This window comes from Saccharothrix sp. HUAS TT1 (assembly GCF_040744945.1).
Classification (GTDB): domain Bacteria; phylum Actinomycetota; class Actinomycetes; order Mycobacteriales; family Pseudonocardiaceae; genus Actinosynnema.
This window is the reverse complement of sequence record NZ_CP160453.1, coordinates 1925602-2152067: the sequence shown is the minus strand read 5'-3', so window position 1 is coordinate 2152067 and position 226466 is coordinate 1925602. Positions and strand designations below refer to the sequence as shown.

At 71.8% G+C, this 226466-nt stretch carries 222 protein-coding genes and 4 tRNA genes (2 of these 226 only partly in view); 74 read left to right on the top strand and 152 right to left on the bottom strand.

From position 1 onward, the window contains the following. Both sucC and AB0F89_RS10635 read right to left on the bottom strand, forming a co-directional pair. On the bottom strand, window positions 1-971 hold the 5' portion of the coding sequence (sucC, locus tag AB0F89_RS10640) for an ADP-forming succinate--CoA ligase subunit beta (protein ID WP_367134999.1). The gene continues 199 nt to the left of window position 1, outside the view; only the first 971 of its 1170 coding nucleotides appear in the window; its start codon is at window positions 969-971; its stop codon lies off the left edge, out of view. 241 nt (window positions 972-1212) lie between these two features. Then, complete coding sequence (locus AB0F89_RS10635; RefSeq protein WP_367134997.1) at window positions 1213-2856, bottom strand: hypothetical protein; 1644 nt, start codon at window positions 2854-2856, stop codon at window positions 1213-1215. Window positions 2857-3193: 337 nt separating this feature from the next. On the opposite strand from AB0F89_RS10635, the gene AB0F89_RS10630 reads away from it, so the two are divergent. Together AB0F89_RS10630 and AB0F89_RS10625 are read left to right on the top strand one after the other, a co-directional pair. Next, window positions 3194-4180: an esterase/lipase family protein gene (locus AB0F89_RS10630; RefSeq protein WP_367134996.1), complete on the top strand. Its 987-nt coding sequence runs from the start codon at window positions 3194-3196 to the stop codon at window positions 4178-4180. 266 nt (window positions 4181-4446) lie between these two features. Continuing rightward, entirely contained in the window at window positions 4447-5202 is a 756-nt protein-coding gene (locus AB0F89_RS10625; protein WP_367134994.1) for a M23 family metallopeptidase, read from the top strand. A 317-nt stretch (window positions 5203-5519) separates the two neighbouring features. Here the strand turns inward: AB0F89_RS10625 and pcrA are convergent, their stop codons facing one another. Then, the gene (gene pcrA / locus AB0F89_RS10620; protein WP_367134992.1) at window positions 5520-7847 is read right to left on the bottom strand and encodes a DNA helicase PcrA; all 2328 of its coding nucleotides are present in this window, start codon (window positions 7845-7847) and stop codon (window positions 5520-5522) included. Window positions 7848-7893: 46 nt separating this feature from the next. Between pcrA and AB0F89_RS10615 the strand changes: the two genes are divergently transcribed. Continuing rightward, window positions 7894-8343 (top strand): chorismate mutase, encoded by a 450-nt coding sequence (locus AB0F89_RS10615; RefSeq protein ID WP_367134990.1) that lies wholly within the window; start codon window positions 7894-7896, stop codon window positions 8341-8343. On the opposite strand, the gene AB0F89_RS10610 is transcribed toward AB0F89_RS10615, so the two are convergent. Next, window positions 8340-9422 (bottom strand): histone deacetylase, encoded by a 1083-nt coding sequence (locus tag AB0F89_RS10610; protein ID WP_367134988.1) that lies wholly within the window; start codon window positions 9420-9422, stop codon window positions 8340-8342. The genes AB0F89_RS10615 and AB0F89_RS10610 overlap by 4 nt on opposite strands. 64 nt (window positions 9423-9486) lie before the next feature. Here AB0F89_RS10610 and AB0F89_RS10605 point away from each other — a divergent pair, with 64 nt between their 5' ends. From AB0F89_RS10605 to AB0F89_RS10580, 6 genes are all read left to right on the top strand, one after another. After that, complete coding sequence (locus AB0F89_RS10605) at window positions 9487-9801, top strand: hypothetical protein (RefSeq protein WP_367134986.1); 315 nt, start codon at window positions 9487-9489, stop codon at window positions 9799-9801. 238 nt (window positions 9802-10039) lie between these two features. After that, window positions 10040-10969 carry a hypothetical protein gene (locus tag AB0F89_RS10600; RefSeq protein ID WP_367134984.1) on the top strand — a complete coding sequence of 310 codons (930 nt, stop codon included), beginning with the start codon at window positions 10040-10042 and terminating at the stop codon, window positions 10967-10969. A 147-nt stretch (window positions 10970-11116) separates the two neighbouring features. Beyond that, window positions 11117-11896, top strand: coding sequence for a hypothetical protein (locus AB0F89_RS10595; RefSeq protein ID WP_367134982.1), 780 nt, complete (start codon window positions 11117-11119; stop codon window positions 11894-11896). Between the two features lie 157 nt (window positions 11897-12053). After that, entirely contained in the window at window positions 12054-12947 is an 894-nt protein-coding gene (locus AB0F89_RS10590) for a hypothetical protein (RefSeq protein WP_367134980.1), read from the top strand. A 400-nt stretch (window positions 12948-13347) separates the two neighbouring features. Then, entirely contained in the window at window positions 13348-14700 is a 1353-nt protein-coding gene (locus AB0F89_RS10585; RefSeq protein WP_367134978.1) for a serine/threonine-protein kinase, read from the top strand. A gap of 110 nt (window positions 14701-14810) precedes the next feature. Then, complete coding sequence (locus AB0F89_RS10580) at window positions 14811-16364, top strand: serine/threonine-protein kinase (protein WP_367134976.1); 1554 nt, start codon at window positions 14811-14813, stop codon at window positions 16362-16364. Between the two features lie 9 nt (window positions 16365-16373). Here the strand turns inward: AB0F89_RS10580 and AB0F89_RS10575 are convergent, their stop codons facing one another. Next, a complete protein-coding gene (locus AB0F89_RS10575; protein ID WP_367134974.1) occupies window positions 16374-17267 on the bottom strand; it encodes a LysR family transcriptional regulator in 894 nt (297 codons plus the stop codon). A gap of 75 nt (window positions 17268-17342) precedes the next feature. On the opposite strand from AB0F89_RS10575, the gene AB0F89_RS10570 reads away from it, so the two are divergent. From AB0F89_RS10570 to AB0F89_RS10560, 3 genes are all read left to right on the top strand, one after another. Continuing rightward, window positions 17343-18266 carry a DMT family transporter gene (locus AB0F89_RS10570; RefSeq protein ID WP_367138810.1) on the top strand — a complete coding sequence of 308 codons (924 nt, stop codon included), beginning with the start codon at window positions 17343-17345 and terminating at the stop codon, window positions 18264-18266. A gap of 195 nt (window positions 18267-18461) precedes the next feature. Continuing rightward, a complete protein-coding gene (locus AB0F89_RS10565; RefSeq protein ID WP_367134972.1) occupies window positions 18462-18872 on the top strand; it encodes an SsgA family sporulation/cell division regulator in 411 nt (136 codons plus the stop codon). Window positions 18873-18894: 22 nt separating this feature from the next. Continuing rightward, the gene (locus AB0F89_RS10560; protein WP_367134970.1) at window positions 18895-20472 is read left to right on the top strand and encodes a serine/threonine-protein kinase; all 1578 of its coding nucleotides are present in this window, start codon (window positions 18895-18897) and stop codon (window positions 20470-20472) included. Here AB0F89_RS10560 and AB0F89_RS10555 read toward each other — a convergent pair. After that, window positions 20469-21119 (bottom strand): response regulator transcription factor, encoded by a 651-nt coding sequence (locus AB0F89_RS10555; RefSeq protein ID WP_230572391.1) that lies wholly within the window; start codon window positions 21117-21119, stop codon window positions 20469-20471. The two genes, AB0F89_RS10560 and AB0F89_RS10555, sit on opposite strands and share 4 nt — an antisense overlap. Further along, the gene (locus AB0F89_RS10550) at window positions 21116-22354 is read right to left on the bottom strand and encodes a PspC domain-containing protein (protein WP_367134968.1); all 1239 of its coding nucleotides are present in this window, start codon (window positions 22352-22354) and stop codon (window positions 21116-21118) included. The genes AB0F89_RS10555 and AB0F89_RS10550 overlap by 4 nt, the downstream gene beginning before the upstream one ends. A 110-nt stretch (window positions 22355-22464) precedes the next feature. Between AB0F89_RS10550 and AB0F89_RS10545 the strand changes: the two genes are divergently transcribed. Both AB0F89_RS10545 and AB0F89_RS10540 read left to right on the top strand, forming a co-directional pair. Continuing rightward, entirely contained in the window at window positions 22465-23688 is a 1224-nt protein-coding gene (locus tag AB0F89_RS10545) for a PspC domain-containing protein (protein WP_367134966.1), read from the top strand. Further along, a complete protein-coding gene (locus AB0F89_RS10540; RefSeq protein ID WP_367134964.1) occupies window positions 23681-23884 on the top strand; it encodes a hypothetical protein in 204 nt (67 codons plus the stop codon). The genes AB0F89_RS10545 and AB0F89_RS10540 overlap by 8 nt, the downstream gene beginning before the upstream one ends. A 42-nt stretch (window positions 23885-23926) precedes the next feature. Here the strand turns inward: AB0F89_RS10540 and guaA are convergent, their stop codons facing one another. Continuing rightward, window positions 23927-25486, bottom strand: coding sequence for a glutamine-hydrolyzing GMP synthase (gene guaA, locus AB0F89_RS10535; RefSeq protein ID WP_367134962.1), 1560 nt, complete (start codon window positions 25484-25486; stop codon window positions 23927-23929). Window positions 25487-25528: 42 nt separating this feature from the next. Between guaA and AB0F89_RS10530 the strand changes: the two genes are divergently transcribed. After that, window positions 25529-26266: a phosphotransferase gene (locus AB0F89_RS10530; protein WP_367134960.1), complete on the top strand. Its 738-nt coding sequence runs from the start codon at window positions 25529-25531 to the stop codon at window positions 26264-26266. 62 nt (window positions 26267-26328) lie between these two features. Continuing rightward, a complete protein-coding gene (locus AB0F89_RS10525; RefSeq protein ID WP_367134958.1) occupies window positions 26329-27774 on the top strand; it encodes an aldehyde dehydrogenase family protein in 1446 nt (481 codons plus the stop codon). On the opposite strand, the gene AB0F89_RS10520 is transcribed toward AB0F89_RS10525, so the two are convergent. Next, on the bottom strand, window positions 27764-28318 hold the full coding sequence (locus AB0F89_RS10520; RefSeq protein ID WP_367134956.1) for a TetR/AcrR family transcriptional regulator: 555 nt from the start codon (window positions 28316-28318) through the stop codon (window positions 27764-27766). The genes AB0F89_RS10525 and AB0F89_RS10520 overlap by 11 nt on opposite strands. Before the next feature lie 77 nt (window positions 28319-28395). Here AB0F89_RS10520 and AB0F89_RS10515 point away from each other — a divergent pair, with 77 nt between their 5' ends. Together AB0F89_RS10515 and AB0F89_RS10510 are read left to right on the top strand one after the other, a co-directional pair. Further along, a complete protein-coding gene (locus AB0F89_RS10515; RefSeq protein WP_367134954.1) occupies window positions 28396-29187 on the top strand; it encodes an SDR family NAD(P)-dependent oxidoreductase in 792 nt (263 codons plus the stop codon). Continuing rightward, entirely contained in the window at window positions 29184-30521 is a 1338-nt protein-coding gene (locus AB0F89_RS10510; protein ID WP_367134952.1) for a cytochrome P450, read from the top strand. The genes AB0F89_RS10515 and AB0F89_RS10510 overlap by 4 nt, the downstream gene beginning before the upstream one ends. 6 nt (window positions 30522-30527) lie before the next feature. Here the strand turns inward: AB0F89_RS10510 and AB0F89_RS10505 are convergent, their stop codons facing one another. The 3 genes from AB0F89_RS10505 to guaB form a co-directional block, all read right to left on the bottom strand. Continuing rightward, the gene (locus AB0F89_RS10505) at window positions 30528-32246 is read right to left on the bottom strand and encodes an FAD-dependent oxidoreductase (protein WP_367134950.1); all 1719 of its coding nucleotides are present in this window, start codon (window positions 32244-32246) and stop codon (window positions 30528-30530) included. Window positions 32247-32340: 94 nt separating this feature from the next. Then, window positions 32341-33474 carry a GuaB3 family IMP dehydrogenase-related protein gene (locus AB0F89_RS10500; RefSeq protein WP_367134948.1) on the bottom strand — a complete coding sequence of 378 codons (1134 nt, stop codon included), beginning with the start codon at window positions 33472-33474 and terminating at the stop codon, window positions 32341-32343. 60 nt (window positions 33475-33534) lie between these two features. Further along, window positions 33535-35046, bottom strand: a complete 1512-nt coding sequence (gene guaB / locus AB0F89_RS10495; protein WP_367134947.1) for an IMP dehydrogenase — start codon at window positions 35044-35046, stop codon at window positions 33535-33537. A 66-nt stretch (window positions 35047-35112) separates the two neighbouring features. On the opposite strand from guaB, the gene AB0F89_RS10490 reads away from it, so the two are divergent. Beyond that, a complete protein-coding gene (locus AB0F89_RS10490) occupies window positions 35113-35562 on the top strand; it encodes a DUF5319 domain-containing protein (protein ID WP_367134945.1) in 450 nt (149 codons plus the stop codon). A 50-nt stretch (window positions 35563-35612) separates the two neighbouring features. Here the strand turns inward: AB0F89_RS10490 and AB0F89_RS10485 are convergent, their stop codons facing one another. The 5 genes from AB0F89_RS10485 to AB0F89_RS10465 all read right to left on the bottom strand — a co-directional run bounded on the left by AB0F89_RS10485 (window position 35613) and on the right by AB0F89_RS10465 (window position 40281). After that, complete coding sequence (locus AB0F89_RS10485) at window positions 35613-36542, bottom strand: anti-sigma-D factor RsdA (protein WP_367134943.1); 930 nt, start codon at window positions 36540-36542, stop codon at window positions 35613-35615. Then, window positions 36543-37115, bottom strand: a complete 573-nt coding sequence (locus AB0F89_RS10480; RefSeq protein ID WP_033436769.1) for a sigma-70 family RNA polymerase sigma factor — start codon at window positions 37113-37115, stop codon at window positions 36543-36545. It abuts the gene before it with no gap. A gap of 292 nt (window positions 37116-37407) precedes the next feature. After that, window positions 37408-38004: a response regulator transcription factor gene (locus AB0F89_RS10475; RefSeq protein WP_015805222.1), complete on the bottom strand. Its 597-nt coding sequence runs from the start codon at window positions 38002-38004 to the stop codon at window positions 37408-37410. 80 nt (window positions 38005-38084) lie between these two features. Then, window positions 38085-38891: a hypothetical protein gene (locus AB0F89_RS10470; protein WP_367138808.1), complete on the bottom strand. Its 807-nt coding sequence runs from the start codon at window positions 38889-38891 to the stop codon at window positions 38085-38087. Between the two features lie 472 nt (window positions 38892-39363). After that, window positions 39364-40281, bottom strand: coding sequence for a MerR family transcriptional regulator (locus AB0F89_RS10465; protein WP_367134942.1), 918 nt, complete (start codon window positions 40279-40281; stop codon window positions 39364-39366). Between the two features lie 270 nt (window positions 40282-40551). On the opposite strand from AB0F89_RS10465, the gene AB0F89_RS10460 reads away from it, so the two are divergent. Further along, window positions 40552-40848: a WhiB family transcriptional regulator gene (locus AB0F89_RS10460; protein WP_344036072.1), complete on the top strand. Its 297-nt coding sequence runs from the start codon at window positions 40552-40554 to the stop codon at window positions 40846-40848. 122 nt (window positions 40849-40970) lie between these two features. On the opposite strand, the gene groL is transcribed toward AB0F89_RS10460, so the two are convergent. Then, complete coding sequence (gene groL, locus AB0F89_RS10455; protein ID WP_367134940.1) at window positions 40971-42596, bottom strand: chaperonin GroEL; 1626 nt, start codon at window positions 42594-42596, stop codon at window positions 40971-40973. An 83-nt stretch (window positions 42597-42679) separates the two neighbouring features. Beyond that, window positions 42680-42973, bottom strand: a complete 294-nt coding sequence (gene groES, locus AB0F89_RS10450; RefSeq protein ID WP_015105192.1) for a co-chaperone GroES — start codon at window positions 42971-42973, stop codon at window positions 42680-42682. A 227-nt stretch (window positions 42974-43200) separates the two neighbouring features. On the opposite strand from groES, the gene AB0F89_RS10445 reads away from it, so the two are divergent. After that, window positions 43201-44718: an alkaline phosphatase gene (locus AB0F89_RS10445; RefSeq protein WP_367134938.1), complete on the top strand. Its 1518-nt coding sequence runs from the start codon at window positions 43201-43203 to the stop codon at window positions 44716-44718. Here AB0F89_RS10445 and AB0F89_RS10440 read toward each other — a convergent pair whose 3' ends face one another. Beyond that, window positions 44719-45579, bottom strand: coding sequence for an NAD(P)-dependent oxidoreductase (locus tag AB0F89_RS10440; RefSeq protein ID WP_367134936.1), 861 nt, complete (start codon window positions 45577-45579; stop codon window positions 44719-44721). It lies immediately after the preceding gene. Window positions 45580-45673: 94 nt separating this feature from the next. Here AB0F89_RS10440 and AB0F89_RS10435 point away from each other — a divergent pair, with 94 nt between their 5' ends. Continuing rightward, window positions 45674-48649, top strand: a complete 2976-nt coding sequence (locus AB0F89_RS10435; RefSeq protein WP_367134934.1) for a BTAD domain-containing putative transcriptional regulator — start codon at window positions 45674-45676, stop codon at window positions 48647-48649. 84 nt (window positions 48650-48733) lie between these two features. On the opposite strand, the gene tsaD is transcribed toward AB0F89_RS10435, so the two are convergent. Genes tsaD through tsaB form a run of 3 tightly spaced genes read right to left on the bottom strand, consistent with a single transcriptional unit; the run spans window position 48734 to window position 50908 of the window. Next, the gene (tsaD, locus tag AB0F89_RS10430) at window positions 48734-49786 is read right to left on the bottom strand and encodes a tRNA (adenosine(37)-N6)-threonylcarbamoyltransferase complex transferase subunit TsaD (RefSeq protein ID WP_367134932.1); all 1053 of its coding nucleotides are present in this window, start codon (window positions 49784-49786) and stop codon (window positions 48734-48736) included. Beyond that, a complete protein-coding gene (gene rimI / locus AB0F89_RS10425) occupies window positions 49779-50237 on the bottom strand; it encodes a ribosomal protein S18-alanine N-acetyltransferase (protein WP_367134930.1) in 459 nt (152 codons plus the stop codon). Before rimI ends, tsaD begins: the two co-directional genes overlap by 8 nt. Beyond that, the gene (gene tsaB / locus AB0F89_RS10420; RefSeq protein WP_367134928.1) at window positions 50234-50908 is read right to left on the bottom strand and encodes a tRNA (adenosine(37)-N6)-threonylcarbamoyltransferase complex dimerization subunit type 1 TsaB; all 675 of its coding nucleotides are present in this window, start codon (window positions 50906-50908) and stop codon (window positions 50234-50236) included. Before tsaB ends, rimI begins: the two co-directional genes overlap by 4 nt. A gap of 72 nt (window positions 50909-50980) precedes the next feature. Between tsaB and AB0F89_RS10415 the strand changes: the two genes are divergently transcribed. From AB0F89_RS10415 to AB0F89_RS10405, 3 genes are read left to right on the top strand one after another with little or no spacing between them, the layout of a single operon-like run. Beyond that, entirely contained in the window at window positions 50981-51352 is a 372-nt protein-coding gene (locus AB0F89_RS10415) for a MerR family transcriptional regulator (RefSeq protein WP_367134926.1), read from the top strand. Then, the gene (locus tag AB0F89_RS10410) at window positions 51340-51645 is read left to right on the top strand and encodes a thioredoxin family protein (protein WP_367134924.1); all 306 of its coding nucleotides are present in this window, start codon (window positions 51340-51342) and stop codon (window positions 51643-51645) included. The genes AB0F89_RS10415 and AB0F89_RS10410 overlap by 13 nt, the downstream gene beginning before the upstream one ends. A gap of 34 nt (window positions 51646-51679) precedes the next feature. Further along, window positions 51680-53005: an acyl-CoA synthetase gene (locus tag AB0F89_RS10405; RefSeq protein WP_367134922.1), complete on the top strand. Its 1326-nt coding sequence runs from the start codon at window positions 51680-51682 to the stop codon at window positions 53003-53005. Window positions 53006-53079: 74 nt separating this feature from the next. On the opposite strand, the gene tsaE is transcribed toward AB0F89_RS10405, so the two are convergent. The 5 genes from tsaE to glmS form a co-directional block, all read right to left on the bottom strand. Then, entirely contained in the window at window positions 53080-53538 is a 459-nt protein-coding gene (gene tsaE / locus AB0F89_RS10400) for a tRNA (adenosine(37)-N6)-threonylcarbamoyltransferase complex ATPase subunit type 1 TsaE (protein WP_367134921.1), read from the bottom strand. After that, window positions 53535-54638 (bottom strand): alpha/beta fold hydrolase, encoded by a 1104-nt coding sequence (locus AB0F89_RS10395; protein WP_367134919.1) that lies wholly within the window; start codon window positions 54636-54638, stop codon window positions 53535-53537. Before AB0F89_RS10395 ends, tsaE begins: the two co-directional genes overlap by 4 nt. Next, a complete protein-coding gene (alr, locus tag AB0F89_RS10390) occupies window positions 54635-55747 on the bottom strand; it encodes an alanine racemase (RefSeq protein WP_367134917.1) in 1113 nt (370 codons plus the stop codon). The genes AB0F89_RS10395 and alr overlap by 4 nt, the downstream gene beginning before the upstream one ends. A gap of 228 nt (window positions 55748-55975) precedes the next feature. Continuing rightward, entirely contained in the window at window positions 55976-57370 is a 1395-nt protein-coding gene (locus AB0F89_RS10385; RefSeq protein ID WP_367134915.1) for an NAD(P)H-hydrate dehydratase, read from the bottom strand. Window positions 57371-57385: 15 nt separating this feature from the next. Next, complete coding sequence (gene glmS / locus AB0F89_RS10380; protein WP_367134913.1) at window positions 57386-59248, bottom strand: glutamine--fructose-6-phosphate transaminase (isomerizing); 1863 nt, start codon at window positions 59246-59248, stop codon at window positions 57386-57388. A gap of 134 nt (window positions 59249-59382) precedes the next feature. On the opposite strand from glmS, the gene AB0F89_RS10375 reads away from it, so the two are divergent. Then, window positions 59383-60219 (top strand): dienelactone hydrolase family protein, encoded by an 837-nt coding sequence (locus AB0F89_RS10375; RefSeq protein ID WP_367134911.1) that lies wholly within the window; start codon window positions 59383-59385, stop codon window positions 60217-60219. A 25-nt stretch (window positions 60220-60244) separates the two neighbouring features. On the opposite strand, the gene AB0F89_RS10370 is transcribed toward AB0F89_RS10375, so the two are convergent. From AB0F89_RS10370 to eccCa, 16 genes are all read right to left on the bottom strand, one after another. Further along, window positions 60245-60766 (bottom strand): hypothetical protein, encoded by a 522-nt coding sequence (locus AB0F89_RS10370; RefSeq protein ID WP_367134909.1) that lies wholly within the window; start codon window positions 60764-60766, stop codon window positions 60245-60247. Window positions 60767-60790: 24 nt separating this feature from the next. Beyond that, entirely contained in the window at window positions 60791-63601 is a 2811-nt protein-coding gene (locus AB0F89_RS10365) for a hypothetical protein (RefSeq protein ID WP_367134907.1), read from the bottom strand. Beyond that, window positions 63601-63909, bottom strand: coding sequence for a type VII secretion target (locus AB0F89_RS10360; protein ID WP_367134905.1), 309 nt, complete (start codon window positions 63907-63909; stop codon window positions 63601-63603). The genes AB0F89_RS10365 and AB0F89_RS10360 overlap by 1 nt, the downstream gene beginning before the upstream one ends. Before the next feature lie 127 nt (window positions 63910-64036). Continuing rightward, window positions 64037-64516 carry a hypothetical protein gene (locus tag AB0F89_RS10355; RefSeq protein ID WP_367134903.1) on the bottom strand — a complete coding sequence of 160 codons (480 nt, stop codon included), beginning with the start codon at window positions 64514-64516 and terminating at the stop codon, window positions 64037-64039. 22 nt (window positions 64517-64538) lie between these two features. Next, window positions 64539-65873, bottom strand: coding sequence for a phosphoglucosamine mutase (glmM, locus tag AB0F89_RS10350; RefSeq protein ID WP_367134901.1), 1335 nt, complete (start codon window positions 65871-65873; stop codon window positions 64539-64541). A 115-nt stretch (window positions 65874-65988) separates the two neighbouring features. After that, window positions 65989-66594 (bottom strand): 30S ribosomal protein S9, encoded by a 606-nt coding sequence (gene rpsI, locus AB0F89_RS10345; protein WP_367134899.1) that lies wholly within the window; start codon window positions 66592-66594, stop codon window positions 65989-65991. Then, a complete protein-coding gene (gene rplM / locus AB0F89_RS10340) occupies window positions 66591-67034 on the bottom strand; it encodes a 50S ribosomal protein L13 (protein WP_033436749.1) in 444 nt (147 codons plus the stop codon). Before rplM ends, rpsI begins: the two co-directional genes overlap by 4 nt. Before the next feature lie 305 nt (window positions 67035-67339). After that, the gene (locus tag AB0F89_RS10335; RefSeq protein WP_367134897.1) at window positions 67340-67621 is read right to left on the bottom strand and encodes a WXG100 family type VII secretion target; all 282 of its coding nucleotides are present in this window, start codon (window positions 67619-67621) and stop codon (window positions 67340-67342) included. Between the two features lie 80 nt (window positions 67622-67701). Then, window positions 67702-68010, bottom strand: a complete 309-nt coding sequence (locus AB0F89_RS10330; RefSeq protein ID WP_367134895.1) for a WXG100 family type VII secretion target — start codon at window positions 68008-68010, stop codon at window positions 67702-67704. Between the two features lie 146 nt (window positions 68011-68156). Further along, window positions 68157-68579: a hypothetical protein gene (locus AB0F89_RS10325; RefSeq protein ID WP_367134893.1), complete on the bottom strand. Its 423-nt coding sequence runs from the start codon at window positions 68577-68579 to the stop codon at window positions 68157-68159. Window positions 68580-68594: 15 nt separating this feature from the next. After that, window positions 68595-70442: a type VII secretion-associated protein gene (locus tag AB0F89_RS10320; protein WP_367134891.1), complete on the bottom strand. Its 1848-nt coding sequence runs from the start codon at window positions 70440-70442 to the stop codon at window positions 68595-68597. A 44-nt stretch (window positions 70443-70486) separates the two neighbouring features. Continuing rightward, on the bottom strand, window positions 70487-73381 hold the full coding sequence (locus AB0F89_RS10315; RefSeq protein ID WP_367134889.1) for a BTAD domain-containing putative transcriptional regulator: 2895 nt from the start codon (window positions 73379-73381) through the stop codon (window positions 70487-70489). 219 nt (window positions 73382-73600) lie between these two features. Then, a complete protein-coding gene (locus AB0F89_RS10310; RefSeq protein WP_367134887.1) occupies window positions 73601-75583 on the bottom strand; it encodes a BTAD domain-containing putative transcriptional regulator in 1983 nt (660 codons plus the stop codon). 38 nt (window positions 75584-75621) lie between these two features. Continuing rightward, the gene (locus AB0F89_RS10305) at window positions 75622-78348 is read right to left on the bottom strand and encodes a BTAD domain-containing putative transcriptional regulator (protein WP_367134885.1); all 2727 of its coding nucleotides are present in this window, start codon (window positions 78346-78348) and stop codon (window positions 75622-75624) included. A gap of 146 nt (window positions 78349-78494) precedes the next feature. Beyond that, complete coding sequence (locus tag AB0F89_RS10300) at window positions 78495-81236, bottom strand: BTAD domain-containing putative transcriptional regulator (RefSeq protein WP_367134883.1); 2742 nt, start codon at window positions 81234-81236, stop codon at window positions 78495-78497. A gap of 398 nt (window positions 81237-81634) precedes the next feature. Further along, window positions 81635-85639, bottom strand: coding sequence for a type VII secretion protein EccCa (gene eccCa / locus AB0F89_RS10295; protein ID WP_367134881.1), 4005 nt, complete (start codon window positions 85637-85639; stop codon window positions 81635-81637). Between the two features lie 295 nt (window positions 85640-85934). On the opposite strand from eccCa, the gene eccD reads away from it, so the two are divergent. Both eccD and mycP read left to right on the top strand, forming a co-directional pair. Next, window positions 85935-87329: a type VII secretion integral membrane protein EccD gene (eccD, locus tag AB0F89_RS10290; protein ID WP_367134879.1), complete on the top strand. Its 1395-nt coding sequence runs from the start codon at window positions 85935-85937 to the stop codon at window positions 87327-87329. Window positions 87330-87336: 7 nt separating this feature from the next. Further along, window positions 87337-88755 carry a type VII secretion-associated serine protease mycosin gene (gene mycP, locus AB0F89_RS10285; protein ID WP_367134877.1) on the top strand — a complete coding sequence of 473 codons (1419 nt, stop codon included), beginning with the start codon at window positions 87337-87339 and terminating at the stop codon, window positions 88753-88755. 48 nt (window positions 88756-88803) lie between these two features. Here mycP and AB0F89_RS10280 read toward each other — a convergent pair whose 3' ends face one another. From AB0F89_RS10280 to eccB, 3 genes are read right to left on the bottom strand one after another with little or no spacing between them, the layout of a single operon-like run. Continuing rightward, complete coding sequence (locus tag AB0F89_RS10280; RefSeq protein ID WP_367134875.1) at window positions 88804-89886, bottom strand: WXG100 family type VII secretion target; 1083 nt, start codon at window positions 89884-89886, stop codon at window positions 88804-88806. After that, window positions 89886-90254, bottom strand: a complete 369-nt coding sequence (locus AB0F89_RS10275; protein WP_367134873.1) for a hypothetical protein — start codon at window positions 90252-90254, stop codon at window positions 89886-89888. Before AB0F89_RS10275 ends, AB0F89_RS10280 begins: the two co-directional genes overlap by 1 nt. 58 nt (window positions 90255-90312) lie before the next feature. Next, on the bottom strand, window positions 90313-91950 hold the full coding sequence (gene eccB / locus AB0F89_RS10270) for a type VII secretion protein EccB (RefSeq protein WP_367134871.1): 1638 nt from the start codon (window positions 91948-91950) through the stop codon (window positions 90313-90315). Window positions 91951-92080: 130 nt separating this feature from the next. On the opposite strand from eccB, the gene eccE reads away from it, so the two are divergent. The 4 genes from eccE (at window position 92081) to AB0F89_RS10250 (ending at window position 96687) form a co-directional block, all read left to right on the top strand. Continuing rightward, a complete protein-coding gene (gene eccE / locus AB0F89_RS10265) occupies window positions 92081-93418 on the top strand; it encodes a type VII secretion protein EccE (protein ID WP_367134869.1) in 1338 nt (445 codons plus the stop codon). Between the two features lie 14 nt (window positions 93419-93432). Further along, window positions 93433-94137: a hypothetical protein gene (locus tag AB0F89_RS10260; protein ID WP_367138806.1), complete on the top strand. Its 705-nt coding sequence runs from the start codon at window positions 93433-93435 to the stop codon at window positions 94135-94137. A gap of 248 nt (window positions 94138-94385) precedes the next feature. After that, window positions 94386-95945, top strand: a complete 1560-nt coding sequence (locus AB0F89_RS10255; protein WP_367134867.1) for a S8 family serine peptidase — start codon at window positions 94386-94388, stop codon at window positions 95943-95945. Between the two features lie 142 nt (window positions 95946-96087). Further along, window positions 96088-96687: a Uma2 family endonuclease gene (locus tag AB0F89_RS10250; RefSeq protein WP_367134865.1), complete on the top strand. Its 600-nt coding sequence runs from the start codon at window positions 96088-96090 to the stop codon at window positions 96685-96687. Window positions 96688-96717: 30 nt separating this feature from the next. Here AB0F89_RS10250 and truA read toward each other — a convergent pair whose 3' ends face one another. The 37 genes from truA to rpsL form a co-directional block, all read right to left on the bottom strand. Continuing rightward, window positions 96718-97509 carry a tRNA pseudouridine(38-40) synthase TruA gene (truA, locus tag AB0F89_RS10245; protein WP_367134863.1) on the bottom strand — a complete coding sequence of 264 codons (792 nt, stop codon included), beginning with the start codon at window positions 97507-97509 and terminating at the stop codon, window positions 96718-96720. A gap of 59 nt (window positions 97510-97568) precedes the next feature. Then, a complete protein-coding gene (rplQ, locus tag AB0F89_RS10240) occupies window positions 97569-98153 on the bottom strand; it encodes a 50S ribosomal protein L17 (RefSeq protein WP_367134861.1) in 585 nt (194 codons plus the stop codon). A gap of 58 nt (window positions 98154-98211) precedes the next feature. Then, the gene (locus AB0F89_RS10235) at window positions 98212-99264 is read right to left on the bottom strand and encodes a DNA-directed RNA polymerase subunit alpha (protein ID WP_141980319.1); all 1053 of its coding nucleotides are present in this window, start codon (window positions 99262-99264) and stop codon (window positions 98212-98214) included. A gap of 144 nt (window positions 99265-99408) precedes the next feature. After that, window positions 99409-100014 (bottom strand): 30S ribosomal protein S4, encoded by a 606-nt coding sequence (gene rpsD, locus AB0F89_RS10230; protein ID WP_367134859.1) that lies wholly within the window; start codon window positions 100012-100014, stop codon window positions 99409-99411. A 23-nt stretch (window positions 100015-100037) separates the two neighbouring features. Next, a complete protein-coding gene (gene rpsK, locus AB0F89_RS10225; RefSeq protein WP_033436732.1) occupies window positions 100038-100445 on the bottom strand; it encodes a 30S ribosomal protein S11 in 408 nt (135 codons plus the stop codon). Between the two features lie 37 nt (window positions 100446-100482). Continuing rightward, entirely contained in the window at window positions 100483-100863 is a 381-nt protein-coding gene (rpsM, locus tag AB0F89_RS10220; RefSeq protein WP_367134857.1) for a 30S ribosomal protein S13, read from the bottom strand. A 221-nt stretch (window positions 100864-101084) separates the two neighbouring features. Further along, the gene (gene rpmJ / locus AB0F89_RS10215) at window positions 101085-101198 is read right to left on the bottom strand and encodes a 50S ribosomal protein L36 (RefSeq protein WP_010148647.1); all 114 of its coding nucleotides are present in this window, start codon (window positions 101196-101198) and stop codon (window positions 101085-101087) included. Between the two features lie 52 nt (window positions 101199-101250). After that, window positions 101251-101472: a translation initiation factor IF-1 gene (gene infA, locus AB0F89_RS10210; RefSeq protein ID WP_005166804.1), complete on the bottom strand. Its 222-nt coding sequence runs from the start codon at window positions 101470-101472 to the stop codon at window positions 101251-101253. 418 nt (window positions 101473-101890) lie between these two features. After that, window positions 101891-102265, bottom strand: a complete 375-nt coding sequence (locus AB0F89_RS10205; RefSeq protein WP_367134855.1) for a hypothetical protein — start codon at window positions 102263-102265, stop codon at window positions 101891-101893. Window positions 102266-102443: 178 nt separating this feature from the next. Further along, window positions 102444-103217 (bottom strand): type I methionyl aminopeptidase, encoded by a 774-nt coding sequence (gene map / locus AB0F89_RS10200; protein ID WP_367134853.1) that lies wholly within the window; start codon window positions 103215-103217, stop codon window positions 102444-102446. Window positions 103218-103267: 50 nt separating this feature from the next. Further along, on the bottom strand, window positions 103268-103819 hold the full coding sequence (locus AB0F89_RS10195; protein WP_367134851.1) for an adenylate kinase: 552 nt from the start codon (window positions 103817-103819) through the stop codon (window positions 103268-103270). Beyond that, on the bottom strand, window positions 103819-105129 hold the full coding sequence (gene secY, locus AB0F89_RS10190) for a preprotein translocase subunit SecY (RefSeq protein WP_367134849.1): 1311 nt from the start codon (window positions 105127-105129) through the stop codon (window positions 103819-103821). Before secY ends, AB0F89_RS10195 begins: the two co-directional genes overlap by 1 nt. A 726-nt stretch (window positions 105130-105855) precedes the next feature. After that, the gene (gene rplO / locus AB0F89_RS10185) at window positions 105856-106299 is read right to left on the bottom strand and encodes a 50S ribosomal protein L15 (RefSeq protein WP_367134847.1); all 444 of its coding nucleotides are present in this window, start codon (window positions 106297-106299) and stop codon (window positions 105856-105858) included. Then, window positions 106296-106481: a 50S ribosomal protein L30 gene (gene rpmD / locus AB0F89_RS10180; RefSeq protein WP_033428588.1), complete on the bottom strand. Its 186-nt coding sequence runs from the start codon at window positions 106479-106481 to the stop codon at window positions 106296-106298. The genes rplO and rpmD overlap by 4 nt, the downstream gene beginning before the upstream one ends. Window positions 106482-106483: 2 nt before the next feature. After that, the gene (gene rpsE / locus AB0F89_RS10175) at window positions 106484-107089 is read right to left on the bottom strand and encodes a 30S ribosomal protein S5 (RefSeq protein WP_106616824.1); all 606 of its coding nucleotides are present in this window, start codon (window positions 107087-107089) and stop codon (window positions 106484-106486) included. Window positions 107090-107123: 34 nt separating this feature from the next. Beyond that, window positions 107124-107537 carry a 50S ribosomal protein L18 gene (gene rplR, locus AB0F89_RS10170; protein ID WP_367134845.1) on the bottom strand — a complete coding sequence of 138 codons (414 nt, stop codon included), beginning with the start codon at window positions 107535-107537 and terminating at the stop codon, window positions 107124-107126. 1 nt (window position 107538) lies between these two features. Next, window positions 107539-108078: a 50S ribosomal protein L6 gene (gene rplF / locus AB0F89_RS10165; RefSeq protein WP_367134843.1), complete on the bottom strand. Its 540-nt coding sequence runs from the start codon at window positions 108076-108078 to the stop codon at window positions 107539-107541. Window positions 108079-108095: 17 nt separating this feature from the next. Beyond that, on the bottom strand, window positions 108096-108494 hold the full coding sequence (gene rpsH / locus AB0F89_RS10160; RefSeq protein ID WP_033428586.1) for a 30S ribosomal protein S8: 399 nt from the start codon (window positions 108492-108494) through the stop codon (window positions 108096-108098). A gap of 130 nt (window positions 108495-108624) precedes the next feature. Then, a complete protein-coding gene (locus tag AB0F89_RS10155; RefSeq protein WP_033436724.1) occupies window positions 108625-108810 on the bottom strand; it encodes a type Z 30S ribosomal protein S14 in 186 nt (61 codons plus the stop codon). Window positions 108811-108813: 3 nt separating this feature from the next. Further along, window positions 108814-109377 (bottom strand): 50S ribosomal protein L5, encoded by a 564-nt coding sequence (rplE, locus tag AB0F89_RS10150; protein ID WP_367134840.1) that lies wholly within the window; start codon window positions 109375-109377, stop codon window positions 108814-108816. Next, window positions 109377-109691, bottom strand: coding sequence for a 50S ribosomal protein L24 (gene rplX, locus AB0F89_RS10145; RefSeq protein ID WP_033436722.1), 315 nt, complete (start codon window positions 109689-109691; stop codon window positions 109377-109379). The genes rplE and rplX overlap by 1 nt, the downstream gene beginning before the upstream one ends. A gap of 1 nt (window position 109692) precedes the next feature. Next, on the bottom strand, window positions 109693-110061 hold the full coding sequence (gene rplN, locus AB0F89_RS10140; RefSeq protein WP_033436721.1) for a 50S ribosomal protein L14: 369 nt from the start codon (window positions 110059-110061) through the stop codon (window positions 109693-109695). Window positions 110062-110128: 67 nt separating this feature from the next. After that, the gene (gene rpsQ, locus AB0F89_RS10135; RefSeq protein ID WP_367134837.1) at window positions 110129-110410 is read right to left on the bottom strand and encodes a 30S ribosomal protein S17; all 282 of its coding nucleotides are present in this window, start codon (window positions 110408-110410) and stop codon (window positions 110129-110131) included. Next, entirely contained in the window at window positions 110407-110655 is a 249-nt protein-coding gene (gene rpmC / locus AB0F89_RS10130; protein ID WP_367134835.1) for a 50S ribosomal protein L29, read from the bottom strand. Before rpmC ends, rpsQ begins: the two co-directional genes overlap by 4 nt. After that, window positions 110655-111074 carry a 50S ribosomal protein L16 gene (gene rplP, locus AB0F89_RS10125; protein ID WP_073885915.1) on the bottom strand — a complete coding sequence of 140 codons (420 nt, stop codon included), beginning with the start codon at window positions 111072-111074 and terminating at the stop codon, window positions 110655-110657. Before rplP ends, rpmC begins: the two co-directional genes overlap by 1 nt. Before the next feature lie 3 nt (window positions 111075-111077). Next, complete coding sequence (gene rpsC / locus AB0F89_RS10120; protein ID WP_367134832.1) at window positions 111078-111896, bottom strand: 30S ribosomal protein S3; 819 nt, start codon at window positions 111894-111896, stop codon at window positions 111078-111080. Then, a complete protein-coding gene (rplV, locus tag AB0F89_RS10115) occupies window positions 111896-112312 on the bottom strand; it encodes a 50S ribosomal protein L22 (protein WP_053715232.1) in 417 nt (138 codons plus the stop codon). Before rplV ends, rpsC begins: the two co-directional genes overlap by 1 nt. Window positions 112313-112347: 35 nt before the next feature. Next, window positions 112348-112629, bottom strand: a complete 282-nt coding sequence (gene rpsS / locus AB0F89_RS10110) for a 30S ribosomal protein S19 (protein WP_033384221.1) — start codon at window positions 112627-112629, stop codon at window positions 112348-112350. Window positions 112630-112647: 18 nt separating this feature from the next. After that, a complete protein-coding gene (rplB, locus tag AB0F89_RS10105) occupies window positions 112648-113481 on the bottom strand; it encodes a 50S ribosomal protein L2 (protein ID WP_367134830.1) in 834 nt (277 codons plus the stop codon). 22 nt (window positions 113482-113503) lie between these two features. After that, window positions 113504-113803 carry a 50S ribosomal protein L23 gene (gene rplW, locus AB0F89_RS10100; protein ID WP_360464711.1) on the bottom strand — a complete coding sequence of 100 codons (300 nt, stop codon included), beginning with the start codon at window positions 113801-113803 and terminating at the stop codon, window positions 113504-113506. Further along, complete coding sequence (rplD, locus tag AB0F89_RS10095) at window positions 113800-114492, bottom strand: 50S ribosomal protein L4 (protein WP_367134828.1); 693 nt, start codon at window positions 114490-114492, stop codon at window positions 113800-113802. The genes rplW and rplD overlap by 4 nt, the downstream gene beginning before the upstream one ends. A 2-nt stretch (window positions 114493-114494) precedes the next feature. Beyond that, entirely contained in the window at window positions 114495-115145 is a 651-nt protein-coding gene (rplC, locus tag AB0F89_RS10090; RefSeq protein WP_367134826.1) for a 50S ribosomal protein L3, read from the bottom strand. Window positions 115146-115197: 52 nt separating this feature from the next. Next, window positions 115198-115503, bottom strand: coding sequence for a 30S ribosomal protein S10 (gene rpsJ / locus AB0F89_RS10085; protein ID WP_003938093.1), 306 nt, complete (start codon window positions 115501-115503; stop codon window positions 115198-115200). Window positions 115504-115830: 327 nt separating this feature from the next. Next, the gene (tuf, locus tag AB0F89_RS10080; protein ID WP_053715237.1) at window positions 115831-117024 is read right to left on the bottom strand and encodes an elongation factor Tu; all 1194 of its coding nucleotides are present in this window, start codon (window positions 117022-117024) and stop codon (window positions 115831-115833) included. Between the two features lie 138 nt (window positions 117025-117162). After that, window positions 117163-119265, bottom strand: coding sequence for an elongation factor G (gene fusA, locus AB0F89_RS10075; RefSeq protein ID WP_367134824.1), 2103 nt, complete (start codon window positions 119263-119265; stop codon window positions 117163-117165). Between the two features lie 94 nt (window positions 119266-119359). After that, complete coding sequence (gene rpsG, locus AB0F89_RS10070; RefSeq protein ID WP_053715239.1) at window positions 119360-119830, bottom strand: 30S ribosomal protein S7; 471 nt, start codon at window positions 119828-119830, stop codon at window positions 119360-119362. Further along, the gene (gene rpsL / locus AB0F89_RS10065) at window positions 119830-120204 is read right to left on the bottom strand and encodes a 30S ribosomal protein S12 (RefSeq protein ID WP_030473471.1); all 375 of its coding nucleotides are present in this window, start codon (window positions 120202-120204) and stop codon (window positions 119830-119832) included. The genes rpsG and rpsL overlap by 1 nt, the downstream gene beginning before the upstream one ends. A 349-nt stretch (window positions 120205-120553) precedes the next feature. Between rpsL and AB0F89_RS10060 the strand changes: the two genes are divergently transcribed. From AB0F89_RS10060 to AB0F89_RS10035, 6 genes are read left to right on the top strand one after another with little or no spacing between them, the layout of a single operon-like run. Next, window positions 120554-121177, top strand: a complete 624-nt coding sequence (locus tag AB0F89_RS10060; protein WP_367134822.1) for a YbaB/EbfC family nucleoid-associated protein — start codon at window positions 120554-120556, stop codon at window positions 121175-121177. Between the two features lie 10 nt (window positions 121178-121187). Further along, window positions 121188-121538 (top strand): hypothetical protein, encoded by a 351-nt coding sequence (locus AB0F89_RS10055; protein WP_367134820.1) that lies wholly within the window; start codon window positions 121188-121190, stop codon window positions 121536-121538. Continuing rightward, a complete protein-coding gene (locus AB0F89_RS10050) occupies window positions 121531-122604 on the top strand; it encodes a hypothetical protein (protein WP_367134819.1) in 1074 nt (357 codons plus the stop codon). Before AB0F89_RS10055 ends, AB0F89_RS10050 begins: the two co-directional genes overlap by 8 nt. Window positions 122605-122617: 13 nt before the next feature. Then, complete coding sequence (locus AB0F89_RS10045) at window positions 122618-123178, top strand: hypothetical protein (protein ID WP_367134817.1); 561 nt, start codon at window positions 122618-122620, stop codon at window positions 123176-123178. 20 nt (window positions 123179-123198) lie between these two features. After that, entirely contained in the window at window positions 123199-124086 is an 888-nt protein-coding gene (locus tag AB0F89_RS10040) for a phosphotransferase family protein (protein WP_367134815.1), read from the top strand. 38 nt (window positions 124087-124124) lie between these two features. After that, window positions 124125-124415, top strand: a complete 291-nt coding sequence (locus AB0F89_RS10035) for a zf-TFIIB domain-containing protein (RefSeq protein ID WP_367134813.1) — start codon at window positions 124125-124127, stop codon at window positions 124413-124415. A 143-nt stretch (window positions 124416-124558) separates the two neighbouring features. Here AB0F89_RS10035 and AB0F89_RS10030 read toward each other — a convergent pair whose 3' ends face one another. From AB0F89_RS10030 to rplJ, 15 genes are all read right to left on the bottom strand, one after another. Beyond that, window positions 124559-128455 carry a DNA-directed RNA polymerase subunit beta' gene (locus tag AB0F89_RS10030; RefSeq protein ID WP_367134811.1) on the bottom strand — a complete coding sequence of 1299 codons (3897 nt, stop codon included), beginning with the start codon at window positions 128453-128455 and terminating at the stop codon, window positions 124559-124561. 95 nt (window positions 128456-128550) lie between these two features. Then, a complete protein-coding gene (locus AB0F89_RS10025; protein ID WP_367134809.1) occupies window positions 128551-132033 on the bottom strand; it encodes a DNA-directed RNA polymerase subunit beta in 3483 nt (1160 codons plus the stop codon). Between the two features lie 447 nt (window positions 132034-132480). Next, entirely contained in the window at window positions 132481-133656 is a 1176-nt protein-coding gene (locus AB0F89_RS10020; RefSeq protein ID WP_367134807.1) for a hypothetical protein, read from the bottom strand. Window positions 133657-133665: 9 nt separating this feature from the next. Then, window positions 133666-134178, bottom strand: a complete 513-nt coding sequence (locus AB0F89_RS10015; RefSeq protein WP_367134805.1) for a hypothetical protein — start codon at window positions 134176-134178, stop codon at window positions 133666-133668. Between the two features lie 12 nt (window positions 134179-134190). Beyond that, window positions 134191-135426, bottom strand: a complete 1236-nt coding sequence (locus tag AB0F89_RS10010) for an MCE family protein (RefSeq protein WP_367134803.1) — start codon at window positions 135424-135426, stop codon at window positions 134191-134193. Further along, on the bottom strand, window positions 135423-136592 hold the full coding sequence (locus AB0F89_RS10005) for an MCE family protein (RefSeq protein WP_367134801.1): 1170 nt from the start codon (window positions 136590-136592) through the stop codon (window positions 135423-135425). The genes AB0F89_RS10010 and AB0F89_RS10005 overlap by 4 nt, the downstream gene beginning before the upstream one ends. Then, on the bottom strand, window positions 136589-137758 hold the full coding sequence (locus AB0F89_RS10000; RefSeq protein ID WP_367134799.1) for an MCE family protein: 1170 nt from the start codon (window positions 137756-137758) through the stop codon (window positions 136589-136591). The genes AB0F89_RS10005 and AB0F89_RS10000 overlap by 4 nt, the downstream gene beginning before the upstream one ends. Then, window positions 137755-138804 carry an MCE family protein gene (locus tag AB0F89_RS09995; RefSeq protein ID WP_367134797.1) on the bottom strand — a complete coding sequence of 350 codons (1050 nt, stop codon included), beginning with the start codon at window positions 138802-138804 and terminating at the stop codon, window positions 137755-137757. The genes AB0F89_RS10000 and AB0F89_RS09995 overlap by 4 nt, the downstream gene beginning before the upstream one ends. Continuing rightward, window positions 138801-139829 (bottom strand): MCE family protein, encoded by a 1029-nt coding sequence (locus tag AB0F89_RS09990; protein ID WP_367134795.1) that lies wholly within the window; start codon window positions 139827-139829, stop codon window positions 138801-138803. Before AB0F89_RS09990 ends, AB0F89_RS09995 begins: the two co-directional genes overlap by 4 nt. Continuing rightward, window positions 139826-141154, bottom strand: a complete 1329-nt coding sequence (locus AB0F89_RS09985) for an MCE family protein (RefSeq protein WP_367134793.1) — start codon at window positions 141152-141154, stop codon at window positions 139826-139828. Before AB0F89_RS09985 ends, AB0F89_RS09990 begins: the two co-directional genes overlap by 4 nt. Window positions 141155-141188: 34 nt before the next feature. Then, window positions 141189-142019 carry an MlaE family ABC transporter permease gene (locus tag AB0F89_RS09980; RefSeq protein ID WP_367134791.1) on the bottom strand — a complete coding sequence of 277 codons (831 nt, stop codon included), beginning with the start codon at window positions 142017-142019 and terminating at the stop codon, window positions 141189-141191. A 10-nt stretch (window positions 142020-142029) separates the two neighbouring features. Beyond that, the gene (locus AB0F89_RS09975) at window positions 142030-142761 is read right to left on the bottom strand and encodes an ABC transporter permease (RefSeq protein ID WP_360452870.1); all 732 of its coding nucleotides are present in this window, start codon (window positions 142759-142761) and stop codon (window positions 142030-142032) included. A gap of 50 nt (window positions 142762-142811) precedes the next feature. Further along, window positions 142812-143873, bottom strand: a complete 1062-nt coding sequence (locus AB0F89_RS09970; RefSeq protein WP_367134789.1) for an ABC transporter ATP-binding protein — start codon at window positions 143871-143873, stop codon at window positions 142812-142814. Window positions 143874-144084: 211 nt separating this feature from the next. Continuing rightward, on the bottom strand, window positions 144085-144471 hold the full coding sequence (rplL, locus tag AB0F89_RS09965) for a 50S ribosomal protein L7/L12 (RefSeq protein ID WP_367134787.1): 387 nt from the start codon (window positions 144469-144471) through the stop codon (window positions 144085-144087). 63 nt (window positions 144472-144534) lie between these two features. Further along, window positions 144535-145092, bottom strand: a complete 558-nt coding sequence (rplJ, locus tag AB0F89_RS09960) for a 50S ribosomal protein L10 (protein ID WP_367134785.1) — start codon at window positions 145090-145092, stop codon at window positions 144535-144537. Window positions 145093-145345: 253 nt separating this feature from the next. Between rplJ and AB0F89_RS09955 the strand changes: the two genes are divergently transcribed. Beyond that, a complete protein-coding gene (locus tag AB0F89_RS09955) occupies window positions 145346-146095 on the top strand; it encodes a hypothetical protein (RefSeq protein WP_367134783.1) in 750 nt (249 codons plus the stop codon). A 69-nt stretch (window positions 146096-146164) separates the two neighbouring features. On the opposite strand, the gene rplA is transcribed toward AB0F89_RS09955, so the two are convergent. The 5 genes from rplA to AB0F89_RS09930 form a co-directional block, all read right to left on the bottom strand. Next, window positions 146165-146881 (bottom strand): 50S ribosomal protein L1, encoded by a 717-nt coding sequence (gene rplA, locus AB0F89_RS09950; RefSeq protein WP_233825534.1) that lies wholly within the window; start codon window positions 146879-146881, stop codon window positions 146165-146167. A 78-nt stretch (window positions 146882-146959) separates the two neighbouring features. Continuing rightward, window positions 146960-147394, bottom strand: coding sequence for a 50S ribosomal protein L11 (rplK, locus tag AB0F89_RS09945; protein WP_367134781.1), 435 nt, complete (start codon window positions 147392-147394; stop codon window positions 146960-146962). A gap of 102 nt (window positions 147395-147496) precedes the next feature. Then, complete coding sequence (gene nusG / locus AB0F89_RS09940; RefSeq protein WP_367134779.1) at window positions 147497-148354, bottom strand: transcription termination/antitermination protein NusG; 858 nt, start codon at window positions 148352-148354, stop codon at window positions 147497-147499. 64 nt (window positions 148355-148418) lie between these two features. Continuing rightward, window positions 148419-148823, bottom strand: coding sequence for a preprotein translocase subunit SecE (gene secE, locus AB0F89_RS09935; protein ID WP_367134777.1), 405 nt, complete (start codon window positions 148821-148823; stop codon window positions 148419-148421). Window positions 148824-148854: 31 nt separating this feature from the next. After that, window positions 148855-148927: transfer RNA gene (locus AB0F89_RS09930), tRNA-Trp, on the bottom strand. 186 nt (window positions 148928-149113) lie between these two features. On the opposite strand from AB0F89_RS09930, the gene AB0F89_RS09925 reads away from it, so the two are divergent. Beyond that, entirely contained in the window at window positions 149114-150355 is a 1242-nt protein-coding gene (locus AB0F89_RS09925) for a pyridoxal phosphate-dependent aminotransferase (protein WP_367134775.1), read from the top strand. Window positions 150356-150547: 192 nt separating this feature from the next. After that, a complete protein-coding gene (locus AB0F89_RS09920) occupies window positions 150548-150937 on the top strand; it encodes a hypothetical protein (RefSeq protein WP_367134773.1) in 390 nt (129 codons plus the stop codon). 36 nt (window positions 150938-150973) lie between these two features. Here the strand turns inward: AB0F89_RS09920 and AB0F89_RS09915 are convergent, their stop codons facing one another. The 7 genes from AB0F89_RS09915 to AB0F89_RS09885 form a co-directional block, all read right to left on the bottom strand. After that, window positions 150974-151396, bottom strand: a complete 423-nt coding sequence (locus AB0F89_RS09915; RefSeq protein WP_367134771.1) for a MaoC/PaaZ C-terminal domain-containing protein — start codon at window positions 151394-151396, stop codon at window positions 150974-150976. Beyond that, window positions 151393-151842: a MaoC family dehydratase N-terminal domain-containing protein gene (locus tag AB0F89_RS09910; protein ID WP_367134769.1), complete on the bottom strand. Its 450-nt coding sequence runs from the start codon at window positions 151840-151842 to the stop codon at window positions 151393-151395. Before AB0F89_RS09910 ends, AB0F89_RS09915 begins: the two co-directional genes overlap by 4 nt. Window positions 151843-151925: 83 nt before the next feature. Next, entirely contained in the window at window positions 151926-152090 is a 165-nt protein-coding gene (gene rpmG / locus AB0F89_RS09905; protein ID WP_015105301.1) for a 50S ribosomal protein L33, read from the bottom strand. Window positions 152091-152169: 79 nt separating this feature from the next. Then, window positions 152170-152242: transfer RNA gene (locus AB0F89_RS09900), tRNA-Met, on the bottom strand. Between the two features lie 42 nt (window positions 152243-152284). Continuing rightward, a tRNA-Thr gene (locus AB0F89_RS09895) sits at window positions 152285-152360 on the bottom strand. Between the two features lie 70 nt (window positions 152361-152430). Beyond that, on the bottom strand, window positions 152431-155031 hold the full coding sequence (locus tag AB0F89_RS09890; protein ID WP_367134767.1) for a putative bifunctional diguanylate cyclase/phosphodiesterase: 2601 nt from the start codon (window positions 155029-155031) through the stop codon (window positions 152431-152433). 175 nt (window positions 155032-155206) lie between these two features. Further along, window positions 155207-156013 (bottom strand): PhzF family phenazine biosynthesis protein, encoded by an 807-nt coding sequence (locus AB0F89_RS09885; protein WP_367134765.1) that lies wholly within the window; start codon window positions 156011-156013, stop codon window positions 155207-155209. A gap of 39 nt (window positions 156014-156052) precedes the next feature. On the opposite strand from AB0F89_RS09885, the gene AB0F89_RS09880 reads away from it, so the two are divergent. Beyond that, window positions 156053-156646: a hypothetical protein gene (locus AB0F89_RS09880; RefSeq protein ID WP_367134763.1), complete on the top strand. Its 594-nt coding sequence runs from the start codon at window positions 156053-156055 to the stop codon at window positions 156644-156646. Between the two features lie 95 nt (window positions 156647-156741). On the opposite strand, the gene AB0F89_RS09875 is transcribed toward AB0F89_RS09880, so the two are convergent. Then, complete coding sequence (locus AB0F89_RS09875; RefSeq protein WP_367134761.1) at window positions 156742-157248, bottom strand: hypothetical protein; 507 nt, start codon at window positions 157246-157248, stop codon at window positions 156742-156744. A 268-nt stretch (window positions 157249-157516) separates the two neighbouring features. On the opposite strand from AB0F89_RS09875, the gene AB0F89_RS09870 reads away from it, so the two are divergent. Both AB0F89_RS09870 and AB0F89_RS09865 read left to right on the top strand, forming a co-directional pair. After that, window positions 157517-157759 carry a hypothetical protein gene (locus AB0F89_RS09870; RefSeq protein ID WP_367134759.1) on the top strand — a complete coding sequence of 81 codons (243 nt, stop codon included), beginning with the start codon at window positions 157517-157519 and terminating at the stop codon, window positions 157757-157759. 452 nt (window positions 157760-158211) lie between these two features. Beyond that, window positions 158212-159936 (top strand): pentapeptide repeat-containing protein, encoded by a 1725-nt coding sequence (locus AB0F89_RS09865; protein ID WP_367134757.1) that lies wholly within the window; start codon window positions 158212-158214, stop codon window positions 159934-159936. 576 nt (window positions 159937-160512) lie between these two features. Here AB0F89_RS09865 and AB0F89_RS09860 read toward each other — a convergent pair. Next, a complete protein-coding gene (locus AB0F89_RS09860; RefSeq protein WP_367134755.1) occupies window positions 160513-161436 on the bottom strand; it encodes an NAD(P)-dependent oxidoreductase in 924 nt (307 codons plus the stop codon). Between the two features lie 49 nt (window positions 161437-161485). Next, the gene (locus AB0F89_RS09855) at window positions 161486-162283 is read right to left on the bottom strand and encodes a GntR family transcriptional regulator (RefSeq protein ID WP_367134753.1); all 798 of its coding nucleotides are present in this window, start codon (window positions 162281-162283) and stop codon (window positions 161486-161488) included. A 237-nt stretch (window positions 162284-162520) separates the two neighbouring features. Between AB0F89_RS09855 and AB0F89_RS09850 the strand changes: the two genes are divergently transcribed. From AB0F89_RS09850 to AB0F89_RS09795, 12 genes are all read left to right on the top strand, one after another. Then, window positions 162521-162766 (top strand): hypothetical protein, encoded by a 246-nt coding sequence (locus AB0F89_RS09850; RefSeq protein ID WP_367134751.1) that lies wholly within the window; start codon window positions 162521-162523, stop codon window positions 162764-162766. Next, window positions 162763-162978, top strand: a complete 216-nt coding sequence (locus AB0F89_RS09845; RefSeq protein ID WP_367134749.1) for a hypothetical protein — start codon at window positions 162763-162765, stop codon at window positions 162976-162978. The genes AB0F89_RS09850 and AB0F89_RS09845 overlap by 4 nt, the downstream gene beginning before the upstream one ends. Window positions 162979-163240: 262 nt before the next feature. Then, complete coding sequence (locus AB0F89_RS09840) at window positions 163241-163435, top strand: hypothetical protein (protein WP_367134747.1); 195 nt, start codon at window positions 163241-163243, stop codon at window positions 163433-163435. Next, window positions 163432-164379: a hypothetical protein gene (locus AB0F89_RS09835; RefSeq protein WP_367134745.1), complete on the top strand. Its 948-nt coding sequence runs from the start codon at window positions 163432-163434 to the stop codon at window positions 164377-164379. The genes AB0F89_RS09840 and AB0F89_RS09835 overlap by 4 nt, the downstream gene beginning before the upstream one ends. Then, complete coding sequence (locus AB0F89_RS09830) at window positions 164376-164648, top strand: hypothetical protein (RefSeq protein ID WP_367134743.1); 273 nt, start codon at window positions 164376-164378, stop codon at window positions 164646-164648. Before AB0F89_RS09835 ends, AB0F89_RS09830 begins: the two co-directional genes overlap by 4 nt. Further along, window positions 164645-165733, top strand: coding sequence for a DUF2637 domain-containing protein (locus tag AB0F89_RS09825; protein WP_367134741.1), 1089 nt, complete (start codon window positions 164645-164647; stop codon window positions 165731-165733). The genes AB0F89_RS09830 and AB0F89_RS09825 overlap by 4 nt, the downstream gene beginning before the upstream one ends. After that, the gene (locus AB0F89_RS09820; protein WP_367134739.1) at window positions 165730-167895 is read left to right on the top strand and encodes an FtsK/SpoIIIE domain-containing protein; all 2166 of its coding nucleotides are present in this window, start codon (window positions 165730-165732) and stop codon (window positions 167893-167895) included. The genes AB0F89_RS09825 and AB0F89_RS09820 overlap by 4 nt, the downstream gene beginning before the upstream one ends. Window positions 167896-168178: 283 nt before the next feature. Next, the gene (locus AB0F89_RS09815; RefSeq protein ID WP_367134737.1) at window positions 168179-168349 is read left to right on the top strand and encodes a hypothetical protein; all 171 of its coding nucleotides are present in this window, start codon (window positions 168179-168181) and stop codon (window positions 168347-168349) included. 56 nt (window positions 168350-168405) lie between these two features. Continuing rightward, window positions 168406-168978, top strand: coding sequence for a DUF2742 domain-containing protein (locus tag AB0F89_RS09810; protein ID WP_367134735.1), 573 nt, complete (start codon window positions 168406-168408; stop codon window positions 168976-168978). After that, on the top strand, window positions 168975-170255 hold the full coding sequence (locus tag AB0F89_RS09805; RefSeq protein ID WP_367134733.1) for a DUF3631 domain-containing protein: 1281 nt from the start codon (window positions 168975-168977) through the stop codon (window positions 170253-170255). Before AB0F89_RS09810 ends, AB0F89_RS09805 begins: the two co-directional genes overlap by 4 nt. Before the next feature lie 2 nt (window positions 170256-170257). After that, a complete protein-coding gene (locus AB0F89_RS09800; RefSeq protein WP_367134731.1) occupies window positions 170258-170443 on the top strand; it encodes a helix-turn-helix transcriptional regulator in 186 nt (61 codons plus the stop codon). After that, window positions 170440-171843: a tyrosine-type recombinase/integrase gene (locus tag AB0F89_RS09795; protein ID WP_367134729.1), complete on the top strand. Its 1404-nt coding sequence runs from the start codon at window positions 170440-170442 to the stop codon at window positions 171841-171843. Before AB0F89_RS09800 ends, AB0F89_RS09795 begins: the two co-directional genes overlap by 4 nt. A gap of 125 nt (window positions 171844-171968) precedes the next feature. Here AB0F89_RS09795 and AB0F89_RS09790 read toward each other — a convergent pair. Continuing rightward, a tRNA-Tyr gene (locus AB0F89_RS09790) sits at window positions 171969-172049 on the bottom strand. A 123-nt stretch (window positions 172050-172172) separates the two neighbouring features. On the opposite strand from AB0F89_RS09790, the gene AB0F89_RS09785 reads away from it, so the two are divergent. Then, window positions 172173-172664 carry a YajQ family cyclic di-GMP-binding protein gene (locus AB0F89_RS09785; protein ID WP_367134727.1) on the top strand — a complete coding sequence of 164 codons (492 nt, stop codon included), beginning with the start codon at window positions 172173-172175 and terminating at the stop codon, window positions 172662-172664. Further along, on the top strand, window positions 172661-173533 hold the full coding sequence (gene rfbA, locus AB0F89_RS09780) for a glucose-1-phosphate thymidylyltransferase RfbA (protein WP_367134725.1): 873 nt from the start codon (window positions 172661-172663) through the stop codon (window positions 173531-173533). Before AB0F89_RS09785 ends, rfbA begins: the two co-directional genes overlap by 4 nt. On the opposite strand, the gene htpX is transcribed toward rfbA, so the two are convergent. From htpX to AB0F89_RS09760, 4 genes are read right to left on the bottom strand one after another with little or no spacing between them, the layout of a single operon-like run. Next, on the bottom strand, window positions 173530-174393 hold the full coding sequence (htpX, locus tag AB0F89_RS09775) for a zinc metalloprotease HtpX (protein ID WP_367134723.1): 864 nt from the start codon (window positions 174391-174393) through the stop codon (window positions 173530-173532). The genes rfbA and htpX overlap by 4 nt on opposite strands. Window positions 174394-174413: 20 nt before the next feature. Further along, a complete protein-coding gene (locus AB0F89_RS09770) occupies window positions 174414-174890 on the bottom strand; it encodes a 4Fe-4S binding protein (protein WP_367134721.1) in 477 nt (158 codons plus the stop codon). Beyond that, window positions 174883-175458, bottom strand: a complete 576-nt coding sequence (locus AB0F89_RS09765) for an NADH-quinone oxidoreductase subunit C (protein WP_367134719.1) — start codon at window positions 175456-175458, stop codon at window positions 174883-174885. Before AB0F89_RS09765 ends, AB0F89_RS09770 begins: the two co-directional genes overlap by 8 nt. Then, on the bottom strand, window positions 175455-175874 hold the full coding sequence (locus AB0F89_RS09760; RefSeq protein ID WP_367134717.1) for an NADH-quinone oxidoreductase subunit B: 420 nt from the start codon (window positions 175872-175874) through the stop codon (window positions 175455-175457). Before AB0F89_RS09760 ends, AB0F89_RS09765 begins: the two co-directional genes overlap by 4 nt. Window positions 175875-176115: 241 nt before the next feature. Between AB0F89_RS09760 and AB0F89_RS09755 the strand changes: the two genes are divergently transcribed. After that, window positions 176116-177153 carry a LysR family transcriptional regulator gene (locus tag AB0F89_RS09755; protein ID WP_367134715.1) on the top strand — a complete coding sequence of 346 codons (1038 nt, stop codon included), beginning with the start codon at window positions 176116-176118 and terminating at the stop codon, window positions 177151-177153. A 14-nt stretch (window positions 177154-177167) separates the two neighbouring features. Here the strand turns inward: AB0F89_RS09755 and AB0F89_RS09750 are convergent, their stop codons facing one another. Both AB0F89_RS09750 and AB0F89_RS09745 read right to left on the bottom strand, forming a co-directional pair. Next, window positions 177168-177326, bottom strand: a complete 159-nt coding sequence (locus AB0F89_RS09750) for a hypothetical protein (protein ID WP_367134713.1) — start codon at window positions 177324-177326, stop codon at window positions 177168-177170. Between the two features lie 80 nt (window positions 177327-177406). Beyond that, on the bottom strand, window positions 177407-177694 hold the full coding sequence (locus AB0F89_RS09745) for a helix-turn-helix domain-containing protein (protein ID WP_367134711.1): 288 nt from the start codon (window positions 177692-177694) through the stop codon (window positions 177407-177409). Window positions 177695-177715: 21 nt separating this feature from the next. On the opposite strand from AB0F89_RS09745, the gene AB0F89_RS09740 reads away from it, so the two are divergent. Both AB0F89_RS09740 and AB0F89_RS09735 read left to right on the top strand, forming a co-directional pair. After that, complete coding sequence (locus AB0F89_RS09740; RefSeq protein WP_367134709.1) at window positions 177716-178180, top strand: maleylpyruvate isomerase N-terminal domain-containing protein; 465 nt, start codon at window positions 177716-177718, stop codon at window positions 178178-178180. Between the two features lie 102 nt (window positions 178181-178282). Next, a complete protein-coding gene (locus AB0F89_RS09735; RefSeq protein ID WP_367134707.1) occupies window positions 178283-179098 on the top strand; it encodes an SAM-dependent methyltransferase in 816 nt (271 codons plus the stop codon). A 74-nt stretch (window positions 179099-179172) separates the two neighbouring features. Here AB0F89_RS09735 and ddaH read toward each other — a convergent pair whose 3' ends face one another. After that, window positions 179173-179979, bottom strand: a complete 807-nt coding sequence (gene ddaH, locus AB0F89_RS09730; RefSeq protein WP_367138804.1) for a dimethylargininase — start codon at window positions 179977-179979, stop codon at window positions 179173-179175. Window positions 179980-180126: 147 nt separating this feature from the next. Between ddaH and AB0F89_RS09725 the strand changes: the two genes are divergently transcribed. The 4 genes from AB0F89_RS09725 (at window position 180127) to AB0F89_RS09710 (ending at window position 184515) form a co-directional block, all read left to right on the top strand. Continuing rightward, complete coding sequence (locus AB0F89_RS09725; RefSeq protein WP_202918908.1) at window positions 180127-180567, top strand: Lrp/AsnC family transcriptional regulator; 441 nt, start codon at window positions 180127-180129, stop codon at window positions 180565-180567. A gap of 10 nt (window positions 180568-180577) precedes the next feature. Further along, window positions 180578-181339 carry an enoyl-CoA hydratase gene (locus tag AB0F89_RS09720; protein ID WP_367134705.1) on the top strand — a complete coding sequence of 254 codons (762 nt, stop codon included), beginning with the start codon at window positions 180578-180580 and terminating at the stop codon, window positions 181337-181339. Window positions 181340-181558: 219 nt separating this feature from the next. Continuing rightward, window positions 181559-183463 (top strand): 2-oxoacid:acceptor oxidoreductase subunit alpha, encoded by a 1905-nt coding sequence (locus tag AB0F89_RS09715; protein ID WP_367134703.1) that lies wholly within the window; start codon window positions 181559-181561, stop codon window positions 183461-183463. Then, window positions 183460-184515: a 2-oxoacid:ferredoxin oxidoreductase subunit beta gene (locus AB0F89_RS09710; protein WP_367134701.1), complete on the top strand. Its 1056-nt coding sequence runs from the start codon at window positions 183460-183462 to the stop codon at window positions 184513-184515. The genes AB0F89_RS09715 and AB0F89_RS09710 overlap by 4 nt, the downstream gene beginning before the upstream one ends. Window positions 184516-184598: 83 nt before the next feature. On the opposite strand, the gene AB0F89_RS09705 is transcribed toward AB0F89_RS09710, so the two are convergent. Continuing rightward, a complete protein-coding gene (locus AB0F89_RS09705; RefSeq protein WP_367134699.1) occupies window positions 184599-186623 on the bottom strand; it encodes a hypothetical protein in 2025 nt (674 codons plus the stop codon). A 257-nt stretch (window positions 186624-186880) separates the two neighbouring features. On the opposite strand from AB0F89_RS09705, the gene rarD reads away from it, so the two are divergent. Then, on the top strand, window positions 186881-187744 hold the full coding sequence (gene rarD / locus AB0F89_RS09700) for an EamA family transporter RarD (protein ID WP_367134697.1): 864 nt from the start codon (window positions 186881-186883) through the stop codon (window positions 187742-187744). Window positions 187745-187892: 148 nt separating this feature from the next. Here the strand turns inward: rarD and AB0F89_RS09695 are convergent, their stop codons facing one another. The 19 genes from AB0F89_RS09695 to AB0F89_RS09605 form a co-directional block, all read right to left on the bottom strand. After that, entirely contained in the window at window positions 187893-188846 is a 954-nt protein-coding gene (locus AB0F89_RS09695) for a polyprenyl synthetase family protein (protein WP_367138802.1), read from the bottom strand. Between the two features lie 69 nt (window positions 188847-188915). Next, on the bottom strand, window positions 188916-190487 hold the full coding sequence (nuoN, locus tag AB0F89_RS09690) for an NADH-quinone oxidoreductase subunit NuoN (RefSeq protein WP_367134695.1): 1572 nt from the start codon (window positions 190485-190487) through the stop codon (window positions 188916-188918). A 1-nt stretch (window position 190488) separates the two neighbouring features. Beyond that, on the bottom strand, window positions 190489-192051 hold the full coding sequence (locus AB0F89_RS09685) for an NADH-quinone oxidoreductase subunit M (RefSeq protein ID WP_367134693.1): 1563 nt from the start codon (window positions 192049-192051) through the stop codon (window positions 190489-190491). After that, on the bottom strand, window positions 192048-193955 hold the full coding sequence (nuoL, locus tag AB0F89_RS09680; RefSeq protein ID WP_367138800.1) for an NADH-quinone oxidoreductase subunit L: 1908 nt from the start codon (window positions 193953-193955) through the stop codon (window positions 192048-192050). The genes AB0F89_RS09685 and nuoL overlap by 4 nt, the downstream gene beginning before the upstream one ends. A gap of 37 nt (window positions 193956-193992) precedes the next feature. Next, window positions 193993-194292: an NADH-quinone oxidoreductase subunit NuoK gene (nuoK, locus tag AB0F89_RS09675; protein WP_053715303.1), complete on the bottom strand. Its 300-nt coding sequence runs from the start codon at window positions 194290-194292 to the stop codon at window positions 193993-193995. Continuing rightward, the gene (locus AB0F89_RS09670) at window positions 194289-195134 is read right to left on the bottom strand and encodes an NADH-quinone oxidoreductase subunit J (protein WP_367134691.1); all 846 of its coding nucleotides are present in this window, start codon (window positions 195132-195134) and stop codon (window positions 194289-194291) included. Before AB0F89_RS09670 ends, nuoK begins: the two co-directional genes overlap by 4 nt. Continuing rightward, window positions 195131-195670, bottom strand: coding sequence for an NADH-quinone oxidoreductase subunit NuoI (gene nuoI / locus AB0F89_RS09665; protein WP_367134689.1), 540 nt, complete (start codon window positions 195668-195670; stop codon window positions 195131-195133). The genes AB0F89_RS09670 and nuoI overlap by 4 nt, the downstream gene beginning before the upstream one ends. Continuing rightward, window positions 195657-196988 carry an NADH-quinone oxidoreductase subunit NuoH gene (gene nuoH, locus AB0F89_RS09660; RefSeq protein ID WP_367134687.1) on the bottom strand — a complete coding sequence of 444 codons (1332 nt, stop codon included), beginning with the start codon at window positions 196986-196988 and terminating at the stop codon, window positions 195657-195659. The genes nuoI and nuoH overlap by 14 nt, the downstream gene beginning before the upstream one ends. Beyond that, on the bottom strand, window positions 196985-199444 hold the full coding sequence (locus AB0F89_RS09655) for an NADH-quinone oxidoreductase subunit G (RefSeq protein WP_367134685.1): 2460 nt from the start codon (window positions 199442-199444) through the stop codon (window positions 196985-196987). Before AB0F89_RS09655 ends, nuoH begins: the two co-directional genes overlap by 4 nt. Beyond that, window positions 199441-200721 carry an NADH-quinone oxidoreductase subunit NuoF gene (gene nuoF / locus AB0F89_RS09650; RefSeq protein WP_367134683.1) on the bottom strand — a complete coding sequence of 427 codons (1281 nt, stop codon included), beginning with the start codon at window positions 200719-200721 and terminating at the stop codon, window positions 199441-199443. The genes AB0F89_RS09655 and nuoF overlap by 4 nt, the downstream gene beginning before the upstream one ends. A gap of 15 nt (window positions 200722-200736) precedes the next feature. Continuing rightward, window positions 200737-201522, bottom strand: coding sequence for an NADH-quinone oxidoreductase subunit NuoE (gene nuoE / locus AB0F89_RS09645; protein ID WP_367134681.1), 786 nt, complete (start codon window positions 201520-201522; stop codon window positions 200737-200739). Continuing rightward, the gene (locus AB0F89_RS09640) at window positions 201519-202922 is read right to left on the bottom strand and encodes an NADH-quinone oxidoreductase subunit D (RefSeq protein WP_367134679.1); all 1404 of its coding nucleotides are present in this window, start codon (window positions 202920-202922) and stop codon (window positions 201519-201521) included. Before AB0F89_RS09640 ends, nuoE begins: the two co-directional genes overlap by 4 nt. Beyond that, entirely contained in the window at window positions 202919-203617 is a 699-nt protein-coding gene (locus AB0F89_RS09635; RefSeq protein ID WP_367138798.1) for an NADH-quinone oxidoreductase subunit C, read from the bottom strand. Before AB0F89_RS09635 ends, AB0F89_RS09640 begins: the two co-directional genes overlap by 4 nt. Before the next feature lie 125 nt (window positions 203618-203742). After that, window positions 203743-204291: an NADH-quinone oxidoreductase subunit B family protein gene (locus AB0F89_RS09630; RefSeq protein WP_367134677.1), complete on the bottom strand. Its 549-nt coding sequence runs from the start codon at window positions 204289-204291 to the stop codon at window positions 203743-203745. A gap of 12 nt (window positions 204292-204303) precedes the next feature. After that, entirely contained in the window at window positions 204304-204669 is a 366-nt protein-coding gene (locus tag AB0F89_RS09625; protein WP_033428518.1) for an NADH-quinone oxidoreductase subunit A, read from the bottom strand. Window positions 204670-205015: 346 nt separating this feature from the next. After that, window positions 205016-206293 (bottom strand): geranylgeranyl reductase family protein, encoded by a 1278-nt coding sequence (locus AB0F89_RS09620; RefSeq protein WP_367134675.1) that lies wholly within the window; start codon window positions 206291-206293, stop codon window positions 205016-205018. 76 nt (window positions 206294-206369) lie between these two features. Then, window positions 206370-207059, bottom strand: coding sequence for a demethylmenaquinone methyltransferase (locus AB0F89_RS09615; protein ID WP_367134673.1), 690 nt, complete (start codon window positions 207057-207059; stop codon window positions 206370-206372). 187 nt (window positions 207060-207246) lie between these two features. After that, complete coding sequence (locus AB0F89_RS09610; protein ID WP_367134672.1) at window positions 207247-208356, bottom strand: glycosyltransferase; 1110 nt, start codon at window positions 208354-208356, stop codon at window positions 207247-207249. Then, window positions 208353-209456: a glycosyltransferase family 4 protein gene (locus AB0F89_RS09605; RefSeq protein WP_367134670.1), complete on the bottom strand. Its 1104-nt coding sequence runs from the start codon at window positions 209454-209456 to the stop codon at window positions 208353-208355. Before AB0F89_RS09605 ends, AB0F89_RS09610 begins: the two co-directional genes overlap by 4 nt. A gap of 144 nt (window positions 209457-209600) precedes the next feature. On the opposite strand from AB0F89_RS09605, the gene AB0F89_RS09600 reads away from it, so the two are divergent. After that, window positions 209601-210425: an inositol monophosphatase gene (locus tag AB0F89_RS09600; protein ID WP_367134668.1), complete on the top strand. Its 825-nt coding sequence runs from the start codon at window positions 209601-209603 to the stop codon at window positions 210423-210425. A 113-nt stretch (window positions 210426-210538) separates the two neighbouring features. On the opposite strand, the gene AB0F89_RS09595 is transcribed toward AB0F89_RS09600, so the two are convergent. The 8 genes from AB0F89_RS09595 to AB0F89_RS09560 are packed head-to-tail and all read right to left on the bottom strand — an operon-like array spanning window position 210539 to window position 215868. Beyond that, on the bottom strand, window positions 210539-211063 hold the full coding sequence (locus AB0F89_RS09595; RefSeq protein WP_367134667.1) for a hypothetical protein: 525 nt from the start codon (window positions 211061-211063) through the stop codon (window positions 210539-210541). Between the two features lie 42 nt (window positions 211064-211105). Next, window positions 211106-211729 carry a hypothetical protein gene (locus tag AB0F89_RS09590; protein ID WP_367134665.1) on the bottom strand — a complete coding sequence of 208 codons (624 nt, stop codon included), beginning with the start codon at window positions 211727-211729 and terminating at the stop codon, window positions 211106-211108. Between the two features lie 18 nt (window positions 211730-211747). Further along, entirely contained in the window at window positions 211748-212779 is a 1032-nt protein-coding gene (paaE, locus tag AB0F89_RS09585; RefSeq protein ID WP_367134663.1) for a 1,2-phenylacetyl-CoA epoxidase subunit PaaE, read from the bottom strand. Beyond that, window positions 212779-213279: a 1,2-phenylacetyl-CoA epoxidase subunit PaaD gene (paaD, locus tag AB0F89_RS09580; RefSeq protein ID WP_367134661.1), complete on the bottom strand. Its 501-nt coding sequence runs from the start codon at window positions 213277-213279 to the stop codon at window positions 212779-212781. Before paaD ends, paaE begins: the two co-directional genes overlap by 1 nt. 2 nt (window positions 213280-213281) lie before the next feature. Then, window positions 213282-214169 carry a 1,2-phenylacetyl-CoA epoxidase subunit PaaC gene (gene paaC, locus AB0F89_RS09575; protein ID WP_367134659.1) on the bottom strand — a complete coding sequence of 296 codons (888 nt, stop codon included), beginning with the start codon at window positions 214167-214169 and terminating at the stop codon, window positions 213282-213284. Further along, window positions 214166-214450 carry a 1,2-phenylacetyl-CoA epoxidase subunit PaaB gene (gene paaB, locus AB0F89_RS09570; RefSeq protein WP_077010962.1) on the bottom strand — a complete coding sequence of 95 codons (285 nt, stop codon included), beginning with the start codon at window positions 214448-214450 and terminating at the stop codon, window positions 214166-214168. The genes paaC and paaB overlap by 4 nt, the downstream gene beginning before the upstream one ends. Next, a complete protein-coding gene (gene paaA / locus AB0F89_RS09565; protein WP_367134658.1) occupies window positions 214447-215379 on the bottom strand; it encodes a 1,2-phenylacetyl-CoA epoxidase subunit PaaA in 933 nt (310 codons plus the stop codon). The genes paaB and paaA overlap by 4 nt, the downstream gene beginning before the upstream one ends. Window positions 215380-215421: 42 nt before the next feature. Continuing rightward, window positions 215422-215868: a DUF3592 domain-containing protein gene (locus tag AB0F89_RS09560; RefSeq protein WP_367134656.1), complete on the bottom strand. Its 447-nt coding sequence runs from the start codon at window positions 215866-215868 to the stop codon at window positions 215422-215424. Between the two features lie 63 nt (window positions 215869-215931). Here AB0F89_RS09560 and AB0F89_RS09555 point away from each other — a divergent pair, with 63 nt between their 5' ends. The 3 genes from AB0F89_RS09555 to AB0F89_RS09545 are packed head-to-tail and all read left to right on the top strand — an operon-like array spanning window position 215932 to window position 218856. After that, complete coding sequence (locus AB0F89_RS09555) at window positions 215932-217173, top strand: isochorismate synthase MenF (protein WP_367134654.1); 1242 nt, start codon at window positions 215932-215934, stop codon at window positions 217171-217173. Between the two features lie 44 nt (window positions 217174-217217). Then, window positions 217218-217772: an RNA polymerase sigma factor gene (locus tag AB0F89_RS09550; RefSeq protein ID WP_367134653.1), complete on the top strand. Its 555-nt coding sequence runs from the start codon at window positions 217218-217220 to the stop codon at window positions 217770-217772. After that, complete coding sequence (locus AB0F89_RS09545) at window positions 217765-218856, top strand: CU044_5270 family protein (RefSeq protein WP_367134651.1); 1092 nt, start codon at window positions 217765-217767, stop codon at window positions 218854-218856. Before AB0F89_RS09550 ends, AB0F89_RS09545 begins: the two co-directional genes overlap by 8 nt. 100 nt (window positions 218857-218956) lie before the next feature. On the opposite strand, the gene AB0F89_RS09540 is transcribed toward AB0F89_RS09545, so the two are convergent. Beyond that, entirely contained in the window at window positions 218957-220468 is a 1512-nt protein-coding gene (locus tag AB0F89_RS09540) for a M1 family metallopeptidase (protein ID WP_367134649.1), read from the bottom strand. Window positions 220469-220524: 56 nt separating this feature from the next. Beyond that, complete coding sequence (gene menD / locus AB0F89_RS09535; RefSeq protein ID WP_367134647.1) at window positions 220525-222147, bottom strand: 2-succinyl-5-enolpyruvyl-6-hydroxy-3-cyclohexene-1-carboxylic-acid synthase; 1623 nt, start codon at window positions 222145-222147, stop codon at window positions 220525-220527. Between the two features lie 94 nt (window positions 222148-222241). Here menD and AB0F89_RS09530 point away from each other — a divergent pair, with 94 nt between their 5' ends. The 4 genes from AB0F89_RS09530 to AB0F89_RS09515 form a co-directional block, all read left to right on the top strand. Beyond that, window positions 222242-223153, top strand: a complete 912-nt coding sequence (locus tag AB0F89_RS09530) for a 1,4-dihydroxy-2-naphthoyl-CoA synthase (RefSeq protein WP_367134645.1) — start codon at window positions 222242-222244, stop codon at window positions 223151-223153. Beyond that, a complete protein-coding gene (menE, locus tag AB0F89_RS09525; RefSeq protein ID WP_367134643.1) occupies window positions 223153-224241 on the top strand; it encodes an o-succinylbenzoate--CoA ligase in 1089 nt (362 codons plus the stop codon). Before AB0F89_RS09530 ends, menE begins: the two co-directional genes overlap by 1 nt. Before the next feature lie 128 nt (window positions 224242-224369). Next, on the top strand, window positions 224370-225566 hold the full coding sequence (locus tag AB0F89_RS09520) for a hypothetical protein (protein WP_367134641.1): 1197 nt from the start codon (window positions 224370-224372) through the stop codon (window positions 225564-225566). 76 nt (window positions 225567-225642) lie between these two features. Beyond that, window positions 225643-226466, top strand: partial view of a 1,4-dihydroxy-2-naphthoate polyprenyltransferase gene (locus AB0F89_RS09515; protein ID WP_367134639.1) — the 5' portion only. The gene runs 49 nt beyond the window's last position; 824 of the gene's 873 nt are visible here — the first part of the coding sequence; it begins with the start codon at window positions 225643-225645; its stop codon lies off the right edge, out of view.

Sequence of the window (226466 nt, the reverse complement as noted above, 5' to 3'; positions counted from 1 at the left end):
GCGTCGCACGCGGTGATGCCGCCGAACACGTTCACGAAGACCGAGCGGACGTCGGGGTCGTGCAGGATGATGTCCAGGCCGTTGGCCATGACCTCGGCCGACGCGCCGCCGCCGATGTCGAGGAAGTTCGCGGGCTTGACGCCCTTGTGCTTCTCGCCCGCGTACGCCACCACGTCCAGGGTGGACATGACGAGGCCGGCGCCGTTGCCGATGATGCCGACCTGGCCGTCCAGCTTGACGTAGTTGAGGCCCTTCGCCTTGGCCTTGGCCTCCAGCGGGTCCTCGGCCTGCTTGTCGACCAGCGCCTCGTGGGCGGGGTGGCGGAAGGAGGCGTTCTCGTCCAGCGTGACCTTGCCGTCGAGGGCGACGATCTTCCCCTCGGGGTCGCGGACCAGCGGGTTGACCTCGACCAGCGTGGCGTCCTCGGAGACGAAGGTCTCCCAGAGCTTCACGATGACGTCGGCGACCTGGTCGGCCACCTCGGCCGGGAACTTGGCGGCGGCCACGATCTCGTCGGCCTTCGCGCGGTCCACGCCCGTGATCGCGTCCACCGGCACCTTGGCCAGGGCCTCGGGCTTGGTCGCGGCGACCTCTTCGATGTCCATGCCGCCCTCGACGCTGGCCATGGCCAGGAAGGTGCGGTTGGCGCGGTCGAGGAGGAAGGAGAAGTAGTACTCCTCCGCGATGTCGGAGGCGGGGGTCACCAGCACGCGGTGCACGACGTGACCCTTGATGTCGAGGCCGAGGATGGCCTCGGCCTTGGCCTCGGTCTCGTCCGGGCTCTCGGCGAGCTTGACGCCGCCCGCCTTGCCACGGCCACCGGTCTTGACCTGGGCCTTGACCACGACGGTCTGACCGAAGCGCTCGGCGATGGCCTTGGCCTCGGCGGGGGTGGTCGCCACGTCGCCCGGAAGTACCGGGACGTCGTGGGCGGCGAAGAGGTCCTTCGCCTGGTACTCGTACAGGTCCACTCGGGTCTCCTGCGACGTCGGTGTCGGACACCGCGTCATGTCGTGCGGTCCTCTGGGGTCCGGCGCTCCAGGCTGGGGCCTGGTGCCCACACGTACCAGGCATCACCTGGAACGCCGGCACAGCCGTGGTGGGACCGGCTCGACGCGGCTTCGCAAGACACTATCGACCTGCTCGGACTCAGCCGCACCCCACGCCCGTGAAGTCCGTCATAGAGGTGGTGAGGTCGATCACCACACCGATTCAGCGCGCCGTCCGCAGGGCCGCGGAGACGAGGAGCGCGACGGTGGCGGCAGCGGCCAGCCACAGACCCGGACCAGGGGCCGCCTCGGCAGCGCGGGCGGCGGTGAGCGGGTGCTCCAGCGCCCGGACCCCAGTGACGACGGCCGCGCCGAGCAGCAGCGCCGCGCCCCGGTTCGGCCGGGCCTTGAGCGCCACGACGGCGGCGGCCACCACCGTGACGAGGGCGACCAGCAGGCCGAGCGAGCCGACGCGCAGGCCGAACGCGCCGATCGGCACGAAGCCCGGCGCCCGCAGGACGGGCAGGGCGAACGCGCCGACCGCGAGCAGCGCGGCGATCAGGACGGCGGCGACCAGCGGCAGCGGCGGTTCCGCCTCGGCCACGCCCACCTCGTCCCGCTCGACCGCGCCGGCCAGCCCGGCGGTGACGGCGGCGGCGGCCGCGGCGACGACGGCGGCGATGGTGAGCCAGGCGCCCGGTCCCGGTTCGACGGCGGCGACCTCCGCCGCGGCGAAGACGGTGTCGAGCGCGCCGCCCGCCGCCAGCGGGACGGTGGCGGCGGCGACGGTGAACGCGGGGCGCGCGGCGGCGTTGGCCAGCAGCGCGACGGAGAGGACGGTGAGGGCGATCGCGGCGGGCCAGAGCAGGCGGGCGGCGTAGTCGGTCGGCGAGGGCAGGCCGGCGGGCAGGACCAGCTGGTCGGTGGTCGCGCCGAGGACCGCCGCGCCGGCGGCGACCAGGCCGAGGACGGCGGCGGTGGTGTGCAGCCGGCGTTGACCGGGCAGTGCGACGTCGCGCTCCCCGGTGGCGCGGTCCCCAGTGGTGCGGTCCTCGGTCGCGCGGCGCGGCAGGGCGAGCGCGACGGCGGCGGCGAGGACCAGGAGGGGGCCGACGGCGAGGCCGACGCCGTCGACCGCGAGGGCGGTGACGACCGGCGGCAGGGCGAGCGCGAGCAGGGCGGCGGACAGGCCGAGCAGCCCGCCCCGCCGCGCCTCGTCGGTGGTGGCGCTGGCCGCGAGCACGGCGAGCAGCGGCGCGGCCAGGGTGAGCACGAGGCCGCCCAGCATCGGCAGCGTCGGCGACTCCAGTGTGCCGCGGGCCGGGATCAGCGCGTCGGTCGAGGTGAGAGGCGCGGTGAACAGGCCGATGCCCGCGACGGCGCCGGCCACGGCGGGCAGCACGAAGCTCGCGCGCTCGCTGCGGACGTCCGGCCCCGCGCCGCGCGCGGCCAGGACGCCGGCCGCGATCACCAGGAGGTGGCCGGCGAGGAGCAGCCAGGTGCCGGCGGTGGGGGTGGGCGGGTCGAGGCTCGCCGGGCGGAACAGCTCGGGGCGGAAGGCGTCGAGGGGGTCGACGGCGAGCTGCAGGTCGTTCAGCAGCCGGCCGACCGCGAAGACGGCCGGCGCGACGAGGGTCGCCGCCGCGACCAGCTCCTGGCCGCGGAGGAGGAAGGAGGCGGCGAGGGCGGCGGGCAGCAGCGCGAGCGGCGCCAGCAGCGGCCAGGCCGTGAACGCGGGCGGTGCGGAGGCGTCCACCACGCCGATCACGGGGGCGAGCGCCGAGAGCAGGGAGCCGACCGCGGCCACCCCGACCGCCGCCCGGAGTCGCGTGGGTGTCGCAGAGCCGGGTTCCGCCGTTCGGATCACCGGTCGGACGCTAGCAAAGCGGCGCGGACGACGACGCCCGACCACGTGCGGCGGTGAGGTAGGGGCTGAGGCGGGCGGTGCTACGGCTGGAGGGGGGCGAGGCGGTCGGTGGCGGCGGCACGGCGGCGGCGGAGGTCGCGGTGGTGGTGGTGGCGGCGGAGGTGGTGGCACGGTCGGCGAGGGCGAGGCGGGCGGCGCTGCGGGGGCGGTGGCGGTGCGGTGGGCAGCGGTCGGCAGTTGAAGTCGGCAGTTGTGAGGTCGGCGGGGGCGCTGCGGTGGGCGGCGGCTGTGAGGTGGCCTGCGGTTGTGGGCGGGCGGTGGCGGGTACTGGGCGGGAATGGGGGGATCACTGGCTCTCGGCCCGGTGGGCGGCGCGGTGCGGCGGTTCGTGCGCGGTTGGGTCGGGCGGGTCGGCGCGGGCGTGGACACCGGGTTGGACGTGGCGGGCGAGGCGCTGGAGCTGGCCGGCGGGGTCCTCCGGGCCGCCGCCTCGCCCGGTGGCGTGCGCGGCGTCGCCCTGGAAGCCGCCTGGTTGGCCGCGCACACCGTCCTCTACCCCTGGGGCGTCCTCGAAGAGCGGTTGGAGCCGAACGGGCACTTCCGCGCCTACCGCACCGACCGGTTGTCGCCGCGCCGGCGGGGCCTGGTGGTTTCCGCCATGGAAGCGGCGGGCACCCCGATCGTGCTGGTGCACGGCATCGGGGACAACAGGTCCGCCTTCGCAGTGCTGTCGGGGGCACTGCGAAGGCGTGGCTTCGGGGTGGTCCACGCGGTGAACTACAGCGTGCTGACCGCGTTGACGGGGGACGTCCGGCAGGCCGCGGCGCTGCTCGGGGAGCACGTCGAGCGGATCTGCGAGCAGACCGGGTCCGACCGGGTGCACGTGGTCGGGCACTCCCTGGGCGGTCTCATCGCCCGTTATTACGTGCAACGCCTGGGCGGGGACGCACGCGTGCGCACGCTCGTCACCCTGGGCACCCCGCACGGCGGCACGCTCACGGCCTACCTGCTGCCCACCCCGCTGACCAGGCAACTCCGCCCCGGTTCGGACCTGTTGTCCGAATTGGCCGAACCGTCCGACGCCTGCCGGACCCGGTTCGTGGTGGTGTGGAGCGAGATGGACCAGGTGATCATCCCCCAGTCGAACGCCCGGTTGGAGCACCCGGCGTTGGTCGTGGAGGAGCATCGGATACGTGATTCAGGTCACCTTTCGCTATCGATCGATTCACGCACCCTTCACCTCATTGTGAGCACGATCACACGTCCGGGCGACAACCAGGATCACCCCATCGTGCCTGTACCGGTGGGGTTTGCCGAGCGCTGAGGTGACCGTGAGTCACGACTCATACGCATGGATGTCCCACTGACCGCTAAACGGTCAACCTCGCCATCGGGGATTGCCCTTAAGGGCTCCGCGCCGTTATCTTCCCCCGGTCCGTTGTCACGGTCTGGTCACAAGCAGGACGACGAGCCGGTACCCCGACCGGCTCAACCGGGATCCCCCGCCTGGTAGTCCGACCGGACTCCCCGAAGACGGAAGGCCAGGTTTTGTCTCAACACCGCTCCCCCGGCGGCCATTCGAGTTCTGCCGTGCTCGAAGAAGCGGTCGACCGCGCGTCGACCCGCACGGTGAGCACGCACCGGCTCCCGCCACCGCCCTCGGCGCTGCGCGGCCGGATCGTGGTCGCCGCCGTCGCCGTCGGCGCCTTCGCCGCCGCAGGCGCCGGGCAGACGCTCCACGCGCTCGGCTCCGACTCGCCGTCCTCCGCCGACGAGGTCACCCCGCTGGCCAACGCCGCCGAAGGCGCTGCCGCGTTCGGCGTCGGCGGCTCCGGCCCCGCGTCCCCGCAGGTCCTGCCCGTCGCCAAGACGGTCGACCCGGCGGCCGAGGCGCAGAAGCTCGTCAAGAGCCAGCACATCAGCGAGACCCGCGAGGCCGAGGAAGCCGAGGCCAAGCGGCCGAAGTTCGCCCGCCCCGCCGCCGGCCTGTTCACGTCCGGCTACGGCGGCCGCTGGGGCGAGATGCACTACGGCATCGACATCGCGGGCCCCATCGGCACGCCGATCCTGTCCGCAGCGGATGGTGTCGTGATCGAGGCCGGTCAGGCAAGTGGTTTTGGCCTGTGGGTCAAGGTCGAGCACGACGACGGCTCGGTGACCGTGTACGGCCACGTGGACACCTACTCGGTGCGCAAGGGCCAGCGGGTCCTGGCGGGCGAGCAGATCGCCCGGATGGGCAACCGCGGCTTCTCCACCGGCCCGCACCTGCACTTCGAGGTGTGGAACGCGGAGGGCAAGAAGATCAACCCGCTGGGCTGGCTGAACGCCAAGGGCATCAGCGTCTGACCTGGCGCCTTTAGGGCACAGAGCACGAAGGGGCCGGGCTGCGACGAGCAGCCCGGCCCCTTCCCTGTGCGCAGCCTTCCCCCGAAGGCGATCCCCAGCGGTCGCCGCTCCCCGAAGCGGCCACCGCCCTGCTCCCCCGTCGTCACCGAGCGGCTCCAGCCGGCCGGTTCGCCCCCTCGCGACCCGACCGCACCGCTCGTGACACCCCTAGAGACGCACGACCGCGCCCAGGGTTGCCCGAGAACCGCTCCCGTTCAGGTGAACGCCGACGGGACGCGGAACATTCCGCCGAACGGCGAACCGGGGCTGAGCGGCCCTCAGAGCTTCACGAGCGGCACGCCGCCGATGAGCATCAGCCGCACGGTCCCCGCGCCGCCGAAGTCGATCGTGGCCGTCGCACGGGGCCCCGAGCCGTCCACGGCCACCACGCGGCCGAGCCCGTACTTGTCGTGGCTCACCCGGTCGCCGACGTCCAGCTTCACCGCGGGCGTGTCCTTCCAACCCGCGCCGGCCGGCGCCGGGCGCGACGGACCCGAGCCGCGGCCCCACGACGTCGGCGCGGACGGCGCGGAACGCCTCGGCTCCAGCCGGCGCCAGTCGAGCAGGTCGGCCGGGATCTCGTCGAGGAACCGCGACGCCGGGTTGGCCGACGGCTGGCCCCACGCCGAGCGCACCAGCGCCCGCGACAGGTACAGCCGCTGCCGAGCCCGGGTGATGCCCACGTACGCGAGCCGCCGCTCCTCGGCCAGCTCGGTCGGGTCGCCGAGCGCCCGCAGGTGCGGGAAGACGCCGTCCTCCCAGCCCGTGCAGAACACGACCGGGTACTCCAGGCCCTTGGCGGTGTGCAGGGTCATCAGCGTGACCACGCCGTCGGACTCCGCGTCCGGCACCGAGTCGGCGTCCGCGACCAGCGACACCCGCTCCAGGAACGCCGCCAGCGAGCCCTCGGCGGGCAGCTCCGCGGCGTCGGGGGGCGCCGCCTCGTCCGGGGCGGGCGGCGCCGCGCCCAGGTCGGTGAACTCGCGGGCCACCGTGACCAGCTCGTTCAGGTTCTCCACCCGGGTGTGGTCCTGCGGGTCGTCGCTGGCCTCCAGCTCGGCCCGGTAGGCGGTCTTCTCCAGCACCGCTTCCAGGACGTCGGCCACGTCGTCGCCGCGCTCGACCAGCACCCCCAGCTCGTCCATCAGCTCGACGAACCCGGCGATGGCGTTGCGCGACCGCGGGTTGAGCAGCGGCACCTTGCCGGTCACCGCGTCCCGCAGCGCCGCCGCGAAGCTGATCCGCTCGCGCTCGGCGTACATCGACACGCACGCCTCCGCGCGGTCGCCGATGCCGCGCTTGGGCACGTTGAGGATGCGCCGCAGCGACACCGTGTCGTCCGGGTTGGACAGCGCCCGCAGGTACGCCAGCGCGTCCCGCACCTCGCGCCGCTCGTAGAACCGGACGCCGCCGACCACCCGGTAGGGCAGGCCGAGGCGGATGAAGATCTCCTCGAACACGCGCGACTGGTTGTTGGTCCGGTAGAACACGGCGATCTCGCCGTTGTTCGCCTCGCCGGTGTCGACCAGCCGGTCGATCTCGTTGGCGACGAACTGCGCCTCGTCGTGCTCGTTGTCCGCGACGTAGCCGACGATCTTCTCGCCGTCGCCGAGGTCGCTCCACAGCCGCTTGTCGCGGCGGTCGGGGTTGCGCGAGATGACGGCGTTCGCGGCGCTCAGGATCGTCTGGGTGGACCGGTAGTTCTGCTCCAGCAGGATCGTGGTGGCCTGCGGGTAGTCCCGCTCGAACTCCACGATGTTGCGGATCGTCGCGCCGCGGAAGGCGTAGATCGACTGGTCGGCGTCGCCCACCACGCACAGCTCGCCCGGCGGCACGCCGTCCTTCCCGGAGCCGATCAGCTCGCGGACCAGCGTGTACTGGGCGTGGTTGGTGTCCTGGTACTCGTCGACCAGCACGTGCCGGAACCGGCGGTGGTAGTGCTCGGCCACGTCCGGGTGGTCCTGCAGCAGCTCGACGGTCCGCATGATCAGGTCGTCGAAGTCGAGCGAGTTCGACTCGCCCAACCGGCGCTGGTAGCTCTCGTAGACCTCGGCGACGCGGCGCTCCAGGTCGTTGGTCGCCCGCTCCTTGGCGGTGGCGGCGTCGACCAGCTCGTTCTTCAGGTTCGAGATGTGGATCGCCAGCGTGCGCGCCGGGTAGCGCTTCGGGTCCAGGTCGAGGTCGCGGGCCACCAGCGTGATCAGCCGGCGGGTGTCGTCGGAGTCGTAGATGGAGAAGTTGGACGACATGCCGAGGGTCTTGGCCTCGCGGCGCATGACCCGCACGCACATGGAGTGGAAGGTCGACACCCACATCGAGCGGGCGCGCGCGCCGACCAGGTCGGCCACGCGCTCCTTCATCTCGGCGGCGGCCTTGTTGGTGAAGGTGATCGCCATGACCTCGCCCGGGTGGACGTCGCGCTCGGCGAGCAGGTAGGCGATCCGGCGGGTCAGCACGCGCGTCTTGCCGGAGCCCGCACCCGCGACGACCAGCAGCGGGGCGCCCGAGTGCTCGACGGCCCGGCGCTGGGACGGGTTCAGGTCTTCGAGCAACCGCGCGGACCGGGGGGTGGGGGGACTTGGGGGCAAGTCGAACAAGGCGCTCATCGCCTGTTCACGTTACCGGCTACCCCCGACAGCCCGCGGCTGTGGCATGATGTGCCGGTGCGCACGGCCCACTTCGAGTTTTACTACGGGAACCGGACTCCGGCTCCCGTGGACCGCTAGCGCCGTCAAGCCACCACGAAGCCCCGGAGTCCTCGGACCCCGGGGCTTCGCTGCTGCCAGGGCTTGGGACTCCAACCAGAGTCGAGAGGTCGTCACCGTGAACAGCACCGAAACCGCCCCGGACACCGGAACCGCCCCGGACGTCGACGCCCTGCGCCAGGAGATCGACCACCTGGACGCCGAGCTGCTCCGGCTGGTCAAGCGGCGCATCGAGGTCTCCAAGATCATCGGCGCGGCGCGGATGGCCGCCGGGGGCACCCGGATCGTGCACAACCGCGAGATCGACGTGATCAACAGGTACAAGGACCTGGGTCCGGAGGGCCGGGACCTGGCGATGATCCTGCTCAAGCTCGGCCGCGGCCCGCTCGGCCGCTAGCCGGGCGCCCGCGCGGGTCGGCGGGCGAAGTCCCAGGTGGTGAGCGTGGACTTGGCGCGGGCCAGGTCCACGTCCACCAGCTGCACGTCGTCCGGCACGTAGGCCAGCGGGTCCTCCAGCAGGCGCAGGCCGAGCAGGCCCTCCACCAGGGCGTGCAGGCACAGCGCGGAGTAGCCGCGCAGGTAGCCGCCCTCCTGCGTGAGCACGGTCGGCAGGCCGAGGCCCGACACCGCCCGGCCGATGGCGCGGTAGCCGTCGGCGGTGAGGTTGTGCCTGCCGTTGGGGTCGAACGCGGACCCGTCGAAGCCGGACGCGCAGACCAGGAAGTCCGCGCCGAACTCGGCCAGCGCCGGGAACGCGACCTCCTCCAGCGCGCGCCGGTACGCGCCGTCGCCCGCGCCGAGGGACAGCTCGACGTTGACGTTCGACGGCCCGGACTCGGCGGGCGCGCCGGTCTGCGGGTGGTTCGCGCCCCACGGCCCGTGCCGCATGTGCACCGAGACGGTGAGCACGTCCGGCGTGTCGCGGAACACCTCCTGCGTGCCGTTGCCGTGGTGCACGTCCCAGTCCAGGACGGCGACCCGGCGCCCCGCCCGGCGGGCCGTCTCGGCGACCAGGGCGGCGTTGTTGACCAGGCAGTACCCGTCGGCCGCGGCCGGCTGGGCGTGGTGGCCGGGCGGGCGGACCAGGGCGTAGGCCAACCGCGTGCGGCCGGTCGCGACGGCCTCGTGCGCGGCCAGCGCGGTGCCGGCGGCGGCGCGGACCGCGTCCCACGAGCCGGGGCCGACGACCGTGTTGACCTCGACGGCGGTGCGCCGCTCGCACGCGGCCCGGAGCTCGGCCAGGTACGACGGGGCGTGCACGCGGGCCAGCTCCTCGTCGGTGGCGAACCGGCCGGTCGACCAGGACAGGTGCGGCGCGACCGGGCCGTGCCGCAGCGCGTGCCGGAACGTGCGCAGCCGGTCCGCGTTCTCCGGGTGCGGTTCGGCCGCGTCGAGCCAGTCCCACCGGCCGGGCAGCTCCCACAGCCCGCTGCCGGTGTCGTGCTCCAGGCAGGCGTCGTGCCAGAAGACCTCCATCACCGGTGGATATCAGGGCGATCACGGATGGTCCAGCGGGTTCGGCCGAGGGCACACTGGTGCCATGGTCATCGGTCTCATCACGGGCCTCATCGCGATCCTGGGCGTGCTCGCCGCGCTCGCGCACGACGGCTACCTCGCGATGCTCGGTTCCGCCGCAAAGTCCAAGCGCGCCGCAGGCGCGCCCATCGCCCAGTACGTGCGCAGCCGGTGGGCCCTCGCCGGGGTCACGACGATCATCGCGCTGGTCGGCCTGCTGATCACGTCCGGGGAGAACGTCTCGGGCGACGTCATCGGCGCGCTGATCGCCGGTGGCGCCGGTCTCGCCGCCACCAACGCGCTGCAGGGCACCCGGAAGAAGCTGAACAGCGGGAGCTGAGCAGCGGGAACTGAAGACCCGCAACCCCGATTTCACCCTTACGTGTGTCGCTCGGGTTCACAAGACTGATCTGTCCGGCTGGAGCTCCGACCAGCGCATACGCTCAGGTGGTCGCGGGAGCCTCGGCGTCCCACCCCCACTCCTCGCGGCACGTGAACCCACCAGGTGAGTTCCAGCCCGACAGGTGAAGAACCGGCGAGGGCCGTCAGGCCCGGGGGGCGGGAGGGGTCTGCACAGCATGGACATCGGGGAACCCGAACGGTCGGGTCGACATCGGCTGGACGACGGGGCGGCCCTCTGGCTGCCCATGGGCGGCGAGCTGGAGCACACGCCGCTCCCGGAGCGCCGGCCGCTCGAGCCCGCGCAACCGCTGCTCGCACGGCCACTGCCCGCACGACCGCTGCCCCCGCCGGACCCGCTGGTCGACACCGACGCGATGGGGCTCGGCAAGTTCAACATCGGCCTGGTGCCCGCGTCGGTCACGCCGCCCCGGACGTGGAAGCGGGCCGCCTGGTTCGCCGTGCTGTCGTCGGCGGGCGTCCTGGTCGGCCTGGCCATCGCGGCGGCCAAGCTGGTCGGCACCGTCAACCCGACCGAGCGCATCGGGTTGCCCGGCTACCCGGTGGACGTGCCGCTGCTGACCGGCTTCCCCACCACACCACCGCCGCCGACGACCACGTCCACGTCGAAGCCGCCGGACCGCAAGGCCGCCGCGGCCGCCGGGCACGACCCGCGCGCCGCCGCGGTCGACGCCGCCGGCACCGGTGACGTCCCCGCGACCGCGCGCGTCGGCGGCGACCCGGGCCCTGGGTCGTCCCCGCACGTCACGACCGTGCCCGTCGAGTCGCAACCGGTCGTGGACGCCGAGGCGATCGCGACCAGCACCGAGCTGTTCTACGAAGAGGTGGCGGCGAACTCGGGCGTCGTGCTGAGCCTGGTCACCGACGCGTTCCGGGTGAGCGGCGAGGCGGTGCTGGAGGAGCGGTTCGGCGACGTGTCGCTGATCGAGGTGCGGGAGATCAGCGTGGACCCCACCCGCGGCGTCACGGTCAGCACGCTCCAGGTGACGCGCAAGGACGGGTCGACCTCCACGGAGAAGCGCGAGCTGGTGTTCACCACCACCGGCGTGCCGCTGATCGACGGCGAACGGCCCGCGAACGGCGCCTAGTCCCGCGCCGGTCCGTAGTCCTTCCCCCGTTCGAGCGACGGCTTCTGACCGCTGGTCGCCACGAACGAGTGAAGTCCGGCGCTGAGCTGGCTTCCCGTCCCGCCCCCACGGTACGAGTTCTGGCGACGAACGAAGAGGGAGTCGCCAGTGCAGCGCCTCACGACGAGCGGTCGCAGGCACAACCGCGCGGGTTCGGTCACGGTGGCGGAGCTGATCGGGAAGCAGCCCGCGCCGGTGCGGATCCGGACCCGCGACCAGGCCGCCGGCCACGTCCTGGTGACCGACCCGCCCGCCGACCACACCCCCGCGGTGGCCGGGCGGGCCAACCGGACGGCCAAGCTCGCCGGGGTGGCCACCGGGGCGATCGTGCTGCTGGCGTCCGTCGCCGCGGCCTCGATCCTGGCCCAGGACCGCCCCACCGGTCCCGACCAGCCGCAGGTCACCTCGCCCGCGCCGATCACCGGGTCGACCGCCCTGCGGCCGGACCTGCTGGTGGCCGAGCTGGTCGGCGGACCGGTCGACCGGGCGCCCGAGCCGGTCGGCCGCACCGCACCACTGGCCGCCGACCAGCCGCCGGACGTGCCCGCCGTGGTCTCGCCGGCGGAGCTGGCGCTCGGTTCGCAGCCGGGGGTCGACGTGGTGCGCCGGTTCTTCGAGCTGCTGCCGACCAGGCCGGGTGACGCGTCCCGGCTGCTGTCGCCGGACCTGCTCGGCGGCGACCCGCGCGACTTCGTCGACTCGTGGGGCCAGGTGCAGTCGATCACGATCGAGTCGACCCGGCTGCGGCCGGACGGCGCGGTGCTCGCGGTGGTGTCGATGCAGGAGCGCACCGGTCGGTGGATCCGGGTGGAGCAGGTTTTCCGGTTGACGGACACGACCGTCCCGCGCATCGTCGGCACCGAGGTGGTGTCGGCCCAACGGCGTTGACGCTGAGTAGCGATCAAGCCTGATTGCTTACTCAGCGTGCAAAAAACTCTGTGGGTCGTAGGAAACTTCACTCAAAGGGGTTACGCGAACGGTCACGATTCGGTATCCATGATCCCGGTCAGTAGCGCAATGCACTCCCCGGGAGAGGTGTCCAGCGGTGTCGAACGACGACAAACGCCGTCGGCAGGATGGCTCGACGGCCAAGCTGTCGGTCGCCGAGCTGATCGCCAGGCGCGAGGCGGAGACGCAGCCGATCCCGCGGATCACCGAGCGGGTCGTCGAGCAGCGGGCCACCGGGCACCGGGCCTCCGCCGACGAGGAGACCGTGCGCTTCTCCGCGACCAACCTCTCCGGCCGCGAGCTGCACATCACCGAGCTGCTGCGCCGCGAGGGGCGCGCCGGCGAGGAGGAGCGCGGCGGCGGGCTCTCGGTGCCGAAGCTCGTCGCGATGGCCAGTGGCGGCGTCGTGCTCGCGGGCACCGTGGCGTTCAGCGCGACCAACCTGCTGTCCTCCCCGGACGAGCGGCCGCCGGCGGAGGTGCGCTTCGACGCCCGCCCGGCCGCCCGGGCCACCAACACCCTCACCAAGGACCTCGGCGCCGCCGCCGCCCAGCAGCAGGCCGTGCAGGCGCAGGTCGACACCACCACGGCGACGCCCGACCAGCCGCAGCGGGTCGAGCGGACGACCGAGCAGCGCGCGCAGCGGACCACCGCGCAGCAGCCGACCGCGACGCAGGAGCCGCAGGCCCAGCAGCAGCCGACGACCGGCACGGAGTCGCCGACCACGAGCAGCCCGCAGACGACGACCACGGCGCCGAGCACCAGCACCACGACTCCCCCGCCGCCGAGCAGCAGCTCGCAGCCGCCGTCGGCCACGCCGTCGACCTCCGCGCCGTCGACCTCCACCCCGCCGTCCTCGACGCCGCCGTCCTCGACCACCCCGAGCACGCCGCCGACCGGGGACGACTCCCCCGGCATCGGTTTGGAGCTCGACCTCGGCGAGATCCTGAACCCGATCGGCGGGTTCGACTTCTTCGCCCCGACCGGCTGACCGCCGCGACGACGTCCGCCGAGCACGTCGGAGAACCCGCCGCCGGGCGTGCCCGAGTGGCGGTCCCGCGGCGCCCGGACGCCCGCCGAACCCCCGCTGACCGGCCGACGAGCACCCCCGTGCGGGTGACGCACCAGGCAGTTAGCCCGTTCGGCCGCAAAACTGGCGATCTTCGTGCGAACGGGTGTCCTTACGGCCCGGTATCAGGTATCCCTTCCCGGTCACCCCTCGGCTCACGTGACCTGCGCAACGGCTCGAAAGACGTCGTCACGGCCGGGGTAGGCTCTGCGGGCGAGCGGTGGCCTAGCCTGTTCCGCGCACCGATCCGCACGACGAGGAGCCCGAGCGTGAGACCTGCTGCCCTTGCCGCGGTCACGCAGCGCCCCAGCGAGGTGGTCCGGTGAGCAACGACGGTCGCGTCATCGCCGAGCGCTACCGGTTCCTGGACCGGATCGGCAGCGGTGCGATGGGCGTCGTGTGGCGCGCCCAGGACGAACGCCTCGGCCGGGTCGTGGCGATCAAGCAGCTGCTGCTGGCGCCGAGCCTGGAGGAGCGCGAGCAGGACGAGGCGATCCAGCGCGCCATGCGCGAGGGCCGCATCGCCGCCAAGCTGCACCACCCCAACGCCATCGCGGTGTACGACGTGGTGGAGGAGAACGGCGCTCCGTGCCTGGTCATGGAGTACCTGCCGTCCTACAGCCTGGCCGACACGATGGCCGAGCACGGCCCGCTCGACCCGGTCGAGGTGGCCCAGATCGGCATGCAGGCCGCCGCCGCGCTGGCCGCCGCGCACGCGGCCGGGATCGTGCACCGGGACGTGAAGCCCGGCAACGTGCTGCTCGCCGACAACGGCCTGGTCAAGATCACCGACTTCGGCATCTCGCGGGCCAGCGACGACGTCACGGTCACCAAGACCGGTCTGATCGCGGGCACCCCGGCCTACCTGGCGCCGGAGATCGCCCGCGGCCAGGACCCGACGCCCGCCTCGGACGTGTTTTCGCTCGGCTCGACGCTGTACGCGGCGGCCGAGGGCGAGCCGCCGTTCGGGCTGTCGGAGAACACCCTGGGCGTGCTGCACGCGGTCGCGGCCGGGCGGATCAACCCGCCGACGGTCGACCACCCGCTGACCGACGTGCTGCTGCGGCTGCTCAACTACGACCCCGCCGACCGGCCGACCATGGCGCAGGCCCGCGACATGCTCAGCGCGGTCGCGCACGGCCGCAACCCGAGCCTGACCGGGCTCTCGCCGGCCAGCTCGCCGGGGTTCGCGCCGGTGCCCGCGGGCGCCACCGCGATCCTGGACGCCGACCGCACCCGCGTGGTGCGGCCCGGTCCGCGCTCGACGGGTGGCGCGGCGCCGGTCGCCGCGCCGCCGCAGCGGCCGTCGAACGACAACCGGCCGCTGGTGATCGCCGCGGTGGTGCTCGGCGCGCTGGTGCTGCTGGGCGTCCTGGCGGTGGCGCTGGACTGGTTCGGCAAGGACCCGGTCACGCCGCCCGGTGGCGGGTCCAGCTCGTCCTCGGCCCCGCCGACCACCACGACCACGACGCCCCCGGTGACGACGATCGTGGAGACCGAGACGGTCACGGCCGAGCCGACCACGACGACCGAGCAGCCGACGACGACCACGACCACCACCACGACGACGCCACCGCCCAGGACGACGACCACCACGACCACGACCACGACGACCACCACGACAAGCGCACCGCCGGCCTCTTCAGTGGCACCGAGCACGCAGCAGAATCCGTGAACCTCGTATGGTGGTGCCGAACTCGATCGGGTGACGCAACGTTCTTGTCCGAGTGGCGTCTGATCGTTCGCCACTGATTTGACAGCCCTAGCAGCTACTGGGAGCACGCCGTGAGCGACGATGGCCGCCTGGTTGCCGGCCGCTACCGACTTGGCCGGCGGATCGGCAGCGGTGCTATGGGCATCGTCTGGCAGGCGCACGACGAACGCCTGCACCGGACCGTCGCGGTGAAGCAGCTGTTGCTCCAGCCGGGGCTGGCCGAGTCCGACACGGACGAGGCCAAGCGCCGCGCCATGCGCGAGGGCCGCATCGCGGCCCGGCTGCAGCACCCGCACGCGATCGCGGTGTACGACGTCGCCGAGGACGACGGCCAGCCGTGGCTGGTGATGGAGTACCTGCCGTCCAAGAGCCTGTCCACGGCCCTCTCGGAGCGCGGCACGCTGCCGCCCCGCGACGTGGCGTCGATCGGCTCGCAGGTCGCCTCGGCGCTCGCCGCCGCGCACAACGCGGGCATCGTGCACCGCGACATCAAGCCGGGCAACATCCTGCTCGGCAACGACGGCACGGTGAAGATCACCGACTTCGGCATCTCCCGCGCCACCGGCGACGTCACGGTCACCGCGACCGGGATGCTGGCCGGCACGCCCGCCTACCTCGCGCCCGAGGTGGCCAAGGGCTACGACCCCGGCCCGCCCTCGGACGTGTTCTCGCTCGGCTCGACGCTGTACGCGGCGATCGAGGGCACGCCGCCGTTCGGCTTGAACGAGAACACCATCGCGCTGCTGCACCGGGTCGCGTCGGGCAACGTGGTGCCGCCCAAGCAGGCCGGTCCGCTGACCGCGCTGCTGATGCGGCTGCTGCGCGCCGAGCCGGAGGACCGGCCGACCATGGCCGAGGCCCGCGAGGCGCTGGCGGCGGTGGCCGCGGGTCGGGCCGCGCCGGAGTTCCCGGTGGCGCTGCCGCAGAGCCACCCGCCGTCGTGGCAGGGCGCGCCGGTGCAGGCCCAGCAGGTCGCCCCGCAGCACAGCCCGCCCGCCGCGACCCGGGTCGCCCCCGTGCAGCAGCAGCGCCAAGTCGGCCACAACCCGCCGCCGGCCCGCCCGGCCGGCGGTTCGAGACCGGGCGCCGGTCCGATGAGGAGCAAGCGGTCCACGGTGGTCACCGCGCTGGCCGTCGCGGGCGCCGCGGTCGTCGGCATCGTGCTGGCGAGCCTGTGGTCGGACAAGGGCGGAGCGGACGACCTGGCCGGTCCCACCACGGCGACCACGGCGGTGGAGGCGGGCGGCGAGGCGTCGGTGACGCCGTCGAAGAAGCCGATCAACCCGCCGGTCAAGATCACCAGCAACCCGACGCCCGAGCAGCAGGAGCAGGCGGTCCGGGACTACTTCGACCTGCTGCCGGACCACATCGACCAGGGCTTCAGCCGGTTGACCCCGAAGATGCAGGCTTCGGCCGGCGGCGCGGCCGCCTACCAGGACCTGTGGAACTCGGTGGAGTCGATCGAGCTCAAGGCCGTGCGGTTGAACTCGGAGTACGCGTACGAGGTCGACATCGCCTACAAGATGAAGGACGACTCGACCAGCGTCGAGCGCAAGCTGATCATCCTGAAGTGGGAGAACCAGGGCCTCTACATCGACGGCGAGCAGAAGCTCAGCCAGTCGTAGCCCGCCCGGTCAGCCCGCTGACGCCTTCAGGGCGTCCAGCAGGCTGGTGACCGCGGGCGAGCCGGCGCCGTCCTCGCGGATCGCGGCGCAGATGGTCCTGGTCGGCTCCGGGTGGCGGAGCTTGCGGACCACCACGCCGGGGTGCACGACGCCCAGGCTGAGCTTGGGCACGATGGTGACGCCGAGCCCGGCCGCGACGAACCCCTGCGCGGTCGGGTAGTCGTCGGCCTCCACCACGAAGTGGGGCGCGAACCCGGCGCCCGCGCACGCGTCGAGCACGATGTCCCGGCACGGTCCGGGCGGCGCGACGGCGTCCACCCACGGCTCGCCGGCCAGGTCGGCCAGGTCGAGCACGCGCTTGCGGGTCAGCTCGTGGCCGCGCCGCAGCACCGCCAGGTACGGGTCGTCCAGCAGGTGCACCAGGTGCACGCCGCGCGGCGGGTCGTTCTCCCGGTGGTGCACGACGATCGCCACGTCCGCGCGGCCCGCCGCGACCTCGACCACCGGGTCGTCGGGCTCGGTGAGCTTGAGGTCGAGCTGGACGTCGGCGTGCCTGGTCCGGAACACGGCCACGGCGGGCGGCACGAGGGCGGCGCCCGCGGTGGCGAAGTAGCGCACCCGCAGCCGACCGGTGCGGCCCGCCCGCAGGTCGGCCAGCGCCGCCTCGGCCTCGACCAGCCGATCGGTGATGCGCGCGGCGTGCTCGGTGAGCAGCCGGCCCGCCGCGGTGGGCCGCACGCCGCGCCCGACCCGGTCCAGCAGCGGCAGCCCGGCCTGCTTCTCCAGCGCCGAGACCTGCTGGCTGACCGCCGACGGCGTGTACCCGAGGTTGACCGCCGCGGCGGTGATGGAGCCGGTGGTGACCACGGCCCGGAGCACCTGCATGCGTCGCACGTCCAGCATGACCCAACCGTACAGACTTGCTTAAGCGTCGTGCAGAACTATTCACTTGTGCTGATGCTTGACCGGACGGAAGGTGTGCTGGTGAACAAGCCTGGCACGCTGATCAGGATGGGTGTCCTGGCCCTGCTCTGGGGTTCCAGCTTCCTGTGGATCAAGATCGCCCTGACCGGCCTCTCGCCGGTCCAGATCACCCTCACCCGCACCGCGCTGGGCGCGTTGGTGCTGGTCGCGCTCCTGCGCTGGAACAGGCAGCGGCTGCCGCGCGACCGGACGACGTGGCTGCACCTGGGCTTCGCCGCGGTGTTCGGCAGCGCGCTCCCGTTCGCGCTGTTCGCGTTCGGCGAGCAGACGGTGGACTCGGGCGTGGCGGGTGTGTTGAACGCCACCACGCCGCTGTGGGCGCTGGGCATCGGCTTCGCGCTCGGCACGGAGCGGCGGCGCAACCCGGCCCGGGTCGCGGGCCTGGCGCTCGGGTTCGCCGGCGTCCTGCTCATCTTCGCGCCGTGGCAGCAGGCCGGGCTGGCGAGCTGGGGCGCGATCGCGTGCCTGGCCGCCGCGGCCTCCTACGCGGTCGCCTACGCCTACATCGGCCGCACGGTGTCCGGGCGCGGCCTGACGCCGATCCAGATCTCCTCGTCCCAGCTGGTGGCCGCGACGGGCATGACGGCGGTCGTGGCGCCGGTGGCCGGGCTCCAGCCGGTGCACCTGTCCTGGCAGCCCCTGGTGGCGGTGGCGATCCTGGGCGTGTTCGGGACCGGCGTCGCGTTCGTGCTGAACTACCGGATCATCGAGGACGAGGGCGCGACCAACGCCACCACGGTCGGCTACCTGCTGCCGGTCGTCTCGGTGCTCCTGGGCGCGCTGTTCCTCGGCGAAGCGCTCAACCTGAGGGTCGTGCTGGGCATGGCGGTGGTCCTCGTGGGGGTCGCGCTGACCCGCAAGCAGCCCGCGACGGCGATCGTGCCGCTGCCGGCGCAACCGGTGACTACGCTCAAGTGACCTGCGATAACGCGCTGTTACCCACGAGTACGACAGGGCGTCGGGCCATCTGAGACACCTCTCCTGGGCAAACGGGTGTACTTGAGACGCAGGTCTCCCCCGATCGCGTGGTGTTCAGGCGAACCACGTCCCGATTCGCCCTGTCGGACGTCTCCTCACATGAGAGGGACGACTCCGGAAGGGAACCCACAGGACATGAGCAACGAGAGCATCACCATCAACACGACGTTCCACCTCCTCGTCCCGGGCGTGGCCCCGGCGCCGGTCGAGGCCGAGCTGCACTACGAGCCGGAGGACCCGTACGCGGTCGCCGTGCTGTTCCACACCGGGCAGGGCAAGGTCGAGTGGATCTTCGCCCGGGACCTGCTGGCCGACGGCCTGCTGACCTCGTCCGGCGAGGGCGACATCCTGGTCCGCCCGGCCGCCGACGACCCGGAGCGGGTCCTGGTCGAGCTGAACGCGCCGACGGGCTTCGCGATCCTGTCCGCCGACGCCGAGGACATCGCCGAGTTCCTGGACCTCACCTACGACGTGGTCCAGCCCGGCGAGGAGGACCTGTGGATCGACTTCGACCGCGAGCTGGCCAAGTTGGTCTCGACCAACTGAGCCATCGCCTAACCTGCTTGGCGTGGCGGAGTCCGGGGGGACGGTAGGCGGTCGGTACTCGCTGGTCGAGCGGGTCGGCAGCGGCGCGATGGGCGTCGTCTGGCGGGCGCGGGACGGGCTGCTGGACCGCGAGGTGGCGGTCAAGCAGCTCAGGTGGCCCGACCTGACCGCCGACGAGGTCGACGTGGCCAGGGCGCGGGCGATGCGCGAGGCGCGCAACGCGGCCCGGCTGCAGCACCCCGACGCGATCTCGGTGTTCGACGTGGTGGTGGAGGACGACCGGCCCTGGCTGGTCATGGAGTACCTGCCCTCGCGCAGCCTGGCCGGGCTGCTGGCCGAGGAGGGCGGGCTGGAGCCGGCCGAGGCGGCCCGGATCGGCCGGCGGGTGGCCACCGCGCTGGCCGCGGCGCACGCGGCGGGCATCGTGCACCGGGACGTGAAGCCGTCGAACGTGCTGATCGGGCACGACGGGGCGGTCAAGCTCACCGATTTCGGCATTTCGCGTGCCGCCGGCGACGGCACGCTCACGGACAGCGGGATGATCACGGGCACACCGGCGTACCTCGCGCCCGAGGTGGCCCGGGGTGAGCAGCCGGGACGGGCTTCGGACGTGTTCTCGCTCGGCGCGACGCTGTACGCGGCGGTCGAGGGGCGGTCGCCGCACGGGGTGAGCGACAACAACTTCGGGCTGCTCTACCGGGCGGCGGCGGGGCGGATCGAGCCGCCGACGCGGTCCGGGGCGCTCACCGGGGTGCTGACCCGGTTGCTGGCCGCGGACCCGGCGGAGCGGCCCACGGCGGCGGAGGCGGCGCAGCTGCTGGCCGGCCCGGTCGAAGCGGAAGCCGCGGCGGTCAGGGCGGCGACAGTCAGGACGTCGGCGGTCAGGGCCGGAACAGCCAGGGCCGGCGCAGGCCGGACCGCAGCAGACAGGGCCGGAGTGAGCAAGGCTGGAGCGGGTAGGACCGGAGCAGACAGGACCGGAGCAGGCAAAACCGAGGCGGGCAGGACCGGAGCGGCCAGGGCCGAAGGGGTCAAGGCGGCGGCGGTCGAGGCCGGAGCGGGCAGGGCCGGGGCGGTCGAAGCCGGGGCGGTCGAGCCGGGGGCCGGCACGGCGGCGGAGGACCCGGGGTCGGCGGCCGGGAGGCGGTGGCCGGCGCCCGTGGTCGCGACGGTCGTGCTGCTCGTGGTCACGAGCGCCGTGGTGCTGGGCGCGCTGCGGCCGGACTTCTTCGGCGGCGACTCGGCCGGTGGCCTCCAGGGCGGCAGCGGTCCCACCGCGCCCGCCTACACGACCGAAGACGCCGCCGAGCTGATCCGCTCCCACTACGACCTGCTGCCGGAGAGCACCGAGGCGGCCTGGGACAACCTGGCGGCGGGCTACCGGCAGCCGTTCCCCGAGTACCAGGCGTTCTGGGGCCAGTACGACGAGGTGCGCACCGACCTGTTCGAGGCCGTCCAGGACGGTGCGTCCACGAGGTTCGTCGTCCGGGTGCGGGTGACATTCATCCAGGCGGGCGTCGAGACGGCCGGGCGCTACCAGCTCCTCGTCGAGCCGTCGGACGGCCGGCTGCGCATCACCTGGTCGGAGCTGCTGATCTAGACGAGCCTGCGGTCCGAGGCCCACCGCGACAGCTCGTAGCGGTTGGACAGCTGCGTCTTGCGCAGCACGCTCGACACGTGCGTCTCGACCGTCTTCACCGAGATGAACAGCTCCGAGGCGATCTCCTTGTACGCGTAACCGCGCGCCAGCAGCCGCAGCACGTCCCGCTCGCGCGGGGTCAGCAGGTCCAGCTCGGGGTCGCTGATCGGAGCCGCGCCCGGCCGGTCGGCGAACGCGTCCAGCACGAACCCGGCCAGCCGCGGGCTGAACACCGCGTCGCCCTCGGAGACCCGCACCACCGCGCGCACCAGCTCCTGGCTGGAGATCGTCTTCGTCACGTACCCGCGGGCGCCGGCGCGGATGACCGCGATGACGTCCTCGGCCGCGTCGGACACCGACAGCGCCAGGAACACCACCTCCGGCAGCGCCGTGCGCACCTGCCGCAGCACCTCCGCGCCACCGCCGTCGGGCATGTGGACGTCGAGCAGCACCACGTCCGGGCGGTGGTGCCCGATCCCCGCCACCGCCTCCCCGACCGAGCCGGCCTCGCCCACGACCTCGACCTCGTCGGTGATCGAGTCCAGCTCGGCCCGCACCCCGGCGCGGAACAACGCGTGGTCGTCCACCAGGAACACCCGAACGGTCATGTCCTGGCCCCCGTTTCTCGCTTGTCTGCGGATTTCCTCGGCATCATCAGCTGCACCTCCGTGCCCTCACCCAGCCGGGTGCGGATCCGGACTTCGCCGCCGTGCCGGTCCATCCTCCCCCCGACGGAGTCCGCCAGGCCATGCCGGTCCTCCGGGACGGTCTCCGGGTCGAACCCCTTGCCCCGGTCGCGGACGAAGACGGTGACGCGCTCGGGCTCGACCTCGCCGTACACGCTGATCTCGGCGACGCCCGCGTGCTTGGCCGCGTTCACCATCGCCTCGCGGGCCGCCTGCACCAGCGCGTACAGGTTCGGGTCCAGCACGCAGTCGCCGACCACGACCTGCTGCACGGCCAGCGCGAAGGTGTCCTCCACCTCGCCGGACGCCTTGGCGATGGCGGCGGACATGGTGGTCGGCTCGTTGTTGTCCCCGACGACCCGCCCGTACAGCCACTCGCGCAGCTGCCGCTCCTGGCCGCGGGCCAGCCGCTTGACCTCGCGCGGCTGCTCCGCCTGCTTCTGGATCAGGGCGAGCGTCTGCAGCACGGAGTCGTGCAGGTGGGCGGCGATCTCGGCGCGCTCCTCGGTGCGGATGCGCACCCGGCGCTCCTCGCCGAGGTCGTTGATCAGCTTGATCCACAGCGGCACGGTCAGCACCGCGACACCGCCGAGCGTGGCGACCACGGCCAGCAGCGCGAACCGGAGCTGGTCGATGCCGTAGCTGTTCACCAGCAGCACGCCGATGCCGATGGCGACGAGGGCGACGCCCGCCAGCACGCGCACGAACGTGGTGCGCCCGGAGCCGCCGAGGAGGCCGGACTTCGCGCCGTCCCGCCACCGGCGGCGCTGCGCCTCGTCCGCCTCCCGCCACACCACGGCCGCGCCGACCAGCGCCACCGCGAGCGGTCCGGCGATCCAGCCGCTGACCGGGCCGGAGAAGAGGCCGGCGAGGACGGCCGCGGCGATGCCCAGGGCGACCAGGCCGAGGGCCTGCTGGCGCTCCCGCGGGTTCGACGGCTGCTCCGGCGCGTCGGCCGCGCGTTGCGGCACGAACATCCACAGCAGGCCGTAGGCGATCACGCCGACGCCGTTGAGCGCGGTCAGCGCGGCGAACGCCGCCCGCACCCAGAACACCTCGATGCCGAGGTGGTCGGCGACACCGCCCGCCACGCCCGCGACCACCCGGCCGGTCCGCCTGCGACGCACCGGCTCGACGGCCTTCGTCTCCACGCTCACCCCTCGATGGTCACACGCTGGTCGGGGCGGGTCATCAGGGTTCCACCCGATGCGCGGTTCAGGGTGGGTCCCCGATGTGCGGGAGCGGCGGGTTCAGCAAGCTGGTCACCGTGAGCGGGAACATCAGCGCAGCCAGCGTCGAAGAGACGTTGAAGGACTTCTGGGCCACCAGGCCCAGGCGGCCCCACGACGGTCGCAAGATCGCCGGTGTCGCCGCCGGTATCGCCGAGCGGTACCAGATCGACCCGGTGATCGTCCGGGTGGCGTTCGTGGCCATGGCGCTGTGCAACGGCGCCGGGGTGCTCATCTACCTGCTGGGCTGGCTGTTGCTGGCGCAGGCCGACGACGAGGTGTCGGCGGCCGAGGCGCTGCTCGGCAGGGGGCGCAGCTCGACGCCGACCGCGTTGACGGTGGTGCTCGGGATCGCGGTGATCCCGTCGACCGGTTTCTTCGTCGACGGCGGTTTCACCATGGTCGGCGGTGTGCTGCTGTCCGTCGGCGCGATCTACCTGCTGCACCGCGGACGCGGGCAGCTCAACCGGCCGGAGAGCGCGACGACGGCATTCGAGGTGGGGGACGGCGTGGATTCGGGTGCGGGTGCGGGTCCGGGTGGGACCGCGGAGGTCAAGCCGCCGGCGTGGGACCCGCTGGGTGCGGCGCCGTTCGCCTGGGACCTGCCGGAGCCCGCGTCCGCGCCCGCGCCGGTGGTGACGTCGGCGGCGCCGGTGCGGCCCCGGTCGCGGGTCGGCGCGGCGACGTTCGGGGCGTCGCTGGTGGTGCTGGCCGGGTCGCTGGTGGCGTCGGCGTACTCGGACTGGTTCGACACCCGGCACGTGCTGGGGCTGCTGGTCGCGGTGCTGGGCGCGGGGATGGTGCTCGGCGCGCTGCGCGGCGGCGGTGGGCGCGGGCTGATCTGGCTCGTCGTGCCGCTGTCGGTGGTCGGGGTGGCGATCACCTCGATCGACTTCGAGGGGTCCGGCTCGGAGCGGATGGGCAACTACTCCGCGCAGCCGAAGTCGGTGGAGCAGGTCGAGTCCCGGTACGCGGTGAGCATGGGCGAGGTCGACCTCGACCTGACCGGGCTGCCGAGCACCGGGACGGTGACCACGGACGTCGAGGTCGGTGTCGGCGTGGCGCGGGTCAGGGTCCCCGCCGACGCGGACGTGACGGTGACGTGCCGGTCCGACATGGGGACGGTCACCTGCCTCGACGAGCAGGGCGACGGCGACCAGCGGTTCGAGGTCACCAGCGACGGCGCCGACGGACCGGGCGGGTTGAAGATCGTGCTCGACGTGCGCACGGATCTCGGAGAGGTGGAGGTGAGTCGTGGCTGACCAGGATTCGGTCGAGAAGCGCGGGGTCGACGTGGTGGGGCTGGTGTTCGGGGTCGCGGCCATGGTCGCCGCCGCCTACATGCTCTCCGACGGCGCTTCGTGGCCCGCGTTCCTCGACCTGAGGTGGGCGTTGGCCGGGGGGGCGATGGTGATCGGGTTGGGGTTGCTGGCGGGGGCGGCGCGACGGCGTCGGTGAGGGGAACGAGGAAGGGCCCGTCCGGTGGACGGGCCCTTTCCGCTACTCCCACTCGATGGTGCCCGGCGGCTTGCTCGTCACGTCCAGGACCACCCGGTTGACCTCGTTGACCTCGTTGGTGATGCGCGTCGAGATGCGCTCCAGCACGTCGTAGGGCAACCGGGTCCAGTCGGCGGTCATGGCGTCCTCGCTGGACACCGGCCGCAGCACGACCGGGTGGCCGTACGTGCGGCCGTCGCCCTGCACGCCCACGCTGCGCACGTCGGCCAGCAGCACGACCGGGCACTGCCAGATCTGACGGTCGAGACCGGCGCTGGTCAGCTCCTCGCGGGCGATGGCGTCGGCCTTGCGCAGGACGTCCAGGCGCTCCTGGGTGACCTCGCCGATGATCCGGATGCCCAGGCCGGGACCGGGGAACGGCTGGCGCTGCACGATCGTCTCCGGCAGGCCCAGCTCGGCGCCGACCCGGCGCACCTCGTCCTTGAACAGGGCGCGCAGGGGCTCGACCAGGGTGAACTGGAGGTCGTCCGGCAGGCCGCCGACGTTGTGGTGGCTCTTGATGTTCGCGGTGCCCGCGCCGCCGCCGGACTCGACCACGTCGGGGTAGAGCGTGCCCTGGACGAGGAACCGGTAGTCGCCCTCGGCCTTCAGGTCCCGCTCGGCCTGCTCGAAGACCCGGATGAACTCACGGCCGATGATCTTGCGCTTCTGCTCCGGGTCGGTGACGCCGGCGAGGGCGTCCAGGAAGCGCTCGCGGGCGTCGACGGTGACGAGGTTGACGCCGGTCGCGGCCACGAAGTCGCGCTCGACCTGCGCCCGCTCACCCGCGCGCAGCAGGCCGTGGTCGACGAACACGCAGGTCAAGCGGTCGCCGATGGCCCGCTGGACGAGCGCGGCGGCGACCGCCGAGTCGACGCCGCCGGACAGGCCGCAGATGGCCTTGCCGTCGCCGACCTGCGCCTTGATCCGCGCGACCTGCTCGTCCACGATCGAGGACGTCGTCCACTGCGGCCGGATGCCCGCGATCTCGTGCAGGAAGCGGCGCAGCACCTCCTGGCCGTGCGGCGAGTGCCCGACCTCGGGGTGGTACTGGACGCCCGCGAACCGGCGCTCGGTGTCCTCGAACGCGGCCACCGGGGCGCCCTCGCTGGTCGCGGTGACCGTGAAGCCCTCGGGCGCCTTGGTGACGCAGTCGCCGTGGCTCATCCACACCGGGTGCTTCGCGGGCAGCTCCTCGTGCAGGAGGCCGCCGGTCTGCTGCACGCCCAGGTCGGTGCGGCCGTACTCGCGGGTGCCGGTGTGCTCGACCGTGCCGCCCAGGGCGCCCGCCATGGCCTGGAAGCCGTAGCAGATGCCGAACACCGGGACGTTCACGTCGAACAGCTTCGGGTCGACCTGGGGCGCGCCGGGCTCGTAGACGCTCGACGGCCCGCCGGACAGCACGATGGCGGCGGGGTCGCGTTCCAGCAGCTCCGCCACGGGTGTGGTGTGCGGGACGACTTCGGAGTAGACCTGCGCCTCCCGGACGCGCCGGGCGATCAGCTGCGCGTACTGCGCACCGAAGTCGATTACCAGCACAGGGCGGTTGCTGCTCTCGGCCACTGGGGGAAAACCTCTCGTCTGGCGGATCCGCGCAGGTGAAGGATGTCATGCGTGGAAGAGGAAGTGCTCACCGGAGGCGGGCTCAACGAGGTCGTCCGGGTCGGGTCGACGGTCCGCAGGCCGACCGGGCCCTGGACGCCCACCGTGCACCGCCTGCTGGAACACCTTGCGCCGCTTGGCATCTCACCGGCGGTGCACGGGGTGGAGGTGGTGGGCGGGCGGGAGCGGGAGGTGCTGTCGTACCTGGTGGGTGAGGTCGGCCACCCGCCGCTGGGCGCGGAGCTGCGCACCGACGAGGCGCTGGTGGCGGTGGGCCGGATGGTGCGGCGGCTGCACGACGCGACGACGGGTCTGGTGGGCGCCGCCGGGTTCGAGGAGGGGTGGCAGTTCCCGGCTGTTTCACCCGTTGAGGTGATCTGCCACAACGACCTCGCGCCGTACAACATGGTCTTCCGCGACGGGCTGCCGGTCGGGGTGTTCGACTTCGACGGGGCCCGGCCCGGCCCGCGGTGGTGGGACGTGGCGTACACGGCGTACTGCCTGGTGCCGTTCTCGCCGGAGTTCGGCGCGGTCGAGGAGCAGCGGCGGCGGGCCCGGTTGTTCTGCGACGCGTACGGGATGCCGGTGGCCGGGCTGGGGCGCCGGGTGCTGGCCCGGTTGGCCGACATGGTGGCGATGATCCGCGAGCGGCCGGAGTTCCGGCGCCAGCGGGAGGAGGGCCACGACTCCTACTACCTGGGCCACATGGCGTACGTGGAGGAGAACCTGCTCGGGCTGTGAGCGCGGGGGTGCGTCAAAGATCAATGAGTCGGACCGGGGCCGGCGGGAATACGGTGTTGGTCATGGACGCGTTCACGCCTCAGCCACGACCCTGTTGGGTTGCCGGACACGCCGAGCAGGGTGTTTCGGCCATCGCGGTGCACCACCCGTTCGACGGGACGGAGGTGGCGTCGGTGGCGGTGCCCGGCCCGGAGCAGGTCGAGCGGGCGGTGGCGGCGGCGGCCGGGGTGGCGAAGCGGTTCCGGCGGACGCCGGCGCACGTGCGGGCGGCGGCGCTGCTGCAGGTGTCGCGGGCGCTGGAGGAGCGGGGCGAGGAGATCGCCGAGACGATCACGGCGGAGAACGGCAAGCCGCTGAAGTGGGCCGAGGTCGAGGTGCGGCGGGCGGTGAGCACGTTCCGGTTCGCGGCCGAGGAGGCGCGGCGGTTCAGCGGCGAGCTGCAGCGGCTGGACACGGACGCCGGCGGCGAGGGGCGGATGGCCGTGGTCCGGCGGGTGCCGCGCGGGCCGGTGCTGGCGGTGGCGCCGTTCAACTTCCCGCTGAACCTGGTGGCGCACAAGGTGGCGCCGGCGTTGGCGGTGGGCGCCCCGGTGATCGTGAAGCCCGCGTCGGCGACGCCGCTGTCGGCGTTGCTGCTGGGTGAGCTGCTGGCCGAGACGGACCTGCCGGAGGGGGCGTTCTCCGTGCTGCCGGTGCGGGGGGCGGACATGAAGTCCCTGGTGACCGACGAGCGGTTGCCGGTCATCTCGTTCACCGGGTCGACGTCGGTGGGGTGGTCGCTGATGGACTCGGCCCCGCGCAAGCACGTGGTGATGGAGCTGGGGTCCAACTCGGCGGCGATCGTGTGCGCCGACTGGCCGGACCTGGACCTCGCGGCGGAGCGGATCGCGACGTTCGGCAACTACCAGGCCGGGCAGTCGTGCATCGCGGTGCAGCGGGTGCTGGTGCACCGGGACGTGGCGGAGGAGTTCGTGCCGAAGCTGGTCGAGGCGGTGCGCGCCCTGAGGACCGGCGACCCGCACGACCCGGAGGTCGAGGTGGGCCCGCTGATCGACGAGGACAACGCGCGGCGGGTCGAGGAGTGGGTGGAGGAGGCCGTGGCGGGCGGCGGTGTGCTGCACGTCGGCGGCGGGCGGACCGGGACGACGGTGGAGCCCGCGGTGGTGCAGGACGTGCCCGCCGACGCGCGGCTGTGGCGCGAGGAGGTGTTCGGGCCGGTGCTGGCGGTGTCGGTGGTCGGGTCGGTGGCGGAGGCGTTCGAGCTGGCCAACGCGACCGAGTACGGGTTGCAGGCGGGCGTCTTCACCCGGGACGTCGGGGTGGCGTTCGAGGCCGCGGCGGAGCTGGAGGTGGGCGGCGTGATCATCGGGGACGTGCCGTCCTACCGGGCCGACCAGATGCCCTACGGCGGGGTGAAGGGGTCCGGGACCGGGCGCGAGGGCGTCCGGTCGGCGATGGAGGACTTCACCGAGGAGCGCACGCTGGTGCTCACCGGCATCACTCTTTGAGCGCGCCCCTGGCGAGCATGAGCAGGCCGTTGACCAGGTCCTCGGAGCCGGAACCGGTGGCCAGGGCGCGCAGCTTGAGGCCCATGACCAGGCCGACGACGGCGCCGGCGACCTGGTCGGCGTCCTTGACGCCGATGGAGGCGAGGACGGTCTCGGCGAGCTTGTCGTAGGCGGCGAAGCACTCGGCGGCGGCGGCCCGGAGCTCCGGGTCGCGGCCGGCGTGCAGGTACAGCTCGTACGGCGCGATGCGCTCGCTGTCGGCGCCGGTGGCCTCGGCCACCTGGCCGACCACCTCGACCACCTGGCCGAGGTCGGCGCACCTGGTGTCGTCCCGCGTCGCCAGTTCGCCGAAGCGCTTCGTCTCCTCGGTGACGAAGTGCCGCAGGCTCTCCCGCAGCAGGTCCTGCTGGGTGGCGAAGTGGTAGGTCACCGAGCCGAGCGAGACGCCCGCCTCCTGGGCGATGCGCCGGTTGGTCACGCCCGCGACACCGTCGTCACCGATGATCCGCAGCACGGCCCCGATGATCCGCTGCCTGGTCGTCATGCGGCCATTGTGCCCCGCTGGGTGTCGGCGTCGATCCGCGATACTGTTCGTTCGAACGAACAGTATCGGGAGGGTTCATGCGGGTGCGGGGAACGACCGTGCTGTTGACCGGCGCGACGGGCGGGATCGGGCACGCCGTCGCGCGCGAGTTCGCCCGGCGCGGGGCGCGGCTCGTGCTGACCGGGCGGCGGGTGGCGGAGCTGGACGGCCTCGCCGCCGAGGTCGGCGGGCGGGCCGTGGTGGCCGACCTGGCCTCGGCGGACGGCGTCCGGCGGCTGGCCGAGGAGGTCGGGCCGGTGGACGTGCTGGTCGCCAACGCGGCCCTGCCCGCGAGCGGCGCCCTGCTGGACCTGGCGGAGGAGCAGGTCAGGCGGGCCCTGGCGGTGAACCTGGAGGCGCCGATCGCGCTGGCGCACGCCCTGGCGCCGTCGATGGTGGCGGCGCGGCGCGGGCACGTGGTGTTCGTCGGGTCGTTGGCGGGGAAGGTGGCCTCGCCCTACTCGTCCCTCTACAACGCGACGAAGTTCGGGCTGCGGGGGTTCGCGCTGGGGCTGCGGGAGGACCTGCGCGGCAGCGGGGTGGGCGTGTCGATCGTGCAGCCGGGGTTCGTGCGGGACGCCGGGATGTTCGCCGGGACGGGCGCCCGGCCGCCGGCCGGGATGCGGACCGTGTCGCCGGAGCAGGTGGCGGTGGGGGTGGTCGGCGCGATCGAGGGCGACCGGGCGGAGGTGAACGTGGCGCCGCCGGAGCTGCGGGTGGCGAGCGCGCTCGGCGGGGCGTTCCCGGCGTTCTCCTCGGGGTTGCAGCGGCGGCTGGCCAACGAGGACTTGATGCGACGGCTGAGCGCGGCGAACCGGGACAAGAGGTGAGGACCGCCGAGCTGCCCCACCCGCGGTGGCGGGTGCCGGTCCTGGGCGACGTCCTGGGCGCCGACCGGCGCACGCCGGTGCAGGGCACGATGCGGCTGGGCCGGGAGCTGGGCCCGATCTTCACCCGGCGGTTCCTCGACCAGGAGGTCGTGTTCGTCGGCGGCGCGGACCTGGCCGCCGACCTGGCCGACGAGTCGCGGTTCGCCAAGCACCTGGCGCTGGGCGTGGAGGCGTTGCGGGACGTCGGCGGGGACGGGCTGTTCACCGCCTACAACGACGAGCCGAACTGGAGGGCGGCGCACGAGGTGCTGCTGCCCGCGTTCACGCAGAGCGCCATGCGCGCCTACCACCGGACGATGGTGGACGTGACCGCCGAGCTGGTGTCCAAGTGGGACGCGGGCGGGGTGGTCGACGTGTCCGCCGACATGACGAAGCTGACGTTGGAGACGATCGGGCGGGTCGGGTTCGGGTACTCGTTCGAGTCGTTCTCGCGCGGCGATGTTCACCCGTTCGTGCGAGCGATGATCGGGTCGTTGCGGTACGCGCAGCGGAAGAGCTTCAGCCCCCCGCTGGTGCGCAAGGTCTTCGGGCGGGCCGCGGAGCGGCGGTACCAGGGCGACCTGCGGTACCTGGCGGAGGTCGTGGACGAGGTCGTCCGGGTGCGGCGCGGGACGGGCGGGTCGGACCTGCTCGGGTTGATGCTGTCCTCGGGCGAGCTGGACGACGTGAACGTCCGCAACCAGGTGATCACGTTCCTGGTCGCCGGGCACGAGACGACGTCGGGCGCGCTGTCGTTCGCCCTGTACTACCTGTCGCGGCACCCGGAGGTGGCCGAGCGGGCGCGGGCCGAGGTCGACGCGGTGTGGGGTTCGGCGGAGGCGCCGGAGTTCGAGCAGGTGGCGAAGCTGCGGTACGTGCGGCGGGTGCTGGACGAGGCGCTGCGGCTGTGGCCGACCGCGCCCGGGTTCGCGCGGGAGGCGCGGGCGGACACGGTGCTGGGCGGGCGGTACCCGCTGCGGGCGGGCCAGTGGGCGCTGGTGCTGCTGCCGCTGGTGCACCGGGACCCGTCGGTGTGGGACTCGCCGGAGTCGTTCTCGCCGGACCGGTTCGAGCCGGCGGCCGTCCGGGCCCGGCCGCCGCACGTCTACAAGCCGTTCGGCACCGGGGAGCGGGCGTGCATCGGGCGGCAGTTCGCGGTGCACGAGGCGACGCTGGCGCTGGGCGCGGTGCTGCGGCGGTACGACTTCACCGCGCCCGCCGACTACCGCCTGCGGGTGGCGGAGATGCTGACGCTGAAGCCGGAGGGGTTCACGCTGGCGCCCCGCCGGCGGTAGGCCGGGTCAGGACGACCTGACCTCCACGATCGGCAGTCGCAGGGCGCCGGGCGCGCCGGCCGGGACGGCGGGGGCGCGCGGCGTCACCGGCGCGATCCGCCGGTAGCCCGCGCCCTGGTCGGGGCGCTGGTCCGGCTCCCCCTTGTTCGGCCACACCGAGAACGCCCGCTCGGCCTGCGCGGTGATGGTGAGCGACGGGTTCACGCCCAGGTTCGCCGAGATCGCCGCGCCGTCCACCACGGACAGTCCCGGGTAGCCGTAGACCCGGTGGTAGGGGTCGATGACGCCGGAGGCCGGGTCCGAGCCGATCGGGCAGCCGCCGATGAAGTGCGCGGTCAGCGGGATGTTGAACAGCTCGCCCCAGGTGCCGCCCGGGATGCCGCCGATGTGCTCGGCGGCTCGCAGGTTGGCCCGGTGGCCCGCCTCGATGAACGTCGGGTTCGGCTCGCCGTGCCCCTGCTTCGAGGTGAGCTTGCGGCCGAACAGCCCCTTCTTGGTGAACGTGGTGATGGAGTTGTCCAGGCTCTGCATCACCAGCAGGATCACCGTCCGCTCGCTCCACCGGTGCACCGACATCACCCTGGCCAGCCGCAGCGGGTGCCGGATCGCCTGGGCGAGGAACTGCAGCAGGCGCGGCGTCGACTTGGCGCCGTCGGTGGCCAGGGTCTGGAGCAGGCCCATGGCGTTGCTGCCCTTGCCGTAGCGCACCGGCTCGATGTGGGTCTGCTCGTCCGGGTGGATGGACGACGTGATCGCCACGCCCCGGCTGAAGTCGCGGTCCTCGTCCACGGTGAAGCGGGCCGCGCCGATGATCGCCTCGGAGTTGGTCCTGGTCAGCTCGCCGAGCCGGGGCGAGAGCCGCGGCAGGGCGCCCTCGGCCGCCATCCGGTGCAGCAGCTGCTGGGTGCCCCACGTGCCCGCGGCCAGCACGACCTGGCCCGCGGTGATCGTGCGCCTGCCCCTGCGGAGCTTGCCGCCGGTCCGCCGGGCGCCGACCGCCCACGTGCCGTCCGGCGCCTGGCGCAGGTCGGTGACGGTGGTCAGCGGCAGCACCCGCGCGCCGTTCCGCTCGGCCAGGTAGAGGTAGTTCTTGACCAGGGTGTTCTTCGCGCCGACGCGGCAGCCGGACATGCACGCGCCGCACTGCGTGCAGCCGGTCCGGCTCGGGCCCGCGCCGCCGAAGTACGGGTCCTCGGCCGGTTGGCCCGGCTCGCCGAAGAACACGCCGACCGGCGTCGGGTGGTAGGTGTCGGCGACGCCCATGTCCTCGGCGACCCGCTGCATCACCACGTCCGACGGCGTGGTGGTCGGGTTCTCCACCACGCCGAGCATCCGGCTCGCCTGGTCGTAGAACGGGGCCAGCTCGGCTTCCCAGTCGGTGATGTGCGCCCACTGCCGGTCCGCGTAGAACGGCTTGAGCGGCCGGTACAGGGTGTTGGCGTACACCAGCGACCCGCCGCCGACGCCCGAGCCGGCCAGCACCATCACGCTGCGCAGGGCGTGGATGCGCTGGATGCCGTAGCAGCCCAGCGCGGGCGCCCACAGGTACCGCCGCAGGTCCCAGGACGTCTTGGCGAACTCGTCGTCGGCGAACCGGCGGCCCGCCTCGACCACTGCCACCCGGTAGCCCTTCTCGGTCAGCCGGAGCGCGGCGACGCTGCCGCCGAAGCCCGAGCCCACCACCACGACGTCGTAGTCGGTGTTGTTACCGGCGAGTTCACCCATGGTTGGAGATTAGGCGTAACTCGCGGTAACAGCTACCTCTGAACCGGTCCAGTCGCGCGAGGTCCCGGCAACCGGGCCGCCGTCCGCCGAGCGATCACCCCCTGATCGTCAGGCCGACCTTCTGGAACTCCTTGAGGTCCGAGTAGCCGGTCTTCGCCATCGCCCGGCGCAGCGAGCCGAACAGGTTCGTCACGCCGCGCGGGTCGACGGACGGCCCGAACAGCAGCTTGCGCAGGTCCACCACCTGGTCCACGCCGGTGGACACGTGGCTGCGCGGCACCGACGGGTGCGCCGACGAGGCGGTCCAGTACAGGCCCTGGCCCGGCGCCTCGGACGCCGACGCCAGCGGCTCGCCCAGCATCACCGCGTCCGCGCCGCAGGCGATCGACTTCGCGATGTCACCGCTGGTCAGCACGCCGCCGTCGGCGATCACGTGCACGTACCGGCCACCGGTCTCGTCCAGGTAGTCGCGCCGCGCCGCGGCCGCGTCGGCGATCGCCGTGGCCATCGGCACGCCGATGCCCAGCACCGAGTCGGTCGTGGTGACGCCCGGCGTGTAGCCGTAGCCGACGATCACGCCCGCCGCGCCCGTGCGCATCAGGTGCATCGCGGTCCGGTAGTCGCCGACGCCGCCCGCGATCACCGGGATGTCCAGGTCGGCGATGAACGACTTCAGGTTCAGCGGCTCGCCGTCGCGCGACACGTGCTCGGCCGAGATGATCGTGCCCTGCACGACCAGGATCTCCACGCCCGCCGCCAGCAGGTCCGGGGTCAGCTCGGCCGCCCGCTGCGGGCTGACCCGCACGGCCACCGTGACGCCCGACTCGCGCACCTGCTTGATCGCCTCGGCGATCAGGTCCATCCGCACCGGCTCGGCGTGCAGCTCCTGCAGCACCTTCACCGGCGCGGCCGGGTCGTCGGTGTCCTCCACCGACTGGACCAGCCGGAACAACGCCTCCTCGACGTCGCCGTGCCGGGCCCACAGGCCCTCCGCGTTGAGGACGCCCAGGCCGCCCAGCTCGCCGACCGCGACCGCCGTGCCCGGCGACACGATCGCGTCCGTCGGGTGGGTGATCAGCGGGATCTCGAACCGGTAGGCGTCGATCTGCCACGCCGTCGAGACGTCCTTGGAGGACCGGGTCCTGCGGGACGGGATGATCTCCAGGTCGTCCAGTTCGTAGGCCCGCCTCGCGGTCCGGCCCATGCCGATCTCGACCAGATCGCGCACCTTGTTCGTCCTTCCGTGGAGCTGGCGGGGCCCGGGAACCCTAGCCCAGGGCGATCCGGTTCAGCGGGTCGTGTAGTTCGGGGCTTCGACGGTCATGGTGATGTCGTGCGGGTGGCTCTCCTTGAGCCCGGCCGCCGTGATCCGCACCAGCTGCTTCTGCTGCAGGTCGGCGATCGTCCTCGACCCGGTGTACCCCATCGCGGCGCGCAGGCCGCCCGCGAGCTGGTGCACCACGGTCGACAGCGGCCCGCGGAACGGCGTGCGGCCCTCGATGCCCTCGGGCACCAGCTTGTCCTCGGACAGCACGTCGTCCTGGAAGTAGCGGTCCTTCGAGTACGACTTGCCCTCGCCGCGGCCCTGCAGCGCCGCCAGCGAGCCCATGCCGCGGTAGGTCTTGAACTGCTTGCCGTTGACCAGCACCAGCTCGCCCGGCGACTCGGCGGTGCCCGCCAGCAGGCTGCCGAGCATGACCGCGCTCGCGCCCGCCGCGATGGCCTTGGCGATGTCGCCGGAGTACTGGATGCCGCCGTCGCCGATGATCGGCACGCCCACCGGCGCGCACGCCAGGCTGGCCTCGTAGATCGCGGTGATCTGCGGCACGCCGACACCGGCGACGACGCGCGTGGTGCAGATCGAGCCGGGGCCGACGCCGACCTTCACGCCGTCCGCGCCCGCGTCCACCAGCGCCTGCGCGCCCGCGCGGGTGGCGACGTTGCCGCCGACCACGTCCACCGCGTCGCCCAGCTCCTTCTTCACCCTGGCGACCATCTCCAGCACGTTGCGCTGGTGGCCGTGCGCCGTGTCGACCATGATCACGTCGACGCCCGCCTCGGCCAGCGCCATCGCCCGCGCGAAGCTGTCCTCGCCGACGCCGATCGCGGCGGCGCACAGCAGCCTGCCGTCCGGGTCCTTCGAGGCGTTCGGGTACTGCTCGGTCTTGACGAAGTCCTTGACCGTGATCAGGCCGCGCAGCTTGCCGTCGCCGTCCACGATCGGCAGCTTCTCGACCTTGTGCCTGCGCAGCAGGCCCAGCGCGGCCTCGGCCGACACGCCGACCTGCGCGGTGACCAGCGGACCGTTGGTCATCACCTCGCTGACCTTGCGCGAGTGGTCGACCTCGAACCGCATGTCGCGGTTGGTGATGATGCCGACCAGCTTGCCCGCGGCGTCGGTCACCGGCACGCCGGAGATCCGGTAGCGGGCGCACAGCTCGTCGACGTGGCGGATCGTGTCGTCCGGGGTGCACGTGACGGGGTCGCTCACCATGCCCGCCTCGGACCGCTTGACCGTCTCGACCTGGCGGGCCTGCTCCTCCAGGGACAGGTTGCGGTGCAGCACGCCGATGCCGCCCTGGCGCGCCATGGAGATGGCCATCCGGCCCTCGGTCACGGTGTCCATCGCGGCCGATGCCAGCGGGACCCGCAGCGTGATGTTGCGCGACAGCCTGGTCGCCGTGTCCACACCGCTCGGGACGATCTCGGACTCGGCGGGCAGCAGCAGTACGTCGTCGAAGGTCAGTCCCAGCATGGCGAACTTGGGCGGGACTCCGTCAGCGTTGAGCTCGCTGGTCATGGCGGCTGGCTTGCCTTCCGTCGTGCGGCGATCCCGCCGCCGCGGATCGGGTTTCCACAGGCGGCGATGGGTTCAGGTCATGGTATCTGGACGGGGTCGGGGGTCGGCCCGGTACCGTGCGGGGTCGTGCCGCACGACGCGTTGCCACCAGACCCGTTCGCGGGCGACCCGGAGGACCCGGCCCGGGCCCTCGGCGAGCCCGACCACGACCACGACCACCCGCCGATGGACGACGCCGAGCGGGCCGAGCTGGTCGGCGACCTCAGCGACCTCGCCGTGTACCAGGCACTGCTGGAACCCCGTGGTGTCCGGGGCATCGTGGTGGACTGCGGCGAGTGCCAGGAGCCGCACTACCACGACTGGGCGCTGCTGCGGTCGAGCCTGGAGCAGCTGCTGTCCGACGGTCGGATGCGCCCGCACGAGCCCGCGTACGACCCGGACCCGACGTCCTACGTCAGCTGGGAGTACTGCCGCGGTTACGCGGACGGGGTCACCGCGACCGAGAGCGCCCGCTGAAGGTGTGACGAAGCCCGCCCCCCGATCGGGAGCGGGCTTCGTCACAGCGGTCAGTTCTCGGTGGTGCTCTGGGTGCCGTCGGTCGAACCCGGCGTCTCCGACCCGACCTTGGTCTGACCCCCGGACGGCACGTCCGACGTGGGCGGCGGCGGCGGCGCCGTGCCGTCCGTGGTCGGGATCGGCTCGGTGGTCGTCGTCGGCGCGATCGTGGTGGTGACCGGCGCGGTCGTGGTCGTCGGGTTGTTCGACGGCTGGGTGGCCAGCGTCGTCGGGAGCTGGGTCGTCGTGGACGGCACGACCGCGGTGGAGGTGCCGCTCGGCGTCGGCGTGGTGCTGGTCAGCGCCTCCAGCAGCGACTCGTGCCGCTGGACCAGGTCGTCCTTGCCGTCGTCCGGCGAGACCGCGGGCAGGCCCTCGCTCGCCTTCAGCAGCGCGTCGCGCGCCTCGCTGTACCGGCCCTCGCGCAGGGCGGCGCCCGCGCTGTCGAGGTCGCTGCGCACGGCGACGGCGGCTTCCACCGACCGCGCGTGCTCGGAGTAGAGGACCCTGGTCAGGCCCCAGAGCGCGTCGCCGGGCTCGGCGTCCCGCGCGACCAGGCTCATCCCGGTGAACGCGATCGCCAGCACGGCGGCGGCGCTCGCCAGCGGGATGAGGAAGCGGTGCCTGCGGGGCTGGGGGCGGGCGGCGGCGATCGTGGCGACCGCCGTGTCGGTGTCGACCAGCTCGCCCATGGGCGGGCTCTCGACCTCGTGCCGCCAGGCCAGCAGCAGCGCGTTCAGCTCGTCGTCGACGAGCGAGTCCGGCACGTCGCCGTCCCGCCCGCCCAGTGCGTCGAGCAGGGCGTCGTCAGCCCGGATGCCCGCGAGGTCGTCCCCAGGTCCGACCGCGGTGTCTTCAGCCAGGGTGTCTTCAGGCTGCGGCGGTCTCTCATCTCGTCCGCGCACGACTTCTCCGTTGCCCTTCTCGTGCTGGTCAGCCACTCAGACCACCTCCTCCGCTGCCAACGTCTTGCGAAGGCGGGCCAGGGCGCGGTGTTGCGCCACCCGTACCGCGCCCGGCGTGGAGCCGACCGCGTCGGCGGTCTCTTCGGCCGACAGGCCGACGACCACTCGGAGCAGCAGGATCTCCCGCTGCTTCTCCGGAAGGACCTTGAGGAGGACCGCCATCCGCTCGGACAGCTCGCCCTGCATGGCGCGCTGCTCGGGCCCGGCTTCCGTCTCGGGGGCGTCGGGGACCTCCGGGACCGGTTCGGACCGGTTCCGGGCTGCGGAGCGATGCGCGTCGGCCACCTTGTGCGCGGCGATCCCGTAGACGAACGCCAAGAACGGCCGACCCTGGTCGCGATAGCTGGGCAGGGCCGTCAGCACCGCGAGACACACCTCCTGGGCCACGTCGTCCGCCGAAGCGAAAGACCTCTCCTGCCTTCCGACTCTGGCGCGGCAGTACCGCACCACGAGGGGCCGGATGGATGCCAGGAGCCGCTCGATCGCGTGGCGGTCGCCATCGACGGCTGCGCCCACTTCGGCGTCCAGTCCGTCCCCCAAGTTGGTCATCGCAGACAACTGCCCTGGTGTTACGCGTAGGCGTACCGACAAAGAACAGCACGGGACGATCGACGTCGCCCGTACTGGTGATGCTCACCGTACCGGTCCGCCGGGCGGAAGTTCGGCAACGGGGTCCAGAAGGGGTCTTTCGACCTCACCCGACCAGCCGACACCCCGTGGACGCGCGGCGGCCCGGTGACGGTGACGTCACCGGGCCGGGCCTGGGGGGATGTGGCGGGGCGACCCGCCGGACGCCTCCGACGGGTTCGAGCCCTCAGTCCCTGCGCTTGGTCCCCGAGTCCTAGGACACCAGACCGCGCCGGAAGCCGTGCGCGACGGCCTGGGCGCGGTCGCGCACGCCGAGCTTGCGGAACAGGCGCCGGGCGTGCGTCTTCACCGTGTCCTCCGACAGGTACAGCTCACGCCCGATCTGCCCGTTGCTCTTGCCCTGGCTCATCCCGCGCAGCACCTGGAGCTCGCGCTCGGTGAGCTGGACGCCCGGGTCCGACGGCTGGCGCGGCGCGGGCACGCTGGTGCTCGCGAGGGTGTGCGCCAGGGCGGCCACCAGCTCGGGACGCGAGGCGTCCCAGCGGAGGTAGCCGCGGGCTCCGCCGGCGATCGCGGCGGCGATGCTGCCCGCGTCGTCCGGTGCGCCGAAGACGATGACGTTTGCCTGCGGGTTGGCCGAGACGAGTCGTCGGGTCGCTTCGACCCCGGTCGGGACGGCGCGCTGGGTGCCAACCAGTACGACGTCGACCGGCTGCCGAGAGAACCGAGCCAACAACTCGTCACCGTGCGCTACGCAGTCGATGCGGCTAACCCCTGGGACAGCCGACATCACGCGGGTGAGACCCTCCCGCACACTGCGCCGGTCGTCGCAAATAAGGACCGTGGTCACGGGGACTCCTTCCTGCAGCCGAGTGACGTTCCACATCCCCTATCGGACGCTAGAGGCCGAACCTTGACACGATCCGGTGCTTAATCCGTCAAGAAGTTCGTCTCAGCTTCTGCGTTCGGGGGTTCCCCGGAACGGAGCAGCGCAGTCGGGATCCACGGCGAGTGGTCCGCCAACCGGCGGCCGAGCGGGTCGGCTCTGCGCAACACGCAGCTCAGAGCGTTTTCGGCGCTTTCCTTCACGTTTTGGCTTTCCGCAATAGTGCGGTCTGCCTGGGCGTTTGCCAGGACGAGCGCCGTCGGCCAGGACAACGAGAAAAGCCCTCGACGGTCAGTGTGATTTAGGTCACAGCGTAGCACTTCGACCCCTCTGGCGACGCTTCCGGGTGTCCCCCACACCACCAGTGCGGCGCCCAGGACCAGGTCGGACTTGAGGGTGTGTCGCGTTGCGCCGGCCTCCCGGGCGGTGGCGGCGGCCACCTCGGCCGGGTGCACCGCCCGCTCCGGGTGACCGCCGGCCAAGGCGATCTCGGCGGCCAGCCACCCGTGCCGGACCCGGCTGCGCCACCCGCGCGACTCGACCCTCGCGTGCAGCCGGCGCGCTTCGGCGAGCCTGCCGAGCCCGACCGCGTCGGCCGCCAACCCGAGCAGCGCGTCGGCCCGCGCGCCGGCCACGTCCACGTCGTCCTCGTCGCGCCGGTCGTCGTCGGCGTCGGCCACCATCTCCAACGCCCGCCCGTCGAGCGCCCGCGCCACCGCGTGCCCACCCAGCTGCCGCCGGTGCGAGGCCAACGTCGACGCCGCCAACGACCCGAACAACCCACCTCCCGCGATCAGCCCACCGAGCACCGCAGCCGCCGCCGCGTAGTGCCCCTGCCCACCGAGCACCACCCCCGCCAACCACCGCTCCTCCACACCCCCGCCCAACGCACCCCACACCTGCTCCTCGGGCCGATCCCCGAACGCCGCCCGCCTCACCCCGACCCGCTCCACAGCCACCGCCCCACTTCGCCGGTTGTCCACAGGCAGCGCTCGGACGCCCCGGATCGTCAGTCCCCTCTGGGAGGGTAGAAGCAGGGGTCCCCTTGCCGGGGACCCCTGCGGAGCGGGAGGGCAACTGAGCACGCCTGCGGAGCAGGGGGAACAAGAGGTCGGAGGCGGTGCTCCGGTCAGCGGGACGGCGCGCTCGACCCCGCCGGCAACCGAAGCCCGCCGAGGTCGGGAGCGACACCCCGCTCAACAGACGGCGCTCGACCACACCGACACCCGAGGCAAACCGAGGTCAAGGCGCTCCGGTCAGCGGGACGGCGCGCTCGGCCACACCGGCAGCCGGAGCAAGCCGAGGTCGGAGGCGGCGCTCCGGTCAGCAGACGGCGCGCTCGATCGCGTCGGCGGCCGAGGGCAGGTCGTCGATCCGCTCCGCCGGCTGCGGCACGATGCCGCGGTGCCAGCCGGGGCCCCCGGTGAACACGCGCACCTGCTGGCGGGTCCTCGGCAGGGCCGCCACGACACCCGGATCGGCGTAGCGCGGCAGCTGAGCCCACAGCACGACCGCCGCCGGCGCGGTCCGCCGCACGGCCGACGCCAGGGCGTCCGCGGGCAGCGCCGCCCCCAGCTGCCGGACGCCGACACCACGCTGCGCGAGCACCGCGGCCAACGCGTGCAGCGGCAGGGCGTGCCGCTCGCCCGGCATGCACGCCAGCAGCACGGGCCGGGGGTTGCGCGGGCTCGTGACGATCGGCGTCGCGCGCGCGAACGCCGCCAGCACGCACTCCTCCACCAGGCGCGACACCTCGACCCCGGCCCCGGAGTGCTCCCCCCTCGCCGCGATCGCGGCCACCACCGGGCGCACCACCTCCCCCCAGGTCGCCGCCACGCCGTCCACCTCGATGGCGTCCGCCAGCAGCGCCTGCACCGCCGCCGAGTCCATCGCCAGCGCCGCCCGCCCGACGCCGCGCGCCCGCCGGTTCGCCGCCGGCAACCTCAACCCGCGCCCACCCGCGGACGCCGGGGCGCCGTCCGGTTCCCCGTCCGCCGACGACGGCGCGCCAGGGGCCGCGACCGGGCTGGAGAGGGCGTACTTGGCGGCCTCAGCGGACGACGCGCCGCGCAGCAGCGCCCGCTGCATCAGCTCCAACCTGGCCACGTCGAGCGGCGCGTACTTGCGGTGTCGCCCGGTTGTGTGATCACTGGGTCCGAGGCCGTAGCGGCGGGCCCATGTGCGGAGAGTGGCCGGCGCCACGCCCAGCCGGCGGGCCACGGCGGCCACCGAGAGAGTCACCGAATGCGCGGGATCACCTTCCGCCGCAACCGCTTCCCGCCCGCCTCCCGGCACGGTTCCGGCGTGGTCGGGGGGCGTGGTCACGCTGACATCGTCCGTTCACCTGACGTCACCGGCAACTCGGGTTTGAACGCCAACCGATCACCCATCGAATGAATTGCCGCCAAAAGACTTCCCGCCCCCTTGAACAAGTATTGGCGCGGTTCTACGGTGGATCATCGTTAAGCCGAATGGAGCAGTTCTCGTCCATGGGCCAAGGAGGCGGTCTCGATGGCGGACACCCGAAGGCTTCCCGGTCCCAACGCGGATCTGTGGGACTGGCAGATGCGCGGCTCGTGCCGCGGGATGGACAGCGCGTTCTTCTTCCACCCGGACGGGGAACGCGGACCGGCGCGGGCGCGACGGGAGGCGCGGGCGAAGGCCGTGTGCCTGTCGTGCCCGGTGCTGGAGATGTGCAGGAGGCACGCCCTGGCGGTGCAGGAGCCGTACGGGATCTGGGGCGGCCTGTCGGAGTCCGAGCGGGACAGCATCATCAAGGCGCGCAAGCGCCAGCTGACGCCCGTCTGACGCCGAACGCGCGGGAGGGGCGGCACCTCGTGGGTGCCGCCCCTCCCGTTCGCCCTACCGGGCCGAGCCGAACTCGGCCGAGCCGAACTCAGCCGGACCGCGCCGAACCGAGCCGGACCGGGTCAGTGGCCGTGGCCGTGGCCGTGCCCGTGACCGCCGGCGGCGGCGGGCTCCTCTTCCTTCTTCTCCACGACGGCGCTCTCCGTGGTGAGCACCATGCGGGCGATGGAAGCGGCGTTGGTGACGGCCGAGCGAGTCACCTTCACCGGGTCGATGATCCCGGCTTCCAGCAGGTCGCCGTAGGCCAGGGTGGCGGCGTTGAGGCCGAAGCCCCAGTCCTGCTCGCGCACCTTGTTCACCACGACCGCGCCTTCGAGGCCCGCGTTCGCGGCGATCCAGAACAGCGCCGAGCCCAGGGCCTCGCGGACGATCGCGACACCGGTCGCCTCGTCGCCGGACAGGTCGAGCCCGCCGTCGAGCACCTTGGCCGCGTGCACCAGGGCGGAACCGCCGCCGGGGACGATGCCCTCCTCGACCGCGGCCTTGGTCGCCGCCACCGCGTCCTCGATGCGGTGCTTGCGCTCCTTCAGCTCGGTCTCGGTGGCCGCGCCGACCTTGATCACGGCGATGCCGCCGGACAGCTTGGCCAGCCGCTCCTGCAGCTTCTCGCGGTCCCAGTCGGAGTCGGTGGCCTCGATCTCGCGGCGCAGCTGCTCCGCGCGACCGGCCACGTCGGCCTTGGCGCCGCCGCCGTCGACGATGGTCGTGTTGTCCTTGGACACGACGACCCGCCGGGCGGAGCCCAGCACGTCGAGGTTGGCCTCGGACAGCTTCAGGCCGACCTCGGCCGCGATGACCTGGGCACCGGTGACGACCGCGAGGTCGTCCAGGAACGCCTTGCGGCGGTCGCCGAAGTACGGCGCCTTGACCGCGACCACGCGCAGCGTCTTGCGCAGGGCGTTGACGACCAGGGTGGACAGCGCCTCGCCCTCGACGTCCTCGGCGATGATCACCAGCGGCTTGCCGGCCTCGGCGACCTTCTCCAGGATCGGCAGCAGGTCGGCCAGCGCCGAGATCTTCTCGCGGTGCAGCAGGATGCGGGCGTCCTCGAACACCGTCTCCTGGGCTTCCAGGTCGGTGGCGAAGTGCGCCGACACGTAGCCCTTGTCGAACTGCACGCCCTCGGTGATCTGCAGCTCGGTGGCCATCGAGGAGGACTCCTCGACGGTGATCACACCGTCCTCGCCGACCTTCTCGATGGCTTCGCCGAGCAGGGCGCCGATGGACTCGTCGCGGGACGAGACGGTGCCGACCTGGGCGATGTTGTCGCGGCCCTTGACCGGGGTGGCCTTGGCCTTGAGGGCGTCCACGACGGCCTCGGCCGCGGCGTGGATGCCGACGCCGAGCGACATCGGGTTCGCGCCGGCGGCGACGTTGCGCAGGCCGACCCGGACCATGGCCTGGGCCAGCACGGTCGCGGTCGTCGTGCCGTCGCCGGCGACGTCGTTGGTCTTGGTGGCGACGCTCTTGGCGAGCTGGGCGCCCAGGTTCTCGAACGCGTCGTCCAGCTCGATCTCGCGGGCGATGGTCACGCCGTCGTTGGTGACGGTCGGGCCGCCGAACTTCTTGTCGAGCACGACGTGCCTGCCGCGCGGACCGAGGGTCACCTTGACCGTGTCCGCGAGCTTGTTCACACCGCGCTCAAGGGCCCGACGAGCGTCCTCGTCGAAGCTGATCTGCTTGGGCATTGCTCACGCCTCTCTTGATGCGAAACGCCCCGGGAAAGCCCCGGTGAGGGGTTCGCCGGGGCGCCTTGCGTGTCAGCCGAGCGTCAGTTGATGACGGCCAGCACGTCGCGGGCGGAGAGGATGAGGTACTCCTCGCCGTTGTACTTGACCTCGGTGCCGCCGTACTTGGAGTAGATGACGACGTCGCCGACAGCCACGTCCACGGGGACGCGGTTGCCCTTGTCGTCGATCCGGCCGGGGCCGACCGCGATGACCTTGCCCTCCTGGGGCTTCTCCTTCGCGGTGTCCGGGATCACGAGGCCGGAAGCGGTCGTGGTCTCGGCCTCGCTGGCCTGGACGACGATCTTGTCCTCGAGCGGCTTGATGTTCACGCTCACCGGGCTGACCTCCACGGTCGTCGAAAGCGTTGGCAGGTTGCGTTTACGGCTCCTGCCACCCCGCCGTCGCGGGGGTCGGGGCGGTTGCTGGCGCCGTGCATCTAGCACTCTACCCATGCGAGTGCCAACGCTTCAACGAGCCCCCCGGAACCTGTCGGGTGAACTGGTCCACTGCTGTCACACCGGAGTTCACCCGGACGCCAACCTGATCGGCAACGGTGTCGCACATGACCACGGTGACCCGACGTTCCCTGCTCATCGGCGGTGTGGCCGGTGCGGCCCTCGCGACCACCGGCGCGGGCTCCGCGAAGCTCGACAACCCCTTCACCCTCGGCGTCGCGTCCGGCGACCCCAGCTCCGACGGCATGGTGCTGTGGACGCGCCTGGCCCCGAGGCCGCTCGACGGGGACGGCCGCGGCGGCATGCCGAACCGGGTCGTCCCGGTGCACTGGGAGCTGGCCGAGAACGAGCGCTTCCGGCGCGTGGTGCGGCGGGGCGTGCGGGTCGCCCGCCCCGAGTCCGCGCACAGCGTGCACGTGGAGACGTTCGGCCTGCGCCCCGGGCGCGAGTACTTCTACCGGTTCAAGGTCGACAACCACCTGTCCGCCGTCGGCCGGACCCGCACGACGCCCGAGCCGTGGGCCGTCGGGCAGGACCTGACCATGTGCTTCGCGTCGTGCGCGCACTACGGCGAGGGCTACTTCACCGCGTACCGGCGGCTCGCCGAGGACCACCCGGACGTCGTCCTGCACCTGGGCGACTACCAGTACGAGTACGCGGCGAAGGCGGCGGACGTGCGGGCGGTGCTCGGCCCGGAGACCCGCACGCTGGCCGACTACCGGCTGCGGCACGCCCAGTACAAGACCGACGAGGACCTGCAGCTCGCGCACTCGGTGGCGCCGTGGCTGGTGGTGTGGGACGACCACGAGACCGAGAACAACTGGGCCGACGAGGTGCCCGAGCAGCCCGACCCGGCGTTCGCCGACCGGCGCGCGGCGGCGTTCCAGGCGTACTACGAGAACATGCCGCTGCGCCGCGGCGCGAAGCCGAACGGCGTCGACATGCAGCTCTACCGGCGGGTCCGGTGGGGCGGCCTGGTCAACTTCCACATGCTCGACACCCGCCAGCACCGCGACGACCAGGCGTGCGGCGACGGCTGGAAGACGTGCGCCGACGCCGGGCTGCCCACCCGCTCCATCACCGGCGCCGAGCAGGAGGCGTGGCTGCTCGACGGGTTCCGCCGCTCGCGGGCGCGCTGGGACGTGCTCGGCCAGCAGGTGTTCTTCGCCGAGCGGGACCGGGAGGACGGGCCGGAGAAGGAGCTGTCGATGGACTCCTGGGACGGCTACCTGGCCTCCCGGGACCGGGTCACGCGCGGTTGGGTGGACGCGAAGGTCCGCAACACCGTCGTGCTGACCGGTGACGTGCACGCGGCCTACGCCGCCGACATCAAGGCCGACTGGAACGACCCGGCGTCGTCGCGCACGGTCGGCACCGAGCTGGTGTGCTCGTCGGTGACGTCCGGCGGCGACGGCAACGACACCGTCGACCAGGTCCAGCTGCGCAACAACCCGCACATCAAGCTGCACAGCAGGCGGCGCGGGTACGTGCGGACGAAGTTCACCGCGCGGGAGGTGCGGGCGGACTTCCGCGCCCTGTCGCACGTGCGGGCGGCCGGGGCCGAGGCGACCACGCTGCGGTCGTTCGTGATCGAGGACCGCAACCCCGGCCTGAACGCCGTGTGATCAGCCGCGCAGGACGTTGACCAGGGCGGTCCAGCTGTCCTTCCCGTGACCCGCCGCGATGGCGCGGTCGTAGAGGGACCGGACCGCCCTGGGCAGCTCCGCGTCGACGCCGGCGGCCTCGCTCGCGCCGACGACGTGCGCCGCCGTCGCGCCCATCATGGCGGTGTTGGCCAGGTCGCCGGGGTGCTCGCCGGAGTCGACGTGCCGCACGGTCTCCGCCACGTACAGGGGCAGGGTGGCGAGGTTGTCGGCGAGGTAGGGGGCGTACCGCTCGGCCGTGAGGCCCGCCGACTTCACCAGCGCGATGCCGTGCAGCATCGCGGCCATCGAGGTGAGGAAGACGTCCAGCTGCGCCTGGTAGAGCAGCTGGGCGAGGCCGTGGTCCGCACCCAGGTAGTCCGGCCTGCCGAGCACCGCGAGGGTGTCGGCGTGCCGGTCGAACACCTCGCGCGGGCCGCTGTAGAACACGTACGCGGCCGGGTCGCCGACCATCTCCGCGTTCGCCATCACGCCGCCGACCAGCAGTTCCGCGCCCCGTTCGGCGAGCTGGGCGGCGGCTTCGAGCGTCCGGCCCGGCGTGTCGGAGCTGAGGTTGACGACCACGCGGCCGGCGAGGTCCACGCCGTCGAGGACGGCGTCCGCGGCGGCGTAGTCGGTGAGGCTGAGGACGAGCAGCCGGTTCGCGGCGACGGCGTCGGCGGCGGTGTCGGCGCGGGTGGCGCCGGCCGCCACGACGGCGTCGGCGCGGGACGGCGTGCGGTTCCAGACGGTGGTCGGGTGCCCGGCGGCCAGGAACCTGGTCACCATGGCCTGGCCCATCGGGCCCAGGCCGATCACGGTCAACGGGGTCTTGTCGGTCATGTGGGGCTCACTCCTTCGTGTGATCATCACGGTGGCCGCGAACACGCACGGTCCGCTGCGGGTCCGCTGGGGGTCGGCCGGTTACCGTCCCGGCGTGAGATTCGGGGTGTTGGGCCCGCTCGGGGTGTGGACGGCGGGCGGCGTCCCGGTGCGGGTGCCGGAGGCCAAGGTCCGGCTGCTGCTGGCGGACCTGCTCGCGCACGAGGGGCGGCCGGTGCCGGCGGACCGGCTGGTGTTCGACCTGTGGGGCGACGAGCCGCCCGGCAACCCGGTGAACACCCTGCAGACCAAGGTCTCGCAGCTGCGGCGGGCGCTGGAGGCGGCGGAGCCGGGTGGGCGCGGGTTGGTGGCGCACGGGCCCGCCGGGTACCGGGTCCGGGTCGACCCGGACTGCCTGGACGTGCTGCGGTTCCGGGAGCTGGTGGCCTGCGGGCGGTTCGGCGAGGCGCTGGCGCTGTGGCGCGGCGAGCCGCTGGCGGAGTTCGCCGACGCGCCGTTCGTCCCGCCGGTGGTGGCCCGGTGGACCGAGGAGCGGTTGCTGGCGCTGGAGGCGCACACGGGCGAGCCGGACCTGGCGGCGTTGACGGCCGAGGTGGCGCGGCACCCGTTGCGGGAACGCCTGCGCGGGCTGCACATGCGCGCCCTGTACCGGGCCGGGCGGCAGGTCGAGGCGCTGGAGAGCTACGCCGCGCTGCGCCGGCTGCTGGCCGAGGAGCAGGGGCTGGAACCCGGTCCGGAGCTGGCCGCGCTGCACCGGGCGGTCCTCGACCACGACCCGGCGCTCGGCGCCGCCGCGGCGGTCCGCACGAACCTGCCGGCGCCGGTCGGCGCGCTGGTCGGCCGGGAGGACGCGGTCCGCGACCTGGGCGACCTGCCCCGCGACGCCCGGCTGGTGACGCTCACCGGTCCCGGCGGTGTCGGCAAGACGAGCCTGGCCCTGGAGGTCGCGCGGCGGGCGTCGGCCGCGGACGGGGTGTGGCTGGTCGAGCTGGCCGGCGTCGGGCGGGACGAGCAGGTGGCCGGCGCCGTGGCCGACGTGCTCGGGGTGCGGGAGGACGCGCTGGTGGAGGCGTTGCGCCCGCGGGAGGCGCTGCTGGTGCTGGACAACTGCGAGCGGCTGGTCGAGCCGGTCGCCGCGCTGGTGGCGCGGCTGCTGCGGGCCGTGCCGGGGCTGCGGGTGCTCACCACCAGCCAGGAACCGCTCGGCCTGTCGTTCGAGACCGTGTGGGCCGTGCCGCCGTTGGACGTGGCGGACGCCGTCCAGCTGTTCGCGGCGCGCGCCGCGCCGGGGTTCGCGCTGACGCCGGACAACGCGCCGCTGGTCGAGGCGATCTGCCGGCGGCTCGACGGGTTGCCGCTGGCGGTGGAGCTGGCGGCGAGGCGGGTGCGCGGGCTGGGCGTGCCCGCGCTGCTGGACCGGCTGGACGACCGGTTCCGGTTGCTGGCGACCGGGCACCGGGACGCGCCCGCCCGGCAGCGCACGCTGCGGGCGATGATCGACTGGAGCTGGGACCTGCTCGGCGACGCCGAACGGGTCGTGCTGCGGCGGTTGGCCGTGCACGTGGACGGGTGCGCGTTGGACGCCGCCGAAGCCGTGTGCGCGGGCGGCGGTGTGGCGGCCGACGAGGTGGTGGACGTGCTGGCCGGGCTGGTGAACCGGTCGCTGGTGGTCGCGCCGGAGCACAGCGGCGAGCCGCGGTTCCGGCTGCTGGAGTCGGTGGCGGACTACGGGCGGGAGCGGCTGCGCGAGGCGGGCGAGTTCGAGCGGGTGCGGCAGCGGCACGCGGCGTTCTACCTGGCGCTGGCCGAGCGGGCGGACCCGGAGCTGCGCGGTGCGGGGCAGCTGCGGTGGCTGGAGCGGCTGGACGCCGACACCGCGAACCTGCGTGCCGCGCACGAGGCGCTGGAGCCGGCCGGCGCGGACCGGTTGAGCACCGCGCTGACCTGGTACTGGTTCCTGCGCGGGCGGTTGCGGGAGGGGCGGCGGCTGCTGACCTCCGCCGATCCGGTGGCGGTGGCGTGGCGGGCCGCGTTCGGGGTGCTGCTGGGCGAGGCGGTGGACCCGGCCGCGGTGTCCGGGACGGCCGGGATCGCCGACCCCCTGTGCCGGGCGCGCGCCCGGTGGTTCCTGGGCTACGTGCTGTCGACCGCGGGCGGCATGCCGGCCGCCGAGGTGCTGACCGGGCAGGCGCTGGCGGCGTTCGAGGAGCTGGGCGACCGGTGGGGCGTGGCCGCCGCGCACAGCGACCGGGTGAGCCAGGCCCTGGCACGCGGTCGGGTCGAGGAGGCGCGGGCGTCGGCGGAGCGGAGCGCGGCGCTGTTCGCGGAGCTGGGTGAGCGGTGGGGGCAGCTGAAGGCGTCGTTCGGGCTGGGGGTGCTGGCGCAGCTGTCCGGTGACAACGCGCGGGCGGAGGCCGTGCACCGGGAGGGGCTGCGGGTGGCGGAGGAGCTGCGGTCGTGGCCGGAGGTGTCGTACAAGCTGTCGTGGCTGGGACGGGTCGCGCTGACCGACGGCGCCTACGCGAAGGCGCGTGACCTGCACGAACAGGCCCGTCAGGTGGCGGCCGAGCACGGGTTCGCGCCCGGCGAGGTGTACGCGGAGACCGGGTTGGCGATGGGCGCGCGGCGGGAGGGGCGGCTGGACGCGGCCGAGGCGCACTGGGAGCGGCTGCGGGCGTGGCACCGGCAGGTCGGGTTCGAGGCGGGCAGCACGTTGCTGCTGGCGGAGCTGGGGTTCGTGGCCGAGCTGCGCGGTGACGCGGCGCGGGCGGCGCGGCTGCAGTCCGAGGGGTTGGCGCTGGCCAGGCAGGTCGGCGACCCACGGGCGGTGGCGCTGGCGCTGGAGGGGCTGGCGGGCGCCCGGCGGCTGGCGGGTGACGCGGCGGAGGCGGCCCGGCTGCTGGGCGCGGCGACGGCCGTGCGGGCGTCCGTCGGCGTGCCGCTGCCCGTCGGGGAGCGCGGCGACGTCGACCGGATCGCCGCCGCGGCCCGGTCGACCCTGGGCGCGGCGGCGTTCACGGTGGCGTTCGACGGCGGTCAGGCCGAAGGGCTCGACGTCCGGGTGTCCTGAGCGTTCAACTCGGGTGTTCCGAACGTAGGACTCTCGCGTTCCGAACGTAGGACTCTCGCGTGCTGGGGGTAGGACACGCGGGGGTCAGAGGATTTGGATGGTGCTCACCGGGAGGCCGGGGGTGGTGGACAGGTCCAGGGCGGACGGCTTCGCGCCGGCGGCGACCAGGTGGGCGCCGAGGGCGGCGATCATCGCGCCGTTGTCGGTGCACAGGCGGGGGCGCGGGACGCGCAGCTCGATGCCCGCCTCGGCGCAGCGCTCCGCCGCCAGGCCGGACAGCCGCGAGTTCGCGGCCACGCCACCGGAGATCACCAGGGTGTCCACGCCGAGGTCCTTGCACGCCCGGATCGCCTTGGCGGTCAGCACGTCGGCCACCGCCTCCTGGAACGACGCGGCCACGTCGGCCAGCGGGATCTCCTCGCCCGCCCGCTCCTGCTTCTCCACCCACCGGGCGACCGACGTCTTCAGGCCGGAGAACGAGAAGTCGTACTTCGAGTCGCGCGGCCCGGTCAGCCCGCGCGGGAACGCGATCGCGCAGCCGTTGCCCTGCTTGGCCAGCTTGTCGATCGGCGGACCGCCCGGGTAGGGCAGGTCGAGCAGCCGGGCCACCTTGTCGTACGCCTCGCCCGCCGCGTCGTCCACGGTGGACCCCAGCTCGGTGATCCGCTCCGCCAGCCCCTCGACCAGCAGCAGCTGCGAGTGGCCGCCGGACACCAGCAGCGCCAGGCACCGCTCGGGCAGCGGACCGTGCTGGAGGGTGTCCGCGGCGACGTGCCCGGCGAGGTGGTTGACGCCGTAGAGCGGCTTGTCCAGCGCCGCCGCGTACGCCTTGGCCGCCGACACGCCGACCAGCAGCGCGCCCGCCAGGCCCGGACCCGCGGTGACCGCGATCGAGTGCACGTCGCGCAGCTCGATCCCGGCCTTCTCCACCGCCCGGCGCATGGTCGGGACCATCGCCTCCAGGTGCGCCCGGGACGCGACCTCGGGCACGACGCCGCCGAAGCGGGCGTGCTCCTCGACGCTGGACGCCACCTCGTCGGCCAGCAGTTCCACCGCCCCGTCCGGGCCGAGCCGGACGATGCCGACGCCGGTCTCGTCGCACGAGCTCTCGATACCGAGGATGAGCCGGTCAGTCACGGTTCGCGGGCCTTCCCATCGTGTACGCGTCGGCGCCCGACGGCTGGTAGTAGCGGCGGCGCACGCCCAGGTGCTCGAAGCCGTGCGCCAGGTAGAGGTCGATGGCCCGCGCGTTGTCCGTGCGGACCTCCAGGAACACCGGGAGGCCGGCCTCGTCGGCCTTGGCGAGCAGCGCCCGCAGCAGCGTCCGGCCGATGCCGGCGCCCTGGTGGTCGGCCACCACGGCGATGGTGTGCACGCTGGCCTCGAAGTCGGTCAGGCCGAGGCCCGCGTACCCGATCAGGGCGCCGTCGGAGTACGCGCCGACGTAGAAGTTGCCGTTGTCCAGCTCGCTGCGGAACGCGTTCTCGCTCCACGGGTCGTCACCGGGGAACAGCGCCTGCTCGATCTCCGCGCACCGGGCCGCGTCCTCGTGGCGCAGCGGCGCGATCGTCGCGGTGCGGGGGCTCACGCCTTGGTCACCCGCTTGCGGCCCACCGGCTCGACGGCGTCGGGTCGGCGCAGGTAGAGGGGGGTGAGCGCGGCCGGTCGCGCCCCGGCCAGCAGCTCGTCGGCCGCCACCGCGACCAGCGACACCGGCGACGGGTAGCGCGCCTGGACCAGCGGCAGGCCGAGCACGTCGGCGTACAGCTCGGCGCCCTCGCCCGTCGCGTCGACGACCGCGGGCAGCTTGGCGAGCAGGTCGGCGGGCCGGTCCACGTGCGGCCCGTCGGTGCGCCGGCCGGCCGCGTCGTAGGCCGCCCAGTACACCTCCTTGCGCCGCGCGTCGGTGGCCACCAGCAGCGGCCGGCCGGTGGCGGCGTCCAGCGCGATCGCGTCCGGGGTCGGCACCGGGTAGACGGGCCGGTTGAGCGCCTGGCCGAGGGCCGCGGCGGTGACCAGGCCGACGCGCAGGCCGGTGAACGGCCCGGGGCCCGAGCCGCAGACGATCGCGTCCAGGTCGGCCAGCCGGTGACCGGCCTCGGCCAGCGCCTCCTGGAGGTGCGGGGTCAGCAGCTCGCCGTGCGCCTTCGAGTTCACCGTCACCCGCTGGGCGAGCAGGCGCGGCGGCGAGTCGGGCGTCAGTTCCACCACACCGGCCGTGACGGCGGGGGTCGCGGTGTCCAAGGCGAGCGCTAGCACAACTGTGAAGGGTATCGGGTGGCGTGAACCACACTTGTGTTGACGTCGACGTCAAGTCGGAGGATCGGCACCGTGCGCATCGGAGAACTGGCACGCCGGGGTGGGACGACGACCCGGGCGCTGCGCTACTACGAGTCCCTGGGGCTGCTGACCGCGCGACGCGGCGCGAACGGGCAGCGGGAGTACGACGAGGCCGACCTGCGCCTGGTGGACGAGATCCGCTCGCTCACCGGCATCGGGTTCGCCCTGGAGGACACCCGCCCGTTCGTCGAGTGCCTGCGCGACGGCCACACCACCGGCGACGCCTGCCCGGCGTCGGTCGAGGTGTACCGGCGCAAGCTCGCCGAGCTGGACGCCTGCGTCACCCGGCTCCAGGCGGTCCGCGACCGGGTGCGCGCGCAACTGGAAGAAGCCGAGCAGAGGAGCAGGCCGTGCGGACGTTGACCGACGACGAGTTCACCGAGGCCGTGGGGACGGGCGCCGTCCTGGTGGAGTTCGGGGCCGACTGGTGCGGGCCGTGCCGGGTGTTGGAGCCGGTGCTGGCCGAGATCGACCGCGAGCGGGACGACCTGACCGTGGTGAAGGTGGACACGGACGCGAGCCCGCGCACGGCGCGCGACCAGCGGATCATGTCCGCGCCGACGCTCCAGCTGTACAAGGACGGCGAACTGGTGGCACAGACCGCGGGCGCGCGGCCGAAGATCCACCTGTTGGCGTGGCTCGAACCACACTTGTGATGCGTGCGGCGGCGGATGAGGCCACTGTTGGTGGATGCTGCTGCCAGCGCTGGCCTCGCCGTCGTCCAAGGTTGCCCTGCGGTTCCCCGAGCGCGAGCTGACGTACGAGCAGCTGGCCCGCGAAGCGCGCCAGGTGGCCTGCGGGCTGGTGGGCAGGCGGCGGGTGGCGGTGTGGGCGCGGTCGACGCCCGAGACGTGCGTGGTCGTCGTCGGGGCGTTGCTGGCCGGCGTGCCGGTGGTGCCGCTCAACCCCAAGGTCGGCGAGCGGGAGCTCGCGCACATCCTCGGCGACAGCGAGCCGGACCTCGTGGTGGACGACGAGCTGCCGTCCGGGCCGCCCGTCGACCTGCCCGAGCCGGACGGCGAGGCGCCCGCGCTGATCGTCTACACGAGCGGCACGACCGGACCGCCCAAGGGCGTGGTGCTGCCCCGGCGCGCGCTCGCGACCAACCTCGACGCGCTGGCCGCGGCCTGGGCGTGGACCGAGGACGACGTGGTGGTGCACGGCCTGCCGCTGTTCCACGTGCACGGCCTGGGCGTCGGGGTGCTCGGGCCGCTGCGGCGCGGCGGGACCGCGCACCACCTCGGGTCGTTCAGCGTGGCAGGCGCCGCCGAGGCGTTGCTGGCCGGCGGCACGATGGTGTTCGGCGTCCCGACCATGTACCACCGGATCGCGGCCGCCCCCGAGCACGCGGCGGCGTTCGGGCGGGCCCGGCTGCTGGTGTCCGGCTCGGCGGCGCTGCCCGCGTCCGTGCACGAGCGCATCGAGCGGCTGACCGGCCAGCGCGTGGTCGAGCGGTACGGGATGACCGAGACGCTGATGAACACCAGCGTCCGCGCCGACGGCGACCGCAGGCCGGGCGCGGTCGGACCGCCGCTGGACGGGGTCGAGCTGCGGGTGGTCGGCGACGAGCCGGGCGAGATCGAGGTGCGCGGGCCGAACCTGTTCCTGGAGTACCTGAACCGGCCGGACGCCACCCGCGAGGCGTTCCGCGACGGCTGGTTCCGCACCGGCGACCTGGCCGTGGTCGAGCCGGACGGGTACGTGCGGATCGTCGGCCGCCGCGCCACGGACCTGATCAAGAGCGGCGGCTACAAGATCGGCGCGGGCGAGATCGAGAACGCCCTGCTGGAGCACCCGGCGGTGGCCGAGGTCGCGGTGACCGGCGAACCGGACGACGACCTGGGCGAACGGGTGGTGGCGTGGGTCGTCGCCGAGGGCGAGCCGCCCGCGCCCGAGGTGCTGAGCGACCACGTGGCCCGGCTGCTGTCCCCGCACAAGCGGCCGCGGGTGGTCCGGTACGTGGACGCGTTGCCGCGCAACGACATGGGCAAGGTGCTCAAGCGGGAACTGCGGTGAACCCGCCGGGCCGGCCGGGCTGCGGGGCGCGGCTCGACCGGGCCCGGACCCGGCCGGGCGTCGTGCGCGGGACCTCAGACCGGTAGCTCGCGGTCGACCCAGGCGCCGTGCGGGTGCAGGTGCGCGACCCGCACGTCGTCGTCCCGCCGCTCCAGCCGGATCAGCAGGTGGTCCTCGGACAGCCGCTCGGCCGCGCCCTCACCCCACTCGACGGCCACCACCGCGTCCACCAGGTCGGTGTCCAGGTCCAGGTCGTCCAGCTCGTCCAGGTGCCCGCCGAGCCGGTACGCGTCCACGTGCACCAGCGGCACGCCGCGGCCGTCCGGCGCGGGGTCGTGCACCCTGGCGATCACGAACGTCGGCGAGCTGACCCGGCCCGCCACGCCCAGGCCCGCGGCCAGCCCGCGCACCAGCGCCGTCTTGCCCGCGCCCAGCGGCCCGGACAGCAGCACCAGGTCACCGCCCCGCACCACGCCACCCAGCCTGCGCCCGAACTCCTCGGTGTCGCGCACCTCGGGGAGCGTCACGCTCACGCTCGTCGCCACCACTGCCGCCCGCTTTCCGACCGTTCGGCGGCACTGCGCCGAACCAGACCGACCAGGTGCCCGGTGACCAGGTCGGGTTGTTCCAACATGAGCATGTGGCCCGCGCCGGGCACGCGGACCAGTTCGCCGTGCGGCATCTCCTCGGCCATCCGCTCGGCGTGCGAGAACGGCGTCAGCCGGTCCGCGTCGCCGCTGATCACCAGCACCTCGCAGTGCCGCAGACCGGCCAGCGCCTTGTAGCGGTTGTGCGTGCCGAGGGTTTCCAGGAACTCGGTGAGCACCTGCACGGTGGTGCTGTTGATCATCTGCTCCATCAGGTCCACCAGCGACGGGCTGACCGGGCCGGAGCCGAACGCCAGCGCCCGGATGCCGCTCCACGTGAGCGTCGACGCCCGCCGCCGGACCCACTCCACCAGACCCGGCTGCAGGCCCGCGAGCCGGCCGATGCCCAGCGTCACCGGGTTGTGCCGGGACAGCACCGACTTCGGCAGGCCCGCGCCGCCGACCGCGCCCGCCGCCGTGCCGACGAGCGCGACGCCGCGCACCCGTTCGGCGAACAGCTCCGGCCGCTGCTCGGCCAGCGCCATGATCGTCATGCCGCCCATGGAGTGGCCGACCAGCACCAGTGGGCCGGAGGGCGCCATCGAGCGGATGACCGCGTCCAGGTCGCCGGCGCACTGGTCGATCGTGCTGCCCTGGGCGGTGGACCGGCCGGAGCGGCCGTGGCTGCGCTGGTCGTAGACCACCTGGCGGACCCGCGGCTCGGTGAGGCGGGCCAGGTCGCGGCGCTGGAAGTGCCAGGAGCGGCGGTCGAGCGCGAAGCCGTGCACGAGGACGACCGTGACCTCGGGCTTCCCGCCGTCCTCCGGGTCGACCTCCTCGACCGACAGCGGCACGCCGTCGTCCGCGGCGACCGTGGACTCGCGGGTCGGGGTGAGGCGGCCCAGGCGTTCGTCGGCGAGCGGGTCGGCCGCTTCGCGGTCGTGCGAGACCTTCTTCTGGTTGGCCGCCAGGCCGACCGCGACACCGGTCGCGGCGGCGCCGAGGACGCCCCCTGCCCAGCCGACGGCCTTCCAGACCGTGTTCACGGACGTGCCCCGACGTACGTCCGGGTGACACGCGGTCGGTACATGCCGGTGACGATCTCGTAGTCGATGGTGCCGGTGGTGTCGGCCCACTCGCGGGCCGTCGGCTCGCCGTGCTCGCCGGCGCCGAACAGCACGACCTCGGCGCCCTCGGCGATCGCGTCGTCGCCGCAGTCCACCACGACCTGGTCCATGCAGACCCGGCCGACGACCGGGCGGCGGCGGCCGGCCAGCAGCACGTGCATCCGGTTCGACAGGCTGCGCGGCACGCCGTCGGCGTAACCGACGGGCACCAGGGCCAGCGTCGTGTCGGTCTTCGCGGTCCAGCTCAGGCCGTAGGAGACGGACTCGCCGGCCGGGATGCGCTTGGTGAGGGCGACCGTCGAGCGGAACGCCATCACCGGGCGCAGGTCGGCGGGCGCCGGGACGGGGTTGAGGCCGTAGATCGCGATGCCCGGCCGGACCAGGTCCAGGTGCAGGTCGGGGCGGGTGAGGAGGGCGGCGGAGTTGGCGATGTGCCTGCGCGGGTCGAGGCCGGCGGCGAGGGCTTCGCGGTAGGCGTCGTCGAAGCGCTCGGCCTGGGCGTCGGTGGCGCGGTGGCCGATCTCGTCGGCGACGGCCAGGTGTGACCAGATCGAGTGAACTTCGACGTTGGGGGTCTTGGCGGCCCGCTCGACCAGCTCGGGCCAGTCCGCGGCGGGGCAGCCGTTGCGGGACAGCCCGGTGTCGATCTTGAGGTGCACCCTGGCCGCCCGGCCCACCCGGGCGGCCGCCGCCGCGATGTCGTCCAGCTGGGCGGGCGAGGAGGCGGACAGGTCGACGCCCTGCTCGACGCCGGGCGCGTAGTCCGTGCCGGGCGGGTCGAGCCAGGCCAGGATCGGCACCGTCAACCCGGCCGCGCGCAGGGTCAGCGCCTCGGCGAGCGAGCAGGAGCCGAGCCAGGTCGCGCCCGCTTCGACGGCCGCCCTGGCCACCTGCACCGCGCCGTGCCCGTACGCGTCGGCCTTGACGACGGCCATCGTGTCGGCGTTCGGCGCCAAGCCGTCCAGGTACGCGACGTTGTGCCGGAGTCTGTCGAGGTCGATCACGACCTCAGCGCGAGGAGCAGCCATAACGCCGTCCATGTTGACACAACCCCACCCACCCCGATCGCCCGAGTCGAACACTCATGTCCCGCGTGTCCTACGCCCAGGACCACCGTGTCCTACGTTCGCGACCCCCGAGTTCAACGCTCAGGGCGGCCAGACATGTCCTGAATGTTGAACTCGGGGGTCCTGAACGTAGGACACGGTGGTCGGGAACGTAGGACACGCGGGACGTGGGGGTTCGACTCGCGGGGGTCAGGGGTGGCGGGTGGTGCGGATGGCGGTGGGGATGGCGGAGAGGAGGGAGGTGGCGGGGATCGGGGCGCCGTCGGCGGCGAGGGTGGCGGCGAGGGCGTGGAGCTTGGCGGCGCAGGCGGCGGCGAGGACCGGGTCCAGGCCGGCGGCGAGGAGGGAGCCCAGGACGCCGGAGAGGACGTCGCCGGAGCCCGCGGTGGCGGCCCACGAGGAGCCGGCGCGGTTGACCAGCACGCGGCCGTCGGGGCCGGCGATGACGGTGGCGTGGCCCTTGAGCAGGACGACGGCGTTGAAGCGCTCGGACAGCCTGCGGGCGGCGGCGACCCGGTCGACGCCCACCGGGCCGGCCAGGCGCTCGTACTCGCGGTCGTGCGGTGTCAGCACGAGCGGGGTGTCGGGGTCGCGGGCGTCCCACAGGTCCGGGTTGTTGGCCAGCATGGTGATCGCGTCGGCGTCCGCGCACACCGGCACGCCCGCCTCCAGCACGGTCCGCAGCACGGCCTCCGACCCCAGGCCCGTGCCCAGGCCGGGACCGACGACCCACGCCTGCACCCGACCGGCGTCGGTGATCGAACCGGTGCAGATCGCCTCCGGCCACCGCGCCCGGACGTCCTCCGCCGCCGCGCCCGCGTACCGGACCAGGCCGGACGTCGACAGCAGCGCCGCACCGGTCGCCAGCACCGCCGCACCGGGGTAGGTCGCCGAACCGGCGGCGACGCCCGTCACGCCCTGGGTGTACTTGTCGTCCCCCGGACCGGGCACCGGCCACGCCGCGCCGACGTCGGCGAGCTCCAGTTCGAGCAGGTCGGGCCCGTGCAGCTCGCCGCCGATCCCGATGTCGACCAGCCGCACGTCGCCGCAGTCGGCCAGCGCGTGCACCGGCTTCAGGCAGCCGAACGTCACGGTGGTGTGCGCCCGCACGGCCGGTCCGGGGACCGCGCCGGTGTCCGGGTCGACGCCGCTGGGCAGGTCCACCGACAGCACGGGCGCGTCCAGGTGCGCCACGTGCTCGGCGGCGTCCGGTCGCAGCGGCCCGCGCGCGGACAGCCCCACGATCCCGTCGATCACCAGGTCGACGTCGCCGAGCCTCGGGACCACCCGCCCGCCGACGCGGCGGAACGCGGCCAGCCCCTCGGCGTGCGCCCGATCAGGTGTCAGCAGAACGGCGGTCACGGTCACGCCGCGCTTGCGCAGGTAGTACCCCGCCCACAGCGCGTCGCCACCGTTGTTCCCCGCCCCGACGAGCAGTCCGACCCGCCGCCGGCCCGTCAGCAGCTCCGCCGCGACGACCGCCACGCCGAACGCCGCCCGGCGCATCAGCGCGCCCGGCGGCACGACCGCCATGACGCGCTCCTCGGCCGCCCTGACCCGATCCGTCGTCCACAGACCCCGCATGGGGCCAAGCCTGCCCTACTCGACCGTGACGGACTTGGCGAGGTTGCGCGGCTTGTCCACGTCGTAGCCGCGGCTGCGGGCGATCTCCGCCGCCAGCACCTGCAGCGGCACCGTGGAGATCAACGGCTGGAGCAGCGTCGGCACCGCCGGGATCTCGATCAGGTGATCCGCGAACGGGCGAACCGTCTCGTCACCCTCCTCGGCGATCACGATCGTGCGCGCGCCCCGGGCCTGGATCTCCGAGATGTTCGACACCAGCTTCGAGTGCAGCACCGCGCGCCCCCTGGGCGACGGCATCACCACGACCACCGGCAGGCCCTCTTCGATCAACGCGATCGGCCCGTGCTTCAGCTCGCCCGCCGCGAAGCCCTCGGCGTGCATGTAGGCCAGTTCCTTGAGCTTCAGCGCGCCTTCGAGCGCCACCGGGTAGCCGACGTGCCGGCCGAGGAACAGCACCGCCTTCGAGTCGGCCAGCTCGCGGCCGAGCGCGCGGACCTGCTCGACCGTGCCGAGCACCTTGCCCACGGCGTCCGCCATGGCCTCCAGCTGGTGGAACTCCTGGGCGACCTCGTCCGGGTACTTCGTGCCGCGCGCCTGCGCCAGGGCCAGCCCGACCAGGTAGTTCGCCGCGATCTGGGCCAGGAACGCCTTGGTCGACGCGACCCCGATCTCCGGTCCGGCGTGCGTGTAGAGCACGGCGTCGGACTCGCGCGGGATCTGCGCGCCGTTGGTGTTGCAGACCGCCAGCACCCGCGCCTTCTGCGCCCGGGCGTGCCGGACGGCTTCCAGCGTGTCGGCCGTCTCACCGGACTGCGACACGGCGACGACCAGCGTGTCGCGGTCCAGCACCGGGTCGCGGTAGCGGAACTCGCTGGCCAGCTCGACCTCGACGGGCAGCCGCGTCCAGTGCTCGATGGCGTACTTGGCGACCAGGCCGGAGTGGTAGGCCGAACCGCAGGCCACCACGAAGACCTTGTCGACGTCGCGCAGGTCCTGGTCGGACAGCCGCTGCTCGTCCAGCACGACCCGGCCGTCGCGGAAGTGCCCGCGCAGCGTGTTGGCCAGCGCCTCCGGCTGCTCCTCGATCTCCTTGAGCATGAAGTACTCGTGGCCGCCCTTCTCGGCGGCCGACAGGTCCCAGTTCACCGTGAACGGCTTGGCCTGGGCGGCGCCGCCGTCGAAGTCGGTGACCCGGTAGCCGTCGCGGTCGATCACCACGACCTGGTCCTGGCCGAGCTCGACGGCCTCGCGGGTGTGCTCGATGAACGCGGACACGTCGCTGGCGAGGAACGTCTCGCCCTCGCCGACGCCCACGACCAGCGGCGACGAGCGGCGGGCGGCCACCACCACGTCCGGGTGGTCGGCGTGCGTGACGACGAGGGTGAACGCGCCTTCGAGGCGGCGGACCACCGCGCGGACGCTCGCCTCCAGGTCGCCCTTGGTGTCGCCCTCGTCGTACGCGCGGGCGATGAGGTGCGCGGCGGACTCGGTGTCGGTGTCGCTGGCCATCTCGACGCCGTCGGCCTCCAGCTCGGCGCGCAGGGCGGCGAAGTTCTCGATGATGCCGTTGTGCACGACGGCGACGCGGCCGGTGGCGTCGCGGTGCGGGTGCGAGTTGCGGTCGACCGGCGCGCCGTGCGTGGCCCACCGGGTGTGGCCCATGCCGGCGGTGCCCGCGAACGCCTCGCGCCCGACCTCGTCCAGCCGGGTCTCCAGGTTGGTCAGGCGACCGGCCTTGCGCTCGACGGCCAGGCCGCCCGCGCCGTCGAGGACGGCGACGCCTGCCGAGTCGTAGCCCCGGTACTCCAGCCGTCGAAGTCCGTCGAGCACGACGTCCAGCGCCGACCTGTGTCCCACATATCCCACGATTCCGCACACGCCGCACAGCGTAACTAGACCAGCGGCATCACCCGACAGGGCCACTTCACCGCGTTTGCCCAGGTGGGTGACGTAATTGGTGTAGACCAATCTAGGCGTGCGCGGCACGACCTCGATCGACTACCGTTCGCGTGGTGAGCGGCTACACGGCGAAGCAGGTCCTCGACCAGCTCAGCAGGCCCGGTGAGCACCCCGTGCTGCGCGGCGACCTGGCGCTGGTCGGCCTTCCGGGCCTGGTCTACACGCCCGCGGCCGGGCTCGGGCTGCCCGCCGTGGCGTTCGGCCACGGCTGGTTGCAGCCGGTCAACCGGTACCGGGCGCTGCTGCGGCACCTGGCGTCGTGGGGCTTCGTGGCGGCGGCGCCGGGCACCCAGCGCGGTCCGCTGATGTCGTCGCGGCTGCTCGCCGGGAACCTGAGGACGACCCTCGACGTGTGCACCGGCGTGCGGCTGGGCGACGGCGGGATCAGCGTCGACCAGTCGCGGCTGGCGGTCGCCGGCCACTCGATGGGCGGCGGTGCGGCGGTGCTCGCGGCGGCGGACGACGCGCGGGTGCGCGCGGTCGTGACGCTGGCCGCGTCGGAGACCCGGCCGTCGGCCCTGGACGCCGCCCGGAGGGTGACCGTGCCCGGGTTGCACCTGGCGGGCGGTGAGGACCGCATCGCGCCGCCGGTCGGGCACGCGGACGCGATCGCGGAGGCGTGGCAGGGACCGGTGCAGCTGCGGTCGCTGCCGAAGACCAGCCACCTGGGGTTCGCCGAGGGGCGGCACTGGAGCGAGCTGCTGCTCGACGGCAAGGGCGAACGGGCGGCGCAGCGGTTGGCGCGGGCGCTGACCACGGCGTTCCTGCTGCGCACGCTCAAGGGCGAGAAGCAGTGGGACGCGCTGCTGAACGAGGACGTGAAGGGCGCCGTGCTGACCTTCCAGCGCGGTCCGCTGAGCACGTCGCCCGCGCTGCCCGCAACGCGATGAGCCCCGCCGAGGCGGGGCTCACGGGTCACGTCAACCAGCTCTGACCGCCGAAGTCGTCGTCGTCCTCGACCTGCTGCGGACGTCGCCTGGGCGGCGGCGCGGGCGGGCGGGCCGGCTGCACCGGCGGCGGCGGTGGCGCCGGCGGACCGCTCGGAGCCCGACCCCACGGGGCGCGCTGCGCGGGCTCGGGACCGCGCAGGAACCCCTCGCCCGCCGGCGCCTGGGCCGCCGCGTTCGCGGCCCGCGCTCGTTCCAGCTCGGCCAGCTCCCGGGCGATCTCGTCCGGCGGCGCGTCGTCGTCGGACGGGCCGAACGCGTACTCCTTCGGATTGTTCCGGTTCTCCGCCGCCTCGCGCTTGGCCTTCGCCATCTCGCGCAGGCGTTCGACGAGCCGCTTCTCCTTCTCCACGAAGTTCTTGTGGCTCTCCGCGGTCGCCTTGTTCGACTCCTCGAACTTGCGCGCGGCCAACTCCATCCGCGCCGAGTGCTCGGACTTGATGCCTTCGAGCCGTCGCTTGACGGCTTCCAGCGAGTCGAGATCAGACACGTGCCCTCCCCCCGTCGGAGCCGATCACCGGCGGTCTTCGCCCAGCAGGCCGCCCAGCCGCTGCATGCTCAGGTCGTCGTCGTCGAACAGCGACCCGGTGGTGCGCCACTGGCCCGAACCGCTGCTGCGCTCGGTGTCACCGCCGCCCTGCTGCTGACCGCCGCCCGCCATGCCGCCGCCCATCATCCCGCCGCCCATCATGCCCCCGCCGGTGCTGGAGCCGGAAGGCTGACCCGCGGTCGCGCCGTCCTGCATGGACGGCAGGGTGGCCGACCCGGCCTGGCCCGCCTGCGAGGCGTTGGTGTCGGCGAGGCCCTGGTCGGAGGACGACGGCGGACTGCTCCACGGGCTGTCCTGGCCGCTGCTCGCGTTCGCGCCGCCGAGCACCGAGTCCGCGCCGTTGAAGCCGCTGCCGCCGCCACCGCCGAAGACGGACGCGCCGGAGGGCGCGGTCGTGCCACCGGTGTCCGCGGCCGCGAACGACCCGAAGCCCTGACCACCGCCGAAGCCCTGACCGCCGTTGAAGCCCTGGCCACCGCCGAAGTTCTGACCGCCGCCACCGCCACCGAAGCCGTGACCGTCGCCACCGCCGCCGCCGCCGAAGCCACCCCCGCCACCGCCACCGAAGCCGCCGCCGCCCTGGCTGAAGCCCTGGTCGAACGACGGGCCGGGCGCGGGCTGCGCCTGGACGGGCTCGGTGAACGCCGGCGCGGCCGACGGCTCGGTGAACCCGGGCTGGGCCGCGACGGGCTCGGTGAAGCCCTGGCCGACGAACGACGCGCCCTCGGTGGGCGCCGGGCCGAAGCTCGCCGCGCCCTCGGACGCACCGGCCAACACCGCGCCCTCGGGCCGGCCCGCCGGGTTGTCGCCGATCAGCGGCTCGAAGTCGGGTCCCGGCCTGCCCAGGTCGCCCGGCAGGTCGGCGGGCGAGGAACCGGCGGGCTCGTCCTCGCCGAACTCGACGCCGTACTCCTCGGGCGTGCCGTCGCCGTTGTCGACGGTCAGGTTGATCTCACCGGTCAGCGGGTCGACCTCGGCCGTGATGGCGAGGCCGTCCAGCTCGATCAGCGCCTTGCCGTCCGCTCCGGCCTGCACCGGGGTCACGTCGCCGGCGGGCGCTCCGGTCGCGACCGGGCCGCCGGACGTCGCGGCCGCGACCGGGGTCGCGCCGCTCAGCGCGCTCGCCAGCGCTGCCCCGCCGTTCTGGCCCATCAGGGCCTTCGCCGCGTCCGGGTTCGCGCTGAAGTCGACCTGGTAGCTCTTGGGCTCGCTGGTCGGGGTGTCGACGGTGATCATCACCTGGCCGTCGGCGTCCGGCTCGGTGATCTTGATCTCGTTGTCGCCGCTCTTGATGGTGACGGTCTCCGGCGCTTCCTCGTCGGACTTGAGGCCGTCGGGCTTGCCATCGGGCTTGCCGTCGCCGTCCTGGTCCGCGCCCGTGTCCGGCTTGCCGTCGCCGTCGAGGTCGCCCGGCACGTCCGGCTTGCCGTCGCCGTCCTTGTCGAGCGGGTTCTCCAGCTTCGGGATCTCCGGCGTGCCGCCACCGCCGCCGCCGGGGGTGCCACCGCCACCACCACCGGGCGGCGTGCCGCCACCACCGCCGGGGGGCGTGCCACCGCCGGTGCCGGGCTGGTCGGACCCGCCCGTGCCCGGCTTGTCGCCCGGCTTGTCCGCGGGCGGCTCCGCCTTGGCCGGTTCGAACGGCTTGGTGTTGAACGCGTCGAGCTGCTTGCCGAGTTCTTCCCAGGCCTTGTCGACCGATTCCTTGGTGGTCTTGCAGATGGTGTCGAACAGCTCCCACTTGCCGTTGACGTCGCTGTGGAAGGTGCCCTGGAGCCATTCGCGCGACTTCTTGCGGACCTCTTCCTTCCACACGTCGTCGTCGCACGCCTCGTCGTCGATCTGGAAGTTCACGAACCCGGCCACGCGGCGCAGCAGCGACTCGTCGTCGCTGGTCGCGCCCTGCACGACCTGCTCGACCTGCGCCGGGCTCACGCCCGCGATGTCGAACGGGCTCTGCACGCCTTCGAGGATCGTCCGCGCCTTGGCGTTGACCAGCCCGGACACCGTGTGGCACGTCGCCCGCGTCACCTCGGCGATGTGGTCGATCGCGTCCGCGTGCGCGCCGGCCTTCTTGGACATCTCGGTGACGAACCGGCGCGAGTTGTCCGCCGCGCCACCGGTCCAGTTCGCCCAGACCTTGCCGATCGACTTCTCGGCGTCCGCCTGCCGGTTGCGCGAGTCCGTCGCGACCTGGCGCAGCTCCACGATGTCGATGTCGATCTTGTGGAAGTCGATGTCGCGCTGCTCGTCGTAGCGCTTGTGCAGGTTGTCGATCGAGGTGTCGACCTTGGTGCCGACGCCGATGATGCTCTTGGCCTTCTCGTAGGCCGGCAGGAAGTTCTCGAAGTACTTCAACCCCGGCTTGCCCGCGTCGAGCAGTTCGTTGGAGTTGGCCACACCCGCGCCGCCGTCGGACGCGCGCTGCTCCGAGGCCGCCAGCGCGTCCGAACCCGCCTGCTTGTCCTCGTCGTGCTGCCGGCTCTCGCGGTTGCCGTCGTCGTACGACTTCTTGGCCTGGTCGTACGCGCTGTTCAGCTTCTCCTCGGAGTTGTCGTTCCACGGCATCGAGTTGGCGAACGACTGGCCGAAGCCGTCGCCCCACGAGATGTCGTAGTCGTCCAGGTACTCCTCGAGCTCGTTGTTGTGCGTGCCACCGAGGACGTTCCCCTCGGCGTCGGCGACGTAGTACGCCTCCAGCAGCGACTTCTTCTGGTCGTGCGGGACCGAGGGGTCGTCGACGATCTTCTTGACGTCTTCCCAGGACGGCGCCATCACTTGTTCCCGGTGTTGTTGAACGTGTCGGCGTTGCCCTGGTCGGACCAGTCGTAGCCGTTGGCGGATTCACGCAGCTTGTCGGCGAGGCCGCGCAGCGCGGTGGCGTGGGCCGTGATCGCCTCGGCGATCTTCGGCAAGCCGGCGAGGTAGCGGGAACCGCCCGCGGTGTGCTCACGGCCGAAGTTCGCGGCGGTGACCGCGCTCGACGTGACCTTGGCCTTGTACTCGTCGATGTCGCCCGCGACGCCTTGGATGGTCGTCGCGGAGGACATCATCTCGCCCGCGTTCGCCTGATAACCCGACATGCGCTGATGCCTCCCCTCGTCCCCGGTCGGACGCGACGGCGGCGTTCCGGGTTCCGCCCAAGGATCGCAGCCCGGAACGGCGGCGTTCCGCCGATCGGCGAAGTCGATTGCCTTCGCGAAGCTGCCCTCAACCCTGCTGGGGAGGGGGTCCGCCGGCCGGTGGGCCGGGCGGGTGGGAGCCCGGGTCCTGCGGCGGCAGGCCCTGGCCGTAGCCCTGCTGACCCTGGTCCGGCCGGCCGTAGCCCGGCTGACCCTGGCCCGGCTGACCGTAGTCCGGCTGCGCTTGGCCTGGTTGGCCGTAGCCCGGCTGAACCTGACCTGGCTGGCCGTAGCCCGGCTGACCCTGGCCCGGCAGGCCCTGCGGCGGCTGGCCGTAGCCGTGACCGGGCGGGCCGTAGCCCGGTTGACCCTGCGGCGGCAGGCCGTGGCCCTGAGGTGGCCCGTAACCCGGGGGCGGGCCGTAGCCCGGCCGGCCCTGGCCGTAGCCGGGAGGCGGGTGGCCCTGCTGCCGGTTGCGCTTCTTCGTCGTCACCACGACCAGCACCACCACCCCTGCCATCAGGAAGAGGAAGATGATGATCAGCTCGATCGGCCCGATGTTCGGCACCCGCACACCCCCGGCGTCAGGATCAGTGCACCGAGGAAACCACACCCGCCAACCGCTGGGCGGCGGACTCGGCCAGCTCGTGCGTGGCCGCCTCGACCATCACGCGCACCAGCTGCTCGGTGCCGGACGGCCGCAGCAGCACCCGACCGGTGTCGCCCAGCTCGGCCGACACGGCGGCCACGGCCTCGTTCACCGCGGCGTCCTCCGCCACCGCCGCCTTGTCCCCGACCACGACGTTGATCAGCACCTGCGGCAGCCGGCGCATCACGCCCGCCAGCTCGGCCAGCGGCTTGCCGGTCTCCGCCATCCGCGACATCAGCCGCAGCGCGGTCAGCAGGCCGTCGCCGGTGGTGGCGTGCGCGGGCAGGATCACGTGCCCGGACTGCTCGCCGCCCAGCGCGAACCCGCCGGCGCGCAGCTCCTCCAGCACGTACCGGTCGCCGACCGCGGTGGTCTTGAGGGCGATGCCGTGCTCGCGCATCGCCAGGTGCAGGCCGAGGTTGCTCATCACGGTGGCGACCAGCGTGTCGTCGGTCAGCTCGCCGGCTTCCTTCATGCCCAGCGCCAGCACCGCCATCACCTGGTCGCCGTCCAGGTCGTTGCCGTCGGCGTCGACCGCGACGCAGCGGTCCGCGTCACCGTCGTGCGCGATGCCCAGGTCGGCGCCGTGCTCGACCACCGCGGCCCGCAGCGGGCCGACGTGGTTGGAGCCGCAGCCGTCGTTGATGTTCAGCCCGTCGGGCGCGGTGTGGATCTCGACGACCTCGGCGCCCGCCCGGCGGTAGGCGTCCGGCGCGGCGGCGGACGCGGCGCCGTTCGCGCAGTCCACCACGACCTTCAGGCCGTCCAGCCGGTGCGGCGTCACCTTCAGCAGGTGCTGCACGTACTGGCCCTCGGGGTCCTCGACGTCGCGGACGCGGCCGATGCCCGCGCCGGTCGGGCGGTGGTCGCGCTCGCCCAGCTTCTGCTCGATCTCGTCCTCGACCGCGTCGGGCAGCTTGTGCCCGCCCGCGGCGAACAGCTTGATGCCGTTGTCGGGCATCGGGTTGTGCGAGGCGGAGATCATCACGCCGACGTCCGCCCCGAGCGCCGCCACCAGGTACGCGACCGCCGGGGTGGGCAGCACGCCCGCCCGCAGCACGTCCGCGCCCGCCGATGTGAGGCCGGCCACCACCGCCGCCTCCAGCATCTCGCCGCTGGCCCGCGGGTCGCGGCCGACCACGGCGACCGGGCGGTGCGAGCGGTCGTGCTCGGCCAGCACCCGTGCCGCCGAGGCGGCGATGGACAGCGCGAGTTCCGGGGTCAGGTCCGCGTTGGCGAGACCGCGTACGCCGTCGGTGCCGAACAGCCGAGCCATGATCGCCGTGACCTCCATGTGCGTGCGGAACCGGGCGGAAAAGCACTGCGGGAGCAGCAGTTCGACGAAGAACTGACTGCTCCCGCAGGATCGTGCTCGCTGGACCTGGAAAAGGTCAGCGCTTGCTGTACTGAGGCGCCTTGCGGGCCTTCTTGAGACCGTACTTCTTCCGCTCCTTGACCCGGGGGTCGCGGGTGAGGAAGCCGGCCTTCTTCAGCACCGGGCGGTCCTCGGAGTCGACGGCGATCAGCGCACGCGCGATCGCGAGGCGCAGCGCACCGGCCTGGCCGGTGGTGCCGCCGCCGCGCAGGTTCGCGATGACGTCGAACGTCTCCGGCTTCTCGGTCGTCACCAGGGGCTCGCGGATGAGCTGCTGGTGCACCTTGTTCGGGAAGTAGTCGTCCATCGACTTCCCGTTCAGGGTGAACTTGCCGGTGCCGGGGAGGAGCCGCACGCGGACGATGGCCTGCTTGCGGCGGCCGACCGTCTGCGCGAGGTGGTGCGCACCCGCGTTCAGGGTGTGCCGCACGACGGGCGCGGCCTCGGCCTCGTCCGCCTCGCCGTCGACGGCCTCGGCCTCGACGGCCTCGGTGTCGTCGGCTTCGGTGGTCTCCGACTCGGTGGCCTCGGTGGCCTCAGCCTCGGTGGTCTCGGCCTCGACGGCGTCGCTCTCGGCCTCAGGGGTCGTCACGTCGGTGTCCTCGGTCTGCTGCTCGGTCACTGGGCGACCTTCTTGATCTCGAACGGCTGCGGCTGCTGCGCAGCGTGCGGGTGGTTCGGGCCCGTGTAGACCTTGAGCTTGCCCGCGATCGCGCGGCCGAGGCGGTTCTTGGGCAGCATGCCCTTGATCGCCTTCTCGACCAGCCGGTCGGCGCGGGTGTCCAGCACCTCGCCGAACGAGCGCTGGCTCAGGCCGCCCGGAAAACCGGAGTGCCGGTACACGAACTCCTGATCACGCTTCTTGCCGGTCAACGCCACCTTGTCCGCGTTGATGACGATGACGAAGTCACCGGTGTCAACGTGTGGGGCGTAAGTCGGCTTGTGCTTGCCGCGCAGCAGCGTCGCGGCCTGGGTGGCGAGCCGACCGAGCACCACGTCCTGGGCGTCGATCACGTGCCAGGTTCGGGTCACCTCGCCGGGCTTCGGGCTGTACGTGCGCACGGGTCTACCTCGTCGTCACTTGCGTCTGGGGTCATTGCGGCGGCTGCTCAGGCCAGAGACCCCAGGTGGGCAGAGGACCAGAACACGAGGCACGCACAGTGCGCACCAGTTACCGCACAACAACGTAGGAAGATACCGGTTGGGGTCGGCACGGGTCAAAACGACCCCTCCGAAACACCTCCGACCCGGCGTGATCCGGCTCCGGCGCGGCCCGATCGGGCCGGGGAACCGGCGGAAAAGCGCCCGCGGGCCCCGGATCCTCGAGGATCCCGGGGCCCGCGGCAGTCACACGGGGGTGACTTGTGTCACCAGCGCTCGGAGTTCTTGCGCTCGGCGGCCTGGTAGGCGTCGGTCGCGGAGGCGACGGCCATGCCGATCTGGGCGAGCACCTGCTGCAGGCCCGCGGCGGACTCGTCCCAGCGGCGCTGCGCGTCCTGGTAGTTGGCCGAAGCGCCACCTTCCCACTGCGCGATGACGGGCGCGAGGCGGGACTTGAGGTTCTCCAGCTCGGACTCGATGCTGTTGGCCTGGCTGCTGATGTCCGACGCGGCGCTGCTCAGCTGCCCGAAGTCGACCTTGATGTCCATGATCTCCCCTTGGAGGTTAAGTCAGAAAAGCGAAGTGCGGAAAGCGGGTGGCGCGGAAACGAATGGTGAATTCCGCAGGATCAGCCGAGGCGGGAGGTGATGTTGGACATCTCCGCCGACTGCTCCTCTTCCTGCTGCATGTAGGTCGCAGCCGTGCTGTCCATCTGCTCCGCGATGTCGAGCAGCGCCTTCTGCAGCTTGTCCGCGTCCTGGTTGAAGCGCTCCATCAGCTTGCGGAACGCGTCGGCGGCGCCACCGGCCCACGCGCCGGACAGGCCGTCGATCGTGCTGCCGAGCTGGCGCAGCACGCCCTGGACGTTGTCGTTCGTGCTGACGATGTCCTTGGCGGCGTTGAGCAGTTCGGGATGTCCGGTGGAGTAACCAGCCATTGGGAGAGACCCCCTAGGTCGAAGAGATCAGGCGTTCTTGCTCGGTACGCCTCTTACGACGCAGACCCTGCCACGGTCGGTTCCACACTGTCGCGAGTTTCCGGGAAGTAGTTGCGGTAGTAAACGCGACGGGTGCCGAAACGCGCTCAGTAGAGGATTCGCGCTTGCGAAAAGTCCTCGTCATCGCCCCTCTCGGGGGGCAGTTGACCACGCGGGCCCGCCACCGCGCGAGAACCCAGGACGGGCGCCGGCGGAACGGGATTTGCATTCGCGTTCGTTTGCTCTCGCGATTTCTCCGGCGCGAGCAGTTCAGCGGCCGGCGGCAGCTCCTCGACGGGCAGGCCGCGGTGGTGGCGGAACCCGGTGGCGACCCGCTGCACGTCCGGCGACGTCGGCGCGTGCCCCTCCGGCCGGACCTGGCGGGCCCTGGCCCGGTCGGCCAGCTCCCGGTTCCGGTCGCGCTGGGCCGCGGTCCTCGCGCCCGCGGCGGCCGCCGCGCGCCTGCCCCTGGTCACCGCGGCGTCGAGGTCGGAGCGGAACCGGGCGAACGCCTCCGGGATGCCGGTCATCACAGTCCCCACAAGTCAGCTGGTCACGGTCAACGTGCGGACGACCTGCTCGCACGCGGGGCGGACCCGGTCGCGGCCGTCCCGCGGGTACTGGCAGCCGACGCTGACCTGGACGTCGTCCTGGAGCAGCACGTACCAGTCGATGGTGGCCGAGCCCGCCTCTTCCCGGTAGTAAACGACACTCTTGGTGGCGAAGTCGGCCGAAGCGTCGAAGTCGGACACGTTCTCGCGCTGGTCGTACTGGCCGCGCAGCTCGGTCTCGGCGCGGGCCCGGTCCTCGGTGGCGTTGTAGTTGAGCAGCCGCTCCTCCACCGCGATGACGTCCAGGTCGGACACCGGCGCCTCGGGCTCCAGCAGCACCTTGCGGGTCTCGACCTGGCCGCCGGTCTGCCGCCAGCCGTCCGGCGCGACGAAGTTGTAGTCGTACTGCGCGATGGTCCGGCCCCCGGCGGCGGTGGTCGGCGAGGTCGGTCCGGACGTGGTCGACCCGCCGGCCGGGGTCTCGTTCCGGGTCAGCGCGTACGCCACCGAAGCGCCCACGGCGGCGACGACCACCACGACCGCGATCACGACCAGCGGCACGCGGCTGCGGCGCGGCGGCGACGGCGGGACCGGCGACGGCGGGACCGGCGACGGGTAGAAGGGCGGCTGCCCGAACCCGCCGGGCGACGACGGCGGCGGCGTGATCCGCCGGGTGATCTTGCGGGTCTGCTCGCCGGTGATCTTCCGGGTGACGTCGCCCCGACCGGTCGAGGCGCCGGGCACGTGGGCGCCGGGCGGCAGCGCTCCGGTGCGCAGCGGGTCGGCGCTCACCGCCCGCAGCGCGCCGCGGGCCACCACGGTCTCCGGCTGGTCGATGCTCGTCGGCACCACGCCGGACTGCTCCAGCACCAGGCGGGCGACCAGCGGGATCCGGCTGGACCCGCCCACCAGGAACACGCCGGCGAGCCCGCGCGGGTCGAGCCCGGCGTCCCGCACCGCCGTCACGACGAGCGCGGCCGCCCGGTTGAGCGGCGTGCTGATCAGGCGTTCCAGGTCGGTGCGGGTGACGTGGGCGTCGGGGAACGGCGGCGGCAGCGGCACGTCGGTGTAGGCGTGGCGGGACAGCGTCTCCTTCGCGCCGCGCACGTCCTGGCGCAGCACCCGGCGCTTGCGCCGGTCGGCCAGCTCCCGGCCCTCCACGAGCTGCCGCCACGCGTCCGGGTCGCCGGGCGAGACCAGCGAGCCGATGTGCTCCAGCAGCACCTGGTCGACGTCCGCGCCGCCGAAGGCCGGGTCGCCCTTGGTCGCCAGCACCCGGAACGCGTCGCCCCGCCTGGCCACCACGCTGGCGTCGACCGTGCCGCCGCCCAGGTCGAGCACGGCCAGCGCCGTGCCGTCGCCGATGGCGTGGGTCGCCGAGTGGAACACCGCCGCCGCGACCGGCTCCGGCACCAGCCGGACCTCCTGGCCGAGGCCGCGGGCGGCCTGCAGGAGCACCCTGGTGCGGATCGCGCCCCAGTCGGCCGGGTGGGTCAGCACCAGCAGGTCGACCCGGGCGCCGCCGGCCACGTGCCGCGCCTCGTCCACCGCCCTGGTCAGCACGGCCCGCACGACGTCGACCACCGGCAGCACGCTGGTGCCGAGCAGCAGCTCGCCCTCGTCGACGCGGCGCTTGGGGTGCGGCTCGTAGCGGGACGGGTCCACGGCGGCCTGGCGCTCCGCCTCCTGCCCGACGAACAGGGTGCCGTCCGCGGCGGCGAACACCGCCGAGGGCACGATCGGCTGGCCGTCGACCACGACGACCTGCGGCTCGCGGCCGTGCCGCGACAGGGCGACGCAGGTGCTGGACGTGCCGAAGTCCACCGCCACGTGCAAGCTCATCGGTCATCCCCTCGTCGGCCGGGGCGGGCCCGCATATGCATACCTCACCGGTCCGACGTCCCGTCGGCTGGTCGCGCGATCGCCGCGGTGGCCCGCGCGAAGGTCCGCTCCATCCGCTCGACCGCCTCCGCCGCGCCGACGTCGCGGTACTCGCGCAGCGCGGGTTCCAGCACCCGCATCGCCTCGTCCGGCCGGCCCAGGTCGAGCCACGACTCGCCGATCGACGCGACGGCGCTCGGCGCGCCCAGGCTCTCGCCGATCTCCTCGAAGATCCGGTAGGCGCGCTCGGCCATGGGCAGCGCGTCCTGCGGCCGGCCCACGGCGAGCCGCACCCTGGACGTCAGGCTGGACACGTAGGCCACCGCGCGCATGTCGTCCACGCCGCGCAGCAGGGCGGCGGCCCGGTCGGTCACCTCGACCGCCCGGGTCAGGTCGTCGTTGTCCATGGCGTAGCGGGCGATCCGGTACAGCACGCCGACCTCGGGCAGCGGGTCGTCGACGGCCCTGGTCAGCGCCAGGGTCTCGGCGAAGTGCGGCAGCGACTCGGCGTACCGGCCGGACGCGGCCAGCATCGAGGCGTACTCGCGCAGCACCGAGCAGTAGACGGTGGGCACGCCGCAGCGCTCGGCCACGTCCGCCGCGTGCCGGGCCAGGTCCACGTCCGGCGCGCCGCTGTGCAGGTAGCGGTAGTGGACGACGGCGGCGAGCGCGATGGCCTCGCCGGGCAGGTCGCCGATCGCGCGGAAGCCCTCGACGCACGCGTCCAGGTCGGCCAGCAGCGACTCGTCCAGGGCCCGCTTCACCACCTGGGTCGTCCGGCCGAGCTCCATCCGCCACTTGAGCCGGCTCTCGCCGGCGGCGGCCGCGGTGTCCCGGACCAGCTCGTACAGCTCGATCACCCGGTCGAGGGGCATGTAGACGTCGAGCTGCGTCATCATCCGCCGGACGAGGGCGACGGCCTCGCCCACCCAGCCGCGGCGCGCGGACAGCTCGACGGCCTGCGCCAGGTGCGACTGCTCGGCCAGGTACCAGCTCGACCCGTCCGCGGTCAGCCGCTCGACCTCGGCGGCGGACAGCAGCGGCGACGGCTCGACCGGGTCCGGCGCCAGCTCGTCCACCACCAGCGGCAGCCGGGAGGACGCCGCGTCGGCCAGCGCGGTCAGCGCGTCGACGTAGTCGCGCAGGGCGGCGTCGTTGCGCTCGCGGCCCTCCGCGCGGGCCAGTTCGGCGGCGTAGACGGCCAGGATGTCGTGCAGCCGGTAGCGCGGCTCGCCGGTCGCGTCCCGGCCCACCTCCTCCAGCAGGTTCGCCCCGATCAGCTGCTCGACCGCGTCCTCCGGGTCGTCCAGCCCGGTCAGCGCGCGCACCACCCACGCCGCCACGTCCGACGCGCCGAGCAGCCCGAGCCTGCGGAACGCCAGCGCCGCGTCCGCGGGCAGCGCCTCGTAGCTCGGCTCCAGGCTGGCCCGGACCTCCATGTCGCTGGTGGCCAGCTCGTCCAGCCTGCGGCGCTCGTCGGCGAGCCGGGCGGCCGGCTTCGCCAGCGGCAGCGACCGCCGGGACGCCAGCCGGGCGCCGACGATCCGCAGCGCCAGCGGCAGGCCGCCGCACGCCTCGACGATCGCGGCGGCGGCCGCGGGCTCGGCGGCGACCCGGTCCGCGCCGAGCATCCGGGTCAGCAGGTCGAGGCCGGAGGTGGCGGCCAGCGGCGGCACCCGCAGGCTGCGCACGCCGGGCAGGCCGCCGAGCTGGTGCCTGCTGCTGATCAGCACGGCGCTGCTCGCGGTGCCCGGCAGCAGGTGCCGCACCTGGTCGACGCCCGCCGCGTCGTCCAGGACCAGCAGCACCGCGCGGTCGGCGACGCGGGAGCGGAACGCGGCGGCCCGCGCCTCCAGCCGGTCCGGCACGGCCGACGGGCTGACGCCGACCGCGGTCAGCAGCTCGGCCAGCACCTCGGCCGGGTCGCGCGGCGCGTTGCCCGCGCCGTCGAGCCGGACGAAGAGCTGGCCGTCCGGGAAGCTGCCGCGCAGCGCGTGCGCGACCCGGATGGTCAGGGTGCTCTTGCCGGTGCCGGGGGCGCCGGTGATCGCCAGCACCGGCACGGCCGTCCTGGACGGGTCCGCGGTGAGCAGCGCGGACGCCTCCGCGTAGAGGTCGTCGCGGCCGATGAAGTCCGCCGTGTCCGGCGGCAGCTGGCACAGCGCGGTCCACGGGGTGAGCGCGGGCTGCGGCTCGGCGTCACCGGCCAGCACGGCCCGGTGCACCGCGCGCAGGTGCTCGCTGGGGTCGACGCCGAGCTCCTCGGCCAGCAGCTCGCGCACCGCGCCGAACGCGGCCAGCGCCTCGGCCTGCTGATCGCTGCCGCGCAGGGCGAGCATCAGCTGGCCCCAGAACCGCTCCCGCAGCGGGTGCGCCCTGGTCAGCGCGCGCAGCTCGGGCACCAGGTCACCGGACCGGCCCGCCGCCAGGTCGGCCTCGATCCGGCGTTCCAGCACGACCAGCCGCTCCTCCAGCAGCGGCTCGACCTCCTCCTGGTGCAGCCGGTCCGACCGCACGTCCGACAGCGGCGCGCCCCGCCACAGCGCCAGCGCCGCGGCGTGCTCGCCGGCCGCCGCCAGCTCGCGGAACCGGTGCAGGTCCAGCGACCGCGGGTCGACCTCGGCGACGTAGCCGTTGGTGGTCGTGCGCACCACGTTGGCGTGCCCCAGCGCCTGGCGCAGCCTGCGCACCACCATCTGCAGCGTGGCCTTCACCCGGTCCGGGTTCGGCGCGCCGCCCTCCCACAACCGGTCGACCAGGACGTCCACCGGGACCGGCTGGTTCGCGCGCAGCAGGAGCGTCGCCAGCAGCACCCGCGCCCGACCGGCGGGGATCGGGACGGGCGCCTCGCCGTGCCACGCCTCCAGGGGGCCGAGCACGTTGAACCGCAGCGCCGTCACGCCACGGGCCTCTCAGCGGACGGCGGGCGGTGGGCCGGAAGTGCGGGTAGCCCCGGGACCGTGCACCGAGTCGCCATACCCCTCCTTGGACCTCTCGCAGTTTACGACTTCCGGACGTGCCGCGAGCGCCGCCGCGAGCCGGGTGGACGGGGTGCGCGGTGGCCGGCGAACCTGCTCGCCCCACCCGCCGCCGTCGTTCTCCGAAGTGCCACCGGCGCCCTACCCGGCCGTCGCGGCGCGGACCAGCCGGACCAGGTTGTCCCACTCGGCGCCGAGCCAGGCCGACGCGTCCTCGGCCGAGGTGAACCCGGCGGGCGGCACGTGCTCGGGCGGTCGCGGCGACGCCCGCTCGCACGCGGCGCGGAGGAACCGGTCCGCCGCGCGGCCGGGCGCCGGCGCGCCCCGGTCGGGCAGCCAGCCGACGGCGTTGCGGGCGGTGTGGACGTACCAGCTCAGCGCGCGTTCGGCGGCCCGCGCCCGGTCGGTGTCGTCGTCCTCGGCGGCGGACAGCTCGGCCGCGTACCGCCGCAGCAGGCCGTGCGCCGAGTACCGGCCGGGCGAGGGCTCGGTCAGCAGCCGCGCGGCGATCAGCTCGCCGATCGCCGCCTCCGCCTCCGGCAGGGGCACCCCGGCCAGCGCCGCCGCGGCGGACGCGGACGCCGGTCCGGGGTGGCGGCCGAGCAGCCGGAACAGCCGGGCGGCGGACGGGCCGAGCAGCCGGTAGGACCAGGAGAACACGTTGCCCAGGCTCGACTCCGGGTCGCCGGTGTCGAACTGGCGCAGCCCGGCCTGCTCGTCGGCCAGCTCCTCGGCGATGAGCGCCAGCGGGAAGTGCGGGTTGACCGCGGCCCGCATCGCCACCACGGCCAGCGCCAGCGGCAGCCCGGCGCAGTGCGCGACCAGCGCGGCGGTCGCGGTGTCCTGCCCCGCCAACCGCTCCGGGCCCAGCCGGCGCACGAGCAGCGCGCGCGACGCGGCGTCGTCCAGCAGGTCGACGTCGACCGGGTGCGCGCCGGCGGCGACCAGGTCGGCGAGGCGGTCCCGGCTGGTGACGACCGTGAAGCAGCCGGCGGTCAGCAGCGGGCGCACCTGGTCGGCGTCCCGCGCGTTGTCCAGCACGACCAGCACCCGCCTGCCCCCGACCACGCGCCGGAACAGCTCGACCCGGGCCGCCAACCCGTCCGGCACCTCCGCCGCGGGCACCTCGAACGCGTCCAGGAAACCCCGGACCACCTCGGCGGGCGGCAAAGGCGAGTCGGCCGTGCCGAAGCCGCGCAGGTCCGCGTACAGCCGGCCGTCCGGGAACGCGTCGGCCGCCAGGTTCGCCCAGTGCACGGCCAGCGCGGTCTTCCCGACGCCCGCCGCGCCGCCCACGACCACGACGCCCGCGCCCGCCTCCGCCCGCGCGGACAGCTCGGCCAGCGCCGCGTCCCGGCAGACGAAGTGCGGGCCGCGGGCGGGCAGCCGGTGCGGCACGACGGGCTTCGCGGGCAGCGGGTCCGGGTCGCCGCCGAGGATGCGCTCGTGCAGCTCGCGCAGCCGCGGCCCCGGCTCGACGCCCAGCTCGTCGACCAGCACCTCGCGGGCCGCGCGGTAGGTGGCCAGCGCCTCGGCCTGCCGGTCGGCCCGGTACAGCGCGAGCATCAGCTGGTCGCGGAACCGCTCGCGCAGCGGGTGCGCGCGGGTCAACGACCGCAGCTCGGCGACCAGCTCCCGCGCCCCGCCGGCCGCCAGGTCGGCGTCGATCCGGCGTTCCAGCACGACGAGGCGCTCCTCCTCCAGCGGCGCGACCTCCAGCCGGTGCAGCGCGTCCGAGCGCACGTCCGACAGCGGCGCGCCGCGCCACAGGCCGAGCGCGTCCGCGTACCGCCCGGCGTCCGCCCACGACCGGAACAGGTGCAGGTCGAGCGCGTCGGCGGGCACGTCGGCGAGGTAGCCGCCGGTCGCGGTGCGGACCACGTTCGCGGGCCCGAGCGAGCGGCGCAGCCTGGCCACCGTCATGTGCAGCGCGGCCCGCGCGCGGGCCGGGTCGGGCGCGCCGCCCTCCCACAGCCGCTCGACCAGCTCGTCGGCGGGCACGACCTCGCCCGCCCGCAGCAGCAACGCGGCCAGCAGCACCCGCGCCTTGCCCGCCGGAACCGCGATCGGCTTGCCCGCCGACCGGACTTCCAGGGGTCCGAGCACCCTGAACTCAGTCGACAAGAGGCCCCCCATGCACCGCCCGTGAGTCTACTCGAACATCACTGGCCGTGACGAGGTGACGACAGCGAGCTGAACTCCTCGCGCAACGCCTCGGCCTCCACCTCGTCCAGCGCGGTGAAGATCTCCAACGCCCTGTCGGCCGCCGCCAACGCCGCGTCGACCGCGCCCCGGTCCCGCTCGGCCCGCGCCAGCCGGCGCAGCGTGCGGGCCTCCTCGTCGGTCGACCCGGTCTCCCGCCGGCGCCGGACCGCCTCGTGGAACCGGAGGACCGCCTCGTCCGGCCGGCCCGAGTGGTGCAGGGCCTGGCCCAGGCCGTCCAGCGCGTCCGCCTCGCCGAAGCGGTCGCCGAGGCCGCGGAACACCTCCAGCGCCTCCCGGCAGTGCTCCAGCGCGGCGTCGTGGTCGCCCAGCAGGCTGTGGAACCAGCCGACCGCGTTCAACGCGCCCGCCACCTCCGACACCGGGCCCGACGCGCGGAACAGCTCCAACGCGCTCACGCACTCGCGCAGCGAGTCCGCGTAACGGCCCTGCCGCTCGAACACCTCCGCCAGGCCGCGGTGCGCGCGGGCCCGGCCGGAGCCGTCACCGAGCCGGGCGGACAGCTCCAGCGCCCGCCGGTAGTGGCGGGCGGCGGCTTCCAGGTCACCGCTCTTGAGGTCGGTCAGGCCGATGTCGCGGTGCACCCGGACCTGCGCGTCGAGGTCGCCGAGCCGTTCGGCGGACGCCAGGGCGGTCCGCTGGGTGGCCAGCTGGTCCCGCCGGTGGCCGCGGCCCTGGAAGTAGGCCGCGCAGGCCCGCGCGAGCCGCCACGCGTGGTCGTCGAAGCCCTGGTCGTGCGCCAGCCCGATCTGCAGGACCAGCACCCGGTGCTCGGCCTCGAACCAGGCCAGCGCCTCCCGGTGGTCGGCGAGCCCGGTCAGCGCCACCGCCTCGTCGGCCGGGTCCAGGTCGAGGGGGTCGCGGTGCGGGTGGAGCAGCCGGTCGGCCCGGTCGGCGGTGTGCAGGTAGTGGTCCAGCGCCCGGCGCACCACGTCGCGCCGCTCGGCCGGGCCGTGGTGCTCGTGCGCCTGGTCGACCGCGTACAGGCAGATCAGGTCGTGGTAGGCGAACCGGTCGGGCGCGGGCTGCCCCAGCAGCCGGGAGCGCACCAGCTCCCGCAGCACCTCGCGGGTCCGGGCCGGCGACAGGCCGGTCATGCTCGCCACCACGGCCGGCGTCCCGTGCGGTCCGGGGTGCAGGCCGAGCAGCCGGAACACCCGCGCCGCCGGAGCGCTCAGGTGCCGGCACGACCACGAGAACACGGCCCTCGCGTTGGTCGTGCCGTCACCGGCGTCCAGCGCGGCCAACCTCGTGCGCTCGTCCACGAGTTCGGCCGCGAGCGCGCTCAGCGGCAACCCGGCGTCCGCCGCCGCTCGGGCGGCCACGATGGCCAGCGCGAGCGGCAACCCGCCGCAGTGCGCCACCAGCGCGGCGAACGCCTCGGGCTCGGCCGCCGACCGCTCGGCGCCGACCTGCCGCTCCAGCAGCGCCCGCGCGGCGGGCTCGGTCAGCAGGCCGAGCGCCAGCGGCGCCGCGCCCTCGCGCACGACCAGGCCGCTCAGGTCGTTGCGGCTGGTGACCAGCACCATCGACCGCGTGCCGCCGGGCAGCAGCGGTCGCACCTGGTCGCTGTCGCGGGCGTTGTCCAGCAGCACCAGCACCCGGCGGTCGGCCAGCAGCGTCCGGTAGAGCGCGGCGCGGGCGTCCAGGTCGGGCGGCACCCGGTCGGGCGGCACGCCAAGCGCCTCCAGGAAGCGGTGGATGGCGTCGCCGGGCGGCATCGGCTCGCCGCCCGGGTCGAAGCCGCGCAGGTCCACGTACAGCTGGCCGTCCGGGAACCGCTCGGCCACCCGGTGCGCCCAGCGCACGGCCAGCGTCGTCTTGCCGATGCCCGCCGTGCCGCCGATCGCGGAGATCACCATCGTGCCCGCGTCGGAGTCGAGCAGGCCGGTCAGCGCGCGCAGCTCGTCGTCACGGCCGACGAAGAACCCGCCCGGCGACGGCAGCTGCCGCGGCACGGGGCGCGCGTCGACCAGTTCCCGGCGCAGCCGCCGGACGTTCGGGCTCGGGTCGACGCCCAGCTCGTCGGCGAGCCTGGACCGCAGCTCCTCGTACGCGGCCAGCGCCTCGTCCCGGCGGCCGGCGCGGGACAGGGCGAGCATCAGCAGGCCCCAGAACCGCTCCCGCAGCGGGTGCTCCGCGGTCAACGCGCGCAGCTCGGGGACCAGGGCGTCGGACCGGCCCGCCGCCAGGTCGGCCTCGATCCGCCGTTCCCGCACCACCAGGTGCTCTTCGAGCAACGGCGTGACGTCCTCGGCGTGCAGCAGCGGCGACGGCACGTCCGACAGCGGCTCGCCGCGCCACAGCGACAGGGCCTCGGCGTACTCGCCGTTCGCCGCCAGCTCGCGGAACCGGTGCAGGTCCAGCGCGCCCGGCGGCACGTCGGCCAGGTAGCCGTTCGCGGCGGTGCGCACCACGTTCGCCTCGCCGAGCGCCTGCCGCAGCCGGGCCACCGCCATGTGCAGCGTCGCCCTGGCCCGGCGCGGGTTCGGCGGGTCCTCGTCCCAGAGCCGCGCGACCAGGTCGTCCACCGGCACCGCCCGGTTCGCGCGCAGCAGCAGCGTCGCCAGCAGCACCCGGGCGCGACCGGCGGGCACCGGCACCGGCCGGTCGTCGAGCCGCACCTCCAGCGGCCCCAGCACCCGCAACCGGACGTCCACCGTCATCCCGACACCCCCTAGCGCCACCGCGAATGTGTACCGGACAGCGGTGTCCCCCGTCCCGCCGATTCCGACCGGGCGCCCGCCACCCGGGTGCGGCCGCCGGCGCGCGGTGGACCCGTTCACCGCAGCTCACGCCCGGTCAGGCGCGGTCACGGCAGGCCGGCCACCTTGGCCCGCAGCACGTCGGCGTTGCCGTGGCCCAGTTCGTCCAGGATGGCCAGCGCCTCCTGCCACACCGCGAGCGCCGCGTCGTGGTCGCCCGCCAGCAGGTGCGTGTCGCCGAGCCGCTGCAGCGTCGCCGCCTCCTCGTACCGGTCACCGCTCTCCCGGTACCGGGGCAGCGCCTCGCGGTAGCAGCGGACCGCCTCGTCCAGGTCCCGCAGGCGGTGGTGGGTGTAGCCGAGGCTGTCCCAGGTCGCCGCCTCCGCCAGCACGTCGTCCACCTCCTGCGACAGCACCAGCGCCCGACCGCAGTCGGCCAGCGCGCGGTCCAGGTCGGCGCCGAGCATGGCGCGGGCCCAGCCGACCGCGTTGAGCGCGCGGGCCACACCGGCGCGGTCGCCCAGCTCCTCGAACACCTCCAGCGCCCGCTCGGCGTGGTGCAGGGCCTCCGGCAGCCGCCGCTGCTCCTCGCACAGGCCGGCGAGGTGGCGGTGGACGTGCGCCACGCCCCGCCGGTCGCCCGACTCGCGCGCCAGCTCCAGCGCCGTGCGCAGGTGCCGCTCGGACTCGGCGAACCGCCGCAGCCCGATCAGCACCCGGCCCAGGTCGCGGTGGGTCGAGGCGAGCGCGACCGGGTCGCCCAGCCGCCCGGCCGCGGCCAGCGCGACCTCCAGGCACCGCGCCTGCTCGGGCCAGTACGACCGCAGCCGGGCGAACGCCGTGGTGGTCCGCGCCAGCTGCCAGGCGTGGGCGTCGAACCCGTGCGCGGCGGCGTGCCCGACGGCGGCCCACAGCGTCTCCCGCTCGATGCCGAACCAGGCCAGCGCGTCCGCCCGGCCGGTCAGCTCCGGCGTCACCGCGCCGGGCTCGGGTTCGGCCAGCGGGACCGCCGCGCGCTGCGCGTACAGCAACCCGTCGGCGGCGTCCGCGGTGTGCAGGTAGTGGTCGAGCAGCCGGCGCAGGGCGGCGCGCAGCTCGTCCTGGTCGTCGTGCGCGGCGGTGAGGTCGCGCGCGCAGGCGTGCACCAGGTCGTGCAGCGAGAACCGGCCCGGCACCGGCTCGGCGATCATGTGCAGCCGGCTCAGCTCGACCAGGGCCTGGCGCGCGGCCCGCGGCGGCACGCCGGCCAGGCTCGCCGCCGCCGGGATCGACACCTCCGGACCGGCGTGCACGCCCAGCAGCAGGAACATCCGGGCGGCCTCCCGGCTCAACCGCTCGTACGACCAGCAGAACACCGTCTTGACGCTGGTCATCGCCTCGCCCGTGTCCAGCGCCGCCAGCCGGGTCCGCTCGTCGGACAGCTCGACCGCCAGCGCCCGCAGCGAGAAGTCCGGGTGCGCCGCCGCTCGCGCCGCCACCACCGACAGCGCCAGCGGCAACCCGGCGCAGTGCCCGATCAGCTCCCCGACCGCGGCCGGCTCCGCGCCGACCCGGTCCGCGCCCAGCTGCCGCTCCAGCAGCGCGGTCGCCTCCTCGTCGGACAGCACGCCGAGCGGCAGCGGCTGCGCGCCCTCGCGCACCACCAGCCCGTCGAGCTGGTTGCGGCTGGTCACCAGCACCAGGCAGCGCCCGCCGCTCGGCAGCAGCGGGCGCACCTGCTCGCTGTCGGCCGCGTTGTCCAGCACCACCAGCACCCGGCGGTCGGCGAGCAGGCTCCGGTACAGCCCGACCTGCTCGTCCAGCCCGGACGGGATCCGCTCCCGCGCCACGCCGAGCGCGCCGAGGAAACCGCGCAGCGCCTCTTCCGGGCTCATCGGCACGCCGGTCGGGTCGAACCCGCGCAGGTTCACGTGGAGCTGCCCGTCCGGGAACCGGTCGCGGTGCCGGCTCGCCCAGTGCAGGGCCAGCGCGGTCTTGCCGACGCCGGCCGTGCCGTTGATCACCGAGATGACCGCCGCGCCGCCCGCCGACACCGGGTCGAGCAGCGCCGACAGCACTCCGAGCTCGCGCTCGCGACCGACGAAGAACCGGGTGTGCATCGGCAGCTGGCGCGGCGCGGGCGTGGCCGACCCGCGCGCGGGGGCCTCCGGGGCGCCGGCCAGGATCCGCCGGTGCAGCTCCTGGAGCCGCGGCCCCGGGTCGACGCCCAGCTGCTCGGCCAGCAGCTCGCCGACCTCCCGGTAGGCGGCCAGCGCCTCGGCCTGCCGGTCGGACCGGGACAGCGCCTCCACCAGCTGGCCCCAGAACCGCTCGCGCAGCGGGTGCTCGCGGGTCGACGCCCGCAGCTCGGCCACCAGCTCCGCGGCCCGCCCCGCCGCCAGGTCCGCGTCGACCCGCCGCTCCAGCACGTCGAGGCGTTCCTCCAGCAGCGGCGCCACGTCCTCGTCGTGCAGCACGTCGGACGGCACGTCCGACAGCGGCGCGCCCCGCCACAGCGCCAGCGCCTCGGCGTACCGGCCGGCCGCCGCCAGCTCGCGGAACCGGTGCAGGTCCAGCGCGCCCGGCGGCACGTCGGCCACGTACCCGCCCGCGGTGGTCCGCACCACGTTCGCCTCGCCGAGCGACTGGCGCAGCCTCGTCACCACCATGTGCAGGGTCGCCCTGGTGCGGGCCGGGTTCAGCGACCGCCCCTCCCAGAGGCGGTCGACCAGGACGTCCACCGGCACCGCCCGGCCGGCGCGGAGCAGCAGGGTCGCCAGCAGCACCCGCGCCTTGCCCGCCGGCAGCACCACCTGGCCGCCGCCCCGCCGGACCTCAAGGGGTCCGAGCACCTTGAACTCGACCTCCACGCGCACCCCCTCACGTGCGGGGCGAAGCATAGGGCAGGGCACCGACGGATCGGCCGCGTGAGCCGAGTGTGAGGACCGCTCGGCACAGTGGGACCCGGTCACCGCGACCCACCGCGCGCACGGCCGTCAGCGACGCCGGGGGGTACAGCCGTTCCCGCCGGTGGGTCGTCGCGGTGACCCGTGGCCCGCGCCGGTTCGGCAGTTCCGTCGAACCGCGCGGGCCTTCCAGCAGCGGCGCCGAACCACGCGACGCCCGACCACGCGACGCCCGAACCACGCGACGCCCGACCACGCAGCGCCCGACCACGCAGCGCCCGACCCATGCGGCACCCGACCCGCGCGACGCGGAAGGGCCCCGCCGGAGCGAGGCCCTTCCACCGCTGTCCGCGCGGACCCGGTCAGTCCGGGTCGATCCACGCCAGCTGGATGCGCTGCTGGCCGAGCTTGCGGGTGACCAGCGTGCCCCGGCCGGGCGGCTGCGGCGAAGCCTTGAGGTTGCCCACGATCGAGCCCTCCTCCTTCGAGCCGGAGCCCACCATGATCGGCGCGGAGATCTCCTTCAGCTTGCCCAGGATCGGGTCGTACATCGCCCGCGACGCGCCACCCATCCGGCGCACCGCGACGATGTGCAGGCCGACGTCCTTGGCCTGCGGGATGAACTCCGCCAGCGGCTGCAGCGGGTTCTGCGCGCCCTGCGGCGCGACCAGGTCGTAGTCGTCCACCACCACGAACAGCTCCGGGCCCTTCCACCAGGAGCGGTTCTTCAGCTGCTCCTGGGTGACGTCCGGGCCGGGCAGCCGGTTGACCATCGAGCCGCGGACGTCCTTGATCATGTCCGTCAGCTGCGCCGACGACACCGCGTAGGACAGCAGGTGGTCGGTCTCGATGTAGCCCAGCATCGTGCGCCGGTAGTCGACCAGCATGATCAGCGCCTCGTTCGAGGTGTAGCTGGTCATGATCCCGCGCACGATGGTGCGCAGCATGTTCGTCTTGCCCGACTCGCCGTCGGCCAGCGCCATGAAGTGCGGGTCGGAGTCGAAGTCCAGGTACACCGGCGCCAGCTCGTCCTCGTTGACGCCGATCGGCACCAGGTGGCCCCGGTTCGGCCGCTGCTGGTGCACCTGGGCCATGAAGTCGTTGTACGGCAGCAGGTCCGGCAGCAGGCGGACCTGCGGCGCGCGCCGGCCGCGCCACGCGCCGGCGACCTTGGCGATCATGTCCTGCACGCCCGCCGCCACGTTCTCCGCGTCCGACGACGCGTCGACCCGCGGCAGCGCGGTGAGGAAGTGCAGCTTCTGCGGCGACAGACCACGGCCCGGCCGACCCGCGGGCACGTTCACCGCGACCTTCCGGTCCACCTCGGACTCGCTGGTGTCACCCAGCCGCAGCTCGAACCGCGTGCCCAGCAGGTCCTTCATCGCGGGCCGGATCTCCGCCCACCGGTTCGCCGCCACCACCACGTGCACGCCGTAGGACAGGCCCTGCGCCGCGAGCGCCTGGACGGCCGGCTCCAGCGCCTCGAACTCCTGCCGGAAGTTCATCCAGCCGTCCACGACCAGGAACGCGTCGCCGAAGTTGTCGTCCCGGATCTCACCGCGCCGCTTGCGGTTGCGGAACTCGACCATCGAGTCGATCCCCTGCGCCCGGAACCGCTGCTCGCGCTCGGTGATCAGGCCCGACAGCTCGGCCACCATCCGGCGCGCCTTGTCCACGTCCAACCGGCTGGCGAACCCACCGACGTGCGGCAGGTTCTCCAGCGACGCGAGCGTGCCGCCACCGAGGTCGAGGCAGTAGAACTGCGCCTCCTCCGGCGTGTGCGTCAACGCCATCGACGTGATCAACGTCCGCAGCATCATCGACTTGCCCGACTGCGGACCGCCGACGATCGCGCCGTGGCCCGCGGCGCCGGAGAAGTCCGCCCACAGCAGGTCGCGCCGCTGCTCGAACGGCTTGTCCACCACGCCCAGCGGCACCTGGAGCTTGCCGTTGGAGAAGAAGCCCGGCGCGGTCAGGCCGCGGTCCTCGGTCGGCTGCAGGGGCGGCAGCAGGGTGTCCAGCGACGGCGGCTCGTTGAGCGGCGGCAGCCACACCTCGTGCGCGGGCGGGCCCTGGCCCACCAGCCGCTCGACGATGACCTCCAGCTCGGACGGCTCGTTGCTGTCCTCCTCCTTCTTCTCCTGCTTGACCGGCTCGATCGGCCTGATCGGCTCCTTGGGGATCTCGATGTAGTCCGGCACGAAGTAGCGCGGCCGCTTGTCGCTGGTCACCGGCGCGGACGGGCCCGCGACCTGCAACCCGGCGGGCCGGTACGGGCCGGACACGTACAGCGCCTTGAACCGGGTCAGCGGCGAGCCCTGCACGCCCAGGTAGCCCGAGCCCGGGATGGGCGGCAGCTCGTAGGCGTCCGGCACGCCGATCGCGGCGCGCGACTCGGCGGCGGAGAACGTCTTCAGACCGATCCGGTAGGACAGGAACGTGTCCAGACCGCGCAGCTTGCCCTCTTCAAGCCGCTGCGACGCGAGCAGCATGTGCATCTGCAGCGACCGGCCGACGCGGCCGATCTGGAGGAAGATGTCGATGAAGTCCGGCTTCGCCGTCAGCATCTCGGAGAACTCGTCGATGCAGATGAACAGCGCGGGCAGCGGGTCGAGGTCGGCGCCGTTCTCGCGCGCCTTCTCGTAGTCCCAGACGTTCTTGTAGTTGCCCTTGGCCAGCACTTCCTGCCGCCGGGAGACCTCACCGGCGATGGCGTCCTTCATCCGGTCGACCAGGGTCAGGTCGCCCGCCAGGTTGGTGATCGTCGCGGCCACGTGCGGCGCCTTGTCCAGGCCGAGGAACGTCGCGCCGCCCTTGAAGTCGACCAGGATCATGTTCAGCGAGGTCGAGGAGTGCGTGGCCAGCATGCCCAGCACCAGCGTGCGCAGGAACTCCGACTTGCCGGAACCGGTCGCGCCGATGCACAGGCCGTGCGGGCCCATGCCCTCCATGGCCGCTTCCTTGATGTCCAGCTCGACCTGCTGCCCGAACTCGCCGATGCCGAACGGCACCCGGTAGCGGTCGCGCACCGGCCGCGGCCGCCAGGCCGCCTGCACGTCGAACGTCATCGGGTCGCCGGGGATGCCCAGGAACTCCAGCAGCGGCGGGTTGTTGCTCATCGACAGCGGGTCCTCGTCGCTGCCGCCCGCGTCCACGCCGCCGATCCGGTACGGCGACAGCCTGCGGGCCAGCGCCTCGGCCTCGACCACGCTCAGCCAGTCCGGCGAGCCGAACCACTCGACGCCGCTGGCGCTGCGCGCGCCGAGCTTGCCGTCCTCGATCACCAGCCGCAGGCCGCGGCGGGCGGTCAGGTTGCCCAGGGACTCGGACAGGTCGAACAGCGTGACGCCGACCAGGCCCTCCTCCAGGATGATCTGCTCTTCCCGGGTGACGTCGCCGTCGTCGATCAGGATCACGATGTGCGGCTGGTCGGCGGGCGGTGGCGCGTTGCGGGTGAACCGCTGCCGGTCGCGCAGCTGCTCGTCCAGCATCTGCTCGACCTCGGTCAGCGAGCCGGCCATCATCCGCATCTGCCCGATGCCGTCGATGATCGACGGGTGCTGCACGTGCGGCAGCCACTTCATCCACTCCCACTCGGCCTTGGTGCGGCCGGTGGTGACGACCGCGACGAGCAGGTCGTCCGGCGAGTGGAAGGTCACCATCTGGGCGAGCAGGGCGCGGGCCAGGCCGCGCTTGTGCTCGATGTCGCCGAGCAGGCCGACTGCGGCGAAGCCGCGCAGCGCGATGGAGATGGGCAGGTCGGGCACCAGCGAGTGGGCGCGCACGAACCGGCGCAGCGCCAGCGTCGCGATCGGCTCCAGCTCCTCGACCGGACCGGTCTGCGGCGGCACGAGCCGGGTGGCCAGCCGCTGCGAGCCGCGGCCCGCGCGCAGGTGGCAGAAGTCGGGGTCGTTCTGCCGGCGCTCCCACATGCGCCGGGTCGTGGCCAGGGACCACAGCATCTGGGGGTCGGGGTGGACCCACTCGCGCTCGGCGCGCTGCTCGTTGGCGGCTTCGCGGGCGCGGTCGCGCATCTGGCCGAGGTAGCGCAGGTAGTCCTTGCGGTCCTCGTTCATCTCGGCCTTCTTCTGGCCCTTGCCGCTGCCCATGCCGCCGGCCATCATGCCGATGGTCGACACCAGCATCATGCCCGGCATGATCATCGCCGCCGGGCTGCGGTTGCTGTACGTGAACATCAGCGCCATCATCCCGACGGACGACACGATCATCACGACCGGCAGCGCCTTCATCATGATGTTGCCGGGGATGACCCGGGGCACCTCGGGCGGCGGTTCGAGGTGGACCTCACCGCCCGGGGGGCGGGGAGCGGCGAGGCGTGCCGTGCGCTTGAACTGCAGCGTGCTCACCTGACAGGCACCTCTTCAGCGTCGATCCACCAACGAACACCCCGGCCGAGCCGGAGTCCGCGCCGGGCGTGCGGGCACGCCACAGTCGCACCGACACTATGGCGCATCGGGCCCGCGCCCGACGGGGGGTCGGTGAAATCCGCGGCCGACGTGTTGCGCGGAACGGCCCTGTACCGAGACCCGCTGCCCCCATACTGGGTCCGCTCCTCAGGGGCGGGCCCGAGCACGTCCGACCGGACCAATAAGGTCGGGGCGGAACCACAGCACACACTGATCAGGACCTTAGGGGGCGCTGGTGGCGACCGGTACGACGGTGTTCAGCCGGGTGACGGTGGTTGCGCCGCGAACGCGTATCGACGTCGCGCTGCCCGCCGACGTCGCGGTGGCCGACCTGCTGCCGATGCTGCTCGACATGGCCAAGGAGGCCACTCCGGACGGTGGCGTGCGCCACGGCGGTTGGGCGTTGGCCAAGCTGGGCGACAACCCGCTCGACCCGAGCCGCACGCTGGCCTCGCTGGGCGTGGTCGACGGCGAACTGCTCCAGCTCCGCAAGCGCAACGAGAACCCGCCGCCCCCGCTGTACGACGACGTGGTCGACGCGATCGCCGAGTCCGACCCGGACAGCTTCCGCCCGTGGACCAAGGACACGGCGCGGCGCTACGGCCACCTGGCGGGCGCGCTGGCGCTCATCACGGCCGCCATCGCGGTGCTGATGGCCGGTCCGCTGGCGGGCGGCGGCAACCTCGGCCCGGCGATCTGCGCGGGCGTGGTCGCCATCGCCTCGCTGGCCGCGGGCGCGGTCGTGGCGCGGTCCTACAACGCCACCGGCACGGGCGTGCTGATCGCCGCGGCGGGCGGCCTGCCGATGGCCTACGTCGCGGGCCTGTACATCGTGCCCGGCCCGATCGGCCGGGCCAGCCTGCTGCTGGCCAGCGTGCTGGTGCTGATCTTCGCCTCGGCCGCGATCATGCTGATCGGCCGCGGCATCACGGTGTTCATCGCCGCCGCCACGGCCGGCGCGCTGAGCGGCCTGGCGTTCCTGGTCGGCCTCTTCGTGGACCACCCCCTGGAGGGCATCGCGGCGGCCACCGCGGCCGTCTCGCTGGCGATGCTGTCCGCGCTGCCGCGGTTGACGATCCAGCTGGCCAAGCTGCCGCTGCCGACCGTGCCGGGCAGCGCCGAGGACCTGAAGGAGGACACCGGCTTCCCGGAGTACTCCGTCATCGAGCGGCGCACGGCCAACGCGCACGAGTACCTGACCGGCATGATCATCGGCTGTGGCGGCATCGCCGCGCTGTTCGCCGTGATCGCGGCGGGCGACGGCACCATCTGGGGCCCGCTGCTGGCGATCGTGGTGACGCTGGTGCTGCTGCTGCGCGGCCGGGCCTACGCCAACGGCGCGCAGGCGGTGGCGCTGCTGGCCAGCGGCATGGCCGCGGGCGCGGGCGTGCTGCTCGGCTGGCTGGTGCAGTCCTCGGCCGGCGACCGGCTGCTGTTCGTGTTCGGCACCCTCGTGGTGGTCGGCGCGGGCGCGCTGGTGCTCGGCGTGATCTTCCCCAACCAGAAGTTCTCCCCGGTGCTGCGCCGCACGGTCGACGTGCTGGAGGCCATCCTGATCGCCGCGGTGCTGCCGCTGGCGCTGGCGGTGATGGACCTGTACGTCGCCATGCGCCAGCTCATCCCCGCGTGAGGCCCTGATGCGCATCCGCAAGTTCGCCGCCCTGACCGCGGCGGCGGTCACCCTGGTCACCGCGCCCGGCGCGCACGCCCAGCCGACGACCCCGGCCGACCGGCCGAACTCGCAGCCGCCGGCGGTGGACCGGTCGTTCCTGCGCGCGCCCGAGCCGCCGCAGGAGGACGTCAACTACCAGAAGGCCGTGGAGTGCGTCACGTCCGGCACGGACGAGCGCCCCATCCCGAACAAGCCGTGGGGCCAGATGCAGCTCCGGCTGGAGGAGGCGCACCGCTTCGCCACCGGCAAGGGCGTCAAGCTCGCCGTCATCGACACCGGCGTCAACGCCGAGCACCCGCGGCTGGCCGGCCGGGTCCGGCCGGGCGGTGACTACGTGGAGACCGCGGAGCAGGGCGTCAAGGACTGCGACGGCCACGGCACCGAGGTCGCGGGCGTGGCGGCGGCCAGCCGGGACGACGAGACCGGCTTCGTCGGCGCCGCGCCGGACGTGGAGGTGCTGGCGTTCCGGCAGACCAGCCAGAACTACAAGTTCGACGACCCGGCGAAGAAGGACAGCCGGCCGACCGCGGGCAAGGTCGGCACGCTGGCCAAGGCCATCGTGTCCGCCGTGGACCAGGGCGCGAACGTCATCAACATCTCGCTGACCGCGTGCGACGCGCCGCGCGAGCCCAGCGCTCAGGAGCGCGAGCTGCAGGCCGCGATCAACTGGGCGGTCAACGACAAGAACGTGGTCATCGTGACCGCCGCGGGCAACATCGACTCCAAGAGCGGCTGCCAGAGCCAGAACGACAAGCAGAACCCGAGCAACGTCAACGTGGTCGCGTCGCCGCCGTGGTACTCCGACGACGTGCTGTCGGTGGCGTCGATGAACATGGAGGGCGAGGTCTCGTCGTTCTCGGTGTGGGGCCCGTGGATCAGCGTGGCCGCGCCGGGCGAGAACATCGTCAGCCTCGACCCGGCGGGCAAGGGCCTGACCGACGCGAACCGGGACAGCAACGGCAGGCTCACCGCGATCCAGGGCACCAGCTTCGCCGCGCCGTACGTGTCGGGCGTGGTCGCGCTGGTGCGCCAGCGGTTCCCCGACCTGACCGCGCGGCAGGTCATGGACCGGGTCAAGGCGACCGCGCAGCACCCCGGCAACCCGCTGGGCCGCGACCACAAGGTCGGCTACGGGATGATCAACCCGGTGGCCGCGCTGACCGCCGAGCTGCCGTCCGAGCGACCGGGCGCGAAGCCGGTCACCCCGGCGCCGCTGATGACCGACCTGGGTCCGCTGAACCCGCCGAGCGACACGCCGATGATCGTGGCGCTGTCCGGCACGGGCGCGGGCGTCGGCCTGCTGCTGCTGACGCTGTTCATCGTGCACACGGTGAACCGCAACCGCGCCAGGCGACCGGCCCCGCCCAAGCGCTCGACGATCTGACGCCGGGAGGGCCGCTCCCGAGGGGGCGGCCCTCCCGACGTCCCGCTCTCAGTCCTCGCCCAGGACCGGCGGGGCGGACTTCTTGGGCTTGCCGAAGACCTGCTCGGTCGAGCCGGCCAGCTGGACCTTCGACTTGTGCTCCTTGTCGCCGCCCTGCTGACCGCCGGCGCCCATGCCGCCCATCATCCCGCCGCCCACCACCCCGGCGCCGCCCGCGCCCGCCGGAGCGCCGGACGGCCCGGCCGCCGCGGCCGCCGGACGGGGACCGGGCTCCGCGGGGTGCGGCTCGGACACACCGGTCGACCCACCCGGCTGCATCTGCGGCGCAGAGCCTCCACCGGGCAGCCCACCACCACCACCGGGGACGCCACCACCACCGCCACCGGGCGCACCGCCACCGGAACCGCCGGAGCCCGAACCGCCACCGCCGGTCGCGGCGGGCTTGGTCCCGGTCGGCTCGGCCTCGGCCGGCGGCGTCACGGCGGGCTCGGGGGCGGTCGGCTTCGCGGGCGCGGTGAAGGTCCAGTCCTTCTCGGGGTACTCGTGCTCCATCCGCACGTCGGCGAAGCCCGCCGAACCGGACACGCCGTCGCACAGCCGCAGGAACGCCTCCAGCACGTCCCGCACCGACTCGTGCAGCTCCTTGGCCGGGTCGTGCAGCTCGTCCAGCACCTCCACCACGCGCCGGTCGCCGTCCACCGGCAGCGCCGCCGCGCCGGACACCGCGTCGGCCGCCTCGGCGAACACCCGGGACATGTCCTGCACGATGTCGCGGATGCCCTCGGCGGTCTGGTCCAGCGCCTCGCCCATGGCGTGCATCGCGTCGGACATGTCGTGCCCGGCCAGCCCGACCTGCCGCATGTGGTCGACGAACGCGTCCGCGTCCTTGCCCTGCCACGCCGAGTCCAGCCTGCCCAGCGGCTTGGTCAGGTCGCGCGTCACGTGCTCGGCGACGAGCCCGGCCCGGCGCCAGCGCTCCGCCTCGTCGTGCAGGTCGTTCCAGTCGCCGACCACCGGCGTGAAGTAGTCCGCCACGAGGTCGCGCACGCCGAGCCGCCGGCTGATCCCGGTCAGGTAGTCCAGCTCCGGCCCGACCTCGGCGGCGATCTGCCTGCCGTCCCTGCCGCGCATCAGCCCAACCCCGCCCGGCGGTCGACCGCCTTGATCAACGCGATCGCGTCGTCGTCCTGGGAGCCGTAGTGGTCGGCCACCTCGTGCAGGCCCGACGCCGCGGACGCCAGCACCGCGCACGCCCGGTCGAGCTGCCGGTCCAGCATCCCGGCGGCCCGGCCGTACGCCTCGGCGTTGCGCAGCGCCCGCCCCAGCTCGCCGAAGCTCTTCGCGCGCACCGGCTCCTCCCGGAGCTCGTCGCGAGCGCGGGTCAGCTCCTCGGCGGCCTCTTCGACCCGCTTCGCGTACAGCTCCAGCCAGCGGGCGTCGACCTCGACGCGACCACCGCCCGTCGCCGCGACCGCGGGCCCGCGTGTGACCTCGTTCACCCCGACACCTCCTGCACCCTCTGACGGGAACCGGACCACGCCGGTTCCGCCGAAGGGCTCAGCTCCCCTGCTTCGCCCGCTCCTCGGGCAGCAGGCTGTTGCTCTTGGGCACCGGGATGGAGTCCCAGCTGCGGGCGGCGTCGTTGCGGTTGAGCTGCGGCCCGTTGGGCAGCAGCCGCAGGATCGACTCCGGTCCGGGCGAGAACCCGTCCGCGCCCAGCCCCAGCGCACCGCTGGTCAGCACGTCGGGGATGCCGTACTTCACGCCGCGACCGGTGATCAGGTGGATCGGGCCGCTGGCGAAGTCCTGGGTGGACGTCGCGCTGCGCACCACGGCCGCCTTGCCCGGCGCCATCACGAACTGGCTGACGACCTCGCCGGTCGCGCCGACCTGGTTGATCTCCACCGGCGGCACGTCGGACGGGATCGGCAGCGACGGCGCGATGGTGACCTTGGTGTGCTGCGACTTGTTGGCCGAGTTGACGTTCTGCGCCTGCCAGCCCAGGCAGATCACCCGGTTGTTCTGGTTGGGCTCCAGCGTCTCCGGCACCTCGGTCGGGTAGTCGGCGAAGTCGAGGTCGCTGACCGTCGGCGCGTTGTTGATCCGCGCGATGTCGACCAGCCTCGGCTTGGCGCCCTGCGCGTAGGTGGCCCGGATGAGGTCGCCCGCGGCCTTGCTGACCTCCTGCAGGCCGTCCTTGAGCGCGACGTAGAACTTGGAGTCCGCGCCGGTGCGCGAGACCTCGATCACGTCGCCGATCCGCAGGTTCTCGCCCTGCACGTAGGTCACGCCCTGGCCGCGGCCCTCGATCTCCGGCGCCACCAGCGGCTTGGCCTCGGGGATGGCGTTGAGCAGGCCGGAGCTGACCGCGCGCGGCTTCTTCTGGCTCAGGTTGAGCGCGGTGCGCACCTCGGCGTTGGTCAGGTCGACCTTCGCCCGCACCGTCGACGTCGAGGTGACCTTGGAGTTCACCGGCGCCTTGTAGATCAGGTACGCCTGCTTGTCGTCGGTGCCCGCGCGCACCAGCAGGGCGCGGTTGCCGTCCAGCAGCTCGCCGCCGCCGCTGTAGCCGGCCAGCACCGTGGTGGTGAACTTGCCCTGGGCCGACGGGTCGTTCAGCGACTCGTCCAGCGTCAGCGTGTCGCACACCGACCAGTCCGCGCCGATCCGGTCCTCGGGCTTGGGCAGCATGTCCGGGCCGTCCGGGATGCCGGTCAGCCGGCCCTTGGCCAGCTTCGCCAACGCCTTCTCGGTGACCAGCTTCGGCTCGCCGCCCGCGACCTGCGGACCCGCGTTCACCTGGCCCGCCGCCGCGTCACCGCCCGCGACCTCGGCCTTGCCCGTGTCCGGGTTGGACCGCTGCAGCAGCAGCAACCGCGCGGACGCCAGGTTCGTCATCGGGATCAGCGTCTTGGTCTTGCCCGACGCCTGCACGACGTAGACCTGGCCGGTCTCCTTGGAGATGGCGATCTGGGTCTGGTCGTCGACCTGCGGGTCCGGCGAGAAGAAGCCGAAGATCAAGAACCCGATCATGCCGATGATGCCGAGCAGGACGCCCACCGCGGTGGCGCGCGAGTGCGTGCGCATCGGGTCGTGCAGCATCACCGCGTCCCTGCGCACCAGGGCGGACTGCATCCTGCGCAGCACGAAGCGGTAAGCCTGGACCTGTGACTTGGTGGTGGGTGTTGATGCCATTCTCGGCTCGCTGCTCTCCCAGTCGCGGTACGGTCTGCACGATAGCCGGACGGCGGGTGGTCCGTGTGCGGGTTGGTGAGACCCGGTCGGTCCGCCCGGCGCACGCCGACGGGAAAGAGAACCAGAGCGGATGTCCGTGACCACCCAACATCCGGGCCAGCCCAACCCCGCCGCGGCACGCGCGCAGGCGGCAGGCGGCGCCGTGCGCGCCGCGCTGCTCCGGGCGCGCCGCCGCACCGCAGGCGCGAGCCTGGGCGCGCTGCCGGTCGCCAACCTGGTTGTGCTGGAGGTCGGCGTCGCCATCGGCCTGGTCCTGCTCGCCGTCGGCGCGACCGGTGACAGCGTCGAGCCGGCGCCCATGTACGTCGCGGGCGGCATCGTGCTGATCGCGCTGGTCCTCGCGTTCACCAAGTCCCGCGGCCGGTGGCTGACCCAGTGGATCAACCTGGTGGTGCGCTACAGCTTCCGCTCGCACGGCCGCACGGCCAAGCGCAGCGGCCCGGTCGAGATGAAGCCGCCGTCGGAGGAGGAGTCCTCGGTCATCGGCCCGGACGACCCGCGGGTGGCGCTGCTGCGCCTCGCGGTGCCGGACCTGGTGGTGGCCAGGGGCGTCGACCACGAGCGCCGGCCGCTCGGCATGGCGTGGCACCAGGGCGCGTGGACCGCCGTGCTGCTGGTCGACCCGGCGCCGGGGCTGATCACCGCGGTGGGCAGCGCGCCGTCGCTGCCGCTGGGCGCGCTCGCGCCGACGCTGGAGGACCGCGGCGTGGTCCTGGACGCGATCTCGGTGATCTGGCACTGCTACCCGGGCAGCGCGGCGCTGCCCGCGAACTCCCCCGCGCTGAACTCGTACATGGAAGTGCTCGGCCCGCTGCCCGCCGCGGCGCGCCGGACCACGTGGATCGCCGTGCGGCTGGACCCGAAGCGGTGCGCGGCGGCGATCCGGGAGCGCGGCGGCGGCGTCGTGGGCGCGCACCGCGCGTTGATCGGCGCGCTCTCGCGGGTCCGCAACGCGCTGGAGTCGACGGGCGTGTCGATCCGCCCGCTCGACCCGGACGAGCTGATCCGGGCGGGCATCTCGGCGGCCGAGCTGACCTCGGTGGCCGGGTCGAACAACCCGGTGTCGCTGCGCGAGAAGTGGTCCGGCGTGACGGCGGGCGGCGTCGGCCACGCCAGCTACGCGATCACCGGCTGGCCGTCCAAGGGCGTGCGCAACAACCTCAACGCGCTGACCGGCGTGCGGGCGCTGTCCTCGACGCTGTCGATGACGATCTCACCGAGCAGCGAGCAGGGCCAGGTCGGCCTGCGCGGCATGGTGCGGGTGAGCGCGCGGACGCCGTCCGAGCTGGACCGCGCGGACGACCGGCTCAAGGCGCTGTCCGACAAGCTGGACATCACGCTGACCCCGTTGAACGGCCTCCAGGTCGCCGGCCTGGCCGCGACGCTGCCGCTCGGAGGTGTGGCGTGAGCAGTTCCCGCTTGATGGACTCGCAGGGCCGGGGCGTGGCGCCGGAGTTCCTGGTGTCGCCCCAGATGCTGGACGTGGTGAGCCCGTCGGGCGACCGCGGCGGCATGGTGCTCGGCTCCGGCCTCCAGGGCGAGCCGCTGACGATCTCGGTGCTGCGGTCCGCGCCGACCCGCATGGTGGTGGTCGGCGGGCTGTACCTGGCCAGGCAGATCGCGCTGCGGGCGATGGCGACGGGCGCGTGGATCACCATCGCGACGGGTCGCCCGGCGGCCTGGCAGCCCGTGGTGCGCGCCGCGGGCGCGGGACCGGACGGCCGCCCCTCGCCGCTGGTGCAGCTGCGCCGGCTGAGCCCGGTCGAGCTGCCGCGGCCGTCCGAGGACAGCCCGCTGCTGGTCGTGCACGACGGCGGCCACGTGCCGCAGGAACTGTTCCCGCCGCGCTCGCCGTGGCAGACCACTATGTACGTGTTGCCCTATTTGCACCCCCAGGCGGCGACGACGGCGAATTCCGCGGACCTGGTGCTGCTGCAACGGCTACCGGTCGGGCAGGCGCAGTTGGCGAGTCAGATCTGGCGGTTGCCGCCGCAGATGGCGCACCAGCTCACCACGCTCAAGGACGACCAGGTGATCGCGCTCGGGACGAACCTGTGGCGGCCGTTGCGCCTGGTCACCACCCCCGGTGAGCAGCAGATCCTCGGTGCGGTCCGGCGCGGCGACTGACCGCCGCCCCGCTGTTGCCCGTGCCCCCGGACCTCGTCCGGGGGCATATTTTTTCGCCCGGGTCCAGTGACTCTCCGCAGCAATTCGTTCACAGTCCGAATAAAACTGTGGAGGAGCCGTTCGTCGGTTGATCCGCCGAAATTCTTGCTTCACCCCCGCGGGGCGAACTAGGAACAACTCAACGTGCTCGACCGGTTTCAGGGCGACACCGGTCGGACACCACCCCTGCGAAGAGGAGAACCCCTGCCATGGCAGACGTGCGCGCGTCCTGGATGAGACGGGCAGCCGGTGTGGGACTGGCCACCGGCACGGCGTTCGCGGTCACGGCCGCGCTGACCAGCTTCACCTCGACCGCGGCGGAGGGTCGGATCCTCGGGTCGGACGCGCCGAACGCGGTCAAGGACAGCTACATCGTCGTGCTCAAGGACATGAGCACGAGCAGCGTCGGCACGCTGAGCGGCAAGTACCAGGCGAACGTCAAGCACACGTACACCAGCGCGCTGCGCGGCTTCTCGGCCACCATGACCGAGGCGCAGGCCCGCAAGCTGGCCGCCGACCCGTCGGTGTCCTACGTGCAGCAGGACGGCGAGGTGAAGATCTCCGGCACGCAGACGCCGACCCCGTCGTGGGGCCTGGACCGGATCGACCAGGCCGCGCTGCCGCTGGACAACTCCTACACCTACCCGAACGAGGGTGAGGGCGTCACCGCCTACATCATCGACACGGGCATCCGGTTCTCGCACAGCGACTTCGGCGGTCGCGCCGTGAGCGGTCGCGACACCGTCGACAACGACAACGACGCCGCCGACTGCAACGGCCACGGCACGCACGTCGCGGGCACCGTCGGCGGCACGAAGCACGGCGTGGCGAAGAAGGCCAAGCTGGTCGGCGTGCGGGTGCTGAACTGCGCGGGCTCCGGCACCTACGCGGGCGTCATCGCGGGCATCGACTGGGTCACCGCGAACGCGGCCAAGCCGGCCGTCGCGAACATGTCGCTCGGCGGCGGCGCGGACGCCACGGTCGACCAGGCCGTGCGCAACTCCATCGCGGCGGGCGTGACCTACGGCCTCGCGGCGGGCAACGACAGCGGCGCCAACGCGTGCAACACGACGCCGGCGCGCACGCTGGAGGCGATCACGGTCGGTTCCACGACCAACACCGACGCCCGGTCGTCGTTCTCCAACATCGGCACCTGCCTGGACATCTTCGCGCCGGGCTCCAGCATCACCTCGGCCTGGCACACCAACGACACCGCCACCAACACGATCAGCGGCACGTCCATGGCCACGCCGCACGTGGTCGGCGCGGCGGCGGTCTACCTGTCCGCCAACCCCGCCGCCACGCCGCAGCAGGTGCGCGACGCCCTGGTGAACGCCGCGACGAACGGCGTGGTCGGCAACGCGGGCACCGGTTCGCCGAACAAGCTGCTCAGGCTCGTCGGCGGCACCACCCCGCCCACCGGCTGCCCGGCCAAGACCAACGCGACCGACGTGGCCGTGCCGGACCTGGGCACCGCGTCCAGCCCGATCCCGGTGACCGACTGCGCCGGCAAGGCGGGCACGGCCGCCACCGTCGAGGTGCACGTCAAGCACACCTACCGGGGCGACCTGGCGATCGACCTGATCACGCCGAGCGGCGCGGTCAAGCAGCTCAAGGTGCAGTCGGGCTCGGACGGCGCGGACAACGTGGACGCGACCTACACGCTGAACCTGTCGGCGGAGAACGCCAACGGCACCTGGCAGCTGCGCGTGCGCGACTCGTACAGCCAGGACACCGGCTACATCGACACCTGGACCCTCGACCTGTAGTCGCCGACGGCCCGACCGCACGACAGCGGCCCCGCACCCTCCCCGGTGCGGGGCCGCTCCGCATTTCACCTGATCAGGGCCGGTGTCGCCCCAGTGGGACTGTGGCAGGGTCATAATCAAGTCGATCGCGGAGGTTGTAGTCGTGTCCACAGCCCTGAAGGAAGAAGCCCTGCCGAACCCGATGATCGGCCCGCACACCGTCGAGGAATGGCTCGACCTGCCCCCTGCGGAGGACGGGTCGCGCATCGAGCTGATCTTTGGACACTTCCACGTGACTCCCCCACCTTCCGGCGAACACCAACTCACCGCCTACTGGCTGGGCAGGTGGATCGACGACACGATCCGGGCCACCGGGCGATCCGACCTGTTCTTCGCCCCACCGGTGGGGGTGAAGATCTCATCGGCCCTGCGCACGGCCCTGATCCCCGACGCCGTGATCCTGGACCGGAAGCCGACGGGGGCGAGCTTTCCCGCGGAAGCGCTGCTGCTGGCGGTGGAGGTCTGGTCACCCGGCAACACGCGTTCGGAGCGGGAGGCGAAGATGGCCGCCTACGCCTCGGCGGGGGTGCCGTTCGTGTGGACGATCGAGCAGACGAACAGGTTCAGCGGCCTGAAGCCCACCGCCCACCGCCTCGGCGCGGGCGAGTACGAGGTCGAGAACACCATCGACTCCGGCGGACCGACGACCATCACGGCCTCCCCGATCCCCGTAACGGTCGATCTGGACGAACTCGGCTTCTGAGCCGGCGCAAACGATTGCGGGCCCGTCGGACTACCCGGCGGGCGCGACGCGCACGTTCCGGGTGACGGCCGCCCGCGCGGCCAGTTCGCCGTCCGCCGGGTAGTCGACCCGCACCAGCGACAGCCCGTGCGCCGGGGCCACCGCGACCTCGCTGGACCGCCCGCTCGACGACAGCAGCGACGCGGGCCACCCCACCGGCTTGCGCCCCTCCCCGACGGCCAGCAGCGCGCCGACCAGGCTGCGCACCATCGAGTGGCAGAACGCGTCCGCGGACACGTGCGCGGTCAGCACGTCACCCGCGCGCACCCACTCCAGGCGCTGCAGCTCGCGGATCGTGGTCGCGCCCTCCCGCCGCTTGCAGAACGCGCAGAAGTCCCGTTCGCCCAGCAGCGCCCGGGACGCCTCGTTCAACGCGTCCAGGTCCAGCGGGCGGGGCCAGGCCAGGGTGTCCAGGCGCCGCAGCGGGTGCGCGCCGAACGCGGCGTCGGTGACCCGGTACTCGTAGTGCCGCCGCAACGCGGCGAACCGCGCGTCGAACGCCCCCGGCACGACCCGCGCCGAGAACACCCGCACGTCCGCCGGCAACGCCCTGGCCAGGCGCTTCGGCAGCCCCGCGACGTCCACCCCGGCCCGCAGGTCGACGTGCGCCACCTGGCCGGACGCGTGCACGCCCGCGTCCGTGCGGCCCGCCACGGTGAGCTGCACGTCCTCGCGCAGCACCGTGGACATGGTGTCCTCCAGCACCCCGCACACCGTGCGGCGGTCGGGCTGCCGCGCCCAGCCGGAGAACGCCGTGCCGTCGTAGGCCAGGTCGAGTCGCACACGAACGAGCCCGTCGTCCCCAGCGGGGGCGACGGGCTCGTCGGTGAAGTTCGCGTCCGTCAGGACTCGTCCTTCTTGTTCTCGGTCTTCGCCGCGTCGTCGGCGCCCTCGGCGGGCTCCTCGGCGGCGTCCTTCGTGGCGGACTCGGGCGCCTCGGCGTCCTGGTCCTGCACGTCCGCGGTGTCCGCGGTCCCCTCGGTCGAGTCGGCCGCCGTCTCGTTCTTGGCGGGAGCCTCGTCCTTGGCGAACTTGGTCTTGCGGGCGCGCTCCGCCTCGGAGGTGACGGTCTGCTCCGCGACCAGCTCGATCACGGCCATGGGGGCGTTGTCGCCCTTGCGCGGCAGCGTCTTGGTGATGCGGGTGTAGCCACCGGGGCGGTCGGCGAACTGCGGGCCGATCTCGGCGAACAGCTTGTGCACGATGTCCTTGTCGCGGATGACCTTCAGGATCTCGCGACGGTTGTGCAGGTCGCCGACCTTCGCCTTGCTGATCAGCTTCTCGGCGTACGGGCGCAGCCGCTTCGCCTTGGCCTCAGTGGTCGTGATCCGACCGTGGGTGAACAGGGACGTGGCCAGGTTGGCCAGCATCAGCCGCTCGTGGGCCGGCGAGCCCCCGAGACGGGGTCCCTTGGTGGGGGTGGGCATCGAATTGCTCCTCGGATTTCTTTCTGATCCTCTGCTCCGGCCCGGCCGCTAAGCGACCTCAGAGCTGCTCGGTCTCCGCGTAGTCCTGGCCGTCGTCGTGGGAGTCCACGGCGGTGTCCGTGCCCCAGCCTTCGGCCGGGTAGTCGGACGCGGCGGCCGACGGGTCGAACCCAGGAGGGCTGTCCTTCAGCGCGAGGCCGAGGCCGACGAGCTTCATCTTGACCTCGTCGATCGACTTCGCGCCGAAGTTGCGGATGTCCAGCAGGTCCGCCTCGCTGCGCGAGACCAGCTCGCCCACGGTGTGGATGCCCTCGCGCTTGAGGCAGTTGTAGGACCGGACGGTGAGGTCCAGGTCCTCGATCGGCATCGCGAACGCCGCGATGGTGTCCGCCTCGGCGGGCGAGGGGCCGATCTCGATGCCCTCGGCGTCGACGTTCAGCTCGCGAGCGAGGCCGAACAGCTCGACCAGCGTCTTGCCCGCCGACGCGACGGCGTCGCGCGGCGTGATGGACGGCTTGGTCTCGACGTCGAGGATCAGCTTGTCGAAGTCGGTCCGCTGCTCGACACGGGTGGCCTCGACCTTGTAGGTCACCTTCATGACGGGCGAGTAGATCGAGTCGACCGGAATGCGGCCGATCTCGGCGCCGGCCTGCTTGTTCTGCACGGCGGGGACGTAGCCGCGACCGCGCTCGACCACGAGCTCGATCTCCAGCTTGCCCTTGCCGTTCAGGGTGGCGATGTGCAGGTCGGGGTTGTGCACGGTGACACCGGCCGGAGGCACGATGTCGCCCGCGGTCACCGCGCCCGGCCCCTGCTTGCGCAGGTACATGGTCACCGGCTCGTCCTCCTCGGAGCTGACGACCAGCTCCTTGAGGTTGAGGATGATGTCGGTGACGTCTTCCTTCACACCGGGGACGGTCGTGAACTCGTGCAGCACGCCGTCGATGCGGATGCTGGTCACGGCCGCGCCGGGGATGGACGACAGCAGGGTGCGGCGAATCGAGTTGCCGAGGGTGTAGCCGAAGCCCGGCTCCAGCGGCTCGATGACGAACCGGGAGCGGGTCTCGTTGACCGCTTCCTCGCTGAGCGAGGGGCGCTGGGAAATCAGCACTGGGTTCTTCCTCTCTAACCCCGACGCCCGCTATTTGACGTCGTGGGACCGGTCGCGGAGACCGGCAAACGCATGCGGCACACCATTCCGTGCCGCCGCGGGACCCGACTGGGAGGACCACCGGTGGCGGCCCTCCCAGGAGGATCACTTCGAGTAGAGCTCGACGATGAGCTGTTCGGTGACGGGCGTGTCGATCTGCGCCCGCTCCGGGAGCTGGTGCACCAGGATCCGCAGGGTCGAGGGGACGACCTGCAGCCACGCCGGGATCGGCCGGTCGCCGAAGGAAGCGCGCGCGGCCTCGAAGGGCAGCGTGGGCAGCGACTTCGGCTTCACGTCGATGATGTCGAACTTCGACACCCGGAAGCTCGGGATGTTGACCTTCTGGCCGTTCACGATGAAGTGACCGTGGCTGACCAGCTGGCGGGCCTGACGACGGGTGCGCGCGAGACCCGCGCGGTACACCACGTTGTCCAGCCGGGACTCCAGGATCTGCAGCAGGTTCTCACCGGTCTTGCCGGTGCGGCGAACCGCTTCCTCGTAGTAGCGCCGGAACTGCTTCTCCAGGACGCCGTACGTGTAGCGGGCCTTCTGCTTCTCCTGCAGCTGCAGCAGGTACTCGGACTCCTTGATCCGACCGCGGCCGTGCTGGCCGGGCGGGTAAGGACGACGCTCGAACGCCTGGTCCCCGCCGACGAGGTCGACCTTGAGACGGCGCGAGATGCGAGTGGCCGGTCCGGTGTAGCGTGCCATGTTGTCTTACTCCTCCCCGTGCCTCAGACCCGGCGCCGCTTGGGCGGGCGGCAGCCGTTGTGGGGCTGCGGGGTCACGTCCTGGATGGTGCCGACCTCGAGACCGGCGGCCTGCAGCGAGCGGATCGCGGTCTCCCGGCCGGAGCCGGGGCCCTTCACGAACACGTCGACCTTGCGCATGCCGTGCTCGGCGGCCTTGCGTGCGGCGTTCTCGGCGGCCATCTGCGCCGCGAACGGCGTGGACTTGCGCGAGCCCTTGAAGCCGACGTGGCCGGCGGACGCCCAGCTGATCACGTTGCCCATCGGGTCCGTGATGGACACGATGGTGTTGTTGAACGTGCTCTTGATGTGCGCCTGGCCGTGCGAGACGTTCTTCTTTTCCTTGCGCCGGACCTTCTTGACCCCGGCGCCCGTGCGGGACTTGGGTGGCATGTCTGGGTGAACTCCTACTTGCTAGAGACGCGAGGTCTTACTTCTTTCCGGCCTTCTTCTTGCCGGCGACGGTCTTCTTCGGACCCTTGCGAGTGCGCGCGTTCGTCTTGGTGCGCTGCCCGCGGACGGGCAGGTTGCGACGGTGGCGCAGCCCCTCGTAGCAGCCGATTTCCATCTTCCGGCGGATGTCGGCCTGAACCTCGCGGCGGAGGTCACCCTCGACCTTGAAGTGGTTCTCGATGTAGTCCCGCAGCTTCGCCAGGTCGTCGTCACCGAGGTCCTTCACCCGGATGTCCGGGGAGATCCCGGTGGCGGTCAGCAGCTCCTTCGAGCGCGTCCGACCGATGCCGAAGATGTAGGTGAGCGCGATCTCCAACCGCTTCTCGCGGGGGAGGTCGACGCCAGCGAGTCGTGCCATACGGCGCTTGCTCCTAACAGTGGTGTCGCTCCAGGTCTGCTCCTCGCCCGATCCCGGGACTGACTCGCTGTGTCAGTGTCCGGTCGCTCTCGCGCCCGGTGTCCCGGCCCCGGCCTGGAGTCCGGGGGTGTGCCACCCGGGGTGCCCGGTGTGGCAGGTGCGAGGAGGCTTACTCGTTGTCGCGTCCGGTGAAGACTCGACTCGTGCCGGTCGTGCTCCGCTCAGCCCTGGCGCTGCTTGTGGCGCAGGTTCTCGCAGATCACCATGACCCGGCCGTGGCGGCGGATCACCTTGCACTTGTCGCAGATCTTCTTGACGCTCGGCTGGACCTTCACGCCTGAGCTCTCCTGCGTCAGCCGGCGCACCCGTGCTCGGGCGCGCCGGAGGTCACTTGTAGCGGTAGACGATGCGCCCGCGGGACAGGTCGTAGGGCGAGAGCTCCACGACAACCCGGTCCTCGGGGAGGATGCGGATGTAGTGCTGACGCATCTTGCCGCTGATGTGTGCCAGGACCTTGTGACCGTTCTCCAACTCGACGCGGAACATCGCGTTGGGAAGCGGCTCGACTACGCGGCCCTCGACCTCAATGGCCCCGTCCTTCTTGCCCATGTCCTCCGCGTTTCGTGACGGTGGGTGTTGCTTCCGGAGTGCGGGCACGCGGCGCCCCGACTCCTCCAGGCCCTTGCGAACCCTGCCAGCCTCGGGGAGCTGATCCCCGGGCATGGCGGAACCGGCGCGACGTGTGCGCCACCCGTCCATACTACGCGGGTCGGCGCGAACACCCAAATCGGCCCAGGTGGCCGCCCGCGGGAGCAGGTCCCGCGGCCCCTGCGGCGCACGGGCTCGACCGGCGGCGCGTCGGCCACCGGACCACACCCGGCGCCCGTCCGAGGAATCACCACTCGACGGAAAGGCGAAGTACTCGCCATTTCCCTTTGATCGCACAAATGCGCTGTCGGCCGATGGGGAAATGCGACCGAGGGGCCGCGGCGTCGAGCCGCGACCCCTCACCCGACCACCGGTCGGATCAGCCGATCGACACGCAGGGGTCACCCCAGTTCGAGTAGTTCCCACCGCCGTCGTGCCGCCACAGCTGCGAGCACATGTTGCTGCCCGCCGGGAACGACATGTTCACCGGGTTCGAGCCGTACAGGTTGCCGCCGCCGTAGTAGAAGTTGCCGAAGTTGTGGTCGAAGCCCGGCGCGAACAGGCGGATGTGGTACGTGCCCGGCGTGCCGCAGCTCTGGGTCGAGGACACGTTGCCGACGTAGCTGCTGCTGCCGCTGTTGATCCACAGGCAGCGGTTGCCGCCGGTGCCGGCACTGGCCGGCGTCGTCGTGCCGAACACCAGGGCGAGCATTCCGACAAAGGCGAAAACGGCCTTGAAGAGGGTACGTTTCATCGACACTCCAAACATTGCACTCAACTGGTGAATGATGTGGATCGCGGCGTTGAATTCAATCGCATTGTCGACGCTACTGAGGCCGCGCCGAGGGCGTCAAGAAACCTGCCCGCCGGTGGGCGGGAAAGAAAAACGCCACCCCCTTGCCGGGGGTGGCGCGTGCGTGGGGCGGTGTTCGTCAGTCCGGCAGGGCCGTCAACACCCAGGGACCGTCGTCGGTGATGGCCACCGAGTGCTCCCAGTGCGCGGCGCGCGAGCCGTCGGCGGTGATGACCGTCCAGCCGTCGTCCAGCTCGACCGTCCGCTCGGTGCCCAGGGTCAGCATGGGCTCGATCGCGATCGCCATGCCGACCTTGAGCCGCGGGCCCTTGCCCGGCTTGCCGTGGTTGGGCAGGAACGGGTCCATGTGCATCTTCGTGCCGATGCCGTGGCCGCCGTAGCCCTCCACGATCCCGTACTCGACGCCGTGCTCCTCGCCCGCCCGGATGGTGGCCGACTCGATCGCGAACGAGATGTCGCTCAGCCGCCCGCCGGGCACCGCCGCCTCGATGCCCGCGAGCATCGACGCGCGGGTCGCCTCGGACAGCTTCAGCTCCGCGCCGGTGACCTCGCCGACCGGCAGGGTGACCGCCGAGTCGCCGTGCCAGCCGTCCAGGATGGCGCCGCAGTCGATCGAGATCAGGTCGCCCTCGGCCAGCACCTGGGTGCGGCTGGGGATGCCGTGGACCACCTGCTCGTTCACCGACGCGCAGATCGACGCCGGGAACCCGTGGTAGCCCTTGAACGACGGGATCGCGCCGGCGTCGCGGATGCTCTGCTCCGCCAGCTCGTCCAGCTCGGCGGTGCTGACGCCCGCCTTCGCGTGCGCGGACACCAGCGCCAGCGTGCGCGCGACGACCAGCCCGGCCGCCCTCATGGCGTCGAGCTGGTCGCGGCTCTTGATCTCGATCATGCGGTCCCGACCGGGGACGACCCGACGCAGCGCATCGACCAGTCCACCGCTCACTTCAGGTCGCGCAGCGCGCTCAGGGCGCGCCCGCTGATCTCGTCGACGTCGCCGACGGCGTCGATGCTCACGACGATGTCGGCGTAGTAGTCGAGCAGCGGCGCGGTCTCCGTCCGGTACACCTGCTGGCGGTGCCGGATCACGTCTTCCTTGTCGTCCGTGCGGCCGCGGGCGAGCAGCCGCTCGACCACGACGTCCTCGTCGACCCGGAACTCCAGCACCGCGTCGAGGGTGTGACCGCCGGCCGCCAGCATCCCGCTCAGCACGTCCGCCTGCGCGGTGTTGCGCGGGAAGCCGTCGAGCAGGAAGCCGTTGGCGGCGTCCGGCTCCAGGAGCCGGACGCGCATCATCTCGTTGGTCACCTCGTCCGGCACCAACTCGCCCGAGTCCAGGTACTCCTGGACCTCCTTGCCCAGATCGGTCTGCTCGCTGATGTGGGCGCGGAACAGGTCCCCGGTGGAGATGTGCGGCACGCCGAGCTCGGTGCTGAGCGTCTTTGCCTGGGTGCCCTTGCCCGCACCGGGCGGGCCGACGAGAACGAGTCGCACTAGCGGAGGAACCCTTCGTAGTTGCGCTGCATGAGCTGGCTCTCGATCTGCTTCACGGTGTCGAGGCCGACACCGACCATGATCAGCACCGCCGTGCCGCCGAACGGGAAGTTCTGGTTCTGACCCTGGTCGGTCACTTCCAGGAAGAAGTTCGGCAGGATGGCGACGATGCCCAGGTAGATCGAGCCGGGCAGCGTGATCCGCCCCAGGACGAAGCGGAGGTACTCGGCGGTGGGCCTGCCCGGACGGATACCCGGGATGAACCCACCGAACTTCTTCATCTCATCGGCACGCTCGTCCGGGTTGAACGTGATGCCGACGTAGAAGTAGGTGAAGAAGACGATCAGCAGGAAGTAGAGCGAGATGTGCACCGGGCTCGACTGGCTGACCAGGTGCGTCGCGACGAAGGTCTCGAACCAGCCGGGCGCCGAGCCGTCGTTCGAGGCCGTCAGCCGGGAGATCAGGTCCGGCAGGTACAGCAGCGACGAGGCGAAGATGACCGGGATGACACCGGCCTGGTTCACCTTCAGCGGCAGGTAGGTCGACGTGCCGCCGTACATCCGGCGGCCGATCATGCGCTTGGCGTACTGGACCGGGATGCGGCGCTGGGCCTGCTCCACGTAGACGACGCTGGCGATGATCACGAGGGCCGCGACGCAGACGAGGAAGAACGTCAGGCCACCGCGGTCGAAGATGATCTTGCCCTCGATCGGGATGCGGGCCGCGATGCCGGTGAAGATCAGCAGCGACATGCCGTTGCCGATCCCCTTCTCGGTGATGATCTCGCCGAGCCACATGATCACGCTGGTGCCCGCGGTCATGACGACCACGAGGACGACCAGGTTGAAGATGCTCTGGTCGGGGATGACCGGGACGTCGCAGTTCGCGAACAGCTGGTCGCGCACGGCCAGGGCGATGATGCCCGTGGACTGCAGGACCGCGAGGGCGATGGTCAGGTAGCGGGTGTACTGGGTCAGCTTGCCCTGACCCGCCTGCCCTTCCTTCTTCAGCTGCTCGAACCGGGGAATCACCACGGTGAGGAGCTGGATGATGATGCTCGCCGTGATGTACGGCATGATGCCGAGCGCGAAGATCGACAAGTTCAGCAGCGCACCACCGCTGAACAGGTTGATCAGCTGGTAGATCCCCTGCTGGTCGACCTGCTCGACGCACTGTTTGACGTTCTTGAAGGAGACGCCCGGCGCGGGCATGGTGGCGCCCAACCGGTACACCACGACGATCCCCAGTGTGAAGAGGATCTTCTTGCGTAGGTCCGGCGTCGCGAGAGCCGAGCGGAATGCGCCGAGCACGCGAACCTCCATCAGCGTTGCCGCCCCGCTGGGGTCGGCATCCTGCGGTGCCGGCTGTGTTGCCGACACAGTCTTGCGGACATCCCGTCGACCATCGCCGACGGTGGCGGAAGCGACGGATAGCCGCGACCGACCCGGAGGGCATCCGGGTTCAGCCCGCGACTTTAACAGTCGCCTGGCCGATGGCCGTAGGCAGTCTTCCTTCACACTTAGTACCCGATCGACCACAGTCCCGGGCAAGCCCCCGAATGGATCAAGTCCCGGCGGGCGGGCCGGACCGGGCGGAGCGGTCGACGCGCCCGGCGCCGGGCGACCGCGCCGCGCGCCGCCGTCCTGGCGGACTCAGCAGCGGTGGAGTTGACGGGCCGGCGGCGACCTGGTCGCGGCGAAGTGGCCGCAAGGTGGCCCAGGAGGGCCGTAGGGGCTCGGAAGGGCCCGGGGTGGGCCGGCTTGACCGGGGAAGCCCGTGCCGTGCTCAGAGCGACCAGGGCCGGGACGCCGAAGGGGCGGTCGAACCCGGCGAACCGGCCGCCACCCGGCGTTACGCCCTGCGCGAACGGGCGTCTCGACAGCCCCCGCACCGCGTCCCGGCGGCGGGACGGACGACCCGTCGATCGCCGGCAACCGTTGAAAAGATTCGCGATCGATCTTTCCCACCGGTTGGCGCGCGCACGCGAACGGCCCCGGAGCGGGAGGCTCCGGGGCCGTTCGGCGGTGTGCTTCGGATCAGAGCACGGTGGTGGTGCCACCGGCGGCGGCGATCTTGTCGACCGCGCTGCCGGAGAACTTGTTCGCCACGACGTCGAGCTTGACGCCGTCCAGGTCACCGTTGCCGAGGACCTTCACGAGCTCGTTCTTGCGCACCAGGCCCGCGTGGACCAGCGCGTCCACGTCCACCCGACCGCCGTCCGGGAACACCCGGGCGAGGTCGCCCACGTTCACCACCTGGTACTCGGTGCGGAACGGGTTGCGGAAGCCCTTGAGCTTCGGCAGGCGCATGTGCAGCGGCATCTGGCCACCCTCGAAGCGCGGGGAGACGTTCTTCCGCGCGCCGGTGCCCTTCGTGCCGCGACCGGCCGTCTTGCCCTTGGAGCCCTCACCGCGACCGACACGGGTCTTCGCGGTCTTGGCGCCGGGGGCCGGACGCAGGTCATGGATCTTGATGGTCACGACTGGACCTCCTCGACGACCACCAGGTGGCGAACGGCGTGGATCAGGCCGCGCACCTGCGGCGTGTCCTCGCGGACCACCGACTGGCGGATCTTGCGCAACCCCAGGGTCCGGAGGGACTCACGGTGGTTGTGCTTGGTACCGATGCTGCTCTTGACCTGGGTCACCTTGAGCTGCGCCATGGTCACACCGCCCCTGCACGGGCACGGAGCATGCCGGCGGGAGCCACATCCTCGATCGGCAGACCGCGACGGGCGGCCACCTCCTCGGGACGCTGGAGGCCCTTCAGGGCCGCCACCGTGGCGTGCACGATGTTGATGGCGTTGTCGGAGCCCAGCGACTTGCTCAGCACGTCGTGGACGCCCGCGCACTCCAGCACCGCGCGGACCGCGCCACCGGCGATGACACCGGTACCGGCCGAGGCCGGGCGCAGCATGACGACGCCGGCGGCCTTCTCGCCCTGGATCGGGTGAGGGATCGTGCCCGCGATGCGGGGGACGCGGAAGAAGTTCTTCTTCGCCTCCTCCACACCCTTGGCGATCGCCGCGGGGACTTCCTTGGCCTTGCCGTAGCCGACACCGACCATGCCGTCGCCGTCACCGACGACGACCAGGGCGGTGAAGCTGAAGCGACGACCACCCTTGACGACCTTGGAGACGCGGTTGATCGCGACCACGCGCTCCAGGTGCGGGGTCTTCTCCTGGGCCGCTCCGCCGCGGCCACCGTCACGGCGGTCGCGGCGCTCTCCGCGCTCGCCCCCGCCGCCTTCGCGACGCGTGCGTCCTGGCATCAGGCGTCCCTCTCAATTCGGTTCATGTGCATTGTCAGAACTCCAGCCCCGCCTCGCGGGCGGCATCGGCCAGAGCGGCGATCCGACCGTGGTAGGCGTTGCCGCCCCGGTCGAAGACCACCTTGGTGATCCCGGCGTCCTTGGCGCGGGCGGCGGCCAGCTGGCCGACCTTCGCCGCACGGGCCTTCTTGTCGCCGTCGATCGCCCGGACGTCCGCCTCCACGGAGGAGGCCGCGGCCAGGGTGCGGCCGGTCAGGTCGTCGATCACCTGCACGGTGATGTGCTTCGACGAGCGGTGCACCGCCAGGCGCGGGCGCTCGGCCGTGCCGCTGACCTTCTTGCGGAGGCGGAAGTGACGGCGGGTCTTGGCGACGCGGCGGGTGGTCGAGATGTCCTTGCCAACCGGCTTCCGCCCCGAAGAAACGGACTTCGTTGCAGTCTCGCTCATGTCACTTACCCGTCTTTCCGACCTTGCGGCGGATCTTCTCACCCGAGTAGCGCACGCCCTTGCCCTTGTACGGGTCGGGCTTGCGCAGCTTGCGGATGTTGGCGGCGACCTCGCCGACGAGCTGCTTGTCGATGCCGGCCACGGAGAAGCGGGTCGGGGTCTCCACCGCGAAGGTGATGCCCTCGGGGGCCTCCACCTTCACCGGGTGGCTGAAGCCCAGCGCGAACTCCAGGTCGGAACCCTTCAGCGCCACGCGGTAACCGACGCCGTGGATCTCCATCTTCTTCTCGTAGCCCTGCGTCACGCCGACGACCATGTTCTGCACCAGGGTGCGCGACAGGCCGTGGAGCGAGCGGCTGCGACGCTCGTCGTTCGGGCGCTTCACCTCGAGGGTGCCGTCGTCGGCCTTCTCGATGATGATCGGCTCGGCGATGTTCAGCGACAGGGTGCCCTTCGGGCCCTTCACGCTCACAGCCTGGCCGTCGATGTTCACGTCGACCCCGGAGGGGACGGTGATCGGCAGTTTTCCGATGCGCGACATTGCCTAGTCCCCCTTCCTCACCAGACGTAGGCGAGGACTTCTCCGCCCACGCCCGACTTGTTGGCCTGGCGGTCGGTCATCAGACCGCCAGAGGTCGAAATGATCGCGACGCCCAGACCGCCCAGCACCTTCGGCAGGTTGGTCGACTTCGCGTACACGCGCAGACCGGGCTTCGACACGCGGCGGAGGCCGGCGATGCTGCGCTCCCGGTTCGGGCCGTACTTCAGCTCGATAACCAGGTTCTTGGCCACGTCGCCCTGCTCGTCGCGGTAGCTAGCGATGTAGCCCTCGCGCTTGAGGATCTCGGCGATGTTGGCCTTCAACTTCGAGTGCGGCATCACGACCTTGTCGTGGTAAGCCGAGTTCGCGTTCCGCAGACGCGTCAACATGTCTGCGATCGGGTCGGTCATCGTCATGGTGACCTGGTCAACCTTTCTCGCTGCGGTTCCCCAGCCAGGGTCCGAGCCGGCCGCGGTGCGGCCGGCTGGTCGTGGACGGGCCTACAGCGAAGTGATGATTCTCGAAAAACCTGCCGCCGAGCCGGACTTACCAGCTGGACTTGTTGACACCGGGCAGCTCGCCCCGGTGCGCCATCTCGCGGAGGCAGATCCGGCACAGGCCGAACTTGCGGAACACCGAGTGCGGGCGACCGCAACGCTGGCAGCGGGTGTAACCCCGCACCTTGAACTTCGGCTTGGCCGCGGCCTTGTTGATCAGCGCCTTCTTGGCCATCTGTCAGTTCTCCTTGAACGGGAAGCCCAGGTGCTTCAGCAGCGCCCGGCCCTCGTCGTCGTTGGTCGCGGTCGTCACCACGGTGATGTCCATGCCGCGGGGACGGTCGATCGCGTCCGGGTCGATCTCGTGGAACATCGACTGCTCGTTGAGGCCGAACGTGTAGTTCCCGTTGCCGTCGAACTGCTTGCCCGACAGGCCGCGGAAGTCGCGGATGCGGGGCAGCGCGATCGTCAGCAGGCGGTCCAGGAACTCCCACATGCGGTCGCCGCGCAGCGTGACGCGCGCGCCGATCGGCATGCCCTCGCGCAGCTTGAACTGCGCGATGGACTTGCGGGCCCGGCGGACCTCGGGGCGCTGGCCGGTGATGATCGACAGGTCCTTGACGGCGCCCTCGATCAGCTTGCCGTCGCGGGCGGCGTCGCCGACGCCCATGTTGACGACGACCTTCACCACGCCCGGGATCTGCATGACGTTGGCGTACTCGAACTGCTCGCGCAGCGCGGCGATGATCTCCTCGCGGTAGCGGGTCTTCAGCCGCGGCGTGGTCTTCTCAACGGTGGTCATCAGATGTCCTTCCCGTTACGACGGGAAATGCGGACCCGCTTGCCCTCGTCGTTCGTCCGGTAGCCCACACGGGTCGGCTTGCCGTCCGAGTCGACCACCATCACGTTGGACACGTGGATGGGGGCCTCCTGGGTCACGATGCCGCCCGACTGCGCGCCGCGCTGGGTCTGCGTGATCCGGGTGTGCTTCTTGATGCGGTTGACGCCCTCGACCAGGACGCGGTTCTCAGCGGGGTAGGCCATGATGACCTTGCCGCGAGCACCCTTGTCCTTGCCGGCGATAACGACGACGGTGTCGCCCTTCTTCACCTTCATGTCAGAGCACCTCCGGCGCCAACGAGATGATCTTCATGAACTTCTTGTCGCGCAGCTCTCGACCGACCGGGCCGAAGATGCGGGTGCCCCGCGGCTCGTTGTCGTTCTTGATGAGCACCGCGGCGTTCTCGTCGAACCGGATGTAAGAGCCGTCGGGACGGCGCTTCTCCTTGACGGTGCGGACGATGACCGCCTTGACGACGTCGCCCTTCTTGACGCCGGCGCCGGGGATGGCCTGCTTCACCGTCGCGACGATGATGTCCCCGATGCCCGCGTAGCGGCGGCCCGAGCCACCGAGAACACGGATGCAGAGGATTTCCTTCGCACCGGTGTTGTCGGCGACGCGCAGCCGCGACTCCTGCTGGATCACTTACCTGCTCCTTGACCATTCCTGGCCCGCCAGATTTCCGACCTGACGGGCTCGGTCGTACGACTGGCTACTTGGCCTTCTCGAGGACCTCGACGAGGCGCCAGCGCTTGGTGGCCGACAGCGGCCGCGTCTCCATCAGCAGGACGCGGTCGCCGACGCCGGCGGTGTTCTGCTCGTCGTGCGCCTTCACCTTGGTGGTGGAGCGCATGACCTTCGAGTACCGGCGGTGCTTCTTGCGGTCCTCGACCGCCACCACGATCGTCTTGTCCATCTTGTCGGACACGACGTAGCCCTCGCGGACCTTGCGGTCGTTGCGAGCCTCGGTGGTCACTTCGTTGTTCTCGCTCATGCCGCACCCTCACCAGTGGAAACCGCGTCGGGAGAGGCCGAGAGGCCCAGCTCCCGCTCCCGCATCACGGTGTAGACCCGGGCGATCTCGTGCCGGACCGTGCGCAGGCGGCGGTTGTTGTCGAGCTGCCCGGTGGCCATCTGGAAGCGGAGGTTGAACAGCTCCTCCTTCGCCTCCCTCAGGCGCAGCACGAGCTCTTCCTCGGTGAGCTCACGCAGCTCGGAAGCGGTGGTACCCGCTGCCATCAGAACTCACCACCCTCACGCGTAACGATGCGGCACTTCATCGGGAGCTTGTGGATCGCGCGGCGCAGCGCCTCGCGGGCCACGGTCTCGTTCGGGAAGCTCATCTCGAAGAGCACCCGACCCGGCTTGATGTTCGCCACCCACCACTCCGGCGAGCCCTTGCCGGAACCCATGCGGGTCTCGGCGGGCTTCTTGGTCAGCGGGCGGTCCGGGAAGATGTTGATCCAGACCTTGCCACCGCGGCGGATGTGCCGGGTGATCGCGATACGAGCCGACTCGATCTGCCGGTTGGTCACGTAGGCGGGCTCCAGAGCCTGGATGCCGTACTCGCCGAAGGTGACCCTCGTGCCGCCCTTGGCAGCACCGGACCGTCCGGGGTGGTGCTGCTTGCGGTGCTTAACCCTGCGCGGGATGAGCACGACTCAGCCCTCCGTCTTCTCTTCGGTCGGCGCGGCGGCCTGGTCGCCCGCAGCGGCCCGGCCGGCCTCGGTGCTCGTCGCGGTGGTGCCGCTGGCGCCGGAACGGCGCGCCCGGTTCGGGCGCTCGTTGCGGTCGCGACGCGGAGCGCGGTCGGCCGCCGGGGCGGCGTCACGCTCGCGCTTGGCGCTGATGCCACCGACGATGTCGCCCTTGTAGATCCACACCTTCACGCCGATCCGGCCGAACGTGGTGCGGGCCTCGAAGAAGCCGTAGTCGATGTCGGCGCGCAGCGTGTGCAGCGGCACGCGGCCGTCGCGGTAGTGCTCGGAGCGGGACATCTCGGCGCCGCCGAGACGACCGCCGCACTGCACGCGAATGCCCTTGACCTGCGGCGAGCGCATGGCCGACTGGATGGCCTTGCGCATCGCGCGGCGGAAGGCCACGCGGTTGGACAGCTGCTCCGCCACGCCCTGCGCGACGAGCTGCGCGTCCGACTCCGGGCTCTTCACCTCGAGGATGTTGAGCTGCACCTGCTTCTTGGTGAGCTTCTCCAGCTCACCGCGGATGCGGTCGGCCTCGGCGCCGCGGCGGCCGATGACGATGCCCGGCCGGGCGGTGTGGATGTCGACGCGGACCCGGTCCCGGGTGCGCTCGATCTCCACCTTGGAGATGCCGGCCCGCTCCATGCCCTTCGAGAGCAGCTTGCGGATCTTGACGTCCTCGGCCACGTACTCGGCGTACTGCTTGTCGGCGTACCAGCGGGACTTCCAGTCCGTGGTGATACCAAGTCGGAAGCCGTGCGGGTTGATTTTCTGGCCCACTACCGAGCCCCCTTCCTGTCAGCGCCGGCCTTCGCGCTGGTCTTCTTCGGACGGCTCTCCACCTCGACGGTGATGTGGCTCGTCCGCTTGCGGATCCGGTAGGCGCGGCCCTGGGCGCGCGGGCGGAACCGCTTGAGGGTCGGACCCTCGTCCACGTAGACCTTCGACACCCAGAGGGTGTCGGGGTCCAGGGACAGGTTGTTCTCGGCGTTGGCCACGGCGCTCTGCAGCACCTTGCGGACCGGCTCAGATGCCGCCTGCGGCGCGAACTGGAGCACGGCCAGGGCCTCGCTGGCGCTACGACCCCTGATGAGCTCGACGACGCGACGCACCTTCATGGGCGTGTCACGGACGTAGCGAGCCCGAGCCACGGCGCGCGGGAACTCCGGCGCTTCGGCTTCGTTACGGGCGTTCATCGCTGCTTCCCCTTGCTCTTCCTCTGGTTCGTCGCCTAGCGACGGCGCGACTTCCGGTCGTCCTTGATGTGGCCCTTGAACGTGCGGGTCGGGGCGAACTCGCCGAGCTTGTGCCCGACCATCGCCTCCGAGACGAACACCGGCACGTGCTTGCGACCGTCGTGCACCGCGATCGTGTGGCCCAACATGTCGGGGATGATCGTCGACCGGCGGGACCAGGTCTTGATGACGGTCTTCTTGCCCGATTCGTTGAGGGCGTCCACCTTCTTGAGCAGGTGGTCGTCCACGAAGGGGCCCTTCTTAAGGCTGCGAGGCATCCTTCACTCCCTCCCTGCTCAGCGCTTCTTACCGGTGCGACGACGCCGGACGATGAGCTTGTCGCTTGGCTTGCGGCGGCGGGTGCGACCCTCGGGCTTGCCGGCCGGGTTCACCGGGTGGCGACCACCGGAGGTCTTGCCCTCACCACCACCGTGCGGGTGGTCCACCGGGTTCATGGCGACACCGCGGACGGTGGGCTTCTTGCCCTTCCACCGCATGCGGCCGGCCTTGCCCCAGTTGATGTTCTGGTGCTCGGCGTTGCCGACCTCGCCGACCGTGGCGCGGCACCGGACGTCCACGTTGCGGATCTCGCCCGAGGGCATCCGCAGCTGGGCGTAGGGGCCGTCCTTGGCGACGAGCTGCACGCTGGCACCGGCCGAGCGGGCGATCTTCGCGCCGCCGCCGGGGCGGAGCTCGATCGCGTGGATCACCGTGCCGACGGGGATGTTGCGCAGCGGCAGGTTGTTGCCCGGCTTGATGTCGGCCTTGGGGCCGTTCTCCACGACGTCGCCCTGCTGCAGCTTGGACGGCGCGATGATGTAGCGCTTCTCGCCGTCGAAGTAGTGCAGCAGCGCGATGCGCGCGGTGCGGTTGGGGTCGTACTCGATGTGAGCGACCTTGGCCGGCACGCCGTCCTTGTCGGTGCGGCGGAAGTCGATGAGGCGGTACGCCCGCTTGTGGCCACCACCCTTGTGCCGCGTCGTGATCTTGCCCGACGCGTTGCGGCCACCGCGGCCGTGCAGCGGGCGGATCAGCGACTTCTCCGGCGTCGTCCGAGTGATCTCGGCGAAGTCGGAGACGCTCGCACCGCGACGACCGGGGGTCGTCGGCTTGTACTTGCGAATGCCCATCTCTACGCAGTCCTCGTCGTCATCAGGCGGCCGGGCCGCCGAAGATCTCGATCGGCTTGCTCTCGGCGGACAGCGTCACGATGGCGCGCTTGGTGTCCTTGCGCTTGCCATAACCGGTCCGGGTCCGCTTGCGCTTGCCCTGGCGGTTGAGCGTGTTGACGCTGACGACCTTGACGCCGAAGACCTTCTCCACGGCAATCTTGATCTGGGTCTTGTTCGCGCCGGGGGACACCACGAAGGTGTACTTGTTCTCCTCGAGCAGCCCGTAGGACTTCTCGGAGATGACCGGCGCGAGCAGGATGTCCCGGTGGTCGGGGATCACTTCGCGGCCTCCTCGTCGGTCTCGGACGACGACGCGGTGGCCTCGGCGGAACCCTGCCCGTGCTGGGACTTGCTCGCCAGGAACACGTCGAGCGCGTCCTTGGTGAACACCACGTCGTCGTTGACCAGCACGTCGTAGGTGTTCAGCTGGTCCGGCGCGATGATGTGCACGTGCGGCAGGTTGCGCAGGCTGACCCACGAAACCTCGTCGGTGCGCAGCAGCACGGCCAGCACGCGGCGGGCCTCGGTCACCGTCTCCAGCACCTTGCGGGCCGACTTGGTCGACGGCGCGTCGCCCTCGACGAAGCCGCTCACCACGTGCACCTGGCCGGCGCGCGCCCGGTCGGAGAGGGCGCCGCGCAGGGCGGCGGCCTTCATCTTCTTGGGGGTGCGCTGCGAGTAGTCGCGCGGCTGCGGGCCGTGGACGACGCCACCACCGGCGAACTGCGGCGCGCGGGTCGAGCCCTGACGGGCGCGGCCGGTGCCCTTCTGCCGGTACGGCTTCTTGCCACCGCCGCGGACGTCGCCGCGGGTCTTGGTGGCGTGCGTGCCCTGGCGGGCCGCGGCCAGCTGGGCCACGACGACCTGGTGCAGCAGCGCCACGTTCGCCTGCGCGTCGAAGATCGCCGCGGGCAGCTCGACGGAGCCGTCGGCCTTGCCCGCCGGGGTGCGGATCTCAACGGAAGTCATGATCAGGCACCACCCTTCGCTGCGGTCTTGATGAACACGGTGCCGCCCTTGGGGCCGGGAACGGCGCCCTTGATGAGCAGCAGACCGGACTCGGCGTCCACGCGGTGCACCTTGAGGTTCTGGGTGGTCACCCGCACGTGGCCCATCCGGCCGGCCATCCGCAGGCCCTTGAACACGCGGCCGGGCGTGGCGCAGCCGCCGATGGAGCCGGGCGAGCGGTGCTTGCGCTGGGTGCCGTGGCTGGCGCCGAGGCCCTTGAAGCCGTGGCGCTTCATGACACCCGCGGTGCCCTTGCCCTTGCTGGTGCCGACCACGTCGACCACCACGCCGGCCTCGAAGACCTCGGCGGTGATTTCCTGGCCGACCGTGTACTCGGACGCGTCCGTGGTGCGCAGCTCCGCCAGGTGGCGGCGGGGCGTGACGCCCGCCTTGGCGTAGTGGCCCGCGACGGGCTTGTTGACCTTGCGCGGGTCGATCGCGCCGAAGGCCAGCTGCACGGCCGAGTAGCCGTCGTTCTCCTGGGTCCGAACCTGGGTGACCACGTTCGGCTCGGCCTTGACGACGGTCACCGGAACGATCCGGTTGTTCTCGTCGAAGACCTGAGTCATGCCGAGCTTGGTGCCCAGGAGGCCCTTAACCTGCCTGTCAGACATGGGTCTCGTTACTCTCCGCCCCAAATGGGATCAACACTGCCGCGTCCAACGCTTACTGGATGTTGACGTCGACGCTCGCCGGCAGGTCGATGCGCATGAGCGCGTCCACCGTCTTCGGCGTCGGGTCGAGGATGTCGATCAGACGCTTGTGCGTGCGCATCTCGAAGTGCTCGCGCGAGTCCTTGTACTTGTGCGGCGAGCGGATGACGCAGTAAACGTTCTTCTCAGTGGGCAGCGGCACAGGCCCGACGACCCGAGCGCCGGTGCGCGTCACGGTCTCGACGATCTTGCGCGCGGACGCGTCGATCGCCTCGTGGTCGTAGGCCTTGAGCCGGATGCGGATCTTCTGTCCCGCCATGATGGCTTGCCGTTCCTCTGCTTCTAGTACCGCTGCGGTGCGGGCACCTTGCACGAGGTCACGGGACCTCCGGCGCGCTCCGCCCCCTATTCAGGACTGACACCGAGCGGTGTCACGGTGCCCGGTCCACGCGGTCGGGCGTGTCGCGCCCCAGCACATAGACCGGTCCCACTGATACAGCCTGTGGGATTGTCTGACCAGATCAAACCCCGCTCGTGACGGGGCGGCCGAGTCCAGAACTCGAACCGGCCGCCCCGACGAGCAACCCGTCAATGGTCGCACACCGGGGTGCGCAGACCAAATCGGGGGGTGAGATTTAGAGCCAGGTCACTTGATGATCTTGGTGACCGAGCCCGCGCCGACGGTGCGGCCACCCTCGCGGATGGCGAACCGCAGGCCCTCGTCCATGGCGATCGGCTGGATCAGCTTCACGGCCATGGTCGTGGTGTCGCCCGGCATGACCATCTCGGTGCCCTCGGGGAGGGTCACGACGCCGGTCACGTCCGTGGTGCGGAAGTAGAACTGCGGGCGGTAGTTGTTGAAGAACGGCGTGTGGCGGCCGCCCTCGTCCTTCGACAGGATGTAGACCTGCGCGTCGAACTCGGTGTGCGGGGTGGTGGTGCCCGGCTTGATGATCACCATGCCGCGCTCCACCTCCTCGCGCTTCACGCCACGCAGCAGCAGCGCGGCGTTGTCGCCCGCGCGGCCCTCGTCGAGGAACTTCTTGAACATCTCGATCGAGGTGACCGTCGTCTTCTTCGAGGTCTCCTTGATGCCGACGATCTCGACCTCTTCGTTGACCTTGACGATGCCGCGCTCGATGCGGCCGGTCACCACGGTGCCACGACCGGTGATCGTGAACACGTCCTCGACCGGCATCAGGAACGGGCGGTCGACCTCGCGCTCGGGCTCCGGGATGTTCTCGTCCACGGCGTCCATGAGGCCGATCAGCTTCTCGCCCCACTCGGCGTCGCCCTCCAGCGCCTTCAGCGCGGAGACGCGGACGACCGGCAGGTCGTCACCGGGGAACTCGTACTCGGAGAGCAGTTCGCGGACCTCGAGCTCGACGAGCTCCAGGATCTCCTCGTCGTCCACCATGTCGGCCTTGTTCAGGGCCACCACGATGTAGGGCACACCGACCTGGCGGGCCAGGAGCACGTGCTCCTTGGTCTGCGGCATCGGGCCGTCGGTCGCCGCGACCACCAGGATGGCGCCGTCCATCTGCGCCGCACCGGTGATCATGTTCTTGATGTAGTCGGCGTGACCGGGGCAGTCGACGTGCGCGTAGTGGCGCTTGTCGGTCTGGTACTCGATGTGGGCGATCGAGATGGTGATGCCGCGCTGCTTCTCCTCCGGCGCCTTGTCGATCTGGTCGAACGGCGTGAAGGGGTTCAGGTCCGGGTACTTGTCGTGCAGGACCTTGGAGATCGCCGCGGTCAGCGTCGTCTTGCCGTGGTCGATGTGACCGATGGTGCCGATGTTGACGTGCGGCTTCGTCCGCTCGAACTTCGCCTTCGCCACTGGATTGTCCTCCTGGACTTCTATTGCTTAGCCCGGCGGGCGGCTTTCACCCGCCGGGCGTCACGTCAGGGTCGGTTGTGCGGACCCCGGGGCATCCCCCCGGAGAGCCCGCGTGGTGCTGCGGTGCTCCGGTTGGGGTTACTCGCCCGTCGCCTTCGCGATGATCTCCTTCGCGACGTTCGCGGGAACCTCGGCGTAGGAGTCAAAGGTCATCGAGTAGTTCGCGCGACCCTGGGTCCTGGACCGCAGGTCGCCGACATACCCGAACATCTCCGACAGCGGGACCAGCGCCTTGACGATGCGGGCACCACTGCGCTCTTCCATGGCCTGGATCTGGCCACGGCGGGAGTTCAAGTCGCCGATCACGTCGCCCATGTAGTCCTCGGGCGTGGTGACCTCGACGGCCATCAACGGCTCGAGGATGGCCGGGCTCGCCTGGCGAGCGGCTTCCTTGAGCGCCATCGAGCCCGCGATCTTGAACGCCATCTCCGACGAGTCGACCTCGTGGTAGGCGCCGTCGATCAGGGTCAGCTTGACGCCCACCAGCGGGTAGCCCGCCAGCACGCCGTACTGCATCGCGTCCTGGGCGCCCGCGTCCACCGACGGGATGTACTCCCGCGGGATGCGACCGCCGGTGACCGCGTTGACGAACTCGTAGAGAACGCCGTCCTCGGTCTTCTCCAGCGGCTCCAGGTCGATGAGGACCTTCGCGAACTGGCCGGAGCCACCGGTCTGCTTCTTGTGGGTGTAGGAGTACTTCTCCACCTTGCGGCGGATCGTCTCCCGGTACGCCACCTGCGGCTTGCCGATGTTGGCCTCGACCTTGAACTCGCGGCGCATGCGGTCCACCAGGATGTCCAGGTGGAGCTCGCCCATGCCGGCGATGATCGTCTGGCCGGTCTCCTGGTCCAGGTTGACCCGGAACGTCGGGTCCTCCTCGGCCAGCTTCTGGATCGCGGTGCCCAGCTTCTCCTGGTCGGCCTTCGTCTTCGGCTCGATCGCCACCTGGATGACCGGCTCGGGGAAGGTCATGGACTCCAGCACGATGGGCGACTGCGGGTCGCACAGCGTCTCACCGGTGGTGGTGTCCTTCAGGCCGATCACGGCGTAGATGTGACCGGCGATGGCCTCGTCGACCGGGTTCTCCTTGTTGGCGTGCATCTGGAAGATCTTCCCGATGCGCTCCTTGCGGTCCTTGGTCGAGTTGATGACCTGGGTGCCGGAGGCGACCTTGCCGGAGTAGACCCGGATGTAGGTCAGCTTGCCGAAGAACGGGTGCGCCGCGATCTTGAACGCCAGGGCCGAGAACGGCTCGTCCGTCGCCGGCTTGCGGAAGGCCGGCGTCTCGCCGTCCTGCAGCGTGCCCTCGACCGGGGGGAGGTCCAGCGGAGCGGGCAGGAAGTCGATCACCGCGTCGAGCATGGGCTGGACGCCCTTGTTCTTGAACGCCGAGCCGCACAGCACCGGGTAGGCGGAGCGGTTCTTGACGATCGCGCGGATGCCCGTCTTGATCTGCTCGACGGTCAGCTCCTCGCCGCCGAGGTAGGACTCCATGAGGGCGTCGTCGGTCTCGGCGACGGCCTCGACCAGCGCCTCGCGGTACTCGGCGGCCTTCTCGGCGAGGTCGGCCGGGATCTCCTCGACCGTGTAGTCCTCACCCTTCTGGACCTCGCCGCGCCAGGTCAGCGCGCGCATCTCGACCAGGTCGACGACGCCGATGAAGTCGCTCTCCGAACCGATCGGGATCTGGATCGGCAGCGGCTTCGCGCCCAGGCGCTCCTGGATGGTGCGGACGGTGAAGTAGAAGTCCGCGCCGAGCTTGTCCATCTTGTTGACGAAGCAGATGCGCGGGACGTCGTACTTGGTCGCCTGGCGCCAGACCTGCTCGGACTGGGGCTCGACGCCTTCCTTGCCGTCGAACACGGCAACGGCACCGTCGAGGACGCGGAGGTTGCGCTCCACCTCGACGGTGAAGTCGACGTGGCCCGGCGTGTCGATGATGTTGATCTGGTGGTTCTTCCAGAAGCAGGTCGTCGCGGCCGACGTGATCGTGATGCCGCGCTCCTGCTCCTGCTCCATCCAGTCCATCACCGCGGCGCCGTCGTGGACCTCGCCGATCTTGTAGCTGATCCCGGTGTAGAACAGGATCCGCTCGGTCGTCGTGGTCTTGCCCGCGTCGATGTGGGCCATGATCCCGATGTTGCGGACCTTGGCCAGGTCGGTGAGCACGTCCTGTGCCACGGGTGTCTTCCCCTGTCTTGAGCTAGCTGGTAGCAGGCTCACTAGGGCCGGGAGGCGCCGAGCGGGCGCGGTGGGGCGCCCGCTCGGCGGCACGTCACCAGCGGTAGTGGGCGAAGGCCTTGTTCGACTCGGCCATCTTGTGCGTGTCCTCGCGGCGCTTGACGCTCGCGCCCAGGCCGTTGCTCGCGTCGAGCAGCTCGTTCATCAGGCGCTCGATCATGGTCTTCTCGCGGCGCTGCCGGGAGAAGGTGATCAGCCAGCGCAGCGCGAGCGTGGTCGAGCGGCCCGGCTTCACCTCGACGGGCACCTGGTAGGTGGCGCCACCGACGCGGCGGGACTTCACCTCGAGCGCGGGCTTGACGTTGTCCAGGGCGCGCTTCAGCGTCACGACCGGGTCGGTGCCGGTCTTGTCGCGGGCGCCTTCGAGGGCGCCGTACACGATCCGCTCGGCCACGGAGCGCTTGCCGTCGACCAGCACCTTGTTGATGAGCTGGGTCACCAGCGGAGAGCTGTAGACCGGGTCGGAGATCAGCGGCCGCTTCGGGGCCGGTCCCTTGCGGGGCATCAGCTCTTCTCCTTCTTCGCGCCGTACCGGCTGCGAGCCTGCTTGCGGTTCTTCACGCCCTGCGTGTCGAGCGAACCGCGAATGATCTTGTAGCGGACACCGGGGAGGTCCTTCACACGACCGCCGCGCACGAGCACCATCGAGTGCTCCTGCAGGTTGTGGCCCTCACCGGGGATGTAAGCCGTGACCTCGATACCGCTCGTCAGCTTCACGCGGGCGACCTTGCGCAGCGCCGAGTTCGGCTTCTTGGGCGTGGTCGTGTAGACGCGGGTGCACACACCGCGCCGCTGCGGGCTGCCCTTGAGCGCCGCGGTCTTCTGCTTGGCGACCTTGTCCTGCCGGCCCTTGCGGACCAGCTGCTGGATCGTTGGCATACGCCGGCTGCTTCTTCCCTTTACGTGCCCGCCGCGTGGGCGACGAGCCCTGTTTACTTGGTCCCTCTCTGCACCCGAGGTCGGGCGTGTCGCGGCGATCGGCTGGACCGAACGCTCGACACATCGCCCCAGGTCCGCAGGCGACATCCCAGGATGCCCCTACGCGTGGAGGTCACCGCGGCCGGCTTTCCAGCACCACTGGCGCGTAGGCACGCGGAGCGGCCCGACATGGGTCGGGCACGAGTACCAAAGATACCCCGCTTGGTTCCCACCGGTCAAAACGGATCCGCGTCCGCGCCTGATCGAGTAGACAGGGCGGGCACGCAGACGAACTACCGGGGGGTGATCCGTGACGGACCCACGTGCCCGCGCGCTCGAGGAGGCCGGCCGCAAGGCCGAAGCACGACTCGCGGGTTATCAGAACATGAAAGACCGGATGACGCAGCTCAGGGTGACCGCGGTTTCACCGGATCGGGTGGTCACCGTGGTCGCTGGACCGGGTGGTTCCATCCTGGACGTCCAGCTCCAGCCCGACGCGCAGCGGATACCGGCGCACGCGCTGTCCCGCTCGATCATGAGCACCCTCCAGCAGGCCGTCGCCGACTCGGCGCGCCGGTCGGCCGAGGTGGTGCAGGAGTTCGCGGGTGACCAGGTCGACATCGTGGCGCGGGTCAACAGGGTGCAGGAGGAGGTCTTCGGGGTCGACCCGGCCGGGCAGGCGCCGCCGCCCCCTCCCCCGAACGCGCCCGCGCCCGGCGCGTCGTTCCTCCAGCAGGCCAACGCGCGGCCGACCGCGCCGGTGCCACCACCACCGCCGCCGCCACGGGCCCAACCGCCCGGCCGGCCTCCGCTCCAGCCGCCGCCCCCGCCACCCGGCCGGCCGCCGCTGCAACCACCGCCCGCGCCGCCGCGCCGTCCCGCGCCACCTCGCGACGACGACCCGGACGAGGGCTTCGGCTCGATCCTGCGCTGAGGGGGAGGACGTGGCATTCGGGGTGGACGCCGAGGCGGTCATCGCCTGCGGCAAGCGGGTGGACGGCCTCGCCGCGGAGGCGGGGAAGATCAAGGAGGCGGCCGCGGCCGCGATCGTGCCGGAGGTCTCGTGGGGCCTGCTCGGGCAGGCCCTGACCTACGGCGACTACGTGGAACTGACGAACGCCTTCATGGACCACATGGGGAAGATGACCGAGAAGCTGGGCGAGCTGGGTGGCCGGCTGTCGCTGACCGGTGAGCACTACCGCGACGTCAACCAGGCCGTCGCGGACGCGCTGGACGGCATCGGCGCGCAGCTCGGCGACGTGCCGCGCGCACCGTCCGTCGGGGCGGGTGGCTGAGGTGGCGGAGGAGCTGGAGGCGGTCGCCACCGAGCAGGAGGCCCGCGACGACAACTACTGGACCAGCGAGGAAGGCGACTTCCTCAAACCGGTCGGCGAGAGCGGGCTGGTCGAGTCCGGCGCCACCGCCTGGAACGCGCTGGGCGGCCTGACCAGCGGGAACCCCGTCGAGGTCCAGGCGGCCGTCGGCGACATCCAGTCGTTCCTCGGCGAGTTCCCGAGCGCCGCGGAGGTCATCGCCGACCCGCTGCACTCGCTGCTCACGTTCGGGCTCGGCTTCCTGGTCGACCTGATCAAGCCGCTGGACGACGCGCTGAAGCTGGTCACCGGCGACGAGGAGCAGCTGACGCTGGCGGCGCGGCACTTCGAGAAGGTCGCCGCCGACCTCAAGGCGTTGTCGGAGACGTTCGCCGGGACGGTCGAGGGCGGGCTGGCGAGCTGGCGGGGCGAGGCCGCCGAGGCGAGCCGGGAGCGGCTGGGCGAGTTCGCCGTCGGCATCGCCGAGACCGGTGGTGAGGCGGAGAGCATCGTGACGTTGCTCACCGGCAGCGCGGCGCTGATGAAGACCGCGCACGACCTGGTGATGGACCTGATCGCCAGCCTCGTCGAGTGGCTGATCATCACGTGGCTGGCCGCGCAGGCGGCGGCCGTGCCCACGCTCGGCGCGTCCGAGGTCGCGGCGGCGGGCGCCACGGCCGTGCAGGTCGGCGTCACGGTCAGCCGGGTGTCGCGGATCGTGCAGCGGGTCACGGCGGTGCTGCAGAAGATCGGCAGGGTCTTCAAGGTCCTGACCGGGCGGCTGGCCGGGCCGAAGTGGTGGCGGGGCACGGCGGAGAAGTTCGCCGGCAAGGACGCCATGCAGACGTTCCTCGGCGAGGACGGCGCCGGGAACGTCATCGGGCCGGGTGGCTGGAAGGGCTCCGCGCAGCAGTTCGGCAAGGACGCGCTGGGCAACGCCGGCGCCACGCTCGCCGGGGCGGCCCAGGAGAGCGGCAAGGACGTCCACGACATGGTCACCGACGAGCCGCCGAACGCCGCCGACATCGACCAGAAGCTCTCCATCTGAGGGGTACGACCAAGTGAGCGCCTTCATCTCGCAGGACCCGTCGTTCCAGGAGCAGCTGCGGACGCCGCCGGACCGCAAGCGCGGGGTCACCAGGATCGGCCTGGTGGTCGGCGTGGTGGTCCTGCTGGTGGTCGGCGGGCTGTTCTTCTTCGTCTCCCGGACGACGACCAGGACGGGCGACTGCGCCCGGCCCGGGAGCATGTCCCGCGACCGCGTGGAGATGACCAAGGTCGACTGCGCGTCGCCGCAGGCGTCCTACGTGCAGGCGCACTACTTGGGCGGCGTCGGCGCGGAGTGCCCCGACGGCGACTACTACGCGGTGCGCAACAGCGGTACGCGGAAGAACAAGCGGATCTCGTACCAGTGCTTCATGTTGAACGTCCGGGAGGGCGACTGCTTGGAGCTGACGCCGTTCGGCGAGGCCAGCCTGTACGAGAAGGTGGCGTGCGGCGGCGGTGCGGTGAAGGTGGCCGGGGTGGTCCAGGGCAGGGCCGAGCCGGGGCTGTGCGCCGAGGGCGCCGAGCCGCGGGTGTACAGCGTGCCCGCGACCACGATCTGCCTGGGCGGGGCCTGACCGCCGGTCACACTGGTGGGGTGAACTCCGATCTCATCGCGGGCATGGCGGCCCTGGTCCCCGCCGGGGCCGCGCCCGAGGTGCTGGCGGTGCGCGGCGACGTGGTCGTGGTCCGGGTCGCGGACGTGGTGCTCAAGGCCCACGAACGCGGCACGGACCCGGCCACCCTCACCGCCCGCCTCCGACTGGCCGCCGACCCGCGCCTGGCCGACCTCCTGCTCGCGCCGCTGGACCTGACCGGCGGCCACCCGCGACCGGCGGTCGTGCTCGGGCGGGTGGTCACGGCGTGGCCGGTGGGCGAGCCCGTTCCGCAGGGCGAGCCCGAGGACCTGCCGATGGAGGCCGCCGGGCGAATGCTGGCCGCGCTGCACCGGTTCACCGCCGCCGACTTCGACCCGCCCCCGACCCCGGCCGGCGCCGTTCCCCGGATGCGGCGGGCGGTGCGCGACCTGGTGCTCGACACGCCCGCGGCGGACCTCGTGCGGCGGGCCGGTGGGACGTTGCCGGCGTTCGACCGGGCCGCGACCACGCTGATCCACGGTGACTGGCACCTGGGCCAGCTGGTGCGGCGGGACGGGTACCGGTTGATCGACGTGGACGACCTCGGTTTCGGCGACCCCGCCTGGGACCTGGCCCGGCCGGCGGCGCTGCACGCGGCGGGCGTGCTCGACGCCGAGGCGTGGGGGCGGCTGCTCGGGTCCTACCTGGACGCGGGCGGCTCCGGGGTGCCGCGGGAGGACCCGTGGTCGGTGCTGGAAGCCCCGGCTCGCGCGCTCGTCGTCCAGATGGCGGCGCGTGCGCTGTCCGCTGCGGAGCGCGACGGCACGGAGCTGAACGACGCCCAGGAGGCCCTGATCGACGCTTGTGCCCGGATCGTGTCGGCACACGAACCCATTCCGCGCGGCTAATATCGGGATCATCGCGTCAAGAGCAGGAGGCTCACACGATGCAGTGTCCCAAGTGTCATGCGAACATGCGCACCTTCGACCGCATGGGCGTGCACATCGAGCAGTGCGATGGCTGCCGCGGGGTCTTCCTCGACTACGGCGAGCTGGAGGCCATCACCCGGCTCGAGCAGCAGATGGCCCCGCCGCCCCCGCCTCCGCCGGTCGCGCCCCCCGCGCAGGTGCACTACGTGCAGCAGCCGGTGCAGCAGCCGGGTTGGGGCTACGGCGGCGGCGGCCACTACGGCCACCGGAAGCACCGCGGCCTGGGCGGGCTGTTCTTCTCGTCCTGATCTGCGAATCGGTGGCCCCGCACCCTCGGTGCGGGGCCACCGCTGTGCGACGACCTGGTGGACGACCCACCTGACCCCCGTCGCACGCGGAAGACCCCCGGAGCGGGAGGCTCCGGGGGTCTTCCGCGCTACTGGCTACTGCTTCAGCGGTAGTCGCGGCCGAAGTCGTAGTCGTCCAGCGGGACCGCGGCGCCGGTGCCCGTGCCGAAGACGTCCGGCGTGTAGTAGCCGTCGTCGTAGCTCGGGATCGCGTACGCCGCCGCACGCGCTTCCTCGGTCGGCTGCACCTGGATGTTCCGGTACCGGTTGATGCCGGTGCCGGCCGGGATCAGCTTGCCGATGATCACGTTCTCCTTCAGGCCGATGAGCTTGTCCGACCGGCCGTTGATCGCGGCGTCGGTCAGGACCCTCGTCGTCTCCTGGAAGGAGGCCGCCGACAGCCACGAGTCCGTGGCCAGCGACGCCTTCGTGATGCCCATCAGCACCGGACGACCGGCGGCGGGCTCGCCGCCCTCGGCCACCACGGCCCGGTTGCCCGACTCGAACTCCGCGCGCTCGACCAGCGAGCCCGGCAGGAACTCGGTGGCGCCCGAGTCGATGATCGTCACCCGGCGCAGCATCTGCCGGACGATGACCTCGATGTGCTTGTCGTGGATCGCCACGCCCTGGGCCCGGTAGACCTTCTGGACCTCCTGCACCAGGTGCAGCTGGGCCTCGCGGGGACCCATCACGCGCAGCACCTCGTGCGGGTCGGGCGTGCCCTCCAGCAGCTGCTGGCCCACGTGCACGTGGTCGCCGTCCTGGAGCGGACCGGTGACCGTGTTCGCCAGCCGCTGGCGCTTGGACAGCTTCTCGAAGATGATCTCCTCGGACCCGTCGTCCGGGATGAGGGTGATCTTCCAGAACCGGTCGCCGTCCTCGATGCGCACCCGGCCGTCGACGTCCGCGATGGGCGCCTTGCCCTTCGGCACCCGGGCCTCGAACAGCTCCTGCACGCGGGGCAGACCGGTGGTGATGTCGTCACCGGCCACACCACCCTGGTGGAACGTGCGCATGGTCAGCTGCGTGCCGGGCTCACCGATGGACTGCGCGGCCACGATGCCGACGGCCTCGCCGACGTCGACCAGCTTGCCGGTCGCCATCGAACGGCCGTAGCAGGACGCGCACACGCCGACCGCGGACTCGCAGGTCAGCACCGAGCGGACCTTGACCCTGGTCACGCCCGCCTCGACGAGCGTCGCCAGCGCCGGGTCGCCCAGGTCGTCACCGCGGTTGAGCACGGTGTTGCCACCGGCGTCGGTGATGTCCTCGGCGATGGTCCGCGCGTACACGCTGGTCTGCGCGAACTCGGCCAGCACGACCTTGTCGCCCTGCCGCTCGCCGACCGTCATGTTCACGCCGCGCGTGGTGCCGCAGTCGATCTCGCGGATGATGACGTCCTGCGAGACGTCCACCAGACGACGGGTCAGGTAACCCGAGTCGGCGGTCCGCAGCGCGGTGTCGGCCAGGCCCTTGCGGGCGCCGTGCGTGGCGATGAAGTACTCCAGCACCGACAAGCCCTCGCGGAACGAGTTCTTGATCGGGCGCGGGATGTACTCGCCCTTCGGGTTGGTCACCAGACCGCGCATGCCGGCCAGGGAGCGGACCTGGGTCATGTTGCCCGCCGCCCCGGACGCCACGATCATGCGGATCGAGTTGTCCTCGGGGAAGTTGGCCTCCATGACCTCGGCGACCTCTTCGGTGGCCTTGGTCCACACCTTGACGAGCTCGTTGTTGCGCTCGGTGTGGGAGAGCTGACCGCGCTGGTAGCGCTTCTCCACCGCGTCGGCGAGCTTCTCGTACTCGTCCAGGATGCCCTGCTTGGCCTCCGGCACGAGCACGTCGGAGATCGCGACCGTGACGCCCGACCGGGTGGCCCAGTAGAAACCGGCGTCCTTCAGCTTGTCCAGCGTCCGGGCGACGGTGACCATCGGGTACCGCTCGGCCAGGTCGTTGATGATCGTGGCCTGCCGCTTCTTGGGCATGACCTCGTTGATGAACGGGTAGTCCTGCGGCAGGACCTCGTTGAACAGCACCCGGCCGAGGGTGGTCTCGGCCAGCCACGGCTGACCGGGCTCCCAGCCCTCGGGCTCGGCGCCCTTCGGCGGGTTCTTGTCCGTGATCCGGATCTTGACCATGGACTGCAGGCCGAGGACCTTGCGGTCGAACGCCATCAGCGCCTCGGCCGGGGACGAGTACGCCTGGCCCTGGCCGAGGTCGTTCTCCTTCAGCCGCGTCAGGTGGTACAGGCCGGTCACCATGTCCAGTCGGGGCATGGCCAGCGGCTTGCCCGACGCGGGCGAGAGGATGTTGTTCGACGACAGCATCAGCACGCGCGCCTCGGCCTGCGCCTCGGCGGACAGCGGCAGGTGGACCGCCATCTGGTCACCGTCGAAGTCGGCGTTGAACGCCTCGCAGACGAGCGGGTGCAGCTGGATCGCCTTGCCCTCGACCAGCTGCGGCTCGAACGCCTGGATGCCCAGCCGGTGCAGCGTGGGCGCGCGGTTCAGCAGCACGGGGTGCTCGGTGATGACCTCTTCCAGCACGTCCCACACGGCGGGGCGCGCGCGCTCCACCATCCGCTTGGCGGACTTGATGTTCTGCGCGTGGTTGAGGTCGACCAGCCGCTTCATCACGAACGGCTTGAACAGCTCCAGCGCCATCTGCTTGGGCAGGCCGCACTGGTGCAGCTTCAGCTGCGGGCCGACCACGATGACCGAACGGCCGGAGTAGTCGACGCGCTTGCCGAGCAGGTTCTGGCGGAACCGGCCCTGCTTGCCCTTGAGCAGGTCGGACAGCGACTTGAGCGGCCGGTTGCCCGGGCCCGTCACCGGCCGGCCGCGGCGGCCGTTGTCGAACAGCGCGTCGACGGCCTCCTGCAGCATCCGCTTCTCGTTGTTGACGATGATCTCGGGCGCGCCGAGGTCGATCAGCCGCTTGAGGCGGTTGTTGCGGTTGATGACGCGGCGGTACAGGTCGTTCAGGTCGGACGTGGCGAAGCGGCCACCGTCGAGCTGCACCATCGGGCGCAGGTCCGGCGGGATGACCGGGACGCAGTCCAGCACCATGCCCTGCGGGTTGTTGCGGGTCGCCTGGAAGGCGGCGACCACCTTGAGCCGCTTGAGGGCGCGCAGCTTCTTCTGGCCCTTGCCGCTGCGGATGGTCTCGCGCAGCACGTCGGCCTCGGCGTCGACGTCGTAGTCACCCAGGAGCTTCTGGATGGCCTCCGCGCCCATGGCGCCGGTGAAGTAGTCGCCGTAGCGGTCGTACAGCTCGCGGTACAGCAGCTCGTCCGCGATCAGCTGGGCGCGCTCCAGCTTGGTGAACGTGGACCAGATCTCGTCGAGCCGGTCCAGCTCGCGCTGGGCCCGGTCGCGGAGCTGGCGCATCTCGCGCTCGCCGCCCTCCTTGACCTTGCGGCGGACGTCGGACTTGGCGCCCTCCGCCTCCAGCTCGGCCAGGTCGGCTTCCAGCTTCTGGGCCCGCGCCTCGACGTCGGCGTCGCGGCGGTTCTCGACGCGCTTGCGCTCGACCTGCATCTCGTTCTCGAGCGTGGGCAGGTCGTTGTGGCGCAGCTCGGCGTTCACGCCCACGATCACGTAGGCCGCGAAGTAGATGATCTTCTCGAGGTCCTTCGGGGCCAGGTCGAGCAGGTAGCCCAACCGGCTGGGGACGCCCTTGAAGTACCAGATGTGCGTGACGGGCGCGGCCAGTTCGATGTGGCCCATCCGCTCGCGGCGCACCTTGGCGCGGGTCACCTCGACGCCGCAGCGCTCGCAGATGATGCCCTTGAAGCGGACGCGCTTGTACTTGCCGCAGTAGCACTCCCAGTCCCGGGTGGGACCGAAGATCTTCTCGCAGAACAAGCCGTCCTTCTCCGGCTTGAGCGTGCGGTAGTTGATGGTCTCGGGCTTCTTGACCTCGCCGTAGGACCACTGGCGGATGTCGTCCGCGGTCGCGAGACCGATGCGAAGCTCATCGAAGAAGTTGACGTCGAGCACGTCTACTCTCTTCCCCTTTTTGGTTCGGTGCTGCTTGGGGTGCTGGTGGCTGGGTCACCGGGGACGCGGGAGGCGTCCCCGGTGACCGGCGGGCGTCAGTTGACGACGTCGTCCACGGACGGCGACTCGGACCGCGACAGGTTGATGCCGAGGTTCGCGGCCGCGCGCTCGAGGTCTTCGTCGTCGCCGTCGCGCATCTCGATCGCGGCGCCGTCCGAGGACAGCACCTCGACGTTGAGGCACAGCGACTGCAGCTCCTTGAGCAGCACCTTGAAGGACTCCGGGATACCCGGTTCCGGGATGTTCTCGCCCTTGACGATGGCCTCGTAGACCTTCACGCGGCCGAGCACGTCGTCGGACTTGATCGTGAGCAGTTCCTGGAGCGTGTAGGCGGCGCCGTACGCCTGCATCGCCCAGCACTCCATCTCACCGAACCGCTGGCCACCGAACTGCGCCTTACCACCCAGCGGCTGCTGCGTGATCATCGAGTACGGGCCGGTCGACCGGGCGTGGATCTTGTCGTCGACCAGGTGCAGCAGCTTCAGGATGTACATGTAGCCGACCGACACCGGGAAGGGGTACGGCTCGCCGCTGCGCCCGTCGAGGAGCACCGCCTTGCCGTTCTCCTTGACCATCCGCTCGCCGTCGCGGTTCGGGACCGTCGAGCCGAGCAGACCGGTGATCTCGTCCTCGCGGGCGCCGTCGAACACCGGGGTCGCGGTCTTCGTGCCGGGCTCGACGTCGTACAGCTCCGCCGGCAGGTTCTTCGCCCAGTCCGGGTCGCCGTTGATGCTCCAGCCCTGCTTGGCGATCCACCCGAGGTGGGTCTCCAGCACCTGGCCGATGTTCATACGACGCGGCACGCCGTGCGTGTTCAGCACGATGTCGACCGGGGTGCCGTCCTCCAGGAACGGCATGTCCTCGACCGGGAGGATCTTGCCGATGACGCCCTTGTTGCCGTGCCGGCCGGCGAGCTTGTCGCCGTCCTGGATCTTGCGCTTCTGGGCGACGTAGACCCGGACCAGCTCGTTCACGCCGGGGGGCAGCTCGTCGTCGTCCTCGCGGCTGAACACGCGGATGCCGATGACCTTGCCGTACTCGCCGTGCGGCACCTTCAGCGACGTGTCGCGCACCTCGCGCGCCTTCTCGCCGAAGATCGCGCGGAGCAGGCGCTCCTCCGGGGTCAGCTCGGTCTCGCCCTTGGGCGTGACCTTGCCGACCAGGATGTCGCCGGGCTGGACCTCGGCGCCGATCCGGATGATGCCGCGCTCGTCCAGGTCCGCCAGGACCTCCTCGGAGACGTTCGGGATGTCCCGGGTGATCTCCTCGGCGCCCAGCTTGGTGTCCCGCGCGTCGATCTCGTGCTCCTCGATGTGGATCGAGGTCAGGACGTCGTCCTGGACGAGGCGCTGCGACAGGATGATCGCGTCCTCGTAGTTGTGGCCCTCCCACGGCATGATCGCGACGAGCAGGTTCTTGCCCAGCGCCATCTCGCCGTTCTCGGTGCACGGGCCGTCGGCCAGCACCTGGGTCGCCTGCACCCGGTCGCCCTCGTTCACGATGGGCTTCTGGTTGATGCAGGTGCCCTGGTTCGACCGGCGGAACTTGTGCAGGCCGTAGGTCTGCCGCGAGCCGTCGTCGGCCATGACCGTGACGTAGTCGGCGGAGATCTCCTCGACCACACCGGTCTTCTTGGCCACCACGACGTCGCCGGCGTCGACCGCGGCGCGCAGCTCCATGCCGGTGCCGACCAGCGGGGACTCGCTGCGCAGCAGCGGCACCGCCTGGCGCTGCATGTTCGCGCCCATCAGGGCGCGGTTCGCGTCGTCGTGCTCCAGGAACGGGATCATCGCGGTCGCGGCCGACACCATCTGCCGCGGCGAGACGTCCATGTAGTCCACGTCGGACGGGTCGATCATCTCGACCTCGCCGCCCTTCTTGCGGACCAGCACCTTCTCCTCGAGGAAGTTGCCCTCGTCGTCGATGCTGGCGTTCGCCTGGGCCTTGACGTAGCGGTCCTCTTCGTCCGCCGTCAGGTAGTCGATCTGGTCGGTGACCCGGCCGTCGACGACCTTGCGGTACGGCGTCTCGATGAAGCCGAACGGGTTGACCCGCCCGTAGGAGGACAGCGAGCCGATCAGGCCGATGTTCGGGCCTTCCGGCGTCTCGATCGGGCACATGCGGCCGTAGTGCGACGGGTGGACGTCGCGGACCTCCATGCCGGCCCGCTCACGGGACAGACCACCGGGGCCCAGCGCCGACAGGCGGCGCTTGTGGGTCAGGCCCGCGAGCGGGTTCGTCTGGTCCATGAACTGCGACAGCTGGGAGGTGCCGAAGAACTCCTTGATCGCCGCCACCACCGGGCGGATGTTGATCAGGGTCTGCGGCGTGATGGCCTCGACGTCCTGGGTCGTCATGCGCTCGCGGACGACGCGCTCCATGCGGGACAGGCCGACCCGGATCTGGTTCTGGATCAGCTCGCCGACGGTGCGCAGGCGGCGGTTGCCGAAGTGGTCGATGTCGTCGACCTCGACGGGCACCTCGGTCTCGCCCGGCTGCATCGACGTCTCACCGGCGTGCAGGCGGACCAGGTACTCGATCGTCGTGACGATGTCGTCCTCGGTCAGCACGCCGGTGGTGATCGGCGTGGCCAGGCCCAGCTTCTTGTTGACCTTGTACCGGCCGACCTTGGCCAGGTCGTAGCGCTTGTCCTTGAAGAACAGGTTCTCCAGCAGCGCCTGCGCGGACTCCTTCGTCGGCGGCTCGCCCGGACGCAGCTTGCGGTAGATGTCGAGCAACGCCTCGTCGGTGCCCGCGGTGTGGTCCTTCTCCAGCGTCGTCAGCAGCGTCTCGCTGAAGGAGAAGCGCTCGCGGATCTGCTCGGTGGTCCAACCCAGGGCCTTCAGCAGCACGGTCACCGGCTGGCGGCGCTTGCGGTCGATGCGGACGCCGACGGTGTCGCGCTTGTCGACGTCGAACTCCAGCCAGGCACCCCGGGACGGGATGATCTTGACGCTGAAGACGTCCTTGTCGGTCGTCTTGTCGATCGCGGTGTCGTAGTAGACACCCGGCGAGCGGACGAGCTGGGAAACCACGACCCGCTCGGTGCCGTTGATGATGAACGTGCCCTTGTCGGTCATCATCGGGAAGTCACCCATGAACACCGTCTGGCTCTTGATCTCGCCGGTGGTGTGGTTGGTGAACTCCGCCGTGACGAACAACGGGGCGGCGTACGTCATGTCCTTGTCCTTGCACTCCTCGGTCGAGGCCTTGACCTCGTCGAAGCGCGGGTCGGAGAAGGAGAGCGACATCGAGCCGGAGAAGTCCTCGATCGGGGAGATCTCGTTCAAGACCTCCTCGAGGCCGCCCGTCGGCGCCTCGTCACCCTCGTCGACGCGGCGCTGGAACCACGCCTCGTCGCCGGTGAGCCATTCGAACGACTGGATCTGCAGGTCGAGCAGGTTGGGCGTCTGAAGCGGTTCGTGGATCTTCGCGAAAGAGACTCGCTTCGGCGCTCCGGGAATCCCCGACGTGGAGTTGGTCGCAGCAGTGGCCTTGGTCGCGCGAGAGATCGCCAAGATGCGTCCTTCCAGGGACAGGTAGCTGGCTAGTCAGCGGAACTAGCACGGCTGTCAAGGGTGCGGCGATGCCCGGCAATCCAGCTCTCGGCGAAGGGCAAACGGAAAGAGGGCAGCGCAAAGGAGCAGTCTAGCCACGCGCGCGGCAACTGTCGAGAGGCACCTGGAAGGACCTTTCTCGTGCTCACCGACAGAGTGACCCCGCTGACGCTCACAGTCAAGATGCCACGCGGCGATCACTCCACTGGCGCAAGCCGTGTTAACACGCAGTTATCGCCGTGACCTGCGAAAATACATGGGCGTGAGCCGGCGTGAACCTTTGGCGGGTGTTCAGACCCCGAAGGGAGATGGTTGCGATTTCGTTCGGTCACCAGGGTTGAAGTGTGGCGCAGATCACGTTGTGCTGAGGGTTGAAACCGGGTCCGGAGTCCTGAGTGGACTCCCTGGTCAGCACTTCGAGGTCCCGGCCGCCTGGTCGGCGCTCTGGCCGAACATCTCCATGTTGTCGACCTTCCACCGGCCGTTGACCCTCTGCGCGCTCGCCCGCATCATCGCGATCCCGCCGCCGCTCTGGTTGTCGGTCGTGCGGGTGGTGACCTGGTCGAGGAAGAGGAGCACGGTGGCGCGGTCCCCGTCGAGCGAGGTCACGCCGCTGGAGACGGCCTTCACGGTGACCACGAGCTTCTGCTCGGGGGCGAGCGTGCGGACCGGGCCGAAGATCGCGTCGTACTGGCACTTGGCCTTGCCGACCAGCAGCTCGTCGGCCGCTTCCTCGGTGGCGGCGACGTCGGCGAAGTTGTAGGAGAACGCCTTCTCGACGGCCTCGCGGGCCTGGCCCGCGACCTCGGTGGTGCCGGCGCTGTCGACCAGGGCCTGGTTGTAGTCGACGTCGTCCGCGCGGCCCTGGAACCACAGGCCGAGGCCGAGCAGCAGGCCGGCCAGGACGACCAGGGCGGTGGTCAGGACCAGGGTGGACTTGGCGGAGCGGGTCGGGGTCTCGTTGTGCCGGGCCGCCCAGTCGGCCGCGTCGGTGTCGGTGTCGCTGGTGTCGGTGTCGGCCGGGTCGGTGTGGACGGTGTCGGCTGCGTCGGTCGGGTCGGTCGGGTCGTCCAGCACGCTCGGCGCGACGGCCTCGCCGGCGCGCTTGCGGCGGCCGGTCGGGCGCGGGCGTGGGCGCGGACGGGGCGAGGGTTCGGCGGTGGGCTCGGCGGTGGGCTCGGCGATGGGCTCGGCGGCGGACCCGCCCGGCTCGATCAGGCCGAGGTGCGACGAGTCCGCTGACGGGGCGCCTTCGGCGGCCGGTTCGGCGGTGTCGGCAACCGGCTCGGCGGTCGGCGAGGCGGCGTTCTGGTCGGCAGCGGCCGGCTTGGCGGCGGATGGCTCGGCGGCAGTCGGCTCGGCGGCGGTGTCGGTGGGTGGGGAGGTGGCGGGTGTGCGGGCGGCGGTGGTCGCGGACGGGGGGTTCCCGGCGGGTTCGGCTGCGGTGTCAGGTCCCGGCGTGGGGCCTTGCTCGGAGCCTTGCTCGGGACGGTGCTCGGGGCGTTTGCGCAGGCCGGCGACGCGAGGTCGGGTGGTCGGGGTGCTCGGGACGGGGCGGCGGCGGGGCGGTGGCACGGACGTCATCTCCTCGGGTCACGCGCCGCCGGCCGCGACCGGCCCCAGCGCGCTGAGCTTCCAACCGTCATCGGTGCGGGTCAGGTCCGCCTGGTAGCGGTTGACCTTCTTCACCGCCTGCCCGCCCTCGGGCGTCACCGTGGTCTCCACGACCGCGATCAGGTGCGCCTTGCCGGCCCGCGCGTCGAGTTCCGTCACGGCCGCGTCGAGCACCCGGCTCGCGGTCACCGTCTTCGCGTCCTCGATCTGCTTCCTGCGGCTGTCCCGACCGGTCTCGATCTCCTCGCGCAGCTCGCCGGTCGACGACTCCAGCCACCGGTCCAGGTCCTGGTCGACCTTGGTGTGGTCGAGGGTGGTGAAGTTCGCGATCCCGACCTGCCCGACCCGCAGCACCTCCTCGCGCTCGCGCGAGAACGCCACCGAGTCGTTCGAGGACGCGCTCCACCACGACACACCCGCCCACAGCGCGTAGCCGAGGGCCAGCACCGCGAGCACGGCCGCGACCGGCAGCGCCCAACGACGAACGTCCATCCGCACCCCTCCTCAGCCCGGCAGACCGAGCAACTGCCCCAGGCTGGTCAGCAGCGGCGCCTCGGGGACGGCCTCGCCGGAGGTCGGCTCCCGACCCGGCTGCGACGTCGCGTCACCCGTCGGCGTCGTGGCCGGGGTGCCACCGTAAGGCGCGTTCTGGGCGCCTCGCACGCCGGTGGCGCTGCCCTTGGCCAGCGCGCAGTATGCCTGCGTGTTGAACTCGGCCGGCGTGGTGTCGGTCCCCTGCCGGATCGCGGTGCCGTCGTAGCCGACCGTGCACGGCGGCGGGTCGAACACGTTCAGGGCCAGCCCGAAGTGCGCGCCCGTGCCGTCGCCCTTGGCCACGCTGAACCCGCCACCGACGATGATCGGGTACGTCACGGCGATCTGCTCCAGCCCGTCCAACCTGGTCACCAGGATGTTCCCGGTGGTCAGCAGGTTGGCCAGCACCACGCCCAGGTTGGGCCCGGTCTCCCGCAGCAGCGCCGACACCTGCTCGGCGGCCTGCGGCGACACCCCGATGAGCCGGCGCAGGTCGGCGTCGGAGTTCTTCAGCTGGTCGGCCAGCGCCCGCAGGTCGGTGGAGAACGACCGGATCGCGCTGCCCTGCGACGCCTGCGTGTTCAGCACGACCAGCCCGTCGTCCAGCAGCGCCTTCGTCTGCGGCAGGTGCTCGGTCGCCGCCTGGGTGAACGCCCTGGTGTTGTCCAGCAGCACCTGCAGGTCGGGTCCGGCGCCGTTGAACGCCAGGTCCAGCTCGTCCACCACGGTCCGCAGCGAGTCCGTCGGCACCGACTTGGCGAACTCGTCCAGGTTGGTCAGCAGGCCGTCCACCGGCGGCGGGGTCCTGGTGGCCGACCGCGGGATGACCGAGCCGTCCTCCAGGTACGGCCCGTCCTCGCCGCGCGGGCGCAGGTCGACGAACTGCTCGCCGACCGCGGACCGGTTGGCGACCACGGCCTCCAGGTCGGCGGGGATGGCGGGCGCGTCCGGGTCGATGTCGAGGTCGACCTCCAGCCCGTCGGCGGTCAGCCGCAGCTGCCCGACCCGGCCGACGGCCACGCCGCGGTAGGTCACCTCGCCGTTGGTGAACACGCCGCCGGAGTCGGCGAGCTGCACCGTCACCACGTACCCGGACGCGCCGAACACCCGGCCCAGCCCGACGTACCGGGCGCCGACGTAGCTGACGCCGACCAGGGCGATCAGCACGAACGCGCCGATCTGGAGCTTGATCCGACCGGGGATCACCGCCCACCCCCGAGCAGTCCGCCGAGCAGGTCGCCCAGCCCCGACGACCCCGCGCCCGGCAGCGCGGGCAGCGGCAGGGGCAGGTTGGGCAGGGGCAGCGGCAGGGACGGCGCGGTGCCGTCGACGCCGGGCAGCCCCGGCAGGCTCGGCAGCGGCGACTGCCGCGACCGGCCCAGGTTGTCCACGACGTTGCCCAGGTCCAGGTCGATGTCGGCGTACAGGTTCGTGTAGTCGCCCTTGATGGCGTCCACCGCCGAGTCCGGGAACGGGTAGGTCAGCAGCAGCTCGAAGGCGTTGGGCAGGTTCGTGCCCGCCTCGACCAGCTTCTGCAGCGTGGGCGTCAACGCCCTGAGGTCGGCCACGACGTCCTCCTTGGACCTGTTCACCGTGTCGACCGCGACGTCGGACAGCGCGTCCAGCGACTGGAGCAGCGTGACGAGCTGGGTGCGCTGCTCGCTGAGCACCTTCAGGCCGGGCTCCAGGCCGTCCAGCACACCGGTGATCCGGTCGCGCTGGGCGTTCAGCGTGCCGCCGAGCCGGTTGAGGCCGTCCAGCGCGCGGGTGATCTCGCCCTTGTGCGCGTCGAGGTCGCCGACCAGCGCGTTCAGGTTGTGCAGCAGCGACCGGACCTGCGGCTCGTTGCCCTCCAGGGCCGCGCTCAGCTCCCGGCTGATGTCCTGGAGCTGGGCGATGCCACCGCCGTTGAGCAGCATGGACAGCGCGCCGAAGACCTCTTCGACCTCGGGGTTGCGGTTGGTCCGGTCGACCGGGATGACCGAGCCGTCGCCCAGGGAGCCCTCTTCGCGCCCCTCGGCGGGTCCGGCCAGCTCCACGTACTTCTCGCCGAGCAGCGCGGACTGGCGCAGCCTGGCGACCGAGTTGCCCGGCAGCTCCACGTCGCCGTTGACCAGCACGGTCACCTCGGCGGTCCAGCCGTCGGCGCCGAGGTCGATCCGGTCGACCCGGCCCACCGGCACGTCGTTGACCTTCACGCCGGCCTGCGGCACGAGGTCCAGCACGTCCTTGAAGTGCACCTTCACCGAGTACGGCCGGTCGCCGACGTCCGCGCCGCCGGGCAGCGGCATGGTGTAGACGCCGTCGAAGCCGCCCGAGCCGCAGCCGGTCAGCACGAGCGCGAGCGCCGCGACACCCCACCGCCGCCTCACTGGGGCACCCCCGCGAGCGGCAGGGGCAGCGGCAGCTTGCCCTGGGACAGGTCGCCCAGCACCTCGGCCGGCGTCTTCAACGGCACCGCGCCGGTGAGCAGCGGCTCCAGTTGGCGGCACGTCTCGGCCAGCACGCCGGGCACCCGGCCGGGCTCGACGCCCTGGACGAGCTTGCAGACCAGCACGATCGGCGGCTGGTTCAGCTCGTTCAGGTCGGCCCGCGTGTCGAGCGTGCCGGAGGCCGCGTTGTAGGCGTTCTGGAGGTTGCCCAGGGCCAGCGGGCCGACGTCCAGCGCCTCGGCGAGCGACGCGCGCTGGTCGACCAGGACCTGGGTGATGCCGGCCAGCTTGTCCACGTTGGACTTGAGCGCGGCCCGGTTGTCCTGGATGAACCCCTGGACCTGGCCGAGCGCGGTGGCCAGCTCGTTCAGCGCGCCGCCCAGGTTCTCCCGCTCGTCCGCGAGGAACCCGGCGACCTCGGCCAGCTGCCGGTTGAAGTCGCGCACCTGGCTGTCGTTCGCGGCCAGCATGCCGGTGAACTTCTGCAGGTTGTCCACGGTGCCGAACAGGTCGTCCTTCGAGCCGGACAGCGTGCGGGTGGCGTCGCCGAGCTGCTTGACGGTGTCGCCGAGCGCCTGGCCGTTGCCCCGGAGGTTGGCCGCCGCCGAGTCGAGCAGCCGCGACAGCGCGCCGTCCTGGTTGGCGCCGTTCGGCCCGAGGGCGGTGGTCAGCTCGTTCAGGCTCGCGTACAGCTCGTCCAGCTCGACCGGGGTGGCGGTGCGCTCGCGCGGGATGGTGGCGTTGTCGCCCAGCACCTCGCCGCCGGTGTAGGCGGGCGCGAGCTGCACGTACCGGTCGCTGACCACGCTGGGCGCGACCACGACCGCCTGCGCGTCCGCGGGCACCCGCACCGAGCGGTCCAGCGACATCACCACCCGGACCGTCTCGCCCCGCGGCTCGACCTCCTCGATGCCGCCGACCCGCACGCCGAGCACCCGCACGTCCGAGCCGGGGTAGACGCCGACGGCCGCGCCGAACACGGCGGTCACGCGGCGGCTGTTCGCGCCGTCGAAGACCCACCACACCGCGGCCGCGGTCACGAGCGCGAGCACGCACGCGATCGCCACGACGCGGGCCAGGTCACGGCCTGCCCTGGTGGTCGTCATCGGTTACCACCCCCCGCGGGAGCAGAGCGCTGCACGCCGGGGGGCAGGCAGCCCTCTTCGTTGAAGCCGACCAGGCCGAGGTTCACCGACGGCGGCAGCAGGCCGCAGATGTAGACGTCGAACCAGCGGCCGTTGCCGAGGGTGTTCGCGAACACCCGGAAGAACGGGCCCATCAGCGCCAGGCTCCGGTCCAGCGAGTCCTGGTTGCGCTGCAGCACGGTGGTGACCCGGTCCAGCTGCTCCAGCGCGGGCCGCAGCTGGGCCGAGTTGTCGGCGACCAGGCCGGACAGCTCCGCCGACAGCAGGCGGGTGCCCCGCAGCAGCGCGCCGATCGCGTCCCGCCGGACGCGCAGCTCCTCCAGCAGCAGGTTGCCGTCCGCGAGCAGCTTCTCGAACTGCTCGTTGCGGTCGGCCAGGGTCTTGGTGACCTGGTTGGTGTTGGCCAGCAGCCGCGCCAGCTGCTCGTCGCGCGAGGAGATCGTCCTCGACAGCGCCGACAGGCCGTCCAACGCGCCGCGCACGCTCTCCGCCGAGCCCTGGAACGTCTCCGACAGCACCTGGAAGCTGGTCGCCAGCTGGTCGGTGTCGATCTCCTCGACCGTGGTCGCCAGGCCGTTGAACGCCTCCTGCACGTCGTACGGCGACAGCGTGCGCTCGCGCGGGATCGGCTCGCCCGGGTCCAGCGGCCGCGAGCCCTGCGGGTCCAGCGCCAGGAACTTCTGCCCGAGCAGGGTCTTGATCCGGATCACCGCGGTGGTGCGGTCGCCGATCCAGGCGTCCTTCACCCGGAACGACACCCGCACCTTGTCGCCGTCCAGCTCGACGTCGGTCACCTTGCCGACCTTGACCCCGGCCACCCGCACCTCGTTGGCCGGGACCAGGCCCGCCGCCTCGGTGAACTCGGCCGAGTACGCGGTGCCGCCGCCGATGATCGGCAGGTCGTCGGAGTTGAACGCGGCGAGCAGCAGCAGGGCGATCACGGTGAGGCTCACCGCGCCGACCACCACCGGGTTGCGCTGCCGGTCCTGGTTCTGGGGCGGTTTCATCGGCGGCACCTCGGCTGGGTGACGGGCAGGGCCGTGATCGGGACGGGGTCGTTGATGATCGGCGGCACGGCGACCTGACCGGTGCCCTCGCACAGGAAGAAGTTGAACCAGGAGCCGTAGGACGCGGTCCGCGACATCGCCTCGATCTTGGTCGGCAGGCGCTGGATGACGCCCTCCACGACCGCCTCGTGGTCGCCCAGCGTCCGGGCTACCAGGCCGAGGTTGGCGATGTCGTCCTTCAACGGCTGCCGCGCCTGGTCGAGCAGGTCGGCCGTGGTCGTGGTCAGCTCGCCCATGGCGCTGATCGCGTCGCCGATCGGCTGCCGGTCGCCCGCCAGGCCCGTCGTCAGCTCCTGGAGCGTGGTGACCAGCGCGGCCACCTGCTCGGTGCGCGAGTTGACGGTGTCCAGCACGGCGTTGAGGTTGTCGATCACCTCGCCGATCACCTGGTCGCGGCTCGCCAGCGTGGACGTCAGCGACGCGGTGTGGCGCAGCAGGCTGTCGATCGTGCCGCCCTCGCCCTGGAGCACCTTGATGATCTCGCTCGACAGCCGGTTCACGTCGTCCGGGTTCAGCGCCTGGAACAGCGGCTTGAAGCCGTTGAACAGCACGGTCAGGTCGAGCGCCGGCTTGGTGCGCTCCAGCGGGATGACGCCGCCCGGTTCGAGCGCGGACGCGTCGCCGACGCCGTGGTCCAGCGCGATGTACCGCTGGCCGACGAGGTTGCGGTACTTGATCGTCGCGGTGACCGAGCGGGGCAGCGCGCGGTCGCCCACCAGCGAGAACTCGACCTCGGCCAGCCGCCGGTCGACCACCCGGATGCCGTCCACCTGGCCGACCCGGACGCCCGCGATGCGGATGTCGTCGCCCTCGTTGAGCGCCGTCACGTCGGTGAACCGGGCGGTGTAGCCGGTGGCGCCGGAGAAGCCGACGTTGGAGATGGTCACCGCGAGCAGCGCGGTCGCCATGATCGTGACCAGGGCGAACACCCCGAGCTTGAGCAGCGGCGCGGCCAGGGACCTCACGCGGTCACCTCCGCTCCCCGGTACAGGGGGCCGAGCAGCAGCGCGGTGAAGCTCGGCATCTCGTCCTCCCCCACCCCGAACTGGGGCGCGAGCAGCGCGGCCAGGAAGTCCTGCTCCTCCGGCGAGTTCGCCAGCGACGGCACGCCGCCGAACGACGACACGACCGTGCCGTCCTCCCGGATCGTCCCGGTGTTCGGCGGCAGCACGCCGTCGGTGGCCGAGCGCGCGGGCGGCGGTGACGACGAGCCGTCCTTCACCGGGCCCTCCGGCGGGTACTGCGGGAACGGGTCGGGCCGCGGCACGATGTCGTAGCAGCGCGGGCCGCGCTTGTCGGCGTACTCCGGGTCGTCCTCGCCCGGCTCGTACTTGCCGCGGCTCGCGGTGACCTCCAGCGTGATGTGCAGGCCCGGCTCGTCGGTGCCCTTGCCGAACACCTCGTCCATGATCGGCTTGAACTCGGAGAGGCCCTTGAGCAGGCACGGGTACTCGGGCGCGTACTTGGCCAGCAGGTCCAGCGTCGGCCGGCTGACGTCGGCGAGCTGGATCAGGTTGTTCCGGTTCACCGCGAGGAAGCTGTTCAGGTCGAGCGCGGTGGTGGTCAGCGTGCCGTACATGGTGAGCAGGTCCTCCCGCTGCTCCACCAGCGTGCGGCTGGTGACGGTGGCGTCGGACAGCGCCTGCACCAGGTCGGGCGCGGCGTCGGCGTAGACGTCCGAGACGTCGGCCAGCCGGCTGATGCCGTCCTTCAGCTCCGGCAGCTGCGGGTTGAACTCGCCCAGGTAGGAGTCGAGCTGGACCAGCGTCTCGCCGAGCGGCCTGCCCCGGTTCTCCAGCGCCTGCGACATCGCGGTCAGCGTGGTGGCCAGCTTCTCCGGCTGCACGGCCTGGAGCACCGGCAGCAGGTCGTCGAGCACGCGTTCCAGCTCGACGGCGGAGCTGGACCGGTCCTGCTCGATGACGTCGCCCTCGGCCAGCGGTTCCGCGCGCCGCTCGGGCAGCACCAGGTTCACGTACCGCTCGCCGAACAGCGTCTTCGGCAGCAGCCGCGCGGAGACGTTGCCGGGGATGTGCTCGACCTGCTCCGGGTCCAGGGCCAGGCCGAGCTCGGCGCCGTCACCGGAGGTCCGGATGTCCTCCACCTGGCCGACGACCATGCCGCGCACCTTGACGTCCGAGTCGACCAGCAGCTGGTTGCCGACCCGGTCCGTCTTCACCGTCACCCGCACGACCTCGGTGAACGCGTCGTTGTACAGCGCCACTGTGACGCTCAGGAAGAGGGCGATGACCGCGATGAACGCGACACCCAGGAGCCGCCGCTTCAGCATGTCGCCACCTCCGCGGGGAAGAGCACGTCGGCGGTCATCCGGCGATCCTCACCGTCGTCGTGGTGCCCCAGATGGCCATGCTCAGGAAGAAGTCCAGCAGGCTGGTCGTGACGATCGCCGTGCGCACCGCGCGGCCCACCGCGATGCCGACGCCCGCCGGGCCGCCGCTGGCGCGGTAGCCGTAGTAGCAGTGCGTCAGGATGATCACGACGGCGAACACGAGCACCTTGCCGAACGACCAGAGCACGTCCACCGGGGGCAGGAACAGGTTGAAGTAGTGGTCGTAGGTGCCCGCCGACTGCCCGTAGAACTGGACCGTGATGAACCTGGCCGCGAGGTACGAGGTGAGCAGGCCGATCACGTACAGCGGGATGATCGCCACGAAGCCCGCGATGATCCGGGTGGTGACCAGGTACGGCATGCTGGGGATGCCCATGACCTCCAGCGCGTCGATCTCCTCGGAGATCCGCATCGCGCCGAGCTGCGCGGTGAAGCCGGAGCCGACCGTCGCGCTCAGCGCCAGGCCCGCGACCAGCGGCGCGATCTCGCGGGTGTTGAAGTAGGCCGACACGAAGCCCGCGAACGCCGACGTGCCGATCTGGTTCAGCGCGGTGAAGCCCTGCAGGCCCACGACCGTGCCGGTGAACACCGACAGGCCGACCATCACGCCGATCGTGCCGCCGATGACGGCCAGCGCGCCGGAGCCGAAGCTCACCTCGGCCAGCAGCCGCAGCGTCTCCCGCAGGTAGCGGGTCAGCGTGCGCGGCGTCCAGCACAGCGCTCGGATGTAGAACCACAGCTGGTCACCGAAGGTGTCCAGCACGGACAGCGGCGCGTTCGCCGCCTTGCGGAACCGGTCGTTCATCGCGGCCACCTCAGCTCCCCTTCGCCGGGACGACCTGGAGGTAGATCGTGGTGAGCACGAAGTTCACGAAGAACAGCAGCAGGAACGTGATGACCACGGCCTGGTTGACCGCGTCGCCGACGCCCTTCGGCCCGCCCGCCGGGTTCAGGCCGCGGTAGGCGGCCACGATGCCCGCCAGGAAGCCGAAGATCAACGCCTTGATCTCGGAGATCCACAGGTCCGGCAGCTGCGCCAGGGCGCTGAAGCTCGCCAGGTACGCGCCGGGCGTGCCGTCCTGGAGGATCACGTTGAAGAAGTAGCCGCCCATCACGCCGACCACGCTGACCATGCCGTTGAGCAGCACGCTGACCAGCATCGCGGCCAGCACCCGCGGCACGACCAGGCGCTGGATCGGCGAGACGCCCAGCACCTCCATCGCGTCGATCTCCTCGCGGATCTTGCGCGAGCCGAGGTCCGCGCAGATCGCCGACCCGCCCGCGCCCGCGATCAGCAGGGCCGTCACGATCGGGCTGGCCTGCTGGATGATCGCCAGCACGCTCGCCGCGCCGGTGAACGACTGCGCGCCGATCTGCCGGGTCAGCGAGCCGATCTGGAGCGCGATGACCGCGCCGAACGGGATCGACACCAGCGCCGTGGGCAGCACCGTCACGCTCACCACGAACCAGCACTGCTGGATGAACTCGCGCAGCTGGAACGGGCGGCGGAACGTGTTGCGGACGACGTCGATGCCCAGGGCGAACATCCGGCCGGTCTCGCGCAGCGCGCCGACGCCCGGGAACGACGCCGGTGCGCTCACAGCACGCCCCCCTGCCGCGGCCACGGGCTGGGCGTGGTCGGAACCGCGCCCGCCGGCACTCGGTAGTGGCGCTGCTCGTCGGGCGTGAGGCTCGCGATGATGCCCTGCTGCGCGTCGGGCGGCAGCGTGTGCAGGATGCTCATCACCCGGTCCTTGCGCCGGCGGACCGCGCCGCGCGGCGGCAGGCCGGGCGTCGGCTCCAGCTGCGGCACCACGCCGCGCACGTCCTGGTCCGGCGAGCCGTCCGAGTGGCCCGCGTCGCGGTGCGCCAGCTCGGCGGCCATCGTCGCCTGGTCCTTCTCCTCGGACATGCCGATCGGACCGATGCGGCGGCCGTTGAGGAACTGCTCGACCACCGGTTCGTCGCTGGTCAGCAGCACCTCCCGGGGGCCGAACATGACCAGCTCGCGGCGGAACAGCATGCCCAGGTTGTCCGGGACCGTGCGGGCCACGGTGATGTTGTGCGTGACGATCAGGATCGTGGCGTCGATCTGCGCGTTCAGGTCGATCAGCAGCTGGCTCAGGTAGGCCGTGCGGACCGGGTCGAGGCCGGAGTCCGGCTCGTCGCACAGGATGATCTCGGGGTCCAGCACCAGGGCGCGGGCCAGGCCGGCGCGCTTGCGCATGCCGCCGGAGATCTCGCCGGGGAGCTTGCGCTCCGCACCGACGAGGCCGACCATCTCCATCTTCTCCAGCACGATCCGCCGGACCTCGGCCTCGGTCTTGCGGGTGTGCTCGCGCAGCGGGAAGGCGACGTTGTCGAAGAGGTTCATCGAGCCGAACAGGGCGCCGTCCTGGAACAGCACGCCGAACAGCTTCCGGGTCTCGTAGAGCTTGTGCTCGGAGCAGCGGACCAGGTCGACGCCGTTGATGACGATCCGGCCCCGCTCCGGTTTCAGCAGCCCGACCAGGGACTTCAGGAAGACCGACTTGCCGGTGCCCGACGGGCCGAGCATGACGCTGACCTCACCCGGCGGGAGGGTGAGCGTGACGTCCCGCCAGATGGTCTGCTTGCCGAAGGACTTGGTCAGGCCCTCGACGACCACCTCGACGCCCATCGCACCTCCAGCTCACCGGCACCAACGCCGACGCCGGGCAGACCGGCGTCATACCGGTGCAACGAGGCCGCACCGTCGCGGTTACTCACCAGTTGGGTTTGGGGTGGTCTCGGATGGGTAACACTGTGAGCAGCGTCTCCTCCACGCGGATAGCGCGAAGGCGGGGCACCCGACCGGGTGCCCCGCCTTCGCGGCAGCGTGGAGCGCTAGATCACTTGAGCGAGATCTTGGCGCCGGCGGCCTCGAGCTTCTCCTTGGCGGCGTCGGCGACGTCCTTCGCCACGTTCTCCAGCAGCGGCTTCGGAGCGGACTCGACCAGCTCCTTGGCCTCCTTCAGGCCCAGGCCCGAGACGACCTCGCGGACGACCTTGATGACCTGGATCTTCTTGTCGCCGGCGCCCTCGAGGACGACGGTGAACTCGTCCTTCTCCTCCTCGACGGGGCCCGCGGCGGCGGCCGGGCCGGCAGCGGCAACGGCGACCGGAGCGGCGGCGGTGACCTCGAAGGTGGTCTCGAACTCCTTCACGAAGGCCGAGAGCTCCAGGAGGGTCATCTCCTTGAACGCGTCGAGCAGCTCGTCGGTGCTGAGCTTCGCCATGATGGCGGTCCTTTCTCTTTCAACGCCCGAACTGCGGCCGGGACGCGAGTGTCTGGGGTGGAATCAGCTTTCGGCCGGAGCGTCGGCCTCGGCGGCGGCAGGCGCCTCCGCGGCCTTCTTCTCCTGGAGGGCAGCAGCCAGGCGAGCGACCTGGGAAGCCGGGGCGTTGAACAGACCCGCGGCCTTGGCCAGGTTGCCCTTCATCGCGCCCGCCAGCTTGGCGAGCAGCACCTCACGGGTCTCGAGGTCCGCGATCGCGGAGACCTCGTCGACCGAGAGGGGGCGGCCGTCCATGTAGCCGCCCTTGATGACCAGGGCCTTGTTGTCCTTCGCGAAGTCACGCAGGGCCTTCGCCGCGTCGACCGGCTCGCCTTCGACGAAGGCGATCGCGGTCGGACCGACGAGCAGGGCCTCGAGGCCCTCGACGCCCGCGTCCTCGGCGGCACGCTTGACCAGCGTGTTCTTCGCAACGGTGTACGTGGTGCCCGCGCCGAGAGCGCGACGCAGCGTGGTGAGCTGCGCCATGGAGAGGCCGCGGTACTCGGTCACGACAGCGGCCGAGCTTCCACGGAACTTGTCCGTGAGCTCGGCGACGGCCGAAACCTTGCTGGGCTTCGCCATGATCGCCTCCTCTCTGGGCTTGGTGACGCGCCGGTCGAGAGGTCCGCGCAAACAAAAACGCCCCGGCGCAGCAGCACGGGGCGTGACGGGCGCGCGAGCGCGCCGGTGTCTTCCTCGTTCTCCTGCGCGGGCCGCCCGCTACGCGGGACCTTCGCTCCGAGTCAGCCGACCCGGACGACCAGCGGTCTTTGGTGAACCGCTGTCGAGAGTACGGGACGTGTCCCGACGGCTCCAAATCGGCATGATGTGACCCGTGACCGAAGAGCCACCGAGGAACCCGCCGCCACCGGACGTCGACCCGGAACAGCTACGGCAGTTCCAGGAGTTCCAACGGTTCCAGGAGTTCCAGCGCTTCCAGCAGTCCCAGGGCGCCCCACCGAGCCTCCCGCCGGGCTCCGCTCCCCCGGGCCTCCCACCGGGCTCCACCCCACCGGGCCTGCCCCCGGCTCCCCCACCACCACCGCGCAAGCCGCTCTGGAAGATCCTGCTGCAGAGCAAGCTGGTCCGCCGCCTGGTGTACCTGGCGATCGTGCTGCTCGTGCTGTCGTACTTCTACGACAGGTACTTCGGCGGTGACGACCCCGGCAGCGTGGCGGTCGACAGCGGCGGCGTGGAGAACAACGTCATCGCGCCGCCGACCCCGTACGGCAGCACCGGCACGGTCGGCATGTTCTACAAGCACGTCGGCACCGGTGACGGCAACCAGGCGTGCCTGTACTTCAAGGGCGACGAGCCGAGGAAGGCGTTCGCGGACGCCTTCGGCGCGGCCGACTGCCCGGCCGCGGTGGCGAAGCTGAAGCCCCAGGTCGCCGACGTGACCACCTACCGCCAGCTCGGCTTCCCCGACACCATGGTCACGCCGCCCGCGTCCGGCTCGGTCGAGGTCAGCTCCTGCGCCCTGGTCGTGCGCAACGGCCCCAAGCTGGGCAAGTTCGTGCTCACCAAGCAGCCGGGTGGCGCGTGGGCGATCACCGACTACCGGGCCGAGCCCACCTGCCCCTGACCGGCCGAACGCGAAGCGCCCCCCGGCGGGAGGCCGGGGGGCGCTTCGGGTCTTGCGGACGAGGCGTCGTCAGACGGTGGCCTCGTCGACCAGCAGGTTGCGGGTCCGGTTCGGGTCGACCGGGATGCCCGGGCCCATCGTGGTCGAGACGGTGATCTTCTTCAGGTACCGGCCCTTGGCCGCGGACGGCTTGGCGCGGAGGATCTCGTCCAGCGCGGCGGCGTAGTTCTCGACCAGCTTCTCCGGGTCGAACGACACCTTGCCGATCACGAGGTGCAGGTTGGCCTGCTTGTCGACGCGGAAGTTGATCTTGCCGCCCTTGATGTCCGCGACGGCCTTGGTGACGTCGGGCGTCACGGTGCCGGTCTTCGGGTTCGGCATCAGGCCGCGCGGGCCGAGGATGCGGGCGATGCGACCGACCTTCGCCATCTGGTCGGGGGTGGCGATCGCGGCGTCGAAGTCGAGCCAACCACCCTGGATGCGCTCGATCAGGTCCTCGGAGCCGACCGCGTCGGCGCCGGCGGCCTCGGCCTCGGCGGCCTTGTCACCGGTGGCGAAGACGATCACGCGGGCGGTCTTGCCCGTACCGTGCGGCAGGTTCACGGTGCCGCGGACCATCTGGTCGGCCTTGCGCGGGTCGACGCCGAGCCGGATGGCGACCTCGACGGTCGCGTCCAGCTTCACCTTGGAGGTCTCCTTGGCGAGCTTGGCTGCCTCCAGCGGCGAGTAGAGCCGCTCCCGGTCAACCAGCTCAGCAGCGTTCTTGTACGCCTTGCTGCGCTTCATGCTTCTGTCCTTAAAGTGGATCAGTTGTGGTGACGAGCCGGCGCTCGGCTCTCCCACTGACTACGAGAAAGAGGAGGGTCAGCCTTCGACCGTGATGCCCATGGAGCGCGCGGTGCCGGCGATGATCTTCGCCGCCTGCTCCACGTCGTTGGCGTTGAGGTCGACCATCTTGTTCTGCGCGATCTCGCGCACCTGGTCCATGGTCACCTTGGCGACCTTGAGGCGGTGCGGCTCGCCCGAGCCCTTTTCCACACCGGCGGCCTTGAGCAGCAGCTTCGCGGCCGGCGGGGTCTTGAGCTTGAAGTCGAACGAGCGGTCTTCGTACACGGAGATCTCGACCGGCACGACGGTGCCGCGCTGCGACTCGGTCGCGGCGTTGTACTGCTTGCAGAACTCCATGATGTTGACGCCGTGCTGGCCCAGCGCGGGACCCACGGGCGGCGCGGGGTTCGCGGCCCCGGCCTTGATCTGCAGCTTGATGATCGCTGCGAGCTTCTTCTTCTTGGGAGGCATCTCGGTTCCTTTATTGCGGTGTCCGCGCGCGGCCCTGCCAGCCGCAGCGTGGCTGCCGGCGCCCGTCCGTCGGGAGGGGCGCCGGAGTCTGTGTTGTCCTGGCTAGATCTTGGAGACCTGGCTGAACGACAGCTCGACCGGGGTCTCGCGACCGAAGATCGACACCAGGACCTTCAGCTTCTGGCCGTCCGCGTTGACCTCGCTGATCGTGGCGGGCAGCGTGGCGAACGGGCCGTCCATGACGGTGACCGACTCGCCGACCTCGAAGTCCACCTCGACGGTCGACTTCACGGGCGCGGTGGCGCTCTTCTTGCCGGCGGCGGGCTTCTGCTCGACCTGCGGCAGCAGGAACTTCAGCACCTCGTCGATGGTCAGCGGCGACGGCTTCGACGTCGCGCCGACGAAGCCCGTCACGCCCGGCGTGTTGCGCACGGCGCTCCACGACGCGTCGTTCAGCTCCATCCGGACCAGGATGTAGCCGGGCAGCACCTTGCGCTGCACCTGCTTGCGCTGGCCGTTCTTGATCTCGGTGACTTCCTCGGTCGGCACCTCGACCTGGAAGATGAAGTCCTCCATGTCGAGGGTCTGGATGCGCGTCTCGAGGTTGGTCTTGACCTTGTTCTCGTAGCCCGCGTACGAGTGCACGACGTACCAGTCGCCGGGGGCGCGCCGCAGTGCTTCGCGCATCTCCTCGGCGGGGTCCGCGGGCTCGGCGTCGATGTCGACCGCACCGGCGGTCTCGATGTCGCCGCCGGACTCCACGTCGCCACCCGACTCGACGTCCTCGTCGGACTCGTCGTCGGATTCGACGTCGCCGCCGGACCCGGCCTCGACGGGGGCGGACTCCTCGGTGTCCTCCGACGCCTCCGCCTGCTCGACGTCCTCGACGCCACCGTCGAAGTCCCGCTCGTCGGACAGGTCGTTCAGCTCCCGGGCGTCAACGCCGTTCTCGGAGGTCACTGTGGGTCTCGCTTCCTCTCATGCATCACATGTCCGCCGCCACCGGGGGCGGCAGGTGCTCGGCTCAGCCGAACACCCTGAACATGCCCCAGGCGAAGGCCGAATCCAGGCCGAACACCAACGCCACCATGAAGGCCACGAAGACCAACACGACTCCGGTGTAGGTGACCAGCTGCTTGCGGGTCGGCCAGATGACCTTCCGCAGCTCGCTGACCACCTCGCGGACGTACCGGACGATGCGGGCGAAGAAACCGGCCCGCTTCTCCGAGTCCGCCCGCGAGCGCGTGGGACGGCCCTTCCTGGCCTCCTCGGCGTCGGAGTCGGCCTCGGCCGCCTTCTTCGCCTCGGCGGAGTCCTTGCGGCCCGCCGGACGCGCGGAACCACGGCGCTCGCGCCGCGCTGCGGCGGTAACCGGCCGGGATGCGCTCTCGCGCTCGTCCGGCTGGTCCTGCTCGCGGCCCTCGCTCATGCCGTCCTCCGCTCACCATCGCGCTTCGACGCAGGGGCGACAGGACTTGAACCTGCAACCTGCGGTTTTGGAGACCGCTGCTCTGCCAGTTGAGCTACACCCCTTTGGGATCCTGGACCCAGGACCCCCTGGCGGAGACGCCCCGCACCCTCCTCACGTGGCCCGTGAGGCAGCGACTGGACGTTCCAAGACCGGAAGCATACGGCACCAAGTGCCCCTCCTTCCAACTGGCCCGGTCAGAGGGGGTGCCGGGGGCCGTGCCGGTTGTGCGATCTGCCACGATTGGCCCCATGGGCACGCCTGAGACGACCACCGGGACCAGTACCTCCGAGCACCCGCGGATCTCCGAGCGGATCGGTGGCATCGCCGAGTCCGCCACCCTCGCCGTCGACGCGAAGGCGAAGGCGCTCAAGGCCGCGGGCCGCCCGGTGATCGGCTTCGGCGCGGGCGAGCCCGACTTCCCCACCCCGGAGGCCGTCGTCGCCGCCGCCCAGGCGGCCTGCGCCGACCCGCGCAACCACCGCTACACGCCCGCCGCCGGCCTGCCGGAGCTGCGGGAAGCCGTAGCCGCGAAGACCAAGCGCGACTCGGGCTACGAGGTGACCGCCGCGCAGGTGCTGATCACCAACGGCGGCAAGCAGGCCGTCTACCAGGCGTTCGCCACGGTCGTGGACCCGGGCGACGAGGTGCTGCTGCCCGCGCCGTACTGGACCACCTACCCCGAGGCGATCACGCTCGCGGGCGGCGTCCCGGTGCAGGTCACGGCGGACGAGTCGACCGACTACCTGGTGACGGTGGAGCAGCTGGAGGCGGCGCGCACCCCGAGGACCAAGGTGCTGCTGCTGTGCTCGCCGTCCAACCCGACCGGCTCGGTCTACACCCGCGAGCAGATCACCGCGATCGGCGAGTGGGCGCTGGAGCACGGGCTGTGGGTGATCAGCGACGAGATCTACGAGCACCTGGTCTACGACGGCGCGGAGGCCGTGTCGCTGCCGGTGGCCGTGCCGGGCATGGCCGACCGCACGATCGTGCTCAACGGCGTGGCGAAGACGTACGCGATGACGGGGTGGCGGGTGGGCTGGCTGATCGGCCCGGCGGACGTGGTGAAGGCCGCCGCGAACCTCCAGTCGCACCTCACGTCGAACGTGGCCAACGTGTCGCAGCGGGCCGCGCTGGAGGCCGTGTCCGGGCCGCTGGACGCCGCGCACGAGATGCGCGAGGCGTTCGACCGGCGGCGGCGCACGATCGTGGACATGCTGTCCGCGATCCCCGGCGTGCGGTGCCCGACCCCGAAGGGCGCGTTCTACGTGTACCCGTCGGTCAAGGCGCTGATCGGCAAGCGGCTGCGCGGCACGACGATCACCGACACGGTGCAGCTCGCGGCGCTGATCCTGGAGCACGTCGAGGTGGCCGTGGTGCCCGGTGAGGCGTTCGGCACCCCCGGCTACCTGCGGCTGTCGTACGCGCTCGGCGACGACGACCTGAAGACCGGCGTGACGCGGATGGCCGAGCTGCTGGGCGAGGTCGAGTAGCACTTTCCGTCACGAAGGGCACCCCGGCCGGGGTGCCCTTCGGCGTTTCCGGGCTCTGCCGGTCACAGTACAGTGCTGTGATTTCGCTTACACCTACCGTCCGTAATCCCTTCGGGTGACCGCTGTAACCGCCACCAGAAACACACCGATGGTCTATTCAGCGGAACCGATCTTCACCCGAGGAGCCCAGCCATGACGGAGTCCGTCCCGCCCGAGCGACCGGGCCGCACGTGGTTGGTGGTCGTGGCGTCGGCGGTGCTCGTGGTCGGCGCGGTCGCGCTCGTGCGGTGGACGACGGCCCCGGAACCACCGGTCCGCGTCGTCTACCACGTCAGCGGGACCGCGGAGCGCGCCACGGTCACCTACTCGACCTTCCAGGGCGGTGAGACGCGCGTGGAGGAGCTGACGTCCCTGCCCTGGCACGTGGAGCTGGTCACCGCGGGAGAGCCGGAGCACGGCGTCCTCACCGTCACCATCGGGCCGGCCGGCGGCGACGTCGCGTGCGAGGTGAGCGTGGCCGACGTCGAACGGCGGTCGGCCACGGCCACCGGCGCCCGCACCAGCGCGCTGTGCGGGTTCTGAGGACGTGCGGCCCGGTCCGGACCTGTGAAGGCGGGCCTACGGGCGCAGCCGGACGCGGGCCGACGCGCCGCCGAGCACGGACCTGCCCTCGTACGAGGCCGTCACGGTGACCTTGAACGTCCCGTCCTCCAGGACCTTCGCCACCTTGCCGGTGACCTCCACCAGGGCGCCCTCGTCGTCGTCGGGCACCGGCACGGGCCTGCCGAACCGCACGCCGTACTCCACGACGGCGCCGGGGTCGCCGGTCCACTGGCTGACGATCCGGCCGGCCAGGCCCATGGTCAGCATCCCGTGCGCGATCACGCCGGGCAGGCCGACCTCGCGGGCGAACCGGTCGTTCCAGTGGATCGGGTTGAAGTCGCCGGACGCGCCCGCGTAGCGGACCAGGTCGGCGCGGGTGATGCGGACCGACAGCGGCGGCAGCTGGTCGCCGACGGAGACCTCCGATGCGCGGATCACGCGTCCTCCCCCCGGACCACCAGCGTCGACTTCGCGGTGGTGACCGGCTCACCCTGCTCGGTGGTGATCTCGGCGCGCAGCGCCAGCATGTCGTTGCCCATCCGGGACGTGATGCCGTCCACGTGCAGCTCGACCCGCAGCCGGTCGCCCGCCGTGATGGGGCGGTGGTGCAGGAACGCCTGGTCGCCGTGCACCACCCGGCTGTAGTCCAGGCCGAGTTCGGGGTCGTCGATCAGGACGTCGTTGACGCCCAGCGACAGCACGATGGCGAACGTGGGCGGCGCGATGACGTCCGGGTGCCCGGCCGCGCGCGCGGCTTCGGGGTCCCGGTGCACCGGGCTCGTCTCGCCGACCGCGTCGGCGAACTCGCGGATCTTCTCGCGGCCGACCTCGTAGGGCGGCGACGGCGGGTAGGAACGTCCGACGAACGACTGGTCGAGTGGCACCCGAGGAGGTTATACGCGGGCAGGTCGCACGCGACGAGGCCCGCCCCGGATACCGGGACGGGCCTCGTCGGAAGTGCTACCGCTCAGCGGGTTTCCTTGTGCGCGCGGTGCGTCTTGCAGTTCGGGCAGAACTTCTTGATCTCCAGGCGGTCCGGGTCGTTGCGCCGGTTCTTCCTGGTGATGTAGTTCCGGTGCTTGCACTCCTCGCACGCGAGGGTGATCTTGGGGCGTACGTCGGTTGCAGCCACGGTCCTTGCCTTTCTAGAGCTCGCTTACCCCGACTCCCCAGTGCGGGCTTACCGCCTGGCGGGGATCGATCCTGCTGAGTAGCGGTGGCCGGACTTGAACCGGCGACACAGCGATTATGAGCCGCTTGCTCTACCAACTGAGCTACACCGCTTTACACAACACGGCCGCGATGCACGAGCACCGCGGCCAGTTGTGGAGCCCCTTTACGGAATCGAACCGTAGACCTTCTCCTTACCATGGAGACGCTCTGCCGACTGAGCTAAAGGGGCTTGCTGTTGCTCTTGCAGCGAGGAGAACTCTACAACAGGGCCGCCTCAGGATGGAAATCGGGGGTCCCCCTCAGTGGACCAAGGTGAGCACCGTCTCATCCCGGGCACCCCTGACCTGCACGGTCCGCGCCCGCAGCCACGCCTCGAAGCGGTCCTCCGACAGCGGCCGGGAGATCAGGTAGCCCTGCGCCACGTCGCAGCCCATGCCGACGAGCTGGTCGCGCGCGGCGTCGTCCTCGACGCCCTCGGCGACCACGGTGAGCCCCAGCGAGTGGCCCAGCTCGACGATCGAGCGGACCACGGCCATGTCGCCGAGGTCGGTGCCCATGCCCAGGACGAAGCTCTTGTCGATCTTCACCTCGTCCACCGGCAGCTGCCGCAGGTAGGCCAGCGACGAGTAGCCGGTGCCGAAGTCGTCCACGGCCAGCACGACGCCCAGCGCGTGCAGCCGCCGCAGCACCGGCAGCGCGCGTTCCGGGTCGGCCATCACGCCCGACTCGGTCAGCTCGAACGTCAGCAGCTCCGGCGGCACCTCGTGCCGCTTCAACGCCGCCGCCACCCGGTCCGGGAACTCCTCGTCGGCCAGCGTGCGCACGGACAGGTTCACCGCGATGGACATCCGCAGCCCGCGGTCGATCCAGCGGCGCACCCGCTCCAGCGCCTTGTCCATGACGAAGTCGGTGAGCACGTCGACCAAGCCGGTCGCCTCGACGGCGGGCACGAACTCGTCCGGGTCCACCCGGCCGAACTCGGGGTGCTTCCAGCGCACCAGCGCCTCCGCGCCGATCACCTGGCGGCTCGGCAGCGCCACCTTGGGCTGGTAGTGCACCGAGACCTGGCCGTTCTCCAGCGCCGACCGGAACTGGGTGACCAGCTGGAAGCGGCGCAGGAAGATCTGGCCCATGCTCGGCGCGTACTGGCGCAGCGGCTCGTTGTCGGTGGTCGCCCGGACCGCCACGTCGGCGCGCTGCAGCAGCGCGTCCGGGTCCGGCTGCTCGACCTCGCAGTCGGCGGTGGTCGCCCAGCCGACGACCGCGCCCGCCTCGACGGTGAGCCGGTCGACCGGGTACGGCACGGACAGCGCGGCGCGCAGCCGCTCGGCCAGCTCCTGGATGCACTCGGCCTGCCGGTCCAGCAGCAGCGCGGCGAACGCGCCGCCCTCCAGCCGGGCCAGCGGCACCTCGGGGCCGAGCTCGTCGCGCAGCCTGCGGCCGGCGGCGACGACCATCCGGTTGCCCCACGCCTGGCCGAGCGCGTCGGAGACGGCGGACAGCACGTCGAGGTCGATGCGGACCACGACGGCCGTGTCGGCCTCGCGCATCGGCTCGGCGGCGGCCTCGCGGAAGCCCGGCCGGTTGAGCAGGCCGGTCAGCGGGTCGTGGTAGGCGTCGTGGCGCAGCCGGGCGAGCAGCCGCCGGTTGTCCACCGCGGTGGACAGGTGGCTCGCCAGCGTGCGCAGGAGCTGGAGGTCGGCCTTGCCGAAACCGCGCCACCGGCTGAGCCGGTCGTGCACCTCGATCGCGCCGAGCAGCTGGGTGGCGCCGCGCAGCGGCACGACCAGCGCTTCCTGCGCCTCGCGGCGGGTCAGCGCCTCGGAGACCTCTTCGCCCGCCTCCACGATGCGGAAGTACCGCACCTGGGCGCCGGGCAGCTGGAGCATGGCGTCCTCGCGCAGCACGCGCGGGTCGTCGCGGCGCATGCCGGGCGGCAGCGGCTCGCCCGCGACCAGCGTGCGCATCGGCGCCTGCGGGTCGGTGCGCAGCCGCAGCACCACGCGGTTGGCGTTCAGCTGCTCGCGGATGCGCTCGGCGATGAGCTGCCACTCGTCGTCCTCGACGCAGTCGTCGTCCTCCTCCGGGGCGCCGCGCGGTCCGGTGGCGTGCCGGCCGGAGCGGGCCACCCGCAGCGAGACCTCGCTCAGCGCCTCCAGGTCGCGCTGCTCGCGCAGCAGGCCGGAGTAGGCCAGGTAGATCGCGGTGATGCCGAGGAAGACCAGGCCGATCAGCAGGCCGCCCCACGGCGCCTTGTCGGCGATCTCGTAGCCGGCCAGGCCCGCGGAGGTGTTCAGCAGGGCCACCACGAGGGTCTGCAGCACCAGCCGCAGGCTCGGCGCGACCCGCATGCCCTTGCCCATGAGCCGCAGCGCGGTCAGACCGAGCACGCTGGCCAGCAGCGGCACCGCGATGGTGCCGACGAACGCGCCGGCCCAGAACGGGCCCTCCGCGCCGAGGAACCGCTTGACCAGCTCGGCGACCGCGAACGCCACCGAGATCTCCATGAACATCAGGCCCGCGTTGTAGACCGCGCGGTCGATCACCCGGCGGCCGAGCAGCGTGCCGACGCCCGCGACGACGTGCGCGGCGAGCACGATCTCGAACGGCGCGACCAGCAGGCCGAGCACGAGCGGGATCTCGGTGAACGAGATGGTCCAGGCCACCCCGCTGCGCACGTCGACGTTGATCGCCAGCTGCTCGGCGAGCAGGAAGCCGATCACCAGCAGCGGCCCGGTCCAGTACAGCCGGACGTCGGGCTCGGTGTCGGGCAGCCAGTTGCCGACGACGAACGCGGACAGCGCCCCCGCGACGAGGAGCAGGACCGCGAACACGCTGAACGCGCGGTTCGTGGACCGGGTCGGCGCGCTGGGCGCCGTGGCCGACGCGTGGTCGGACATCCAGCCTCCTCGTCGGCCGTCGTCGCGGTGGGCCGGGTCGCGGCCTACGGGCTCCGGGCGTGACTGAGGGGTCCCGAACACCGACCAGGACCCCTCCAAGGCTGCCAATGTACCCCGGTCGGGCGATGAAATGGCAGGTCGTGTAGCGGATTGCCACCAGAAGGCAGAGATCGGTTCACACGAACAGTCGGCCCCGGATCACCGTGACGGCCTGACCGGCGAGCCGCACCCGATCTTGGTCCAGAGTGGTCCGGACCAGCCCGCCGCGGGCTGACGCCTGCTCGGCCAGCAGGTTCGCCCGACCGAGCCGGGGCGCCCACCAGGAGGCGAGCGTGCAGTGCGCGGAACCGGTTACGGGATCCTCCGGGACTCCGTAGGAGGGGTAGAAGCACCGGCTCACCACGTCGAGGTCCGCACGATCACCGGGTGCGGTGACGATCACACCCCGGCCGGGCACCTCGGCGAGCGCGGCGAGGTTGGGGCGCAGCGCGCGGACCTCGGCGGCGGACGCGACCTCCACCAAGACGTCGGACACGGCCCGCGCGGACGCCAGCACCGTCACGCCCGGCAGGGCGGCGCGCAGCGCCCCGGTCACCTCGACCGGTTCCGCCGGGTCGGCCGGGAAGTCCATCTCCACCCAGCCGTCCTCGGCCGTGCAGGTGAGCACGCCGCTGCGGGTGCCGAAGCTCCGGCTGCCGCCCAGCACGTGCGCGGTGGCCAGGGTGGCGTGGCCGCACAGGTCGACCTCGGCCACCGGCGTGAACCAGCGCAGCGGCAGCACGCCGTCACCGTTGCCACCGCCGTCACCCTTGCCACCGCCATCACCGCCGTCGACCCGCACGAAGGCGGTCTCGGCGTGCTTCATCTCGGCGGCCACGGACTGCATCCAGGCGTCCTCCACCGGCCCGTCCAGCAGCACGACCCCGGCCGGGTTGCCCGCGAACGCGCGGTCGGTGAACGCGTCTACGACGTAGATCTCCACGCACCGGAACCTACGTGCGCGAACCGTTGGCTTCGAGTCGTGGACCCCTTGTTGCCCGCCATCGAGGCCCCGACCGACCCGTGCTCGTTCTCCGAGCTGCCGGAGGACTCGCTGCTCGCCACGTGGGGCGCGCTGCGCACGCACTCGCTGCACTGGCGCCCCGGCGCCGACCTGGCCGACCTGCTCCGCCGCCGGCCGCTGACCGGCGCGGGCGACCACGACACGGCCGCGCTGGTGACCGTGCCCAGCCGGGCGGTGGAGGCCGCGGGCGTGCCGGCCCGGCACGGCTACGCGCCGCTGCTGGCGACCGCCGCCCGGCTGCCCGGCCGCGGCCTCGGCGGCGGGTCGTCGGTGGAGGTCCGACCGCTGACGGCGGCCGACCTGGACGTCGCGGTCGAGCTGAACCTGGAGACCGTGCGGTTCGACGGCCGGTTCGGCGTGGTCGACGCCCGCGCGTCGAGCGCCGACCGGCTGCGCGAGCACATCGCGGAACTGCTGGGGCGCCCGGAGCCGTGCGGCTGGCTCGCGGTCAGCGGGGGCGAGGTCGTCGGTTCACCTACTACGACCTGCCGGGGCACTCGGACCGGATCGCCGGGCGGACGTCCGTGCGACCGGTGGCGCACCTCGGGCTGATGGGCGTCCGGGAGGACGCGCGCGGCGGCGTCGGCGCGGCCCCGGCCGACCACGTGCACGGGCTGCTGGACAGCGCCGACCGGCGCGGTAGGCGTTCAGACGCCCGCCAGCTCCACCACCGACGCCACCCGGCCGTTCGGCCCCAGCCCGTCGCGGATCCCGTCCAGCACCCGGCGGGCGTGCGTGGCGGCGACGTGCTGCGCCGCGCCGCTGCCGACGGCGTCGCGCAGGGCCAGCCAGACCGCGGCCTCGTCCTCCCCGACGGCGGTCAGCAGGTCGCGCTGCTCGGGGTAGGGGTGCAGGGCGATCTTCTCGGTGTGCGCCTTGAGCGCGGCCAGGGTGGCCCGCGGCACCCCGCCGGTCGCCGCGACCCGGTCCAGCTTCGCCGGCAGGTCGACCGCGGCCAGCTCGGACAGCGACAGGGGGCCGAAGTTGAGCACGGTGTTCAGGCCGTACTCCAGGTCGTCGGCGGCGAGCCGGAGTTCGCGCGCGTCGGCGGGCCTTGCCCGGTCGGGCGAGCGACGTCGCCCCGAGGACCGGACGACCAGGCCGAGGGCGACACCGGTCGCGAGGGCTGCGAGGGCGATGAGGATTTCGCTCATGTGTTCCAGTCTCGGCCCCGGACCGGGCGGGTCCGGACCACCGGGCGACAACGGGTCGATCGGAGCGCCGACCGGTCGGCCGCAGTTCGGCTGGGCTGATCAGGTTAACCGGTCGGCGTGGCAGTGCCGTCCGAACGGCTCAGCGACGTCCACCGGCGCCCCTCGTCCACCTGAGTGAACTTGGTGGAGCGGGGTACTCGAAGCACAGGTCCAGACCTCCTACAAGACGAAGGAAGCGGGTATGAGAAGGACGGGCGAGGGGGTCGCCATGAGCGTTGCGAGGGAGCTGTCCGGGAGGGCCAAGTCCATGCTCCGCGCCGTTGCCGCCGGGAGGGCGCAACTGACCGGGGGACGTGAGCCGGACCTGTACGTGGACGGGTTGCCGTGCTGCGACCAGATGGTCACGCACGACCTGGTGCGCGCGGGGCTGTTGCGGGCGCGTCGAGTCGTGGGCTTGGACGAACGCGCGGACGCCGAGCTGACCGAAGCCGGCAGAGCCGCGATCGCGTAGCCCTCGAACAGGCGTTCGATATGGGTTATGCTGCACACGAGGCCGGCACGCAAGCGAGAGGAAGCGCTTGCGCGTCGGCCTCGCCTACGTCGGGAACCTCGGGGACGACCGGCCGGTCACGGGCACTGCCCGGACGTGCGACAGCTGCTGTGACCTACGCCACCGTCAGGTGCGCGGCCGAGTCGGAAAGACGCGAAACCCCCTGCTCGCAGAATGTGCGAGCAGGGGGTTTCGTTTCGCGTGGCGGGTAGAGGATTCGAACCTCTGTAGCTTTCGCGACGGATTTACAGAGTCCCGCCCGAACCACACCTGACCAGTGCTTACAGCTCTCGGCACAGCCACTTCGGCACGTCCTCGGCACAGCATCCACTGCGACCCCGTCCACAGCAAGCCGTCCGGCCCGACTGGCATGCCTTCGGAACACAGTCACGTCAACCAGCGATGATCCGAACATGGCCGAGGACCGCCCTGCTCCCGCATCGCTCTCCCGTCCCAAACCCGGTGAGCATTCCGCCAACCACCTGCCTGTGCCACTGCCGACACCATCCGCGCCGCGCACGCCGCTAGAGCCGATGCCACGCAGGGTGATCGCGACCGTGGCAGCTGTGATCGCCGTCGCGACGATCGGCCTGGTAATAGCGCTGTGGTGGGCAGGAACCGCAGGACTGTCCGGTGCGGAGTTGGTGAGCGCACGGTTCAACGCACTGCGCACAGGGTTGAGCATCGGAGTAGGCGGAGGGGGCATCTTCGCGCTGTACCTCGCGTGGCGACGCCAACACGCCACCGAGATCGGACTGGTGCAGAAGGAACAAGACCAGGCCGATGTCGCCCGCGCGTACGAGTTGCAGCGCGAGACCGCCGAGCACACCCGCCTGCACGCCGAACGCGTCGCAGCCACGACCGAACGCGACGCCGAAGCCCGCCGGATCACCGACCTGTACGCCAAGTCAGTGGAGCAGCTCGGGTCAGACAAGGCTCCAGTACGTCACGGCGGCCTGTACGCCCTGGAACGGCTCGCGCAGGACCACCCCGCCTTGCGCCAGACCGTGGTCAACGTGCTCTGCGCCTACCTCCGCGCCCCATTCGACCTCCCCACGGCCTCGCCCGACGCCGATGCCGACCGGGCCGCACGCGACGAGCACCGTGAACGGGTCCAGGAAGGGGAAGTCCGACTAACCGCTCAACGCATTCTCACTACCCACTTAAGGTTCGGCAATGATGCAGATAACCCCGAAGCGACCCTATGGGCCGATATTGATCTCGATCTCACTGCCGCAATCCTGATCGAATGGGACATGAATAGCAGCACGCTACGCAACGGAACTTTCCGGAAAGTTATCTTTGTCGGAGCCGCGCAGTTCAATTACGCAAGCTTCACCGGGAACACCTCGTTCGACGGCGCGAAATTCACCGCAACCGCCTCATTTAATGACGCAAAGTTTTCCGCAGAAGTTCGGTTCGACGGTGCGACTTTCACCGATACGGCCATGTTCGACAACGCGACTTTCGCTGGGGCGACCCGGTTCAGCTACGCAACATTTACAGAGGACTCGTCCTTCGTTAAAGCCTCATTCGCCGGAGATACCGCGTTCTTCCAGGCTTCATTCAAGGGGCAGAGCTGGTTTATCGAAGCGACATTCGACGGACACACTATCTTCGAAGAGGCAACATTCTCCTGCGGAGCGCAGTTCGAATACGCAACATTCTCCGATGTTTCTCGATTCTGGAACGTAACTTTCGCCAAGCATGCCTGGTTCAACGATGCAAAGTTCAGTGAATCCGCCGAGTTTCAAAACGCCAAGTTCGACGAAAGTTTCTCGTTCATGGAGATCAAATCCGTCTGGGTTGCCGAACTGGAAGTCAAGCTCACCCCTTTCATCGGCCAGGCAACATTCACCGAGGCTATAGATTTCGGCCGAGCGGAACTGGTTGACACCGGCCTGCCTGAACAAATAAAAATCACCCAAGGCGTCAGGTTCGATGGGGCAACCTTCTCCAAATATGCCCAGCTCGATGGAGCAACTCTCTTGCACTCTCCCGTCGAACAAGCTATCAACTATTCCTCATGGCCAGACGGGTGGAATCCCACGCCCGACCACGTCGTCATCGAAGGCCGCGAGGGCACTTGGCACCACCTTATGAACACGAGCCAGACTCCAGCAAACAATCAAGCTTAACTTCAACCGGTCACTCGGTGTCCGACGAGCCCTGACCTCAACCGGCCCACCTTCTCCGACTACGTGCCAACCGCTGACGACTGATCCCCAGACTCCCGTATGAACCATACTGACCAGCGCTTACGGCTCACAGCGTCGTCACCTCGGTACGCATCCGGCACAGGCACTGGGAGCGAGCGCGGCAGCTTTCACACCACGTCCCGAGTGCCCGACAGATCCGTTGGAAGCCCGCTGCCGCAGCCCGCACGTCGCCGTCTTCAGGATCGGCAACCTCGGTAACCTCGGTAACCGCGCAGGTCAGAGCCTTGCCAGAAGGTAACCAACCAAGATCAGGTTACCGATCGAACGGTAACCACGCGCCGGAGCGGGCTCCACAGCGCTTCAACGGGCCGCAAGAGCAAGCCCGGCCTTCACCACCCGCCATTACAGCAGCACTGGTTACCGTTCGATCGGTAACACGATCTTGGTCGGTTACTCCTAGGCAAGTCTCTGACCTGCACGGTTACCTAAGTTACCGAGGTTACCGATCCTAGAGACGGCGCGAGCTGGGCACCCGAAGTCCGTCTCGCGCCAGCGTCATCGCGTCACGGCGTTGGAAGGCACACCACCGGCCGCCAAGGTCTGAATCTGCTCCACAGCGACCGAGTAGCACAGGCTGTTTGTACCCGGAACCGTACGTGCGGAGTGAGGGCTAATGATGAGCCCTGGGCAGGTCCACAGTGGATGACCTGTCGGCAGCGGCTCCGGATCTGTGACGTCCAGGGCAGCACGCAGTCTGCCGTCTCGGAGTTCGGTGACCAAGGCGTCGGTATCCACGATTTGGCCACGCGCGACGTTCACCAATAGCGCGCCATCATCCATCGCCGACAGGAAGGCATCGTTCACCAGTCCGCGCGTCGCATCGGTCAAAGGCGCGGTAATGACGACGATGTCGTGACCTTTGATCAGGCTCGGAAGTTCGGAGGCAGCGTGAACGCCCTCACGCGCAGCGCTGGCCACGAGGGTTGATATCGCGTTGAACGCCGCGAGGCGCTTGGACACCGCAAGGCCGATATGTCCAGCACCCACGATAAGGACGCGTTTGCCGTCGAGCGTGTCCGCCTGGAATCGACGGTGCGCCCACTCCCCCGCGTCTTGGAATCTCACAAGAGCCGGCCATTGGCGCAACTGCGTGAGGATTGCCGAAAGAACCCACTCGGACACCGGGCCAGCGTGAGCACCACGGGCACTTGAGAGAGTCACGTGCGCCGGAACATGATCAGCCCATTCATCCACTCCTGCCGACAGGAGTTGGACCATACGCAGGTTCGGCAACTGTTCGAGCAGCGGGATCGGACGGTGGCTGCTCCGGTACGGGGGCATCAGAATCTCGGATTCGCGCTGCCTGTCCGTCAACTCGGAGACGCCCGGGTCATAAGTGCATACCTCGATGCTGTCCAGGCCCGACAGCTTCTCCACACCCACTTCGTCGTCAGGTTCGTTGCTGACGAGCACTCGCATCGTCTCTCCCACTACAGCGCGTCGGTCCACTTGAGCAAGCTACTTCGGGTTAAGCACTGCCGGTCAAGGCCTTGACCAACTCACGCGCTTGATCCTGTAGCGGCGCACCTGATGCACTGTTGTCGATAACGGAGTGCTCAACTGGCGGACGAAAGTCTACGTCGATTGCTGACAGGTAATCCGTCCAGTTGCTCAACTTGGCCGCATCGCGCGCTGCTCCACGATGCCGGATGTAGGTATGCATGGTGTCCGCGTCGCAGTAGACCCACACAACGGACACTTTTGCGCCCGCCTCACGGCAGGTCGCTTCGATCCGGTTCAGCCAAGCCAGGTCTTTGAACTCCTTGATGAACGGCGCTGTCACGATGGCACTGTTGCCGCACTGGACGTTCTCCGTCAACGCGTTGATGAGCGCTTCGTACTCACGCGGCCGGATACGGGACAGGTACTCCGCCGACTCTCGATCGTGTGGCGAGCACCCGAGGATCTCAAGAGCCGCCTCGACAACCGGGCGTGTCAGCGTGTCCTTGTCGAGCATCGGCCACCCGGTCTCACGTGCCAGCACGCGCCCCAGCTCGGTCTTGCCGCTCCCCGCGTACCCGCCGACCAGCAGGACATGAGGAGCGGTCGTCCGCACCTCGGTCTGCCCGGCCTGGTCCGGTGCGTTGACGACCCGGCCTGCCCGCGGCTTGCTGGTGATGACGTTCTCGCTGGCGAGAACCTTCATGGCTTCGTTGATCGTGAAGACGCTGACGCCCCACTGCTGAGCCAGCTCGCGCGTGGACGGCAGTGGCTGACCGTCGCGGAGCAGGCCAGCCGCTATCTGGTTCCGGATGTTCCGCGCCACTTGGTGATGCAGGGACTCGCCCCGCGCGACGCGTGGGCTCTGGCCAGGCATGGCACCTCCGGATCGGTTGACTTAGAACGGCAGCATACCAGCGACCTAACAGTGGTCCGCTTAACGTTTGCGCAGGTAGAGAGGGTACATCCGGACCAGATGGACCTAACAGTTGACCTGCTTACCATTCAACTGTTAGCTTCCTTCCTGTCGCGCTGTGGCGACGCCCACACAGGAGGAAGCCCGATGTACCTCGACCAGTTCAGCCCAGACGGACTGACGGAAGACACGATCGACGCGCTGATCAGGGACGTTGCCGACGAGCTGGCCAACGAGTCGGCGGAGCTGGCTGCGGCCATGTTGGCGCTCGTGAACGGTCCGATGCACAAGCGCGCCGTGCGGCGGACCACGGAACGCAGGCTCGGCGGCATCGTGCGGGTTCTCCGCGTGCACGGCTCGGTCGTGAGCGCGGCCCGGACGGAGGCGGCGTGATGCGCTGGTTCGGCAGCTCCAAGACCGCCGCGTCAACCGGCGGCAGCTTCGGCAAGTTCACCCGAGACGTCGAAGTCACCGGCACCTGCCCATGCGGTGACGCGCTGACCGGCGTGGCCACGGTGACCACCGTGCTCGGCGAGTCCGGCACGGCCGTCGCCACCACCACCCACAACTGCGGCGCGATCGCCACGCTCACCGGCTCCTACTGACACACCACCGGACTCCCCTTGTGAGGCACCCGATGAACACGAACTCGTCCTCGCCCGAGCGGATCACGATGGATTGGTGCACGCGGTGCGGCCACAAGCTCGCCGAGCCACAGAGGTCGTGCATCTGCCCGAGCTGCCGTTGCGGCCGCACCCGCTGAGCAATCACCAGTTCGTCCGGACCGGCGGCCACTCCCGCCAAGAAGACGCCGCCGGTCCGGCTCGTCACCTCATCCCGCATTTTCGCGAGACAGGAACCCCAAGCATGTCGAACAACACCCACCAGCGCGACCTCGTGGACGTCGCCACCGGCGACCTCTTCGACCAGCCGACCCCGTTCGGCCTGGTCATCCCGGTCATGTGCGCCGACGGGTCGGCCCCGTCCTCGCAGCGTGGCCGTACCTGGGACGACCTGGCCGCGTCCGGTCGCGTGCTGCGCCCCGCCGGCGGTGCCCGATGAGCGCCCTTCCCTTTCCCGAGATCACCGCGGCGAACTTCCCCACGCCGCACCTGGCGCTGCGCGGCACCGCCGACGACGCGCAGGTGCGGGCGTTCGCCGGGGAGCAGGCCCGTGCGGCGCGGCGGGTGCACACCCACCTCGCCCCCGGCCTGGTCCTCGTGCCCACCGCCGGTCGGGTCGACATCCTCACCGCGGCCTACGACGCGGTGGTGCTGTGGCGGCAGGCGCTGGCCGCCTCCGCCGCCGACGCCCGCTACGACGCCACCGGCCGTCCCGCGGTGTCGCGGTACTCAGTGACGATCGACCAGGACGGGCCGAACTGCGACCGGGTGGGCGAGGTGGGCCGGCTGCGTGCCGGTGCCCGCTGGGACGCCGCCACCGGTCGGTGGACCGGCGGTGACGAGACCCCGGCCAGTCGGATCGTGGCCGCCTACGGGCACGCAGTGCAGCGGCGGTTCGCGATGGAGCGCCCGCACTCCGCCGACACGCTGATCAACGACGTCTGGTTGCCGATTACCGGCCGCCGGATTCAGGGCAACATGCTGGTCCGCGGCGAGGCTGCCCGCGACCTGGCCGTCAGGTTGGCCGCGCGGTTGGCTGAGCGGCGCGGTGTCGCCGAGGTCGAGACCACCGGAGACCTGCTCTACGCGGTCACCGCCAGTCCCAAGCCCCGCCGGGCAGCGTTCCGCGAGGCCATGATGGTGCTCGCGTCCGCCGAGCCCGGCGACTGGTCGGCATGGTGGACCGCCGCCTACCTGCTCTACCAGGGCCCGCAGTACAAGAAGGGCAGCGACGCCTGCAACCGGGTGTTCCTGGCGGCGGTCGGCGCGGCCCTGCTGGGACAGGTGCCGGTCATCCCCCAGGACATCGACCTGCGCTGCATGGTCCTGGGACAGGCCGCAGTCACGGCCACCCCGCTGCTGTGCGGGCAGGTGGCGGCATGACCGTGCCCCCGCCCGTGCTGCTGCTGGTCGCTGTGCTCGCCCTGGCCGCAGTGATCACATTCTGGAAGCTGTTCGCGACCGCCGGGCTGATCGGCCTGGCGCAGTGGGCCGTGATCACCCAGACCGAGAGCACGACGGCCGTCCTGGTCGCGGTCGGTGTGCCCGCCATCGCGCTGACGGTGCTGCTCCGCCATGCCGCCGGCACGCGCCGCAACCATTCCTTCTCACGTTCCCCGCTGTACCTGTGCCGTCAGGAGGCGACTCGATGAGCACCTACGCCGAGAACCGCCGAGCCGACCGAGTAGCCGCTGCCGAACAGCGTCGTGCGGACCAGGCGTTGTTGTTCGAGCAGCGTCGCGCCGACCGAGAGGCTGCCGCCAAGTTCGCGGAGACCCGGAAGAACGCCGCTCGTGCCCGCCGTGCCGCACTGTGGGCGGCGCTGACTGCGTGGCTGCGTGGCCACACCCTCGACCTGCTGTTCGTGCCGGTGATCGTGGTCCCGGCGGTGCTGGCCTGGACTGCGATGGCCGCCTACGGCCAGGAGGTGTTCGGGCCGGTCGGGACGCTGCTGCCGCTGTTCTCCGAGGGCGCGATGTGGACGTTCGCGTTCGCCGTGCCGATGGCGCAGCGCGCGGGCCGTTCGACCGGGTGGCTGCACCTGGGCACGTGGGTGTTCGCCGCGGTGGCCGCGGTCCTGAACTACGTGCACGGCTCGACCGTCGCGCACGGCATCGTCATGGCGTTGGTGTCGGTCGGTGGCGTCGTCGTCCACCAGCTCGTCACCGCGTCCCCGGCCGGCAAGCGTCGGAGCCGCGCTGAGCGGGACGCCCAGCGGCTCGAACGGCAGGCGGCTCGCCGGGTGCTGGCGGTGCGCCGCGCGGCGCTGGACCAGGCGGTGGCCGAGCTTGCCGCGGACGGCACCGCCACGCTCGTGCACCGTCCCGGCCTGGTGGCCTACCGGCGCCGGTTCGGCCGCGCCCGGCTGGTGCCCGCCACCGTTCCCGGTCTGCCCGTTCCCGACTCCGACGACGTGCTCGGCGACGACCTGGCCGCCGAGATCAGCGAATACCTGACCGCCCTGCCCGCGCCCCGACCGTCCGTCGAGCGGAACGCCCGGAACACGGCCGGTAGTGCGGAAACGGCTCCGGCGGAGATCACGGACAAGGTCGCTGGGTACGTGGCGAAGGTTCGTGCCGCGATCGACGCCCAGCAGCTCCCGGCGCGTCCGTCGCAGACCCAGGTGCGCAAGTTCCTGCGCATCCGGGGCGCGGTCGCGGTGGAGGTGCACCGCGTGCTGTTCCCGACCGACACCGACCCCGGTGACGACGACCCCCGTCAGGCGGTGTCCGCATGAGCGCCCCCAACTCCGCCGACGACATGACCAACGTGGTGCCGCTGCGCCGCGCCGAGTCCACCCGCGCCGCGCTGCCCGCTGCGGCCGTGGAGACGGACACGGCGGTGGCCGGTGAGCTGCTGACCGCCGAGCGGGAAGCCGAGCTGGCCAACCGGCGGACCGCCGAGGGCGACGAGCGGACGCGCGCCGACGTGGTGCGCGCCGCGACGACGACGCTCGGCAAGGCCGCGCTGCGCGCCGGGTACCGGGTGTACCGCGGGCACGAGCAGTGGCTGACGCACGCGGTGCAGGCCGCGACGTACGCCCACTACCGCGAGCGCATCGCGGCGGCACGGGCGCAGGGTGACGCGGCCGGCATCGCCGAGTGGCAGGACCGGTTGCGGCAGGCCAAGGCCGACCGGCGCGACCGGATCACCGGCGCTCCCCGGACGGTGCTGGCGTTGGTGCGCACGGTGCTGCTGGCCGTGATCGTGCTGTTCGCGGTGCTGCTCATGGTCGGGGTGGCCGTGCACCTGTGGGCCGGTGGCTGGACCTGGTCGGAGTGGTGGGGCTTCGTCACCGCCACCGGCGACGTGCTGGGCACCGTGGTCATGCTCGGCGTCCAGGCCGCCATCCTCGGTGTGCCGGCGGTGTGGCTGCTGGCCGCGCACCGCGCCGGTTCGTCCGCCGCCGACGTGCCCGCATGGGCCATGTCGCCGACCCAGCGGGAGGAGACCCACCGCGTGGTCACCCCCGGCGGCATCGGTGAGGCCCTGGTGCACCTGGGCATCCCGGCGCTGAACAAGGCCATCAAGTCGGGGTGGACGGTGGAGTTCGCCACCCCGCCGGTGCGGGTCAACCAGCGCGGCTACCAGGCCACGTTCTCCCTGCCGCTCGGCGTGACCCCGGACATGATCAGCGACAAGCGCGACGTGTTGGCCCGCAACCTGCACCGCGACCCGATGGAAGTGTGGCCCAACGCCGCCGAGCGCGCCGGGTTCGTGGACCTGTGGGTGGCCGACCCCGGTCTGTCCACCAAGGCCGCGCCGCCCTACCCGCTGCTGTCCGCCGGCACGGCCGACGTGTTCACCGGCGTGCCGCTGGGCGTCTCCCAGCGCGGGGACGTCGTCGCGCCCGCGCTGGTCTCGGCGAACGTCGTGTTCGGCGGGATGATGGGGCAGGGCAAGTCCAACGCCGCCCGCGTGCTCATGCTCGGCGCGGCCCTGGACCCGCTCGCCGAGCTGTGGGTGTTCGTGTTCGCGGGCAACGGCGACTTCGACGCCTACCGGCCCCGTCTGGCCCGCTACGAGCGCGGCACCGATGCCGCCGTGGTGGACTCGGCGGTGGAGTCGCTGCGGGAGCTGTACAACGAGGTAGGGCGTCGTGAGGCGCGGTTGGCCGAGCTGGGCGCGAAGAAGGTCACGCGCGGGCTCGCCGAGAAGCACCCGGACCTGCGGCCGATCGTGGCGCTGTTCAGCGAGTGCCACGAGCTGTTCGGCAGCGCCCAGGGCGAGGAAGCCGCGGAACTGGCGGTGCAGACCCTGCGCCGTGCCCGCAAGACCGGCATCATCCTGGGCTTCGACACCCAGTCGTCGCGGGCCGACGCCATCCCGCCGAAGATCGTGGAGCTGGTGCAGCTCAACGCGTGCTTCGCGGTGAAGTCGTGGCGCTCCAACGACGGCTTCCTGGGCGACGGGTCGTTCCAGGCCGGTATCCGCGCGACCGAGCTGCGTCCGGGCAAGGACCGGGGCACGTCGATCCTCACCGGCGCGACCGCCGAGCGGTTCGAGGTGCTGAAGTGGTTCTTCATCCAGGTCAACGACGACACCGGGTGGGACGCGGCCACCGAGGTCATCGAGCGTGCCATGACCAAGGTCCACCCGGCCGTGGTCACCGGCACCCCGGAGCGCGCCGCGCCGCCGGCTCCCCGCGACCTGCTGGAGGACGTGTCCGAGGTGCTGGGCCACGACACCGTGCCCGCGGCCGACGTGCCCGCGCTGCTGGCCAAGCACGCGCCCGACTGGAGCCCGTACCGCAAGCTCACTGGCAAGCAACTGCGGGAGCTGCTGGCCGCCGAGGGCGTCAAGGTGCCCTCGACCGGCAACCGCTACCCGGTCGATCCGGTCACGGTGCGTGAAGCGCTGGCCAAGCGCGCCACCCGCGACCTGGACGACGAGGACTAGCGCCACCGGCACCGGGTTAGGTCCCGCACTTCGCTCCACAGCCCTCGGAACGGCCCTTGACCAGGGCTTCCACGGCGGGACCTAACCCGGCTCACCGGCTAACTAACTCCAGCTCACGCACATGATCACGCCAGCGGGCACCGCGAGTTAGGAACCTAACTCGGTTCCGGTGACCTAACTCCGCCCGCCACCGCTCGCGCGTCCGACGCGACAACGCCTCCCGGTTGTCGTGTCGACCCCACGCACCCACACATCGTCACGCACAGTGACAGAAGGGGTTGTCATGAGCGACGACAACCTGATCCACCTTGAAGTCCGGCACTCCTGGTGGGACGGCAGCTCCACCGCCGCGTGCGGCCTCCGCGTCGAGAAGCCCGAAGCCGTCTGGACCTGGTTCACCGACCTCAAGTGGTGCCCGACGTGCAAGGCCGCCGACAAGGCGAGGCGCACGTGACCACGCACCACGTCCCGGACGCCCACCACTCGAACACCGCCCCGAGGAGCCTGGTCATGAGCACCCGCGCCCGACGCCCGTTCTGCGACCCGGACGCCGTGCGCCCGTGGAACCGCGCGCCGGAGTTCGACGTCGATGCCGTGCGCCGGTGGGCCGACCCGCTGCTGCGCCGCGCCTACGCCGCCGCACCGCGCCGCCCGCTCACCGGCCCGCACAGCCTCATCCCGCGCGCCGGTAGCCCGGAGTGGGTCGCGCTGGCCGACTCCGACCCGCGCAAGCCCGCCGCCGTGGTGCTGGCCGCGCTGGCGCGGCTGGAGGAGTCCACGGCGCACGCCATCGCTCGGCAGGTGGCCGCGGACTGGGCCGACGCCCAGGTGGGTTACCGCGAGCGGGTCCGGGACACCGTCACCGCACCGGACCGGCTCGCGCACATCGTCGGACACCTGCCGTTCTGCCTGTCCGCCAAGCGGAAGCTCGTCAGCGACCTCCCGTGTGGACACCCCGGCTGCGGCATCACCGTGCGGTTCGTCCACCCGCTGGCCGACGAGCTGGCCGCGCGCCTGCCGGACATGTCATGGGTGCGCTGCGCCCGTCACGACGGCACCACGGCGTTGGCGGTGGCCGCGTGACCGACGAAGCGCACACCACCGCCCCAGGGCCGCCGCTCGTCACCTGGGAGACCGTCGAGCACCAGGCCCGGAAGGGGCACGGCATGAGCACCGCCACCGGCACGACGGTGACGCACCACGGCGAGGCCGACCGGCCGGGGCTGCGGCTGCTGCCCACCGACTCGACTGAGGGCGCCGGTCGGCAGCTCGACGGCGCGCGGGTGCTGGACGACGTCCGGGAGTTCCTGGCCCGCTTCTCGGCGTTCCCGCACGAGCACTGCGCCCCGATGCTGGCGCTCTGGTACGCCCACACGTGGGCGGTGGAGCACTTCTACGTCACGCCGCGGCTCGTGCTGTCCTCCGCCGAACCCGGATCGGGCAAGACCCGCGTTTTGGAGGTCGGTCAGTACCTGGTCAAGTCGCCGGAGATGACGTTCTCGGCGAGTCCGGCCGCGCTGTTCCGCATGGTCAGCTACGCGCCGATCACGATCCTGTTCGACGAGGTCGACGCCATCTTCGCCAAGAACGGCAGCGGCAACGAGGACCTCCGCGCGCTGCTCAACGCCGGGTACAAGCGGTCCGCCACCGTCGCCCGGTGCAAGGGCGACGCGAACAACATGGTGGTGGAGCGGTTCGCCGTCTACGCCCCGGCCGCGCTCGCCGGGATCGCCGGCGGGATGCCCGCCACCATCACCACCCGCGCCATCACGGTCAATCTCCGTCGCCGACGCCGTGACGAACAGGTGGAGGCATTCCGCGAACGCCTGGTGGCCATCGAGTCGGCACCGATCCGGGAAGCGCTCGCCGAGTGGATGGCGGGTGTCGGTGAGGAGGTCGGCGCGGCCACGCCGGTGATGCCCGAGGGCGTCACCGACCGACCGGCCGAAATCTGGGAACCACTACTGGCGATTGCCGACGCGGCCGGCGGGCACTGGCCGGACACCGCGCGGGCCGCGTGCCGCTACTTCGTGGAGGAAGCCACCAAGGTCCCCGTGTCGGACGGCATCCGGTTGCTGGCCGACCTGCGGACGCTGTTCTCCGAACGGCGCACCGACCGGATGAGCACTGCCGAAATCCTGCTGGCGCTCCACGCGCTGGACGAATCGCCGTGGTCCGACTTCCACGGTAAGCCGCTCAACGCGCACGGGTTGGCCGCCGAGCTGCGGACCTACGGCGTGCGGGTCAAGACGTTCAAGCACAACGGCGCTTCTGCCAAGGGCTACACGGTCACCGGGGAGAACGGGCTCGCCGACGCGTGGTCGCGCTACCTGCCCGCCGTGCACGAGGGGGCGAACTAGACATGGCACGACGAGAGCTGCTGACGGTCGCCGAGTTCTGCGCCGAGTTCAAGGTGGCGCGCTCGACCTTCTACGACTGGTTGGCCAAGGGCACCGCCCCGAAGGTCCGGAAGCTGCCGAACGGGCAATTGCGGATCGACCGGCGCGACGTCGACACGTGGTTCGACGCCCAGGAGGTGGCCGCGTGACCGACACGAGCTTCGACGTCCGCTTCTACAAGACCGACGTCTATCGGGGCACCAAGACCACGACCTACTGGGTTCGCTGGTCAGTGGCCGGTAATCGCTTCAAAGAGCCGTTCAAGACCGCCGCTCTCGCGGAGAGCTTCCGATCCAAGCTCAACACCGCGGCTCGCGAGGGAGAGGCGTTCGACCGGGAGAGCGGTCTTCCGCTGTCGCTGACGCGCAAGACGAACACCACGTCGTCGTGGTTCGCGTTCGCGTGCTCGTTCGTGGACATGAAGTGGCGCGACTCGTCGCCGGGGCAGCGCCGGACGATTGCCGACGCGTTGACGCCCATCACCGCGGCGCTGCTCACGGGCACGCGGGGCAGGCCGGACGGCGCTGTTCTCCGCAGGGCTATGCGGGTGGCGTTCAACACCAGCCGCCGCGACGCCCGGCAGCCGGCGGAGGTAGCCGCGGCGCTGGCGTGGCTGTCGCAGAACACCCGGCCGGTGGCCGAGCTGGCGAAACCGGACGTGCTCCGGGCGCTGCTGGCCGACGTCGAACGCAAGTTGGACGGCACGCGCGCCGCGCCGGACACGATCCGGCTGCGCCGGATCACGCTCGGGAACGCGCTGAACTACGCAGTGGAGAGGGAGCTGCTGTCCGCGAACCCGATGAAGGAGGTGACGACGAAGAAGCGCAAGAACGTCGCCCACCAGGTCGACCGGCGGTCGGTGGCCAACCCCGTCCAGGCCCGGACGCTGCTCAACGCCGTGGGCGGCATCGGACGGACCGGCGGCAAGCTCGTGGCGTTCTTCGGGCTGATGTACTTCGCGGCCCTGCGCCCCGAGGAAGCCTCCGTGGTGCGTCGCAGTGACCTGGTCATGCCCCCGCGCGTGTGGGACGACCAGGCGGGCCGCTGGCGGGTCACTCAGTGGGGTGACATCCACCTGGCCAAGGCGGCCCCCGAGATCGGCGCTGAGTGGACCGACAGCGGCCGGCGGAGCGAGGAACGGGGGCTGAAGCACCGGGAGGACGGTGAGGGCCGCACGGTGCCGCTCTCGCCCGAACTGGCGGTGCTGCTCTACGAACACTTCGACCGGTTCGGCACCGCGCCGGGCGGGCTGCTGTTCGTCGCCGAGCGCGGCGGCCGGATCGGCAGCTCCACCTACGGGCGGGTGTGGGCGCTGGCGCGTGAAGCGGTCTTCACGCCCGACGTGGTGGCCTCTCCGCTCGCCAAGCGGCCCTATGACCTCCGTCACGCCTGCGTCTCGACGTGGCTCAACCTGGGTGTCGAGGCCCCACGGGTCGCCGAGTGGGCCGGACACAGCCTCAACGTCCTCATGCGGGTCTACGCGAAGTGCCTCGACGGCGGAGAGGAGCGCGCCCGGCAGCTCGTCCAAGCGGGGCTGGGAGCGGCCTAGCTCAACTTCGGCACGTATTCGGCACAGCCACCCGTAGAACGCCGGTTGCGGCCGGACACAGCCGGACAAGACGAGAAGACCCCCGTGACCTGTTCTCACAGGTCACGGGGGTCTTCTGGCTCGCGTGGCGGGTAGAGGATTCGAACCTCTGTAGCTTTCGCGACGGATTTACAGTCCGCTCCCATTGGCCGCTCGGGCAACCCGCCCCGCTCCCGGTGGTGCCGGGTGCGGTGGAGACAATACATAAGCCCGTGGGGGCCTGCGCAACCGGGTAACCCCGGTAGGCTTCCGGGCGGTTCCAGACCCACCTAAGCGGAGGTAGCGAGCACGTGGCAGACCCGTCGTTCGACGTGGTGAGCAAGGTCGACCGCCAAGAGGTCGACAACGCGCTCAACCAGGCCGCCAAGGAGCTGAGCACGCGGTTCGACTTCCGCGGCACGGGGACGCAGGTGTCCTGGGCGGGCGAGGAGGCGATCACCTTCCAGTCCGAGACCGAGGAGCGCTGCCGGGCGGCGATCGACGTCTTCCAGGAGAAGCTGGTCAAGCGCGGCATCTCGATGAAGGCCTTCGAGATCGGCGACCCGGCCCTGTCCGGCAAGGTGTTCAAGGTGACCGGCAACGTGGTCCAGGGCATCTCCGGCGAGAAGGCCAAGGAGATCGCGAAGAAGGTCCGCGACGAGGGCCCCAAGGGCGTCCAGGCGCAGATCCAGGGCGACCAGCTGCGCGTGTCCGGCAAGAAGAAGGACCACCTGCAGGACGTGATCTCGCTGCTCAAGAGCAGCGACTTCGGCATCGCCCTCCAGTTCACCAACTACCGGTGAAGGGCATCATCCTGGCGGGTGGCAGCGGCACGCGGCTGCACCCCATCACCCAGGCGGTGTCGAAGCAGCTGCTGCCGGTCTACGACAAGCCGATGGTGTACTACCCGCTCTCGGTGCTGATGCTGGCGGGCGTGCGCGAGGTGCTGCTCATCTCGACGCCGGTCGACCTGCCGCTGTTCCGCAGGCTGCTCGGCGACGGCTCGCAGTTCGGCCTGGAGATCTCCTACGCCGAGCAGGCCGAGCCGAACGGGCTGGCCGAGGCGTTCGTCATCGGCGCGGACTTCATCGGCGACGACGCCGTGTCGCTGGTGCTCGGCGACAACATCTTCTACGGCCAGGGCTTCTCCCGGCTGCTCCAGCGCAACGCCACCGGGCTGGACGGCTGCGTGCTGTTCGGCTACCCGGTGAAGGACCCGGAGCGGTACGGCGTCGGCGAGGTCGACGCGAGCGGCAAGCTGATCAGCATCGAGGAGAAGCCCGCCCGGCCGAAGTCGAACAAGGCCATCACCGGCCTGTACTTCTACGACAACGCCGTGGTGGACATCGCCAGGTCGCTCAAGCCGTCGCCGCGCGGCGAGCTGGAGATCACCGACGTCAACCTGACCTACCTGCGGGAGGGCCGGGCGGACCTGGTCGACCTCGGGCGCGGGTTCGCGTGGCTGGACACCGGCACGCACGACTCGATGCTGGAGGCGGGCCAGTTCGTGCAGGTGCTGGAGCACCGGCAGGGCGTGCGCATCGCGTGCCTGGAGGAGATCGCGCTGCGGATGGGCTTCATCACCGCCGAGCAGTGCTACTCGCTGGGCGAGAAGCTGGCGAAGTCCGGCTACGGCCAGTACGTGATGAGCGTCGCGATGGAAGCCCGCTAGGACCGGCGGGCCAGCTCCTCCAGCCGGCGCACCCGGTCCGCGATCGGCGGGTGGGTGGAGAACAGCCTGGCCAGGTTCTCCCCCGCCCGGAACGGGCTGGCGATCATCAGGTGCGACTGCGCGACCACGGCGGGCTCGGGCGCCAGCGGCGCGAGCCGGGTGCCGTCGTCGATCTTGCGCAGCGCCGAGGCCAGCGCCAGCGGGTCGCCGGTCAGCTCCGCGCCGGACTCGTCGGCCTGGTACTCCCGGGACCGGCTGACGGCCATCCGCACGATGCCCGCCGCGATCGGGCCGAGCACGGCGACGAGCAGGACCTCGAACGGGTTGGGCCGGTCCTCGCCGCCGTCGCCGCCGAACACGCCGGCGAAGACGGCCAGGTTCGCCAGCGTGCTCACCGCGCCGGCCAGCGCGCCCGCCACGCACGAGATGAGGATGTCGCGGTTGTGGACGTGCGACAGCTCGTGCCCCAGCACCGCGCGCAGCTCGCGCTCGTCCAGCAGGTCGAGGATGCCGGTCGTGCAGCAGACGGCGGCGTTGCGCGGGTTGCGGCCGGTCGCGAACGCGTTCGGCGCGACCGTGGGGCTGAGGTAGAGCCGCGGCATGGGTTGGCGGGCGGTCATGGCCAGCTCGCGGACGATCCGGTACAGCGCGGGCTGCTCCACCTCGGACACCGGTCGGGCGCGCATGGCGCGCAGCGCGAGCCGGTCGGAGTTGAAGTAGGCGTAGGCGTTCACGCCCAGCGCCAGCGCCAGGCCGACGAGCAGGGCGGTGCGGCCGAACAGCGAGCTGGTCGCCACGATCAACCCGCTCAGGCCGGCGAGCAGCAACGCGGTCTTCAACGCGTTGTAGTGCTTGTGCACGTCGCCTCGCCTCCGGCCGTCTAGGTCCCCTCCCTCAACGCGCCCGGTCGGCGCGCAGTTCCGGTACCAGGGCGTCCCGGGCGTGTGGCGGTGGTCTCCGGCGCCGGTTCGGCGGCCGCGTCGAGCGGCGGCGGTGGCGGCACGTGCGCGACCCAGGTGGCCAGCACGTCGCGCTCCTGGACGAGTTCGGCGACCGCGCCGTCGCCGTCCGGGCCGCCCGTGCCGGGGTAGGAGAAGTCCGGCGCCCAGTGCAGGGCGTCGAACGGGCACGCCTCGACGCAGATGCCGCAGTACAGGCACTGGCCGTAGTCGATGGCGAACCGGTCGAGCACGTTGCGCGCCCGCGGCCGGGCCGAGCCGGGCTGCTGCTCGACCTCGGTGTGCGAGTCGATGTGGATGCACCAGTCGGGGCACTCGCGGGCGCAGATCATGCACACCGTGCAGTTGGCCTCCAGCAGCGCGATGACGCCGCGGGTGCGCGGGGGCAGGTCAGCCACGGGTGTCCTCCTCGTACCTGGGACCCCACGACGGGTCGGGGACGCCGGGCGGCGCGGCGCGCCTCCGGCTCGGCGCGGACGTGCCGTCCTCGCCGGGTTCGAGCCGCCCCGGCCACGGGCGCACCACGCGGGAGGCGAGCACGAAGTCCTTGCGCAGCGGGTGGCCGCTGAAGCTGTCCGGGAGCAGCAGGCGGGCGGGCTCGCCGTCGGCGAGGGCGATGCCGAACATCTCCGCCGCCTCCCGCTCGTGCCACCCGGCGCCCGCCCAGAGCCCGGCCACGCTCGGCAGCGCGTCGTCCGGGCCGAGTTCGGTGCGCAGCAGCACGCCGTCCCCGGTGCCCGGGTCGATCACGTGCAGCAGCACGGCGTGCCGCTGACCGACCGCGCCCGGCCGACCGGCGTCCTCGACGCCGAGCCAGTCGAACTGCGCGCAGCCGAGCTCGTCGCGGACGTGGCGGGCGGCCTCCAGCCACGCGTGCGCGGGCACGTGCGCGGTCGTCTGGCCGAAGGCGGTCTTGACCTGCGCGCCGGGGACGCGGGCGGCGAGGTGTTCGGACGCGGCGCTCACGAGACCAGCCGGTGCAGCGCGGCGAGGCCGTCCAGCAGCGCCTCGGGGCGTGGCGGGCAGCCCGGCACGGCGACGTGCACCGGCAGCACCTGGTCGATGCCCTTGGTGACGCTGTAGGAGTCCCAGTACGGGCCGCCGGTGTTGCTGCACGCGCCGACGGACAGCACGTAACGCGGTTCCGGCATCTCCTGGTAGGTCGCGATCACGGCGGGCAGCATGGCATCGGTGACCGTGCCGGAGACGACGAGCACGTGCGCCTCGCCCGCCGAGCGCACCGGGTCGACCCCCAGTGCTTCGAGGTGTTCCGGGCGGTGACCCCCGAGCGCGGCCATCACCTCGACGCCGCAGCAGGCCAGACCGAGGTCGAGCACGGTGATCCGGTAGGTCGTGCCCCAGTCCAAGGTGGAAACCGTCACGCGGGTGAGGTTAATACGTGGGGGCCCGCCGGGCTGCTGCCCGGCGGGCCCCCAACCCCCCAATACCCCCCGTGATTGCTCCCACGCGAACAAGCACCTGGTTGCGGGGAAAGTCTCTTACGGATCGCGTATACCTGTCCAGAGAAATCATCAAGATCTTCGGATAATTTCACCACGAACTGCGGTCAAGTTCAGTACAACTAATCGGTAGGACATCGCACACCGACCCGAGAGGCCCTGCATGTCGACCTCGGCCCAACTGCTGCTGCCCGCCGGCAACCAGCTCAGCAGGCTCCTGCACACCTCACCACTGCTGCTGGACACCACGTTGGACCAGCTCAGGACGTTGATCGCGGTGTACGAGACGCGGTCGGCGCTGCGCGCGGCGCGGGTGCTGGGACGCGAGCAGTCCAGCGTGCAGAAGCAGATCGACACGCTGAACCGCAACTTCAAGTCGTTGTGCGGCGAGCCGCTGGTCGTCAAGCAGGGACGCGGCCGGGACGTGCTCATCACGCCGACCGGCGAGGCGTTGGTCGAATTGGCGCGCACCACGCTGACCGAGTGGCTGGATTCGATTCACGATTGCCGGCGCAAGCTCGGCACCACGCTCACCGTCGGCACGACGCGGTTCATGCTCGACGCGCTGGCCAAGGCGTGGCACCACGTCGCGGACGACTTCCGCCGGCGGGACGTGGAGCTGAAGGTCGTGCACATCCGCACGAAGGACATCTGGACGAGCCTGGAGTCCAAGGAGGTCGACATCGTGTGCGGGAGCGTCGTGACGCCCGCCGGTCGCGACACCGGGTTCGACGAGTTCGACGTGATCGAGTGGCGGCGGGGCGGGTTGGCGCTGCTCACGAACCTGCCGGAGAGCAGGCTGGGCGCCAGCGTCGGCACCGGGGAGTTGCCGAAGCTGCCGCTGGTCGTGCCCGGCGACGGGCTGATCGCCGAATTCCTGCGCGGCTGGTTCGGACCGGACTACCAGAACGAATTGGACATAACGGCAGAAATCGACGAAATCCAGTACGGCATGTCGCTGCTGCGGTCGGGGTTGGTCGAGGGCTGCATGATCGTCACGTCGGGGCTGGGCGTGGTGGCCGCGAACAACGAGCTGCGCGAGGGGTCGGGCCTGCGGGTGGTCGAGCTGACCAACGACCGGAAGCCGCAGCTGGAGCGCTTGGTCGGGGTCTTCGCCCGCAAGGAGGAGCGGGCGAAGTTCCCGGCCGACCACCCGTTGAACCTGCTGTGGGCGGCGTTCCAGCGCGAGGTGTCGGACTAGCGCGAGGTGTCGGACTAGCGCGCCGGGTCCGCCGGGCGGCGCCGTTGGGCCTGGCGCACCAGCCACTCCAGGCCGGTGAGCGGCTTCGGGTCCTCGGTGTTCTGCCGTTCCACGGGCTCCTCCTGCTCCTGCTGGGGGTGGGGCGACGGACGCTGGGCGTCCAGGTCGTTCATGGCGCGCTCCCTACCTCGGTCGACAGCGGGTGCCGTCGATCGGAGCACCGACGGGGGTCGCGACGCTAGGGCGATCAGCCCTACGGGTGACGTGCGGCGGACGCGTAGCGCTCGGCGTAGCGGGTGGAGGTCTCGCCGAACGCGGCGGTGCAGTCGCGGACGAAGTGGGGCTGGTCGGCGTAGCCGAGGTCGGCCGCCGGCGCCGCCCGGTCGATCCGGCCGCCCGCCTCCATCCGCTCGGCCACCTCGCGCAGGCGGTAGCGGCGGATCACCCGCTTCGGGCCGACGCCGACGTGCTCGGCGAACAGCCGCTGCGACCGGCGGACGCTGCCGCCGACGTCGCGGGCCAGGGCGTCGACCCTGGTCATCCCGTTCCTGCGGTGGCCGCCATGTTCCGTGAACACCTGATCGACCGGGCCGTGGCGACCGCGCTGGAGTTCGTGCGCGACATCGAGCCGGACCAGCTGGGCGCGCCGACGCCGTGCGCCGGGTTCGACGTCCGCAATCTCGTCGACCACCTGCTGTTCCGGGGCCCGTCCACGACCGCCGCCGCGCGCGAGGAGCGGGTGCCGCCGCCGGCCGCCGCCGGGGACGACGTCGACCTGACCCCGGGCGACTGGGCCGCCGACCTGACCGCCCGGCTGCTCGACCACGCCGCCGCGTGGGGCGAGGCGTCGGCGTGGGAGGCCGAGCTGCTGGAGTTCGTCCGCGCCGACCTCGTGCGCACCGCGCCCGTCGGGAGGGGGATGGGCCTGTTCGGCCCAGAGGCGCCGGCGCCGCCGGACGCACCGCTGATCGACCAGGTCGTCGCACTGACCGGGCGTACGCCGCAATCTCATTCCGATTGCCAATAACGCCATTATGCGACCGTTTGCCTTTGCCGTGACGTGCGGCAGCATGGCAGTTCGTCGGGGAGGCGCCAGCGACCAGCACCCATCCCACCTTAGGACGGCACCGTGTCAGATACCGAGACCGCCCAGCTGGATCCCGGGACACCCAACATCTCCCGCATCTACGACTACTACCTGGGCGGCGCCTACAACCTGCCCGCGGACCGCGAGCGCGCGGACCGGATCAAGTCGGTGCTGCCCAGCATGGAGATGCTGGCCCGGTTCAACCGCGGCTTCCTGCGCCGCGCGGTGGCGTTCATGGTCGGGCAGGGCATCGACCAGTTCATCGACCTGGGTTCCGGCCTGCCCACCGCCGGCAACACGCACGAGGTCGCACAGGCCCTCAACCCCGCGGCGAAGGTCGTGTACGTCGACTACGAGCCGGTCGCCGCCGCACTCGGCACGCGGATCCTGCGGAACAACCCCAACGCGGTGATGGTCGGCGCCGACGCCCGTCGGGTGGAGGAGCTGTTCGCCCACCCCGACGTGCGGTCCATGCTCGACCTGGACCGGCCGCTGGGCGTCCTGATGACCGGGGTGATGGTGTTCGTGGGCGACCACGAAGATCCCCTGGGGATGATGAAGGCGTACCGCGACACGTGCGCGTCCGGTAGCTACATCGCGTTGACGCACCTGACCGACGAGCGGGCGGACCCGGAGGCGAAGGTCCAGATCCACGCCATGGTCGAGGCGTACAAGGGCGTGATCGAACAGCTGTACGTCCGCGACCAGGCGTCCATCGAGGCCCTGTTCGAGGGCATGACCCTGGTCGAACCGGGAGTCACCCTGATGCCCGACTGGCACCCGCGCGCGGACACCGACATCCCCACCCTGAGCCCGGCCCACTCGCTCGGCTACGGCGCCGTGGCCCGGGTGGACTGACCGGGTGGACTGACCTGGTGGAACTCGCGCTGGTCAGCGGTCTCAGGCTGACCAGCGCGAAGTCGACGCGGAAATCAGTCCCGGATCTCCATCGTGCAGCACTTCGGGCCGCCGCCGGACTTGCGCAGTTCCGAGATGTCCACGAAGACGGGCTCGAAGCCGCGCTGGGACACCTGCTCGGCCAGCGCCGTGGCCTCCACCGGCAGGACCACGTGCCGCCCGTCGGAGACGGCGTTCAGGCCCAGGCAGGCGGCGTCCTCGGCGGTCGCGATGACGGCGTCGGGGAACAGCCTGCGCAGGACCTCGCGGCTGCCCGGTGAGAACGCCTCCGGGTAGTACGCGATCAGGTCGTCGGCCAGGACGAACAGGGCCACGTCGAGGTGGTAGTAGCGGGGGTCGGTCAGCTGCAGCGAGATGACCGGGACGCCCAGCACCTCCTGCGCCTCCGAGTGGGCCAGGGGGTCCGTGCGGAAGCCCGTGCCGGCGAGCAGGTACTTCCCGGTCCACGTGAAGTCGCCCTCGGCCTCGTTCGTGCGCTCGGGCATCACGACGTCGCGGTAGCCGTTGGCGAGGAACCAGCGGCGGAAGTGGTCGGCTTCGGCGGCGCGCTGGGGGGCGCGGAAGCGGGAGCCCAGGACCCGGCCGTCGATCACGGTGCCGGAGTTGGCCGAGAAGACCATGTCCGGCAGGCCCGGCGCGGGCTCGATCAGGTCGACCCGGTGGCCGAGGCGCTCGTAGGTCTCCTTCAGGGCCGTCCACTGCTCCATGGCCAGCGGCGTGCTGATCGGTTGCGTGGGGTCCATCCACGGGTTGATCGCGTACTCCACCGTGAAGTGCGCGGGCGGGCACATGAGGTACCGACGGGTGGTCGGCACGCGCATCTGCTCGGCAGGCGTGGGAACGGCCAGCAAGATCGGCTCGTCGCCGGGGCCCGCAAAGGAAACCGAGGTCATGGATCGAAATCTAGATGGCCACTTGACCATCGAACAACGCCGCGATATTGCGTCTTCTAGGGCAGAATGTTGCGTGTGGACTCGATCGACCAGCGAATCATTTCGCGCCTGATGGCCAACGCCCGCTCCAGCTACGCCGACATCGGCAAGGAGGTGGGCCTGTCCGCTCCCGCGGTGAAGCGGCGGGTGGACAAACTGCTGGACACGGGCGTGCTGCGCGGCTTCACGGCCGTGGTGGACCCGGAGCAGCTCGGCTGGGGCACGGAGGCGTTCGTGGAGGTGCACTGCCGCGGCAACGTGGCGCCGCACGACATCCAGCAGCGCCTGGAGACGATGGCCGAGGTCCGGGCCGCCTACACCGTCTCCGGGGCGGCGGACGCGATAGTGCACCTGCGCGCGGCCAACATCCACCACCTGGAGACTGCGCTGGAACGGCTGCGCGCCGTCGAGATCATCGACCGCACCGTGTCCACCGTCGTCCTGTCCCGCCTCTTGGACCGTCCACCGGCCCCCTAGAGTCGCGCGCATGGCCGAAGTGCTCCTGGACCGCTCCGACCGCGTGGCGGTCATCACCGTGCACGACCCCGAACGCCGCAACGCGCTCACGTTCGACCTCTCCGACCAGCTCGTGGCGGCCGTGCGGACCTGCGAGGACGACCCGGGCGTGCACGCCGTCGTGGTCACCGGCGCGCCACCGGCGTTCTGCGCGGGCGCGGACCTGACGGCCCTCGGCGAGGCCAGGGCGGAGGGCCTGCGACGCATCTACGCCGGGTTCCTCGCGGTGGCGGGCTGCACCCTGCCCACGATCGCGGCGGTCGGCGGCGCGGCGGTCGGCGCGGGGCTCAACCTGGCCCTGGCCTGCGACGTGCGGCTGGTCGGCGGCAGGGCGCGGTTCGACGCGCGGTTCCTGCAGCTCGGCATCCACCCCGGCGGTGGCATGACGTGGATGCTGCAACGCCTCGTCGGACCCCAGACTGCGACCGCGATGACGCTGTTCGGGCAGGTCCTGGACGCCGACGCGGCGGTGGCCGCCGGGCTGGCCCTGACCCGCGTCGACGGCGGGCACGACGACCTGGTCGCCGCCGCGGTCGACCTCGCCCGGCCGACCACCGAAGCGTCGCGCGACCTGGTCCGAACCATCAAGGCGTCCATGCGCGCGACCGCCGCGCTGACCGACCACGCCGAGGCCGTGGACGTCGAGCTGGCGCCGCAGGTGGCCTCGATCGGGACGCCGGAGTTCCAAGCCCGGCTGGCCGCGATGAAGGCCAGGATCAGCGGCCGGGCGTGACCTGGACACCGGCCTCGTACTACCTGTAACTTCAAGTAACAGTTACCCGCCAGTACTACTCGATTACTGCCCAGTTCTCCGCGCGAACACCAGGTGGGACGAAGTGTCCCGCAGAGTGGTACACGAGAAACCGGCCCGTGGTCGGGCACGACTACCCTCGCGGAGGGGCGAGGGGCACCAGCCCCACGGCGGTTGTGAGGAAAGGGATCGGCGTAGGACATGACTACCGACGTTGGTAACGGCGCCGCGCCAGGTGGGGGCACGCCCGAGCGGGCCGGCGCGGTCCGCAAGCTCGACCGCGTGGTGATCCGGTTCGCCGGCGACTCCGGCGACGGCATGCAGCTCACGGGCGACCGGTTCACCTCGGAGGCGGCCGCGTTCGGCAACGACCTCGCGACCCAGCCGAACTTCCCCGCCGAGATCCGGGCGCCACAGGGCACGCTTCCCGGCGTCTCCAGCTTCCAGCTGCACTTCGCCGACTACGACATCCTCACCCCCGGCGACCGCCCCGACGTGCTCGTGGCGATGAACCCGGCGGCGCTCAAGGCGAACATCGGCGACCTGCCCAAGGGCGGGATCCTGATCGTCAACACCGACGAGTTCACCAAGCGCAACCTGGTGAAGGTCGGCTACGCCGCCGACCCGCTGGAGGACAACTCCCTCACCGAGACCTACCAGGTGCACAAGGTCGCGATGGCCACGCTGACCATCGGCGCCCTGGAGAACACCGGCCTGGGCAAGAAGGACGCGGAACGGGCGAAGAACATGTTCGCCCTCGGCCTGCTGTCCTGGATGTACCACCGGCCGACCGAGGGCACCGAGCGGTTCCTGCGGGAGAAGTTCGCCAAGAAGCCCGACATCGCCGAGGCCAACGTGCTGGCGTTCCGGGCGGGCTGGAACTACGGCGAGACCACCGAGTCATTCGCGGTCACCTACGAGGTCGCGCCCGCCAAGCTCAACCAGGGCACCTACCGGCAGATCACCGGCAACACCGCGCTCGCGTACGGCATCGTCGCGGCTGGTCAGCAGTCCGGGCTGCCCGTGGTGCTCGGCACCTACCCGATCACCCCGGCGTCGGACATCCTGCACGAGCTGTCCAAGCACAAGAACTTCGGCATCACGACGCTGCAGGCCGAGGACGAGATCGCGGGCATCGGCGCGGCGCTCGGCGCCTCGTACGGCGGCGCGCTCGGCGTGACGTCGACGTCCGGCCCCGGTGTGGCGCTGAAGTCGGAGACCATCGGCCTGGCCGTGATGACCGAGCTGCCGCTGATCGTCGTCGACGTGCAGCGCGGCGGCCCGTCCACCGGTCTGCCTACCAAGACCGAGCAGGCCGACCTGCTCCAGGCGATGTTCGGCCGCAACGGCGAGTCGCCGGTCGCGATCGTCGCGCCGCAGTCGCCCGCCGACTGCTTCGACGCCGCGATGGAGGCCGCCCGGATCGCGCTGGTCTACCGCACCCCGGTGCTGCTGCTGTCCGACGGCGCGATCGCCAACGGCTCCGAGCCGTGGCTGATCCCGGACCTGGCCGAGCTGCCCGACCTGTCGGTCGACTTCGCCACCGAGCCCAACGCGCCCGACGGCACGTTCCACCCGTACCTGCGCGACCCGGAGACGCTGGCCCGGCCGTGGGCGGTGCCCGGCACGGCGGGCCTCCAGCACCGCATCGGCGGCCTGGAGAAGGCCGACGGCTCCGGCAACATCTCCTACGACCCGGCCAACCACGACCACATGGTGCGGCTGCGGCAGCGCAAGATCGACGGCATCGAGGTGCCCGACGTCGTGGTGGACGACCCGTCCGGCGAGGCGCGCGTCCTCGTCGTCGGCTGGGGCTCGTCCTACGGCCCGATCGGCGCCGCCGCGCGCCGCGTGCGCAAGCTGGGGATGCCGGTGGCGCACGCCCACCTGCGGCACCTCAACCCGTTCCCGCGCAACCTCGGCGAGGTGCTGTCCCGCTACGACAAGGTCGTGGTGCCCGAGATGAACCTGGGCCAGCTGGCGCTGCTGCTGAGGGCGAAGTACCTGGTCGACGCGATCAGCTACACGAAGGTGCAGGGCCTGCCGTTCAAGGCCGAGGAGCTGCAGGACGTGCTCGCCGATGTGATCAAGGGAGTGTCCTCATGACCGCGACCGAGCTGGGGCTGCCCACCGTGGGTGGACTGGTCGGCGTGCCCACGGCGGACGAGCCGCAGAAGGCCAAGGACTACAAGTCGGACCAGGAGGTCCGCTGGTGCCCCGGCTGCGGCGATTACGTGGTGCTCAACGCCGTGCAGTCCTTCCTGCCCACGCTGGGGCTCAAGCGCGAGAACATCGTGTTCGTCTCGGGGATCGGCTGCTCGTCGCGGTTCCCGTACTACATGAACACCTACGGCATGCACTCGATCCACGGGCGCGCGCCGGCCATCGCGACCGGCCTGGCCGTGGCCCGGCCGGACCTGTCGGTGTGGGTCGTCACCGGTGACGGCGACGCGCTGTCCATCGGCGGCAACCACCTGATCCACACGCTGCGCCGCAACGTCAACCTGAAGATCCTGCTGTTCAACAACCGGATCTACGGCCTGACCAAGGGCCAGTACTCGCCCACCTCCGAGGAGGGCAAGGTCACCAAGTCGACCCCGCTCGGCTCGCTGGACCACCCGTTCAACCCGGTGTCGCTGGCGCTGGGCGCGGAGGCCACGTTCGTCGGGCGCGCGGTCGACTCGGACCGGGCGGGCCTGACCGAGGTGCTGCGGCAGGCCGCCGAGCACCGCGGGTCGGCGCTGGTGGAGATCTACCAGAACTGCCCGATCTTCAACGACGGCGCGTTCGACGTGCTCAAGGACTCCGACGAGGCCGCCCGCCGGATCATCGACGTGGTCGACGGGCAGCCGATCACGTTCGGCAACGGCGAGTACGCCGTGGTCCGGGAGGGCTTCGGCCTGGCCGTGGCCAAGACCGCGGACGTCGCGCCGCAGGACGTCGTGGTGCACGACGCGTCGGACCTGAACCTGGCGTTCGCGCTGTCGCGGCTGTCGACGCAGGACCTCCAGCACACCGTCACCGGCGTGTTCCGCAACGTCGCGCGCACCACGTACGACGACGCGGCGCGGGCGCAGGTGGAGCAGGCCAAGGCGGCCAAGCCCGCCGACCTGCGCGCGCTGCTGCACGGCAAGGACACCTGGACCGTGACCGGCTGAGCGACCGGTGATGACGGAGGACCCCCTGTTCCGCCTCCCGGAACAGGGGGTCCTCCGCTTTCCCTCCCCAGGGAAAAGCCTGGTCACGGCGCCGGGCGGAACCCCGCCTTCTCGGCGTCCGAGGTGGTGCGGAACCACACGTCGGCGCGGGTCTCGCGGAAGTTCGCCGACTCGTCGGTGAAGTAGCGACGGCCGGTCAGGGTGGCCTTGACCTGGAACTCCGGCGCGGGGGCGTGGCCGTCGGACTTCGGCAGCACCGAACCGGGGCCGAACGGCGAGCGCGGGTTGAAGCCCTCCTGCTGGCCCTGGAAGCGGGTGCTGCCGGGCGCGGGCTGCCGGCCGCCGGTGCTGGGGCTGAACCCGACCGGGCGCGGGCGCACCGGGCGGGGTGGCGGCGGCGTGATGGGCTTCGGGGCGAGCGGTGCGGGCGGTGGGGTGCGCTGGGCGCCCGCAGGGCGGGTGGGGCGTTGGGGCAGGCCGCTCGGGGTCATCGGCACCGGGTTGCCGGCCAGCAGCTCGGGGGCGAGCGTCGGCACGAACGGCTGGTCGTTGCCGGAGGACGGCGGCGGGGTCGGGCGCGGCTGCTCGGGTTCCGGCTCCAGCTCGGAGTCGGGCAGCGGCTCGAACAGGCTGCGCGGGCGGGCGGGCTCGGCCTTCTTCGGCTCCGGCTTGGGCTCGGCCTTGACCTCGGGCTTCGGCTCGGGCTTCGGCTCGACCTCGGCTTCGGGCTGCTCGTGCCGCTGCTCGTCCGTCGACTCGTGCTGCTGCTCTTGCTGCTGATCGGGCTGCGGCTCGGAGTGCTGCCCGTGCCGCTGCTCGTGCTGCGGCCGGGAGTCGGACTCGGGCTGGACGAACGTGGGCTCGAACGCCGGTGGCTCGACCGGCTCGGCGGGGGCGTCCGGCGTGATCGCGAACGTGGTGGTCCGCTCGGGCTCGGCGACCGGCGGCTCGGGCTCGGCGGCGTGCGCCCCGCCCCGTGACCCGGTGACCTCGGCGCGGTCCTCCACGACCTCGGGCTCCGGCTCCGGCGCCCTGGAGTCGACCACGGCGCGGATGACGTCGGTCTGCGGCCCCTCGTGGCGGGCGTCGTCCTGGCCGGCTTCCGGCTGCGTCTCCTGCCGGCGGCCCCGGGTGCGCGACAGCTCGTCGAAGAACGCCTCGTCGCTCGGGGTGTGCTCGACCAGCGGCTCGGCCAGCTCACCGCGTGCCGACTCGACGTCGACCGGCGCGAAGTGGCCGGTCAGGTCGTGCTCGGGCCAGACCTGCGGCTCGGGCTCGTCCGCGCGCCGCTGCTCGCCGTCCACCTCGGCGATGGCCTGCGCCAGCGCGGTGGCCGGGATGAACGCCGTCTCCTCGGCGGGGGCGGGCCTGCGCTCCGGCTCGTCCTCCTCCTCGCGCCCGGCGGTGTCCACGTCCTCGTCGTAGACCTCCTGGACGGGCTCCTCGCGCCACACCTCGCGCGGCTGGAAGAACTCGACCTCCGGCGGGGCGGTCGGCTCCTCCTGCCGCGGCGCGACCTCGGCGACGGCGGGCATCAGGTGCGTCGTCTCCTCGACCGGCAGGTCGGGCGCGCCCTCCGACGGGTGCGGTCGGCGTGGCTTGGGCTCCAACGTCTCGTGCGTGTCCTGGCCGCCCTCCGGCGCCGGCCGCTCGAACAGGCTGCGCGGCGGCTCGTCGAACTCGGGGAAGTCGTGCTGCTCCTCGAAGTCGGACAGCGGCCGGTGCTCGTCGTCCAGCTCCTCCAGCAGCGAGTCGCGCTCGTCCAGCTTCATGGTCGACACGTCGTAGCGCGGCGCCTCGGCGGCGGCCTCGTAGCGGGGGCGTTCGGCGGCGGTCTCGTAGCGCGCGGGCGCGGGGGCCGGCGCGTCGTCCGCCAGCGACCGGGACGCCTCGACGTGCCAGTTGTCGAACTCGTCGGCCGTCTCGGCCTTCGGCGCGACGACCGGGCCGCCGGGCGCGGCGTCCGGGCGCGGCGAGGTGAGGAGGCGTTCCTCCAGGTCTTCCAGCTCCCGCTTGGCCGGGCGCACCAGGACCAGCCAGGTGAGGGCGACGCCTGCCACGAAGGACAGCAGGCTCCACAGCCACACCTGCCCGAAGAGCGAACTCACGGGAAGCCCTCCCACTGCTGCTCGTCACACCCCGACGCGCTCCGCTTCCGCACCTTCACCCGGTCGGGGAGCGCTGCAAAACTACCCTGACCACCTCGTCCGGTGCGTGCGGCCGGCCGGACCTGTGACCAGAGTCGGACAACAGGGCCGGCCAGAGCGACTGACCAGCCAAAACGGCGGGGGTAGAGTAGGTCCTCGTGCCACCGCTGACCAACTCCTCCGCTGTTCCGACGGATGTCGACAGCACGAATCGGGGGATGGCCCTCGGCGTCGGCGCCTACTTCCTCTGGGGCATCGTGCCCGCCTACTGGCCGCTGCTCCAGCCGGCCGGGTCGGTGGAGATCCTGGCTCACCGGATCGCGTGGTCACTGGTGGTGATGGCCGTCATCACGGCCGTGCTGGGGCGCTGGGCGGGCATCCGCGGGCTGTCCGGTCGCGGGTGGGCGATGGTGACCGCCGCGTCCCTGCTCATCGCGGTGAACTGGGGCGTGTACATCCACGCGGTCAACACCGGGCACGTCGTGGAGGCCGCCCTCGGCTACTTCATCAACCCGCTGGTGAGCGTGCTGCTCGGGGTGTTCGTGCTGCGCGAGCGCTTGCGGCTGCCGCAGTACGCGGCGCTGGCCATCGCGGTGGCGGCCGTCGTGGTGCTGGCCGTCGACTACGGCAGGCTGCCGTGGATCTCGCTGGCGCTGGCCTGCTCGTTCGGCCTGTACGGGCTGCTGAAGAAGACCGTGCCGCTGGACGCGACGGCCAGCCTGACCGCGGAGAGCCTGGTGCTCGCCCCGGTCGCGGTGGGCTACCTGCTCTGGCTGGGGTCGACCGGGACGTTCCACTCGGGCGGCTGGGGGCACGCGCTGCTGCTGGCGTCGTCCGGCCTGGTCACCGCGATCCCGTTGATCATGTTCGGCGCCGGCGCCCGCCTCGTGCCGCTGGTGACCATGGGGATGCTGCAGTACCTGGCGCCCGTGCTGCAGTTCGCGTGGGGCGTGTTCGTGATGCACGAGCCGATGCCCGCGTCCCGCTGGTTCGGCTTCGCCCTGGTCTGGACCGCGCTGCTGGTCTTCACCGTCGACGCCATCCGCACCCGCCGCCGCCTCCCCCTCCCCACCATCCCCTGACCGCGAGAGTCCAACGCTCACGCGTCGAGAGTCCAACGTTCAGCACACCCGAGTTCAACGCTCAGCGCACCCGCCCGCCGACCTGAGCGTTGAATTCAGGTGCGCTGAGCGTTGGACTCTCGCGGGCTGGAGGTAGGACTCTCGGGGGTTAGTGGGAGCGGGTGACGACGTAGTCGCTCACGGATTCGAGGGCGTCGCGGGCGGTGCCCGGCGGGAGGACGTGGAGGGTGGCGCGGGCGCGGGCGGCGTAGTCGTCCAGGGTCCGGCGGGCGCGCCGCAGGCCGCTGGACGAGCGCAGCAGGGCCAGGGCCTCGTCGACCTCGGCGTCGTCGGTGATGGGCGCGGCCAGGAGCTTGGCCAGGCGCGACTCGGGCTCGTCCTCCAGCGCGTACAGCATGGGCAGCGTCTTCACGCCCTCGCGCAGGTCCGTGCCCGGCGTCTTGCCCGACTCCTCCGACGGCGACGCGATGTCGATGACGTCGTCGGAGATCTGGAACGCCGCCCCGATGACCTCGCCGTACGCCCGCAGCGCCTCCACCTGCTCCGGCGTGACGTCGGAGAACATGGCGCCGAACCGGGCGGCGGTGGCGATCAGCGACCCGGTCTTCTCGGCGATCGTGGTCAGGTAGTGCGCGACCGCGTCCTCACCGGCCCGCGGCCCCATCGTCTCCCGCATCTGACCGGTCACCAGCTCGGAGAACGTCTCCGCGATGATCCGCGCCGCACCCGTGCCCAGGTCCGCGACCAGTGCCGACGCGTGCGCGAACAGGTAGTCGCCGGTCAGGATCGCGATGCTGTTGTCCCACTTCGCGTTGGCCGACTCCGCGCCGCGGCGCATGGTGGCCTCGTCCATCACGTCGTCGTGGTACAGCGTGGCCAGGTGGGTCAGCTCGACGACCGCCGCCGCCTTGATCACGCTCTCCCGGTCCCAGGAGCCGCCGAACTGGGCGGACAGGATCGTGAACAGCGGTCGGATGCGCTTGCCGCCCGCGGACACCAGGTGCAGGGACGTCTCCATCACCGGGTGGAAGTCGCTCTGCACGACCTTGTGCAGCAGCTCCTCCACCTCGGCCAGCCCGTCCTGAACCACCTCCGCGAGCACGGGGTCCTCAAACCGGAACCCCGTCCCCGCCCGCTCGCTACTGGTCACGGCTACAGAGCCTACGTACCACTAGAAGATGAACGCGCCGGCACCCGCCCAATCGAGGGCGAACGACGGGTACACGCCGAGCACGAGCGTGATCGCGGCGCCGAGGGTGATGGCCACCGTGGTGAACGCGCCGGGCACGCTCACCGTCGGGCCGTCGGCCGCGGGCTCGCTGAAGTACATCAGCACGATCACCCGCAGGTAGAAGAACGCCGCCACCGCGCTCGCGACCAGGGCGATCACCACCAGCGGCACCATCTCGGCCTCCACGGCCGCCGCGAACACCACGAACTTGCCGACGAAACCGCTGGTCAGCGGCAGGCCGGCGAGCGCGAGCAGCAGGAACGTGAACACGCCCGCCACCACCGGCGACCGCTTGGCCAGACCCGCCCATTGGGACAGGTGGGTGGCCTCGCCGTCGCCGTTGCGGACCAGGCTGACGATGCCGAACGCGGCGATCGTGGTGAAGCCGTACGCCATGAGGTAGAACATCGTGCCGGACAGGCCCTGGTCGTTCAGCGAGATCGCGCCGATCAGCAGGAAGCCCGCGTGCGCGACCGACGAGTACGCGATCATCCGCTTCACGTCGGTCTGGGTGAGGCCGAGCACCGCGCCGATCACCATGGACGCGATGGCCACGCCCCACAGGACGCCGTTCCACTCCCAGCTCGAACCCTCGAACGCGCCGTGGAGCACGCGCAGGATGCCGCCGAACGCCGCCACCTTCGTGCAAGCCGCCATGAACGCCGTCACCGGCGTCGGCGAGCCCTGGTAGACGTCCGGCGTCCAGGCGTGGAACGGGCCGACCGAGGCCTTGAACAGCAGGCCGACGACGAGCAGGCCGAAGCCCGCGTAGAGCAGCGTGTCGGACCGGTCGGTGGCCGTGGTGGCGGCGGCGATGTCGGCCAGCTTCACCGAGCCCGCGAAGCCGTACAGCAGGGCGACGCCGTACAGGAAGAACGCCGACGCGAACGCGCCGAGCAGGAAGTACTTCACCGCGGCCTCCTGCGACAGCAGGCGGCGACGGCGGGCCAGGCCGCACATCAGGTACAGCGGCAGCGACAGCACTTCCAGCGCGATGAACATGGTGAGCAGGTCGTTCGCCGCGACGAAGGTCATCATGCCGCCGAGCGCGAACAGCGTCAGCGGGAAGACCTCGGTCTGCATCTCCCGCCGGCGCAGCTGCTCGCGCACGCCGACCGCCGCACCGGGCAGGATCGAGGCGTCCGCGACGAACGCGCCGCCCGGCTCGACCGACCGGTCCGCGATGAGCAGCACCGAGCCGAGGCCGAGCAGCAGCAGCGTGCCCCACAGGAACAGCACCGGCTGGTCGACCCCGATGGCGCCCGAGAAGGTCAGCTTGCCCTGGTCCGGGGTGCTCTCCGCGGACGCGTAGAGCACCAGCAGGCCACCGGCGGCGGCCAGCGCGACCAGGGTCAGCCCGACCTGGCTCGCCCACCGCTGCGACTTGGGCAGGAACGCCTCGAACAGCACGCTGAGGCAGGCCGCGCCGAGCACGATCAGCAACGGTGCGACGGCCGCGTAGTCGATCTCCGGGGCCTGCAGCCGCTCCACTTGCGAGAGGAACGTCGTCACGTCACTTGCCTTCCTGCGCGACCGGGTCGGCCACCCCGACCTCGCTGAGCGTCGCCCCGACGGACGGGGTGATCACGTCCAACACCGGCTTCGGGTAGAAGCCGAGCACCAAGATCAACGCCACCAGCGGCGCGAGCACGGCCAGTTCGCGCTTGTTCAGGTCGGGCACCGGGGCCTTCTCCGGGTCGACCGCCGCACCGGGACCGCCGGCGAGGCCGACCAGCGCGTTGCCGCGCACCGGGCCCTGGAACACCCGCTGGTACAGCCACAGGACGTACAGCGCGGCCAGCACCATGCCGATGGTGGCCAGCACGGTGTAGACCGGCTCGTTCGGGTAGGACCCGACGAGCACCAGGAACTCGCTCACGAACGAGTTGGTGCCGGGCAGCGCCAGCGACGACAGGCCGGCCACGAAGAACAGCCCGCCGAGCACCGGGGTCAGCTTGGCCATGCCGCCGTAGTCCTCGATCAGGCGGGAGCCGCCGCGGGCCATCACCATGCCGACGACCAGGAACAGCATGCCGGTCGAGATGCCGTGGTTGACCATGTAGAGCACCGCGCCCGTGCCGGCCTGCGAGCTGAACGCGAAGATGCCCAGCGCGATGAAGCCGAAGTGCGCGATCGAGGTGTAGGCCACGAACCGCTTCATGTCGGACTGGCCGACGGCGAGCAGCGAGCCGTACAGGATGCCGATCACGGCCAGGACCAGCACCAGCGGCGCGAGCTCCTTGCTGGCCGCCGGGAACAGCGGCAGGCAGTAGCGCAGGAAGCCGAACGTGCCGATCTTGTCCAGGATGCCGACCAGCAGCACGCCCGCGCCGACCGGCGCTTCGGCGCCGGCGTCCGGCAGCCACGTGTGCAGCGGCACCAGCGGCGCCTTGATCGCGAACGCGACGAAGAAGCCGAGGAACAGCCAGATCTGGGTGGACAGCGGCAGGTCGCGGGTGACCGTGACCAGCGTGGCCCAGTCGAGCGTGCCCTGGCCGAGCTTGTCCGCGCTGACCACGTACAGGCCGACCACCGAGGCCAGCATGATCAGGCCGCCGAGCAGCGAGTACAGGAAGAACTTCATCGCCGCGTACTGCCGGTTCGGCCCGCCGAACCGGCCGATCAGGAAGTACATCGGGACCAGCACGGCCTCGAAGAACACGTAGAACACGAACACGTCGGTGGCCGCGAAGACGCCGACCATGCCGGTCTGCATGGCCAGCAGCAGCGCGAAGAACCCGCCGGCGCTGCGGCCCTCGGGCAGCTTGTCCGCCCACGAGCCCCCGATGACGATCGGCACCAGGAACGCGATCAGCGCGATCATCACCAGCGAGATGCCGTCCACGCCGAACGACAGGTGCACGCCGAAGGCCGGGATCCACTCGGCCGAGCTGGTCAGCTGCAGCCGGTCGCCGCCCGGGTCGAACGCCGTCCACGCCAGCACCGCCAGCACCAGCTCCGCCAGCGAGAACGCCAGCGCGACCGTCTTGGCCAACCGGTCGTTGCCCCGCAGGAACGCCACCACCAGGCTGCCGACGAGCGGCAGCAGGAGCAGCGCGATCAGCGTCCAGCTCACGAGAACCTCACCATCAGCAGCGCGCCCAGGACGAAGACCGCACCCAGGAGCATGGAGAGCGCGTACGAGCGCACGAACCCGGTCTGCAGCCTGCGCAGCCGGCCCGAGCTACCGCCGAGCAGCGCCGCCGACCCGTTGACCAGGCCGTCGACGCCCTTGTTGTCCACGAACACCAGCGCGCGGGTGAGCCAGGTGCCCGGCCGCGCGAACAGCGCCTCGTTCAGCGCGTTGCCGTACAGGTCGGCGCGCGCGGCGCGGACCGGGAACGACACCCGCGCCGGCCGCTCGACCGGCTGCTCACCGCGCAGGAAGAGCAGGAAGCCGAGCGCGGCGCCGAGCGCCGACAGGCCGAGCACCAGGAAGTTGACCGCGGTGTGGCCCAGCACGCCGTGCTGCTCCTGCAGCTCGCCGAGCGACGGGGTGAGCCAGCCGGCCAGGTTGTGGCCGGAGGAGAAGAACCAGCCCGCGCCGACCGAGCCGACCGCCAGCACGACCATCGGCAGCGTCATGCTCACCGGCGACTCGTGCGGGTGGTACTCGCGGCCGTCCGCCGTGCGCAGCTCGGTGTACCGGGGCTTGCCCAGGAACACCAGGACGAACAGGCGGGTCATGTAGAACGCGGTGAGGCCCGCGCCCAGGGCGGCCACGCCGCCGAAGACCCAGCCGCGCCACCCCTCCATGCTGAACGCCGCCGCGATGATGGCGTCCTTGGAGAAGTAGCCGGACAGGAACGGGAAGCCGATGAGGGCCAGGTAGCCGAGCGTCCAGGTGACGAAGGTGATCGGCATCTTCTTCATCAGCCCGCCCATCCGGCGGATGTTGCCCTCGTCGTTCATGCCGTGCATGACCGAGCCGGCGCCGAGGAACAGCCCGGCCTTGAAGAAGCCGTGCGTGAGCAGGTGCATGATGCCCAGCGCGTAGCCGATCGGGCCGAGGCCGACGGCCAGGACCATGTAGCCGATCTGGCTGACCGTCGAGTAGGCCAGCACCTTCTTGAAGTCGTCGTAGGCGCAGCCGATGACGCACCCGATCAGCAGCGTCAGCCCACCGATGATCATCACGACCAACCGGCCGTCGGGGCTGAGGTTGTAGATCGGGTTCGAGCGGGCGATCAGGTACACGCCCGCGGTGACCATCGTCGCCGCGTGGATCAGGGCGGACACCGGCGTCGGGCCCGCCATCGCGTCCGGCAACCACGCCTGGAGCGGGAACTGGCCGGACTTGCCGCACGCGCCGAGCAGCAGCAGCAACGTGATGGCCAGGACCTCGGCCGAGGAGAACTCGCCGACGCGGGCGAACACCTCGCTGTACTGCGTGGTGCCGAGGGTCTTGAACATCAGGAAGATGGCGATCGCCAGGCCCAGGTCGCCGACCCGGTTCATCAGGAACGCCTTCTTCGCGGCCGACGCCGCTTCCGGCTTGTGCTGGTACCAGCCGATGAGCAGGTACGACGCCAGGCCGACGCCCTCCCAGCCGAAGTACAGCGTCACGAAGCCGTTGCCGAGCACCAGCAGCAGCATCGCGGCGACGAAGAGGTTGAGGTAGGCGAAGAACTTCCGCCGCCCGGCCTCGTGCGCCATGTAGCCGATCGAGTAGATGTGGATCAGCGAGCCGACACCGGTGATCAGCAGCACGAACGTCAGCGACAGCGGGTCCAGCCGCAGCCCGAACTCCACGTCCAGCGCGCCGACCGGGATCCAGTCGAACAGGTGCAGCTCGCTGCTGCGCGACTCGGGCGCGAGCGCGACCGTGTCGAGGAACAGCGCGACGCCGTACGCGAACGCGGCGATCACGGTGGCGCTGCCCAGCAGGTGGCCCCACTTGTCGGTGCGCTTGCCGCCGACCAGCAGGACGAGCGCGCCGAACGCCGGGAGGGCGAGCAACAGCCAGGCGAGACTCCCGATCCCGCTGGCGGCAATAGGTTCCGTCACCGGTGACCCCTCAGTACTTCAGCAGGTTGGAATCGTCGACCGAGGCCGAGCGACGCGTCTTGAAGATCGCCATGATGATCGTCAGACCGACCACGACCTCGGCCGCGGCGACGACCATCACGAAGAACGCCATCACCTGGCCGTCCAGCCCGCCGTTGATCCGGGCGAACGTGACCAGGCTGAGGTTCACCGCGTTGAGCATCAGCTCCACGCACATGAACACCACGATGGCGTTGCGCCGCACCAGGACACCGACCGCGCCGAGGCTGAACAGCAGCGCGGACAGCAGCAGGTAGTACGTGGGTGTCACGACGACTCTCCCTTGAGCGCGTGCGCGTCGGGCTGGTGCCCGGCGCCGGACACCTCCGCGACGTCGTCCTCGAGAGTTTCCCTGGCGGTCGTCTCGATCAGCTCGGACAGCGACTCGGCGGCGACCGAGCCGTCCGGCAGCAGCGCGGGCGTGGCCACCGAGTTGGCGGTGGCGAAGACGCCGGGGCCGGGCAGCGAGCCGGGGCGGTCGCCGCGGAAGCGCTCCTCGACCAGCTGGCGCTGGGTCTTCTTGGCGTCCTGGCCGGTGCGCGAGGTGAACGCGAGCACCATCGCGCCGACCGCCGCGGTGATCAGCAGCGCCGACGTCAGCTCGAACGGGAACAGGTAGTCGGTGAACAGCGCCTCGCCGATGTTGGCGACGTTGCCGCCGTTCTGCGTGTTCTCCTCGACCAGGCCGACCGGCTGCACGTCGGTCAGCGCGCGGGCGACCGAGGCGACCACGAGGCCCGCGAAGCCGACGCCGATGACCGCCGCGGCGAGCCGCTGGCCGCGCAGCACCTCGACCACCGAGTCCGAGCTGTCCCGGCCGACCAGCATCAGCACGAACAGGAACAGCATCATGATCGCGCCGGTGTAGACGATGATCTGCACGAAGCCGAGGAACGGCGCCTGCTGGACCATGTACAGCACGCCGAGGCTGAGCATGGTGAGCACCAGCCACAGCGCGGAGTGCACGGCGTTGCGCGCGAAGAGCATGCCCAGCGCGCCGGCGAGGGCGAGCGGGCCGAGGACCCAGAACGCGACGGCCTCACCGGTGGTGATCGTGTCGACCGCGCGCTGGACCTCTTCCGGCTGCTGCGCCAGGAGGGAAAGCGTCGTCATTGCCCTGCTCCCTGTCCCTGGTCCTGCCGGGAGGCGAGCTGCGGCCCGTTCACGTAGTAGTCCTGCTCGTTCTCGCCCAACCGCATGGGGTGCGGCGGCTGCTCCATGCCGGACAGCAGGGGCGCGAGCAGGTCCTCCTTGGTGAAGATCAGCTTCTGCCGGTCGTCGTCGGCCAGCTCGTACTCGTTGGTCATGGTGAGCGAGCGGGTCGGGCACGCCTCGATGCACAGGCCGCAGCCGATGCACCGCAGGTAGTTGATCTGGTAGTCGGCGCCGTAGCGCTCACCCGGGGAGTAGCGCTCCTCCTCGGTGTTGTCGCCGCCCTCGACGAAGATCGCGTCCGCCGGGCAGGCCCACGCGCACAGCTCGCAGCCCACGCACTTCTCCAGCCCGTCCGGGTGCCGGTTGAGCTGGTGGCGGCCGTGGAACCGCGGCGCGGTGACCTTCTTGACCTCGGGGTACTCCTCGGTGACGACCTTCTTGAACATCGTGCCGAAGGTGACGCCGAAGCCCTTGACGGGATCAAACACGCCCATCGCTGGCCTCCTTGTGTGAAGCTGCGGGTACCGCTGCCGGTTCCTGCGTCTGGTTGTCGCCGGTCGGCAGCTCGGCGACCCGCACCTGCCTGCGCGGCGGTGGCTTGGGCACCTTCAGGTCGAGCGGCGGCACCGGGTAGCCGCCGCCGGTGACCGGCACGGCGTCGGGGTCGTGCGGCTCCCGCTTGTCCGGGAGCAGGAAAGCGATCAGCAGGACCACCACGAGGAACGCGCCGATGACGATCAGCGCGGTGCTGGTGTCCAGGCCGCTGCCGGACTCCCACTCCTGGCGCAGGTAGCGGGCGAACGCCACCGCGACGAACCAGACCAGCGCGATCGGGACCAGGAACTTCCAGCCCAGCCGCATGAACTGGTCGTAGCGCAGGCGGGGCAGCGTGCCGCGCAGCCAGATGAACAGGAACAGGAAGCCCAGCGTCTTGACCACGAACCAGAGCAGGCCGAACCAGCCGCTGTTGAGCACGTGGTCGTCGCCGACGAACGGGAACCGCCAGCCGCCGAGGAACAGCGTGGTGGCCAGCGCCGAGACGGTCACCATGTTGACGTACTCGGCGAGGAAGAACAGCGCGAACTTCAGCGAGCTGTACTCGGTGTGGAACCCGCCGACCAGCTCCGACTCGGCCTCGGGGAGGTCGAACGGGGCCCGGTTGGTCTCGCCGACCATCGAGACGACGTAGATGATGAAGCTGACCGGCAGCAGGTAGAAGTACCAGCCGCCGCTCTGCGAGTCGACGATGTCCGAGGTGGACAGCGAGTGCGAGTGCATGACGACCGCGACGATCGACAGGCCCATCGCGATCTCGTAGGAGATCACCTGCGCGGCCGAGCGCAGCGCGCCCAGCAGCGGGTAGGGCGAGCCGGAGGCCCAGCCGGACAGCACGATGCCGTAGACGCCGAGCGAGGAGCAGGCCAGCACCACCAGCACGCCGACCGGCAGGTCGACCAGCTGCAGCGCGGTCCGCTCGCCGAAGAGCGAGACCTCGCCGCCGAGCGGGATCACCGAGAAGGCGACGAACGCGGGGATGCAGGAGATCACCGGGGCCAGGAAGAACACCCACTTGTCCGCCAGGACCGGGCGGATGTCCTCCTTGAACGCGAGCTTCAGGCCGTCGGCGAGCGACTGGAGCCACCCGCCGGGGCCGACCCGGTTGGGCCCGGGGCGCTGCTGCATCCGGGCCACGACCTTGCGCTCCCAGTTGATCATGAACAGGGTCATGACCACGAGGAACGCGAAGATCCCGACGACCTTGACGAGGATCAGCCAGAGCGGATCGTCGGCGAGGAGTTCTGCGGTGCTCATGCAATGCCTCCGCTAGAGACGGCCACCACTGAGCCGTGGCCGGCGACGAGGTTGCGCCGCACGGTGACCGCGCCCGAGTTGCCGGGCAGCCACACGACGCCGTCGGGCAGGTCGGCCGCCTCGACCGGCAGCACCACCTCGCCCCGATCGGTGGAGACGGTGATCTCGCCACCGAGTTCGACACCCAGGTGCGCGGCGGTGGCGGCGGACAGCTTGGCCACCACCGGGCGCGCGGTGCCCGCCAGGTTCGGCTCGTCGTCCTGCAGCGAGCCGTTGTCCAGCAGCCGGCGCCAGGTCGCGAGGACCGCCTGGCCGGTCCTGGGCTGGGTCAGCAGCGGGGCGGGCACGGTCGGCGCCGCGGCCCGGACGACACCGGCGCCGAGGCGGGCCAGGTCGGCCGCGGCCGCCGCCGGGGTCTGGGTGAACAGGTCCGCGTCCATCTCCACGGCCAGCGTGTCCAGCACCCGGCCGTCCGACAGCGCGCCGGTGCCCTCCAGCGTGGTGGCGAACGGGCGGGAGCGGCCCTCCCAGTTGAGGTAGCTGCCCGCCTTCTCCACCGCCGGGGCGACCGGGAGCACGACGTCGGCGTGCGCGGTGACCGCGCTGTGCCGCAGCTCCAGGCTGACCACGAAGCCGGCGAAGTCGAGCGCGCGCTCGGCCAGCGCCGGGTCCGGCAGGTCGAACGGGTCGACGCCGCCGACCACCAGCGCGTCCAGCCCGCCGCTCGCGGCGGCGGTCAGGATGCCCGCGGTGTCGCGACCGGCGGACGTCGGCAGCGCGCCGGGCTCCAGGCCCCACGCCCGCTCGACCTCGGCGCGGGCGGCCTCGTCGCCCACCAGGCGACCGCCCGGCAGCAACGTCGGCAGCAGGCCGGCCTCCAGCGCGCCGCGCTCACCGGCGCGCCGCGGGATCCAGGCGACCTTCGCGCCGGTCCGCTCGGCCAGCGCGGCGACCGCCGAGAACAGGCCGGGGACCTCGGCGGCGCGCTCGCCGACCAGGATCACCGAACCCGGCTTCGCCAGCTCCTCGACCACGTCGGCGGCGTGCTCGGGCAGCGCGTTGAGCGCCGACGGCTCCTGGCCGGGCACGCACGCGAGCAGCACGCCGTTCGTCTTCTCCACCGCGGGCGTCGTGAACTGGCCCAGGTGGTAGACCTTCGTCCGGTTCGTGCGGGCCGCCTTGCGCAGCCGCAGGAACACGATCGGCGACTCCTCCTCCGGCTCGAACGCCACCAGCAGCGCGGCCGGGGCGGACTCGATGCCGGCGTACGTCACGCCGCCGTTGTCCGGGTTCGCGCCGAGCACCGCGCTGGTCAGGAACTCCAGCTCCTCGGCCGAGTGGGCGCGGGCGCGGAAGTCGACGTCGTTGGTGCGCAACGCGATCCGGGCGAACTTCGAGTACGCGTAGGCGTCCTCGACGGTGAGCCGGCCGCCGGCCAGCACGCCGACGCCCTTGCCGGCCCGCGCCTTCGCCAGGCCCTCGGCCGCGTGCTGCAGCGCTTCGGTCCACGACGACTCGCGCAGCTCGCCGGTGGCCCGGTCGCGCACCAGCGGGCGGCGGATGCGGTCGGCGGCGGTGGCGTAGTTGAACGCGAAGCGGCCCTTGTCGCAGGTCCACTCCTCGTTGACCTGCGGCTCGTCACCGGCCAGCCGGCGCTGCACCTTGCCGCGCCGCCAGTCGGAGCGGGTCGAGCAGCCCGACGAGCAGTGCTCGCACACGCCGGGCGTCGACACCAGGTCGAACGGCCGGGCGCGGAACCGGTACGCGGCGCTGGTCAGCGCGCCGACCGGGCAGATCTGGATGGTGTTGCCGGAGAAGTACGACTGGAACGGCTTCGACTCCGCGACACCGATCTGCTGCTGGGAACCGCGCTCCAGCAGCTCGATGAACGGGTCGCCGGCGATCTGCGCGGAGAACCGCGTGCAGCGCTGGCACAGCACGCACCGCTCGCGGTCCAGCAGCACCTGGGTCGAGATCGGGATCGGCTTCGGGAACGTCCGCTTGTGCTCGTGGAAGCGGGAGTCCGCCCGGCCGTGCGCCAGCGCCTGGTTCTGCAGCGGGCACTCGCCGCCCTTGTCGCAGATCGGGCAGTCCAGCGGGTGGTTGATGAGCAGCAGCTCCATCACGCCCTGCTGCGCCTTGTCCGCCACCGGCGAGGACAGCTGGGTCTTGACCACCATGCCGTCGGCGACCGTCATGGTGCAGGACGCCTGCGGCTTCGGCATCGGCCGGCCGCCCATCTCCACCTCGACCAGGCACTGCCGGCAGGCGCCCGCGGGCTCCAGCAGCGGGTGGTCGCAGAAGCGCGGGATCACCGTGCCGAGCCGTTCCGCGGTGCGGATCAGCAGCTCGCCCTTGGGCGCGACGACCTCGACGCCGTCGATGACGAGCTTCACGTGGCCCTCGGGGACCACCAGCTCGGTCTTCTGCTCGGGCGCGGTTGCTTCGATGGTCATGCGCTTGCCCCCGCCAACACCTGGGAGTTCTGGTCGCACAAAGCCAGGAACTCGTGCTTGAAGTACTTGATGCCGCTGGTGATCGGGCTGACCGCGCCGTCACCCAGGGCGCAGAACGAGCGGCCCAGGATGTTGTCGCAGACGTCCAGCAGCGTGTCGATGTCCGACGCCGTGCCGTTGCCCGCGACCATCCGCTGCAGGATCTGCACGAGCCAGTAGGTGCCCTCGCGGCACGGCGTGCACTTGCCGCACGACTCGTGCTTGTAGAACTCGGTCCACTTCATGACCGCCCACGGCACGGACACCGTCTCGTTGAAGACCTGCAGCGCGGTGGTGCCCAGCATCGAGCCCGCCTCGGCCGCGCCCTCGAAGTCCAGCGGGACGTCCAGGTGCTCGGCGGTGAACAGCGGGGTGGACGAGCCGCCCGGCGTCCAGAACTTCAGCGGGATGCCGTCCTTCATGCCGCCCGCCAGGTCCAGCAGCTCGCGCAGCGTGATGCCCATCGGGGCCTCGTACTGGCCGGGGCGCTCGACGTGGCCGGACAGCGAGAAGATCTTCGGGCCCGGTGAGCGCTCGCGGCCCATGGTGCGGAACCAGTCCGCGCCGCCGTTGACGATGTAGGGCACGCTGGCGATCGTCTCGACGTTGTTCACCACGGTCGGCGAGGCGTACAGGCCGGAGGTCGCCGGGAACGGCGGCTTGAGCCGCGGCTGGCCGCGCCTGCCCTCCAGCGAGTCCAGCAGCGCCGTCTCCTCGCCGCAGATGTAGGCGCCCGCGCCCGCGTGCACGACCAGGTCGAGGTCGAAGCCCGAGCCGAGGATGTCCTTGCCCAGGTAGCCCGCCTCGTACGCCTCGCGCACCGCCGCGTGCAGCCGGCGGATCACGTGCAGCACCTCGCCGCGCACGTAGATCGCGGCGAAGTTCGCCCGGATCGCGTACGAGGTGATGATGATGCCCTCGATCAGCGAGTGCGGGTCCGCCATCATCAGCGGGATGTCCTTGCAGGTGCCCGGCTCGCCCTCGTCGGCGTTGATGACGAGGTAGTGCGGCTTGCCGTCGTTCTGCGGGATGAAGCCCCACTTCAGGCCGGTGGGGAAGCCCGCGCCGCCGCGGCCGCGCAGCCCGGAGTCCTTGCACTGCTGGATCAGCTGGTCCGGGTGGGCCGTGAGCGCCTTGCGCAGCGCCGTGTAGCCCTCCAGCTGCTCGTAGGTCTTCAGCGTCCACGAGCGCGGCGACAGCCAGCGCTTCGTCAGGACGGGAGTCAGGTTGTCGACCACGTCAGCTCCCCCTACCTACTTCTTCTCCGGCAGCGGCGGGAACTCCGCGTTGTCCGGCATGGCCGGCGCGGTCCACCCGCGTTCCGCGGCGATCCTGGCCCCGCGCACGGTCTCCGGCGCGGCCGACGGGCCGTCCAGGTCCGCGTCGCGGCCCTCGAAGAACCCGGCCAGCTGCAACTCGGCCTGGCGGAAGTCGGTCAGCGGCGCGCCGCGCGTCGGGTGCGGCTTCTCCCCCGCCTGCAACGACTTCACCAGCTCCAGCGCGCCGTCGGGCGTCTGGTTGTCGAAGTACTCGTAGTTCACCTGCAGCACCGGGCCGAGGTCGCAGGCCGCCAGGCACTCGGCGTGCTCCAGCGTGATCGAGCCCGGCGCGCCCGGCTCGCCCGAGGTCTCCTCGTGGCCGACGCCCAGGTGCTCCTTGAGCTCGGTGTAGATGGCGTCACCGCCGAGCGCCGCGCACAGCGTGTTCGTGCAGACGCTCACCAGGTGCTCGCCGCACGGGCGGCGCTTGTACATGGTGTAGAACGTCGCGACCGCGCTGACCTCGGCGTTGGTGAGGTCGAGCTGGTCGGCGCAGAACGCGATGCCCGCCTGGCTGACGTGGCCCTCGACCGACTGCACGAGGTGCAGCATCGGCAGCAGCGCCGAGCGCGCCACCGGGTAGCGCGCGATGATCGCCCGCGCCCGGTCCGCCGTCGACTGGTCGAACACGCTCGTGTCGGCCGGGGTCTCGGTCACCAGGCGCTGCGTCTGGACGGGGTCCAGCGGCGAGGCCGCGTAGACCTCTTCGGAAGTGCTCATCGGTCACAACCACCCATCACCGGGTCGATAGAGGCCACCGACGCGATGACGTCGGCGACCATGCCGCCCTCGCACATCGCGGGCATCGACTGGAGGTTCACGAAGCTGGGTTCGCGCACGTGCACGCGCATCGGCCGGGTGCCGCCGTCGGAGACGACGTGGTAGCCCAGCTCGCCGCGCGGCGACTCGATCGGCACGTACACCTGGCCCGCGGGCACCGCGAAGCCCTCGGTCACCAGCTTGAAGTGGTGGATCAGGGACTCCATCGACTGGCCCATGATCTTGCGGACGTGCTCCAGCGAGTTGCCCATGCCGTCCGCGCCGATGGTCAGCTGGGCGGGCCAGGCGATCTTGGCGTCCTCCACCATGACCGGGCCCGGCGCCAGGTTGTCCACGGCCTGCCGGATGATCCGCAGCGACTGGTGGATTTCCTCCACCCGCAGCAGGTAGCGGGCGTACGAGTCGGCGGCGTTCGACGTCGGCACGTCGAACTCGTAGTTCTCGTAACCGCTGTAGGGCTCGATCTTGCGCAGGTCCCACGGCAGGCCCGCGGAGCGCAGGATCGGGCCGGTGATGCCGAGCGCGAGGCACGCGTCCACCGGCAGGTAGCCGACGCCCGCGAGCCGGTTGCGCCAGATCGGCTGGCCGGACAGCAGCTTGTCGTAGTCGGGCAGCCGGGAGTCCATCACCTTGATGAAGTCCCTGATCCGCTGCTCCGCGCCCTCGGGCAGGTCCTGGGCCAGGCCGCCGGGCCGGATGAACGCGTGGTTCATCCGCAGGCCGGTCAGGAACTCCAGCAGGTGCAGGACCTCTTCGCGCTCGCGGAAGCCCGCGGTCATGCCGGTCAGCGCGCCCAGCTCCATGCCGCCGGTGGCCAGCGCCACCAGGTGCGAGCTGATCCGGTTCAGCTCCATGAGCAGCACCCGGATCGTCTGCGCCCGCTGCGGCACGGTGGCGCCGAGCAGCTTCTCGACCGCCATGCAGTACGCGGCCTCGTTGTGCAGCGGCGCCAGGTAGTCCATCCGCGTCACGAACGTGACGCCCTGGGTCCAGTTGCGGTACTCGACGTTCTTCTCGATGCCGGTGTGCAGGTAGCCGATGACGCTGCGGGCCTGGGTGACGGTCTCGCCCTCCAGCTCCAGCACCAGGCGCAGCACGCCGTGCGTGGAGGGGTGCTGCGGACCCAGGTTCATGACGATGCGCTCGTCGCCCGAGGCTTCGGCCAGGACCTCGTCCCAGTCGCCGCCGGTCACCGTGTAGACGGTGCCCTCGGTCGTCTCGCGCGAGCCCGCGTACGCGTCGGGGTTCGACGTCTCGCGGTTGGCCTCGTAGGAGTCGCTGTCGCGGCCCTCGGCACTGGTGTCGGTGCCGGTGGTCACGTCGGAAAGTCGCTCGGTCATGAGTAGGACCGCCTCTGGTCTGGCGGGGGGATCTCCGCGCCCTTGTACTCCACCGGGATGCCGCCGAGCGGGTAGTCCTTGCGCTGCGGGTGGCCGTCCCAGTCGTCCGGCATGAGGATCCGGGTGAGCCCCGGGTGGCCGTCGTAGACGATGCCGAACATGTCCCAGGCCTCGCGCTCCTGCCAGTCCGCGGTCGGGTAGACCGAGACCACGCTGGGGACGTGCGCGTCGTCCACGTCGACCGCGACCTCCAGCCGGATGCGCCGGCGGTAGGTCATCGACGTCAGGTGGTACACCGAGTGCAGCCGCTGCGGCGCGTCGATGCCGTAGTCCACACCGGACACCGAGCTGCACAGCTCGAAGCGCAGCGCCGGGTCGTCGCGCAGCACGCGGGCCACCTCGACCAGGTTCTCCCGGCGCAGGAAGAAGGTGATCTCGCCGCGGTCGACGGTGATCTGCTGGACCGTGTCGGCGGGCAGGCCCCGCTCCCGGATCGCGGCCAGCAGCTCGTCGGCGACCTCGTCGAACCAGCCGCCGTAGGGCCGCTCGGACGGCGCGGCGACGTGGGCGGGCAGCCGCAGGCCGCCGAAGCCGGAGGTGTCGCCGGAGCCGGAGATGCCGAACATGCCCTGCCGGGCCCTGCCCGCCACCAGGCCGCCGCGCGCCAGGTACTCCTCGTGCTCGGCCTCGCTCATGCTCGACGAGCTGAGCGCCTCGTCGTTGCCCGGGGTGTCGGCGCCGGAGGTCTCGGCGACCTCGCCCTCGGTGTTGCTGTCTTCGGCGCTCACGTCTTCAGGGCTGGTGTCTTCAGGCATGCCGCTCACTTCTTCGCAAAGCGCTCGGAGGACGGGATCAGGTCCGTCGTGCGGCCCTGCTCGGCCAGCAGCGCGGCCCGGTTCGGCCCGAGCGGTTCGTCCATGATCTTCGCGTGGATCTTGAGGATCGCGTCGATCAGCATCTCCGGCCGCGGCGGGCAGCCGGGCAGGTACATGTCGACCGGCACGACGTGGTCCACGCCCTGCACGACCGCGTAGTTGTTGAACATCCCGCCGCTGGAGGCGCAGACGCCCATGGCCAGCACCCAGCGCGGCTCGGGCATCTGGTCGTAGATCTGCCGCAGCACCGGCGCCATCTTGTTGGTCACCCGGCCCGCGACGATCATCAGGTCGGCCTGGCGCGGCGAGGCGCGGAAGACCTCCATGCCGAACCGCGCGAGGTCGTAGCGCGGGCCGCCGGTGGTCATCATCTCGATCGCGCAGCAGGCCAGGCCGAAGGTGGCGGGCCACAGCGAGGACTTGCGGGTCCAGTTGACCAGCTTCTCCACGCTGGCGAGCAGGATGCCGTTCGGGAGCTTCTCTTCGAGACCCACGGGTCTTCCCCCTCAGTTCCAGTCGAGGCCGCCGCGACGCCACACGTAGGCGTACGCGAAGCCGACCGTCGCGACGAACAGTGCGATCTCCACCAGGCCGAACAGGCCGAGCCGGTCCGCGGAGACCGCGAAGGGGTAGAGGAACACCATTTCGATGTCGAACAGGATGAACAGCATCGCCGTGAGGTAGTAGGCGACCGGCATGCGGCCACCGCCCACCACCGGTTGCGGCGACGGCTCGATGCCGCACTCGTAGGCGTCGAGCTTCGCGCGGTTGTAGCGGCGGGGTCCGATGTACGGCGCGGCCGTCACCGAGAACAGCGCGAAGGCCGCGGCGAGGGCGAACATCAATACGAGGGGGAGGTAAGGGTCCAGCACTCTCCGTCGTCCTTTCCTCGCTGTCGCGGTGGTGGTGCACCGCCGACCGTTGCGCACCCTAAAGGGTGTTCTTGCGGCCTCCGGAGGTTAGGCGGGCCTAACAATCCGCAGGTCGCTTGTGAAACACTTCACAAGGCATCTCAGCCGGTTGTGAACTGATTCACAAGACCTGAGGGTCAGTGTAGAACGTCACACAGAGGCGTGACGGCCACCCCCTACATGTGTCCTGACCTGGACTTTCACGGTCTAGATCAACAGTTGGGGAGCCTGCCAGTGAACGGGAACACACCGAAAACGAAACAGCACCGTCCCGGAGGGCGGTGCTGCGTCGTTCAGTCGAGCGCGTTTAGGCCGTTGGGGCGAGCTTTGTGGCGGCGGTGATGATGCGGTCGAACGAGTCGCCGTCCTTGGGGTCGTACAGGCCCGCCAGCAGCTTCAGCACCAGCTTCATCAGCGTCTTGCGCGGCAGGCCGTACTTGGTCGCGGTGCGCATGATCGTCGGGTTGCCGATGAGCTTGCTGAACACGTTGCCGAGCCGGTAGTAGCTGCCCAGCGCCTGCTCGATGCGCACCGGGTAGCCGTGCAGCGCCCGCTCCCGGCTCGCGCCCTGGCGGGCCAGGGCCTGCACCGCGCTCTCGGCGGCGATCCGCGCCGACTCCATGGCGTAGCCGATGCCCTCGCCGTTGAACGGGTTGACCATGCCGCCCGCGTCGCCGACCAGCAGCAGTCCGTCCCGGTAGTGCGGCTTGCGGTTCAGGCCCATCGGCAGCGCCGCGCCGCCGATCTTGCCGGTGGCGTTCTCCTCGCGGAAACCCCACTCCTCCGGGGTGCCGTCGAGCCAGCTCTTGAGCAGCGCGCGGTAGTCCGTGGTGCCGTAGGCCTTCGAGGTGCTGAGGATGCCGAGACCGACGTTCACAGTTCCGTCGCCCATGCCGAAGATCCAGCCGTAGCCGGGCAGCAGCACGTCGTTGGCGCGGTCCCACAGCTCCAGGTGCGACTCCAGGTAGTCGTCCTTGGTGCGGGGGCTGGCGTAGTAGCGGCGGACCGCGACGCCCATCGGCTTGGCGTCGTCCTTCTGGATGCCGACGCTGAGGGCGAGGCGGGCGCTGACGCCGTCGCAGGCGAGGACGAGGGGGGCGCGGTAGGTCACCGGCTCCTTGCCCGGCCCCTGCTTGGCCTGCACGCCGACCACGCGGCCGTGCTCCACGAGCGCGCCCGTGACGGTGGTCTGCTGGTGCATCCGGGCGCCCGCCGCGACGGCCGTGTTCGCCAGCATCTCGTCGAAGTCCTGCCGCGGGCGCACCAGGCCGTAGGGCGGGAACGTGGCCAGCTCGGGCCAGTCCAGCTCCAGCGTGACACCGCCGCCGACCACGCGCAGGCCGCGGTTGTGCAGCCAGCCGGCCTCCTCGCGGGTGTCGACGCCCAGGTCGATGAGCTGCTTCACACCGCGCGGGGTCAGGCCGTCACCGCACACCTTCTCGCGGGGGAAGGTGCTCTTCTCCAGCAGCACCACGTCCAGGCCCGCGCGTGCCAGGTAGGTGGCCGCGGTGGAGCCCGCGGGCCCCGCGCCGACCACGATCACCTCGGCGTCCTCGCCTGCCTTGCGGCGGCTGGGAGTCGTCATCCCCGCTCCTTGTGCCTGTGTTCACAAAGTCCAGGGCGAGTCTACTTGCGGGTTGCTGAGGGTTCCGCCGGCTGCTCTACGCGGGCTTGGTGCCCCGGTGCAGCGCGACCATGCCGCCGGTGAGGTTCATCCAGGCGACGTCGTCCCAGCCGGCGCGGGCCACGATCTCGCCGAGCGCGCGCTGGTCGGGCCACGTGCGCATGGACTCGGCGAGGTACTGGTAGGCGACCGGGTTGGACGACACGAACCGCGCGATCACCGGCAGGACGCGCAGCAGGTAGCGCATGTAGACGAAGCGGAACGGGCGGAACGTCGGCGTGGAGACCTCGCACACCACGAGCCGGCCGCCGGGGCGCACCACCCGGGCCATCTCGCGCAGGGCGGCCTCGGTGTCGTTGAAGTTGCGCAGGCCGAACGAGACGGTGACCGCGTCGAAGGAGTTGTCGGCGAACGGCAGGCGCAGGGCGTCGGCGGCGACCTTGGGCACCGGCCGGTGCGCGCCGCCCAGCAGCATGCCCAGCGAGAAGTCGGCCGCCACGCACCACGCGCCGGAGGCCGCGTACTCCACCGTGGACACCGCCGTGCCGGCGGCGAGGTCGAGCACCTTCTCGCCGGGCTTGGCGTCCAGCACCCGCCTGCTCCACTCCCGCCAGCGCCGGTCGAACCCGAGCGTCATGACGGAGTTCGTGCGGTCGTAGCCCTTGGCCACGCCGTCGAACATCTCGGCGACCTCGCGGGGGTTCTTGTCCAGACCTGCACGCGACATGCCGAAAGCCTAACGCCCACCCCACCCCCACCCCCCACGCGTGTCGAACCTCCACGTCCCGCGAGTCGAACGCTCACGACCCCCGAGTTCAACGCTCAGGACCCCAGGCGGCGGTACGTGAATGTCGAACTCGGGGGTCGTGGAGGTTCGACACGCGGGACGTGGGTGTTCGACTCGCGCGGGGTGGTCAGGTGGCGTGGTGGGCGGTCAGCATGCCGGTCACGGCGGTGTGCCAGGGGTACTCCTCGGCCCGGGCGCGGGCGGCTGAGCGGCGGGTCGGTTCGGGGTGGTCCAGGAGGGCGTGGACGGCGGTGGCGAACGCCGGGGCGTGGTCGGGCACGGCGGCGCCGCACGCCGGGCGGACGATCTCGCGGAGGGCGGACGACGCGGAGACGACCACGGGGGTGCCGGAGGCCAGCGACTCCAGCGCCGCCAGGCCGAACGTCTCGTGCGGGCCGGGGGCCAGGGCCACGTCGGCGGTGGCCAGGAGGGTGGCGACGTCGGCGCGCCGCCCGACGTGACCGAGGAACGTCACCGGCAGGCCCGCCGCGCGCCGCTCCAGGGCCTCGCGACGCGGCCCGTCGCCGACGACCACCAGCCGCACGTCGTGCCCGGCGGCGCGCAGCTCGGCCGCCGTGTCCACGCTGCGCTCGACGTGCTTCTCCGGCGACAACCGCCCGCAGTGCACGAGCAGCGCGTCGGCGCCCCGCGCCAGGTCCGCCCGCAGCGACCGGTCGTGCCGGGAGGGGCTGAACGTGCGCAGGTCGACCCCGAGCGGCACGCGCACGACGTTGCGCGCCCCGATCCGGTCGAACTCCTCCCGCGCGAACGCGGTCGTGCACACCACCGTGTCGTACGAGGCCGCCATCCGGGCGTTCGCCCAGTCCGCACCCCGCCGCGCCGACGCCGCCGGCAGCAGGAACTGCTCCAGCAGCCGGTCCAGCCGCTCGTGCGAGATCACCACGCTCGGCACGCCGCGAGCCGCCGCCCACCGGCCCATGCCGCGCAGCGTGAGCCGGTCCGACACCTCCAGCCGGTCGGGCGACAGCTCGTCCAGCAGCGCCCGCACCCGCCACGGGTCCACCGCCCGGTACCCGCCGGTGCCGGGGATGCGCGGCGCGGGCAGCGTGATCCGCCGCACGCCCGGCGACAGCTCCTCGTCGGCACGCGCCGCGCCCGGCACGACCAGCACGACCTGGTGGCCACGCGCTGCATAACCGCTGCCCAGGTGGTCCAGCGCCGTGCGCAGGCCACCGGAGCGCGGGCCGTAGAAGTTGGCCAGCTGGACGATCCTCATGCGGCACGCCGCTCCGGCACGTCCAGCACCGCCGCGTAGTGGCCGAGCAGTTCGTCGCACACGGCCGACCACGTGCGCCCCCGCACCCGGCGCCGCGCCTCCCGGCCGAACCGGCGCCGGCGCAGCGGGTCGGCCAACGCCACCACGGCCCGCCTGAGCTGCGCGTCGTCGTCGAACAGGTACCCGGTGCCGGGCAGCACCAGGTCGCGCGGCCCGCCCGCGTCCGGCACGACCACCGGCACACCGCTGGCCAACGCCTCCTGCACGGCCTGGCAGAACGTCTCGTGCGGACCGGTGTGCACGAACACGTCCAGGCTCGCGTAGGCGGCGGCCAGCTCCACGCCGCTCCTGAACCCGAGGAACGCGGCGCCGGGCAGGTCCCGGCGCAGCCGCTCCTCCTCCGGACCCCCGCCGACCACGACCAGCCGCACGCCGGGCAGGTCGGCGAGCGCGGCGAGCCGGTCGACCCGCTTCTCCGGCGACAGCCTGCCGACGTACCCGACCAGCAGCTCGCCGCCGGGCGCCAGCTCGGCGCGCAGCGCGTCGTCCCGCCGTCCGGGGTGGAACAGCTCGACGTCCACGCCACGCCCCCACCGGTGCACGCGCGGCACGCCGTGGTCCTCCAGCGCCGCCACGGCCCACGTCGACGGCGCGAGCGTGCGGTCGGCCTGGGCGTGCAGCCGCCGCGTCCACCGCCAGGCGGCGCGGGCGGTCAGGCCGAGCCCGTAGTGACCGGCGAACCCGGCGACGTCGGTCTGGTAGACGGCGACCGTCGGGACGCCCAGCCTGCGGGCGGCGGACAGGCCGCGCGCGCCCATCACGAACGGGCTGGCCAGGTGGACGACGTCCGGCCGGAAGTCGGCCAGCGCGGTCAGCACCCGGCGGGTGGGCACCCCGACGGGCAGCGAGCTGAACTTCGGCAGGTCCACCGCCGGCACGCGGACGACCGGCGTGCCGAGGTGGTGGTCCGCACCCGCGCCCGGCGCCACGACCAGCGCCTGGTGACCGCGCGCCCGCAGGTGCTCCAGGACTCGCAGAACCGAGTTGGTCACCCCGTTGACCTGGGGCAGGAAGCTTTCGGTGACGATCGCTACGCGCACGACGGTCACCCTCCGGTGCGCGGGACACGGCGGCGTGACAACTCGGCGAACGCCCGCCGAACACCTCGCGTCGCGGTTGACGTTGGCCGCGCGTTCACCTTGAGTACGTGGAGCGGTCACCGTCTGCGGTGACACTAGGTCGGCATGACCGTCTTGTCGTCCCGGCCCGCCCAGCCCGTCGATCCCGGCCTGGTGTCGATCGCGCTGGAGGTGGCGGGCCGACTCGCCAACGACGCGTCCGACGTGATCATGGCCACCGCCGGGCGCGGCGCCCGACCGGACGACGACGCGTCGCCGTTCGACTGGGTGACCGACACGGACCGCACGCTGGAGCGGCACACGCGGCGGGTGCTGGCGGCCGAGTTCCCGGACATCCCGGTGTTCTGCGAGGACAGCGACGCCGACGTGACGGGCGACGTGGCGTTCCGGTGGGTGGTGGACCCGGTGGACGGGACGGCGAACTACGTGGCCGGCGTGCCGTGGTGCGCGTACAGCCTCGCGCTGATCGACCGGTGGGGGCCGGTCGTGGGCGTGGTCGCGGACCCGTACCGGGCCCAGATCTACGCGGCCGCGCGGGGGCGCGGGATGCGGGCGAACGGGACGCCCGTGCGGCTGGGGGGTCAGGCGGCGAGTTCGATCGTGTGCACGGAGATGACGCGGACGGGCCCGTGGCCGGGGATGGGCGGCTTCATCTCCCGCGCCGCAGTGGCCGGGACGGGAGTGCGGGTGCTGGGGTCCAAGGCCCTGGCCGTGGCCCAGGTCGCTCTGGGCCACGCCGCCGCCGCCGTGCTGGACAGCTACCACGAGTGGGACGTGGCCGGCGCGGTCGCCCTGGCCGTCGAATCGGGCGCCGCCGTGCTGGACCGCCGCGGCGACGACGACCCGCTGCCGGTGGACGGCCTGCTCGTCGCCCTGCCGGAGGTGGCGGAGGAGGTCCTGGGCTGGTGGCAGTCGTCAACCACCCGTTAGGCCGTTTGCCGCAGTGAGGCGCTCTGTGTATAGTTGGTCACGCCAGGCCCAATAGGGCCTGGAAGTGAACCCGGTTCACCTTCCGGACGGTGGGTTGCCGGGTTTCGCGCTGTCTAGGGCACTTGCAGCTGGTGCACCTTCTCCACCAAGCCCGTCACCCGCCGCCGCCACTCCCCGCCGGCGCCGTAGCTCCAGGCGATGGCATCACTGGCCCACAGCATCGGGTCCTCGTGCGCCCGGAAGTGCTCGTAGGTCAACTCGAAGATCTTGCGCTTCACCAGGGCCAGCGTGTGCCGGTCTTCGGCATCCTGGTGCGCACAGCTCTCGAGCACCAGCCTGGCCGCGTTGATGTTGATCAAGTAGTGACCGGCGGCCGCGACGCAGAGGCGTCGAGCCGACCGGTCGTCCGGGTGTTCGCACGCGAAGATCCGGGCGCGCACGCCGAGGTCGTGCAGCAGGGCGATGATCTCCCTGCGCCGGGACTCCCCCTCCTTGTAGAAGTGCAGGCGGCGCTGACCCCGTTTCACCTTGGCGCGCAAGGCGGTTCGAACGGGGTCGAGGTCTCGCGGCTGCGCGATGACCACGGCGACCAGGTAGGTCGAGCCACGGCGGGACTCGTCGAGGAAGGCGTGCCACATGGCGGGATGATCTCAAAGGGCTATCCCGCTAGGCCATTTGGTCTAACCATTGCCCAGGTGCGGGAGTTGTTGTTCCAGCAGTTCCAGGTGGGCGCGGACGGCGTCGAGGGAGCGGTGGTTCAGGGTTTGCAGGGCGACGCGGCCCACTTCGTCCTCGAACGCGGTGAAGTCGCGGACCGCGGCGGACAGGCGCTCGGTCACCGGGTGCTTCTGGTCGGCGCCGAGGGCGCGGCCCAGGTCGGCGATCCGGCGCACGTCCGACAGCTCACCGGCGAACTGGGCGGCGATCCGCTCCAGCCACTCCCGGGCGGGGGACGCGGGGACGGTGGCCACGGCCGCACCGACCCGGCGCACGGCCAGCTCGCACCGCGCCACCATCGCGGACCAGCGGTCGTTCGGGGCGGGGGGCGGGGGTAGCGGCGCCATCATCGGGGCAGGTGGGAGCAGGGCCGGGCGACGGCGGCGGACGGAGCCGACGATCAGGCCCACCAGGGTGCCCGGGACGCCGCCCAGCATCACGCCCAGGATGCCCGACGCGACGAAGGTCGCCGCCAGTGGCGGCGCGGCCTCGTCCTCCGATGCCGAGGGCAGGGCGATGCCCAGCATGATCAGTGCCGTCATCAGCGCCGTGCCGATGATCAGTCCCCACAGCGCCGACCGTCCCATGTGCCCCAATGTGCCAGATCAGGCGTCGTAATCCACGGTGATCGCCGCAGTCACCGCCACCGACTGGCACGTCAGCACGAACCCGGCCTCCACCTCGCGCGGCTCCAGGGCGTAGTTCCGGCGCATCTCCACCTCACCGGACACGACCAGCGCCCGGCACGTCCCGCACACGCCGCCCTTGCACGCGAACGGCAGGTCGGCGCGCACCCGCTGGGCCGCGTCGAGCACCGGCACGTCGGCGGGCAGCGGCACCTCGGTGGTGCGGCCGTCCAGGATCACGGTCGCCACGGCGGCGGCCACCGACGACTCGGCGCGGCGCGGCGGTGGCGGCGGTTCGTCCACGTAGAACAGCTCGTGGTGCACGGACGACGCCGGCACGCCCAGGGACGTCAGTACGTCCTGCGCGTCCCGCACCATCCCGTAGGGCCCGCACAGCCACCAAGCCTCGACGTCGGCCCACGGCACCACGGTCGAGAACAACGCCCGCAGCTTCGCCGCGTCCAACCGCCCGGTGAACAGCTCGACGTCGCGCGGCTCCCGCGACAGCACGTGCACCAGCTGGAACCGGGCCGGGTACCGGTCCTTGAGGTCCGCCAGCTCCTCGGCGAACATCACCGTGTCGGCCCGCCGGTTCCCGTACAGCATGGTCACCCGCGCGCCGCCGGCCAGCACGGACGCGGCGATCGACAGCGCGGGCGTGATCCCGGACCCGGCGACCACCAGCCCGTGGTGCGCGCCGCCGGACGGGGTGAAGCCGCCCAGCGGTGGCAGCACCTCCAGCACGTCGCCGCGCTGCAGGCGGTCGACCAGCAGGGTGGAGAACAGCCCGCCGTCCACCCGCCGCACGCCGATCCGCAGCGGACCGCCGGCGGGGGCGCAGATCGAGTACGACCGCCGCTCGTCGCCGTTGCGCAGGGTCAGGTACTGCCCCGGCGCGAACGCGAACTCGGCGGCCAGCGCGGGCGGCACGTCGAACGTCACCGCGACCGCGTCCGCGCACAGCTGCTCGACCGACGCGACGGTCAGCTTGTGGAACACCGGCCGCGCCATCAGATCTCCTTCACGTGCTCGAACGGCTCGGCGCAGTCCGCGCACCGGCGCAGCGCCTTGCACGCGGTCGACCCGAACCGCGACAGCTCCGAGGTCCGCAGCGACCCGCAGCGCGGGCACGCCACCCGCCGCGACGGCGGGGTCAGGTTCAGCGGCACCGGGCCGACCGCGCGCGGGCCGACCCGGGACGGCGGCGCGATGCCCGCCTCCCGCAGCTTGCGCAGCCCGTCCTCGCTGATCCAGTCCGTGGTCCACGCGGGCGACAGCGACAGCCGCACGTCCACCTCCGCGTACCCGGCCGCGAGCAGCGTCCGCCGCAGGTCGGCGGCCATCTCGTCGAGCGCCGGGCAGCCCGAGTAGGTGGGGGTGATCGTGACCGACACCCGTCCGTCGGACTCGGTCACCTCGCGCAGCACGCCGAGGTCGGCCAGCGTCAGCACCGGCAGCTCCGGGTCCCGGACCCGGGCCGCGACCTCGGCCGCGGTGGGCGTCCCGGTCACGGCTACCACCTCGCACCCGGCAGCGACCGGTGCAGGTGCTGCATCTCGGCCAGCAGGTAGCCGAACGACTCGGTGTGCACGCCGTCCCGCCCGGCCAGCCCGTTGACCCGCGCGGCGGGCGCGTCCGCCGGCCGCGCCAGCCCGGCCGCGCCCAGCACCGCGTCCAGCACGCCGTCCACCTCGGCGCGCAGCTCGGCCGGGTCGACCGCGACCCCGGTGAGCCGCAGCTCCACCGCGTGCGCGGTGAACAGCTCGTCCACGAACGGCCACACGCGTTCCAGCCCGGCCCGCATGCGCCGGTGCGACTCCTCGGTGCCGTCGCCGAGCCGCACGACCCACTGCGCCGCGTGGTCGCGGTGGTAGGCCAGCTCCTTGACCGCCTTGGCCGCGACCGCCGCCAGCACCGGGTCGGCGCTGCCGCGCAACCGCGAGCACTGGGCGAGCTTCCACGACGAGAACACCAGCAGCCTGGCCACGGTGGTGGCGAAGTCGCCGCCCGCGAACGGCCCGCACTCGACCTCGGCCAGGTGCACGTTGCGGAACTCGCGCTCGTCGCGCAGGTACGCCAGCGCGTCCTCGTCCCGGCCCGCGCCCTCGACCTCGCCCGCCCGGGTCAGCAGCAGCCTGGCCTGGCCGAGCAGGTCGAGCGCGATGTTGGCCAGCGCGACGTCCTCCTCCAGCTCCGGCGCGCGCGAGCACCACTCGGCCAGCCGCTGGGACAGCACCAGCGCGTCGTCGCCGAGCATCAGGCAGTACGCGGCCAGGTCGGCGCGGTCGACGTCGGGCACCTCGCGGTCGACGCCGGCCAGCGCCTCGGAGAACCCGGTGCCGAACGCCCAGTGCGCGTCCTCGTGGTCGACCAAGGAGTCGTACGGGTTGTCGGCGCTCATAGGTGCGGCACGTCCTCGGGGATCTCGTAGAACGTCGGGTGCCGGTAGACCTTGTCCCCGCTCGGCTCGAAGAACGGGTCCTTCTCGTCCGGCGACGACGCGGTGATCGCCGCCGCGGGCACCACCCAGATCGACACGCCCTCGTTGCGCCGGGTGTAGACGTCACGGGCGTTGCGCAGCGCCATCTCGGCGTCCGGCGCGTGCAGCGAACCGACGTGCACGTGGTTCAAGCCGCGCTTGCCGCGCACGAAGACCTCCCAGAGCGGCCACGACGAACTCATGCCACACCCTCCCGCGCCACGTGCTTGGCGGCGTGCGCCGCCGCGGCGGCGCGCACCCACTCGCCGTCCTCGTGCGCCTTGCGCCGGTGCTCGACGCGCTGCGCGTTCGTCGGCCCGTTGCCGCCGACGACCTGCCAGAACTCGTCCCAGTCGGGCTGCCCGAAGTCGTGGTGCCCGCGCTCGGCGTTCCACCTCAGCTCCGGGTCGGGCAGCGTCACGCCGAGCTCGCGCGCCTGCGGCACGGTCATGTCGACGAACTTCTGCCGCAGCTCGTCGTTGGTGTTGCGCTTGATCCGCCACTTCATCGACTGCTCGGTGTTGGACGACTCCGCGTCCGGCGGGCCGAACATCATCAGCGACGGCCACCACCAGCGGTCCACCGACTCCTGCACCATGGCGCGCTGGGCGTCGGTGCCGGACATCATCGTCAGCAGCAGCTCGTAGCCCTGCCGCTGGTGGAAGGACTCCTCCTTGCAGATGCGGATCATGGCCCGCGCGTACGGCCCGTAGGACGTGCGGCACAGCGGCACCTGGTTGCAGATCGCGGCGCCGTCGACCAGCCAGCCGATCACGCCGACGTCGGCGTAGGACAGCGTCGGGTAGTTGAAGATCGAGGAGTACTTCTGCCTGCCCGAGATCAGCTTCTCGGTCAGCTCGCCCCGGTCCGCGCCCAGCGTCTCGGTCGCGGCGTACAGGTAGAGGCCGTGCCCGGCCTCGTCCTGGACCTTGGCCAGCAGGATCGCCTTGCGGCGCAACGAGGGCGCGCGGCTGATCCAGTTGCCCTCCGGCTGCATGCCGATGATCTCGGAGTGCGCGTGCTGCGCGATCTGCCGGATCAACGTCTTGCGGTAGCCGTCGGGCATCCAGTCACGCGGCTCGACGCGCTGCTCGGCCGCGACGGTGCGCTCGAACCGGTCCTCCAGGTCCATGCGCCTGATGTTACACCTGAAGGCCGGTTTTGAGGAGAACTGTCACAAGCGAGGTTTGAGCCCCCGGCGCAGCCACCAGACCAGCGGCGACAGCACCGCCCACACGGCGAGCAGGAACGTGCCGATCGGCAGCAGCGCGAGCACCGCCGTGCGGCCGGCCACCCTGGCCACCTCGGGGTCGGCGGTGTCGTACTCGATGCGCACCAGCTGGCCCGGCTCCAGCCCGTCCGGGTACAGCACGCCCTGCGACGGGCTGTGCACCGCGCCGTCCTCGGTGGCGAAGCGCACCACCGTGCGCTGGAACGAGACGGACACCACCTCGGCGGTCGCCTTGCCCAGCCTCTTGCCGATCATCAGGTCGTCCCGCCAGCACGCCGCGAGCAGGATCACGCCGATCAGCGTCACGACCGCGCCGAACACCAGCAACGACCGGCTGACCAGGAGTCGAACCCTCGGGCGGGCGCCCGTCCGCACTGCGTCGTCCACCACACCTGAGGAGTCTAGGGCGGCCTCCGGGCCGGATCTCAGCGACGAGTACCTACCCTCGACGCCGTGACCTCAGCCCCTGCCCCGCGCACCAGGCAACGGCTCCGCGTGCACACCAGGCGCGTCCCCGGTGACGACCTCCTCGGCAGGCTCCCGTCGCCGACCGGCGCGCTGAGCTGGGTCCAGGACGGCACGGGCCTGGTCGGCTGGGGCGAGGCGGCCAGGTTCGAGGTGTCGGGGCCGGACCGGTTCGCCGCCGCCGACCGGTGGTGGCGCGGGTTCACCGCCGACCTCGACGTGGACGACGCGCTCGGCGTGCCGGGCACCGGCCCGGTCGCGTTCGTCAGCATGGCGTTCGCCGACCGGCCCGGCCACTCGGTGGTCGTGGTGCCCGAGGTCGTGGTGGGCAGCCGGGACGGGCAGAGCTGGCTGACCACGATCGGCGACAGCGGCAAGCGGCGGGTCGAGCCGGTGCGCAGGCCGGACGAGGTGCGCTACGCCGACGGGCGGCTGTCCGCCACCGGCTACCGGGGGGCCGTGCGCGCGGCGGTCGAGCGGATGCGCGCCGGCGAGCTGGACAAGGTCGTGCTGGCCCACGACCTGCTGGCGGTCGCGGACACCGGGATCGACCACCGGTTCGTGCTGGCAGGGCTGGCCCGCCGGTACCCGGAGTGCTGGGTGTACGCGGTCGACGGCCTGATCGGCGCCACGCCCGAGCTGCTGCTGCGCCGGCGCGGGTCGGTGGTCGACTCGCGGGTGCTCGCGGGCACGACCTGGCCGCACGACGGCATCCCGGACGACGAGCTGGCCGCCGCGCTGCTGTCGTCCGGCAAGGACCGCGACGAGCACGGGTACGCGGTGGCGTCGCTGGTGCAGGCACTGCGGCCGTTCTGCTCGACGATGTCGGTGGACGGCCCGTCGGTGCTGCGGCTGCCGAACGTCTCGCACCTGTCCAGCGACGTCATCGGCACGTTGAGCGGCACGTTGAGCGGCACGCCGTCGTTGCTCGCGCTGGGCGCGGCGCTGCACCCCACGGCGGCCGTCGGCGGCACGCCGCGCGCGGACGCCGTCGCGGTGATCGAGGAGCTGGAGGGCATGGACCGGGGCCGCTACGCCGGTCCGGTCGGCTGGATCGACGGCAACGGCGACGGCGAGCTGGGCATCGCGCTGCGCTGCGCGCAGGTGGACGGCCGCACGGCCCGCCTGTTCGCCGGCTGCGGCCTGGTCGCCGGGTCCGACCCGGACTCCGAGGTCCGCGAGGCGCACGCCAAGATGCTGCCCTTCCGGGAAGCCCTCGAAGGCATGTGACGCACGTCACCGGGACGCCGGAGGGCGCTCCGGCCAACCGGTGTGTGACCACAGCACTGGACAAACCACCCGACCTGCGCGGGCCGGACGTCACGGCCGCGTTCGCCGAGCTGTTCGACGCGCACGCCCGGCAGCTGCGCGGTTACCTGGCGGGCCGGGTCGGCGACGCGACGGCCGACGACCTGGTCGCCGAGACGTTCCTGGTGGCGTTGCGGCGGCGGCACAGCTACGACCCGGGACAGGCCCCGGTGAAGGGCTGGCTCTACGGGATCGCCACCAACCTGGTGCGCGAGCACGTCCGCCGCGAGGTGCGCGGCAGGCGTGCGGTCCTGCGGGCGGTCGGCCGACCCGAACCCGACCACGGCGCCGCCGTCGCCGAGCGGGTGGACGCCCAGCGCCACGCCGAAGTGCTCACCCGCGCCCTGGCCGAGCTGCGCGACGAGGACCGGGACGCGCTCCTGCTCACGTCGTGGGCCGGGCTCACCCCGGCCGAGGTCGCCGCCGCGCTCGGCGAACCGGCCAGCACCGTCCGCTCCCGGCTGCACCGGGTCCGCACCAGGCTCCAAGCCCTGCTCACCGAGGAGGACCGCGATGCGTGAGCTCGACGACGCGCTCGACCGGCTGCACCACGACGCCCGCACCGCCGACGCCCCGCTGGACGCCGTGCGCGCCCGCGTCCTGGCCGCCGCCGCGGCCGACGCCCCGCGCCGCCACCGCCGGTCCTGGTGGCTCGTGCCCGTCGCCGTCGCCGCGGCGGCCGCCCTGATCGCCGGGGTCGTCGCGGTGGACGACCGCGCCGAGGAGCAGCCGCAGGCCGCCGTCGGCACGTCCGACGCGCCGGCGCCGGACGTCGAACTGCTGTCCGCGCGGGAGTACCTGACGCGGGCCGCCGACGCGATCACCGCCGTCGACCAGCCGCTCGCGCCCGGCCAGTACCGCTACATCGCGGCGCACGAGTGGAACTCGCGCGGTGTGGCGGTGGCGCCGCCCGCCGACCAGCCCGACGCCGCGACCACCGGTTACACCTACCTGGTCGAGTCCCGCACCGAGACGTGGATCCCGCAGGACGTGACCCAGGAGTGGCTGAACCGGCGCACGCCGCTGGAAGGCGCGAAGTGGCTCGGCGGCACCGTGCCGCAGTCCGAGGCGCCGCTGCCGGAGCCGGACGTCACCGCCGAGGGCGAGCGGCGCGGCAGGTGCGGCGACTTCTTCCCGAACTCCCAGCCGAAGAAGGTGTGCGGCGACCCGGAGGACTGGGACAACCCGGACTTCTACGCGCAGCTCCCCCGCGACCCTCAGGCGCTGCTCCAGTGGCTGCGCGACCGCACCGCGCACCGCGGCGGCACGCCGGGCGTGGTGTTCCACTGGGCCTTGCAGCTGCTGCACACCGGCCTCGTGCCCGCCGACCTGCGCGCCTCGCTCTACCGGGCGCTCGCGCTGCTGGACGGCGTGGCGGTGGTCGACGGCGCGGCCAACCTGGACGGGCGGGTCGGGGTCGCCGTGACCATCGAGGACGAGCACGAGCGGCGTGACCTGATCGTGGACCCGGCGACCGGGGACTTCATCGGCGAGCGCACCGTCACCGGCCCGCGGCCGCACGAGCCCTACATCGAGCCGGGGACCGTGACGGGCTACAGCGCCATCACGACGAAGGTCGTGGACGGGATCGGCCAGACCGGCTGATCCGGGGCCGCTGACGCGCGAAGGGCCGCCCCCCGGTGGTGCGCGGGGGCGGCCCTTCAGCGTTCTTCCCTTATTGCTGGTGACCTGCGAGGTCCTTGCCTCAGTGCTGGTGACCTGCGAGCAGTTCGTGCGTCTCCCGCATCTTCTTGAACGACTTCGGCTCGGCCACCGCGGTCGCGGCGGTCGTCGCGGCCTTGGCGGACACGCCCGCGGCGCCCGGAGCGGACGCCGGCTTCTCCGGGGTGAACAGCCAGGTCTGGAACAGCGCGTCGAGCTGCTGGCCGGACACCTTCTCGGCCAGCGCGATGAAGTCCTCGACCGCCGCGTCGCCGTTGCGGTGCTTGGTGACCCACTTCTTCAGCAGCGTGAAGAACGCCTCGTCGCCGATCTCCGCGCGCAGGGCGTGCACGGCGAGCGCGCCGCGGTCGTACACGGCCGCGTCGAACTGGTTCGCCGCGCCCGGGTCACCGGGCAGGACCTGCCAGAACGGGTCGTCGGCCGGGTACAGCGAGTAGAGGTAGTCGGCGTTCTCCTGGGCCGTGCCCTCGCCCTGGTGCTCCGACCACAGGAACTCGGCGTAGCTGGCGAAGCCCTCGTTCAGCCAGATGTCCTTCCAGCCGTTGACCGACACCGAGTCGCCGAACCACTGGTGCGCGACCTCGTGCGCCACCACGTAGGTGTTCGCGCCGCGGCGGAAGAACGCGGCGTCGTAGGTCGAGCGGGTCTGGTTCTCCAGCGCGAAGCCGATGCCCGGCGTGGCCACGCCGCCCTGCGCCTCGAACGGGTAGGGCCCGAAGCTCTGCTCCAGGAACTCGGTCACCTCGGGCGTGCGCTCGATGCTGGCCACCGACGCGCCGTAGTCCGCGCCCAGGCGCTCCGAGTAGGCGTTCAGCACCGGCTGGCCGTTGGGCGCGGTCGACTGGCGGATCTCGAACTGGCCGATCGCGATGAACGCCAGGTACGTCGCCTGCGGCTGGGCGCTGCGGTAGCGCCACCGGGTCAGGCCGTTGGGCTGCTGGGCCGTGCCGCCGAACGTGCCGTTGGAGATCACCTCGACACCGGCGGGCACCGCCACCGACACGTCGAACTTCGCCTTGTCGGTGGGGTGGTTGTTGCTCGGGAACCACCACGGCGCGATGTCGGGCTGGTCGATCGCCAGCGCGCCGTCCGGGGTCCGCTTCCACGCCGTGTAGCCGTCCACGGCGTGCGTGGACGGCACGCCGGAGTAGGTGACCACGATCGTCGCGTCCGTGCCCCCGCGCAGCGTGCCCCGCGGGTCGACCACGAGTTCGCCGCCCGACTGCGAGAACCCGGCGACCTTGTTGTTCACCCGGACCGAACTGACCTCCAGCAGGAAGTCGAGGTTGAACCGGCTCAGGTCCTGGGTCGTCCTGGCCAGGATCGTCGTGGTGCCGGAAAGCACGTCGTCCGCCGGCCGGTAGCTCAACCTGATGTCGTAATGGGAAACGTCGTAACCGCCGTTGCCCGCATTCGGGTAGTAGGGGTCTCCGATGCCCGGTGCTCCCGGTTGAGCCGCCGTCGCCGTGCCGGCGAGCAGCAGCAGGGACGCCGCGGTGGCGGTACCGAGGGTCAGCTTCGCTCTCAGGGACATGCGGCGAAGCTAGTCGCGCGCCCTGATCGCCTGTACCCCCGTCGGTAGGATTCCCACTAGTGGAACGCGGTTGACACGGCGGTCTTCAACCGGTTGTGCAAATCGCGCAATTCCTGGCGTTCCGCCCGGATTTCCACCACTCGGATTCCGCTCGGCCGGTCCAGCGCGCGGCGCAACTCGTCCGGTGCGCGCACTTCGACGTGCGGCACGTGGTGCGCCGCGCACAGGGCGGCCAGGTCGACGCCGTGCGGCGTGCCGAAAACCCGCTCGAAGGTGCGTTCGTGCTCCTTCGCCCCCTGCTCCAGCAGCGCGAAGATGCCGCCGCCGTCGTCGTTGAGGACGACGACGGTCAGGTCGGGGCGCGGCTCGCCCGGACCGATGAGCAGGCCGTTCGCGTCGTGCAGGAACGTCAGGTCGCCGATCAGGGCGTAGGTCGGGCCTTGGGTGAGCGCGATGCCCGCGGCGGTCGAGATGCTGCCGTCGATGCCCGCCACGCCCCGGTTGGCGTAGGTGCGCACGTCGCGGCGCGGCGCGGCGACCAGGTCGACGTCGCGGACCGGGTTGGACGAGCCGAGGAACAGGTTCGCGCCCGCGGGCAGCGCGGCGACCAGGTCGCGGGCCACGTGCAGGCCGGTCGGCCACGCCTGCTTGGCCAGCAGGTCGTCCACCACGTCGGCGACCGCCTTGTCGGCGTGCTGCCAGCCGGTGAGCCAGTCGTGGTCCACCTCGTGCTCGCCCAGCACCAGGTCGGTGGACGTGTGCGTGGCGGCGAACTGCGGGTCCGGCCACTCGGGCTCGTCGGACAGCACGTGCACGACCGGCGTCCGGGCGATGAGCCGGAGCACGCCCCGGGAGAGCGTGGCGCGGCCGACGACCACGACGGCCTGCGGGACGAGGTTGTCCGGCAGCTCGCCCGCGTTGAGCAGCAGGGCGCCGTGCCGCAGGCCGTGCCCGGTCGGCTCGGCGACCACCGGCCAGCCCGCGCGCTCGGCCAGCTCGGCGAGGTCGTGCTCGGTGTCGCCGACGACCACCAGGGTGCGCGGGCCGAGGTGGTCGGCCGCGTGCGCGGAGGTGGTGGTGCGCCGGGCGACGCGCGTCCACGGCATGTCGAACGGGCGGCCGTCCAGGCTCTCCGGCCAGTCGTCGTTCCCGTCCGGCACCAAGGGCTCGCGGAAGGGCACGTTGACGTGCACCGGGCCCTGGTCGCGGGCGGTGGCGACGGCGCGGCAGACCAGGGACCGCCACAGGCCGTTCTGGCCGTCCCGGTGCTCGGCGATCGGGAACTGGAGCGTGTCCAGGCCGAAGATGCGCTGCTGGTCGACGGTCTGGCTGGCGCCGGTGCGGTACAGCTCGACCGGGCGGTCCGCGGTGAGCGCGATCACCGGCACGCCGGAGTGCGCCGCTTCGAGCATCGCCGGGTGCAGGTTCGCCACGGCGGTGCCCGAGGTGCAGGTCACGGCGGTGACCTCGCCGCTGCCCCTGGCCAGCCCGAGGGCGAGGAAGCCCGCGGTGCGCTCGTCCACGCGGACGTGCAGGGTGATGCGTCCGGCCGCGGCGGCCTCGTGCAGGGCGAACGACAGCGGTGCGTTGCGCGATCCGGGGCTCAGCACGACGTGCCGGACGTCGTTGCGGATCAGCTCGTCGACAAGCACCCTGGCCTGCGCGGTGGACGGGTTCACCCGGACATTGTCGCTCAGCTCGCGACCTGCCGATTCCCGACGCTGAGCAGGACCCGGCCCGCTCTCAGCTCCGGTGCGGCATATTGTCCCTGGCGTGGCAGATCAGGACGTTTCCGAGCTGTTCGACCCCACCCGCTGGCGGCTGGTCGAGGGCTTCGACTTCACCGACATCACCTACCACCGCGCGGTCGACCAGGGCACGGTGCGCATCGCGTTCAACCGGCCCGAGGTGCGCAACGCGTTCCGCCCGCACACGGTGGACGAGCTGTACCGCGCGCTGGACCACGCCCGGATGAGCCCGGACGTCGGCTGCGTCCTGCTCACCGGCAACGGCCCGTCGCCGCGGGACGGCGGGTGGGCGTTCTGCTCGGGCGGCGACCAGCGGATCCGCGGCCGCAGCGGCTACCAGTACGCGTCGGGCGAGACGGCCGAGACCGTCGACCCGGCGCGGGCGGGCCGGCTGCACATCCTGGAGTGCCAGCGGCTGATCCGGTTCATGCCGAAGGTGGTGATCGCGGTCGTGCCCGGCTGGGCCGCGGGCGGCGGCCACAGCCTGCACGTGGTGTGCGACCTCACGCTGGCCAGCGCGGAGCAGGCCAGGTTCAAGCAGACCGACGCCGACGTCGGCAGCTTCGACGGCGGCTACGGCTCGGCGTACCTGGCCAGGCAGGTCGGCCAGAAGTTCGCCCGGGAGATCTTCTTCCTCGGCCGGACCTACTCCGCCGAGGACATGCACCGGATGGGCGCGGTCAACGCCGTCGTGCCGCACGCCGAGCTGGAGTCGACGGCGCTGGAGTGGGCGGCGGAGATCAACGGCAAGTCGCCGACCGCGCAGCGGATGCTGAAGTACGCGTTCAACCTGATCGACGACGGCCTGGTCGGGCAGCAGCTCTTCGCCGGTGAGACCACGCGGCTGGCCTACATGACCGACGAGGCGGTGGAGGGGCGGGACGCGTTCCTGGAGAAGCGCCCGCCGAACTGGTCCGACTACCCCTACCACTACTGATGATCACCTTCGACCGGTTGAGGGCGAGCCTGAGCGGCTCCGGTGAGCTGCTGGTGGCCGGTGCGGGCGAGCTGCCGGTGTCCACCTCGTGTGAGGCGCGGCCCCTGCGGGGGTGGGAGGCCGAAGCCGTGCTCGCGGTGCCGACCTCGGGTTCGACCGGCGAGCCGAAGGCGGTCCTGCTCGGCGCGGACGCGCTGACCACGTCCGCCGAGCTGACGCACGCCCGGCTGGGCGGCCCCGGCCGGTGGCTGCTCGCCCTGCCGACCACCCACATCGCCGGCATCCAGGTGCTGGTGCGGTCGGTGGTGGCCGGCGTCGAGCCGGGTGCGATGGACCTCGCCACCGGTTTCCGCGCCTCCGGCTTCGCCGTCGCGGCCCGCCCGGTGCTGGACTCGCCCGGCCGCCACTACACCGCCCTCGTGCCGACCCAGCTGGCCCGGCTGGTCGCGACGGAGGGACCGGGGTTGGCGGCGGTCCGGGAGTTCGACGCGGTGCTGATCGGCGGCGCGGCCACCCCGCCCTCGCTGCTGGAGCGGTCCCGGCGGCTCGGCGTCCGGGTGGTCACCACGTACGGCATGAGCGAGACGGCCGGCGGTTGCGTCTACGACGGGCTGCCGCTGGACGGCGTGCGGGTGCGGTTGGCGGGGGGCCGGGTCGAGATCGGCGGCCCGGTGCTGGCGCTGGGCTACCGGGGCGGCGAGCGGTTCGGTGAGTGGTTCCGGACCGGTGACCTGGGGCGCGTCGGCGCGGACGGCCTGCTGGAGGTGCTGGGGCGCGCCGACGACGTGATCATCAGCGGCGGCGAGAACGTCGTGCCCGGCCGGGTGGAGCGGGTGCTCGTGGCGCAGGCGGGCGTGCGCGAGGCGTGCGTGGTCGGCCTGGCCGACCCGGAGTGGGGTCAAGTGGTGGCCGCGGCCGTGGTGCCGGAGGATTCGGGTGACCCGCCCGACGCGGACGAGCTGTGCGCGGCGGTCGGCGAGGTGGTGGGGCGGTTCGCCGTGCCGAAGCGGGTCGCCTTCGTGTCGGAGCTGCCCCTGCGAGGCCCGGGCAAGGTGGACCGGAGGGCGGTCGCTCGGTCGTTTGGGTGAGTTTCTGTCGGGTTACCGAGCTTGTTGGTTGACAGCTAACCACGCCAGGCGATTGGCTCGACAGCGCCGAGACGCGCGGCCCTGCCGCGGTCACCCCCGCACCGCGCGCCCGGATGAGGAGTGCTGCGATGACCAGGCGCTACCTGCTACCGCTCGCCGTCGCCACCGCCCTGACCACCGGTCTCGCCGCACCCGCGGCGGCCTCGGGCGACGTCGGGTGGAGAGCCGACCTGACCACCGTGAACGCCGACGACAACGGCGTCACCACCCGGGGCGGCACGGTCCGGCTCGACCGTGCCGCACCCACGCCCGCCAGCGCGCGGGCCGCCATCCGGACCGGGTTCCTGCTGCTCGACCCGCGCTCGCTCGACGCGCCGGTCAACGCGGTCTCGGCGGAGGTCCGCAGCGCCGTCCCGGCCGGCGCGGAAGTCGCCGTCGACGTGCGCGGGGCGGTGGGCGAGGACCAGTGGACCGAGTGGGTCGAGGCGCGGCCCGACGCGCCGGCCGTGCTGCCGACGGCGGTCACGACCGTGCAGGTCCGGTTGGCGCTGACGGCCGAGGGCGCGTCGCCCGAGGTGAGCCGGCTCGACCTGCGGGCGTTCACCACGACGGCGCCGCTGGGCGTCGGCGCGCAGGCCGCGGGGTTGTCCTACCGGGTGTACGCGACCCGGGAGGGCCTGGTGGGCGGCACCACCGCCAACGGCCACGTGATCGTCAGCCGCGACCACTTCGTCGCGCTGCCGTCGCGGCGCGGGCTGTCCGCCAAGGGCACCGGCACCTACAGCGTGCGGGTGTGCGCCGCGAACGGCCGCTGCGAGTGGGCGCCGGTGTGGGACGTCGGCCCGTGGAACACCAAGGACGACTACTGGAACCCGTCCGCCACCCGTGAGATGTGGAAGGACCTGCCCCAGGGCAAGCCGGAGGCGCAGGCCGCGTACCAGGACGGCTACAACGGCGGCAAGGACCAGTTCGGCCGCCAGGTCGCCAACCCGGCGGGCATCGACCTGGCCGACGGCACGTTCTGGGACGGCCTGAAGCTGACCGACAACTCGTGGGTCACCGTCACCTACCAGTGGACCGGCTCGGGCCCGGCCGGGTTCATCCGCACCGCCGCCGACCCGCTCAACGTGCGCAGCGCGGCCACGTCCACGGCCTCGCAGGTCGGCCTGGCCGCGAACTACGCGCAGGTGCGGGTCGAGTGCCAGGTCACCGGGCAGTCGGTGACGGGCACCCAGGGCACGTCGAACATCTGGTACCGGATCGCGGCGGGCAAGTTCGTCGCGAAGGCGTACGTGTCCGGCGTGTCGGGCGCCACCGCCTGCTGATCGCGCACCGCTCACCCGCACCACCCGCGCACCACCCGAAGGCGGGTCCCCGTTCACCATGTCGGAGGATGTCGGCATGGCCACAGTCGCCCAGTGGGTATCGGGGACCCGCCCCCGCACGCTGCCGAACTCGATCGCGCCGGTGCTGGTCGGCGCGGGCGCCGCGCACCACATCGAGGGCTTCAACGCGCTGTGGTCGCTGCTCGCGCTCGTGGTGTCGGTCGCGCTCCAGATCGGCGTGAACTACGCCAACGACTACTCCGACGGCATCCGCGGCACCGACGCCAACCGCGTCGGCCCGTTCCGGCTGGTCGGGTCGGGTGCGGCCGACCCGAAGGCGGTGCGCGCGGCGGCGTTCGCGGCGTTGGGCGTCGGCGCGCTGGCCGGCTTGGTGCTGGTCGTGCTGAGCGGCCGGTACTGGATGGTGCTGTTCGGCGCGGTCTGCGTCGCGGCGGCGTGGTTCTACACCGGCGGTCGCAAGCCGTACGGGTACGCGGGCCTCGGCGAGCTGGCCGTGTTCGTGTTCTTCGGGCCGGCGGCGGTGCTGGGCACGCTGTACGTGCAGACCGGTGAGGTGACCGGGATCGGCATCGGCGGCGCGGTCGCGATGGGCGCGTTCTCGACCGGCGTGATGATCGCCAACAGCCTGCGGGACATCCCGACCGACATCCAGGCGGGCAAGCGCACGCTGGCGTCCACCCTGGGCGACCGGGACTCCCGCCGGCTGTACCTGGCGCTGGTGTCGATCCCGTTCCTGATCACGCTGGTGATCGGGTTGCGGGTGCCGCTGGCGTTGATGGGCTTCCTGGCGTTGCCGCTGGTCGTCCTGGGGGTGCGGCGGGTGCTGGGCGGTAGCAAGGGGCGTGACCTGATCCCGGTGCTGCGGGACACGGGGTTCGC

Coding starts and splice junctions, on each gene's coding strand:
- AB0F89_RS09710 (WP_367134701.1), top strand. CDS start 183,460: ATGACCGCGACCGAGCTGGGGCTGCCCACCGTGGGTGGACTGGTCGGC.
- AB0F89_RS09745 (WP_367134711.1), bottom strand. CDS start 177,694: ATGACCAGGGTCGACGCCCTGGCCCGCGACGTCGGCGGCAGCGTCCGC.
- AB0F89_RS09825 (WP_367134741.1), top strand. CDS start 164,645: ATGAGCACCTACGCCGAGAACCGCCGAGCCGACCGAGTAGCCGCTGCC.
- AB0F89_RS10280 (WP_367134875.1), bottom strand. CDS start 89,886: ATGCGCGGCAGGGACGGCAGGCAGATCGCCGCCGAGGTCGGGCCGGAG.
- AB0F89_RS10330 (WP_367134895.1), bottom strand. CDS start 68,010: ATGGCTGGTTACTCCACCGGACATCCCGAACTGCTCAACGCCGCCAAG.
- AB0F89_RS10255 (WP_367134867.1), top strand. CDS start 94,386: ATGGCAGACGTGCGCGCGTCCTGGATGAGACGGGCAGCCGGTGTGGGA.
- rarD (WP_367134697.1), top strand. CDS start 186,881: ATGGCCCTCGGCGTCGGCGCCTACTTCCTCTGGGGCATCGTGCCCGCC.
- AB0F89_RS10630 (WP_367134996.1), top strand. CDS start 3,194: ATGGGGGGATCACTGGCTCTCGGCCCGGTGGGCGGCGCGGTGCGGCGG.
- alr (WP_367134917.1), bottom strand. CDS start 55,747: ATGGCTGCTCCTCGCGCTGAGGTCGTGATCGACCTCGACAGACTCCGG.
- AB0F89_RS09670 (WP_367134691.1), bottom strand. CDS start 195,134: ATGACGACGCTTTCCCTCCTGGCGCAGCAGCCGGAAGAGGTCCAGCGC.
- AB0F89_RS09800 (WP_367134731.1), top strand. CDS start 170,258: ATGGCACGACGAGAGCTGCTGACGGTCGCCGAGTTCTGCGCCGAGTTC.
- AB0F89_RS09890 (WP_367134767.1), bottom strand. CDS start 155,031: ATGTCCGACCACGCGTCGGCCACGGCGCCCAGCGCGCCGACCCGGTCC.
- AB0F89_RS09740 (WP_367134709.1), top strand. CDS start 177,716: ATGTTCCGTGAACACCTGATCGACCGGGCCGTGGCGACCGCGCTGGAG.
- rplD (WP_367134828.1), bottom strand. CDS start 114,492: ATGACTTCCGTTGAGATCCGCACCCCGGCGGGCAAGGCCGACGGCTCC.
- AB0F89_RS09985 (WP_367134793.1), bottom strand. CDS start 141,154: ATGCTGAAGCGGCGGCTCCTGGGTGTCGCGTTCATCGCGGTCATCGCC.
- AB0F89_RS10515 (WP_367134954.1), top strand. CDS start 28,396: ATGCGGGTGCGGGGAACGACCGTGCTGTTGACCGGCGCGACGGGCGGG.
- AB0F89_RS09545 (WP_367134651.1), top strand. CDS start 217,765: ATGCGTGAGCTCGACGACGCGCTCGACCGGCTGCACCACGACGCCCGC.
- rpsH (WP_033428586.1), bottom strand. CDS start 108,494: ATGACGATGACCGACCCGATCGCAGACATGTTGACGCGTCTGCGGAAC.
- AB0F89_RS10605 (WP_367134986.1), top strand. CDS start 9,487: ATGGTCATCGGTCTCATCACGGGCCTCATCGCGATCCTGGGCGTGCTC.
- eccE (WP_367134869.1), top strand. CDS start 92,081: ATGTCCGTGACCACCCAACATCCGGGCCAGCCCAACCCCGCCGCGGCA.
- rplC (WP_367134826.1), bottom strand. CDS start 115,145: ATGTCTGACAGGCAGGTTAAGGGCCTCCTGGGCACCAAGCTCGGCATG.
- rplJ (WP_367134785.1), bottom strand. CDS start 145,092: ATGGCGAAGCCCAGCAAGGTTTCGGCCGTCGCCGAGCTCACGGACAAG.
- rplA (WP_233825534.1), bottom strand. CDS start 146,881: ATGAAGCGCAGCAAGGCGTACAAGAACGCTGCTGAGCTGGTTGACCGG.
- rplE (WP_367134840.1), bottom strand. CDS start 109,377: ATGACCACCGTTGAGAAGACCACGCCGCGGCTGAAGACCCGCTACCGC.
- AB0F89_RS10530 (WP_367134960.1), top strand. CDS start 25,529: ATGTCATGCGTGGAAGAGGAAGTGCTCACCGGAGGCGGGCTCAACGAG.
- map (WP_367134853.1), bottom strand. CDS start 103,217: ATGATCGAGATCAAGAGCCGCGACCAGCTCGACGCCATGAGGGCGGCC.
- AB0F89_RS10155 (WP_033436724.1), bottom strand. CDS start 108,810: ATGGCCAAGAAGGCGCTGATCAACAAGGCCGCGGCCAAGCCGAAGTTC.
- AB0F89_RS09600 (WP_367134668.1), top strand. CDS start 209,601: ATGACCGTCTTGTCGTCCCGGCCCGCCCAGCCCGTCGATCCCGGCCTG.
- AB0F89_RS09720 (WP_367134705.1), top strand. CDS start 180,578: ATGGCCGAAGTGCTCCTGGACCGCTCCGACCGCGTGGCGGTCATCACC.
- AB0F89_RS09750 (WP_367134713.1), bottom strand. CDS start 177,326: ATGAACGACCTGGACGCCCAGCGTCCGTCGCCCCACCCCCAGCAGGAG.
- rpsM (WP_367134857.1), bottom strand. CDS start 100,863: ATGGCACGACTCGCTGGCGTCGACCTCCCCCGCGAGAAGCGGTTGGAG.
- AB0F89_RS10035 (WP_367134813.1), top strand. CDS start 124,125: ATGCAGTGTCCCAAGTGTCATGCGAACATGCGCACCTTCGACCGCATG.
- AB0F89_RS09920 (WP_367134773.1), top strand. CDS start 150,548: ATGACGGAGTCCGTCCCGCCCGAGCGACCGGGCCGCACGTGGTTGGTG.
- AB0F89_RS10015 (WP_367134805.1), bottom strand. CDS start 134,178: ATGGACGTTCGTCGTTGGGCGCTGCCGGTCGCGGCCGTGCTCGCGGTG.
- AB0F89_RS10490 (WP_367134945.1), top strand. CDS start 35,113: ATGGGTTCAGGTCATGGTATCTGGACGGGGTCGGGGGTCGGCCCGGTA.
- rpsL (WP_030473471.1), bottom strand. CDS start 120,204: ATGCCAACGATCCAGCAGCTGGTCCGCAAGGGCCGGCAGGACAAGGTC.
- AB0F89_RS09590 (WP_367134665.1), bottom strand. CDS start 211,729: ATGGGACGGTCGGCGCTGTGGGGACTGATCATCGGCACGGCGCTGATG.
- rpsJ (WP_003938093.1), bottom strand. CDS start 115,503: ATGGCGGGACAGAAGATCCGCATCCGGCTCAAGGCCTACGACCACGAG.
- AB0F89_RS10325 (WP_367134893.1), bottom strand. CDS start 68,579: ATGACCGGCATCCCGGAGGCGTTCGCCCGGTTCCGCTCCGACCTCGAC.
- AB0F89_RS09640 (WP_367134679.1), bottom strand. CDS start 202,922: ATGACCGAGCGACTTTCCGACGTGACCACCGGCACCGACACCAGTGCC.
- AB0F89_RS09520 (WP_367134641.1), top strand. CDS start 224,370: ATGACCAGGCGCTACCTGCTACCGCTCGCCGTCGCCACCGCCCTGACC.
- nuoH (WP_367134687.1), bottom strand. CDS start 196,988: ATGAGCACCGCAGAACTCCTCGCCGACGATCCGCTCTGGCTGATCCTC.
- ddaH (WP_367138804.1), bottom strand. CDS start 179,979: ATGCGCGTGCCGACCACCCGTCGGTACCTCATGTGCCCGCCCGCGCAC.
- AB0F89_RS09925 (WP_367134775.1), top strand. CDS start 149,114: ATGGGCACGCCTGAGACGACCACCGGGACCAGTACCTCCGAGCACCCG.
- AB0F89_RS10555 (WP_230572391.1), bottom strand. CDS start 21,119: ATGACCGTTCGGGTGTTCCTGGTGGACGACCACGCGTTGTTCCGCGCC.
- rpsQ (WP_367134837.1), bottom strand. CDS start 110,410: ATGAGCGAGAACAACGAAGTGACCACCGAGGCTCGCAACGACCGCAAG.
- secE (WP_367134777.1), bottom strand. CDS start 148,823: ATGAGCGAGGGCCGCGAGCAGGACCAGCCGGACGAGCGCGAGAGCGCA.
- AB0F89_RS10205 (WP_367134855.1), bottom strand. CDS start 102,265: ATGAAACGTACCCTCTTCAAGGCCGTTTTCGCCTTTGTCGGAATGCTC.
- groL (WP_367134940.1), bottom strand. CDS start 42,596: ATGCCCAAGCAGATCAGCTTCGACGAGGACGCTCGTCGGGCCCTTGAG.
- rpsG (WP_053715239.1), bottom strand. CDS start 119,830: ATGCCCCGCAAGGGACCGGCCCCGAAGCGGCCGCTGATCTCCGACCCG.
- AB0F89_RS10600 (WP_367134984.1), top strand. CDS start 10,040: ATGGACATCGGGGAACCCGAACGGTCGGGTCGACATCGGCTGGACGAC.
- AB0F89_RS10525 (WP_367134958.1), top strand. CDS start 26,329: ATGGACGCGTTCACGCCTCAGCCACGACCCTGTTGGGTTGCCGGACAC.
- rplB (WP_367134830.1), bottom strand. CDS start 113,481: ATGGGCATTCGCAAGTACAAGCCGACGACCCCCGGTCGTCGCGGTGCG.
- AB0F89_RS10335 (WP_367134897.1), bottom strand. CDS start 67,621: ATGGACATCAAGGTCGACTTCGGGCAGCTGAGCAGCGCCGCGTCGGAC.
- AB0F89_RS09655 (WP_367134685.1), bottom strand. CDS start 199,444: ATGACCATCGAAGCAACCGCGCCCGAGCAGAAGACCGAGCTGGTGGTC.
- paaB (WP_077010962.1), bottom strand. CDS start 214,450: ATGAGTTCGTCGTGGCCGCTCTGGGAGGTCTTCGTGCGCGGCAAGCGC.
- paaA (WP_367134658.1), bottom strand. CDS start 215,379: ATGGACCTGGAGGACCGGTTCGAGCGCACCGTCGCGGCCGAGCAGCGC.
- glmM (WP_367134901.1), bottom strand. CDS start 65,873: ATGGCTCGGCTGTTCGGCACCGACGGCGTACGCGGTCTCGCCAACGCG.
- infA (WP_005166804.1), bottom strand. CDS start 101,472: ATGGGCAAGAAGGACGGGGCCATTGAGGTCGAGGGCCGCGTAGTCGAG.
- rplK (WP_367134781.1), bottom strand. CDS start 147,394: ATGCCTCCCAAGAAGAAGAAGCTCGCAGCGATCATCAAGCTGCAGATC.
- AB0F89_RS09830 (WP_367134743.1), top strand. CDS start 164,376: ATGACCGTGCCCCCGCCCGTGCTGCTGCTGGTCGCTGTGCTCGCCCTG.
- nuoE (WP_367134681.1), bottom strand. CDS start 201,522: ATGAGCACTTCCGAAGAGGTCTACGCGGCCTCGCCGCTGGACCCCGTC.
- rpsE (WP_106616824.1), bottom strand. CDS start 107,089: ATGCCAGGACGCACGCGTCGCGAAGGCGGCGGGGGCGAGCGCGGAGAG.
- eccB (WP_367134871.1), bottom strand. CDS start 91,950: ATGGCATCAACACCCACCACCAAGTCACAGGTCCAGGCTTACCGCTTC.
- AB0F89_RS09865 (WP_367134757.1), top strand. CDS start 158,212: ATGGCCGAGGACCGCCCTGCTCCCGCATCGCTCTCCCGTCCCAAACCC.
- guaB (WP_367134947.1), bottom strand. CDS start 35,046: ATGACCAGCGAGCTCAACGCTGACGGAGTCCCGCCCAAGTTCGCCATG.
- AB0F89_RS10445 (WP_367134938.1), top strand. CDS start 43,201: ATGACCACGGTGACCCGACGTTCCCTGCTCATCGGCGGTGTGGCCGGT.
- nuoI (WP_367134689.1), bottom strand. CDS start 195,670: ATGGGCGTGTTTGATCCCGTCAAGGGCTTCGGCGTCACCTTCGGCACG.
- rpsS (WP_033384221.1), bottom strand. CDS start 112,629: ATGCCTCGCAGCCTTAAGAAGGGCCCCTTCGTGGACGACCACCTGCTC.
- menE (WP_367134643.1), top strand. CDS start 223,153: ATGATCACCTTCGACCGGTTGAGGGCGAGCCTGAGCGGCTCCGGTGAG.
- AB0F89_RS10365 (WP_367134907.1), bottom strand. CDS start 63,601: ATGGCGCCGTCCTGGGAAGACGTCAAGAAGATCGTCGACGACCCCTCG.
- rpsD (WP_367134859.1), bottom strand. CDS start 100,014: ATGGCACGCTACACCGGACCGGCCACTCGCATCTCGCGCCGTCTCAAG.
- AB0F89_RS09850 (WP_367134751.1), top strand. CDS start 162,521: ATGTACCTCGACCAGTTCAGCCCAGACGGACTGACGGAAGACACGATC.
- AB0F89_RS10565 (WP_367134972.1), top strand. CDS start 18,462: ATGAGCAACGAGAGCATCACCATCAACACGACGTTCCACCTCCTCGTC.
- AB0F89_RS09995 (WP_367134797.1), bottom strand. CDS start 138,804: ATGAAACCGCCCCAGAACCAGGACCGGCAGCGCAACCCGGTGGTGGTC.
- AB0F89_RS10020 (WP_367134807.1), bottom strand. CDS start 133,656: ATGACGTCCGTGCCACCGCCCCGCCGCCGCCCCGTCCCGAGCACCCCG.
- AB0F89_RS10520 (WP_367134956.1), bottom strand. CDS start 28,318: ATGACGACCAGGCAGCGGATCATCGGGGCCGTGCTGCGGATCATCGGT.
- AB0F89_RS10575 (WP_367134974.1), bottom strand. CDS start 17,267: ATGCTGGACGTGCGACGCATGCAGGTGCTCCGGGCCGTGGTCACCACC.
- AB0F89_RS09860 (WP_367134755.1), bottom strand. CDS start 161,436: ATGCGAGTGCTCGTCAGCAACGAACCTGACGACGAAGTGGGTGTGGAG.
- paaC (WP_367134659.1), bottom strand. CDS start 214,169: ATGAGCGCCGACAACCCGTACGACTCCTTGGTCGACCACGAGGACGCG.
- AB0F89_RS09835 (WP_367134745.1), top strand. CDS start 163,432: ATGAGCGCCCTTCCCTTTCCCGAGATCACCGCGGCGAACTTCCCCACG.
- AB0F89_RS10000 (WP_367134799.1), bottom strand. CDS start 137,758: ATGACGACCACCAGGGCAGGCCGTGACCTGGCCCGCGTCGTGGCGATC.
- AB0F89_RS10610 (WP_367134988.1), bottom strand. CDS start 9,422: ATGGAGGTCTTCTGGCACGACGCCTGCCTGGAGCACGACACCGGCAGC.
- AB0F89_RS10440 (WP_367134936.1), bottom strand. CDS start 45,579: ATGACCGACAAGACCCCGTTGACCGTGATCGGCCTGGGCCCGATGGGC.
- AB0F89_RS09820 (WP_367134739.1), top strand. CDS start 165,730: ATGAGCGCCCCCAACTCCGCCGACGACATGACCAACGTGGTGCCGCTG.
- paaE (WP_367134663.1), bottom strand. CDS start 212,779: ATGGCGCGGCCGGTGTTCCACAAGCTGACCGTCGCGTCGGTCGAGCAG.
- AB0F89_RS10385 (WP_367134915.1), bottom strand. CDS start 57,370: ATGCGGGGTCTGTGGACGACGGATCGGGTCAGGGCGGCCGAGGAGCGC.
- AB0F89_RS10305 (WP_367134885.1), bottom strand. CDS start 78,348: ATGACGGTGGACGTCCGGTTGCGGGTGCTGGGGCCGCTGGAGGTGCGG.
- AB0F89_RS10460 (WP_344036072.1), top strand. CDS start 40,552: ATGGCGGACACCCGAAGGCTTCCCGGTCCCAACGCGGATCTGTGGGAC.
- AB0F89_RS09540 (WP_367134649.1), bottom strand. CDS start 220,468: ATGTCCCTGAGAGCGAAGCTGACCCTCGGTACCGCCACCGCGGCGTCC.
- rplL (WP_367134787.1), bottom strand. CDS start 144,471: ATGGCGAAGCTCAGCACCGACGAGCTGCTCGACGCGTTCAAGGAGATG.
- AB0F89_RS10615 (WP_367134990.1), top strand. CDS start 7,894: ATGATGTGCCGGTGCGCACGGCCCACTTCGAGTTTTACTACGGGAACC.
- rplX (WP_033436722.1), bottom strand. CDS start 109,691: ATGAAGGTGAAGAAGGGCGACACCGTCGTCGTTATCGCCGGCAAGGAC.
- AB0F89_RS10360 (WP_367134905.1), bottom strand. CDS start 63,909: ATGTCGGGTTATCAGGCGAACGCGGGCGAGATGATGTCCTCCGCGACG.
- rplR (WP_367134845.1), bottom strand. CDS start 107,537: ATGAGCGAGACTGCAACGAAGTCCGTTTCTTCGGGGCGGAAGCCGGTT.
- AB0F89_RS09610 (WP_367134672.1), bottom strand. CDS start 208,356: ATGAGGATCGTCCAGCTGGCCAACTTCTACGGCCCGCGCTCCGGTGGC.
- AB0F89_RS09815 (WP_367134737.1), top strand. CDS start 168,179: ATGAGCGACGACAACCTGATCCACCTTGAAGTCCGGCACTCCTGGTGG.
- AB0F89_RS10405 (WP_367134922.1), top strand. CDS start 51,680: ATGCTGCTGCCAGCGCTGGCCTCGCCGTCGTCCAAGGTTGCCCTGCGG.
- AB0F89_RS10260 (WP_367138806.1), top strand. CDS start 93,433: ATGGACTCGCAGGGCCGGGGCGTGGCGCCGGAGTTCCTGGTGTCGCCC.
- AB0F89_RS09755 (WP_367134715.1), top strand. CDS start 176,116: ATGTCGACCTCGGCCCAACTGCTGCTGCCCGCCGGCAACCAGCTCAGC.
- mycP (WP_367134877.1), top strand. CDS start 87,337: ATGCGCATCCGCAAGTTCGCCGCCCTGACCGCGGCGGCGGTCACCCTG.
- AB0F89_RS09840 (WP_367134747.1), top strand. CDS start 163,241: ATGTCGAACAACACCCACCAGCGCGACCTCGTGGACGTCGCCACCGGC.
- AB0F89_RS09870 (WP_367134759.1), top strand. CDS start 157,517: ATGAGCGTTGCGAGGGAGCTGTCCGGGAGGGCCAAGTCCATGCTCCGC.
- rpsK (WP_033436732.1), bottom strand. CDS start 100,445: ATGCCACCCAAGTCCCGCACGGGCGCCGGGGTCAAGAAGGTCCGGCGC.
- rplV (WP_053715232.1), bottom strand. CDS start 112,312: ATGAACGCCCGTAACGAAGCCGAAGCGCCGGAGTTCCCGCGCGCCGTG.
- AB0F89_RS09635 (WP_367138798.1), bottom strand. CDS start 203,617: ATGAGCGAGGCCGAGCACGAGGAGTACCTGGCGCGCGGCGGCCTGGTG.
- AB0F89_RS09715 (WP_367134703.1), top strand. CDS start 181,559: ATGACTACCGACGTTGGTAACGGCGCCGCGCCAGGTGGGGGCACGCCC.
- AB0F89_RS09980 (WP_367134791.1), bottom strand. CDS start 142,019: ATGAACGACCGGTTCCGCAAGGCGGCGAACGCGCCGCTGTCCGTGCTG.
- AB0F89_RS09595 (WP_367134667.1), bottom strand. CDS start 211,063: ATGTGGCACGCCTTCCTCGACGAGTCCCGCCGTGGCTCGACCTACCTG.
- rpmD (WP_033428588.1), bottom strand. CDS start 106,481: ATGGCGCAGCTCAAGGTGACCCAGGTCAAGAGCAGCATCGGTACCAAG.
- AB0F89_RS09615 (WP_367134673.1), bottom strand. CDS start 207,059: ATGTCGCGTGCAGGTCTGGACAAGAACCCCCGCGAGGTCGCCGAGATG.
- AB0F89_RS09810 (WP_367134735.1), top strand. CDS start 168,406: ATGAGCACCCGCGCCCGACGCCCGTTCTGCGACCCGGACGCCGTGCGC.
- AB0F89_RS10480 (WP_033436769.1), bottom strand. CDS start 37,115: ATGACCAACTTGGGGGACGGACTGGACGCCGAAGTGGGCGCAGCCGTC.
- AB0F89_RS09970 (WP_367134789.1), bottom strand. CDS start 143,873: ATGGGCGTCGAGGTGGTCGTCGAGGGCCTGACCAAGTCCTTCGGCAAG.
- rpmC (WP_367134835.1), bottom strand. CDS start 110,655: ATGGCAGCGGGTACCACCGCTTCCGAGCTGCGTGAGCTCACCGAGGAA.
- AB0F89_RS10320 (WP_367134891.1), bottom strand. CDS start 70,442: ATGAGCTTGCACGTGGCGGTGGACTTCGGCACGTCCAGCACCTGCGTC.
- AB0F89_RS09620 (WP_367134675.1), bottom strand. CDS start 206,293: ATGACGACTCCCAGCCGCCGCAAGGCAGGCGAGGACGCCGAGGTGATC.
- AB0F89_RS10505 (WP_367134950.1), bottom strand. CDS start 32,246: ATGGGTGAACTCGCCGGTAACAACACCGACTACGACGTCGTGGTGGTG.
- AB0F89_RS09975 (WP_360452870.1), bottom strand. CDS start 142,761: ATGTTCGCCCTGGGCATCGACGTCGTCCGCAACACGTTCCGCCGCCCG.
- AB0F89_RS09875 (WP_367134761.1), bottom strand. CDS start 157,248: ATGAGCGAAATCCTCATCGCCCTCGCAGCCCTCGCGACCGGTGTCGCC.
- rplF (WP_367134843.1), bottom strand. CDS start 108,078: ATGTCGCGCATCGGAAAACTGCCGATCACCGTCCCCTCCGGGGTCGAC.
- rplQ (WP_367134861.1), bottom strand. CDS start 98,153: ATGCCCACCCCCACCAAGGGACCCCGTCTCGGGGGCTCGCCGGCCCAC.
- pcrA (WP_367134992.1), bottom strand. CDS start 7,847: ATGAGCGCCTTGTTCGACTTGCCCCCAAGTCCCCCCACCCCCCGGTCC.